The sequence below is a fragment of the Roseateles agri genome, assembly GCF_034043675.1.
Lineage (GTDB): Bacteria > Pseudomonadota > Gammaproteobacteria > Burkholderiales > Burkholderiaceae_C > KK5.
Map to the genome: position 1 here is coordinate 228,619 of NZ_JAXCLA010000006.1, position 227,268 is coordinate 455,886.

A 227,268-nucleotide genomic window follows, 5' to 3' on the forward strand; every position below is an offset into this window, starting at 1 on the left:
ACGTGTTCTGCACGGTCGAGATCGCCACCACGTTGCCGGCGAACTCCGAGGTGGAGCCGAAGCTCGTGTAGCTGCTGTCGGTGGCGCGCGTGGCTGTGGCCGAGATGAAGGCACCCGCCGCCAGCGTGGCGTTCAGCGTCTGCGAGAAGCTCGCGTTGCCCGAAGCGTCGGTCAGGACGTTGATGAAGCCCAGCAAGGTCTGGCCCTCGCCGTGGCCGCTGGGATCGTTGCTGGTGTTGGCGTAGACCTCGATGCGGATGTAGGTGTTGGCCGTGCTGTTGATGCTGCCCGTGACCGTGACGTTGCCCGCGCCGTTGGTGCGCACGTCGGTGAGCACCGGGAAGTTTTGCAGGCCATCGACGTCGCCAGGATCATTGGGCGTCACGCCCGCGCCGCCCAGGTCGATGCCCAGCCCGCTGTTCGAATAGATGGTGTTGCTGAGGATCGCGTTGCCCGCGCCCGCGGTGCTGTCGACGAAGACGCCCCGGCCGGTGTTGCCGGCGATCAGGTTGCCCGCGCCGGCTGCGGTGCCGCCGATCTGGTTGTTGGCCGCGCCTCCGGCGAGCCAGATGCCGTAGAAACCGCCGCCGCCACTGGCCACGCCCGACGCGTTCGTGCCGATGTAGTTGCCGATGATGCGGTTGCCGGTGGATGCCGCATCGTCCAGCGTGATGTTGGAGCTGCCATTGCCGCTGATCACATTGCGATCTGCCGCAACCACGCCGCCGATGGTGTTGCCTGAGCTGCGCACGATGATGCCGTAGGCGTTGGAGGCGCTGCCCGAGAGGCTGCCGTCCGTGCCCAGCTGCCCGACGTAGTTGCCGGCGATCGTGTTGTTGGCCGAAGCGATGTAGATGCCGGTGTCGAAGCCCTGGATCACCAGGCCGCGGATGGTGCTGCCGGCGCTGCCGGTATCGAGGTTCAGGCCGGTCCAGCTACCACCGCTGCCATTGCCCAGCAGCACGATGGCCGGCCGGTTGCCGTTGGCCGCGAAGCTGTCGTCGGTCGTGCCGTCGAGGATCACCGGCGCGGTGATGTGCGGCAGCTCCGCGCCCAGCGTGATCGTGTGCACGCCGGTGCCGGCGATGCCGAAGTTGATCTTCGTGGGCAGGCTGCCGACCGGCGTGTTGTTGATCGCGAGGATCGCCTCGCGCAGCGAGATGAAGCCGTCCGCGCCCTTGCTGGCCAGCAAGGTGGAGAGGCTGGTGGTGTCGCCGTCCACCGTGTCGGCGTTCGTGTCCACGATCAGCGTGTTCTGCACGGTGGAGATGGCCACCACGCTCTTGGCGAATTCCGAGGTGTCGGTGAAGCTGCTGTAGGTGTTGTCGGTGGTCTTGGTGGCCGTGGCCGAGATGAAGGCACCCGCCGCCACGGTGGCACTCAGCGTGACCGAGAAGGTGCCATTGCCGCTGGCGTTGGTGCTCACGTTGACGAAGCCCAGGTAGGTCTGGCCTTCGCCGTAGCCGCTGGCGTCGTTGCTGGTGTTGGCGAACAGCTCGATGCGGAAGAAGCTGTTGGCCGTGCTATTGATGGAGCCGCTGATCGTGATGCTGCCCGCGCCGTTGGTGCTTGCCACGGTCAGCACCGGGAAGTTCTGCAGGTTGTTGGGTCCAGGGTCGGCGTCGCCCGTGTCGTTGGGAGTGACGCCGGTCGGGGCCAGGTCGATGCCCAGGCCCGCGCTGCTGTAGATGCTGTTCTGCAGCAGCGCCACTCCGGTGGCACCGGTGTCGATCATGATGCCGCCGTTGGTCCCGCTGAAGGCAATGATGTTGCCTTGCACCATGGAGCCGGTGGACGTACCGGAGAAGTACACGCCGGCCGACGTCGTGCCCCAGTTGGCGGTGCCGGCCAGGTCGGTGCCGATGCGATTGCCCTGGATCAGCGTGCCGGTGGCCGACGTGGCGCCTGCGGCGCTCAAGGCCGTGCGCACGATCCAGTTGCCGTCGCCGGCGTTGAGGCCGCCGATCCGTGTGTTGGTGGCCCCCGAGGCGGCGACGATGCCGTCGCCCGTGCTGGACACCGAGGTCACGCCGTCGGGCAGCACGTTGACCCAGTTGCCCTGCACCACGTTGTTGGCTGCACTCGCTCCTGTGACCCGGACGGCATCGGCGCTCATGCCCACCACGATGTTGCGGTTGGCCGCCGTGGTGCCGCCGATGGTGTTGCTGGCCCCCTCGACGCGGATACCGCTGCCCACTGCGAGGGCGTTGCTCAGTCCATTGGCCCCCACGCTGCCGAAGTAGTTGCCAGCGACGGTGTTGCCGTTGGAGCCCGACAGGATGTAGACGCCGTTGCCGGTCAGGTTGGTGATCACCAGGCCGCGGACGGTGCTGCCGCCGGAACCGGCACCCAGCACCAGGCCATCGATGGCGGCGCCGTTGCCGTTGAGCACGATGGCGGGCCGGCCGCCATTGGCCGTAACACTGCCTGTGTCGGTGGTGCCGTCGATGACCACCGGCGCAGTGATGGTGGGCAGCGCCCCGGTCAGCGTAATGGTGTGCACGCTGTTGCCGGCGATGTTGAAGTTCACCAGCGTGGGCAGGCTGCCGGCCGGCGTGTTGTTGATGGCCGTGATCGCTTCGCGCAGCGAGATGAAGCCGTCCGAGCCCTTGTTGGCGAGCAGCGCGTAGATGCTGCTGGTGTCGCCGTTGACGGTGTCGGCGTTGGTATCGACGACCAGCGTGGTCTGCGTGGTGGAGATCGCCATCAGGGTGGCGGAGAACTCGGAGGTGTCGGTGAAGCTGGCGAAGCCGGCGACGCTCGCGGTGGCGGTGGCCGTGATGTAGGAGCCGGCCGCCACCGTGGCGCTCAGCGTGCTGGAGAAGGTGGCGTTGCCCGAGGCGTCGGTGGTGACGTTGATGAAGCCCAGGAAGGTCTTGCCTTCGCCGTAGCCATTGGCGGTCTTCGTCGTGTTGGCGAACACCTCGATGCGGTAGAAGCTGCTGGCCGTGCTGTTGAGGGTGCCGCTGACCGTGACGTTGCCGCTGCCGTCGGTCGTGACCTGCGTCAGCACCGGGAAGTTCTGCAGGTTGTTCGCGCCGGTGTCGCCGTCACCCGTGTCGTTGGCCGTCACGCCGGTGGTGCCCAGGTCCAGCCCCAAGCCGCTGGTGCCGGCCACGGTGCTGTAGATGCTGTTGCCCAGGATCGCGTTGCCGGTACCGCTGGACACGGCGACGCCGTCGAAGGTCGTCGCCGCCTGGTTGGCGTTGGCGATGGTGTTGCCCTGGCCCGCGCTGGTACCGCCGATCGTGTTGTTCGACCCGGCGACGACGATGCCGTTCTGCTGCATGCCCCAGTTGGCCGTGCCGGCGACGTCGGTGCCGATGCGGTTGCCGCGTACCACGTTCGAACTGCTGCTGAGGCTGATGCCGCTGCCGGTGCCGCCGCCGATCCAGTTGTCCAGGATCTGCACGCCGCCGGGCGCGCTGACGAAGATGGCCGTGGTCTGCCCGCCCAGCAAGGTGCCGGTGGCGGAGATGCCGACTCGATTGCCCTGGATCACGTTGCCGCTGCCCTGGCCGCTCAGGAACATTGCCTGGGCGGCGCCGGTGGCGACCACATTGCCCTGGCCTGCCGCGGAGCCGCCGATCGTGTTGTTGGCCGCGCCGGACTGGATCGAAATCGCATTGGCGGCCACGGTGACGCGGGTGGTGCCGGCGGCGTCGGTGCCGATGTAGTTGCCCTGGATCAGGTTACCGGTGGCGGTGGCGCCGAACAGCAGCAGGCCGTAGTTGGCGCTGCCCGGCGAGATCACGTTGCGATCCGCTGCCGTGGTACCGCCGATCACGTTGTTGGCGCTGGCCACGTAGACCACGTAGTTGCCGGCAGAAACCGAGACGATGCTGCCGTTGGAATCCAGCGCGCCGAGGTAGTTGCCGACGATGGTGTTGCCATTGGAGCCGGTGTCGAGGTAGATGGCGGCGCCGGTGGCGTTGCTGATCACCAGCCCGCGGATCGTCGAGCCGCCGCTACCGCTGCCCAGGCGCAGGCCGTCGCGGTTGGTGCCGCCGTTGACGTTGATGACGATGGCGGGTTTGTTGCCGTTGGCGGCGAAGCTGTCGTCGGTCGTGCCGTCGATGATCACCGCCTGGGTGATCGTCGGCAGCGCGGAGCCGAGGGTGATGGTGTGCACGCCGGTGCCGCTGATGCCGAAGTTGACGATCGTCGGCAGGCTGGTGGCGGGCGTGCCGTTGATGGCAAGCAGCGCTTCGCGCAGCGAGATAAAGCCGTCCGAGCCCTTGGTGGCCAGCAAGGTGGAAAGGCTGGTGGTGTCGCCGTCCACCGTGTCGGAGGCCGTGTCCACCACCAGCGTGTTCTGCACGGTAGAGATGACCACCGCGCTCTTGGCGAACTCCGAGGTATCGGTGAAGCTGCTGTAAGTGTTGTCGGTGGCCTTGGTGGCCGTGGCGGAGATGTAGGTGCCGGCCGCCACCGCGACGCTGAACGGTGTCGAGAACGAGGCGTTGCCCGAGGCGTCCGTCGCCACATTGATGAAGCCCAGGAGGGTCTTGCCTTCGCCGTAGCCGCTGACGGTGTTGCTGGTGTTGGCGAACACCTCGATGCGGAAGAAGCTGCTGGCCGTGCTGTTGAGCGTGCCGGTAACCGTGAGGGTGCCGGAACCGTTCGTGGTGACCACGGTCAGCACGGGGAAGTTCTGCAGGTTGTTGGCGCCGGTGTCGGCGTCGCCCGTGTCGTTGGGCGTCACGCCGCTGGCGCCGAGGTCGATGCCCAGCGATCCCGCGTTGGTGTTCGTGCCGTAGATGCTGTTGCCCAGGATGGCGTTGCCGGTGCCGGTGGAGACGCTGATGCCGTCGGCGGTGGTGCCCTGCTGGTTGGAGAAGGCAATGATGTTGGCCTGGCTCGCCAGGGTGCCGCCGATCAGGTTGTTGTTGCCGTCGATTCGGATGCCGCTCTGCTTGCCGCCCCAGTTGGCCGTGCCCGCCAGGTCAGTGCCGATGCGGTTGCCCTGCACGATGATGCCGTCGGTCTGCAGCGATATGCCGGCGGTCGTGGTGCTGCCGATCCAGTTGCCGATGATCTGCGCACCGGAGCCGGTGGCGTAGACGATGATGCCGGTCGGCGTGGTGGTGCTGGTAAGGCCGGTGCCGGCGGCGTTGATGCCGACACGGTTGTTCAGCACCTGCGTGCCCCCACCGCTGGTATTGACGGCGATGCCCGCGTCGCCGGCGCCGGAGACCACGTTGTTCTGGATCAGCGTGTTGGCCGGGCTGCCGTTGAGCCAGATGCCGGACTGCAGGCCCGTGAAGCTGGCCGTGCCGCTGGCGTTCAGGCCCGCGTAGTTGCCCAGGATCTGGTTGCCGTTGCCGGCGTCGAGCAGGATGGCGTAGAAGCCGTTCGCCGTGCCGTCCAGGCCGATCACGTTACGGTCCGCCGCCGTGCTGCCGCCAATGATGTTGTTGTTGCTCTGGACCCAGACGGCATCGTCGCCAGACGACACGGCCGCCTGCAGGCCGTCGGCACCGACTGCACCCAGGTAGTTGCCGGCGATGGTGTTGCCGTCGGAGCCGGCAACGATCCGGATGGCCGAGGCGCTTTGGTTCGATGCGTAGTTCAGGATCACCAGCCCGCGGATGGTGGAGCCGCCCGAGCCGGCACCCAGCCGCAAGCCATCGCCGGCGATGCCGCCCACGTTGATCACGATGGCCGGCCGGCCGCCGTTGGCCGCGACGCTGGCGGTGGCGGTGGTGCCGTCGATGATCACCGGCTTGGTGATGGTGGGCAGCAAGGTGGTCAGCGTGATGGTCTGCACCGCGGCCGGGAAGTTGAAACTGATCAGCGTGGGCGTCGAGTTCGAGTTGGCCGCGGTGATGGCGGCGCGCAGCGAGCCGGCGCCGGAATCGGCCGTGGTGGTCACGACCTGCGTGTTCATCGCGGTCGTGGTCCGGTAGGCCGAGAACTCCGAGGTCTCGAAGTAGCTGGTGGAACTGCCATTGATGCGCGTGGCCGTGGCGCTGATCAGCGCGCCCACCGCCACGGTCGAGCCCGACAGCGTGGCCGCGATCGTGGCATTGCCCGAACCGTTCGTCGTGACGATGGCGAAGCCCAGGTAGACCCGGCCTTCCTGCGAGGTGGTGCCCGACGGCGAGGCGTAGAACTCGATGCGGTAGCTGGTGTTGGCCGTGCTGTTGAGCGTGCCCTGCACTCCCACGTAGCCACTGGCACTGGTCTGCGCCGCCGTCAGGACCGGGAAGTTCTGCAGCGCGTTGGGGCCGACATCCGGATCACCGGTGTCGTTGGCGGTGCTGCCGTCGTTGCCCAGGTCGATGCCGATGGAAGTGGTCTGCGAGATGGTGTTGCCGAGGATGCTGGCCACCGTGCCGGTGGTGGTGATGACCACGCCCTTGGTGCCGCCGGCGATCACATTGCCCTGGCCCGCGCTGGCGCCGCCCACCGTGTTGGCCGTGCCGGCGGAGATGCTCACGTCGGCGGTCGTGGTGGCACCGGCGATGGCCGTGGTGCCGGCCGCGCTGGTGCCGATCAGGTTGCCCTGGATCGTGAGCGTGCCGGTGGCGCTGCTCACCACGTTGTTGGTGTTGCCCGCGATCAGGTTGCGGTCCGCCAGGGCCGAGGTGCCGATGGCGGTGGTGCCGGTGCCGGCCACCGAGACGCCGGTCGTGTTGGCGCTGACGGCCGAGCCTGCGGCATTGGTTCCGATGAAGTTGCCGGTGACCGTGAGCCCGCCCACGCTGGTCAGGATGCCGGCGCCGTTGAAACCGCCGATGGCCAGGCCACTGACCGTGCTGCCAGCGCTGCCGGCGCCGAAAGTCAGGCCATTGGCGCCGGCCCCGGCACCCGTGCCGTTGAGCGCGATGTTGATGACGGCGTTGCTGCCGGTGCTGGCCGTGTTGGCCGCGGCGCCCGGCTGCGTATAGCCGTTGATGATGACGGGATCGGTGATCGTGGGCAGCGCCGTGGTCGGGGTGATGGTCTGTACGCCGCCCCCGGCGATGTTGAAGACGATGGTGTCCAGGCCCGAACTGGCGTTGGCATCGAGGATGGCCTGGCGCAAGGTGCCGGCGCCGGTGTTGCCGGTGCTGGTCACGGTGAAGGTGGCCAGCACGTTGTTCCAGATCGCCTGCATCTGCGGGTCGATGGCAAGCTGGGCCTCGATGTGGCCGGTCTGCACCTCCAGCGTCCAGTTGCCGCCCAGGCCGCTGAAGCCGGTGAGGTCGTCGGAGGCGGCGACGTCGGCGCCGGTGAGCTGCGCCAGGCCCTGCACCAGCGCCTGGCCCGCGCTGCCCGCGCCGGTGTCGCAGCCGTAGAGCAGCAGGTCGGCATCGGCGGTCAAGGCCTGACCCCAGCCAGCGATCTCGCCGGCGCGCAGCAGCAGCGAATCCTCGTCGAGCGTGGTATCGCCGAGCTGGGTGCTGCCGGTGCTGCCGTGGGCGATCACGTGGATGGCGCTGACGTCGGTGCGACCGGCCAGCGCCTGGGTGATGGCGTCGATGCCGTCCTGGTCGGCGCCGATGCGGATCACCTCGATCGAGCGGCCGGCGGCGGCCTGGGCGGCGATGTCGGCCACCAAGGCGTCGGAATCGGGCACGCGCGAGTCGATGAAGACGATCTCGTGGCTCGTCTGCACGGCCGGCGTCTGCACCGAGGTCTGCGTGGAAGCTGCTGCCGCCTGCAGCGTGCGGACGTGGGCGCTCGCGGCGTCGGCCACCGTCGCGGCGACGAGCGCCGCCGGATGGTCCGCGGAGAAGAGGATGCGCGGTTCGAGATCCTCGAGCGTGGCGACGCTCGGGAAGGTCGAGCCCTGCGGATCCTGCGAGCGCTTGCCCATGGCTCGCGCCCTCAGCGTGCCGCCGACGCGCCTGCGGCGGGCTTGGGCTGCAGCTCGACGCTGCAGCGCAGCCCGGCGGGCAGCAGGCCGTGGGAGTTGGGCAGGCTCAGGCGCAGGCGGAAGGTGTTGCTGGCCGGATCGAGCACCTTGTCGATCTGGACGATGCGCGCCCGGCGCGGCCCGGCCCCCGGCAGTTCGGGCTGCACGATGAGTTCCTGGCCGATGTCCAGGGTGCCGAACATCGAGACGGGCGCGACCACGTCGACTCTCAGCACCGAGACGTCGGCGATGCGCAGCATCGGCTTTTCCTCGACCCGCTCGCCGGCGTTGATGTGGCGCTCGATGACGACGCCGTCCATCGGGCTGCGCACGACGCGCTGGGCCACCTGGGCCTGCGAGGCGGCGAACTCGCGCGAAGACGTGGCGAGTTGCTCCCGCGAGAACTTGACGCGCTCGGTCGCGATGTCCATCTCCGACTGGGCCTGGTCGACAGCCTCCTGCGAAACGAAGTCCTGCGCCTTCAGGTTCACGGCGCGGTCGCGCTTGATCTTGGCGAGTTCGAGGCTGGCCAGCGCGCCGCGCAGGTCCCCTTCGGAGACGGCGCGCGAACGGGCCACGTCGGTATTCGCGCGCTCCACGTCGGCACGCAGGCGGGCCACGACCTGACCCTTGCGCACGCTGTCGCCGCGCTCGACCTCGATCCATTCGACGACGCCGATCACCGGGCTGCCGACGTCGGCCACCTTGTCGGGCTGGATGAGGCAGGCGAGCGCCCGGGGGGCGGCCGAGCTGGGGGCCGCGGTTGCAAGCACAGGTGCAAGCGTCGCTGTCATGGTGGCAAGCAGCGCCACCCGATAGCTGAAGGCAAGTCCGTTCGGGGGCCACGTCATGATCTTCCTGTGCATCCTCATTCCCCTCCCCCGCTGAACGATAGTGCCCGTTCCAGTCGGCGGTCTTTGTGAAATAACGTAGCGCGGCGGCGCCGTTGGCGCGCTTCATCGAGGCGTTGCCCGGCGCCAAGCAGTATCGCCAGCAACCAGCCGGGCAGTTGCGTTTGTCCGTCGCGTGCGAATGTGCGGCACAGGCGCAACAGCAGCGCGTTCCAGGCGCCGCCCGCGCGCAGGCGCGGTGACGCGAGCGAGATCCAGGCCTCGTCGCTGCCCGGCTCGCCCTGGCGGCCGGCGCGGCCGGCGAGTTGCCGGTCATGGCGGCGCGAGAGGTTGAACTGGCAGCTCAACACATGCAGTCCGCCGGCGGCGAGCGCGCGCGGGTCGACGTGGATGTCGGTGCCCCGGCCGGCCATGTTGGTCGACACGGTGACCTGCCCCGGCACGCCAGCGGCGGCGATCACCTCGGCCTCGGCCCGGTCGGAGCTGGCGTTGAGCACCGCGTGTTCGATGCCGCCGGCCTGCAACTGGCGCGACAGATGCAGCGAGGCGTCGACCGACTCGCAGCCGATCAGCACCGGCCGACCGGCTGCGCGCAAGGTCCGCGTGCGCTCGACGACAGCGGCCCAGCGGGCCGCGTCGTCGACGAAGACGCGCGTGCCGGCACTGCGGCGCAGGCAGGGCCGGCGCGGCGGCACGGCCATCACGCGCGCACCGTAGATGCGGGCCAGCTCGCCACGCGCTTCGCTGAGCGTGCCGCTCATGCCGCCGAAGCGCACATAGCGGCGGAAGAAGCGCTGGAAGGTGATCTGCGCCAGGGTCTCGGGCTCGGCCTCGGGTTCGCAGCCCTCCTTCAGCGAGACCAGCGCATGCAGGCCGCGCGACCACTGGCGGCCCGGCGCGGTGCGGCCGGTGACGCTGTCGACGATCACGATCTTGCCGTCCTCGCTGACGACGTAGTCGCGATCGCGCAGGAAGGCGACGCGCGCGGCCAGCGCACTGCAGATCGTCTCCTCGCGGTGGCGGCGGTTCTTCCAGACCTCCGGGAGGCGGGCGGCGAGCGTCTGCACTTGTTGCCGGCCGAGCGAGGTCAGCGCGACGCGCTGTTCGCCGTGATGGTGGGTGAAGTGCACGCCCTCCTCCAGGCGCCCCGACAGCATGAAGGCCTGCCACAGGAAGGCGCGCTGCTCGGCGCCATTGCCGGTGCGCGAGAGGATCAGCGGCATCTGCGCCTCGTCGATCAGGATGCTGTCCGCCTCGTCGACGATGGCCATGCACAGGCCGCGCAGCATCGGCGCCGCGCGCCGCGAGCCGGCCAGCGAGGCGGCGCGGCGCTGCAGCACGGGGCGCGTCGCGTCGTGCATCAGGCCGTCGCGCAGGTAGTCGAACACCAGCTCCTTGGCCGTGACGTAGACCACGTCGTGCTGGTAGGCGGCTCGGCGCTCCGCCGGGATCTGGCCGACGACGACGGCATCGACATTGGCGCCCAGCAGTTCGTACAGCGGGCGGAAGCGCGCGGCGTCACGCTCGACGAGATAGTCGTTGGCTGTCAGCACGTGGACCGGAATGCCCGCTAGCGCGGCGATGCCGGCCGCCAGTGCCGCGGCGAGAGACTTCCCCTCTCCGGTAGCCATTTCAACCAGGCGGTTGTCCATCATCGCCAGCGCGGCGAACACCTGGCAATCGAAGGCCGCCATCCCGAGCGCCTGCCGCGCCGCTTCGCATACCACGAGGCAGGCCGCGTCGACGGCGCGCGGCGTCACGCCCTCGGCGGCGAACTGCTGGCGGACGGCCTCGCGCTGGGCGAGCAGCGCGGCTGCCGCGACCGGCGCGACGCGGCCATCCAGCGCCGTGCGGATGGCGGCGACGCGGGCACGCAAGCTCGCCCCGGCCAGCGCTTGCGACACCGGTGGCGGCAGCGGCAGCCAGGCAAGCGATGGTTGACGATCGCGCAGCGCCAACTCGGCATTCACGAGCTGGGGGTAGGTGCCCCAGTGAATGCCGGGGATCGGTCGACTGGCCGTGTTGATCGAGCGGTTCATGTCGGAAGCGTCGTCAGGTTCCTGGGTTGAAGTGTTGGAGCACCAGTTGCTGCAAGGCGCGCAGGGCCTGCCCGGCAAGCGGCAAGGTGCCGTGATCGAAGCGCACTTCTGCACGGCCGCCGAGGCGATCGGCGGCGGCCGCCACATTGGCCGGCGTGTCGATCGCCAGGTCCATCAGCACGACGGGCATGCGCGTCTTCAGTCCGTCCTTGTCGTCACCTTCGATGGCAATGCGTCCGCCGCTGCGGTCGCCCAGCGCGGCGGACGGCAGGCGGTTGACGGCGTTGGGCATGTCCAGCTGCAGGCGGGCCGTGCGATCGACGTGACCGTCCTCGGCCAGCCTCACCTGGATCTGCTTCAGCTGCGAGCGCACCAGCGCCGCATCCTGCTGCGGCAGCGCAACCCGCACCACCATCGGCTCGTGGGTCAGCAGGTGGCCGATCGAATCGCCCCGGGTGTGGAAACTGCCCACCAGCTCGGCCTGGTGCGGCATCACGACGATGCCATCGGCACCGGCACGGATCTGCAGGTGCGCGATCTTCTCGTCGATGCGGGCGACCTCCGCCTGAGCGACGGCGAGCTGCTCGCGCAGCGCCGGGGCCCGCAGCGGTGCGTTGGTGACGGCGTCGAACAACTGCACGTCCAGCTCGACGGCCTTGCTGGCGGCATGCGCGCGGGCGGCATCGAGCAGCTCATCGCCCATCACCACGAGCAGGTCGCCGGCCTTCACGCGCTGGCCGTCGGCCGCGGCGAAACGGGTGATGAAGCCGTCCGACTCGGCGCGGATCTGCGCGCCATCGGGCAGCCAGACGATGCCTTCGGCGCGCGTGCCGAAGGGCACGGGCACCAGCACCAGGGCAGCCACCAGCACGGCCAGCAGCGCCGCGCCGCGCAGGAAGGGATGGCCGCTGCCATCGGAGCCGGCGTCACGCAGGCTGGACCACAGCGCCCGCAGGGGATCGAGCACGACGGACGCCAGCATGACCACGCCGACCACGATGCCCAGCAAGGTCGAGATGCGCCCGACCAGCATCGCGATGCCGATCGACAGGCCCATGCGGTACAGCCAGGAAAGCGGTGCATAGGCGACCAGCCACGGCAGTTCGCCCGGTAACGGGACGAACGGGTGCTGGGGCCGCCGGCCGAGCAGCTTCGCGCTCAGCAGCAGTTGCCACCACCGGCCGCTGCGCGTGGCGAGGTTGCGCAGGTCGAAGACATCGCAGAAGAAGAAATAGCCGTCGAAGCGCAGCAAGGGGTTGCCATTCGTCAGCAAGGTGGACGCGCCGCCGATGAGCATCACGATGAAGGCCAAGTCGCGCACCAGGCCAGGCTGGACCGCGAGCCACACGCCCATGGCCAGCGCGGCGAACAGCAGCTCGGCCATGATGCCGGCGGCGCTGACGATCGCGCGTTGGTAGCGATGGCGGAAACCATCCGCGGCCGATGCGTTGACGAAGGGCACCGGCGACAGTAGGAAGAGCGTGACGCCCGCCTGCCGCACGCTGCCGCCCCAGCGCCGGATCGCCAGGCCGTGCGCGAGTTCGTGGGCGGCCTTGATGAACGGGTACATCAGCCAGGTCATGAACACATAGCGCGGCGAGCTGAGGACCTTGTTCGCATCGCTCGCCAGCTCGCCCCAATGCAAGGCGACCGCCAGCAGCGCGACGCCAACCACAATCAGCCAGACCAGCAGCGCCCCCTGGGAGAACAGCAGCGGTGTGACACGCCGGAAGCGATCGAGCAGCCAGCTCGGGTCGCCCAGCGGCAGGCGGAACGCGAGCGGGTTCACGCCCTGGCGACGCGCGCGGCCCTGGCGGGTCTTCTGCGCGTGAAAGATGGATTCGACGTCGGGCGTCACGTCGGTCTGCAGCAGGCCGCGCTCATGCAGTTGGATCAGCAGTTGCACGACCTCGTCCTGCGTCATCGAATCCTCGGGCCGCGCCGCCAGCAGTTCGGCCCAGATCTGCTGCACAGTCAGCCGCCCGTCGCAGCGGCCAACGAACTGGTAGGCCATGCCGTTGAGCCGCTGCATGCGCTCGCTACCCGGCTCGTACAGCAGGTACCAGGGCTCACCGCGCTGGATCTGGCGCTTGAATTCGACGTGGCTGCGCAGGCTCGGGCGCAGGTCCTGCACCCGATACCAGCGGTTACTGAAAAGCGGCTGTTCCATTGCCGCCCTCCTTTCTCAGCCGACCCACGCCCACGTGGACATGCGAAGCCAGTCGACGGCACGGTGCAACCAGGCCCATGCCAGCGTACGCCGCCCGACTTCGATCTTGGCAATGCCTTCGAGGCCGGGGCGGATCCGAGCGGCGTCGCCGGTGACCTCGGTCTCGACGTCGAACACATTGGCGCCATCCACGGCATGCGCGATCGGCGCAATGCGGGTGACGCGCACCGGGAGCGCGTCCCACGGCAGCGCGGACAGCGACAGCCGGCCGGGCTGGCCGACGCGCACGTCGCCGATGTCGCGCTCGTCGATCTCGATCGTCACGCGACGGCTGTCGCCCGGGGCCAGCACAATCAACACCTTGCCGCGCTGCACCGGTGCGCCCAGGCTTTGGGTGAGATCACCTTCCATCACGACGCCGTCGAAGGGCGCCGTGATCCGCGCCCGCTGCAGCTGCGCTTCGACCAGGCCCAGGTTGGCACGCGCCTCGTCGGCCTTGGCCAGCGCAATCATCATCGCGGCGCGATCGGAGCCGGCCAGCGCCGTCGCATAGGCGTTGTCCTGCTGGGCCTGCTCGCCTTGCCATTTGCGCTGCTCGAGCAGCAGGTCCTGGTCCGCGAGTTCGACCAGCAACTGGTCCTTCTTGACGCGATCACCCGGCCGAACGGAGACCGCCTTCAGAAATCCATCGGCCGGCGTGACCAAGGCACGCTGCGATTCGCCTTCTATACGCGCCTTGCCGCCGACGCGGTAGCTCACCGGCACCAGGGTCAGCAGTCCCAGCACGATCACGCCGGAGACCAGCCCGATGCGCCACTTGTTGCCGTCCGCCGAATTCAGCCGCTGCCAGCCGCGGCGCAGGCGCCGGCTGACGCGCAACGTCCACGGCGCGTCGCGCAGGTGCATGAGATGAAGCACGGGGCCGACCAGGCTGACGACATGCTCGAGTTCCTCGACCAGTTGTTCAAGCCCGGAAATCGGCGTGGCCCATTCGAGCGTGACCGCGCCGACGCCTTCGCCCAGATGAACGATGGGCACGGTGGCGATCGCGCCGTCGCCAGGGCGGGGAACACGGCTGTGGGCGAGACGGATGGCGGAAACCGGCGTCGCGCCGACCGGCAGATAGAGGCTCAGGCCTTGTTCGATGGCCTCGTCCATCGCCGCAGTCAGCGGAGCGAAGCCCTGGCCGCCCAGATCCTGGTCGCCGCCATGCGAGACCGCACGCAGACGGACATCCCGTCCATTCACGAAGCCGACGGATACACGCGAACAACCGAGCGCAGTGGCCAATTCGCTCGCAAATGCCGTCGACGCCGCGGCGCATCCCCCATGCGACAGCACCACGGCCTGCAACTCAAGTGCTAGCTTGACGTCGAGACGAAGAGTGCGTCCCACCGCCACAGGCTCCAACGATTCCTGCGCATCCTGCAACGGAGCCCCCGCCGCTTCCGCGCGGCGGGCGACAAGCGAAAGGCCCAGTGTCTGCGAGGTTGGAGTCAAGGGGTCTTTGGCACGGCAATAGTTTGAATTACTAGTACCGCTCGCCATGAATATGGGATTTTCTTTATGTGTACCACTTCGGTTAAATCGACGCTAGGTGTCGCTCGAAAACCGCAGTCGTTCGAATTGCGCACGGGTCGCCACTGGTTTTATGAAATTCCGTGGCGAACAGCAAGGCCGAAAGCCGCAGGCCAATGCGCGAGCCGCACCAGCTAGGCCGATGAGCGTTTTTCAGTACACCATGGCCCCATAGCCGTCGAGATGAAGTCAGTAAGTCAATTGTCCGATTTATGACATTGCACTCCGCCATTGCGCGCGGCAGAAGGTCGACTGTCTCAAGCCCGTGACGGGCAAACCCGATGCGTCGCGCAAAAGCCGCGATTTAGATCCCCACTCCTACCTTTCCGGTTCCACGACTGTGGGATGGCTTCCCCATTCCAAATCGTTCAACCTCCGGTCGGGTTGGCCGCACACCCCTACGTTCCCCACTCGAATGGGGGGGTAGTCATTCTTAAAAGCGATGACCTTCCGTTGTTTGATCAAAATAATCTTATTGTTCATTTTGTTCATTTACGGGACACTACTACGCACGAGAGGCAGTCGAACGCGACCTCTTGGTCAGGCATGACAGGGAGGAACCCATGCAGACAGCTTCGGTGAAACAAGACAGCCCTTCAGAGGCCTCGCCCCGCGACCCGGGGCTCGGCGATCACGCAGCAGGTTTGTCCGTCGCGGATGCAAGCCTGATCGAGCGCGCGCTGCGATGGACAGCGGGCTTTGCCGGCTGGTCAGCGGCGGGCATTGCAGAACTGGTGGCAAGCGCCAAGCTGAAACGCCACGCGCGCGGCAAGTCCTTCGTCTGCGGCGCCGATTGCAGCCCGGAATCGCTGCTGGTGGTCTCCGGCTACTTGGTGGTTTCCTGCGTCCGTGAAGGGCTCGACGGAACGGAAAGCCTTTCACCGCTGGAAATCGTCGGGCCCGGCCGCTTGATGGGCGGGATGACCCTCTTCGACTCCGGGGCCGAAGATGTCCGCTTCCACTATCGCGCCATGGAGGACGCCGTTCTTGTGCGTCTGCCAGTGCCCCAACTGGTCAGACTGCTGGACGCTCAGCCGCGCTTGTGGAAAGACATGGCACGCATGGTGTTGAAGAACCAGCGCGCTTCGCTCTCGAATCTTCTGGATCACCTGACAGGTCAGTTGCACGAGCGGCTGGCCGCCACGATCGATCAATTGGCCACGCAGCACGGCGTACCCGCAGGCGCGGGAGTGAAGTTCAGATTCAGGCTGACGCAGAGCGACCTGGCAGCCATGCTTCAGGTCACGCGGCAGACCACCAACAAGGGCCTGGCCTGGCTTCATCAATCCGGCGTCATTTCGCCGGACTACAACTCGATCACCGTGCTGAATCGCCAAGAACTCCAGCGCATCGCTGGCAAGGGGCAGCGCGCGCAGCCGCAGCTCTAGGCTTGCCGTGCGCAGGCACGGTTGCCCTCAAGTTAAAAAACTCTCGACAAAGAAAAACGGGTTACCGCATCTCTGCGGTAACCCGTTAATTTCATTCACATAAATTGGTCGGAGCGGCGGGATTCGAACTCGCGACCCTCTGCTCCCAAAGCAGATGCGCTACCAGGCTGCGCTACGCTCCGACGAAACCGAGATTCTAGCCTGAATTTCGGCGCACTCTCAGCATCAGATGTCGCATCGCGTCGATGCGACATCCATTGAACCCTGGCACACAGCCCTCATCTGCAAGCCGATGACACTTTGCCCCGCTCCTTCGTGTGCGAAGGCTTTGTGTCAGAATCATTCCGTATCCCATGCCAGCACCGTCTGGCGCTCGTCGAAGCGCATCGACATCGATCCCCCATTCGTCATAACGCTTCGCCCCGTCCAAGGACACCCCATGAGCAGCGAACTGATCAAACACACTTCCGACGCGTCTTTCGACACTGACGTGATCAATGCCGGCAAGCCGGTGCTGGTCGACTACTGGGCCGAATGGTGCGGTCCCTGCAAGATGATTGCCCCGATCCTGGACGAAGTGTCGGCCAGCTACGGTGACCGCCTGCAGGTCGCAAAGATGAACGTGGACGAGAACCGCGCCGTGCCGGCCAAGTACGGCATTCGCGGCATTCCGACGCTGATGCTGTTCAAGGACGGCCAACTGGCCGCCACGAAAGTTGGCGCTCTGTCGAAGGCCCAGTTGACGGCCTTCCTCGACCAGCACCTATAATTCCTCTCAACGCTGTCGCGGCGCCTCCCGAATCGGAGGACGCCGCGGTAGCGCCAAATGCCAACGTGCATGCACCGCCACCGCGGATCGACGTGCACGGACTCGGCCCCCAAGCCCCCGTTTTTCTGCAGTGTGCGCCGCGCGATTTTGCGGACTGGCACGAGCGCTTGCGGCCCGCCGAAGTAGCTACTGATCGCCGACCCTGGGCAGGGCCTGCGACCTTCCCACCACGGGTGTTCACCCATGCATCTTTCCGAACTCAAAGCACTCCACGTATCCGCCCTCATCAAGATGGGCGAGGAACTGGAGATCGAGAACGTCGCCCGCCTGCGCAAGCAGGAACTGATGTTCGCGATCATGAAAAAGCGGGCCAAGGCCGGCGAACAGGTCTTCGGTGACGGTGTGCTGGAGGTCCTGCCCGACGGCTTCGGCTTCCTGCGCTCGATCGAAGCCAGCTACATGGCCTCGACGGACGACATCTACCTGTCGCCCAGCCAGATTCGCCGCTTCAATCTCCATACCGGCGACATGATCGAAGGCGAAGTGCGCGTGCCCAAGGACGGCGAGCGCTACTTTGCTCTGGTGAAGGTGGACCGCGTCAACGACGCGACGCCGGAAGAGAGCAAGCACAAGATCATGTTCGAGAACCTGACGCCCTTGTTCCCCAAGGAGCAGTTCAAGCTCGAGCGCGAGGTGCGTACCGACGAGAACATCACCGGCCGCATCATCGACCTGACCGCGCCCATCGGCAAAGGTCAGCGCGCACTGATCGTCGCGCAGCCCAAGACCGGTAAGACCGAGATGATGAAGAGCATCGCGCACGCGCTGGTCGCCAATCATCCCGACTGCCACCTGATCGTGCTGCTCGTCGACGAGCGTCCTGAAGAAGTGACCGAGATGCTGCGCACCGTGCGCGGCGAGGTCATCAGCTCGACCTTCGACGAGCCCGCCGCCCGCCACGTGCAGGTCGCCGAGATGGTGATCGAGCGCGCCAAGCGCCTCGTGGAGATGAAGAAGGACGTGATCATCCTGCTGGACTCGATCACCCGCCTGGCGCGCGCCTACAACAACGTGCTGCCCAGCTCCGGAAAGGTGCTGACCGGCGGCGTGGACGCCAACGCGCTGCAGCGCCCGAAGCGCTTCTTCGGCGCCGCGCGCAACGTGGAAGAAGGCGGCTCGCTGACGATCATCGGCACGGCTCTGGTGGACACCGGCTCCAAGATGGACGAAGTGATCTACGAGGAATTCAAGGGCACCGGCAACTGCGAGATCCACCTGGACCGTCGCATGGCCGAGAAGCGCGTCTACCCGTCGATCCTGATCAACAAGTCCGGCACGCGCCGCGAAGAGCTGCTGCTGAAGCCTGAGATCCTGCAAAAGAGCTGGATCCTGCGAAAGCTGCTGTACAACATGGACGAGATCGAGGCGATGGAGTTCATCCTCGACAAGATGAAGGCGTCGAAGAACAACCTCGACTTCTTCGACATGATGCGGCGCGGCGGCTAACAGGCACGCGCTTCGTCAGGACGCCGGGCTAGCCCGGCGTTGTCGTTTGTGGCTATAATCCGCGATTCCCTAAGCAGGAAAGTGCGCGGCATCAGGTTGCAGCGTGGCTCCCGGCACTGCTGGCACCGCCAAAGAGAGAGCTCCATGAAGGAAGGCATCCACCCCAACTACCGCGAAGTTGTCTTCGTGGACCTGTCCAACGGTTTCCAGTTCGTGAGCCGTTCGACCATCCAGACCAAGGAAACCGTCGAGTTCAATGGCAAGACGATGCCCCTGGTGAAGCTGGAAACGACCAGCGAATCTCACCCGTTCTACACCGGCACGCAAAAGTCGGTCGACAACCTGGGTGGCCGCGTCGAGAAGTTCCGCAACAAGTTTGCCCAGTTCAAGAAGTAAATCCTTTCAGGATTTGCCAAAGGAAAAGCCCCGCACCGCGGGGCTTTCCTGTTTCTGGTGCGGCATGATGCCGTCCGGCCTCCAATCAATCCAAGAAGACGCGTGAATCTCCCGACCCCCGCCATCGTCGCCGAGCGTGGCGCGCAGCGTCTGCCTCGCTGGGCCCTGCTGGCCTTCTGCGCCGCCTATGTGATGCCCGGCCTGTTCGGCCGCGACCCATGGCGCAATGCCGACCTGAGCGCCTTCGGCTTCATGGCGAGCATTGCCTCGGGTCATGCATCGTGGTGGCAGCCGGCGATCGCCGGCATCCCGGCCGAGGGTGCGCCCCTGCCCTACTGGATCGGCGCGCTCGCGATCAAGGCCATGCCCTTCTTCGACGCGGCCTTCGCTGCGCGCCTGCCCTACGCGCTGGTGCTGGTGCTGGTGTTGGTGCTGACCTGGTACAGCAGCTTCCATCTGGCCCGCACCGAGGCGGCACAGCCGGTGGCCTTCGCGTTCGGTGGCGAGGCGCATTCGATCGACTACGCGCGAGCCCTCGCGGACGGCGCACTGCTGGCGCTGATCGCCTCGCTGGGCCTCTTGCGGCTTGGGCACGAGACGACGCCCGAACTGCTGCAACTGCTGTCCGTCACGCTCTACCTCTACGGGCTCGCCGCCGCACCATTCCGCGCGGCCAAGTCGCGCTGGGCGCTGATCGCCTCGCTGCCAATGCTGGCGGCCAGCGGCGCCCCGGCCGTCTCGCTGGCGCTGACCTTGTTGGGCGCCGTGCTGTGCCGCCGCTCCAGCTACGAGCAAGTGCGCAATGTTGCCTGGTGGCTGCTCGCGTCCGGCCTGCTGTCTGCCGCCAGCGCCTGGGCCTTCAAGGCCTGGGCCTGGCGCGTCAACTTCAGCGACGGCGCCGCCCTGCCGGTCGAGATGCTGAGCCTGCTGGGCTGGTTCTGCTGGCCGGCCTGGCCGCTGGCAGTCTGGACGGTATGGCGCTGGCGCCAGCACTGGCAGCGCCGCCACATCCTCGCGCCTTCGGTCATCGTGCTGGTCCCCATCGCCACCAGCCTGCTGATGAATGCGCAGGACGCCGCCCTGCTGCTGACGCTGCCGCCAATGGCCGTGCTGGCGGCGTTCGCCCTGCCCACGCTCAGGCGCGGCATCGCCGCCGCCGTCGACTGGTATTCGGTGTTCTTCTTCAGCGGCTGCGCGATCTTCGTCTGGCTCTATTACGTCTCGATGCAGCTCGGCTGGCCGGCGCAGCCGCTCGCCAATGTGCGGCGGCTCTACGTCGGCTTCGAGCCCAGCTTCAACCCCTTCGCGCTGGTGCTGGCCCTGGCGGCTACGGCGGCCTGGCTGGCGCTCGTACGCTGGCGCACCGCGCGCAACCGGCATGCATTCTGGAAGAGCCTGGCCATGGCAGCCGGCGGCGTGGCGCTGTGCTGGCTGCTGGCCATGACCTTGTGGCTGCCGATCGCGAACTACGTGCGCAGCAACGGCCCGCTCGTCGAGCACCTGCGCCCCTACCTGCCGCCGCAAGGCTCGGCGGAGTGCGTCGCTGCGCCGGGGCAGGCCCTGTCCACACTGGCGGCGCTGGAGTTCCAGGGCCATTGGCACATGCAGGCGAATGAGCCGCTGGCGCAGAGCGCATGCCGTTACGCGGTTCAGAGCGGACTGACGACCGTGCCGGAAGGCTGGGAGCAGATCGCCACCGTACGCCGGCCGTCGGATCGCGTGCAGAGCTGGGTTGTACTGCGCCGGCGCTGAGCCGCCGCCGGTCACTGCTGGATCAGTCTGCCGCGGCGGCGACGCCGACGGCGATGCTGCTCGCAGCCTCGGCGCCTATGGCGTTGTCGCTGGCCTGGCGGATGCGGGACGCCGGCAGGACCAGCTTGAACTTCGAGCCCTTGCCCGGCTCGCTTTCGACCTGCAGCTGCCCGCCGTGGCGCTGCAGCACGTGCTTGACGATGGACAGACCCAGGCCCGTGCCGCCGGTCTCGCGCGAGCGGCTGCCGTCCACGCGGTAGAAGCGCTCGGTCAGCCGCGGAATGTGCTCCCGCGCAATGCCCACGCCGGTATCGCAGACGCTCAGCTCGCCCACGCCGTCCGGCAGCTGGCGCCAAGTCACGTCGATCTCGCCGCCGGCCGGCGTGTAGCGCACGGCGTTGGTCACCAGGTTCGCCACCGCGCTGAGCAGTTCGGGCTCCGCGCCGGCCAGTTCGGCGCGCGTGCTGGCTTGCACCCTGATCGCATGCTTGCCGCCGGACAGCGCATTGGCGTCCGACGCCACGCGCTTGAGCAGCGCATCCAGCGCAACCCAGTGGTCGGCCGCCGGGCGGCGGCCGCCTTCGAGCTGTGCCAGCGTCAGCAGATCGCTGACCAGCGTCTGCATGCGTTGCGTCTGCTGGCCCATCAGCTGCAGCACACGGCGACGCTCGGCCTCGGACAGCGGCAGCGAGCTCATCGTCTCGATGAATCCGGACAGCACCGTCAGCGGCGTGCGGATCTCGTGCGAGACGTTGGCCACGAAGTCACGGCGCATCCCGTCGGCCCGCTCGCGTTCGGTGATGTCCTGCGACAGCACCAACTTCATGCCGTCGCCATAGCCTCTGACGACGACGGACAACGTGCCCGCGCCACGCACGTTTGGCAGCACCAGCGGCTCGGTGAATTGACCCGCCTGCAGATAGCCGACGAAGCCCGGTGAGCGGACCAAGTTGGTGATGCGCTGGCGCAGGTCACGCCGGGCATCCAGAGCAAAGTGCTCGGCCCCGACTTGGTTACACCAGTGAATGTGGTCCTGCTCGTCCAGCATCAGCACGCCGTTCGGCGAGGCTTCGATGGCCGAAAGAAATTGCGCGAGTTGAAGGCGCTCGCGGGTGATCGTCCGGTCGCGTTCGCGAACGGCCTTCTCGATCCGGTAACCAAGCTCGCCGAACAGGCCCGTGTCGCGCGGCGCCGCGCCGTCCTGCCCGCTGTTCAGCCACTTCAGCAACTGATGGCCACGCAGGCTGTCGACGATGGCGACAAGAGCCACGCCACTCACCGCCGTCGCCAACAGCGCAAGGTAAGGCCGGCCGAAGGCAGCCTCCACCCAAGCGCCCATAGCCACCGCCACCACCGCAGCGGCCACGGCATAGACGATACGTGGCGGGAGCCAGCTCAGCGATTCCTTCATCGGCAATGTCGAAAGAAGAAGGTGAAACGCCGCCTCAGGCCGAGATCGCGCTGAGCTGCTGCGTCAGCCGATAGCCGGCGCCGCGCACCGTCTCGATCATGCGGGCGCACTGGACCTTGTCCAGCGCTTCACGCAGGCGTTTGACGTGCACGTCGACCGTGCGCTCTTCGATGAAGACGTGGTCGCCCCAGACGCGATCCAGCAGTTGCGAGCGGGCATGCACGCGCTCCGGATGCGTCATCAAGAAATGCAGCAGGCGGAACTCGGTCGGGCCCAGCTTCAGCTCGACACCATCGCGGCTCACGCGGTGCGTCGTCGGATTCAGTGTCAGAGCACCCACCTCGACGACAGCGTCCAGCGCATCGGGCGCCTTGCGGCGCAGCACCGCACGGATGCGGGCCAGCAGCTCATTGGTCGAGAAGGGCTTGGTCAGGTAGTCGTCCGCACCGGCGTCGAGGCCCGACACCTTGTCGGTTTCCTCCGCGCGGGCCGTCAGCATGATGATCGGCAACTCCTTGGTACGCGAGGCGCTGCGCCACTGGCGCGCCAGCGCCAGGCCCGACTGGCCGGGCAGCATCCAGTCGAGCAGCACCAGGTCGGGCAGCACGCGGTCGACCTCGTCTTGCGCGGCGACGGCGGTGGCGGCCATGGCCACCTCGAAGCCAGCGTGGCGCAGGTTGATCGAGATCAGCTCCGCGATCGCGGCTTCGTCTTCGACAACGAGGATTCGGCTCATGCCCATCTCAGCGCACCATCGTTTCTGCCGCTTCCGGCGTGTTGTGGCGGACGTCCGTGCCCTTGACCACGTAGATGATCACTTCGGCCAGGTTCTTCGCGTGGTCACCGACGCGCTCGATCGCCTTGGCGACGAACACGAGGTCGATGGCCGCGGAGATCGTGCGCGGGTCTTCCATCATGTAGGTGATCAGCTTGCGCATCAGGCCGTCGAATTCCTTGTCGATCTCGTCGTCCTGCTTCAGCACTTCCAGCGCGCGGTCGACGTCCAGGCGGGCGAAGGCGTCGAGCGCCTTGCGCAGCTGAGCGGTCGCGAGCTGGGCCTCGAAGGTCAGGTCGGAGATCGGCAAGCGGCTGGAGACGCCGGCGTCGATCAGGCGCTGCACGGTGCGTGCAATGCGGGCCGCCTCGTCGCCGACGCGCTCCAGGTTGGCGATGGTCTTCGAGATGGCGATCAGCAGGCGCAGGTCGCGCGCGGTCGGCTGGCGGCGCGCGATGATGCTGTGCAGCTCGCGGTCGATCTCGACCTCCATGCCGTTGACTCTTTCCTCGGTCTTCAGCACGATGCTGGCGGCCTCGGTGCTGAAGGTCGTGAGCGCCTGCACGGCCTGGGCCACCTGGGCTTCGACCATGCCGCCCATCTCCAGCACGCGGGTGGAGATGCCGCTCAGCTCGGCATCGAATTGGGTGGAGAGATGCTTGTCGGTCATTGTTGTGCTCCCCTGCTCAGCCGAAGCGGCCGGTGATGTAGTCTTCCGTGTCCTTGCGCTTGGGCTTCATGAACAGCTCGGCCGTCGGGCCGAACTCGATCAGGTCACCCAGGTACATGTAGGCGGTGTAGTCCGAGCAGCGTGCGGCCTGCTGCATGTTGTGCGTCACGATGGCGACCGTGTAGTCGCTCTTCAGCTCGTGGATCAGTTCCTCGATCTTGCCGGTGGAGATCGGGTCCAGCGCGGAGCAGGGCTCGTCGAGCAGCAGCACCTCGGGCTTGATCGCGATGCCGCGGGCAATGCACAGACGCTGCTGCTGGCCGCCGGAGAGGCCCGAGCCGCTCTGGTTGAGCTTGTCCTTGACTTCGGTCCAGAGGGCTGCCTTCTTCAGCGCCCACTCGACGCGCTCGTCCATCTCCACCCGCGGCAGCGTCTCGAACAGGCGCACACCGAAGGCGATGTTGTCGTAGATCGACATCGGGAACGGCGTCGGCTTCTGGAACACCATGCCGACCTTGGCGCGGATCAGCGAGACGTCTTCGCGGCTGGTCAGGATGTCCGAGCCATCCAGCAGGATCTGGCCTTCCGCGCGCTGCTCGGGGTAGAGCTCGAACATGCGGTTCAGCGTGCGCAGCAGGGTCGACTTGCCGCAGCCCGAAGGACCGATGAAGGCGGTGACCTTGTTGTGCGGGATGTCGAGGTTGATGTTCTTCAGCGCGTGGAAGCTGCCGTAGTAGAAGTTCAGATTGCGCACCGACAGCTTGGCGCGCTCGGTAACAGGCATTTCGACTTTTGCGTCCATGATCGTGGCTTCAGTGTTTGTTCTTGAACAGCGAGCGGGCGACGATATTCAGCGCCAGCACACCCATCGTGATGATGAAGACGCCGGCCCAGGCGAGCTTCTGCCAGTTCTCGTACGGGCTCATGGCGAACTTGAAGATGGTCACCGGCAGGTTGGCCATCGGCTGACCCAGGTCGGCATTCCAGAACTGGTTGGACAGCGCGGTGTACAGCAGCGGTGCGGTCTCGCCGGCAATCCGGGCGATGGCCAGCAGCACGCCGGTCATCACGCCGGCGCGGGCCGACTTCAAGGTCACCGACAGGATCACGCGCCACTTCGGCGTGCCCAGCGCGTAGGCCGCTTCGCGCAGTGCGTTCGGGATCAGCGTCAGCATGTTCTCGGTCGTGCGGATCACGACCGGGATCACGATCAGCGCCAGCGACATCACGCCGGCGAAGCCCGAGTAACCCTTCATCGGCAGGACGACCAGCGCGTAGATGAACAGGCCGATGACGATGGACGGTGCCGACAGCAGGATGTCGTTGATGAAGCGCACGGTGCCGCCGAGCCAGTTCTTCTGGCCGTACTCGGCGAGATACACGCCGGCCAGCACGCCGATCGGCGTGCCGACGACGGTGGCCAGCGCCACCATCAGCGCAGAGCCGAAGATCGCGTTGGCGAGGCCACCGCTTTCCGACATCGGCGGCGGCGTCATCTCGGTGAAGATCGCCAGGCTGAGACCGCCAATGCCGAGGCGCACGGTCTCGTAGAGGATCCAGACCAGCCAGAACACGCCGAAGGCCATCGCGCCTAGCGACAGCGTCAGCGCCACGGCATTGACGCGACGGCGCTTGGCCTGCATCTTCACGCGGTTTGCAGCAGCGGCGCTCACGAGCGGCCTCCTTCGTTCTTCTTCAGGCGGTTCAGCAGCAGCTTCGAGAAGGCCAGCACCGCGAAGGTGATGACGAACAGGATCAGCGCCAGGTACAGCAGCGAGGCGCGATGCAGGCCGTCACCGGCTTCCGCGAATTCATTGGCCAGCACCGAGGTGATGCTATTGCCCGCCTCGAACAGCGACAGGGAATTCAGCTGGCTGGCGTTGCCGATGACGAAGGTCACCGCCATCGTCTCGCCCAGCGCACGGCCCAGGCCCAGCATGATGCCGCCGATGACGCCGGTCTTCGTGTATGGCAGGACGATCTTCGAAACCACTTCCCAGGTCGTCGAGCCGAGACCGTAGGCAGATTCCTTCAGCATCGGCGGCGTCACCTCGAACACGTCGCGCATCACCGAGGCGATGAAGGGGATGATCATGATCGCGAGGATGATGCCGGCCGGCAGGATGCCCAGGCCCACCGGCGGGCCGGAGAACAGGCTGCCGATCACCGGCACGCCGCCCAGCAGCGCCTGCAGCGGCTGCTGCACATAGGTGGCCAGCAGCGGGCCGAACACCATCAGGCCCCACATGCCGTAGACGATCGACGGCACCGCGGCGAGCAGCTCAACGGTGATGCCCAGCGGGCGCTTCAACCAGCCGGGCGAGAGTTCAGTCAGGAACAGCGCGATGCCGAAGCTCACCGGCACGGCGATCAGCAGCGCGATGAAGGAGCTGGCCAGCGTGCCATAGATCATCGCCAGGCCGCCGAAGTTCTCCTTGACCGGATCCCATTCGGTCGAGACCAGGAAGCCGAGCCCGAACTTCTGGATCGACGGCGCGGCGCCGATCAGCAGGGAAACGATGATGCCAGCCATCATCAGCAACGTCAGCCAGGCGGCGCCCTGCGCGAGTGCGGCGAACAGCGTATCGGCCCAGGGGGCGACCCGCTTGCGCGGCGGTGGCGGGCCGAGCGGCTGGACGCGCTCGGCGCGGTCCGGCATCTCGAGAGGATTGGCGGGGAGGATGGCAGCCAAGTTGACTCCGCGTGTTTGATTCGTGAGCAAGCCCGGCGCGCCTTGCAACGTGCCGGGCTTTGATTGTCAGCCTAGGAAAGCAGGCTGCGCTCGATTACTTGTAGGCGATCGCCTTGCCGGAACCGTCCTTCAGGTTGTCGGCCCACTGCTTGTGGATCAGGTCCTTCAGCGTGGCCGGCAGCGGCACGTAGTCCAGGTCGTCGGCCATCTTGTCGCCGGTGGCGTAGGCCCAGTCGAAGAACTTCAGCGTGCTGGCGGCAGCAGCCGGCTTTTCCTGGTTCTTGTGCATCAGGATGAAGGTGGCGCCGGTGATCGGCCAGCTGTCCTTGCCGGCTTGCTCGGTCAGCACTTGGTAGAAGCTCTTGTTCCACTGGGCACCGGCGGCGGCGGCCTTGAAGGCGTCGTCGCTCGGGGCGACGAAGTTGCCGGCTTGGTTCTTCATCAGCACGAAGGCCATCTTGTTCTGCTTGGCGTAGGCGTACTCGACGTAGCCGATCGAGTTCTTCAGGCGGCCGACGTAAGCCGACACGCCTTCGTTGCCCTTGCCGCCGACACCGGCGGGCCAGTTCACGGCCGTGCCTTCGCCGACCTTGCTCTTCCAGTCAGCGTTGGTCTTGGACAGGTAGTTCGTGAACAGGAAGCTGGTGCCCGAGCCGTCCGAGCGGTGGACGACGGTGATCATCGCGTCCGGCAGGTTCACGCCCGGGTTCAGCGCCTTGATCGCGGCGTCGTTCCAGTTGGTGATCTTGCCGATGAAGATGTCGCCCAGCACCTTGCCGTCCAGCTTGACCTGGCCAGCGCCGACGCCGGCGATGTTGACGATGGGCACGACACCGCCGATCACCGTCGGGAACTGGATCAGGCCGTCCTTGGCCAGCTCTTCATCCGTCAGCGGGGCATCGGAAGCACCGAAATCGACCGTCTTGGCCTTGATCTGCTTGATGCCAGCGCCGGAACCGACGGACTGGTAGTTGATGCGAGCGCCGGTAGCCTTCTGGAAGGCATCCGCCCACTTGGCGTACACGGGAGCCGGGAAGGAAGCGCCAGCGCCGGTCACGTCCTGGGCCTGCGCCATCGGCAGCAGGGCCAGGCTCGTGGCGATGGATGCAGCGAGGCGAAGCGTGGTGAATTTCATCGGTAGCCTGTCTTTGGGTTGGTTGATGGTCAACTGATGCCATCGTAGAAACCCAATATGACAAGACCGTGACTCACGCCACCAGGCCGTCGGGAACTGTCACAAACTTTGTGACAGCCCCGGAATGCTTAGCTTTTAACGGCTTCCGCCAGGCGCTGGGCGCACTGCTGTGCCAGCGCGGCGTCGCTCGCTTCGACCATCACGCGCAGCAGCGGCTCGGTGCCGGATGGGCGGATCAGCACCCGGCCGCGCTGGCCGAGTTCGGCCGTGACCTCGGCCTGCTCCTGCGCCAGACGGGCGTTGCTCTTCCAGTCCTGACCGGCCTGCAGGCGCACGTTGATCAAGGTCTGCGGGAACAGCGTCACGCTCGCGAGCTGGTCGGACAGGCTGCGGCCGGTACGGCTGATCGCCTGCAGGATCAGCAGCGCGCTGACGATGCCGTCCCCGGTCGTGTGCTTGTCCAACGCCAGCAGGTGGCCGGAGCCCTCGCCGCCAAGCTCCCAGCCGCGGGCGGCCAGTTCTTCCAGCACGTAGCGGTCACCGACCTTGGCACGGACGAATTCCACATCACGAGATTTCAGCGCCAGCTCGACGGCCATATTGGTCATCAGGGTGCCGACGGCCCCGGGCACGCGCTGGCCCTGGGCCAGGCGGTCGGCCACCATCACGTAGAGCAGTTCGTCGCCGTTGTAGAGGCGGCCTTGGGCGTCGACCAGTTGCAGCCGGTCGGCATCGCCGTCCAGCGCCACGCCGTAGTGGGCGCCATGCTCCTTGACGGCGGCAACCAGCGCCGCTGGCGAGGTCGCGCCGAAACCGGCGTTGATGTTGAAGCCATCCGGCTTGCAGCCGATCGAGATCACCTCGGCACCGAGTTCGTGGAAAACCTCGGGCGCGACGTTGTAGGCAGCACCGTTAGCGGCGTCGACGACGATCTTCAGGCCCTTCAAGGTCAGGTCGGAGCCGAAACTGTTCTTGCAGAACTCGATGTAGCGGCCACGCGCTTCCGGGATGCGCTTGGCACGGCCGAGGCTCGCGGAGTCGACCCAGGCCGGCGCTTCCTCGAGCGACTGCTCGACGGCCATCTCCCAGGCATCCGGCAGCTTCTCGCCCTTGGCCGAGAAGAACTTGATGCCGTTGTCCGCGAAGGGGTTGTGCGAGGCACTGATGACGACGCCCAGGTCCTGACGCAGTGCACGGGTCAGGTAGGCGACGCCCGGCGTGGGCAGCGGACCGGTCAGCAGAACATCGACACCGGCGGAGGCAAAACCGGCCTCGAGCGCCGATTCGATCATGTAGCCCGAGATCCGCGTGTCCTTGCCGATCAGGACGCTGGGCCGGCTGCCGTCGCCGGCCTGCTTGCGCAGCACGCGGCCCACCGCATGGCCCAGGCGCAGCATGAAGTCCGGCGTGATCGGTGCTTGGCCGACGGTGCCACGGATTCCGTCGGTTCCAAAATACGTACGGCTCATTGCGAGCTTCCTCCTGATTAATTGCCGCCGGTATTGTCCGTCAGTCCGACGGGCGCCCCGGCCGCCATCCAAAGCTTCAATGCGTCAACCGTCGGCGCCACATCGTGGACGCGAACGATGCGCGCGCCCTGCGCCACGGCGGCCAACGCGGCCGCCAGGCTGCCGGCCAGGCGCTGCTTCACCGGGCGACCGGTCACGTCGCCGACCATGCGTTTGCGCGAGAGTCCAATCAGCAGCGGATAGCCCAGGCCCAGCAGTTCCGACTGGCGCGACAGCAGGGCCAGGTTCTGTTCGGTCGTCTTGGCGAAACCGTAGCCCGGGTCCAGTGCGATGCGCTCGGCGGCGATGCCTGCTTCACGCAACGCGGCGGCGCGGGCAGCCAGATAGGCAGCCACGTCAGCAACGACATCGTCGTATTGCGTGAGGCTCTGCATCGTCGCCGAGTCGCCGCGCATATGCATCAGGCAGACGCCGGCGCTCGGGCTCGCCTGCAACACCTGCAGCGCGCCCTCGCGCTCCAGCGCGTGGATGTCGTTGATGATGTCCGCACCGGCATCCAGCGCGCGCCGCATCACCTCGGGCTTGAAGCTGTCGACCGACAGCGGCACGCCCAGCTTCACCGCCTCGGCCAGGACCGGCGCGATGCGATCCCATTCCTCGTCGATACCGAGCGCCGTCGCGCCGGGACGGCTCGATTCGCCGCCGATGTCGAGGATGTCGGCCCCCTCCTCGACCAGCCGGTGGCAGTGCGCTATCGCCGCCTGGGCGGTCCCATGGTGGCCGCCGTCCGAGAAGGAATCAGGCGTCACGTTGACGATGCCCATCACCAGCGGGCGGGGGCGCAGATCGAGCCGAAAACGGGAAGTCTGCCAATGCATGACCGGAGTCCGAAAGTAAAACGGGCTCGACGTTTGCGGTCGAGCCCGGTGTGAGAAGAAAGCGGGAGATCAGGCGGCGGCAGGAGCACCGTCGGGACTGACCGGCGGCGAGCCGCTCGGGCCACCGCTGCTCGGCACCGAGGTTTCACCCGGGCCGCGCGGCGGACGGCCGGCGATGATGTCGAGGATCTGATCGCGGTCGATCGTTTCCCACTTCATCAGCGCATCGGTCATCGCCTCGACCTTGTCACGGTTGGTTTCGAGGATGTTCTTCGCCACCGCGTACTGCTCGTCGAGGATGCGGCGCATTTCGCCGTCGACCTTCTGCTGCGTGGACTCACTGATGTTGGTCGTCTTGGTCATCGAGCGACCGAGGAAGACCTCACCCTCGTTCTCGGCGTAGACCATCGGGCCCAGCACCTCGCTCATGCCGTAGCGCGTGACCATGTCGCGGGCGATACGGGTAGCGCGCTCGTAGTCATTGGATGCGCCGGTCGAGATTTCGCCAACGAACACGTCCTCCGCGATACGGCCGCCAAACAGGATGCTGATCTCGTTGAGCATCTGCTTGTAGTACTTGCTGTACTGATCACGCTCCGGCAACTGCCAGGTGACGCCCAGTGCACGGCCACGCGGCATGATCGTGACCTTGTGGACCGGGTCGGTGCCCTGCAGCATCTCGGCGACGATGGCGTGGCCCGACTCGTGATAGGCCGTGGCGCGCTTGTCGTCCTCGGACATCACCATGCTCTTGCGCTCGGGGCCCATGTAGAGCTTGTCCTTGGCACGCTCGAAGTCGATCATCTCCACGACACGGCCATTGCGGCGCGCGGCGAACAGTGCCGCTTCGTTGACGAGATTGGCCAGGTCAGCACCGCTCATGCCGGGCGTGCCGCGCGCCAGCACGCTGGCATTGACGTCCTGGCCCATCGGCACCTTGCGCATGTGCACGGTCAGGATCTGCTCGCGGCCGCGGATGTCCGGCAAGGTCACATAGACCTGCCGGTCGAAACGGCCCGGGCGGAGCAGCGCGGGGTCGAGAATGTCGGGACGGTTGGTCGCGGCGACCACGATGACGCCCAGATTGGTCTCGAAACCGTCCATCTCGACGAGCATCTGATTCAGCGTCTGCTCGCGCTCGTCGTTACCGCCGCCGAGGCCTGCGCCACGATGGCGACCGACCGCATCGATTTCGTCGATGAAGATGATGCAAGGGGCGCTCTTCTTGGCCTGCTCGAACATGTCACGCACACGGGCAGCGCCGACACCAACGAACATCTCGACGAAGTCGGAACCCGAAATCGTGAAGAAGGGCACCTTGGCCTCGCCGGCGATCGACTTGGCCAGCAGCGTCTTACCGGTTCCCGGAGGGCCGACCAACAACACGCCTCGCGGAATGCGGCCACCCAGTTTCTGGAACTTCTGCGGGTCCTTCAGGAAATCGACCAGTTCCTTGACTTCCTCTTTGGCCTCGTCGCAGCCGGCGACATCGGCGAAGGTGATGTTGTTGCTGGCCTCGTCCAGCATGCGGGCCTTGCTCTTGCCGAAGCTGAACGCCCCGCCCTTGCCGCCGCCCTGCATCTGGCGCATGAAGTAGACCCAGACGCCGATCAGCAACAGCATCGGGCCCCAGGAGATCAACATCGACAGCAGGAAGGACTGCTCCTCGCGCTGCTTGACGTCGAACTTGACGTTGTTGTTGATCAGGTCGCCATACAGGCCGCGATCCCAGAACGGGGCGGTGCTGCGGACCTTGGTGTCATCGCTGCGGGTGGCAGAGATTTCCGTGCCGCCCGTGCCTTCCTGCAGGGTGACCTGCTTGATGCGCTTGCCGCGCACCTCTTCGAGGAAGTCCGAATAGCCCAGGACGTTGCCACCGGCCACACCCCGATCTCCAAATTGCTTGAAGACGGTGAACAGCACCAGCGCAATCACTACCCAGACGGCTACCTTCGAGAACCACTGATTGTTCACCGCGACTCCTTGTTCATCTCTACTGGGCCGCGTGATTCCGCGGACCCTTGCATTGCGAGGGGCAATGCACGGCATATGGGGTTGATTCTATTGCAGTCAAGAGCCCGTCCTGTTTGGACTAAGCCTTAGCGAATGCCAGAGATTACCGATCGGACAAGCCAGGCTTCAGACCCATGCCGACAAGAAATGTTTCGGACGAGCGATCCCGCGAGGCCTTGGGCTTGATCGCCTTGACCTTGCGGAACTGCCCCCTGAAGGCTTCGACCAGTTGCGAATAGCCGCTGCCGTGGAAAACCTTCGCGACCAGCGCACCATCCGGCTTCAGGTGCAGCCGGCCGAAATCGAGCGCGAGTTCCACCAGACCGGAGATGCGGGCGGCATCGACGTTCTCAATGCCGCTGAGGTTGGGCGCCATGTCCGACACCACCAGGTCCACCGGCCGACCGGCAAGCGCTGCCTCCAGCTCATGCAGGATGGCCTCTTCCTGGAAATCACCCTGGATGAACTGCACACCTTCGATCGGCTCGAGCTCCAGCAGGTCCAGCGCGATGATGGTGCCGTTCAGCTCGCCGACGCCAGCACCGGCCGGTGCAAAGCGTCGGCGCAGGTACTGGCTCCAAGCGCCCGGCGCAGCGCCGAGGTCCACGACGATCTGGCCCGGACGGATCAGCTTAAGCTCCTCGTCAATCTCCTTCAGCTTGTAGGCGGCGCGGGCTCGATAGCCCTCCTTGTGCGCCAGCTTCACATAGGGATCATTGATGTGATCGTGGAGCCAAGCCTTGTTGACTTTCTTGCTTTTGGTCTGAACTTTCATGCTGCACCGATAATAGGCCTTATGCCTGCAATTCAACTGACTCCTGCCCAGCGCAAGGACAAGCGCGCCGACGCGCATCACCTCAACCCGGTGGTGATGATCGGCGGCGACGGACTCACTCCTGCCGTGACCAAGGAGATCGACGCCGCGCTCAACGCGCACGGCCTGATCAAGGTCCGCGTGTTCTCCGACGACCGGGCCGCCCGCGAAGGCATGCTGCTCATCCTGGCCGACCAGCTCAGCGCCGCGCCGATCCAGCACATCGGCAAGCTGCTGGTGCTGTGGCGCCCGATCCCCGAGAAGGAAGCCGGCGAGCGTGACGAAGACGCGAAGCCCGGCCCGCGCGTCGTCAAGATCGTGAAATTCTCGAAGAGCGGCAACCACCGGCCGCAGGTCAAGAAGGTCAATGTGCTGGGCAACCAGCGCGTCGCCCAGGGCGGCGAGATCAAGCGCGCCAAGCGCAAGATGACCAGCGCGAAGAAGGCCGCTCAGTCGAACTGACGCGCTGCGTTACGTCAGTTACTTCGACGTACGCCAGGCCAGGGCCAGCACGAGCAGGCCCTTCAGCCCGTAAAACCCCAGCGAGATCGCATGCAGCGTCAGGAAACTGACGCTGCCCTGCCCTGCGCGCGCCGCCTCCATCGCGGGCTGCAGCGCGTAGTAGCCGGCCACCGTGCAGAACAGCGCACCGGCCGGCAACAGGAATTCCGCCGTGAAGGCCGGCCCGCTCTCGTCGCGACGCAGCCGCCGCTCCAGCATCATCAACAGCAGGGCCGCGGCCAGGCTGATGTTCGCGTCGAGCGCGAACACGCGGGCGACGAAAAGGCCGGCCTGCCCGCGCTCCAGCACCGCGAAGGCGCTGGGCGCGGCCACGAAGGCCACGCAAAGCAAGAGGCCGCCCCAAAGAGCGGCCAGCACGGCACGCGAACGCTTCAGCAGCATCGCCGTCAGATGTACTTGACCTCGACGATCTCGTAGCGCTTGACGCCGCCGGGGGCGATCACGTCGGCCACATCGCCGGCTTCCTTGCCGATCAGTGCGCGGGCAATCGGCGAGCTGATCGAGATCTTGCCCTGCTTCAGATCGGCCTCGTCGTCACCGACGATCTGGTAGGTGACTTCCGCGCCGCTGGACTCCTCTTCCAGATCGACGGTGGAGCCGAAGACGATGCGGCCGCCGGCATCGACGGCCGATGGATCGATCACCTGCGCGGCGGCGAGCTTGCCTTCCAGCTCCAGGATGCGGCCTTCGATGAAGCCCTGCTTGTCCTTGGCCGCTTCGTACTCGGCATTCTCGGAAAGATCGCCCTGGGCACGGGCTTCGGCAATGGCCTGGATCACGGCGTGTCGCTCGACCGTCTTCAGTCGATGCAGCTCTTCCTTGAGCATTTCAGCGCCGCGCTTGGTCAGTGGAATCGTGGCCATATCAGTAAAACCTTGAAAGAAAAGCAGTTCCGCCGCCGAGCCCCGGAAAACCGGGCCACGGCGGCGGAATGGGTTGGATCGAGTTTAGTTCAGTTCAGCATGCAGCTCTTGCAGGGATTGCACCAGCAATCCGTCCTGGTGCTTCATGCCCTCCACCGCCGCTTCGCAGCCGGCCATCGTCGTGTAGTACGTGACGCGATTGGCCAGTGCCGATTGGCGGATGTGACGGCTGTCGGCGATGGCCGTGCGGGTCTCGTCCACCGTCGTGAAGACCAGCTGGATCTCGCCGCCCTTGAGCATGTCGACGATGTGCGGGCGACCGTCCTTGACCTTGTTCACCGTCTTGACCGGCACGCCGGCCTCGGCGATGGCCGCGGCCGTGCCCTTGGTCGCGACGACGCCGAAGCCCAGCGCATGCAGATCCTTGGCGACGGCGACCGCGCGAACCTTGTCGCTATTCTTCACCGTGATCAGCACATTGCCCTGGCGCGGCAGGCGCGAGCCGGCGCCGAGCTGGCTCTTCAGCATCGCCTCGCCGAAGGTCTTGGCCGCGCCCATCACTTCGCCGGTCGAACGCATTTCCGGGCTGAGGATCGGATCCACGCCAGGGAACTTGTTGAACGGGAAGACCGCTTCCTTGACGCTGAAGTACGGCGGAATCACCTCGGCCGGCACGCGGCCCAGGCGGTCCTTCTGCGCGGACAGCTTCTGGCCGGCCATGCAGCGCGCAGCGATCTTGGCCAGTTGCTGGCCGGTCGCCTTGGAGACGAAGGGCACCGTGCGCGAGGCACGCGGGTTCACTTCCAGCACGTAGACGGTGGCGCCGTCGAGGCCTCCCGTCACGTCGCCCTGGATGGCGAACTGCACGTTCATCAGGCCGACGACCTTCAGCGCCTTGGCCATGGCCGCGGTCTGGCGGCGCAGTTCGTCCTGGATTTCCTTGGACAGCGTGTAGGGCGGCAGCGAGCAGGCCGAGTCGCCCGAGTGGATGCCCGCGGCTTCCACGTGTTCCATGATGCCGCCGATCATCACATCGGTGCCGTCGCTGATCGCGTCAGTGTCGACCTCGACGGCGTCCTGCAGGAAGTGATCCAGCAGCACCGGCGACTTGTCGGAGACGCGCACAGCCTCGCGCATGTAGCGCTCCAGGTCCTTGTCGCCATGAACGATTTCCATCGCCCGGCCGCCCAGCACGTAGCTCGGGCGCACGACCAGCGGATAGCCGATCTCGTTGGCCAGGGCCACGGCCTGGTCTTCGGTGCGTGCGGTGCGGTTCGGCGGCTGCTTCAGGCCCAGCTCGTGCAGCAGCTTCTGGAAGCGCTCGCGGTCCTCGGCGATGTCGATGGAATCGGGCGTCGTGCCGATGATGGGCACGCCGGCCTTCTCCAGATCGAGCGCCAGCTTCAGCGGCGTCTGGCCGCCGTACTGGACGATCACGCCGACCGGCTTTTCCTTGTCGACGATCTCCAGCACGTCTTCCAGCGTGACCGGCTCGAAGTAGAGGCGATCGCTGGTGTCGTAGTCGGTGGAGACTGTCTCGGGGTTGCAGTTGACCATGATGGTTTCATAGCCGTCCTCGCGCATGGCGAGCGCGGCATGCACACAGCAGTAGTCGAACTCGATGCCCTGGCCGATGCGGTTCGGACCGCCGCCCAACACCATGATCTTCTTGTTGTTCGTCGGATCAGCCTCGCACTCCTCGTCGTAGGTCGAGTAGAGGTAGGCCGTCTGCGTGGCGAACTCGGCCGCGCAAGTGTCCACGCGCTTGTAGACCGGACGCACATTCTTCGCCACGCGCAGCTTGCGCACCTCGAACTGGTTCGTGCCCAGCAGCTTGCCCAGGCGCTTGTCCGAGAAGCCCTTCTTCTTCAGCAGGCGCAGCTCGTCGGTCGACAGCGAGGCCAGGTCGCGGCCAGCGAGCGATTGCTCGATCTTCACGATCTGCTCGATCTGCGCGAGGAACCACGGGTCGATGGCCGTCTCTTCGAAGACCTCGTCCATGCTCATGCCGATGCGGAAGGCGTCAGCGACGAAGAGGATGCGCTCCGGACCGGGTTCGCCGATTTCCTGGACGATCTCCTCACGGTCGGTCGAGCGCTCGGACAGGCCATCGATGCCGGTCTCCAGGCCACGCAGCGCCTTCTGGAACGATTCCTGGAAGTTGCGGCCCATGGCCATCACTTCACCGACCGACTTCATCTGCGTCGTCAGGCGCGAATCGGCCATCGGGAACTTCTCGAAGGCGAAGCGCGGGATCTTGGTGACGACGTAGTCGATCGAGGGCTCGAACGAGGCCGGCGTGATGCCGCCGGTGATCTCGTTGCGCAGCTCGTCGAGCGTGTAGCCGACGGCCAGCTTGGCCGCGATCTTGGCGATCGGGAAGCCGGTGGCCTTGGAGGCCAGCGCCGACGAACGCGAAACGCGCGGATTCATCTCGATGACGACCATTCGGCCGTCCTTCGGGTTGATCGAGAACTGCACGTTCGAACCGCCGGTGTCCACGCCGATCTCGCGCAGGATCGCGATCGAGGCGTTGCGCAGCAGCTGGTATTCCTTGTCGGTCAGCGTCTGGGCCGGAGCGACGGTGATCGAGTCACCGGTGTGCACGCCCATCGGGTCCAGGTTCTCGATCGAGCAGACGATGATGCAGTTGTCGGCGCGGTCGCGCACGACTTCCATCTCGTACTCTTTCCAGCCGATCAGCGATTCTTCGATCAGCAGCTCGTTCGTCGGCGAGAGGTCGAGGCCACGCTTGCAGATCTCCTCGAACTCTTCCGGGTTGTAGGCGATGCCGCCACCGGTGCCGCCCAGGGTGAAGCTCGGGCGGATGACCATCGGGAAGCCGGTGCCGCCGATCTCGTCCTTGATCTTCTTCTGGACGGCCAGCGCCTCTTCCATCGAATGCGCAATGCCCGAGCGGGCGGAACCGAGACCGATCTTGGTCATCGCGTCCTTGAACTTCAGGCGGTCCTCGGCCTTCTCGATCGCGTGCTCGTTCGCACCGATCATCTCGACCTTGTACTTGTCCAGCACGCCGTGCTTGTGCAGGTCCAGCGCGCAGTTCAGCGCGGTCTGGCCGCCCATCGTCGGCAGCACCGCGTCAGGGCGCTCCTTGGCGATGATCTTCTCGACCACCTGCCAGGTGATCGGTTCGATGTAGGTGACGTCGGCCGTGTCCGGGTCCGTCATGATCGTGGCCGGATTGCTGTTGACGAGGATGACGCGGTAGCCCTCCTCGCGCAGCGCCTTGCAGGCCTGGGCGCCGGAGTAGTCGAACTCGCAGGCCTGGCCAATGATGATCGGGCCGGCGCCGATGATCAGGATGCTCTTGATGTCAGTACGTTTTGCCATGGCGTGAGTTCCTTATGCCTTCGCCATCAGGCCGATGAAGCGGTCGAACAGGTAGGAGATGTCGTGCGGGCCGGGGCTCGCTTCCGGGTGACCCTGGAAGCAGAAGGCGGGCTTGTCGGTGCGGGCCAGGCCTTGCAGCGTGCCGTCGAACAGGCTGACGTGCGTGGCGCGCAGATTGGCCGGCAAGGTGTCGGCATCGACCGCGAAGCCGTGGTTCTGGCTGGTGATCGAGACGCGGCCGTTGTCGAGGTCTTTCACCGGATGGTTCGCGCCATGGTGGCCGAACTTCATCTTGAAGGTCTTTGCACCCGAGGCCAGCGCCATGATCTGGTGACCCAGGCAGATGCCGAAGACCGGGATGCCCGATTCGATCAGCTGCGCCGTGGCCTTGATCGCATAGTCGCAAGGCTCCGGATCGCCGGGGCCGTTGGACAGGAAGATGCCATCCGGCTCCAGGTCGAATACCGCCGATGCGGGCGTCTGCGCCGGCACCACGGTGATGCGGCAACCGCGTTCGGCCAGCATGCGCAGGATGTTGCTCTTGACGCCGAAGTCGTAGGCGACGACGTGGAACTTGGGCGCCGTCTGCTCGCCGTAGCCGCCGACGAGCTTCCACTCGGTCTGCGTCCAGGTCACGCTCTCGGTGCGGCTGACGACCTTGGCCAGGTCCAGACCGGCCATGCTCGGCGCGGCCTTGGCCTTGGCGACGGCATCGGCGATGTGAGCTTCGGTGACGGCCTCGCCGGCCGGCAGCGCCAGGATGCAGCCGTTCTGCGCGCCGGTCGTGCGCAGCACGCGGGTCAGGCGGCGGGTGTCGATGTCGGCGATGGCGACGGTGCCCTCGTCGCGCAGGTACTGCTGCAGCGTGCGCGTCTTGCGGAAGTTGGAATCGAGGAGCGGCGCTTCCTTGATGATCAGGCCAGCGGCAAAGACCTTCGACGCCTCGACGTCCTCTTCGTTGACGCCGTAATTGCCGATGTGCGGATACGTGAGCGTCACGATCTGCCGGCAGTAGCTCGGGTCGGTGAGGATTTCTTGGTAGCCGGTCAGTGCGGTGTTGAACACCACTTCGCCGACCGTGTGACCGGCAGCGCCGATCGAGGTGCCTTGGAAGATCGTGCCGTCTGCCAGGGCAAGGATCGCTTTGGAGGTATGGAGCAGATCGGGCAGCACGGGGAGGAACTCCGGTATGTGCGCACCCAGCTCTGCTCGGGCACTCGGCGCGTCAAGGGGGACGGGGCCGAGGGCGAGCCTGAATCCGGAGGTGGAAACGGGTCGAGTTTCGCTGGGGGCGGGTGGTTGGGGGTAAACCCATCAAGTATAGCCGACCAGGGTTACTACCGACCACACGACCCCACTGAAATAGTCAGTTAGCTCAGCGCAGCGATGCCCGCCTTGGCGATCTGCACGTCTTCGCTGGACTTCACGCCGGACACGCCCACGGCGCCGACCACGTGGCCGTCGACGATCACCGGCACGCCGCCTTCCAGCAGCCCTTCCAGGCCCGGCGCGCTCAGGAAGGAGACGCGACCCTGGTTGATCATCTCTTCGTACAGCTTGGACTCGCGGCGGCCCAGGGCAGCCGTGCGCGCCTTGGCGGGCGCGATCTGCGCGGAGATCGGCGCGGCACCGTCCAGACGCTGCAGCCACAGCAGGTGGCCACCGTCGTCGACAACGGCGATGCTCACGTTCCACTTGTTCGCGATCGCTTCGGCTTCGGCGGCAGCGGCGACGCGCTTGACGTCGTTAAGACTGAGGTAAGGCTTCTGATTCATGGTATTGATATCCTTCAACGAAGCTTCACTTTAGCCGCAACAGGCGCGGCGATTGCTGGAGCCAAACGCAAAGCTGCATGATCCGGCCTGCTAGAGTGAAGGCTGTTTTCCGAGAGGAGTTTCTCCATGTACGACAAGCTGCAAAACCAATACGGCGAAGGCTATTCAGCCAGCTACGCCGTCGAGCGCAACCGCGTGCTGCGCAACACCTATTGGCTGCTCGCGCTGTCGATGATCCCGACGGTGCTGGGTGCCTGGGTGGGTGTCTCCACCGGGCTGCTCGCCGCGATGGGCGCGGGCCCGAGCATGATCCTGTTCTTCGTCGGCGCCTTCGGCCTGATGTTCGTGGTCGAGCGCACAAAGAACAGCAGCACCGGCGTCTACGCCCTGCTGGCCTTCACGTTCTTCATGGGCCTGATGCTGTCGCAGCTGCTGACCTCGGTCCTGCGCTTCGGCAACGGCGCGCAGCTGATCATGATGGCCTTCGGCGGCACGGCCGCGATCTTCTTCGCGATGGCCTCGCTGGCCACCGTGATCAAGCGCGACCTGTCCGGCATGGGCAAGTTCCTGTTCATCGGCGCAGTGATCCTGATGGTCGCCAGCATCGCCAGCTTCTTCTTCCAGTCCTCGGCGATGGTGCTGACGATTCTGGTGATGTCGATGGCGATCTTCTCGGCCTTCATGCTGTACGACCTGAAGCGCATCATCGACGGCGGCGAGACGAACTACATCAGCGCCACTTTGGCCCTGTATCTGGACCTGTACAACGTGTTCCAGAGTCTGCTGTCGCTGCTGGGCATCTTCGGTGGCGACCGCCGCTGATCGATCCGGCACCAGAAGCAAACGGGGCCCGCGGGCCCCGTTTTCATTTCATCGCTCGAAGACCGCGATCGACTCCACGTGCGAGGTGTGCGGGAACATGTTCACCGCACTCGCCTTGGTGCAGCGGTAGCCGGCCACATTGACCAGCAGGCCCGCGTCGCGCGCCAGCGTGGAGGGGTTGCAGGAAACGTAGACGATCCGCCGCGGCGGCACCCAGCCGGGCGCCAGCGAGGGATCCTGCACCGCATCGGCCACCGCCTTCGCCAGCGCAAACGCGCCGTCGCGCGGCGGGTCCACCAGCCACTTCTCCGCCGAGCCGTCGAGCGCCAGCTGAGCCGGCGTCATCTCGAACAGGTTGCGGGCCACGAAGCTGGTGTTGGCCGCCAGCCCGTTGCGCTGCGCGTTCTCGCGCGAGCGTTGCACCAGCACCTCGCTGCCTTCGATGCCCAGCACCTCGCGCGCCTTCGTCGCCAGCGGCAGCGTGAAGTTGCCAAGGCCGCAGAACCAGTCGATCACGCGCTCGTCCCGGCGCACATCCAGCAGGCGCAGCGCGCGGCCCACCAGCACGGTGTTGATGTGCGGATTGACCTGCGTGAAGTCGGTCGGCTTGAAGGGCATCACGACGCCGAACTCCGGCAGCGCATAGGCCAGCTCGGGACCACCCTCGTCGAGCAGGTGGACCGTGTCCGGCCCCTTGGGCTGCAGCCACCACTGCACACCGTGCGCGGCGCCGAAGTCGCGCAGGCGCTGCTTGTCGCCGGCCGGCAGCGGGTTGAGGTGGCGCAGCACCAGCGCGATGACCTGGTCGCCCATCGCCAGCTCGATCTGCGGCAGCCGGTCGCGCTCGGCCATGTTCATGATCAGCTCACGCAGCGGCATCAGCAGGTCGCTGACGCGCTGCGGCACGACCTTGCAGACCTCCATGTCGGCCACGTAGCGGCTCTTGCGCTCGTGGAAGCCGATCAGCACCTTGTCCTTCTTCGGCACGTAGCGCACCGAGAAGCGCGCGCGGTAGCGATAGCCCCAGGCGGGGCCTTCGATCGGGCGCAGAAGCGTCTCGGCCTTGACCTTGCCGAGATGCCAGAGGTTGTCCTCGACGACGCGCTGCTTGACGGCCACCTGCGCCCCGGGGTGCAGATGCTGCATCTTGCAGCCGCCGCAGGCACCGGCATGCAGGCCGAAATGCGGGCAGGACGGACGGCTGACGCGCTGCGAACTCTCGCGGCGGAGTGCGACGAGCTGGCCCTGCTCCCAGTTGTTCTTCTTGCGGCCGACGGTGATCTGGACCTCTTCGCCGGGCAAAGCGCCCTCGATGAACACCACCTTGCCTTCGGAATTGCGGGCGATGCCCTGGGCCTCCAGGTCGATCGCGTCGACCTTCAGCCATTCGGAAACTTGAGTCATCCCCCGATTATCGTCGGGGCTAAAAGATCGAATCCCGGTCGATGCCGTGCCGCATCATGTTGCGCTTGAGCTTGGCCAGCGCCTCGATCTGGATCTGCCGGATCCGCTCGCGCGTGAGCCCCAGGCGGATCGCCAGCACGTCCAAGGTCTCCGGCTCCCGGTCCGACAGGCCGTAGCGGCCGGCCAGCACCTCGCGCTCGCGCTCGTTGAGGCCGGCGAGGCCGTGGTCCAGCAGCGTTTCGAGTTCATGGCTGAGCCTGAGGCCCAGCGGATCGACGGCCTGCTCGTCCGCCACCAGATCCATCATCGATTCGCCGCCCTCGGTGTTGCGATCCACCGGCGAATCGAGCGAACTGGGCGTCTCGGCATAGGCCAGCAGTTCCGCCACCTCGGCCAGCGGTCGGCCCAGCGCGGCGGCGATGTCCTCCGCACGGACCTGGCCATCGCCGCCGTTGCGGCTCTGCAGCGCCTCCAGCGCGCGCCGCGCCTTCAGTACCTGGTTCAGCTCGCGCACGATGTGGACGGGCAGGCGCACGAGCCTGGCCTGGTGCATCAGCGCGCGCTCGATGCTCTGGCGGATCCACCAGCTCGCGTAGGTCGAGAAGCGGAAGCCGCGCTCGGGCTCGAACTTGCCGATCGCGTGCATCAGGCCGAGGTTGCCTTCCTCGATCAGGTCGCTCATCGGCAGGCCGCGGCCGAGGTAGTTCTTGGCGATGCTGACGACCAGGCGCAGGTTGTGCTCGATCATGGCCTGGCGCGCCTCAAAGCTGCCGGCACGGGCACGCTGCGCCGTATCGAACTCCTGCTGCGGGCTCAGCAGCGGCGTGCGGCGGATGTCGCGCAGATAGGCCTGCAGCGCGTTGCCGACCTCGATGTCTTCAACGACCGCGGCGCCGTTGCGCGCGAGCAGCGTCTCCTCGCCGTCAGCGCCCTCGGCGGACGGTGCTTCGCCGTCGGCTTCCGGCACATCGGCGAGCGGCGGCGGCATCAGCGCCGCCAGTGGCAGCGCGGGAGGGACCGTAGTTTTGGGCGCAGCGTGTTTCATGGCTTGATGAAATGGCTGGGCCCATCGCGCGTCTACCGGGCAGGCAGCAGCTTCGACGGATCGATCGGCTTGCCTTGCTTGCGCACCTCGAAGTGCAGCATCACCTGGTCTGCGTCACTGGAACCCATTTCGGCGATCTTCTGGCCCTTGCGCACGGCCTGGTCTTCCTTGACCAGCAGGGTCTGGTTGTGCGCGTAGGCCGTGAGGTAGCTGTTGTTGTGCTTGATGATGACCATGTTGCCGTAGCCGCGCAAGCCGGAACCCGCATACATCACGCGACCATCTGCGGCCGCCAGCACCGGCTCGCCGGCCTTGCCGTTGAAGTCCAGGCCCTTGTTGCGCTGCTCGTCGAAGCCGGCGCTGACCGGCGAGCCGACCGGCCAGCCCCAGGCGGGCTCGTCGTCGCTGTCACGCGCGGCGGTGGCGGCGGGTGCCGGCGTCGCGGGAGCGATGGGCGCCGATGCGCCCGCAGGTGCCGAGGCCGCACCGGCCACCGGCTTGCCGTCCAGCGGACGGGTCTCGACCTTGCCGGTCGTGACCGGGCGCGTGGCCACGGCCGTCGGATCGACGCCCGGCGGCACGACGCGCAGCACCTGACCGACCTCGATCACATTGGGCTTGTCCAGGCCATTCCACTTGACGAGGTCACGCCAGTTCTGGCCGTTGTCCAGCGCGATGCGGATCAGCGTGTCGCCGGATTTGACCGTGTAATAGCCCGGCTTGCCGGCGTTCTCGGCGCCCGGCAGTGGCTTGGCGTCGGTCGGCGCGCTGGCTGCCTGCGTCGGCGCCGAGGCACTGGGTGCCACCGGCCTGACGCCGCTGATCGGGCGATCCTCCACCGGCGCAGCGCGGCGTGGCGTGACGGAACAGGCGCTCAGGCCCGCGATCAGGGCGACCGTCAGCAAGACCTGGAGGGGGCGGAAGGATCGGGTGTTCTGTGGGTGCATGCGTCGCTGTGACTACTGTGTGTGATGGCCGTCACCGGTTGAGGCCAAGCCTCACATGACGCCCGATTTTAGAGGGACGAAAAGAACGGCCTCGTGCTCGGTCCGAACAAAGCGGCTCGCGCCGGCTTCGACCTGATGATCGACGACGACCAGCAGTTGCCCGCGGCCGCCGGGCGCCACCGTCGGCGCCACCAGCCGGCCGCCTGGTGCGAGTTGCGCCAGCCAGGCCGGGGGAATGTCTTCGCCGCCGGCGGCCGCGATGATGCTGTCGAACGGCGCGGCGGGCGGGTGGCCGAGGCGGCCATCGCCGTAGATCAAGCGAACGGATGCAGCCCGGACGGCGCCGAGGTTCAGCCGCGCCTTGTCGTGCAAGGGCTTCAGCCGCTCGATCGACACGACCTGCCGCGCAAGCAGCGCCAGCACGGCGGCCTGGTAGCCGCATCCGGTGCCGATCTCGAGCACCTTGCCGAGTTGCCCGGTCTGCCGCGCCGTGGCGCCGCCGAACAGCATCGCGATCATGCGGCCGACGACCGAGGGCTTGGAGATCGTCTGGCCATGGCCGATCGGTAGGCTGGTGTCTTCATAGGCCTGGATCGCCAGCGCGCTGTCGACGAATTCGTGCCGCGGCACCGTCGCCAGCGCCTGCAGCACGCGCTCGTCGTTCAGGCCTTCCTGCTGGAGCCGCTGCACCATGCGCCGACGCACGCTGTCGGAATCCATGCCCAGCCCGCGGGGCGATTGCTGGCGCGCCGCGTCGGCCGCGGCCTCGCGCAGATGACGCTGCGGCATCAGCACTTCGCGAACCTTCGGCGCAGCACCGGCGCCGAGCTTGTCCAGCGGCAGCGGGAACCGTCGAGACTTGGCGTTAGGGTCGCTGCTCATCCATCCAGGCCCAGGCGCGCACGCCAGGCGGGCACGCCGGCGTGATCGGTCAGGTCGACCTGCAGCGGCGTGATCGAGATCTGGCCGTTGGCGGTGGCATGGAAATCGGTACCCTCGCCGGCCTCGCGCGCATCGCCGGCCGGGCCGATCCAGTAGATCGTCTCGCCGCGCGGGCTCTTCTGGCGGATCACCGCCTCGCTGGCATGGCGGCGGCCCAGGCGCGTGATGCGGCGCGGCAGGCTCGCCGCATCCGCACGATTCGGGATGTTGACGTTCAACAGGAAGGGGTGGCCCAGGCCGCCGGCGATCACCTCTTCGACGATCTTCCGTGCCGCGGCCGCCGCGGCCTCCAGTTCGACCCAGCCCTTCTCCGCCTGCGAGAAGGCGATCGACGGGATGCCGAACAAATAACCCTCGGTCGCCGCCGCGACGGTGCCGGAGTACAGCGTGTCGTCACCCATATTGGCGCCGTTGTTGATGCCGGACAGCACCAGGTCGGGCTTGTAGTCCAGCAGGCCGGTCAGCGCCACGTGGACCGAGTCCGAGGGCGTGCCATTGACGTAGCGGAATCCGTTGGCGGCCGTGTACACCGACAGCGGCCGGCTCAAGGTCAGCGAATTCGAGGTGCCGCTGGCGTTCTGCTCCGGGGCGATCACGTCGATCTCGCCCAGACCCTCACACGCCTTGACCAGGGCATGCAGCCCCGGGGCAAGGCACCCATCGTCGTTGGCAATCAGGATTCGCATCCGGCCATTGTAGGCACCGCGTCACCCGTGCGACCCCTGACGAAATCACCCTTGCCTATGATCCCGGCGACCCATTCAAGGAGACGAAACGATGAACGCCTGGCTTTGCGAGAACCCGATCGGCGTCGAGGCGCTGCAGTGGAAGGAATTGCCGATGCCCGAGCCTGCCGCTGGCCAGGTGCGCGTCGCGATCAAGGCCGCGAGCCTGAACTTCCCCGACCTGCTGATCATCCAGAACAAGTACCAGATGAAGCCGCCGCTGCCCTTCGTGCCGGGCACGGAGTTCGCCGGCGTCGTCGATGCCGTCGGCGAGGGCGTCAAGGGCTTGAAGGTTGGCGACGCGGTGGCTGCCTTCGCCGGTACCGGCGGTTTCGGCAGCCACGCCTGCATTCCCGCCGCGCTGGCAATGCCGCTGCCGCCGGGCTTCAGCTTCGAAGATGCCTCGGCCTTCATCTGCACCTACGCCACCAGCCACCACGCGCTGCTGGACCGCGCGGCGCTGAAGGCCGGTGAGACGGTGCTGATCCTCGGCGCGGCCGGCGGCGTCGGCACCGCCGCGATCCAGATCGCCAAGGCGGCCGGCGCCCGCGTGATCGCTGCCGCGTCCTCGGACGAGAAATGCCGCCGCTGCATCGAGATCGGCGCCGATGCGTCCATCAACTACGGCCAGGGCAATTTCCGCGACGAGCTCAAGGCCCTGACCGACGGCAAGGGGCCGGACGTGATCTACGACCCGGTCGGCGGTGACCTGGCCGAAGCCGCGTTCCGCTCGATCGCCTGGCGCGGCCGCTATCTCGTGATCGGCTTCGCCCAGGGCCAGATCCCGGCGCTGCCACTGAACCTGGCGCTGCTCAAGGGCGCCTCACTGGTCGGCGTGTTCTGGGGCGAATTCGCCCGGCGAGAACCGAAAAACAACGCACAGATGCTGGGCCAGTTGGCGCAGTGGTACGGCGAAGGCAAGATCAAGCCGGTGCTCGATGTGGTGCTGCCGATGGACCAGTTGCCCCAGGCCTTCGAACGGATGGCCAGCCGGCAGGTGGTAGGCAAGGTGGTGCTTAGCAATCCCTAGCATTTTGCGGAACACGGCACGCGGCTCGGGGGGGCCAGGGGTCCGGTCGGCAGCCGCCGACCAGGCTTTGTGGGCTAGTATTGACTGACAAAGGAACGCAGATCATGGCAGTCAAAGTACTCATCATCGAAGACAACCCGGTCGCCCGCAGTTTCCTCTGCCGCGTCGTCCGCGAAAGCTTCAGCGACGCCATGGAGATCACGGAAGCCGGCGATCTGGAAACCGCCCGCCGGCACGTCGCCAAGCTCGCCGAAGAAGGACCGGACGGCATCTTCAAGCTGATGCTGGTCGACCTGGAACTGCCCGACGGCAGCGGCATGGAATTCCTCGGCGAGGTCGCCGGCACGCCGGCCACCAAGATCGTCACCACGCTCTACTCCGACGACGACCACCTCTTCCCCGCCCTGCAATGCGGCGCCGACGGCTACCTGCTGAAGGAAGACCGCTTCGAAGTGCTGGTCGAGGAACTGCAACGCATCGTCCGCGGCCAGCCGCCGCTCTCCCCCGCCATCGCACGCCGGCTGCTGACGCACTTCCGCCCCGGCTCCACGGGTGACAGCGGCCCGATGCCGCTGCAGTCCGGCTTCGGCGCGCTGCAGTCCAACGCGCAGTTCGCGCCGGGCCGCAGCGGCGTGGTGCTCGATCCGCCGCCCGAGTGGGAACGCCTGACACCGCGCGAGAACGAAGTGCTGACCTACCTCAGCAAGGGCTTCACCATCAAGGAAATCGCCAACCTGATGGGCATCAAGTGGTTCACGGTGAACGACCACATCAAGAGCATCTACAAGAAGCTCAATGTGTCGAGCCGCGCCGAAGCCGCGGTGCTGGCCAGCAAGCAGGGCCTGGTCTGACGCCAGCAGTCGGCCGAGCATGAAAAAGGGGCCTCGCGGCCCCTTCGTCTTTTGCGCAGATCGATTACTTGCCTGCCGCAGCGCGTTCCTTCTTGATCGCGGCCTCGTCGGCTTCGTCGAAGGTCTTGCGGCTGCACTCGTTCTTCCAGGCGTCGACATTGTCCAGGTGCGCCTCAGTGCGCTCGTCCATCGTCTTGTATTCGGCGTTCAGTCCGTCGACCTTGGTACCGAAGACCTCGCGGCGTGCGCCCAGGGCCTTGATCGCATCGTTGACGGTGGTGACGGTCTTGTCGAAGGCGGCGACGCGGTCCTGGTATTCCTTGTTTTTGACGTCCAGCTCTTCCTTCTTCAGCTTCGGCGCCTCGGCCTTCAGATCCTCGTAGGACTTCTCGATCGTCGCCTTCTCAGCCTTGGCTGCGGTGAGCGCGGCGGCGTTGGCCTCGTCCTGCTTCTGGATGCCGTCCTTCTCCTCCTGCAGCGCAGCGGCGTGGGTCTTGTAGTTGCTCTGCAAGACCTTGATCGCCTCGGCTTCCTTGGCGTTGGCATCGCTGCGGTCCATGCAGTCGCGCAGTTGGTCGCGGTTCAGCTGCGGCTTGGCCTTGGGCTTCTCGACGACCGGGTTGGCGACCTTGTTGTTCTTCGGGTCGACCTTGGCATTCGGGTTGGTCGTCTGGGCGACGGCCGGCAGCAGCACCGCAGCGGCGGCGAGGGAAATCAGGAGTCGTTTCATGGCGATAGCTTGCTTGGATCGCACCGCGAGGGCGGCGCCGAGGCGCGAATGATGCCACGAGCACCCGCGACAGACCCTCCTGCATACCCGGCCCGATAATTGCCCGCTTTGCCCAGCCACTCCTACGCCATGGCCCTGAACGCCACCATCCACAAAGCCCTGCTGCAGATCGCCGACATGGACCGCAACGTCTACGGAGAATACAACCTGACGATCGCCCGCCATCCGTCCGAGACCGACGAGCGGATGATGATCCGCATCCTGGCCTTCGCGCTGAACGTGCCGGCCGACGACCTCAACGGCAAGCTGGAGCTGTGCAAGGGCCTGTCGGACGTGGACGAGCCCGAGATCTGGGAGCGCGACCTGACCGGCGAGATCCTGCACTGGATCGATCTCGGCCAGCCCGACGAGCGCCGGCTGCAGAAGGCGCACGGCCGCGCCGGCCGGGTCAGCGTCTACGGCTTCGCGTCGAGCACGCCGGTCTGGTGGTCGGGCATCGAGAACAAGCTGACCCGCCAGCCGCGTCTGGCCGTGTGGCAGATTCCGGCCGCGCAGTCGCAGGCGCTGGCGGCGCTGGCCGAACGCAGCATGCAGTTGCAGATCAATGTGCAGGACGGCGGCATCTACGTCACCACGGACAAGGCCTCCGTGGAAATCCTGCCGATCGCGCTGAAGACCGCCCAGGCATGAACACGCACGCGATCCTCGCCACGCTGGCCGCCACGCTCAGCCTCCTGCTCCCTTCGTCGAAAGCCGCCTCGATGCCCGACAGCACCCCCGACCCCTATCTCTGGCTCGAAGACGTGCAGGGCGAGCGCGCGCTCGACTGGGTCCGCCAGCACAACACCACGAGCACCCGCGTGCTGCAGGGCGGCACCGACTACGCGCCGCTGCGCCAGGATCTGCTGAAGGTGCTGAACGCGCGTGACCGCATCCCCGTCGTCTCGCGCCGCGGCCCCTGGTTCTACAACCTCTGGCAGGACGAGAACCACAAGCGCGGCCTGTGGCGACGCGCGACCTTGGTCGAGTACCGCAAGCCCGAGCCCGCCTGGGAAACGGTGCTGGATCTCGACGCGCTCGGCGCCGCCGAGCAGGAGAGCTGGGTCTTCCACGGCGCGAACTGCCTGGCGCCGGACTACCGGCGCTGCCTGGTCTCGCTGTCGCGTGGCGGCGCGGATGCGCACTTCGTGCGCGAGTTCGACTCGGTGACCAAGACCTTCGTGGACGACAAGGGCGGCAAGGGCTTCGTGCTGCCCGAGGCAAAGTCCGAAGTGGAGTGGCTGGACGCCGACCATATCTACGTCGGCACCGATTTCGGCCCCGGCTCGATGACCGACTCCGGCTATCCACGCGTCATCAAGCTCTGGCAGCGCGGCACGCCGCTGAGCGAGGCGAAGACGGTGTTCGAAGGCAAAGCCGCGGACGTCTCGGTGAGCGTCCAGGTCGACCGCACACCGGGCGCCGAGCGCACGATCTTCAGCCGCGCGCTGGACTTCTACAACAGCGAGCGCTTCCTGCTCGGTGCCGACGGCACGACGCTGCAGCGCCTGGACATGCCGAGCGACATGCACGCGCAGTTCTGGGGTCAGCGCCTGCTGCTGCATCCGCGCAGCGACTGGACGATCGGCAAGAAGCGCTACCCCTCCGGCTCGCTGCTGCTGGCTGATGCTGCCGCCTACCTACGCGGCGAGCGCAAGTTCACCGTGCTGTTCACGCCGACGAAGACCCGCTCGCTGGACGACTACGCGCTGACGCGCGACCAGTTGATCCTGAACGTCAGCGAGAACGTGGCCAGCCGGCTCGAGCAGTGGAGCTTCGCCAGTGTCAAGCCCGCGCACCGCAAGATCGCCGCGCCCTTCCCCGGCAAGCTGAGCCTGGCCAGCCTCTACGACAGCGAGCTGGCGCAGGACGAACTGGCCGACCGCTACCTCGTCAACTACGCCGACTTCCTGACGCCGGACACGCTCTACCTCGCCCGCGCCGGCGCGGACGACACGCGCGAGAAGCTGAAGTCCCGCGAGCCGCAGTTCGACGCGACGGGCATGAAGGTCGAGCAGCGCTTTGCCACCTCCAAGGACGGCACCAAGGTGCCCTACTTCGTGCTCTGGCCCGCCGGCGCCAAGGCCGATGGCGCCAACCCGACCTTGCTCTACGGCTACGGCGGCTTCGAGATCTCGATGGCGCCGGCCTACTCGGGCGGACGCGGCCTGGGCTGGCTCGGCCGCGGCGGCGTGCTCGTCATCGCCAACATTCGCGGTGGGGGCGAGTTCGGCCCGGCCTGGCACCAGGCCGCCGTCAAGGCGCACAAGCAGCGCAGCTACGACGACTTCATCGCCGTCGCCCAGGACCTGATCAAGCGCAAGATCAGCTCGCCGAAGCACCTCGGCATCATGGGCGGCAGCAACGGCGGCCTGCTGGTCGGCGCCACACTCGTGCAGCGGCCGGACCTGTTCAACGCGGTCGTCTGCCAGGTGCCGCTGCTGGACATGCGCCGCTATCACAAGCTACTGGCCGGTGCCTCCTGGATGGCCGAGTACGGCGACCCGGACCAGCCCGCCGAATGGGCCTGGATCTCCAAGTACAGCCCCTACCAGAACGCCAAGGGCGGCGTGAAGTACCCGAAGGTGCTGTTCACCACCTCCACCCGTGACGACCGCGTCCACCCGGGCCATGCCCGCAAGATGGCCGCGCTGCTGGAGTCGCAGGGGCACGACCTGCTGTACTACGAGAACATCGAGGGCGGCCACGGCGGCGCGGCCGACAACGAGCAGCGCGCGACGATGCAGGCCCTCGAATACAGCTTCCTCTGGCAGCAACTCGGACGCTGAGCATGGACGACGACCTGAAGATCAGCCACGACGAGCGAGCCGGTGTGTTCACGGCCGAGATCGATGGCCACGGCCTGGACGTCGAATACCTGCGCCAGGGCGAGCGCCTGGTCTTCACCCACACCGGCACTCACCCCGCACTGCGCGGGCGCGGGCTGGCCGGCCGAATGGTCGAGCATGCGCTGCAATGGGCGGCGCCGCAGGGCCTGCAGGTCGTGCCGGCCTGCAGCTATGTGCAGGCGCACATGCAGCGGCACCGCCGCTGGCAACGGCTGCTGGAGCCCGCTGGCGTGCAGCAGGTGCTGAACTTCTGGTTCGGCGCGCTGGGCAGCGCGAACGACGGTCAGGTGCGCCGGCAGTGGTTCATCAAGGACGAGACCTTCGACGCCGAGATCCGCACCCGCTTCGGCCCGCTGATCGATGCCGCCTTGACCGACGGCCTGCCCGACTGGCTGCCGCGCCCACTGGGCGCGCTGGCCGCGATCGTCGTGCTGGACCAGTTCACCCGCAACAGCTTCCGCGGCCAGGCGCGGGCCTTCGCCGGTGACGCGCAGGCGCTGCGGATCGCACTGGCGCTGCTGGACGACGGGAGCGCTGCGAAGCTGAACCCGCTGGAGCGCTGGTTCGCCTTGATGCCGCTGGAACACGCCGAGGATCTGGCGATGCAGCAGCGCTGCGTGCGCGAGTTCGAGGCGCTGGCCGCCATCGATCCGCGCATGGCCGACCCGCTGAACTACGCGCGCCGCCACCTCGCCGTGGTCGAGCGCTTCGGCCGCTTCCCGCACCGCAACGCGGCGCTGGGCCGCGCGTCGACACCCGAGGAAGCGGCCTTCATTGCGCAGCCCGGTTCAGGCTTTTGACGTCGCCGCCTGCTGCTCTTCCTTCTCCTGCAGCAGGCGCCACATGACCTTGCCCGAGCCGGACTTGGGCAGGCTGTCGGCAAACTCGACGAGCTTGGGCACCTTGTAGGCCGCCATGTGCTCCTTGGCCCAGCCGGTGATGTCCTCGGCCGTGGTCTTGCCCTTGGCCTCGGTGCGCAGCACGACGACGGCCTTCACCGTCTCGCCGCGGTAAGCGTCCTTGGCCGAGATGATGCAAGCCTCCTGCACGGCCGGATGCTTGTACAGCAGCATCTCCACCTCCGAAGGCCAGACCTTGAAACCGCTCGCATTGATCATCCGCTTGAGCCGGTCGGTGATGAAGAAGTAGCCCTCCTCGTCCATGCGGCCGAGGTCACCGGTGCGGAAGAAGGGCTTGCCGTCCATCTCGATGAAGGCGGCCTCGGTCGCCTCCGGCTGCTGCCAGTAGCCCTTGAAGACCATCGGGCCGTGGGTGACGATCTCGCCGACCTCGCCGATCGGCATTTCCTTCAGGGTCACCGGATCGATGATGCGCGAATCGACGCCGTAGATCGGAATGCCCAGGCACTGCAGCTTGGCCCGCTCGGGCGGGTTGCCATGCGAGGGCGCGGCCGTCTCGGTGAGGCCGTAGCCTTCGGCGAAGGTCAGGCCGTACTCGGCCTTCAGCCGCTCGGCCACGGCCGCCGGCATCGCCGCGCCGCCTCCGTTCAGGTTGCGCAGCCGGCCCAGGTCGAAGCTCTTGAAGTTGGGGCTGCCGAACAGGTCGATGATCATCGTCGGGATGCAGGTCCAGTGCGTGATGCCGTAGCGCGAGATCGCGTTGCCGGCCAGTTCGCGGTCCCAGCGCGGCAGGATCACGACGGTCATGCCCAGGTACATCGAGCCCAGCACGCCGTACATCATCCCGGTGATGTGGAACATCGGCACCACCGACAAGCCCACCGACTCGGCCGATGCATAGCCCCAGGGCCCGCCGCCCACGACGTTGGACATCAGCGTCGCGTTCGTGTGGATGCAGCCCTTGGGCAAGCCGGTCGTGCCCGAGGTGTAGGGCAGCAGCGCCATGTCGTCAGGACCGGCGGTGTGCGGGCCGGGCTGCTTGCCGGCGGCCAGCGCATCGTCCCAACGGACGGCACCGGCCGGCAGCGGGGGATTGGCCGTCACCCACTGGCGCATCGGCTCTGGCAGGCCGGCCTCGGGCGACACCTCGTCCGCATAGCGCGTGACCAGCAGGGCGCCGAGGCGCTGCGCCGCCGGCAGCGCCTCGTTCGCCTGCGCGACGATGCCGGCCAGATCGGCACTGCAGATCACGACCTTGGTCGCCGGGTCGGTGATGTAGTGGCCGAACTCCTCGGCCTTGTTCATCGGGTTGACCGGCACGACGACCGCATCAGCCCGGTTCACCGCGTAGAAGGCCGCAATGAACTGCGGGCAGTTCTGCATAAAGAGCGCGACGCGATCGCCCTTGCCCACGCCCACGCTCTGCAGCCAGCCGGCCAGCGCGAGGGCCTGCGCGTGCAACTGCACGTAGGTGATCGTGCGGCCGCAGTAGATCGCCGCGGCCTTGTCGGGAAAACGCTGGGCGCTGACTTCCAAGTTGAAGAACAGCGAGGTGCGGGGCACGACGAGGTCGCGCGGCAGGCGGCGCGGCCAGTGGCTGCGCTGGGCGATCAGTTGTGGGCTCAGGGGCGAAGTCATCGTTGTCTGTCTCCGTGCTCGTTCGAATTCTGCGAACGGTCTTTTATCGTAATCCGAGGCCGTTGCAGTCCCGGCAGCGACATCGGGCCGGGATCGGTGCGAATTTGAAAGAAAATGCGGGATTCCCCGCGCTCGGCGCATCCACCGCAGAACCATCCGCCATGTCCACGATTCTTCAGCACATCCCCGCCGGCCAGAAGGTCGGCATCGCCTTCTCCGGTGGCCTCGACACCAGCGCCGCGCTGCACTGGATGCGCCAGAAGGGCGCGATTCCCTACGCCTACACGGCCAACCTCGGCCAGCCGGACGAACCGGACTACGACGCGATCCCGCGCAAGGCCATGGAATACGGCGCCGAGAAAGCCGTGCTGGTCGACTGTCGCGCGCAGCTGGCCCATGAAGGCATCGCCGCGCTGCAGGCCGGCGCCTTCCACATCAGCACCGGCGGCGTGACCTACTTCAACACCACGCCGCTGGGCCGCGCCGTGACCGGCACGATGCTGGTGGCCGCGATGAAGGCCGACGACGTCAACATCTGGGGCGACGGCTCGACCTTCAAGGGCAACGACATCGAGCGCTTCTACCGCTACGGCCTGCTGACCAACCCGGCGCTGAAGATCTACAAGCCCTGGCTGGACCAGGCCTTCATCGACGAGCTGGGTGGTCGCGCCGAGATGAGCGCCTTCCTCACCAAGGCCGGCTTCGGCTACAAGATGAGCGCCGAGAAGGCCTACTCGACCGACTCGAACATGCTGGGCGCCACGCACGAAGCGAAGGACCTGGAGTTCCTGAACAGCGGCATCAAGATCGTCAACCCGATCATGGGCGTGGCCTTCTGGCGCGAGGACGTCGCCGTGAAGGCCGAGACCGTCACCGTGCGCTTCGAGGAAGGCTTGCCCGTCGCACTGAACGGCGTCGAGTACCGCGACCCGGTGGCGCTGCTGCTGGAAGCGAACGCCATCGGCGGCCGCCACGGCCTGGGCATGAGCGACCAGATCGAGAACCGCATCATCGAGGCCAAGAGCCGCGGCATCTACGAAGCCCCGGGCATGGCACTGCTGCACATCGCCTACGAGCGCCTGGTCACCGGCATCCACAACGAGGACACGATCGAGCAGTACCGCATCAACGGCCTGAAGCTCGGCCGCCTGCTCTACCAAGGCCGCTGGTTCGACCCGCAAGCCATCATGCTGCGCGAGACGGCCCAGCGCTGGGTCGCCCGCGCGATCACCGGCGAAGTAGCCCTGGAACTGCGCCGCGGCAACGACTACTCGCTGCTCGACACGAAGAGCCCCAACCTCACCTACGCGCCGGAACGCCTGTCGATGGAAAAGGTGGAAGACGCCCCGTTCAGCCCGGCCGACCGCATCGGCCAGCTGACGATGCGCAACCTCGACATCGTCGACACCCGCGCCAAGCTGGGCATCTACACCGAGGCCGGCCTGCTGGCCGCGGGCGAGGCGAACAGCCTGCCGAAGCTCAAGAGCGAATAAGGCTCAGACGACGACCGGCTCCGGCTCCAGCCGGATGCCGAAGCGGCCGTACACGCTCTCCTGGATCGCGCGGGCCAAGGTCACCACCTCGGCGCCGCGCGCCTCGCCGCGGTTCACCAGCACCAGGGCCTGCTTCTCATAGACGGCCGCGCCGCCGACCGCCTTGCCCTTCCAACCGCAGGCGTCGATCATCCAGCCGGCGGCCAGCTTGATCGTGCCGTCTGGCATCGGGTAGTGGACGATGCCGGGGTCGCGTCCGATGATGTCGCGACACTGTTCCTCGGTCACCACGGGGTTCTTGAAGAAGCTGCCGGCGTTGCCGATGTGGGCGGGGTCGGGCAGCTTAGCGCGGCGGATCTCGCAGATCCAGTCGAAGATCTGGCGGGCACTCGGCGCTTGGTTGCCGCTTTCCGCAATCTTGCGCTCCAGTTCCAGGTAGCCGAGCACCGGTTGCCAGGGCTTGGGGCAGCGCAGCCGCACCGCGGTGATCACGCTCTTGCCGGCCAGGCCACCGAAGCCGGTTTGCTTGAACACGCTGTCGCGGTAGCCGAACTTGCAGACCGAGGCCGGCAGCAAGGCTGGACGGCCGGTGATCAGGTCGACGACCTCGACCGCTTCGACGCGGTCCTTCAGCTCGATGCCGTAGGCACCGATGTTCTGCACCGGCGCGGCGCCGACGGTGCCGGGGATCAGCGCCAGGTTTTCCAGACCCGGGTAGCCGTTCTCGATCGTCCATGCCACCAATTCGTGCCACACGACGCCGGCGCCTGCCTCCACAATCCAGGCGTCCTCGCGTTCTTCCAGCAGGCGCAGACCCGGCACCTCCACTTTCAGAACGACGGCCTCGACATCCTGCGTCAGCACGATGTTGCTGCCGCCGCCCAGCACGAACTTCGGCGCGCGGCCGAGTTTCGGATGGTCGACGACGCGGCGCACGTCGGCCGCCTCGCGAATGCGCACCAGTGTGCGGGCCACGGCAGGCAAGCCGAAGCTGTTGTAGGGCTTCAGATTGACGTCGTGTTCCAGCGTTAGGCGCGTATCCGAGGGGGTGAGAGCATGATCCTGCATGGCAAAATTTTAACGATCAGGGTGGAGTTCCCGCCCGTAACTGGTAAATAAACGAATCATGCCCAGCATCGACACGGTCCTCGAACCCAATATGGTCAAGATCAAGAATGGCGTTGAGAACAGCGTCAAGGAGATCGGCACCCGCTTCGACTTCAAGGGCACCAGCGCCAAGGTGGAGCTCAAGGAGAAGGACAAGACGATCGAGACCATCGGCGACAGCGACTTCCAGCTCGAGCAGATCGAGCAGGTGCTGTACGCGAAGCTCACCAAGCAGGATGTCGTCATCACTTTCCTCGACAAGAACGACAAGATCGAGAAGATGGGCGGCGACAAGGTCAAGCAGGTCTACAAGATCAAGGACGGCATCGAGGCCGAACTGGCCAAGAAGATCACCGCGGCCGTCAAGAACAGCAAGATCAAGGTGCAGGCCTCCTTCCAGGACGGCAAGGTGCGCCTCACCGGCAAGAGCATCGACGACATCCAGCAGACGATGGCGCTGATCCGCAAGGAGTTCCACGACGTGCCGCTGAGCTTCGACAACCAGCGCGCCTGATGTCATGAAGACCGCCCCACGCCTCGCCGCCCTGTTGCTTGCCGCGCTGTCGGCAGCCGCGGCATGGGGCCAGGTGGTCTCCTTCAACGGCAGCCTCGGCGACAAGGCGGCGCTGCTGCTGATCAACGGCGAGCCACGCACGGTCAGCGTCGGCCAGCAGGTGCGCGGCGTGACACTGGTCTCGATGAGCGCGGGGGCCGCGGTCATCGAGATCGCCGGCCATCGCCAGAGCCTGCAGTTGGGCGCCTCGCCGGGCCGCGTCGGCAACGGAGCGGCCTCCGGGTCGAGCGGACGGCAGATCGTGCTGAGCTCCGGTAGCGGCGGGCATTTCACGACCACCGGCAGCATCAACGGCCGCACGACGGAGTTCCTCGTCGACACCGGCGCGACCCTGGTCGCGCTGAGCCAGGCCGAGGCCGAGCGCCTGAACCTGCCCTACCGGGACGGTCGCCGCACCCAGACGCAAACGGCCAATGGCATCGTGCCGGCCATGATGCTGACCCTGGCCAGTGTGCGGATCGGCGACGTCGAGGTCCGCAACGTCGACGCCATCGTCGTGCCCGGCCAGATGAGCATGGTGCTGCTCGGCAACAGCTTCCTCACCCGCTTCCAGATGCGCCGCGACAACGACGTGATGACGCTGGAACTGCGGTACTGATCACGCCCGGCACCCATTTGCGGGAGCGCAAGCGCTAGGGATTGACCCGCATCTGCAAGAATCGCCGAGTCCGGCGCCTGCCGCCCAGATTCGCAGTTCCTGCCGATCATTCCGCCCATGACGAACCGATTCCCGCGCCACGCACTGCTGGCCCTGCTGCTTGCCGCATCGGCCGCCAGCTTCGCCCAGACCAACGATGCCAAGGCCGCCCGCTTCTACGAAGACGCCTTGCAGCGCTTCGACCGCAAGGACTACGCCGGCGCCATCATCCAGCTGAAGAACTCGCTGCAGGTGGACAAGAGCCAGCTCTCGGTCCATCTGCTGCTGGGCAAGGCGCTGCTGGCAGACAGCCAGGTGGTCGCGGCCGAGACCGAATTCGGCGAAGCGCTTCGCTTAGGCGTGGATCGGGCCGAGGTCGTGGTGCCGTTAGCACAGACATTGATTGCCCAGGGCAAGCATTCCCGTGTCTTCGACGACACGCGCCTGAGCCCTACCGGTCTGCCCTCGGGCATCAAGCTCAAGCTCCTGCTGGTACGCTCCTCGGCGGCCTCGGACATCGGCGACACCCGGACCGCCATGCAGTCTGTGCTCGATGCACGGGCCATCGACGCATACGATGCCGAAACCTGGCTGGCGGAGGTTCCGCTGCGCGTCCGTGCGCACCAGTTCCCTGAGGCGATGGCCGCAGCGGGTCAGGCGCTCAAGCTCGCCCCCGACTCGAGCAATGTCTATTACCAGAAGGCATCGGTTCTTCATGTGCAGGGCCGGATCAATGAGGCCTTGCCGCTGTACGAGCGCAGCATCCAGCTCAATGCCGGCAACGTCGAAGCGCGCCTGGCCCGGGCCGGCATCCTGTTCGATTTGAACCGCGACAAGGACTTGCAGGCCGAGCTCGACGAGCTTCAGAGGCAAGTTCCCAACGATCCGCGCTGCACCTACCTGCGCGCGCAACTAGCGTCGCGTAGCGGCAATGACGCGGTCACCAAAGCGGCGCTCAAGCGCGTCACTGAGCTGCTGGATCCGGTGCCGGTCGAATTCATCCGCTATCGGCTGCAGATTTTGATGCTCAACGGCTTGGCGCACTTCGACCTGCACGAATACGAGAAGGCCAAGGGCTACCTCGAGCTCGCCACGCGGCAGCAGCCGGGCAGCCCACTGACCAAGCTGCTGGCTCAGATCGCGATCAGCGAGCCCAACGTCCCACGCGCCATCGAGCTGCTGGAGGACTATCTGAAAACCAATGCCGGCGACGGCCAGGCCCTGTTGATGCTGGCCACCGCGCAGATGGCGCAAGGACGCTACGCCAAGGCCTCGCAACTGCTGCAGGACGCGCTGCAGAGCCGTGACGACTCGAAGTTCCGCACCGCGCTTGGCATCAGCTTGATGCGCAGCGGGAAGAGCGGCACCGCGCAGGCCGAGTTGGAACGCGCCTTCAAGGCCGATCCAAAGCAGACCTACGCCGGCATGGCACTGGTAGACATCTACCAGCGATCCGGCCAGTTGCCACGCGCGCTGCAGGTGGCGGACGGACTCGCCAAGGCCGACCCGAAGAATCCGATCATTCTCGTTGTCCAGGCCGGGGCGCGCCAACGCGCGGGCGATTTCGCCGGCGCACGCGCGGGCTACGACGCAGCGCTGAAGCTGGACTCGCAGAATCAGCCGGCCCTGCTCGGCTTGGCCCACGTCGACGCGCTAACGCGCAACTTCGACGCCGCCGACAAGCGCCTCCGCGCTGCGCTCAAAGGCAACGAGCGCTCCGTCGACATCCTCTTCGAGCTGGCCACACTGTATGAACTGTGGGGCCGCAGCAACGAGGCGCTGGCTTATCTGCAGAGCGCTGTCGACGCCAGCAGTCAGACGCAGACTCGCCCGAATTTCGCGCTGGTCGCCTGGCAACTGAAGCGCGGCACACCGGCCGCTGCGCTAGATGCCGCCAAGGTTCTGCTGAGCAAGTTGCCCGACGACGTTGACGCACTGCGGACCTATGCCCAGGCCCAGCTAGCCGGCGGTGATGCCGCCGGTGCCCGCTCGACGCTGAACAATGCGGCGCGCAGGGCTGCTTACGACGCCCCCCAATTGGAACGGATTGCCCGGTCCCAGCTTGACGCCCGTGACATCCCCGGTGCCGCCTACAGCCTGGACAAGGCGCTAACTGGCGATCCCAACAACCTACCGGCGATGGCGCTAATGAGCACGGTAGAACTGTTGCAGGGCGATACGGCCAAAGCGGAACGCCGCGCGCGCGAGGTGATGCAGCAGTTCCCGAAGGCCGGCGTCGGCTGGGGCCTGCTTGCAGACGTGGCCATGGCGCGCGGGCAATCTTCAGTGGCCATCGATGCACTGCGCCATGCGCACGACCTTGACCGGAGCGAGGCCTCACTGCTGCGCCTGTTCAATGCCTTGTCGCTGCAGGATGGCGGGAAGGCGGCTATCGACCTCGCCAATGGCTGGCTCAAGACGCACGCGAAGGACATCGTTGTGCAGAAAGCCTTGGGTGACGCCTATGCCCGGGCAGGCAATTTCAGCGCCGCGCGCCGTAGCTATGAAGCAGTGATCGCCGCGCGACCAAGTGACGTAGACGCGATGAACAACCTCGCCAACGTGCTGATCCAGCAGCAGGATGCGGGTGCAGTGGCGATCGCCGAAAAAGCGCTGGCGCTGGACCCACGCAATCCGGTGGTCGTAGACACCGCAGGCTGGGCTTATTTCAAGGCCGGCAACAAGGACCGGGCGCTGCAACTGCTGCGCGACGCCCGATTGCGCGCACCCGAGAACCCAGATCTGCGTTACCGTCTGGCCGTGGTGCTGGCCCAGACCGGCCGCTCCGCCGAAGCGCGGGACGAACTTCAGGCTGCGCTGAAAAATAAGAACTTCAACGGTACCCAGGACGCGCAGGCCTTGATGAGTACGCTCAAATAACTATCTAGCTCGCCGGCACCCTCAGTCGCGGGGGAGGTGGTCCCTAAATTGTCGAGCCTTCTTACAATCGGGCCAACGCACAAATCACATGCGGTACGCAAACTGTTGAATTTGGATGTTATTTTCCAATTGGCACCAAATTTGCTTATTGGAATTTGAATATAACGATTTAGGCAGCCGAGGGGCGCCCAAAAGGACACATCGATGAAATCGACTCATTCCCGCCTACTGCAGGCAATCGGTCTTGTCGCCTGCTTGGCCGCATCGGGCAGCGCATTCGCCGTCGACCCGAGTTGGACTTTCACATCCAGCACGATGACCGGCATCACCAGTTCCGGCTCCTCGACCACGGTGTCCGTCAGCGGCGTCTACGCCACTAACAACTCAAGCGGCGTGGTGACTGGAAACTGGGCCAACGGCACCGTGACCAACTACGGCAGTAACGGCGATGGCATGACCTCGGGCGCAGACAACGGTAGCTCGCCGAACCACGCGCTCGACAATTCCGGCACCACTGAAGCCATCCTGCTGAAATTCAGCTCCAGCGTCTCGCTGAGCAGCATTGGCCTCGGCTGGGCGTCCAACGGCATCTGCAAGTCGGGCAGCACCACAGTAACACCGTCGGCTGATGGCTCCTGCCCATCCGGCTCCACACTGCAATCCACCGACGTCGCCGGCGTCAATCCGCAGATTGACCTCTCGCTGTTCCGCTGGGTCGGTACCGGCGCTCCGACCGCCCTGGCGGGCCAGTCGGTCACTTCGATGTCTGGCTGGCAGTTGGTCGGCAATTACGGCGATCTGACCAAGGACACCAGCAATCCGTACAACTCTGTCAACCAGACGGGCCTGGGTTCCAGCTGGTGGCTGGTCAGCGCGTACAACTCCGGCTTTACGCAGACTGCAGTCAATGCGACCACCGGCACGGTAGACGCCGGCAACGACTTCTTCAAGCTCTATGCCGTCGCCGGCACATCCTGCACCGGCATAAGTACCCAGTGCGGCACCGCCCCGGCTACCACTGGCAAGGTGCCGGAGCCTGGATCTCTTGCCCTGGCCGGTATGGCCCTGGCCGGCTTGGCGTGGACGCGCCGCCAGCAGCGCAAGGCCTGAGCGAATCCGCTCGCCACCCCTCACGAAGCGGCCCACGGGCCGCTTTTTCGTTGTCAGGTAAAAAACTACTTTGTCCCTGCCGGGACAGGCCTGAAAAGCACGGTCGTGCTAAAACTCCGCGACTCGTAGGAGACAAAGCATGGACCTGAATTTCACGCCGGAAGAAATCGCCTTCCGCAACGAGATCCGCCAGTGGGTGGCCGAGAACCTGCCCAAGGACATCAGCCACAAGGTGCACAACGCGCTGCGCCTGAACCGCGACGATATGCAGCGCTGGGCGCGCATCCTCGGCAAGAAGGGCTGGCACGGCTGGGCCTGGCCCAAGCAGTTCGGCGGCCCGGGCTGGAACGCGGTGCAGCGCCATCTGTTCGAAGAGGAATGCGCGCTGGCCGGCGCGCCGCGGGTGGTCCCGTTCGGCCCCGTGATGGTGGCGCCGGTGATCATGGCCTTCGGCTCGCCCGAGCAGCAGCAGCGCCACCTTCCCGGCATCATGAGCGGCGAAGTCTGGTGGAGCCAGGGCTACAGCGAGCCGGGCTCGGGCTCGGACCTGGCCTCGGTCAAGACGCGTGCTGAACGCGTCGGCGACAAGTACATCGTCAACGGCCAGAAGACCTGGACCACGCTGGGCCAGTACGGCGACTGGATCTTCTGCCTCGTGCGCACCGACCCGAGCGTGAAGCCCCAGGCCGGCATCTCCTTCCTGCTGATCGACATGAAGTCACCGGGCGTCACCGTGCGGCCGATCATCATGCTCGACGGCGAGCACGAGGTGAACGAGGTGTTCTTCGACAACGTCGAAGTGCCCGCCGAGAACCTCGTCGGCGAGGAGAACAAGGGCTGGACCTACGCCAAGTACCTGCTCGCTCACGAGCGCACCAACATCGCCGACGTCAACCGCGCCAAGCGCGAACTGGAGCGGCTCAAGCGCATCGCCAAGGCCGAGGGTGTCTATGAGGACAGCCGCTTCCGCGATCAGATCGCGCTGCTGGAGGTGGACATCGTGGCGCTGGAGATGATGGTGCTGCGCGTGCTGTCCGCCGAGAAGAGCGGCAAGCAGTCGCTCGACGTCGCCGGCCTGTTGAAGATCCGCGGCAGCGAGATCCAGCAGCGCTACACCGAGCTGATGATGCTGGCCGGCGGCCCCTACAGCCTGCCCTTCATCCCGGAAGCGATGGAAGCCGGCTGGCAGGGCGACCAGGTCGGCGCCGCGTATTGCGCGCCGCTCGCGAGCCACTACTTCAATTACCGCAAGACCACCATCTACGGTGGCTCCAACGAAGTGCAGCGCAACATCGTCGCGCAAACCGTTCTGGGCTGAGGAGACATCATATGGATTTCGATTTCACCGAAGACCAGCAATCGCTGCGCGACGCCGTCCGCCGCTGGGTCGACAAGGACTACGACTTCGCCCGCCGCCACGCCATCGTCAAGGCCGGTGGTTTCTCGCAGGAGGCCTGGGACGGCCTCGTGGGCCTGGGCCTGACGGCCATGCTGGTGGCCGAGGAACACGGCGGCCTGGGCTTCGGTCCGGTCGAGGCCATGGTCGTGATGGAGGAGCTGGGCCGCGGCATCGTGATGGAGCCCTTCGCCCAGGCCGGCCTGATCGCGCCGACGGTGCTGGCGCGCGCGTCAGCCGAGGTGCAGGCCGCCTGGCTGCCGAAGATCGCCGGCGGTGAGGCCATGGTCGTGCTGGCCCACCAGGAGCGCGGCGCGCGCTACGACCTGGCCAAGTGCGCCGCCCGCTTCGCAGACGGCAAGCTCAGCGGCAAGAAGAGCCTGGTGCCGGCCGGCGACAAGGCCGATGCCTTCATCGTGCCGGCGCTCTCTGATGGCCGCATCGCGCTCTACCTCGTGGAGCGCGCCGCAGCCGGCGTCAGCACCCGCGCCTACAGCCTGCAGGACGGTTCGCGCGCCGCGGACGTGAGCTTCACCGACAGCCCCGCCACGCTGCTGGTCGGCCCCGAGCAGGGCCTCGCCGTGCTGGAGCTGGCGGTCGACGTCGGCATCGCCGCATTGTGCGCCGAGGGCGTCGGCGCGATGGACCAGTACACGGCGATCACCGCCGAGTACCTGAACACACGCAAGCAGTTCGGCGTCGCCATCGCCAGCTTCCAGGCGCTGCGCCACCGCATCGCCGACGTCAAGATGCAGCTGGAACTGGCCCGCTCGATGAGCTACTTCGCGACGCTGAAGCTCGGCGAGGCACCCGCCGCGCGCCGCTATGCGCTGGCGCAGGCCAAGCTGCAGCTGTCGAACTCGGCCCGCTTCGTCGGCCAGCAATGCACGCAGCTGCACGGCGGCATCGGCGTGACGGACGAGTACGTCGGCAGCCACTACTTCAAGCGCCTGACCACGATGGAGATGCAGTTCGGCGACGGCTTGCACCAGCTCGGCGTCGTCAGCGCGGGGATGCAGGAGACCGCCGGCGTGTTCGCCTGAGCGCAAAGCTCGCTACAGTCAAAGCCCGCCGAGCGCTGTGCCCGGCGGGCCTTGTTTTTCGGAGGCCCCATGCGTCAGCTGATTCTCATCGTTAGCCTGCTGGCCGCGGCCAGCGCCCAGGCGCAGAACATGAAGCCCGGCCTCTGGGAGGTCAGGCAGCAGCCGCAGCTCGATCCCAAGCGCCAGGCGCAGATGGAGAAGGCGCAGCAGCAGATGGCCGCAATGCCTGCCGAGCAGCGCAAGATGATGGAAGAGATGATGGCCAAGCGCGGGGTCAGCATGGACTTCGGCGGCGGCGGCGGCGTCATTACCGTGAAGATGTGCGTCAGCGAAGAGCAGGCCAAGCGCAACGAGCCGCCCGTCGCGGGCCGCGCCAACTGCACGCACGACGTGCAGCGCAGCGGCGACCAGATCCACACGAAGTTCAGTTGCACCGATCCCGTCTCCGAGGGCACCAGCGACGTCACGCTGCGGTCGGGCGGCGACGGCTTCATCGCCAAGACCCACATCAGCCACACCCGCGACGGCAAGACCGATTCGATCGACGCCACCTCCGAGGCTCGCTGGCTCGGTGCCGACTGCGGCGGACTGAAGCCGATGGGAGCCAAGTGAGCACCCTGCCCCCAGGCTCGATCTGCGACATCGCCGGCCTGAAGGTCGGCCACTTCACCGACGCCAGGCGACCGACCGGCTGCACCGTGCTGCTCTGCGAGCAAGGCGCCACCGCCGGCGTGGACGTGCGCGGCGCCGCACCCGGCACGCGCGAGACCGATCTGCTGGCGCCCGAGAACACCGTCGAGCAGGTTCACGCGATCCTGCTCACCGGCGGCAGCGCCTTCGGCCTCGCTGCCGCCGGCGGCGTGATGCGCTGGCTGGCCGAGCGCGGACACGGGCTGCCGGTGGGCGGCAAGGTACGCGTGCCGATCGTGCCGGCCGCGGTGCTGTTCGATCTCTGGCTCGGTGATCCGGCCGTCTACCCCGATGAAGCTGCGGGTTATGCCGCCTGCGAAGCAGCATCGGGCGCAGTGCCGGCCGAGGGCAGCATCGGCGCCGGTGCTGGTGCCACCGTCGGCAAGCTGTTCGGTCCGGACAAGGCGATGAAGGGTGGCATAGCCAGCGCCTCGGTCAAGGTCGGCGGGATCACGGTCGCGGCCCTCGTCGCGGTCAACGCGGTGGGCGACGTGATCGATCCGGCCAACGGCAGCGTCATCGCCGGCGCGCGTGGCGACGATGGCCAGCCGCTCAACTCGGCCCAGGCGATGCTGCGTGGCGCCCTGCCCGCCCAGCTACTGACCGGCATGTCCACGACCTTGGGCATCGTCGCCACCGATGCGCGGCTCAGCAAGGCGCAAGCAAAGAAGCTGGCGCAGATGGCGCACGACGGCCTCGCGCGCACGATCAACCCGGTCCACACCCCGTTCGACGGCGACGTGATCTTCAGCCTCGCGACCGGCGGCTCGGGCCTGCCCGGCCAGCTCACCGTGCTGGGCGCGCTGGCCGCCGAGGTCACGGCCATGGCCGTGCTGCGCGCGGTCAGAGCCGCGACGGGATAATGCGCGCGATGAAGTTGCGCCTGTCCCAAATCCTGTTCTCCCAAGGCTTCGGCACCCGCCGGCTCTGCGCGGGGCTGATCTACAACGATGAAGTGAAGGTCGGCGGCGAACTCGTCGACGATCCCGATGCCCAGTTCGAGACCGACGGCCTGGTCTTCGAGGTCAGCGGCAAGACCTGGCCCTTCTTCGACAAGGCGCTGATCCTGCTGAACAAGCCTGCCGGCTACGAGTGCTCGCAAAAGCCCAAGCACCACCCGAGCGTGCTGAGCCTGCTGCCCGGCCCGCTGCGCGAGCGCGGCGTGCAGCCCATCGGCCGGCTCGACGAAGACACTACCGGCCTGCTGCTGCTCACCGACGACGGCGCGCTGATCCACAAGCTCACCAGCCCCAAGCACCACGTGCCCAAGGTCTATGAGGCGACGTGTAAGCACCCGGTGACGCCCGAGATGGTTGAGAAGCTGAAGGCCGGCGTCGAATTGCGCGAGCCCGACGACAAGCCGGGCTACACCGAGTTCACCAAGGCGGAAGGTGCCGAAGCCTTCGGCACGCACGGCATCCGCCTGACCTTGATCGAGGGCAAGTACCACCAGGTCAAGCGCATGATCGCCGCCATCGGCAACCGCTGCGAGAGCCTGCACCGCCCGAGCTTCGGCGCGCTGCAACTGCCCGAAACGCTGAAGTCCGGTGAGTGGACCTGGGTCGCCAGTCCCGCCGAAGTCTCAGCCTGATCCGACACCCGATGCAAGTCTTCCGCGGTTTCCACCATCCCGGCATCGCCCCCGCCTGCGCGCTGACCATCGGCAACTTCGACGGCGTCCATCGCGGCCACCAGGCGATGCTGGCGCTGCTGCGCTCCGAGGCCCAGCACCGCGGCCTGCCGTCCTGCGTGATGACCTTCGAGCCGCATCCGCGCGACTTCTTCGCCGCCAAGGCCGGCAAGCCCGAGCTGGCGCCGACGCGCATCGCCTCGCTGCGCGACAAGCTGGCCGAGCTGGAGCGCTGCGGCATCGACCAGGTCGTGATCCTGCGTTTCGACGAGCACCTGGCCTCGCTGAGCGCGCAGGACTTCATCAGCCAGGTGCTCGATGAAGGCCTGGGCGCGAAGTACATCCTCGTCGGCGATGACTTCCGTTTCGGCGCCAAGCGCCAGGGCGACTACGCGACGCTCGATGCCGCCGGCCGGGCTCGCGGCTTCGACGTCGCCCGGATGATGAGCTACGAGGTGCACGGCCTGCGCGTCAGCAGCTCGGCCGTGCGCGAGGCGCTGGGCCGTGGCGACATGGAGGGCGCCGCCCGCCTGCTGGGCCGACCCTACTCGATCTCCGGCCACGTGGTGCATGGCGCCAAGCTCGGCCGCAGCTTGGGCTTTCGTACCTTGAACCTGCGCTTCGACCACGACAAGCCGGCCGCCAAGGGCATCTTCGCCGTGCGCACCCATGGCCTGGCGGACGGCCCGGTCGACGGCGTCGCCTCGCTCGGTAACCGGCCGACGGTCGAGGACGCGGGCCGCATGCTGCTCGAAGTGCATTGCCTGCAATGGCCTGCCGAACTGGGCGTCGATGGGGCCTACGGTAAACTCGTCCGGGTGGAACTGCTGCACAAACTCCGTGACGAAGCCCGATTCGACGGGCTCGATGCCCTGACGGACGCGATCCGCCAGGACGTGGAGGATGCGCGCAGCTGGCTCGCGACTCACGCGGCCATGCGCAGGCAGACCACCCGCGATCGAATTTGACGCTGGCCGGCGCGCACCGCGCCCTTCGCTCCGCCCGCTAACGGCCACGTCCCGTGGCGTCTCCCGCCTTGCCCGAACGCACCATGACCGATTCCACCAATCCCGTTGACTACCGCTCGACCCTGAATCTGCCCGACACGCCCTTCCCGATGCGCGGCGACCTGCCCAAGCGCGAGCCGGGCTGGGTCAAGGCATGGGAAGACCAGGGCATCTACAAGAAGCTGCGCGACGCGCGCTGCGGCAAGCCGAAGTTCGTGCTGCACGACGGCCCGCCCTACGCCAACGGCCAGATCCACATGGGCCACGCGGTCAACAAGATCCTGAAGGACATGATCGTCAAGGCGCGCCAACTCGAAGGCTACGACGCCGCCTACATCCCCGGCTGGGACTGCCACGGCCTGCCGATCGAGAACCAGATCGAGAAGACCTTCGGCCGTGGCCTGCCGCGCGACGAGGTGCAGGCCAAGAGCCGCGCCTACGCCACCGAGCAGATCGCCCAGCAGATGGCCGACTTCAAGCGCCTGGGCGTGCTCGGCGACTGGGACCACCCCTACCGCACGATGGACTTCGCCAACGAGGCCGGCGAGATCCGCGTGCTCAAGCGCCTGTTCGAGCGCGGCTACGTCTACCGCGGCCTGAAGCCGGTCTACTGGTGCTTCGACTGCGGCTCGTCGCTGGCCGAATTCGAGATCGAGTACGCCGACAAGCAGAGCCCGGCCGTCGACGTCGCCTTCCTGGCGGCCGAGCCCGCGAAGCTGGCCGCCGCCTTCGGCCTGCCGGCGTTGGACAAGGACGCCTTCGCCGTCATCTGGACGACCACGCCCTGGACCATCCCGGCCAACCAGGCGCTGAACCTCAACCCCGAGCTGCCCTACGCGCTGGTGGACACGCCCAAGGGCATCTTCCTGGTGGCCGAGGCGCTGGTCGAGAAGTGCCTCGTGCGCTGGGGCATGGAAGGCCAGGGCCGCGTGCTGGCGACGACGCCGGGCAAGAAACTGGAGATGCTGAAGTTCAAGCATCCGCTGGCTCATGTCGACGCCGGCTACGACCGCGAGAGCCCTGTCTACCTCGCCGACTACGCCACCGCCGAGGACGGCACCGGCCTCGTCCACTCCGCGCCGGCCTACGGCCTGGACGACTTCCAGAGCTGCGTCTCGCACGGCATGGCCTTCGACGACATCCTGAACCCCGTGCAGGGCAACGGCGTCTACGCGCCGGAGCTGCCGCTGTTCGCCGGCCAGCACATCTGGAAGGCCAACCCGGTGATCGCGCAGGCGCTGGAAGACGCCGGCCGCCTGCTCGCGCACAGCAAGATCACGCACAGCTACCCGCACTGCTGGCGCCACAAGTCGCCGGTGATCTACCGCGCCGCGGCGCAGTGGTTCGTCCGCATGGATGAGGGCGACGGCGTGTTCACCGTCGACAAGGCCCCCGGCACGCTGCGCCAGACCGCACTGGCCGCCATCGAGCAGACCAGCTTCTTCCCCGAGAACGGCCGCGTGCGCCTGCGCGACATGATCGCCGGCCGGCCCGACTGGTGCATCTCGCGCCAGCGCTCCTGGGGCGTCCCGCTGCCCGTGTTTCTGCATCGCGACACCGGCGAGGCCCACCCGAACACGCTCGAGTTCATCGAACGCGCGGCGCAACTGGTCGAGAAGAACGGCATCGAGGCCTGGGCCAAACTGGACCCGGCCGAGTGGCTGGGCGCCGAGGCGGCTCAATACACGAAGGGCCAGGACATCCTGGACGTCTGGTTCGACTCCGGCTCCACCTTCCAGCACGTGCTGAAGGGCAGCCACGCTGGCGCGGCGCACGAGACCGGCCCCGAGGCCGACCTCTACCTCGAAGGCCACGACCAGCACCGCGGCTGGTTCCACTCCTCGCTGCTGATCTCCTGCGCGCTGAACGGCCGCGCGCCCTACAAGGGCCTGCTGACCCACGGCTTCACCGTGGACAGCAAGGGCCACAAGATGAGCAAGTCCAAGGGCAACGGCGTTGACCCGCAGGACACCAGCAAGAAGCTGGGCGCCGAGATCATCCGCCTGTGGGTGGCCGCCTCCGACTACTCGGGCGACATCGCCGGCGACGACAAGATCCTCGCCCGCGTGGTCGACGGCTACCGCCGTATCCGCAACACGCTGCGCTTCCTGCTGGCCAACACCAGCGACTTCGACGCCACCACCGACGCCGTGCCGCTGGACCAGTTGCTGGAGGTGGACCGCTACGCGCTGGCCCGCGCCGCCGAGCTGCAGGCCGACATCCTGGCCCACTACGCGAAGTACGAGTTCCACCCCGTCGTGGCCAAGCTGCAGGTCTACTGCTCCGAAGACCTCGGCGCCTTTTACCTCGACGTGCTGAAGGACCGCCTCTACACGACGGCACCGAAGAGCGCGGCGCGCCGCTCGGCGCAGACGGCCCTGTGGCACATCACCCAGGCGATGCTGCGCTGGATGGCGCCCTTCCTCAGCTTCACGGCCGAGGAAGCTTGGCGCGTGATCGAGGGCGGCGAAACGATCTTCACCGAGACCTACTGGCAGTTCGCCAACCCGCAGTCCGAGCTGATCGCCAAGTGGGACCGCATCCACGCGATCCGCGACGAGTCGAACAAGCAGATCGAGATGCTGCGCAGCGAAGGCAGCGTCGGTGCCTCGCTGCAGGCCGGCGTGAAGATCATCGTCAAGGACGCTCAGGATCTGGCGCTGCTGCAGTCGCTGGGCGAGGACCTGAAGTTCGTCTTCATCACGTCGGAAGCCAGTGTCGAGCTGGATCCGAGCCTGGGCGATGCGTTCAGCGTCCTGCCCTACGCGATCGAAGCCGCGAAGTGCGAGCGCTGCTGGCACTACCGCAGCGACGTCGGCGCGAACCCGGCGCACCCGACGATCTGCGGACGCTGCGACAGCAATCTGTACGGCGCAGGCGAGGTTCGCAACATCGCCTGAGGTCAAGGAGCCTGCGCGGCTTACGGGAACGCCGGCACGTGAGGCTCGAGGCCTTCGAAATGGGCCTCGGGATGCGTGGCCTCCAACAGCGCCTCGATCTCCTCGATGCGGCTGCGCGGCGTGTCCACCATCAGCAGGTACTGGCCCTCGGCCATCGCCTGCTGGAAGCGCCGCAGACGGCGGCTCGGCGTCGAGCTGCCGATCATGCTGGACGCCCAGGTGCCCAGTACCGCCCCGAGCCCGGCCAGCGCGATGACCACGGCGGCCGGCGCGGCCGTCGAGGCCAGCTCGTAGGCCCCGGCCACGCCGCCCGCCGCGCCGACGCCCGCGCCGATCAGCAGGCCCGTCTGCGCCGACTCGACCAGGTCCGAGGTCTGCAGGATGTTGGCGGCATGCAGGCCGCTCATGTCGGCGCCGTCGGCGGCCGCGAAGTGGATGTGGCGCTCGGAAACCCGGGCCAGCAGCAGCTCGTTCATCGTCCGCTGCGCGCTGCCCAGGTCGGGCAGCAGCCAATAGATGCGCTTGCGCATATCGTTCTCCTTTCTGGGCCGCGGCACCGAACTCATTGCGGTCCGTGCAAATCGGCCGTTAGGGAAGCAGAAACAGTTCTACTCCTCCCGGAAGCACCCCGCAAGCCGCGAGCGCCCGGGCCTGCGTAGGACAAGCGCTACATTAGCGGCCACCCGTCTTTCGTTCATCCATCTCGCTGCATGGCATCGTCCAAGTCCTCGTCTTCGTCCTCGAACCGCCTGGCCCTGTGGTTCGGCATCGCGCTGCTCGTCATCGTGCTGGACCAGCTCACCAAGGTGCTGATCCTGCGCGCCTTCAATTTCGGCGACTCCGTCACCGTCACCAGCTTCTTCAACGTCGTGCGGGTGCACAACACCGGCGCGGCGTTCAGCTTCCTGGCCGGCGCCGCCGGCTGGCAGCGCTGGTTCTTCGTCGGCCTGGGCCTGATGGCGACCGGCTTCATCGGCGTGATGCTCAAGCGCCACGGCCATCAGGCCGTGTTTTCGCTGGCGCTGAGCCTGATCCTGGGCGGCGCGCTGGGCAATGTGATCGACCGCCTGATCCACGGCTACGTCGTCGATTTCATCCAGGTCCACTGGGACGCCTGGTACTTTCCGTCGTTCAATGTGGCCGACAGCGGCATCACCGTCGGCGCGATCCTGCTGATCTGGGACGAGCTGCGCCGCGTGCGCAAGTCTTGATCAGGCGCGCACTCAGGGAATCCGTCACGATTCGGCGTTAGGTCCCGATCGGCTCTGGGGTCTGCGCGGGGGAAAATCCCGCGCAGAGGGAGCCGCACGTTGGGAACCGCGGCCCGAACAACAACGATGCTCGACTTCTCCAGCCTGAGCCACTATGACTGGCTCGACGTGCCGATGTGGGTCTACGACCCGGTGCGCCGGCGCAACCTGTGGGCCAATGCCGCCGCCCTGAGCTTCTGGCGCGCCGAAACGGCCGAGGAATTCCTGTCCACCGAATTCTCGGACGCCAGCGCCGCCGTGCGCGACCGCCTGGCCGTCACCGCCGCCGACCACAGCCAGGGCAAGATCGTCCGCGAGCAGTGGACGCTCTACCCCAAGGGCCAGCCGACCACGGTGATGCTGGTCTCGCGCGGCATCCGCTCGCCGGACCGCCAGCAGATGATGCTGTTCGCCGCCGATTCGCTCGCCAGCGGCTCCGACAAGTCGATGCTGCGCGGCGTCGAGGCGCTGCAGCACACCTCGATGCGCATCGCCGTGTTCTCGCTGAAGGACGGCAGCGCGCTGATGCGCAACCCCGCCGCGGCGCTGACCTTCGGCAAGCTGGAGCCGCAGCCCGGCCAGCGCGAGTTCGAGATGCTGTTCGCCGACCCGGCCGATGCGCAGAAGGTCTTCGCCCTGGTCCAGCGCGGCGAAAGCCATCGCGCGGAGCTGGAGCTGCGCACCACCGGCGGCGCGCGCTGGCATTCGATCGACGCACGGCCGATGCGCGACCCCGTCACCGGCGACCAGGTGATGCAGCTCAATGCCCGCGACATTGCCGACCTGAAGGCCAGCCAGGCCGCGCTGGAGGCGGCGCGCGTCGCCGCCGAGGCCGCCAGCCAGGCCAAGAGCAGCTTCCTCGCCAACATGAGCCACGAGATCCGCACGCCGATGAACGGCGTGCTGGGCCTCACCGAGCTGGTGCTGCAGACCGAGCTGAACGAGCGCCAGCGCAAGTTCATCGAGCTGGCGCACAACTCGGCCAAGGGCCTGATGGTGATCATCAACGACCTGCTGGACATCGCCAAGATCGAGGCCGGCCGCGTCGTCATCGAGGAGCATCCGTTCTCGCTGCACGACACCTTGCGCGAGGCGCTGCACCCGCTGCTGCTGCAGGCGCACGAGAAGGGCATCGACCTGCATGCGCGGCTGCTGCACGGCGTGCCGCAGCGCGCGCTGGGCGACGCGCTGCGCCTGCGCCAGGTGCTGATCAACCTGGTCGGCAACGCGCTCAAGTTCACCGAGAAGGGTGAGGTGCTCGTCGAGGTCGAGGTGGTGGGTGCCGAATCGCGCGCAGCCGCATCCGCCGACGCGCTGCGCCTGCGCTTCAACGTCCAGGACACCGGCATCGGCATGACACCCGAGCAGATCGCCCAGGTCTTCGATCCCTTCACCCAGGCCGACGGCAGCATCACGCGCCGCTACGGCGGCACGGGCCTTGGCCTCACGATCGTCAAGCGCCTGGTCGCCCTGATGGGTGGCAGCATCAACGTCGAAAGCCAGCCCGGCACCGGCTCCTGCTTCAGCTTCGAGGTCGCGCTGCGCCGCGTGCCGGTGGCGGCACCCGCCGCCGCCGAAGCGACGGCCTAGACCACCAGAACGCTGGAGCCCACCGTCTTGCGCGATTCCAGTTCGCGGTGGGCCTGGGCCACGTCGGCCAGCGGATAACGCTGCTCCACGCGGATCTGCACCTGCCCGCCGAGCACGACGGCGAACAGCTCGTCCGCCATCGCCTGCGCGGCCTCGCGCGAGGCCAGGTGCGTGAACAGCGTCGGCCGGGTCAGGTAGATCGAGCCCTTGGCCGCCAGGGTGCCGATCGGCACCGGCGGCACCACGCCCGAGGCATTGCCGAACGAGGCCAGCAGGCCGAACGGCGACAGGCTGTTCAGCGAGCCCTCGAAGGTGTCGGCGCCGACCGAGTCGTAGACGACCTTCACGCCCTTGCCGCCGGTGATCTCCTTGACGCGGGCCGCGAAGTCCTTGTCGCTGCGATAGTTGATCACGTGGGCCGCGCCGGCCTCCTTGGCCAGCGCGCACTTCTCGTCCGAGCCGGCCGTGCCAATCAGTTGCAGGCCCAGCGCCTTGGCCCACTGGCAGGCGATCAGGCCGACGCCGCCTGCCGCCGCATGGAACAGCACGAAGTCGCCCGGCTGCAGCCCGCCCTGCGGCAAGGTGCGGCGCAGCAGGTATTGCGCGGTGAGGCCCTTGAGCATCATCGCGGCGCCGGTCTCGAAGGTGATCTCGTCGGGCAGGCGCACGACGGCCTTCGCCGGCATCACACGCGCGGTCGAGTAGGCGCCGGGCGGCTGGCTCGCGTAGGCCGCGCGGTCGCCCGGCTGCAGGTGCGCGACACCCTCGCCCACCGCCTCGACGACGCCCGCCGCCTCCATGCCCAGCGACAGCGGCACCTGCATCGGATAGGTGCCGTCGCGCTGGTAGACGTCGATGTAGTTCAGGCCGCAGGCGCGGTGGCGGATGCGTATCTCGCCCGGCCCGGGTTCGCCAACCTCGACGTCCATCAGCTTCATCTGCTCGGGCGCGCCCTGCGCCTCGATCCGTATGGCTTTCTCGGTGCTCATGGGAGTGTCTTCCTTGCTGTCGCGATGCCGGTATCCTGCCAGCCTTTGCCAGCTCCTGCTCACCGCTGCATGAACACGCTGACGCCCCGCCTCGCCCTGCTGCTGACCCTGCCCCCGCTGCTGTGGGCCGGCAATGCGGTGGCCGGCCGGCTGATGGTGGGCACGGTGCCGCCGCTGGCGCTGAACGCGATGCGCTGGCTGCTGGCGGGCCTGCTGCTGGCGCCATTGGCGCGCGGCCTGTTCGCCCGGCCGCAAGAGCTGCTGCGCCACTGGCGCTACCTCGCGCTGGCCGGCCTGCTGGGCGTGGGCAGCTACAACGCGCTGCAGTACCAGGCGCTGCACAGCTCCACGCCGCTGAACGTGACGCTGATCGCGGCCAGCATGCCGGTGTGGATGCTGGCCGTCGGCGCGCTGGCCTTCCGCGTGCGGCCGACGCGGCGCGAGCTGCTGGGCGCCGTGCTGTCGCTGGCAGGCGTGGCGGTGGTGATCTCGCGCGGCGATGCGGCGGCACTGGCGCGCGTGCATTTCGTGAGCGGTGACCTGCTGATGCTGGCCGCCGTGTTCTGCTGGTCGATCTACAGCTGGATGCTGGCCCGCCCGCCGGCCTCGATGAAGAAGACCGGATGGAACCGCGATGAGCTGCTGATGGCGCAGATCCTGTTCGGCGCGCCGCTGGCCACCGGCATGGCGGGGCTGGAGTTCCTGCTGGACGGCTCGCAGCCGATCGCCTGGGGGCCAGGTCTTGCGCTCGCGCTGGCTTATGTGGCGATCGGCCCCTCGCTGATCGCCTACCGCTGCTGGGGCATCGGCGTGGCCGAGGCCGGGCCGGCGCTGGCCGCCTTCTTCAGCAACCTGGCGCCGGTGTTCGCGGCACTGTTGTCGGCCGCGCTGCTGGGCGAGGGGCCGCAGCTGTACCACGGGCTGGCGTTCGCGCTGATCGTGGCGGGGATCCTGGTCCCCGCGCGCAAGACCTGAATCCGCCGTACCTCACTCAGAGCGGCATCGACAGCGTCGACTCGCGGCTGCCCCGCTTGGTGCGCTTGCGCTCGTACATGCGCGCATCGGCCTCGGCCAGCAGGTGCTCCAGCAGCCCCTCGGCATCGCCGGCCGTGCTGTGCACGACGCCGATGCTGGCCGACAGCCCGTACGGCGCCTGCGAGCCGAAGGCTTCCATCGCCCGCTGCAGACGCAGGTCCACCGCATCGTCCGCGCGGCTGTCCACGGCCAGCACGCAGAACTCGTCGCCGCCCAGGCGGGCAATGATGTCGGACTCGCGGAAGGTCCGGCGCAGCACGGTTGCGGCATCGACGATCATCGCGTCGCCGGCCTCGTGGCCCAGCTCGTCGTTGACCCGCTTCAGCCCGTCCAGGTCGACGAACAGCACGCTGCAGCCCAGGCCCAGGCGCGCAGCCTGGCGCAGCGACTGCCCGGCCAGCAGGTGGAAGCCGCGGCGGTTGTGCAGGCCGGTCAATTCGTCGGTCAGCGAGAGCTTGCGGATCTCGTCGACAGCCTGGCTCAGCGCCTGCGTGCGCTCCTCCACGCGCTGCTCCAGGCTCTCGTAGAGCCGCACGTTCTCGATCGCAACTGAGGTGCAGTCGGCCAAGGCCTGCAGCAACTGCACCTCCTCGGCGCTGGCCTGGTGCGACGAGGCCCAGTAGTTGCCGATCGCGCCGATCGGCTCGCGGGTGCGGATCGGCACCATCACCAGGCTGCGGACGAAGGTCGGGCGGTAGGCCTCGTGCGGGATGCGCGGGTCGGCATAGATGTCGGCGATCACCGCGGGCTGGCGATTCAGCATGGACCAGCCACTGATGCAGGCCTCCAGCGGGAAGCGCAGTCCCTTCCACAGCGGTGCGATGGCTTCCTCGTCGGCGTAGAAGCAGCAGCCGTCGTCGCGCAGCACGAAGGTGGCGCCGTCGCAGCCGGTCAGCCGCCGTGCGGCATGGCGGACGATGCGCTGGATCGTCGGCATGTCGCGCGCCAGCGACAGCGCCTGCACGACCTGCAGCAGATAGGGCATGCCCGAAGAAGGCTCGGGTTCGGCCAAGGCCGCCGATTCAGCGGATTCGCCGGGTCGAAGAAGGGTGCAGACTGCAGCATCCATGGTCGTGCCTTGCCTGGCCCGGACCACCTTCCCCCTCCGGGGCAGGGCCTGCCGCGGATGGCAATCGCGGCGTGCTCTACAGCCTGCGCCGCACCGGGCTTGCCGCCTCTGTGTGCCGCGATATTACCGCCGGGCCGATGCCGTCGACCTGAAAAGTTAGCGTGGCAATCGGCATTCCCGCCGATTCGCGTCAGTCCCTCTTTTCAAGGCTCCAGCATCAGCGTATGGCGCGTGTCGCCGGGCAGGAAGGGCAGCGGCTTGGCCTCCAGCCAGTACTCGTGATCGGCCTTGTAGAACGGCGACAGCGGGTGGCCGGACTGGCCGGCCGGGATGGTCAGGATGCCCTTGTCCTCGTGCCCTGGCGACACCACCATGCGCTCCGACTGGCCGTGCCCCGGCAGCGCCACGCGCGGCATGTGGCGGTCACCAAACATCGGCGTGGCCGGCATGTCCAGCAGCGCGGCAAGGCCCGGCACCGCCGCCGACAGCGGGTGGGCGAAGGCGAGCTTGTTCTGCGAGCCCCAGGTGTAGGCGGTGACGCTGCCGGCGCGCTGGATCGCCTGGTCACGGCTCTTCAGCACCGCGCGCTCGAACAGCGCATGCCAGTTGCCGCCGGACACGGCGTCCGCACGGCCCGCCTGGATCAGCATCCAGCCGGCTGTCTCGGGCACCACCTTCAGGTCGCGCATCTTCAGCTGGTGCTTTTCCATCAGCGCGGCCATCGGCGCGAACAGCTCCTCCAGCACGTCGTCGCGGAACTGGCGCACCAGCGCGTAGCCGACCGCATCGGGCCGCGCTTCATCGGCGCTCTTGTCCACCGCGTCGCGGTACTCGGCCAGGCCGTTCTTGGCGATGAAGTCGGGCGTCAGCACCTCGTCCAGCAGCAGCTTGCGCCAGCGCTGCAGGAACACGGCGCGGTAGTCCAGCTGCACGCCGTGCACGGCCGTCTCGTCGAGCTTGGGCAGCGCGCGCAGGTCGTTGCGGATCTGCTGGCCGCGGGCGCCCAGGTCGTAGCCGCCGGTGCCCAGCAGGGCCAGCGCCTCGCCGCCGACCTGGCGCGCATTGGCGCTCCAGAGGCGCCCATCGGCGGGGTCGTCGATGCGCGGCGGGTGGTCGTCGGCGCTCATGTAGCCGTTCCAGCCGTTGGCGCCGGTGCTCCAGTCCTGCGGCACGTTCATGTCCACGCCGTCCGCGTAGTGCCGCTTCGGGATCGCGCCGATGATGGTCCAGCCGATGTGGCCCTTGGCATCGCCGACGACCAGGTTCTGCGCCGGGATGCCGACGCCCACCGCCAGGGTCAGCGCCTCGTCGGCCGAGGCGGCGCGCTCCAGCGCCACCGACTTCAGGTTCAGCGCCGCCGTGTCGAACGCGACCCAGCGCAGCGCGTAGTGGTCGAAGGGCGCGGCCATCACCGGGCCCCAGATCGTCTCCTTCACCTCCATGTCGACCGCCTCGCCGCCGGCAACCTCGATGTGCTCCTTGGCCACGGTGAGCGGCTTCTCGCCTTCGGGCGTCATGTAGCGCGTGCCGGTGGCGTCGAGCTTCAGCGCGATCACGTCGGTCCAGTCGGCCGTGCTGTTGGTGAAGCCCCAGGCGATGCTGCCATTGCTGCCGGCGGTGATCGCCGGCGTGCCGGGCAGGCTCAGGCCGGTCACCTGGCGACGCTTGCCCAGTTCGTCGGTCCAGACCAGGCGGGCCTTGAACCAGATGCCCGGCAGGCGCGTGCCCAGGTGCATGTCGTCGGCCACGATGGCGCCGCCGTGCGGCGTCAGCGCGCCGGCGACGACGAAGTTGTTGCTGCCGATGTCGCGGCTGTCCTGCAAGCTGCAATCGCTGCAGGCCACCTTGGCCGCGGCTTCAGCGGGCTTCAAGGCCTCGGGCCAGGGCGTCTTGGGGATCGCCACCGGTTCGATCACGCTGCCGTCGACCGCCTGCTGCCAGTCGCCGCCCAGCTGCGTGAAGAACGCGTACCACTCGGCCGGCACGGCGTCCTTCAGCGCGCCCATGGCCAGTTCGTCGCGCCCCTGCGCGCCCTGCAGGTCCAGGTACATCGAGAGCACCGCCAGCAGCGAATCTTCCGGCCGCCAGGGCTTCGGCGCCTGGCGCAACAGGCCGTATTCGAACGGCCGCACGCTCAGCTGCGCCAGGCCTTCGTTGACGCCCTCGGCATAGGCCAGCAGCAGCTTCTGCTCCTCGGGCGAGGACGCGGCCAGCGCCAGCTCCGCGCGATGGCGGAAGCGGTTGATGCGGCGCGACTTGTCCAGCGGCAGGGCCTTGGCGCCGACCAGCGCCGACAGCTCGCCCGCCGCGTTGCGGCGCAGCAGGTCCATCTGGAAGAAGCGCTCCTGCGCGTGGGTGAAGCCCAGCGCGCGCGCCGCGTCCACCCGGTTGCCGGCGGTGATCGTCGCGTAACCGCGCTCGTCCCGCTCGACCTTGACCGGCGCGCTAACGCCTGATTTGAGCTGACCGTCGTAGGTCGGCAGGCTGCCGCGCAAGCCCAGGTAGAGCGCGATGGCGAGCAGCAGTACCAACACCAGCAGCCCGAGTAGCAATCGACGAAGCAGGATCATGGAAAGGTAGCGATGAGTAGCAGTGCGCGATTGTCGAACGCAACGGCCGGGCCGGAACTCGGCGTGTTCCCGTAGGTCCGCCGTGCTCCGAAGCGACCCGGCCGATCGTTTCACGCGATGAAACGATCGCCGCCGCCGCTTGATTGATCGTCCGTGGGCCCGCCGATACCGTGCAGCCATGAACCGAGAGAACTGGAACACCCGGGCCGAACGCCGCAGCGCGCGGCTGGCCCGCGCGGGCGAAGCGCTGCCGGGCCAGCTCGACGGCAAGCGCGTCGCCACGGCCGCCGCCGCCGCGCTGCTCAGCGCCGTGCTGGAGCCCGGCGACCGCGTCTGCCTGGAAGGCAACAACCAGAAGCAGGCCGACTTCCTCGCCCGCACGCTGATGCAGTTGGACCCGCAGCGCGTGCACGGCCTGCACATGGTGCAGTCGGTGCTGGCGCTGCCGGAGCATCTGGACCTGTTCGAGGCCGGCATCGCCAAGCGGCTGGACTTCAGCTTCTCCGGCCCGCAGGGCACGCGGCTGGCGCAGCTGGTCTCGTCCGGCCGCATCGAGATCGGCGCGATCCACACCTACCTCGAACTGTTCGCGCGCTACTTCGTCGACCTGACCCCGCAGGTGGCCCTGGTCGCCGCGCAGGCGGCCGATGCGGACGGCAACCTCTATACCGGCCCCAACACCGAGGACACGCCGGCCATCGTCGAGGCCACGGCCTTCTCCGGCGGCATCGTGATCGCACAGGTCAACGAGATGATGGAGCCCGGCACCCTGCCCCGCATCGACATCCCGGGTGGCTGGGTGGACTTCGTCGTCCTCGCGCCCAAGCCCAACGTGATCGAGCCGCTGTTCACCCGCGACCCCGCGCAGATCAGCGAGATCCAGGTGCTGATGGCCATGATGGCGATCAAGGGCATCTACGCCGAGTACGGCGTGCAGCGGCTGAACCACGGCATCGGCTTCGACACCGCGGCGATTGAGCTGCTGCTGCCCACCTACGGCGAGTCGCTGGGCCTCAAGGGCAAGATCTGCCGGCACTGGGCACTGAACCCGCACCCGGCGCTGATCCCGGCGATCGAGGCCGGCTGGGTCGAATCGATCCACTCCTTCGGCTCCGAGCTGGGCATGGAGGACTACATCCGCGCCCGGCCCGATGTCTTCTTCACCGGCCGCGACGGCAGCCTGCGCAGCAACCGCGCCTTCTGCCAGGCCGCCGGCCACTACGCCTGCGACCTGTTCATCGGCTCCACCTTGCAGATCGACCTGGACGGCAACAGTTCCACCGCCACGCAGGGCCGCATCGCCGGCTTCGGCGGCGCGCCGAACATGGGGGCCGACGCACGCGGCCGCCGCCACGCCAGCCCCGCCTGGCTGAAGGCCGGCCGCGAGGCGCGCGACGGCCGCGCTGGCGCCGCCGGCACGCCGCGCGGGCAGAAGCTGGTGGTGCAGATGGTGGAGACCTTCCGCGAGCACATGCAGCCCGCCTTCGTCGAGACGCTGGACGCCTGGACCCTGCAGAAGCAGGCCGGCATGGACCTGCCACCGATCATGATCTACGGCGAGGACGTGACCCACATCCTCACCGAGGAAGGCATCGCCAACCTGCTGCTGTGCCGCACGGACGAGGAGCGCGAACAGGCGATCCGCGGCGTGGCCGGCTACACCGCCGTGGGCCTGGCGCGCGACCGCGCGATGGTGGAGAAGCTGCGCGAGCGCGGCGTGATCCGCCGGCCGCAGGACCTCGGCATCGACCCGCGCGACGCCACCCGCAACCTGCTGGCCGCGCGCAGCATGCGCGAGCTGGTGCGCGCTTCCGGCGGGCTGTATCAACCGCCGGGGCGTTTTCGCCACTGGTAATGGAGAACACACGATGAGTCCGGGACTCGAAGCCCTCGACTACCAGTTTGCCGGCAAGTATCCAGCCGGTGACTTCAAGACCGTGCTGGTCGGCGTCGTCGGCTCTGGCAACCTGGAGGTGCTGCTGGAGCCGGCCGCCGGCAGCGATGGCTGCAGCGTCCACATCGAGACCTCGGCGCGTGGCTTCGGCGCGATCTGGAGCGCCGTCGTCGACGACTTCCAGCAGCGCCACCAACTGGCCGGCGTCCGCATCTCGATCAATGACATGGGCGCCACGCCCGCCGTCGTCAGCCTGCGGCTGGACCAGGCGGTGGCGGAGATCAAGCGATGAACATCAGCTATTCGGAATGCTCGGCGCGCGAGCGGATCGCGCGGCTGCTGGACGAAGGCAGCTTCCACGAATGGCTGCCGCCTTCCGAGCGCGTCGCCAGCCCGCACCTGGCCGAGCTGGGCGTGCCCTCGGCCTTCGACGACGGCGTGGCCGTCGGCCGCGCGACGCTGGCCGGCCGCACGATCTTCGTCGCCGCGCAAGAGGGCGAGTTCATGGGCGGCGGCGTCGGCGAGGTGCATGGCGCCAAGCTGGTCGGCCTGTTCCGGCGCGCGCTGCGCGAGCGGCCCGATGCCGTGCTGCTGCTGGCCGAATCCGGCGGCGTGCGGCTGCACGAGGCCAATGCCGGCCTGATCGCCGTCTCCGAGGTGATGCGGGCGCTGCTGGACCTGCGCGCGGCCGGCGTGCCGACGATCGTGCTGATCGGCGGCGCCAACGGCTGCTTCGGCGGCATGGGCATCGTGGCCCGCTGCGCGGACCGCATCGTGATGAGCGACATCGGCCGGCTCGCCATGTCCGGGCCCGAGGTGATCGAGGCCTCGCACGGCGTCGACGAATTCGACTCGCGCGACCGTGCGCTCGTCTGGCGCACCACCGGCGGCAAGCACCGTTGGCTGAGCGGCGACTGCGACCTACTGGTGGCCGACGAACTCGCCGCCTTCCGCGCCGCGGCCATCGCTTCGCTGAACGCCGCCGCACCGGTGACGCTCGCGAGCCTGGAAGACGAGCACCAGTTGCTCTCCGAACGCCTGCACCTGCTGGATGCGCCGGTCGAGGGCGACGAGGCGATCGCCTTGTGGACCCGGCTCGGCGTGCCGGCGCCACAGCGCGTGCCCGAGCTCGATCCCGGCGAACTGACGAGGTCCTGAACACCATGGACTGGAACACCCTCGCCACCACGCTGTTCGGCCCCGCCCACGGCATCGCGCAGGACGGCGACCTGCTGCACGGCCATGTGACGTTCGACGACGCGCCGCTGGCCGTCATCGGCACCACCAACCACGCGCCGATCGGCGTGCGCCTGGCCCTGGCCCAAGCCCGCCACGTGCTGGACACGATCGCGCATCATCCGCGCCGGCCGATCCTGCTGCTGGTCGACACCCAGGGCCAGCAACTGCGCCGCCGCGACGAGCTGCTGGGCATCAATCGCGCGATGGCTCACCTGGGCCTGAGCATCGACCTGGCGCGCCGCCGCGGCCACCGCGTGCTGGGTCTCGTCTACGACCAGGCGCTGTCGGGCGGCTTCATCACCTCGGGCCTGATCGCCGATGCCTGCGACGCACTGCCCGAGGCCGAGATCCGCGTCATGCGCATCCCGGCGATGGCCCGCGTCACCAAGCTGCCGGAGGCCCTGCTGACCGAGCTGTCGCAGTCCAACCCGGTGTTCGCGCCGGGCGTGGCCAACTACGTCGCGATGGGCGGCGTGCGCCAGCTCTGGCGCGGCGACCTGCGGCAAGCCCTGCGCGAGGCGCTGGCCGAGGCGCCGACCGGAGACCAACGAGCAATCGACGGCCGCCAACGCGGCGGGCGCACGATGGCCGCCGACGTGATCGAGCGCGTGCTCGCCGCGCCATGACGACCCGGCTGCACCGCCACCAACTGGCGCTGCTGAGCGATGCCGGCTGGCAGGCCGTGATGGCCCGCGACTGGGACGAACAGGCCCGCGCGTGCCTCACCCACTGGGCCGCGCGGCGGCTGCCGCTGGTGGTGACGCGCCAGCAGCAACAGCAATCCGATCAGGTGGCCCTGGGCCTTCCCGCGCCGCAGCGCTGGGGCCGCCGTCGTATCGCGTTGGCGGTACCGCGCACGCAGATCGCCTGGTTCGACGAGTTCCCCGAAGCCTCCGCCCTGCCCCGGCTGCGCCCGCTGCACGCCGCGCTGAAGTCACTGGGCATCACGGCCCGCATCTACGGCAGCCACGGCTGGCGCCTGCTGACCGGCCTGCCCGACCACCTGCGCGACGGCTCCGACCTGGACCTATGGCTCGCCGCCGCCGACGAGGCGCAGGCCGACGAAGCGGCAGCGCTGCTGGCCTCCGCTCCCGCGCAAGGCCCACGCCTGGACGGCGAGCTGGTGTTCCCCGACGGCCGGGCTGTGGCCTGGCGCGAATGGCTGGCCTGGCGCGCCGGCGCGGCCCGGCACCTGCTGGTCAAGACGCTGCACGGCAGCCTGCTGTGCGAGGCCTTGGAGCCCGCATGATCGGCGCTGCGTCGCTCGTCGCCCGGCGGAGGCTGAGCCCGCAGCAGATCGGCCGCGCCGCCACGCTCGCCCTGCACGACGAGCTGGCCCTGGCGCCCAAGCCCGGCCTGGTCACGCTCACGAGCCGCGGCAGCCATGAGGACATGGACGCCCACACCTTCATGCGCAGCCTGTTCTCACTGCGCAGTTACTTCGTCCGCATCGCCACGCTGGGCCGCGAGCACGCCCCCTTCGAAGCGCTGGAACGCTGCGGCATCGAGGCCGAACAGCGCATGCTGGCCGCCACCGGCGGCATCAACACGCATCGCGGCGCGATCTTCATGCTGGGCCTGCTCTGCGCCGCCATCGGCGCCAATGCTCAGGATCCGCGCGCCGCGCTGCTCGGGCTCTGGGGCGAGGCGCTGCGCGCGCGCAGCAGCGAGCGTCGCTCCACTCTGCCCGGAGGCATCGCCGCGCGCCGCTACGGCCTGCGCAGCGCCTCGGAAGAAGCCGCCCTGGGCTTCCCCGTGCTGTTCGAGACCGCGCTGCCCGCGCTGCGCGAGGGCCCCTCCCGCCTGCACGCGCTGTTCCGCATCATCGCCGTGCTCGATGACAGCAACCTCGCCCGCCGCGGCGGCCTCGAAGGCCTGCGCTTCGCCCAGGCGCAAGCGCGGCGCTTCCTTGCCGATGGCCGCATCGAGACCGCCGAGGCGATTGGCCGCGAGTTCGTGCACCGCCGACTCTCCCCCGGCGGCGCCGCCGACACGCTGGCCGCCGCCTGCCTGTTGGTTCGCCTGGGTATCGGCTGATGGGCTTGGCCGTGGTGTTCAGCGGCCAGGGCATGCAGCACCCGCAGATGCTGCCCTGGTTGGACGAACGGCGCGTCGCCGACATGCCCGGCTGGCGCAAGGCGCTCGAAGACCCGGCGTGGGCCGCACGCAATGCCAACGCGCAGCCATTGCTGACCGGGCTCGCACTGGCCGCCTGGCAAGACCTGGCTCCGCTGCTGCCACGCCCGGAGGCAGTTGCCGGCTACAGCGTCGGCGAGCTGGCAGCGTTCGCGGTGGCCGGCGTGTTCGAGCCTTCAACTGCACAGGCGCTGGCGGTACAACGCGCCGCCGCGATGGACCGCTGCCCGCCCGGCGGTCTCGTGGCCGTGACCGGACTCGCTCCCGATGCCATCGCAGCCCTCTGCACGACAACCGGCTGCCACGTCGCCATCGAAAACGGCTTCGACACCGTCGTCCTCGGCGGCCCACACGCGTCGCTGGCGGCCATGCGGGCCCAAGCCGAGGTCTCCGGCGCGCACTGCACGCCGCTGCGCGTCGAGGTGTCTTCCCACACACCCGCAATGCAGCCGGCTGCCGATGCCTTCGCCACGCTATTGGCTGACCTGACGCTGCGTGCCCCGACCCTACCGCTGTTCAGCAACGCCTGCGGCGAGCGACTCTGGAATGCGCCTCAAGCCGCCGACGCACTGGCTGCGCAGATCGCACGTACCGTGCGCTGGGCCACCTGCATGGATCAGATCCAAGCACGGCGAGCCACCTGCGTGCTGGAAATCGGACCCGGCGGGGCACTGGCGAGGTTGTGGAACCAACGCCACCCAGGCGTTCAGGCCCGCTCGGTGGATGAGTTCCGCAGCGTGGCAGCGGTCGCGGATTGGGTGGCGAGACAGATAGGCTAAGGCTGAATCCTTTCCTTCGGTCAAGTGCAGTAGCGGCAGTTTGCGGCCCCTGCTTTGGGCGTCGGCCAGCTTGAGTTGCAGAATCAGTTGCAACCCGCACCACCTGTGTCGAAATGTTTAGTACCCTTGCCGGCAGTATCCGAATGGGAGGAAAGACAAATGGATCAAGGCCCTGGAAGTGCCATGGACCGCGTTGCTGTTCGACCTGCACCGACAGTGAGGCGCGACAGCCGCGTCCGTACGACGGACGGGCTTCTTACTAACAGATCTGCCCACCGCAAATGCCGCACTATCTGAACAATTGCAAGAACCGCGATCACCGATCGCTTTTTGGGCCAGATGCCTTCTACGATCTGGACACTTCGGGGCATCAAGCAGCGAAGCAGTTCATCTTCTCAGCCGGTGATTGGTGTGTGGTTGCGACCGAGCCAACGCTAGGGTGGATTAGGTTCGCTTGGCACAAGTTCAGCAGCTCCCGACTCGCAACTGACGAAAGGGAAATGCAAGTCCGGGTCCTTTGTGGCACTTTCGTAAAGGAGGAGTCGATGCCCAAGGGCGAGGCCGCGTCTAACAAGTACTATCGCCCGTTTTTCAATAAAAACGGCGCATTCAAGCAACAGGCGATCATCTAAAGTCGCTATGCCCGTCAGAAGTTTTAACCTATTTTCGGCGATACGACTGGGAAGAATATTTAGGCTTATCGGCAGACCATGGCGAAGATATATATCTCCTACCAGCGCGATGACCAGTCATTTGCGATGGAACTTGCTCAACGACTAAAGTCGGCTGGGCATACTCTCACCTATGACGTAGAAGCACTCTCCGCCGGCACGGACTGGCGAACCACGCTTGATCAAGGCCTGCGCACCTCCGAAATTTTTGTAGTGGTAGTATCGCAGAGCACTCCGCGCTCACAGTATCTGCTTGCCGAAGTCGGTGCTGCCCGTGCATATTCGCTTGAGTCCGGGCGGATGCTCATCGTGCCAATCATCATTGACGACACGGCGATTCCGCTTTCGCTGCAGGACATTCACGGAATAATTCAACCCAACAAAGATCTCGATCAGATTGTTCCCAAGGTTGAAGCCGCCATATCTTCTTTTATCGGTAGGCGCGCTGCGCAAGAAAAGGCGGCCACCGAGGCAGCAGAAAAGATTCAGAGTAACGCGGCGGACTACATACGTGTCGCCATTGATTCTCTTGGGCGAATTGAATCAAGAGATCGTCGGCTTGGCTACGTCTGGTATGCGCTAGGCTTTCTCTCGCTTGTGGTCGGCATTGGTTTTGCACTTTGGAACTTGTCGATCGCAAGCCAGCAGACTTCAATAGCGACTGAGAGTCTAGTGCTCGTTGCTCTCAAGGCGCTCGTCGTAATCGGTCTACTCGGAGCGTGCGCGAAGTATGCTTTTTCCCTAGGAAAGTCTTACGCCAGCGAGGCACTTAAGTGCTCGGATCGAATGCACGCCATTCGATTTGGCGAATTCTATCTTCGCGCGTTCGGCGAGAAGACGAAGTGGGAAGAACTGAAAGAAGTCTTCCAGCATTGGAATATTGATCGCACTTCCACTTTTTCAACTTTAGACCCATCATCATTCGATCCAAAGCTTGCCGAGTCGTTGCTGGAGTTAGCCAAGTTTCTGCAATCGTCGAAGACGGCAAAGTGAATACCCCATTAAGGGATAAATGCATTGCCTTAAGTTCCAACCGACGCCTAGCGGTGTGTTTGCATGAAATAGCTAAGCGTCATCAGTCTCCGCAATTGGTGTCTCCCGCTATTCAAGGGATCATATATGGCCACGAAGAAGCCTGTACCTGCCACCTCTGCAATCAAATCGAAACTAGCTCCGCGCACAAAGCGCAAAGCTGCTAGCAGCGCTCCACCAAGACGCGGTGAGCGCGTAGCATTTCCGAAGCACTCACTGCCGAGAGCGCTACGCATCGCATCGGCAATCCTCGAGCAGAACGCTGGAAAGCCATGCACCCGTGACGAAGCCGCTAAGATTTTAGGCCTTCGAAGTGCAGCAGGAGCATTTGGCGTCGAAATTGCATCGGGCGTTAAGTATGGTCTACTCGAGCAACCTCAACCGAGTCAAATACAACCGAGCGCTATTGCACGCAAGATTCTAAGGCCGCAGTCATCAAGCGATCCGCTTGAAGGGTATCGCGAGGCCATATTGTTGGCGCCAGTCGTTTCAGATGTATATCAGCATTACCGCGGAGAAAACATTCCCGACGACCAGTTTTTTCAAAATGCGCTAGCAGAAAAATACAAAGTGCCTGCCGAAAGCTTCGCAGAGTTCAAGCAAGTCTTCATTGAATCACTCGAAGCCGCTCAATTGCTATCGCCGCACGGCGATAAAACAAGAGTGATCGACTTCTCGTCGACGACCCTGCCGGCCGGTGCAACGACAGAGCGAATGAAAAAGCTTGAACGGACCGTTTCGGTTAGTTCAAGTGATTCGTGTTTTGTTATGCAGCCCTTTGCTGCGCCTCTCGGCGGCTATTATGATCTCATCTACCGGCCGGCTATCGAGAAGGCGGGCCTCCGCCCGGTTCGGGCCGACGCAGACATCTTCGCCACTGGGAAAATCATGGACCAAGTCTGGAGCGGCATTAATGCTGCCCGCGTACTTGTCGCCGAACTCACGACCCGAAATCCAAATGTTTACTACGAACTCGGACTCGCACACGCGCTGAAGAAGCCTGTCGTCCTTGTTTCGGCCAAAGAAGAAGACGTCCCGTTCGATCTTCAACATATTCGTGTAATTTACTACGACACTGCGGATCCATTTTGGGGTGCGAAGCTAATCGAGAAGGTTGCCGAGAACATCCTGTCAGCCGTTAAAAACCCAGAAGAGGCAATTTTTAGAAACTCGATTGCAGCTTTGGGGTGACGCCTAAGAGGTCGCTCGATCCGATGTCTTTCGACAAACGTCCATGCGCGGATCAGCTTCAACGTCGAGCATTGGGCGAATGAATCATGTACTCGCAGCGCTAGCAGCGTTCTCGATATGCTTCAATGCTTTCGGACAGTCGGTGCTCGTCGAAGCCGTCCATTGCATCGACGGCCGCTTCGGCATGAAGCTTCCCAAAGACGCAAGAGAGATCCGAACAATGGCGCCTCTCATTCGAGAGACTGTGTCGGAGGTGGAACGATGGGAAGGCTACACAGCCACAAGAAGGATCCTGTACTTTGACGGACTGGAGCTTGGAATTGTTGATTTCTCGAACGACCCATCAAGACTGATGCTCACATACGCAGAGGTCAGCAGTCCGAGATGGAACCGTCTCCTGCCCTTCAAGATTCGTCAGCCGGTTTCCATTGCACGCCACCTTTTTGGCGACTATGCGAAGAATGACCCCAACCTGATCGAGGTGTACGCCAGTGAAAGCGACAGCGTCCAAGTTCACGCGTCTGGTGGCTCAGTTGTCAGCGTTTCGTACCGCTGCTATTCCGGCTGATATCCTTGCGATGCCCAGTCGGTTAGCTAACCGCGTTTGTCTTGCCCACGATCTCGGCGGCGCGAACGATGCGACCTTTCGGTTCTTTGCTGCTGTGGCCCTGATCCGCCACGGCACTACAAGATCGGCGTCTTTGTCGAAAACCAGTTCGCCGCAACATTTGACTTTGACGTCCGATGAGCGCTGACAACCCGGCCGAGTCACGGGAGCGCATGGTCAGCTTCCGCACGGGCGGTCACAGATTCAATCTACGCGCCGCTGCGGTGATCATCGAAGACGGGTACGCACTTCTGCACCGTTTGGAAGACGAGCCCGTCTGGGCTTTGCCCGGCGGTCGAGTCGAACTGGGCGAGTCTGCGGCGTCTGCAGTCGCACGTGAGATGCTGGAAGAAGCCAATGAGCACATCGAGGGCGGCGAGCTTCTCTTCGTGGTTGAGAACTTCTTCGAGTACGACGGCACACCGCAGCACGAAGTCGGGCTGTACTTTCGATCTGCTCTTCAGCCCGAATCACGCCTGCACGACAAGACCGTCTCGCACAAAGGCACGGAAAGCGGCAAGGCTCTTGAGTTCTGCTGGTTTCAGCTCACGGAACTCGAAGGAGTCAATCTGCATCCAGCTTTTCTGCGCGAAGCACTTGTCGCTCTACCCGACGCTGTACGTCACGTTGTCCAACGCGCGCCAATCACAACGCCATGAATTCCTCACCCGCAATCGCATCGCGTGCCAAACGTGCCATCGGCGCCATGTTCTTCACCGTCTTCGGCGGCGCATGGATCGCGCTGTGGGCGCGCTTCACTCTCGACGCTCCGCTGGCGGCATACGCGCTCGTGGCGCTACTGACCGGCGGCTTGTTGACCTACGTCTACCGCGTCTACACGTTCAATCGACCGGCTCTGCTCGCTGAGCCGGCATCCCCTGCAGATGCGAGGCGTTCCAGACTGTTCCACCTCGTCAATGCGGGTCAGTGGGTCCTCATCGTCATCGTCAGCAACGTGCTGGTCAATCTCGGGCATCCGGAATGGGCCATCCCGGCTGCGATGTTCGTGATCGGCGCCCACTTCATTCCACTGGCGCGACTCTTCAGCTACGCACCGCACTTCGTCACTGCGGCGGCGCTCACGGTCGTAGCGCTGCTGTCACCAGCGCTGCAGGCCTGGAGTGGCGCGGGGCCGATCGGCGATCTCATCGCCGGCCTCATTCTTTGGGTAAGCGCTCTTTACGCAGTTGCCTGGTCCCGCACGTGACGATTGATCCCCCGGATCAGCCCTTCTGCTCCGGCTCGCGAATGTAGATCTCCACCCGCCGGTTCTTCGCCCGCCCCGCCTCGGTCGAGTTGTCCGCAATCGGCTCGCGCTCACCACGCCCCGCGGTGTCGATACGCCCGCCGCTCACGCCGCGATCCACCAGGTAGTTCCGCACGCTCTCCGCGCGCCGCTCCGACAGCGGGTCGTTGATCGCATCGGTGCCGGTGTTGTCGGTGTGGCCGACGATGCGAACGCGGGCTGCTGCGTCGTCCTTCAGGCCGTAGGCGAAGTCGTCGAGCACGCCGCGAAGGTTGGGCTTGATGTCGGCGCGGCCGACGTCGAAGGAGATGTCGCTCGGGATGTTGAGCTTCAGCTGGTTGTCTGCCGTGCGGGTGACTTCGACGCCGGTGCCCTGGGTCTGCTGCTCCAGCGCGCGCTGGCGTTCTTCCTGCTTCTTCGACCAGATGTTGCCGCCGATGGCGCCGGCGATGCCGCCGATCACGGCGCCCTTGGTCGCACCGTTGCCGCCGCCCACCAGGGCGCCGAGCGCTGCGCCGCCCAGCGCGCCGATGCCTGCGCCCTGGGCCGTGCCCTTGTCGCGCGGCGACATGTCGGCACAGGCGGTCAGCACCAGCACGGCGCTTGCGCAGGCGATGATTCTCAGGTTCTTGCTTGTCATCATGATCGGTCCTTCCTTGGCAATGAAATACAAGCTCCAGTTTGAACGCGAACGGGTCGGTCTAGGAGGTAAGAAAGTGCTTCAAAAGGTGCCGGCGTAGGCGCCGCCGTCGAGCAGGATGTTCTGCCCGGTCAGGTAGCCGGCCTGTGCGCTGCACAGCATCGCGCAGATCTGGCCGAACTCCTCGGCAGTGCCGAAGCGCTGGGCCGGGATCGTCGCGCGGCGCTTGTCCATGATCTCATCGACGGTCTGGCCGGTGCGTGCAGCGCCGGCGGCCCAGCCCTTGCGCAGGCGCTCGGTGTCGAAGGCGCCGGGCAGCAGGTTGTTGATCGTCACGTTGCGCCCGGCCAGGCGCGGCTGGCGTGCGACGCCGGCCACGAAGCCGGTGAGGCCCGAGCGCGCGCCGTTGGACAGGCCCAGTACGTCGATCGGTGCCTTGACCGCGCCCGAGGTGATGTTGACGACGCGGCCGAAGTCGCGCGCGGCCATGTCGTCCACGGTGGCCTTGATCAGCTCGATCGGCGCCAGCATGTTGGCGTCCAGCGCGGCGATCCATTGCTCGCGGCCCCAGTCGCGGAAGTCGCCGGGCGGCGGGCCGCCGGCGTTGTTGACGAGGATGTCCACCTGCGGGCAGGCCGCGAGCGCCGCGGCGCGGCCCTCGGGCGTGGCGATGTCGCCGGCCACCGCGCGCACCTCGGCGGCGGGGTTCAGCGCCCGCAGGGCCTCGGCCGTGCGTTGCAATTCGTCCGCGCCGCGGGCGGTGATGACCACGTTCGCGCCCTCGCGCACCAAGGCCTCGGCACAGCCGCGGCCCAGGCCCTTGCTGGCGGCGCAGACCAGCGCCCAGCGTCCGTTCAATCCAAGATCCATCGTGCTTCTCTTCTTTCTATCGCCATTTGGTCAGCAGCCAGACGCCGCCCATCACCAGGACCGTTCCCGCCGCCACCCAGCCGGTGAACGGCTCGTCGAGGATGACGACGCCCATCAGGATCGTCGACATCGGGCCGATCATGCCCGTCTGCGCCGCCATCGTCGCGCCGATGCGCTCGATCGCCATCATCACCATCACGACCGGCGCGAAGGTGCACAGCACCGCGTTCAGGATCGACAACCAGATCACCGGTGCCTGCACCGTCAGCGCCGCCGAGAGCGGACGCACCAGCAGGAACTGGCCGATACAGAAGCCGCAGGCCACCGTCGTCGCCAGGCCCGTCAGCCGCGGCGCGCCCAGGCGCTTCACCTCTTCGCCGCTGTAGACGAGATAGAGCGCATAGCTGATCGCGCTGCCGAACACCAGCGCCGCGCCGAGCCAGACGTTGCTGCCCTGGAAGCGCAGCTCGTGCCCGAACACGAGCAGCACGCCCGAGTAACTGACGGCGAGCGCCACCAGCTGGCGCGCCGTCACGCGGCGACCGAACAGCAGCGCGCCGAGGAAGAGCACGATGGTCGGGTTCAGGTACAGGATCAGCCGCTCGAAGCTCGCCGACACATAGGCCAGGCCCGCGAAGTCCAGGTAACTGGCCAGGTAGTAACCGGAGAAGCCGAGGCCCGCCACCACCATCCAGTCGCGCCGCGTCAGCGGCGGCTTGCCGCGGCCGGCCCAGGCGGAGAGCGCCAGGAACAATGGCAGCGCGAACAGCATGCGGAACATGATCAAGGTCACCGCGTCGACGCCATGGCGGTAGGCGAGCTTGACGATGATGGCCTTGCCGGCGAAACAGACGGCGCCGAGCGAGGCGAGCGCCAGGCCGGGCCACAGGGGCTTCTCTTGCGGATACGACATCGCTGCCGATTCTAGGCAGCAGGGCCGGGGCCCGTGGTCAGCGCCAGAATTTGCCGTCGGCGCCGATGATGGAGATGTCGGTGAAATCGAGGCCGGCGTGATTGGACGGGCCGATGCTCAGTTCCAGACCGCCGAGGTCGACCTGGCGCAGGCTGTCCAGAGCTTTCAGCAAGCCATCGCGGCTCAGGTCCTTGCCCGCACGACGCAACCCCTCGACCAGCAGCTTCGCGGCGGCGAAGCCCTCGATCGCCGCCGGGCTCAGCTCGCCGCTGCGGCCGCGTGCGCGGGCCAGCGTCTGCGCTTCGCGCACCAGCGGCGTGGTCTGCGAGCGCTCGTAGGGGAAGAGCTGGGTGACGATGACGCCGCGCGCGTTGTCGCCAAGCGCCTTGACGAAGTCGGCCGAGGCGTTGTTCGACAAGGTCGCCACATGGGCCTTGGAGCCCGCTGCGCGCAGCGCCGTCACGCCCTCCACCACCGCATAGGCCGGCCCGATCAGCAGCACGGCTTCCATATCCGCGCGGGCGAGCTGCTGCATCAGCGGCGTCAGCTCGGGCTTGCGCGGATCGAAGCGCAGCACCGCGCTGGCCCGCATGTTCAGCGCCTCCAGCGCCTTCAGCGCGCCGGTGCCGGCATCGCTGCCGAAGTCGTCGGACGCCTGCACGATCGTGAGCCGCTTGACGCCGATGCCGGCCAGGTGGCGGATCGCCCGCTCGGCCTCGCGCTGGAAGCTGGCGCGCAGGTTGAAGACATACGGATTGAAGGGCTCGCGCAACTGGCGCGCACCGGTGCCGGGCGCCACCAGCGCGAGCTTGTGCTCGGCCAGCAGCGGCAGCATGGCCTGGGTGGGCGCCGTGCCGCGGCTCAGGAACATTGCCAGCACGCCCTGGTCGATCAGGCTGCGGGTGTTCACCACGGCGACTTGCGCGTCGTAGCGGTCATCCATCGAGATCAGCTCGATGCGCTGGCCCTTGATGCCGCCCTGCGCATTGACGGCGTCGAGATAGAGCCGCGCACCCTCGGTGCCCTCCTGCACGCTGGCCGCGGCGGGACCGGTGAACGCGGCGCTCTGGCCGATGCGGATCTGGGCCCCTGCGGGGCCGGCGGCCAAGAGCCATGCAGCCAAGGCCAACGCCACTGTTCGACGCAACATTGCTCCGACCCTCCCATCCGACGTTCTGTTTGTGAATCGGCGGCATTCTTCCGCTGCGGCGCAGCATGCCACGCCCGGACAAACCCGCACACCGCGACTGGCGGGCCGAGGCAAGACCCGGCCCCATGCACCCGCTTTATTCATGCATTAGTTGACGGAAGCCCGCTCGGACGCGTGGCGGGCACGGCACATGCCCTGGCAAGCGCTGCTGCGAGGCACTACGCTGCGTTCCTTCGCAAGCCCATGCACCGGCCGTCAAGGATGCAACGGGCAACAAGAGCCCGAGACGTCGTTGATAGGAGAGACGGAGATGAGGTACCTCGACAGCAAGGCCCGCAGCGCTGAGCACCTGCGTGCCGCCCTGCCGCTGATGACGCGCCAGAACACCGCGCTGCACCCGGTCAGCTACGCGATCTGGTACGAGTACGTCAGCGGTACCAATCCCGACCTGAACCGCCGCATGCAGGAGCTGACCCAGCACGGCGCCGCGCTGGACGACGCGCAGACCTGGGCACTCTTCCGCAAGCACGTGGCCGAGCCCGACAACGAGGCGGCGCGCCAGCTGAGCGACGGCGTCACGCAGGTGATCGAATCGATGGCGGCCTCGGCCGCCCAGGCCGGCGAGGACGCGGCGCGGATCGATGCCTCGCTGGGCGGCTGGGTCGAGCAGTTGTTGGATCAGGTGCAGCAGGAAGAACAACAGCCCGCGCCGGCGGATCTGCTGCAGGAGGTGGTCGCCAACACGCGCGAGATCCGCCAGGTGATGGACCGGCTGCAGGTGCAGCTCGACGCCAGCCAGGGCGAGATCCGCCGGCTGCGCGACGAGGTGCAGCGCGCCCGCAACGAAGCCTTCGTCGATGCGCTCACCGGCCTGGCCAACCGCCGCGCCTTCGAGCAGCAGCTGGATGCGTGCATCGCCGCCGCCCCGCAGACGCCGGCGCAACTGCCCTGGCTGATGCTGGGCGACATCGATCACTTCAAGGCGATCAACGACAGCTTCGGCCATGTGTTCGGCGACCAGGTGCTGCGCGCCGTGGCGCAGACGCTGAAGAGCGTCGCCGCACCGGAGGGCGCGCTGCCGGCGCGCATCGGTGGCGAGGAGTTCGCGCTGCTGCTGCCTTGCGCCACGCTCGCGCAGGCGCAGGCACTGGCCGACCAGATGCGGCAGAAGGTGGCCCTGGGCCGCATCCGGCGCGGCGAGCAGAACGAGTGCATCGCGCGCGTCACGATCTCCCTGGGCCTGACGCAGATGCAGCGCGGCGAAGGCGCCGGCGCCTTCTTCGAGCGCGCCGACCAGGCGCTCTACGCCTCCAAGCGCGACGGGCGCAACCGCGTCAGCGTGCTGGACAGCACCGCCCGTTCAGGCCCGCAGTCCCCACAGCTGCCAGGCGGCGAACGCGGTCAGCAGCAGCGCACTGGCACGCTGCACGCGTAGGCGCCAGCGGCGGTCGAAGCGCTCGCGCAGGCGGCTCACCATTGCGCTGAGCATCAGCCACCACAGCGCCGAGCCGACGAACACGCCGAGCACCAGCAGCCACGGCGGCGCCTCGGCCGCGCGTGCCGAGAGCGCGCCGAACACGGCCATGAAGGAAAAGATCGTCGCCGGGTTGGACAAGGTCAGCAGCATCGTGCCGCCGAAGTAGCCCCACAGGCTCTGCCCGCCCGCCGTCTCGGCCATCCACTCGCCAGGCTCGCCCGGCTCGCTGCGCCACAGCCCCCAGGCCATCCAGAGCAGGAAGGCCGCGCCCGCCAGGCTCAGCGGCACGCGGGCGCTGTTCATCGCCGCGATCACGCTGCTGACACCGTAGGCGCCCAGCGCGCCGTACAGCGCATCGGCCACCGCCGCGCCCAGGCCCGTGGCGAGGCCCGCCGCGCGCCCTCGCTCCAGGCTGCGCTGGATCGTCAGCAATCCGATCGGGCCGACCGGCGCCGCGATCGACAAGCCGATCACGACGGCCTGCGCCGACACCGCCATCCACGACACGCTGTTGTTCAAGTCCGCCATCGGGCAACTGTAGGGCCGCGGCCATGAAAAAAGCGGCCCGCAGGCCGCTTGGTTCAGCGTCAGCCGATCGGTGCGACTCAGTCGGCCGCGTAGATGTTGACGTCCTTGGTTTCCTTGACGAACAGCATGCCGACGACGAAGGTGATCGCGGCGAAGATGATCGGGTACCAGAGGCCGTTGTACATATTGCCGGTCTGCGCCACGATGGCCACCGCGGTGGCGGGCAGCAGGCCGCCGAACCAGCCGTTGCCGATGTGGTACGGCAGGCTCATCGAGGTGTAGCGGATGCGGGTCGGGAACATCTCCACCAGCATCGCGGCGATCGGGCCGTAGACCATCGTCACGTAGATGACCAGCACGACGAGGATGAGGACCATCATCGGCTTGTTCATCTTGGTCTCGTCGGCCTTGCCGGTCGGGTAGCCGTGCTCCTTCAGCGCGGCGGCCAGGTCCTTCTTGAACGCGGCTTCCTTGTCCTTGGCAGCCGGATCCTTGGCGGAGTAGGCATCGATCGTCTTGTCGCCGATCGTGATCTTGGCCGTGCTGCCCGGGGCATCCACCGTGTCATAGCTGACCGAGCCGGCGGCGAGCGCCTGCTTGGCGACGTCGCATGAGCTGGTGAACTTGGCCGTGCCGGTCGGGTTGAACTGGAAGCTGCACTCGGCCGGATCGGCGGTCACGACGACCTTGGACGTGGTCTGCGCCGCGGCCAGGTCGGGGTTGGCCGCCTTGGTCAGTGCGCCGAACAGCGGCATGTAGGTCAGCGCGGCGATCAGGCAGCCGGCCATGATGATGGGCTTGCGGCCGATCTTGTCCGACAGCGAACCGAACAGGATGAAGAAGGGCGTGCCGATGGCCAGCGCGATGGCGATCATGATGTTCGCCGTGTTGCCGTCGACCTTCAGCGGGCCGGTCAGGAAGAACAGCGCGTAGAACTGGCCCGTGTACCAGACGACCGCCTGGCCCATCGTCAGGCCGACCAGTGCCAGGATCACGATCTTCAGGTTCTTCCACTGGCCGAAGGACTCGGACAGCGGCGCCTTGGAGGTCTTGCCCTCGGCCTTCATCTTCTGGAAGGCGGGCGACTCGTTCATGCTCAGGCGGATCCACACGCTGATCGCCAGCAGCAGCACCGAGACGACGAACGGGATGCGCCAGCCCCACTTGGCGAACTCGGCCTCGCCGACCACGGTGCGCGTGCCGACGATCACCAGGATCGACAGGAACAGGCCCAGGGTCGCCGTGGTCTGAATCCACGCGGTGAAGGCGCCACGCTTGCCGTGCGGCGCGTGCTCGGCCACGTAGGTGGCCGCGCCGCCGTACTCGCCGCCGAGCGCCAGGCCCTGCAGCATGCGCAGGCCGATCAGGATGATCGGCGCGGCCCAGCCGATGGACTCGAAGGTGGGCAGCACGCCGACCAGGAAGGTCGACAGGCCCATGATCAGGATGGTCACCAGGAAGGTGTACTTGCGGCCGATCATGTCGCCGAGGCGGCCGAACACCAGCGCGCCGAAGGGGCGCACCAGGAAGCCGGCGGCGAAGGCCAGCAGCGAGAAGATGTCGCGCGAGGCCGGGTCCAGCGGCGTGAAGAACTGCTTGCCGATGATCGCGGCCAGGGTGCCGTAGAGATAGAAGTCGTACCACTCGAACACGGTGCCGAGCGAAGAGGCGAAGATGACCTTCTTCTCTTCGCTCGTCATCGGCGTGTTGGTGGAGACTGCGCTTGCAGTTGCCATGGATGTTGTCTCCGCTTTTGATTCGTGAACGGAGAGCCGCCGCCCGGCGGTTCCCGTGCCCGCACTATCCGGTCGGCCTCTGACAGCCTTCTGACGTGACGCTGAATCTAAGCTGACAAACTCGGGTCGAACCCGCAGCCCCGCTTTCGCAATGCGGGAAAACTCAGGGCATCAAGGGTTAGTCCCGGGCAGCAGCAGGCGCAGCCGCACGCCGCGGCCGGGCGCCGTGTCGAGCAGCAGTTCGCCACCCAGCGTGGCGGCGCGCTGGCGCATGCTGGCCAGGCCGTGGCCGGCCGGCGCCTCGGCGGGGTCGAAGCCGCAGCCGTCATCGGCCACGCAGACTTCGATGCGCCCGTCGTCCTCATCGAGCCGCCGGGCCGACAGGCGCAAGGTGCGCGCCCGCGCATGCTTGATCGCATTGCTCATCGCCTCCTGGATCACGCGCAGCACCTGCAGCGCCTGCGTGGGTTCCAGCCAGGGCAGCGGCGGCAGGTCGTCCATCGCCCATTCGAGCCGCAGCCCGGCACCGTCCAGGCGCCGGCCGACCCGCTGGCGCAGGGTGGCCAGCAGGGTCGCCAGGTCGTGTTCCAGCGGCTCCAGCGAATCGATGGTCAGGCGCAGGTCCTCGATCGCGCCGCGCAGCAGCTCGGCCATCGCCGGCCCGCTGGCCGATCCGCTCTCGGCCAGGCGCAGCAGCGCGATCAGGTGGGAGCCGACGCCGTCGTGCATGTCGCGCATCAGGCGCTGGCGTTCCAGCAGCAGCGCCTGTTCGCGCTCGGCAGCGCGCAGTTGCTCGTGACGCAGCGCCAGCTCGCGCTCGCGCTCGGCCAGCCGTTCGGCCAGCACATGGCTGGCCGATTCCGCCTGCGTCAGCGCGCCGGTGAAGCGGCGCAGCGCCGCGTACAGAAAGCTCGCCAGCACCAGCAGCGCGCCATAGGGCAGCAGGTAGATCGCCTCCGGCCCGATGCGGTTGGACAACAGCAGAAGGTCCTGTGCCGCGAAGGCGAGGCACAGCCACAGCGCGACGACCATCACGCGCAGCTCGCGGTTGCCATGCCAGGCCAGTTGGCTCAGCACCAAGGTCACCGCCAGCGCGACGACGAGGTTGACGATGTAGATCGCCTGCATCGGCACCTCCAGCAGCGGCAGCGGCATCCCGGCCACCGAGCCGGCAACGACCAGCACCCACAGCACCGGCTCAAGCCGCCGCTGCCAGGCCGGGCCGCTGTGCTGCGCCTCGGCGAAGCGGAAGGCGAAGCGGTAGGTCGCCAGCATCAGCCAGCCGACGGCCGCGACCGTCATCCACCAGAACCAGTCGAACAGATCGTCGTCGACGGGCAGGTTGATGAACAGGTGCGCATTGCGCAGCGGCCAGATCAGTGCGACCACCGCGAAGTCGAGCCAGCCGCGCTCGCCGCGCCGCCCCAGCCACACGAGGAAGGACAGCAGGCCCAGCAGCGCCAGCGCCAGGCTGGACGCGGCCGGCAGCGTCTGCTGCAGCATCGTGCGCAGCGCGTGTCGGTCACGCAGGGCGGCCTCGGTGCCGATCCAGACGGTGGACAGCGAGTGGTAGCGGCCCGCCCGGCTCGGCACGCGCAGCGTCACACGCACCTGCGGCTCGCGTGCCGCGCCGGGCGGCAGGGCCATCAACAGCGGCCGGTTGAACTGCTCCATGAAGCCGGTCTGGTTGTCGAACACCTCGACCCAACCCCCTTCCTGCCGCTGCCACCACAGCTCCACCGGTAGCGCCACGACGCGCGGCACGTAGACGACTAGCGGCGTGTCGGCCGGCAGGTCGGTTGGCACCGTCCAGGCGAAGCGGTACCAGGCGACCTGCCGCACCGCGTCGGCGTTCCGATCCTGCACCGGGCGGCGGAACACATCGGGCAGCGCGACCGGCTGCCAGCAGGCATCGACATCGGCCGGCAGCGAGGCGGCCTCGGGGGCGGTGACGTCCACCAGGCAGCGCTGTGCCTGCATCAGGTGCTCGGCCGGCGCCGCCCGCGCCGGGCCCAGCAGCGCCGCGGCCAGCAGCAGCGCCTCAATCGCGCAGCAGGCCCATGCGCCGCGCTTCATACACCGCTTCGGTTCGTGAATGCACCTGCAGCTTGCGGTAGATGCGCTTGACGAAGCTCGTCACCGTGTGGCGCGAGACGTTCAGCAGCGGCGCGATCTCCTCGTAGCTGTAGCCCTTGGCGCAAAGCTGCAGCACCTCGCGCTCGCGCGGCGACAGCAGGCCGGCGTCGTCCGCCGCATTGCCATCGGCGGACTCCTGGCTGCTGCGCTCGGCCTGCGCCCAGGCAGCGGAGCGGCGCAGCATCTGGCGCGCGATCACCGCATTGATCGGGCTGCCACCGGCTTTAAGCACGCGCAACTGGTCGACGATCTCGGCGGGCGTCGCGTCCTTCAGCAGGTAGCCGGTGGCGCCGGCCTCGATCGCGGCCAGCACATGGGCCTCATCGCCGAACACGGTGACGACCATGGCCTCGCAGTCGGGCAGCGCGCGCTGGGCTTCCTTGATCAGCTCGCTGCCGTCGCCATCGGGCAGGCCGAGGTCCACCAGCATCACGTCGGGCCGCGCGTTGTGCAGCAGGTGCCGACCTTCCGCCAGCGTAGCCGCCAGGCCGATCACCTGCATGTCGTCGCTCGCCTCCACGGCCGCGGCGAAGGGCTCCCGCACCGCAGGGTCGTCATCGACGATGAGCACGCGCAGCTTCATGGGCGGGCAGTGTAGGCCGGCCGCTTGCGACCCGGCCAGCGGGCGTGACGCGATCGCGGTACGCCCGCTGCGGCTAACTCTTAGCCTCGACGGACCACGCCTGGCCGCGAAGCACCGGCCTGGTCCCAGGCCTTGCCGGCGAACCAGTCGTCTCCGCGCAGCTGGCCGGCCAGCATCGGCAGCGCATCGAGGCCCCAGAACAGGCGGCCATCGAGCTCGAAGGTCGGCACGCCGAAGACGCCACGTTTGAGCACGCGCTCGGTCTCGTTGCGCAGCAGATCCTTGACCGGTTCGCCGGCCGGGTCCTGCTTGGGCGCCAGCGCGTCCTTCAAGGCCTGCAGACGCTGCGGATCGGTGGCGCTGGCGCCGCCGGCCTGCCAGGCATAACGGAACACCTGCTCGCACTGGAGCCGGTTCGGCGTGGCGCCGGGCATCTGCGGCGCGGCCCACAGCAGGCGCAGCAGCGGCAGCGGATTGAACGGGTGCTCGGCCGGCACTTGCAGCGGGATGCCGAGCTGGTCGGCCTGCCAGGCGACCTGGCGGAAGGTCCACTGGCGCTTGGTCTCGATCTCGGCCGGGCCTTTCTGGCCGATCGCGTGCAGCAGCGCGGCGAACAGGATGGGCCGGTATTCGACCTCGTAGCTGAGGCCCTGCAGCGCTTCGGGCAGGTGCTCGAAGGCGAGGTAGGCGTAGGGCGAGACCGGGTCGAAGTAGAAGGTGATGGTTTTCATCAGGGCATGTCGTGGTGTTCGGCGGCGGTGAAGACGGCGTGCTGCTCGACGAGGATCTCTCGGCGGGCCGGCAGGCTGTCAAGAATCTGCTGCTTCAGCGTGTCGGGCGCATTGCTCCAGACGACGATCTCGTCGATGGTGCGCGCGCAGCCTTCGCACCAACCGGTCTTGGCATGAATGCGGCAGACGTTGGTGCAGGGCGACGCGATCATGGCGCTGGCACTTGCATCGCATCGATCACCGGCGCGCCGGTCAGCGCAACGAGCTGATCCGGGCTCATCGGGAACACGCCGTTCGGATGGCCGGCGGCAGCCCAGATCACGTCGAAGCGGAACAGCTCGCGGTCGATGAAGACCAGCGGCCCCTGCCCTTCCGCCGGCGCGAAGCCCAGCGGCGAGACCCCGCCGATCGAGAAACCGGTGCGCGCCTTGACGTAGTCGGCATCGGCACGGCCCAGCGGCCCGGTGTGCTCCTTGAGCTTCTTCTCGTCGACGCGCAGGTCGCCCGAGGCGATCACCATCACCGCCGTGTCGTCGGCCTTGCGGCGGAACACGACCGACTTGGCGATCTGGCCGAGGCTGACGCCCAGCGCGTCGGCGGCCTCCTGCGAGGTGCGGGCGGTGGCCTCGAGCCACAGCGGCTCGCGCGGGTGCTGGCGCTCGGCCAAGGCGGCGCTGACGCGCTTGAAGCCTTCTGGACGCTCAGGGCGATCGGTGTTGCTAGTCATGGCCCGATTCTCCCGCAGCCGCAACGTAAGCCGCCACGAACTCCGGCGGCATGCGGCGCGGCCGGCCGCTGGCGATCTCGATGCAGACCAGATCCCAGCGCCCGCGCATGATCAGCGCGCCATCGCCGTCGCGCTTCAGCTCGAAGAAACGCTCCATCTGCAGCTTGCCGTCGCCGGGCGTCAGCCAGGTGGTGAGGGTCAGGTCTTCACCGAGCAGCGTGGGCAGCAGGTAGTCGTACTCGGCGCGGCGGATCGCCATCGCGCGGTCCATCCGGTGATAGTCCGCCAGGCTCAGGCCCAGCGCCTCGGAATGGGCCCAGCCGATGCGCTCGCACCAGCGCACGTAGACCGCGTTGTTCGTGTGATTGAGCCCGTCGATGTCCTCGGGCTGCGGGCGGACGGCCAGCGTGAAACGATTCATCCGGAAATCTTAAGCGCCCCTTCGAGGACTGCCCTCGCCTCACCCTGCGCGAAAAGCCGCTCGCGCAAGTAGGCGGCCAGGCCCAGGTGCTGGGCCAGCACGACGTTGAAGCGGATGTGCGGACTCGGCCGACTGCCATCGGCGCTGAAGCTGGCGCCACGGGCAAGCACGTAGCCGTGGCGCAGGGCGTCCTGCACCAGCAGGTCCGCATCAGTGGCCGAGGGCAGCCGGCCCCAGAGGAAGAGCCCGCCCTCGCCCGGCGCATCGAAGGCGATGCCGGCCTCGCCGAGCTGGCGGATGCAGACGTTGCGCGCCGTCACCAGCTTGCGCTGCAGGCGCTCGAGGTGCTTGCGCCAGCGGCCGGTGGCCAGCGCCTCGGCCATCACGTATTCGTTCAGCGCCGGCGTCGTCAGCACGGTGAGGATCTTTTCGCGCAACAGCGGCCGCAGCAGCGCATGGTCGGCCGCCACATAGCCTAGCCGCAGCGCCGGGCTCAGGGCCTTGGCGAAGGACGAGAAGTAGATCACCCGCTCGAAGCCGGCCAGCGCGGCCAGCCGCGTCGTCGCCTGGCCCGGATGGAAGTGCCCGTGCACGTCGTCCTCGGCGATCAGGAAGCCGTGCTGCTGCGCCAGGGTCAGCAGGCGGTGCAGGTTGCCGGGGCTGCTGCCCCAGCCGGTCGGGTTGTGCAGCACCGACTGCACGAACAGCAGGCGCGGCCGGTGCTCGTGGCAGGCGGCCTCCAGTTCGGCCAGGTCGATGCCGTCGACGCGCCGCGTGATCGGCACGACACGCAGGCCCTGCTGGCGCAGCCGGCCGAACATCAGGAAGTAGCCCGGGTCCTCGACCAGCACCGTGTCGCCCGGCTGCAGGAAGGCGCGACAGATCAGGTCGATCGCCTGCGTGGCGCCGTAAGTCGTGAGGATGCGGCCGGCGTCCACCGGCATGCCCTGGGCCCGCATCAGCAGCGCTATCCGCTCGCGCAGCTCCGGCAGGCCCTGCGGCGGGCAGCGCGAGGCCAAGCCCGCGGCGCTGTTGGCCAGCGCCCGCTGCACCGCGGCGGCCGGGATCGCATCCTGAAGCCAGGCCGCCGGCAAGGCGCCGCTGCTGGCCAGCAACCGGCCCGCGCGCTGGTCGTTGGCCTGCTGTGCCAGCCAGACCGGTTCCTGCTCCTCGCCGGCTTCGAGCAACTGGGCGGCGGCCTCGTCCGACGGCGCCGCCGCCGCGCGGACGAAGAAACCTGCGGTACCGCGCGAATCGATGTGGCCGCGCGCAGCCAGGCGGTCGTAGGCGGTGACGATGGTCTGCGGGCTGACGGCCAAGGTCGAAGCCAGTTGGCGGATCGACGGCAACCGCGCGCCTGCCGGCAGGCGGCCGCTGGCCATCAGCTCGCAAAGGCGCGCCTCGACTTGATCGGTCAGCGGCGTGGGTGATTGGCGGTCGAGCGGGAACATCGGCGGATCTTAGGCAAGGCCGAGGCTCGCGATCATGTCGACCTCGGTCACCGCGCCTTTGGGCAACTGCAGCACGCCGACCGAGGTGCGGCTGTGCGCGCCGCGCGGCCCGAGCACGCGGGCGATCGCGTCGGAGGCGCCGTCGGCAACCTCGCTCTGCTGGGTGAACTCCGGCGCGCTGCGGACGAACACGGTGATCCTCATGATGCCGCCGATCGCATCCAGCGAGCCGGCCCGGCGCTGCAGCAGCGCGAGACCGCGCATCGCGCAGATGGCCGCCGCCCGCCTCGCTTCATCGAGGCCTATATCGGCGCCCGCCACGCCGACGTGCAGCACGCGGTCACCCACGCGCGGGATCTGCCCGCTGACGAAGAGCTGCCGGCCGTCTTGCGCGATCGGCGCGTAGTTGCCGCCGATGCGGATCTCGCCGCTGAAGTCGCAGTCCAGTTCGCGTGCGAGGGCCAGGAATCGTTCATCGGATGTCATGGTGCAGGCACTCTAGGTCAGGCCTCGCGCAACAGCAGCACGGCCATCACGAACAGGCTGCCACCCATCATCGCGTTGAACAGGCGCCAGCGCAGCGGATTCGCCAACCAGCGGCGGATGCCCACGCCGAACAGCACCCACATCGACGAGCACGGGAAGCCGATGATCCAGCCCAGCACCGCCACCAGCGCCGCCGCCGGTAGCAAGGCCATGCCGGCGGGCATGAACACCGAGGCAAGCGTCAGCGCCTTGACCCAGCTCTTCGGATTGACCGCCTGGAACATCACGCCGTGGACGAAGGACAGCGGCTGCCCTTCACGTGCCGAGGTGACCGGCGCGGCGCCGAGCAGTTGCCAGGCCAGCACCAGCAGGTACAGCGAACCGGCGATCCGCAGCACGTGGTGCAGCCAGGGCCAGGCGACGAACACCTGCCCGAGGCCGATGCACATCAGGAAGGTCTGCAGCGCTACGCCAGCGTTGATGCCGACCAGGTGCGGCAAGGTGCTGCGGTAGCCATGGCGGGCGCCGGCGGCCGTCAACATCACGTTGTTGGGCCCCGGCGTGCTGGACATCAGGAAGCAGTAGCTCGCCAGCGGGAGGAGTTCGGTCCAGGTGTTTTCCATGCCGCCAGCGTAGGCGGCATGCGGCGCGGCGCCCAGGCACAAGAGTGCGGCGCCGCCACTGCGCTGTACCGCCGCGCGGGGCGGTACAGCGGCGGATCAATGACGGTGGTCGTCGTGATCGTGGCGGTCGCGGCGATCGGGGATGCCGTCGTTGTCGCGGTCACGGCGATGGCCGCCATCGCGGTCGCGGTAGTCGGGCACGCCGTCATGGTCGCGGTCGCGGCGCGCTTCGTGCCAGCTGTCGCGATAGTAGTGATCGCGGTAGTGCGGGGCGTAGACGTTGCGATACCAGTTGTCGCGCACGAAGTAGACCGGGCGGCCGCAGGCGTCGTAGCGGTGGCAGTAACGGCCCCAGTTGCGTTCGTAGCCGACCGGAACGCGCAGGTAGATCGGCTCCATCCGCTGCGGACCGCGCTCGACCCAGACCGGCTGGCTGTAGATCAGCTGCGGGCGCGGCGCATTGCCGAGATCGATGCGGCCGTAGAAGCCCGGTTCGCCGACCGAGATCGAGACACCGACGTCGGCGGCCTGGGCTGCCGGTACGGAGGCACCGAGGGCGGCAAGGCCGATCAGGGAGGACATCAAGAGTTTTTTCATGGCACAAGCTCCTTCTGGTCTGTTCAACGCGCTCGACCGGGGGCCGGTGCACCCGGCGAAACGATTGGATACTCTTTTGGAGTCAGCCTCCGGTCAGGCGAACGGCTCGGTCAGGCAATCGACGTGCCGTCGAGCGCGTAGTCGAATTCATAGAAATGCCGTCCGCTCTCGATGCGGATCGCCATCCGCCCGGTCAGCCCACGTAACTCGTTAGTTCCACTGTCCGGGATCACGGTCACCGACAGGCTGGGCCTGCCGCGATCCATCGTCCCGCTGTGCTGCAGCGAGAAGCTGCCCTGCCGGCCGGCCAAGGTGCCGGTGACGGTTTCGATCGCCACATAGCCGGCCGAGCCTTCGACGGCCGTGCGCACCGCCAGCATCTGGCCGACGCTCGTGGCCTCCAGCGGCCCGCGGTAGCGCTTGTCCAGCAGCATGCGGCCGGGTGCGTCCGCCCCGCCCTCCTGCGCTTGCGGGCTCATCTTGACCTCGAAGTCACCGGTGATGGTCGTCGTGCTCATGTTCGGATCGCTCCTGGTTTCGTTGCCGGCGGGATTGTGCGGGCGGTCAGGACGCGATCCTAGATCCGGCAGTTGACCGCTTGTCATGATCAGCAAGGACTTGCGAACACGACGAATACTCCGATCTACACGACTCACCTGCCACGCAACAGCGCTACGCCCCCGCTGGTCTGGCGCTACGAACCTCATGCTGCGTTGCTTCTCCTCGTGGGCAGGAGCCCACTTCGTCGTCGCGCCTTGCCTGCGCTTCGCCTCGCCAGCCCCTCGGACGCGTTCGACTGCCGGATCCAGGATAATGCCGCCCCTTTGCGGTATCCCCCTGGCTTTTCATGAACATCACGGTCCTCGAAGAACTGCGTGCCTACATCGATCCCCTGACGCCCGCCGAACATGCGGCGCTGGAGCGCAGCATCCTGGCCGAAGGCTGCCGCGACGCCCTGGTGCTGTGGGGCGACATCCTGGTGGACGGCCACAACCGCCACGGCATCTGCCAGAAGCACGGCCTGCCCTTCCAGACGGTGCAGAACACGCGCTTCCAGTCGATGGAAGACGTGCACCTGTGGATGATCGACCAGCACCTGGGTCGACGCAGCGTGTCGGACTTCCAGCGCGGCGTGCTGGCGCTGCGCAAGAAGGAGATCCTCGCCGGGCGGCAGAAGCCGATCGCGCCGGTCGACACGCCGGAGGCCGCCCTGCCCCCGCCCGAGAAGCTGAACACGCGGGAGTCCATTGCCAAGGCCGCGCGCATCAGCAGCGCCACCGTGATCGCGATCGAGAAGATCCAGAAAAGCGCCGCGCCGGAGCTGGTCGAGGCGGTCAAGCAGGGCGAGATCTCGATCAATGCCGCCGCCGTGGTGGCGACGCTGCCCGCCGAGCAGCAGGCCGCCGCAGCGGCCGGCGGCAAGAAGGAGTTGCGCGAGGCGGCGAAGCGGGTGCGCGAGGAGAAGAAGCCGTCGACGAAGAAGGAAGCCGCCGATGAGGCTCCCGCGCCTGCTATCGTTAGCGAGGTGCAAGCCTCGCCCGAATCGGAGCAGGAGGAATTGCAGCGCCTGCGCCGCACCGTGGCCGAACTGAGCGCCGAGAACGCAGCGCTGAAGCAGCAGCTGCTTGCGCTGCAGGCCTGAGCCTCAGTTCAGCGGAGTCAGCGGCGTATAGAGCGGCCGCTTGACGACGACCGGCGTCACGTCCAGCCGCAGTTTCAGCAGCGTGTAGAAGTAGTTGTCGTCGCCGCGGGCGACGACGTTGGCATAGCCGACGCTGCCCTCGCCCTTGTAGAGCCGGAACTCGAAGCCGAGGTCCGGGTTCAGGCTCGAAGCAGGGGCGCCGGCATTGAAGGCCAGGCCCAGCACCTCGACGCGCTGGCCGTAGAGCAGCCGAGCCATCGCGTTGGTGATCGTGTTGTCGCCGAGGATGTCCAGGTAGTGCGGCGTGTTGGCCAGCGCCGCGCCGTCGTCGCCGGTCGGCGGATCCATCTTGACCATGCGGTTCTTGGCCGCTGAGGGTATGGCCGTCGCGGTTCTCAGGTTGTAGCGGTCGCCGTGGTCGAGGAAGCTCAGCTGCGCGCCGCGCAGGTTGAAGGCGCCGAGTGCCGGATCGCTGGTGGCGCCGTTCAGGTCGACCAGCAGCGCGCCCTTGGCGCCGATCACTTCCATCTCCATGCCGTGCAGCACGATGGCGCTGTTCTCCTCGATGCCGACGCCCAGCTTGTAGTCCTTGGCCACCATCAGCGGCAGCATCCGACCGATGCGGCCGCGCTTGAGGAAATGCTGGTCGACGAACAGGTTCGGGCCGACAAAGCCCAGGCCCTGGTCCATCTCGCGCCCGTCGCGCAGCTGGCCCTTCAGCACCATCAGCGGATCGGGTGCATCGCGGAACATCGTCGTGCTCATCACCGCCGCACCCGCGCTGCTGCCGGCAACGACGCCGCCGCGGCGGTAGACCTCCCAGATCGCCTGCAACATCGCGCTCTGCTGGCCGCCCGGCTGCAGGGTGTCGACGATCAGTTCCTGCGCGCCGCCGGAAAAGAAGATGCCCTGCGAACTGCGCACCTTGTTGATCAGCGCCGCGTCGTTCAGGTTGCGCTGCAGGTTGGCGCCGGCAAGCCGTGGTGCGACAGGGATGAATTCCGCGTAGGCGCCCTGGGCGTTCAGCGCATTGACGATCTCCTCGGCGCTCAGCTCCGGAGTGCCCGAAGCGGTGCCGAAGACCGCGAAGCGCGCGCCCTTGCCGCCCGCCTCGTCGACGACGCGCTTCCACACCGCATGGTTGTCGAAGCGCAGCGCGCCGCCGATGACGATCGCCGTGCCCTGCCGCGCGCTCGTGTCGGGCGAGGGAGCCGCCGTCGACGGCGCCGCCACCAGGCAGGCGCCCAGGAAGGCGGCACTGGCGAGCAGGCGGCGTACCCGGGTGGAAACTGAATTCGGCAGGCAGGCGTACATCACATCACCTCGATCCATCGGCGGGCCGGCACAAGCCGGCAGTTGATACCCCGATGCTAGCGACCCGACCTGACGCCACAAACCTCCATTTGGATGAGAGGACGGGCTTTATTCACGTGAGGGCTCGTTCATCCCCAATTCGCCGGCAATTCGCTGCACCAGCGCCTTCAGCGCCTCCAGTTCGCCGTTCAGCCGCTGCTGCTCGGCGCGCAGGAAGGCGATCTCCTCGTCGCGCGGCAGCGCGGCGGCACCGGCAGCCGCCGCGGAACCCTCGGGCACCACGACCTCCCCGCACAGCAGATGCGCCCAGCGCGGCTCGCGCGCACCGGCCGCACGCGGCAGCTTGACGACAAACGGCGGGCTGCGCCCGGCCAGCTCGTCGAGAAAGCCTTCGACCGAGGACAGGTCCGCGAAACGGTGCAGCCGCTCGGTGTGCATCTTGATCTCGGCCGTGGTCAGCGGGCCGCGCAGCATCAGCAGGGTCAGGATGGCCAGGCCCGCGCCGGGCACGCCTAAGCCGCGCGCGCCGTTGTGCTCGAAGCGCACGACGCGGCTGCCGCTGACCGTGTTGACCAGGTGCATCGCCTTCAGTTCGTCCAGCGCCTCCAGCACGTCGGCCTCGCTGGCATTCATCTGCACGTCGCGCGAGGTCTTCTGGTTGCAGCCCATCGTCAGCGCATTCAGCGACAGCGGATAGCTGTCGGGCACCGTGGCCTGCTTCTCGACGAGGACCGCCAGCACGCGCGCCTCCAGCGCGCTCAGGGTACACAGGCTCATCCGCTCAGACTCCGAAGCCGTCGTCGGCCTGCAGCACCGCGCCGTTGATGAAATGGCTCTCGTTGGCGCACAGCATCATCAGCGCGGTGTCCAGGTCCTGCGGCTGGCCGACGCGCTTGCGTGGCAGCAGATCCACGAGCTTCTTGCCCTGCTCCGTGCCCCAATGGTGCTGGTTGATCTCGGTCGTGATGTAGCCGGGGCAGATCGCGTTGACATTGATGCCGAACTTGCCCCATTCGAGCGCCATCGCCCGCGTCATGTGGATCACCGCGGCCTTGCTCATCGCGTAGACGCCGATCTGGCTCAGCACGCGCAGGCCGGCCATCGATGCGATGTTGACGATGCGCCCGCCGGTGAAGGTGCCGGGCGCCGCGCCGCGGGAGCGCGCCAGCATCCGCTTGCCGACCTCCTGCGCGACGAAGAAGGCGCCGCGCACGTTCGTGTCCATCACGAAGTCGTAGTCGTCGGCGCTGACGTCGACGAGCCGCTGCGTCGTGCTGACGCCGGAGTTGTTGATCAGGATGTCCAGCGTGCCGACCTCGGTCTCCGCATGGGCGACGGCGGCCTTGATGCTGTCCAGGTCCGTCACGTCCAGCTCGACGACGTGGGCGCTGCTGCCCTGGGCCTCGATCTCGTTGCGCAAGGTCTTCAGGCGCTCGACGCGCCGGCCCGCCAGCACGACGCAGGCGCCGGCGCGGGCCAGGGTCTTGGCGAACTGCGCGCCGAGGCCGCTGGAGGCCCCGGTGACGAGGGCCACGCGGCCTTCGAGGTCAATGCTGTAGCTCATGGAATCGCTCCTCCGGAATGCCTGGGAACGATAGCATGCGGCCCTCGGCGCCCCAGTAGAATTCGCCCCGCCCCAGCGGCACTCAGGGGGAGCACTGCCCCGATGACATCGACAACAAGGATCCCCATGACCTCCGCCGAACTCCTCGCCCAATTTGGTCCCCGCGACAGCATGGACTACGACGTCGTCATCGTCGGCGCGGGCCCCGGCGGCCTGTCCGCCGCGATCCGGCTGAAGCAGCTCGCCGCGAAGGCCGGGAAGGAGATCTCGGTCGTCGTGCTGGAGAAGGGCTCGGAGCCGGGCGCGCACATCCTCTCGGGCGCGGTGATGGACCCGATCGCCATCACCGAGCTGTTCCCGAACTGGAAGGAACTCGGCGCACCGCTGAACCAGCCGGTGACGGCCGACGAGGTGCTGTTCCTCACGAAGGACGGCGCCACCGCCACGCCGCAATGGCTGATCCCCGAGTGCCTGCACAACCACGGCAACTACGTCGTCGCGCTGGGCACCGTCACCAAATGGCTGGGCGAGCAGGCCGAGGCGCTGGGCGTCGAGATCTTCCCGGGCTTCACCGCCGCCGAGGTGCTGTACGACGAGCAGGGCAATGTCCGCGGTGTGGCCACCGGCAATATGGGCCTCAACAAGGAAGGCGAGCCGACCGACGAGTTCCAGCTCGGCATGGAGCTGTGCGGCAAATACACGATCTTCGCCGAGGGTGCGCGCGGCCACCTGGGCAAGCAGCTGATCGCCCGCTTCAAGCTCGACGAAGGCAAGGATCCGCAGAGCTACGCGATCGGCGTCAAGGAGCTGTGGGAAGTGCCGGCCGACAAAGCCAAGCCCGGCCTCGTCGTGCACACCGCAGGCTGGCCGATGGACAACGACACCTACGGCGGCGGCTTCCTGTACCACCTCGAAGGCAACAAGGTGACCTTGGGCTTCGTCATCGGCCTGGACTACAAGAACCCCTGGCTGTCGCCGTTCGAGGAAATGCAGCGCTGGAAGACGCACCCCAGCATCCGCGCCCACCTCGAAGGCGGCAAGCGCATCAGCTACGGCGCCCGCGCGATCACGGCCGGCGGCCTGCTGAGCCTGCCCAAGACGGTGTTCCCCGGCGGCGCGCTGATCGGCTGCGATGCCGGGTACCTGAACGCCTCGCGCATCAAGGGCAGCCATGCCGCGATCAAGACCGGCATGCTCGCGGCCGAGGCCGCGTTCGACGCCGTTCAGGCCGGCCGCCAGCACGATGAGCTGACGAGTTATCCCGCCGCATTCGAGCAGAGCTGGCTGCGTGCCGAGCTGGACCGCTCGCGCAACTTCAAGCAGTGGTTCAAGAAGGGCAACACCGTCGGCTCGCTGATGACCGGCATCGAGCAGTGGCTGCTGCCCAAGCTGGGCATCAAGAGCCCGCCGTGGACCATCCACCGCGCCCAGGCCGATCACCTGTACCTGCGCCCCGCGGCGGAGATGCCCAAGATCGACTACCCGAAGCCGGACGGCAAGCTCACCTTCGACCGCCTCTCGTCCGTGTTCGTCTCGAACACCAACCACGCCGAGAACCAGCCCGCCCACCTGACGCTGAAGGATCCTTCGGTGCCGGTGAAGATCAACCTCGCAAAGTACGCCGGCCCCGAGAGCCGCTACTGCCCGGCCGGCGTCTACGAGTTCGTCAAGAACGAGGCCGACAACAGCGAGCGCCTGCAGATCAACGCGCAGAACTGCGTGCACTGCAAGACCTGCGACATCAAGGACCCGACGCAGAACATCGTTTGGGTCACCCCCGAGGGCGGCGGCGGACCAAATTACGCGGGGATGTAAGCGTCGTCACTCCTCGGCCGGACCGCGGTTCTTCAGCTCCGCGAACTTGGCCGCCATCGTCGGATTGCCGCGATTCAGCTTCTTGATCGTCACGTCCTGTGCCTTGTCGTTGGCCAGGCGCAGGTTGCGGTCGGTGCCGAGCAGGGCTTCCTTCGTCTTCTGCAGGTGATCGATCGACTTGTCGATCTCGTCGATCGCCGTCTGGAAGCGCCGGGAGGCCAGGTCGTAGTTCTTCGCGAATGCGGTCTTGAAGGTCTCCAGCTCCGCTTCGAAGTTGGTGATGTCGATGTTCTGCGCCTTCACCAGCGCCAGCTCCGACTTGTACTTCAGCGAGTTCATCGCCGCGTTGCGCAGCAGCGTGATGATCGGGATGAAGAACTGCGGGCGCACCACGTACATCTTCGGGTAGCGGTGGAACACGTCCACGATGCCGGTGTTGTAGAGCTCGCTGTCGGGCTCCAGCAGTGACACCAGCACCGCGTATTCGCAGCCCTTCTCGCTGCGGTCCTTGTCGAGTTCCTTCAGGAAATCCTCGTTGCGGTTCTTCGTCGCGGTGCGGTCGCTCTCGTTCTTCATCTCGAACATGATCGAGACGATCTCGGTGCCCGCCTCGTCCGAGTCGCGGAAGATGTAGTCGCCCTTGCTGCCGGTGCGCGCGTCGTTGTCCTTCTCGAAGTAGGCGCGCGGAAAGGCCGTGGCGCGGATGCGGTTGAACTCGGTCTCGCAGTGCTGCTCCAGCGTCTCGCCGACCATCTTGGTCGACAGGCGGGCCTTCATGTCGCGCAGCCGCTCGATCGCGTCGTCGCGATCCCTGATCTGCGTCTCGTACTTGTCCTTCAGCGACTTCTCGGCGAGCTGCTTCTCCAGCGCCACCCGCTCCAGGCCACCCTTCAGCTCGTCGCGCTCCTTCTCGACCGCGCTGACGGCCTCGTTGATCGCCAGCCTCTTTGCCAGCTCGGCCTGCTGGGCCGCGGCCTGCCGGTCGTTCTTCGCCTGCGCCAGCTCGCTCGCGAGCGCATCGCGCTGCTTCTCGACGGCGCTCAGCGCTTCGGTCACGGCGAGCTTGCGCGCGACCTCACCGGCATCGAGCCGGGCTTTCAGTTCCTGGATCTCGGCGTCCTTGGTGGCGGCGGCCTTTTGCAGCTCGCCGGCGAGCTTGGCCCGGGCAAGTTCGACGGCGTTGCGCTTCTCCTGCTCGGCCAGCTCGAGCCGCTCGTGCAACTGCTTGTCGAAGTCGCTGTCGCGGACCTGCTTGAGGATGTCGGCATAGCCCGCCTCGTCGATCTTGAAGGCCTTGTGGCAGTGCGGGCAGATGATCTCGTTCATGTCGGGATAGCTTTCAAATTACTCGGACAGCAGGTCCAGCAGCCCGCTGGCACGCCGTGTGCGCTGCGACAGCGCCTGCGCGAAGCGGCCCGGCGCGCCGCTGGCCAGGGTGAAGGCCAGGCGGGCGCGGGTGATGCCGGTGTAGACCAGCTCGCGGCTCAGCACGCGGCTGCCCTCGGGCGGCAGCACCAGCACCGTGTGTTCGAACTCGGAGCCCTGCGACTTGTGAACCGTCATCGCGAACGCCGTCTCGACCTGAGCGAGCCGGCTGACGCTGACGGAGCGCGGCACAGCGCCGTCGAGAAAGTAGGCGCGCAAGGGCCCGTCCGCACGCAACGGGCGCAGCACGATACCGATGTCGCCGTTGAACACGCCGACGCCGGCGTCGTTGCGCGTCACCATCACCGGCCGGCCTTCGTACCAGGCCGCATGGCCGGGGCGTTCCAGCAGGCCGGCCGCCGTCAGCGCGCGCTCGACGGCGGTGTTCAGGCCCTCGGTGCCCCACTCGCCCTCGCGCACCGCGCAGAGCAGGCGGAAGCGCTCGAAAGCCAGCAGCACGCGCACGACCCAGGCGTCGAAGGCCTCGCGGTCGGCCGTTTCGTCGCCATGGAAGGCCGGCCGTGCGGCGATCTCGCGCAGGTATGTCGCATAGCCGCCCGGCGCGCCTTCGCGGCCTTCCAGCGCCAGGCGCACGACGCGCGCCGGCGTAGCCGGCTGGGCGACGTGCAGCTCCGGCCCGTCTCCGCTGCGCAGCAGGGCGGCGGCGGGCTGGAGCCGCCCAGCATTGACGGCGAGCGCCAGTTGGCCGATCGGCCCCTTGAAGCGACGGCTCTCGCGCAGCATCACCGTCTGCTGGGCCAGGCCCGGAGCACCGCCGATGAAGTCCGCGGGGATCGCCTGGCCGGTGGCGGCCAGCGCGTAGTCGGCGGTGCGATCGTCATAACGCCCCGCCTCGGCGTCACGGCACAGGTCGCCCAGCACGGCGCCGGCCTCGACCGATGCGAGCTGGTCCTTGTCGCCCAGCAGGATCAGCCGCGCGTGGCGGGGCAGCGCCTGCAGCAGCGCGGCCATCATCTCCAGGTGCACCATCGAAGCCTCGTCGACGATCAGCACGTCGACTTCGAGCGGGTTGGCGGCATCGGCGCGGAAGGTGCGCGTATCGGGCCGCGCGCCCAGCAGCGAGTGCAAGGTCTTGGCACCGTGGATATGCGAGACCAGTTCGGCGAGGTCCAGCCGGTCGCCGATCGAGGCCTGCAACGGCAGCAGCGCGCTTTCGATCGACTGCTTCAGCCGCGCGGCGGCCTTGCCGGTCGGCGCAGCCAGCGCGACGCGCAGCTTGTCGGGCCGGCGGTCCATCGCGAACAGCAGCGCCAGCAGGCGAGCAGCCGTGTAGGTCTTGCCGGTGCCGGGGCCGCCGGTGATGATCGAGAACGAGGCGCGCAGCGCGACGGCGCAGGCGAACTTCTGCCAATCGAAATCGTCTTCACGGTCGGGCTGAGGCGGGAATAGCAGGTCCAGCCACTGGCGAGCGCGCGGTACGTCGACCGCCGTCGCGCCGCCTTCCACACGCGCCAGCACCTGGGCCGCCACCTGCTGCTCGAAGCGCCAGTAGCGGCGCAGATAGAGGCGGGTGCCGCTCAGCACCAGCGGGCTCGAATCGTCGCTGCCATCGCCCACCAGGGGGCTGACGCGCAGCGCGGCAAGCAACTCGTCCACTTCCGCGGCCACGGACAAGACCTGGCCCCGCAGTGCCTCGGCCGCGTCCGGCGCCCAACTGGTCGCGCCGGCCGGGTCGGCCACGAACTCGTCCACCAGCAGGCAGGCATGGCCCTGGCTCTCCACATGGGCCAGCATCGCGGCGGCAAGCAGCACGGCCGGCCTTGCCTCAGGGTCAAGATCGTGCAAGAAGGCCGCGAAGGCCGCGTCGAGACGGCGCAGCCAGCCGCGGTGAGCCCAGTCGGCCAGCGTGTCGAGCATCGGGGTCGTCGTCATGCCGCGGCCTCCTCGTCGACGATCATTGCGTCGAGCCGCGCCAGCAAGGCCAGCGGCGCCTCGATCGCGTAGCAGCCGCCGCTGGGGCCGGCGATGCCGCGAATGAAGAAGTACAGCGCGCCGCCGAGGTGTTCTTCCGGCATATAGCGTTCACCCAGCCGCAGGCGCAGCAGGCGGTGCAGCGCCAGCAGATAGATGGCGGCCTGCACGTCGTAGCGGTGCTCGGCCATCGCGGCTTCCAGCGCCTCGGTGTCGTAGGCGGCATCGTCGTCGCCCAGCGCGTTGGACTTGTAGTCGAGCACGTAGTAGCGGCCCTCGTGTTCGAAGACGAGGTCGGCGAAGCCCATCAGCATGCCGCGCAGTTCGCGCTCGGGCAGCTCGCGGCGCGGCCGGCCGCTGAGCAGGTGATGGCGGCACAGCGCGTCGATCGCCTCGGCCTGCAGGCCGGTGGCGGGCAGCCAGAACTCCATCTCGGCCAGCGGTGTGCCCGCCGTGTCGAGCGTGACACTCAGCGGCTGCAGCGGCGCCTGCGTGGCGGCGACGAGCCAGTCCACCACATCTTGTGCACGCTCGGCCTGGCCCTGGCGCTCGCAGCGGGCCAGCAACTGTTCCTGCAGCGCGGGCGAGCCAGCGAGGCCGAAGCCCTCGCCGGCCAGCCATTCGAACTGGTCGTGCAGGAAGTTGCCCGGCCCGGCGCCGCGCGGAAAGCGGTGCCAGGCCTGATCGGCCGGCTCGGCGGGCCGGGCCGGGCGGCGCAAGGCCGGGGCCACGGGCGCGAGCAGATCCTCGTCGTCACGCGCGGCAGCGGCGCTAACGGGGCCGTCCAGCTCGCGCACCAGCGCCGAGAAACTGTGCACCGACCAGCGCCGCTCGAACTGGCCGCGATAGGCCTGCGGCTCGCGCAGCGGCTGGGTCTCGTCCTGCGGGCGCAGTGGGGTCAGCGCCGCGCGCAGCGGCAGCAGCTCGGTGCGCATCGTCGCTGCGTTCGCGCCGACCAGGTCATGGGCATCGGCCATCAGCTGTTCGGCGCTCGTCTTCTCGGGGCCGCCCAGCACATAGCCGAGCGCGCTGCGCCAGGCGCTGCAATCCTGGCTGTCGGCGCGGGGCTTCTGCGCGGCCAGGCCGATCCAGACGGCATGGCGCGCGCGGGTCAGCGCGACGTAGAGCAGGCGCAGGTCTTCGCGCTGGCGCTCCTTGTCGGCGGCGGCGATCAGCTCTTCATTGAGCGTCAGGTGCAGGGTGCGATGGCCTGCGGCGTCGGCCGTGCTCACCAGGGTCGTGCGCGGTCCCTTGTCGATGCCGCGGAAGCTGGTGGCGAAGGGCAGGAACACCAGTGGGTATTCGAGGCCCTTGGACTTGTGGACGGTGATGACCTTGACGAGGTCCGCGTCGCTCTCCAGCCGCACGATCTGCTCGTCGCCGCCGGCGCCGGGCTGCTCGCGCTGCGTCGTCATCCAGCGGATCAGCGCCTGCTCGCCGTCCAGCCGCGTGCTGGCGTCCTGCAGCAGCTCGGCCAGGTGCAGCACGTTGGTGAGGCGCCGCTCGCCATCACCAGCCTGCGCGCTGCCCAGCCAGCGCTCGGGCAGGTCCAGCAGGTGCAGCGCGCGCCGCAGCATGCTCAGCACGCCCTGCGTCTGCCAGATCGCATGCAGGACCTTGAACTGCTCGCTGCGGCGGTCGAAGGCCTCGTCGTCCACCGCGAGCTGCTGCAGCTCGTCCAGCCGCAGCCCCAGCGTGGCGGTGGCGAGCGCGGCGCGGGCCAGGCGCACGTCCAGCGGCGAAGCGGCGGCACGAAGCAGCAGCAGCAGGTCGCGCGCCTCGGCGCTGGCGAAGACGGAGTCCTTGTCGGACAGGTAGACCGAGGTCACGCCGCGCCGGCGCAGCTCGCGGCGCACCGCGGCGGCCTCGCGGCCGGTGCGCACGAGGATCGCGATGTCGGCGGGCCGAAGCCGCTTGAATATGCCGTTAGCGTCCTTGACGAAGCCGGCGCGCTCGTCGTTCAGCAAGGTCACGATGCGCTCGGCGCTGGTCTCGGCCAGGCGGCGCAGGCTCGTGCGCGTGTCCTGCAGTTCCGGCGCCAGCGCCCACTGCAGGGCGGCCTGCGGGCCGGCCGCGGTGACCCACTGCTCGCCGCGCCCCTGCGCGGCGACCGGCTCGAAGGGCAGCGGGTTCAACTCCGCGTCGCGGAACATGAAGGCGCCCTCGCCCGCGCGCTGCTCCGGGCGGCAGAACACGGCGTTGACGGCCTCGACCAGCGCCCGCGTCGAGCGGTAGTTGGTGCCCAGCTGGTAGTGCCGGCCCTCGGTGGCCAGCCGCACCTGCAGGTAGGCATGGATGTCCGCGCCGCGGAAACCATAGATCGATTGCTTCGGGTCGCCGATCAGCAGCAGCGTGCGCTCGCGGGCGCTGCTGCTCGTGTGATCGGCAATGCGGTAGAGCCGGTCGAAGATGCGCGTCTGCAGCGGCGAGGTGTCCTGGAACTCGTCGATCAGCGCGACGGGGTACTGCGCCAGCATGCGCTCGCGCAGGCGTGCGGCTTTGTCGCCGGAACGCTCGGGATCGAGTGCGCGCTCCAGGCGTTCGAGCATGTCGGCGAAGCCGAAGGCGCCGCTCTGCGACTTGAGCAGGGACAGCCGCTCGGCGATCGCGTGGGCGGCGTGCAGGCGCAGCGGCTCGGCCAACGGAGGCAGCGCGTCGAGCCCCTCGCACAGATTGGCGAAGGCCTCGAAGTGATCGGGCAAGGAAACGTCGAAGCCGTCCTTGATGATCTCGGCCATGCCCGGGGGCAGCAGGCGCTTGCAGGCCGAGTCGCTCAGGTCCGGCCGCTCCAGCAGCGGATCGGCGGCCCAGGCGCCGAGCTTGGCCAGCCAGCCGCTGAAGTGGTTGGACTTCAGCTTGACCTTGTTGATCGGATTGGCCTTGGCGGGCAGCGCGTACAGCGGATCGAACCACTCGGCCAGTGCGCGCACGCGTGCGGTCCAGCCCTCCTTCAGCGCGGCCAGCGCGCGCTGGCGCTCGCCGCCGACACGCTCGACCAGCGCGGCGAGCGGCTCGTCATGCGGCGCATGGGTCGACAGGTGCGGCAGCAGCGCGCGCGCGTCCTGGCCGAGCTTGCCGACGTTGGCCCACACCGACAGCACGGCATCCAGCGTCGCGCCGGCCAGCGGATAGACCTGCTGGCGCCAGTAGTCGCGCGTGGCCTCGTCGAGCATGGCCTGCTCGTTGCCGATCAGCTCCTCGTCGAACAGCGAGCCGCTGTCGAACGCGTGCTCACGCAGCATGCGCTGGCACCAGGCGTCGATCGTGAACACGGCGGCATCGTCCATGCTCTCGGCCGCCATAGCCAAACGCCACGCGGCGGCGCTGCGCGCGGGGCCGGCGGCGAAACCATCGAGCAGGCCGCGCAGCAGCGCGTCATGTGGCGCCGGTTCGGCATCGCCGCGGAACACCTGCGCGGCCTCCAGCAGCCGGGCGCGGATGCGGTCCGAGAGCTCGCGCGTGGCCGCGCGGGTGAAGGTCATCACCAGGATCTCAGATGGCGCCAGCGGCCGGGTGAATCCCGCCGCCTCGCCACCGTGGCCCAGCACCAGGCGCAGGTAGAGCGCGGCGATGGTCCAGGTCTTGCCGGTGCCGGCGCTGGCCTCGATCAGCCGGCTGCCCCACAGCGGGAAGCTCAGTGCATCGAGAGATTCAGTCGTCACCAGTGGCCTCCTCGGATGCGAAGGCATGGGCAAGGACCTCGACACCGCCCTGCCCGATCCAGTCCAGTAGCGGGCCGTAGACGCGCGGCGCCAGGGTCTCGAAGCGACCATCGGCCAGCAGCGATTCGTAGTCGGGGAAACTGCGCGCCAGACAGGGCTCCTCGTTTTCGCCGCGCAGCATGCCGCCCTCGTAGGCGTCCTGCGCCTTCTTCGGATCCTGCAAATAGGCGAAGGCGGTGCGCGGGGCCAGCGGCAGCGGCGCGTCCATGCCCTCGCGCCAGCATTCGATCAGCGTGGCGAGCAACGCCTCGGCCGCGTCCTGCGGCAGCGGCTGCAGGGTCAGCATCGCGTCGCGGCCGACCAGCACGCCCTGCACCTCGATGCCACAGGCGCTGGCGGCCAGCATGCGGACCCAGCCGTCGATCAGCTTGTCGGGCCGCGGCGCGGGCTTGCGCTGCTCGCCGCAGAGCTTGCTGGCCGTAAGCTCGAACCAGGCGTGGCGGCCCATGTCGCCGGGCGCGGCGCGCACGCCGTCGAGCCAGTCGTCGAGCTGCAGGCCGGCGGCTTCGAAGCGCAGCGGCGCGCTCGGCGCCTCGTCCAGATACATGCGCTGCAGCTCGGCCCAGCGCAGCAGCATCGGGCCGGCCTCGTCCACCAGCAACTCGGCCGTGCGGCGGCCGAACTCGGCCATCGGCAACTGGCCGGTACGCCGGATGCCGGCGACCAGCGCGGGCAGGTCCGGCACGGCCTCGGTTTCCTGCAGCGCGGCGTCCAGCACCGCGCCGAGCAGGCCGTAGTGGCCCAGGCCATCGAGGCCGAAGGATTCGTCGTTGTCGTCCGGCGCCTCGCCCTCGCGGAACACCACGTCCAGGCGCTGGCGGAAGAAGGCCTTGACGGGGTTCTTCAGGAAGGCGGCCAGCACGTCGAGCTTCAGCGGCTGATCCGGGTCGGGCTCGTAGGGGCGCGGTGCGACGTCCACACGTTCGAGCGGGCTCGCGTGGGCGGCGCGCCATTCGCCGGCGTAGGTGAACAAGGCCGCTTCGCCCGCCTCGAAATAGCGGCGGCTGAAGGGCTGCAACGGATGCTCCTGCGTGCGGCGCACCACCGTCTCGGCGCCCCAGCCGGCGGCCAGGTAGTCGCGCAGCTGTGAGACCAGCACCGAGGGCGGCTGCTCCGCGTTGTCGCGCGGGCTGCGGCCGGCCCAGCTGACGTAGAGCATGCGGCGCGCGGACAGCAGCGCCTCCAGCATCAGCTGGCGGTCGTCATCGCGGCGCGAGCGGTCGCCGGGGCGGGCCACGCCGGGCAAGGTCATCAGGTCGAAATCGCTGCGCACGCCGCGGCGCGGGTAGTCGCCATCGTTCATGCCCAGCAGGCACACCAGCTCGAAGGGCACCGAGCGCATCGGCATCAGGGTGCAGAAGGTGACGCCGCCGGCGCGGAAGCGTTTGGTGAGCGCCGGCTCGTCCACATTGCCGAGCCAGGCCTCGCGGGCGACGGCCAGGTCCACCGGCTGCGCGAAGCCGGCCGTGGCGCAGGCCTGCAGCCAGGCGTTCAGGCCCGCCTCCAGCGCGGCGAGGGTCAGGCGATCACGCTCGTCGGCCAGCTCGAAGAAGTCCTGCAGCAGCGCGCGCAGCCGCTCGGCCCACTGCACCGGCGTGGCCGCCTCGGCCAGTGCCAGGCGCCAGGCCGACAGCCGCTCCAGCAGCTCCGCCAGGCTGCCGGCCAGGCCCGCGTCCAGACCGCCAACCTCGCCATAGGGCTCGATGCCCTGCAGCGCCGCGCCGCCGCCGTTGGCGTATCCCAGCAGCATCCGGCGCAGGCCCCACAGCCAGGTGTTCTGCTCGCCGCAGGCCTCCAGGCCCAGGCTCTCGCGGTGCGCGGGATCGAGCCCCCAGCGGATGCCAGCGCCGGCGATCCAGCGGCCCAGCAGCGGCAGCTCGTCCGGCGCGAGGCCGAAGCGCTGCGCCAGCGCGGGCACGTCCAGCAGGTCGCGCAGTTCACCGAAGGTGCAGCGGCGCAGCGGCAACTGCAGCAGCCACTCGACGGCGACCAACAGCGGGTTGTTGCCACGCTCGGTGCGGTCCGCGATGTCGAAGGGGATGTGGCGCGGATCGCCGCGCCCGTACTGACCGAACACGGCGGCGATGGCCGGGGCGAAGACATCGACGTCGGGCACCATCACGACGATGTCGCGCGGGTGCAGCGGCGCCTTGCCCGGTGGCGGCGGCTCGGCCAGCAGGCGCAGCAACTGGTCGTGCAGGATCTCCAGCTCGCGCTGCGGGCTGTGGCCGATGTGGAAGACGATCGAGCGGTCCTCGTCGGGCGGCGGCGTGCCCTCGTGCTCGCGCAACGGAACCAGGTCGCGGATGCGCGCCTGCACCTGCTGCAGCAAGGTCTCGCCCGGGCCGTCGTCGAACAGGTCGACCTTGTTCAGCGCGAAGTGCTGCTGCGCCTGCAGCGCATCGTCGAAGGCGTCGAGCTGGCGCACGAAGTCGCGGCCCTGGCGACCCCAGGCAGCCAGCAGCGGATGCGCGTGGGCATGCATCGCGTCCAGGCCCAGCGCGGCCAGGTCAACGCCCTGACGCAGCGGATGGCGGCGGCGCGCCAGGCGCAGCAGCTCGCGGCCATCGATGATGTCGGCCCAGTGGTAGCGGCAGGGATTCGGCACGGCGAGCAAGACCTGGCACCGCGTCGACAGGGCCGCCAGCGCCTCCAAGGTCTGCAGCGGCACGTGGGTCATGCCGAACAGCACGACGCGGCGGGCCAGCGGCGCCTTCGGCCGCTCGCCGCCGGCCAGCGCGGCGAGGAAGCGGCGGTGCAGTTCGGGGCGGGTCGGGCCGTCCTGACGGCTCAGCAGTTCACGCCACAGGGCGGACTGCCAGCGCTGGTCCGATGGCAGCTCGGTGGTCGCCGACAGATCGTCATGCCCCTCCGCCCAGCGCTGCAGCCAGTCGCCGCGATAGACCTGGTACTGGTCGTACAGGTCGGCCAGGCGTTCGGCCAGTTGCAGCCGGCGCGAAAGGTCCTCGCCGCCGTCGGCCCTCAGGAAGCCGGCCAGCGGCGCGAACACCGGCCGATCCAGCAGCTCGGGCAGCAACTGCATCAGCCGCCAGGTCAGCGGCAGCTTGTCGAAGCCGGAAGTGGCCGGCACCGCGTCGCGCCCCAGCACCTGACGATAGGCCCGCCACAGGAAGCGCGCCGGCAGCTCCACCTTGGTCGCCGCACAGACCCCGCGCCGCGCGGCGATGCTCATCTTCAGCCACTCGGCCACGCCGTTGCTCTGGACGAGGAAGACCTCCTCCTCCAGCGGCGCCAGCGGATGACTGGCCAGCCATTCGATCAGGGCCTCGCCCAGCAGTTCTGCGCGGTTGCCGTGCAGAACCAGGAGGCCGGGCGTGATCTCGTTTTTCATGAGGGCGGAAGGATAGCCTGCGCCGGACGCGATCCAGCGCGGGCCAGGCCCTCTGGCGAACGTCGATTACGGCTAGAAGCTGGTCCAGTCGCCGTCGTCGGCGGGTTTCGCCATCGCCGGCGCGGCGGCGGGTGCAGGCCGAGGCGCCTGGGGCTTGGCGCCCGAGCGGATCACCGGCTTGGCGGGGGCCTTGGCAGGTGCGCTCCGCAGGGCCGGTTTCGCCGGTGCCGGTGCGGGCCGCTTCAGCGGCGCGCTGGGCGCCGTCGGCAAGGGCCGTGTCGGGCTGCTCGCATCCAGCTTGAACCCTGCCACCGTCGTCGCGAGTTGCTGCGCCTGGTGCTTCAGGCTCTCCGCGGCCGCGGCGCTCTCCTCGACCAGCGCGGCGTTCTGCTGGGTGACCTGGTCGAGCTGGGTGACGGCGTCGCCGATCTGCGAGATGCCGCGGCTCTGCTCTTCGCTTGATGCGCTGATCTCGCCGATCAGGTCGCTGACGCGCTTCACCTGCGACACGATCTCGCCCATCGTCGTGCCGGCCTGGTCGACCAGCGAGGAGCCGGCCTCGACCTTCTCGACGCTGGCGGAAATCAGCGCCTTGATCTCCTTGGCGGCCTGCGCGCTGCGCTGCGCCAGGGCGCGCACCTCGCCGGCGACGACGGCGAAACCGCGGCCCTGCTCGCCCGCACGGGCCGCCTCGACGGCTGCGTTCAGCGCGAGGATATTGGTCTGGAAGGCGATGCCGTCGATCGTGCCGATGATGTCGGCGATCTTGCGGGAGCTGTCGTTGATCTCGCCCATCGTCGCGACCACGCGGTCCATCACCTCGCCGCCCTCGCCGGCCGCCGTGGCGGCGCCGCCGACGAGCTGCGTCGCCTGGCGTGCCGTGTCGGCGTTCTGCTTCACGGTGGCGGTGAGCTGCTCCATCGACGCCGCGGTCTGCTGCAGGTTGCTGGCCTGCTCCTCGGTGCGCTGGCTCAAGTCGGCATTGCCGGTGGCGATCTGCGTCGAGCCGGTGGCGATCGAGTCGGAGCTGTTGCGCACCTGGCTGACGATGCCGACCAGCGACTCATTCATCCTGCGCAGTGCTGCCAGCAATTGCCCGGCCTCATCGGTGGTGGTGACGACCACCACGGAGCTGAGGTCACCGGCCGCGACCGTCTCGGCCACTTCGACGGCGCGGCGGATCGGCCGCACGATGGAATTGGTCAGCACCCAGGCGAAGGCCACGGTGATCAAGACGGCCAGCACGACCAGGCCGATCACCAGGGTCAGCGTCCGGCCGTAGGTGTCCTGCGACAGCTGGTAGGCGGCGTCGGCGCCCTTGGTCTGGAAGGCCACATCGGCATCCACCGCGGCGATGGTCGCGTCGAAGGTGGTGCGGGTCTCGGCGCGGTAGATCTCCTCGGTCTTCGCGCGGTCACCCGAACGTGCGGTGGCGAGGTTCTTGTCCAGCGCCGTGTAGTAGGCGGCCTGGGCATCCTGGATGGCCTGCGCCAGCCGCTGCTCGTCGCCCGCGGTGATCGTGCCGGCATAGCGCTTCCAGGCGGCGGCCGCCTTGTCCTTGGCTCCGGCGATCCGCTGCATCTGCTGTTCGACGTCCGCCGGCGACTTGGCCATCACGATCAACGCCTCGCCGCGGCGCACGGTGGAGAGGGACGCCTCGTACTCGCCCAGCGCGCGCGTACCGAAGAGCCAGTTCGTCGACAGGTCCGAGGTCGCGGCGTTGACGACGCCGAGCCGGGAGATCGCCGTCCCGCCGACCAGGATCAGCAAGGCGAGCAAGATGAAGAAGCCCAGGGCCAGGCGCCGGCCGATCTTGAGATTGTTGAAGAAAGCCATTCCCACTCCTCTTTGCTGCAGTTGCACCAATACTAGGACGCATCCCGCGCGATCCCGGGCAGGTATCGGCAGCAGGCGCCAACATTGGCACGAACGCAACGAAACTCGCGGGCTACACTGCCGCCCCCCGTTCAGAGGCCTCGCCGCGCGCAGGGCCGGCAGCCTCATGTCCCGACATCCCCACCCTTTCCGTGCCGAATGGGCGCCAAGCATTCCGCGCGAGCTGATGGCCGGCGCGGTCGCCACCTTCGCCCTCATTCCCGAGGTCATCGCGTTCTCGTTCGTCGCGGGTGTCGACCCGGCCGTGGGCCTGTACGCCTCCTTCGCGATCAGCCTCATCATCGCCTTCGCCGGCGGGCGTCCGGCGATGGTCTCCGCGGCGGCGGGGTCGGTAGCGCTGGTGGCCGCGCCGCTGGTGCACCAGCATGGCGTCCAGTACCTGTTCGCGGCGGGCATCCTGGCCGGCGCCGTGCAGATCCTGTTCGGGTGGCTGCGCCTGGGCGTGCTGATGCGCTTCGTGTCCGGCTCGGTGCGCACCGGCTTCGTCAACGCGCTGGCCATCCTGATCTTCTCGGCCCAGATGCCGCACCTCGTCGGCGCGAACGGCGCCACCTGGGCGATGGTCGGCGCCGGCCTGGTCATCATCTACGGGCTGCCCCGGCTGACGACGCTGGTGCCCTCGCCGCTGGTCTGCATCGTGGTGCTGACGCTGGTGGCGCAGGCGCTGCACCTGCCCCTGAAGACCGTGGCGGACCTGGGCCTGCTGCCGGACGGCCTGCCCAGCTTCGGCATGCCGCAGGTGCCCATGGCGTTCGAGACCCTGAAGCTGATCGCCCTGCCGGCCGTGGCGATTGCCATGGTCGGGCTGCTTGAATCGATGATGACCGCGAGCGTCGTGGATGAACTCACCGACACGCCCAGTTCGAAGAACCGCGAGTGCGGCGGCCTGGGCCTCGCCAACATCGTGGCCAGCCTGTTCGGCGGCATCGCCGGCTGCGGCATGATCGGCCAGACGGTCAGCAATGTCCGCTACGGCGGCCGCGGCCGGCTGTCCACGCTATTCGCCGGTGCCTTCCTGCTGGTGCTGATGGTCCTGCTCAAGCCCTGGGTGTCGCAGGTGCCGGTAGCCGCGCTGGTCGCCATCATGGTGATGGTCTCGGCCTCGACCTTCGACTGGGGCTCCGCCCGCGCGCTGTTGAAGCACCCGAAGCTGTCCAGCGTCGTGATGGTGGCGACCGTGGTGGTGACCGTGCTCACCGACAACCTGGCCGCCGGCGTCTCGGCCGGCGTGCTGCTGAGCGGCGTGTTCTTCACCTTCAAGGTCTCGCGCCTCTTCTCCGTCACGAAGTCGGGCGAGGAGCTACTGACTTACCGCGTCTCCGGCCAGATCTTCTTCGCCTCGGCCGACATGCTGGTCGACGCCTTCGATGTGCGGGACATCGAGGCCAAGCCGGTCCTGATCGATCTCAGCGCCGCGCACTTCTGGGACATCACGGCCGTCAACGCGCTGGACAAGGTCTGCCAGCGGCTGCGCAAGCACGGCAGCACCGTGGACCTGGTCGGCATGAACGAGCACAGCCGCGCGCAGCTGTCGAAGCTGGACCTGGGCATCGAATAGCTCGGGGAGCGCACAGCAGAAGCGCCCTGGCCAGCGCGCGGTGCCGGATGTCCCGACAATCGCGCATTCCGGCCCCATCCCCTCGCTACTCCTCGCTGCACCACGTGAACGCTTCCGCCGCCCCGCTTCCCACCTCATCCGGCATCAGCGACGCCGCGCGCCGCTGGGTCATGTTCGCGTTGCTCGCCGGCGTGGCCATGGCCAGCCTGGACAGCGCCATCGCCAATATCGCGCTGCCGACGATCGCGCGGGAGCTGAACTCGACGGAGTCGGCCACCGTCTGGGTCGTCAACGCGTTCCAGCTCGGCACGGCGCTGTGCCTGCTGCCGGCGGCGGCGCTGGGCGAGATCCGCGGGCTGAAGCTGGTCTACGGTATCGGGCTCGTGGCCTTCGGGCTGACCTCGCTGGGCTGCGCGCTGGCGCCCACGCTGTCGTGGCTGGTGGGTTTCCGGCTGCTGCAGGGCGCGTCCGGCGCGCTGACGGCGGCGCTGGCGCCGGCCATCATCCGCAGCATCCAGCCGCCGGCGAAGATAGCCTCGGGCCTGGCCATGGTGGCGCTCACGGTGGCCTTCTGCGGCGCGGCCGGGCCCTCGGTGGCTGCGGCGATCCTGTCGGTCGCGCAGTGGCCTTGGCTGTTCCTGATCAACGTGCCGATCTGCGCGGTGGCGGCCTTCGTGCTGGTGCGGTATGCGCCGCCGAATCAGCCCCAGCCGCGCCGCTTCGACATCGGCGGCGCGCTGCTCACCGCCCTGGCGCTGGGCCTGCTGGTCGTCGGCGTGGACACGCTGGGCGTCCACGTGCAGACCGCCGTGTTCGAGATCGTCGGCGGGCTGGCGGCGCTGGGGCTGCTGATCGCGCAGCAGTCGCGGCGGACCACGCCGCTGGTGCCGCTGGACCTGATGCGCATCCCGCTGTTCTCGCTGTCGGTACTGACCTCGGTGTGCTCGTACTCGGCCCAGATCCTCGCCTACGTCTCGCTGCCCTTCCTGTTCCAGACGGTGCAGCACCGCTCGCCGGTCGAGACCGGCCTGCTGGTCACCCCGTGGCCGCTGCTCGTCGTGGTGGCCGCGCCGATCGCCGGCAAGCTCGCAGCCAAGCATCCGGCCGCGCTGCTCGGCAGCCTCGGCCTGGCCTGCCTGGCCACCGGACTGGCACTGCTCGCGGTGATGCCGGCCCAGCCCTCGTTCATCGACGTGGCCTGGCGCATGGCGCTGTGCGGCATCGGCTTCGGCTTCTTCCAGACGCCCAACAACACCACCTTGATGACGGCAGGCCCGGCCAACCGCGCCGGCGCCGCGGGCGGCATGCTGGCGCTCGCGCGCATCTCGGGCTGGTGCCTGGGCTCGGCGCTGGTCGCGGTGGTCTTCGCACTGGTGCCCGAGCAGCCGACGATCGCCTGCCTGGAACTCGCCTGCGGCTTCGCGGCATTCGGCGCGATCGTCAGCGTCTCGCGCTTCAAGGCGCGCCGCAGCGGGGCGGCTGCCTGACCGGGCTGACTGGCCTTAGCGGATCAGTTCGTCCACCGCCGCGGCGCCCAGGCCCACGGCCTCGTAGTGCCGCCGGCACATTGCAATCTTGCTGAACACGTCTTCGTAGCCGGTCTGCCGGCCGTCTTCGTCCACGTAGACCATGGCGCCGTGGATGTTGAACAGCGTGATCATTTCCTGCGCGCCGTCGGCCGCCTCGTCGACGACCAGCGTGTGGATCTCGCCGGGTGGCTCGTAGACGAAGGAGCCCTCACGCGCCACCCAGTCGTGCTCCAGGTAGCGCCAGGCGCCGCGGATCACGTAGCCGGTCACCCAGGACGGATGGATGTGCCGCGACAGCACGCCGCTGCGCCGCACGCGCAGCAGGTTGCACCAGCTGCCGGTAACGGTGTTCAGCAGCAGCGGGCGGAACCAGACGTTGGGCGCCTGCGGCACCCAGACGCGCTCGTCGTCGGGGATGGCGGGCATGGCGATCTCGCGCTGGATGCCGGGGAGCTGGACGATCATCGTGGAAACCTCATGCGATCAGGTAGCCGCCGTCCACCGGCAGCACAGCGCCGGTGACGAAGGCGGCGGCCGGGCTGGCCAGGAACAGCACCGGGCCGGCCACATCGGCCGGCGTGCCCCAGCGGCCCATCGGCGTGCGGGCCAGGATGGGGTCCGAGCGGGCGGGGTCGTCCTGCAGCGCCTGCGTCAGCGGCGTGGCGATGTAGCCCGGCGCGATGGCGTTCACGCGGATGCCGTCGGCCGCATAGGCGATCGCCAGGCTCTTGGTGAGCTGCGCGATGCCGCCCTTGCTGGCGCTGTAGCCCGGCACCAGGCCGCCGCCGAAGAAGCTCAGCATCGAGGCGGTGTTGACGATGCAGCCGTGGCGGGCCTTCAGGCCCTCGCGGGCGGCGGCGCAGGTGCGCATGCTGCCGTTGAGGTTGATATCGATGATCTCGGCGAACACGGCGGGGTCGTGCTCGGCCCCGCCGCGCCGGATCGCGCCGGCGCAGTTGACCAGCACGTCCAGCTCGCCGAGCGCGCCGATGCAGGTCTTCACGGCCGCCTCGTCGCGCACGTCCAGGCGCTGGAAGCGGACACCAGCTTCCACGTCGCGTGCAGCATCCACCTCCGCCTCGGTCGCGCCGGTGGCATGCACCTCCGCTCCGTCGGTGGCAAAGGCCTGCGCGATGGCGAGGCCGATGCCGCTGGTGCCGCCGGTGACCAGGACTCTTCGCATCGTCGAAGTCACCATCCGCTTACTTGTCGGTGTAGGGCTTGGCACCGACCTGCACCTTGTAGATGCGGAAGTTGGGCACCGCCGGATGGTCGAAGTCCATGTCGCCGTCCACCCACAGGTGCAGGTGGTTGCTGACGAAGTACAGCGAGCCCTTCGGGCCCCAGGCCAGGGTGTCGGGCCAGGAGATGTCGTCGTGGGTGACGAAGGGCTTGATCTCGCCGGTCTTCGCGTCGCGCCGGGTGATGCCATTCAAGGTCAGCGCGCTCATGTAGAGGTTGCCCTGGCGGTCGCCGGTGATGCCGTCGGTGTTGGACGGCAGGGTGGCCACCACCTGCACCGCCTTCTTGATCTCGTCCTCGCTCTTGCCGAAGTCGCGGATCAGCGCGGTGGGCAGCGACAGCAGGCGGTTGCCAGTGAGGTTGGTCCAGTACAGCGTCTTCTTGTCGCCGGACAGCGCGATGCCGTCGGCGCCGGTCTTCATCGGGTTGGGCTTGCCGTCCTTGTGCTTCAGCACGTCGCGGCCGTGGATCTGGAAGGTGTAGTTCTCGTCGTTGACCCATTCCGGCGCCGACAGCACGCGCTTGGCCTTGTTGGACTTGATGTCGTAGACGATCAGGCCGCCCTTCAGCGGGCTGCAGAAGATGCCCGAGTCGCTGATGTAGGCCACCTGTGCGTCGTTGTCGATCGTCACATCGTTCAGGAAGGAACACTTCTTGTCGGAGTCGGCGTCGCTGAACTCGTAGCGCGCCACTTCCTTGCCGGCCTTCAGGTCCCAGCCGATCAGCTTCTCGTCACCGGGGGCCGAGGGCGCGCCGGCCACGTGGCCCTGGTCGAGGATCCACATCACGTCGTTGCGGTCGATCTCGAAGCCCAGCACCGCCTTCAGGCCCTTGGGGTTCTTGACGTCGTTCAGCTCGTTGCTCGGGAAGGGCTGCAGCTTCCATTCCTTGCCCTTGCGGACCAGCTTGCTCAGCGTGGCCGGCACCTCCGGCCCGCCCCAGCGCGCGGTGGAGACGTAGATGTTGCCCTTGGAGTCGACCTTGGTGCCCTGCATCAGCACCTTCTTGTAGATCTGCTGTTCGTCGTAGGCCTTCTCGGCGGCCGGGTCGCCGAGGTCGTAGGAAATGCGGTTCCATTCGGCCACGACTTCCAGCTTGGGCGCGGCCATCGCGCTGCCGGTGGCCAGGGCCGCGGTAAGTGCCGCAGTCAGGGCCAGGGTCAGGTGTTGCTTGCTCGTCTTCTTCATCGCGTTGTCTCCTCGTTGGGGTCCTATTGAAGTAGGGCGGCGCTGACCCGCGCCGCAGTGGGAATCGGTTCGACCGCGCCGTAGCCCTCGGTCGACAGGGCCGCCGCCGCCGCGGCGTAGCGGCCGGCGGCTTCCAGCGTGTCGCCGGCCACGAGCCGCGCGACGAAGGCGCCGCCGAAGGTGTCGCCGGCGCCGGTGGCGTCGACCGGCCGGCACGGGAAGGCGGGAATGCGGTGGCGCTGCGTGGCATCGGCCACCAGCGCGCCCTGCTCGCCCAACTTCAGCGCGATGGTCTTGGCGCCCAGCGCCAGGCAGCGGTCGACCAGCGCATCGGGATCGGTGAGGCCGGTGATCGCGACGATGTCGTCGAAGCTCGGCAGGCAGATGTCGCAGCGGCGGATCACGTCGGTCATCACCGCACGGGCGCGCTCGACCGGCCAGAGCTTCAGCCGCAGATTGGTGTCGAACGAGACCTGCACGCCGGCGGCGCGGGCGATGTCGATGGCCGCATAGGCCGTGTCGCAGGCCGAGGCCGAGATCGCCAGCGTGATGCCGGACAGGTGCAGCACCTTGGCCGCCTCGATCCGCTCGCGCGGCAACAGGGCCGGCGTCATCCGGCTCGCGGCGCTGCCGCTGCGGAAGAAGCTGAACTGGTGGCCGCGCTCGTCGTGAGTGACGAAGTAGATCGCGGTGAAGGCCTGCGGGTCGCTCGCCACGCTGGCGTGGTCCACGCCCTCTCGGTCCCACAGCGCGCGCAGCATCGCGCCGTAGGGGTCGGCGCCGAGCGCGCTGACGTAGGCGACGCGCGCGCCCTGCCGGGCCGCGGCGACGGCGAAGTTGGAGGTGTCGCCGCCGAAGCCCTGCAGGTACAGGCGCCCCTGGTCGGCGCCGGTCTGGTTGAACTCCACCATCGGCTCGCCCAGCGAGACGATGTCGAAGCCTCCCGCTGCCGCCGCTTCCTCAGATGCGGCCATATTTCGCCAGGCCCTTGCGCAGCGACTTCTCGGCAATGATCAGCTTGGCCTGCTCCAGCTCGCGCTGGTCGATCTCCTGCGACATCGCGAGGATCTCGGCCGCCTTGGCGATCGGCACGACGACGACACCGTCCACGTCGCCGACGACGAGGTCGCCCGGATGCACGACCACGCCGCCCACCCGCACCGGCACCTGCGAGGCCACTGTCTTGTAGCGGCCCAGGGTCGTGCCAGGGCTGACCTCGCGGGCATAGACCGGGAAGCCGTAGTCGCGGCGGATCTCGGCCAGGTCGCGCACGCCACCGTCGAGCACCGCGCCGGCATGGCCGTTGGCCACGGCGCCGGCCGTCATCAGCCCGCCCCAGACGGCCACTTCCGACTGACCGCCCTCGATCGAGATCACGATCACGCTGCCGGCCGGAGCCTCGTCGATCAGGTCCAGCGCGTGCTGTGGCGGCAAGAACTCGTCGGTGGCGCTTTCCAACACGGTGGCGGCCGGGCCGCAGATGCGCTTGTCGTTGATGCGCGGCTTGATCGAGGAGTGCATGTAGCCCTGCTTGCCGGTCAGCTTGTCGACGGCATCGGCGATCGAGGCGATGGCCACGGCCGAGAAGCCGGCCACCAGTTGTTCAAGTTCTTCTTTCATCTTCGGTTTCCTCAGGCGTTCAGCCAGTGCTTGGGTGTTTCTCCGGCGAGCATGCGCACGACCTCCTCGGCCGCCTTGCGCTGCAGCTCGCGCATCGCCTCCTCGCTGTACCAGCCGATGTGGTCGGAGACGACCACGTTGGGCAGCGCGAAGACCGGATGCGTGTGCGCCGGCGGTTCGGGCTCGAACACGTCCAGGCCCGCGCCCAGAAGACGCTTGGCAACGAGCGCCTCGTGCAGCGCGTCCAGGTCGACGAGGCCGCCGCGGGCGGTGTTGACGAGGATGGCCGTGGGCCGCACCAGCGCCAGGCGCGGCGCGTCGATCAGGTGGCGGGTCTGCGCGGTCAACGGCGCGTGCAGCGAGATCGCGTCGCTCTGCGCGCAGATCTCCTCGACGCTGGCCGCGGTGACATCGGCCGGCAGCACGGCAAACGGGTCGTGCACCAGCACCCGCTCGAAGCCGAAGCCGGCCAGCTTCTCCTGCACCTGGCGCGCGATGCGGCCATAGCCGATCAGGCCCAGCGTGCGGCCGCGCAGCCGGTACATCGGCTGCTCGCGCGGTGCGTTCCACTGGCCGGCGCGCACATGCTGGTCGCGCTGGCGCACCTGGCGGGCCACCGCCAGCAGCAGCGCCACGGCGTGGGTGCTGACCTCCTCGATGCCGTAGTCCGGCACGTTGGCGACGCGGATCTGGCGCTCGCGGGCGGCCTGCAGATCGATGTTGTCCACGCCGATGCCGTAGCGCACGACGCCCTTGCAGCGGTCCATCGCATCGATCACCGCGCGCGAGACGGGCGATTCGCGCACCATCACGATGTCGGCGCCGCGCACCGCCTCCAGTGCCGCGGCCTCGCTGCCGGCGCAGGGCCGCAGCTCGAAGCGGGCGTGGGCAGCGCCGAACAGCGCCTCCTCCTGGTCGTAGGAGGCATAGCCGCCGTCGAGGGCGACGACCAGTCTTGCGGGAGCGTTCATCACTTGTTGACGAAGGCCGGCACGCCCTGGCTCAGGTCCACGCCGATGTCCTTGGCGAACTTGGCCGCCACCGGCTTCACGGCGGCACGGATGCGCTCGATCTCGACCGGCGCGATGTCGTTGATCTGCAGGCCCTTGGCCTTCAGGCCGGCCACCAGCTGCTTGGCCTGCTCGCGGGCCAGGCCGCGCTGGTAGCTGCAGGACTCGACACCCGCCTGCTTCACGGCCACTTGGTCGGCCGGCGCGAGCTTGTCGAACCACTTCTTGCTGCCGATCACGATGAAGGGCGAGTACACGTGGCCGGTCATCGACAGGTACTTCTGCACCTCGTAGAACTTGGAGGCGTCGATCAGGCCCAGCGGATTCTCCTGCGCGTCCACCGCGCGGGACTCCAGCGCGCCGTACAGCTCGGTGAAGGGCATCGGCAGCGGGTTCGCGCCCAGCGCCTTGAAGGTCTCGATGAACACCGGGTTCTGGATCACGCGCACCTTCAGGCCGTTCAGGTCCTCCAGCTTCGTGATCGGGTGCTTGGAGTTGGTCATGTTGCGGAAGCCGTTCTCGCAGTAGCCCAGGCCCACGAGGCCCACCGTCTCCAGCTTGGCGAACAGCGCCTGGCCCACCGGGCCGTCCAGCAGCGCATCGGCCGCCTTGTAGTCGGGCACGACATAGGGCAGGTCGAACAGCGCGAATTCCTTGATCAGGCCGACGAGGTTGGAGGTCGGGCCGGTCATGATTTCCAGCGTGCCGCCCTGCACCTGCGACTGCAGCGCCGGGTCCGAGCCCAGCTTGCCGCTGCCGAAGGTGTTGACGGTGATGCGGCCGTTGGTCTTGGCCTTCACCAGCTCGGCGAACTTCTTGGCGCCCAGGCCTTGCGGGTGGTCCTCGGCGGCGCCGTAGCCGAACTTGGCCACGCTCTGCGCGCCGGCCAGGGTGGTGAGCAACGCAACGCCCAGTGCCACGGTCAGTTTCATGAATCGCATGTCTTGTCTCCGTTCGGTTACTTGTTGTCTTAGTGAATCCAGCGCAGCGGCGCCAGCATCAGCTGCGGGAACACGCTCATCAGCAGCAGCACCACCACCTCGGCGTACAGGAAAGGCATCACGCCCTTGATGACGTCGTCCATAGGCACCTTGCCGACCGAGCAGACGACGTTCAGCACATTGCCCACCGGCGGCGTCAGCAGGCCGATCGCGTTGTTCATCACGAACAGCACGCCGAAGTACACCGGGTCGATGTGCGCCTCCTTGACCAGCGGCATCAGCACCGGGGTGAGGATCAGGATGGTCGGCGTGAAGTCCAGCGCGGTGCCGACGATCAGCACGATCAGCTGCATCAGCACCATCAGCAGCACCGGCCGGTCGATGAAGGGCTGCAGCAGCGCGATCAGCTGGTCCGGGATGTTCGCCACCGTGATCAGCCAGGCCGAGATCAGCGCGGCGGCGACGAGGAACATCACAACCGCCGAGGTCTTGGCCGCGGCCAGCATGCAGTCGTAGAGCTTCTTCGCCGTCAGCTCGCCGTAGGCAAAGCGACCGATCACCGCGGCGGCGACCACCGCCACCACGCCGGCCTCGGTCGGCGTGAACACGCCGAACTTGACGCCCACGATGATGATCAGCGGCAGCACCAGCGCCCAGCCGGCCTGGCGCAGGGCGGCCAGCGCCTCGCGCGGCGACTTGCGCGCCAGCACCGGCGGCGCGTCGCTGCGGCACAGCCACCACCAGGTGAAGATCAGCGAGGCGGCCATCGCCAGGCCCGGGATGATGCCGGCGATGAACAGCTTGCTCACCGACACGCCCGCCACCGCGCCGAACAGCACCAGGCCGATCGACGGCGGGATCACCGGCGCGATGATGCCGCCGGCCGCCAGCAGTCCGGCCGAGCGCGGCACGTTGTAGCCCGCGTTGCGCATCATCGGGATCAGCAGCGCGGCCAGCGCCGCGGTGTCGGCGATGGCGGAGCCGGACAGGCTCGCCAGCACCAGCGCCGCGATCACCGCCACGTAGCCGAGGCCGCCGCGCACATGGCCCACCACGGCCAGCAGCGCGTCGACGATGCGGCGCGACAGGCCGCCGCCGTTCATCAGCTCGCCCGCCAGCAGGAAGAAGGGCACGGCCAGCAGCGGGTAGCTGTCGGCGCCGTCCACCAGGTTCTGCGCCAGCACCTGCGCGTCGAAGATGTTGACCTGCCACATCAGCGCGACGCCGCAGACCATCAGCGCGAAGGCGATCGGCATGCCCAGCGACATGGCGCCGAGCAGGGAGAAGATGAAGACAAAGACGGTCATCGCTGCGCCCTCATTCCGTTGCCGAGCGCTGCTCGAAGGCTTCCAGCGAGGCACCGCGCAGCAGCCGCCACAGGTCGCGCAGGATCAGGAGGCCCAGGCAGATGCCGGCCACCACCGCGGCCGCGTAGATCGCGCCGCGCGGAATGCCGGAGACCGGCGCGTAGTTGTTCATGTTGATGACGGCCTGGCTCCAGCCGCCCATCACCATCAGCGCGCAGCACAGCAGCATCAGCAGCGCGGACACGATGGCCACGAGCCGCTTCACGGGCTTGGGCAGGCGGCCGGTCACCGTCTCCATCGCGATGTGCGCGCGCTGGGCGAAGGCCAGGATCGCGCCGAGGAAGGTGATCCAGACGAAGAGGAAGCGCGACACCTCTTCCGAGAAGGTGATGCCGGACGAGAAGCCGTAACGCAGGACCACGTTCCCGAACACCATCAACACCATCGCACCCAGGCCGAGCACCAGGAAGTGCTCGCTCAACCGCTGCAGAAGCCTCATGGGAAATCTGTCTCCGTTATCGTTGTGTGGCGGCATAGTATCTGAGATATCAGATACGAAACTTCGGGATATCCCGGTACACTCGCGCCGTGACCACGACCACCCCTCCCCGCTCGCTGACGCTTCAGCGCCCCCAGTTGCTGACCGACCTGGCCATCGAGCAGATCCGCTCGGCCATCATTGACGGCGAGCTGGAACTCGGCTCGCAGGTCTCGGAAGCGCAGCTCGCGCAGCAGCTCGGCGTCAGCAAGACGCCGGTGCGCGAGGCGCTGCTGCGGCTCAAAAGCGAGGGCCTGGTGGAGATCAGCCCGCAGCGCGGCACCTTCGTGTTCGAGCTGCAGCCCGAGCAGGTGTCACAGCTGTGCCGCTACCGCTCGATGATCGAGATCGCCGCGCTGCGCGAGGCCGCGACCGCCGATCCCAAGGGCCTGCTCAAGGAGATGGTGCGCTGCGTGACCGAGATGAAGGCCGCCGAGAAGGTGCGTGACCTGAAAGGCCTGGCCCGCATCGACATGGATTTCCACAGCCAGTTCCTGTCCTTCTGCCCGAACGAGTACCTGAAGGCCGGCTACGCGGTGCTGCGCTCGCAGCTGCGCGCGCTGCGCAACCGCTCGCCGATCGACAACGCGGTGAAGAGCCACCAGGTGCTGGTGGACGCCCTGGCCGGCAAGGACATCGAGGCGGCCTGCGCGCTGCTGGCCGAACACGTGGCCGACAACGAGCCGCGCTACCGCGCGGCTTGCAACGTGCACCTGCAAGCCGGCTGACCGGGCGGTCTGGGCCGGCATGCTCATGCGACGCATGAGCATCCTCGAAATCGTTCGTTGGCGGTCGGCGCGGGCCGGCGGAAGCTGCAGGGCCACGCCCATCCCAGCTTCTTCATGCCGATCCTGCAACTCACTCCCTCCGCCGCGCTGACGGAAGCGCCCGACCACGCCGACCTGCCGCTCGAACGAGTCGTCGCCGAACTGCGCGAAGCGCGCCAGTCCTGGCGCGAGCGCCACCGCCCGCACGAGGCTCGCGGCCGCGAGCTGCCCTCGGCGGACCTGCTGCGCGACGTGATCGACGGCCTGCGCGGCGCGCTGTTCCCGCTGCGCCTGGGCCCGCCCGACCTGCGGCCCGGCGCCGAGGACTATTACGTCGGCTACACGCTGGACACGGCTCTGCAGTGCCTGCAGGGCCAGGTGCTGCTGGAGCTGCGCCTGGCCGCGCGCGAGGCCGGCGCGGCGCGCGACGAGGTGCTGCTGGCGACGCGCACCAACGCCGTCATCCGCGAGTTCTCCCGCGCGCTGCCGCAGGTGCGCCGCCTGCTGGACGAAGACGTGCTCGCCGCCTACGAGGGCGACCCCGCCGCGCGCAGCGTGGACGAGGTGCTGCTGTGCTACCCCGGCATCGAGGCCATGATCCACCACCGCCTGGCCCATGCGCTGCACGGCCTGGGCGTGCCGCTGCTGGCGCGGATCATCGCGGAGCAGGCCCACGCGCGCACCGGCATCGACATCCACCCCGGCGCCCGCATCGGGCCGGGCCTGTTCATCGACCACGGCACCGGCGTCGTCATCGGCGAGACCGCCGTGATCGGCCGCCGCGTGCGCATCTACCAGGCCGTCACCCTGGGCGCACGCAGCTTCCCCACCGACGAGGCGGGGCAGTTGCGCAAGGGCCAGCCGCGGCACCCGATCGTCGAGGACGAGGTCGTCATCTACGCCGGCGCCACCATCCTCGGCCGCATCACCTTGGGCCGCGGCGCAACGATCGGCGGCAACGTCTGGGTCACCCAGGACGTGCCGCCGGGCGGCCAGGTGACCCAGGCCAGCATCCGCACCGCCAACCACTCAGGGAACCCGCAATGACCACGAGCACCGCACGTGCCACCGAGCACGACATCCACCCGCAATTCCCGGCCCGCTGGAGCCGCCGCGCCTTCACCGGCGAGACGATCGACGAGGCCACGCTGCTGAGCTTCATCGAGGCGGCGCGCTGGGCGCCCTCCTCGTTCAATGCCCAGCCCTGGCGCTTCGTCTACGGCCTGCCGGGCACGCGCGGCTACGAGCTGATCTTCAATGCGCTCAACGAGTTCAACCGCGGCTGGGCACACCGCGCCTCGGCGCTGATCGCCGTGCTGTCGGCCACGCGCTGGCAGCCGCCGGGCAGCGATGCCCTGGCCGACATTCCCACGCACAGCCTGGACACCGGTGCCGCCTTGGGGGTACCTGGCATTGCAAGCGCAGGCCGCGGGCTGGAACGCGCACGGCATCGGCGGCTTCGACCGGCTCGCCTTGCGCCAGGCGCTGGACATCCCGACAGACGTTCACGTGGAGGCCGTCATCGCGATCGGCCGCCCCGGCGACGCGGCCGGGCTGCCGCCCGCGCTGCAGGCCCGCGAGCAGCCCAGCACCCGCCGCCCGCTGGCCGAGATCGCCGCGGCCGGCCGCTACGCCTTCGAACGTGCCTGATGAAAGGGAACACACCATGAGCCAGCAAGACCGCCAGAAGCACTGGCGCTTCGAGACCCTGTCCGTGCACGGCGGCTACTCGCCCGACCCGGTCACCCGCTCGGCCGCCGTGCCGCTGTACCAGACCGTGGCCTACGCCTTCGACAGCGCGCAGCACGGCGCCGACCTGTTCGACCTGAAGGTGCCCGGCAACATCTACACGCGGATCATGAATCCGACGCAGGACGTGCTGGAGCAGCGTGTCGCGGCGCTGGAGGGAGGCATCGCCGCGCTGGCGCTGGCCTCGGGCCAGGCGGCCGTCACCTACTCGATCCTGACGATCGCCGAAGCCGGCGACAACATCGTCTCGTCCACCGCGCTGTACGGCGGCACCTACAACCTGTTCGCCCACACGCTGCCGCAGTACGGCATCGCGACCCGCTTCGCCGACCACCGCGACCCGGCCTCGTTCGAGCCGCTGATCGACGCGCGCACCAAGGCCATCTTCGTCGAGTCGCTCGGCAACCCTGCCGGCAACGTGACCGACATCGCGGCCATCGCCGCCATCGCGCACCGCAACGGCATCCCGCTGATCGTCGACAACACGGTGCCCACGCCCTACCTGTCGCGCCCGATCGAGCACGGCGCCGACATCGTCGTGCACTCGCTCACCAAGTACCTCGGCGGCCACGGCACCAGCGTCGGCGGCGCCATCGTCGACTCCGGCCAGTTCCCCTGGGCGCAGCACAAGGAACGCTTCAAGCGCCTGAACGAGCCGGACGTCAGCTACCACGGTGTCGTCTACACCGAGGCGCTGGGCCCGGCTGCCTACATCGGCCGTGCGCGCGTGGTGCCGCTGCGCAATATCGGCGCGGCGATCTCGCCGTTCAACGCCTGGCAGATCCTGCAGGGCATCGAGACCCTGGCGCTGCGCCTGGACCGCATCAACGCCAACGCACAGGCGATCGCCGAACACCTGAGCCGGCACGCCAAGGTGGCCTGGGTCAACTACGCGGGCCTGGAGAGCCACCCGGACCACGCGCTGGCCCGCAAGTACCTGTCCGGCAAGGCCTCGGGCATCCTGACCTTCGGGCTGAAGACATCGCAGGGCAGCGGCCGCGAGGCCGGCGCGCGCTTCCTCGATGCGCTGCAGCTGTTCACCCGCCTCGTCAACATCGGCGACGCGAAATCGCTGGCCACGCATCCGGCCTCGACCACGCACCGGCAACTCTCGCCCGCCGAGCTGGACAAGGCTGGTGTCGGCGAGGACACGGTGCGGCTCTCGGTCGGCATCGAGCACATCGACGACCTGCTGGCCGACCTGGATCAGGCGCTGGGCAAGGCCTGACCCCTTCAGCGGCTCGCCTCAGCCGAGGCGGGCCGGCTTCCACACCGGCGAGTCGGCCACCACCACCTTGCGCGGCAGGACCTGCGCCTGCGTAAACGCGTCGGCGATGCGCTGCTGCTCGGCCAGCGCCTCGGCGTCGACCGGCTGCACGCGGTAGCTGCGGCGCTGGTTGGCGGCCTCCACCGTGGCGGCGTCCAGCCCGATCAGCGGCGCATGCCACTGCGCGGCCGGGCCGGGGTTCTTGCGCACCCATTCGCCGGCGCGCTGCAGCTCGCCGTAGACGGCGGTCAGCACATCCGGGCGGCGTGCCGCGTAGGGCGAGCCGGCGAGGTAGAAGCGCCGGTAAGCCGAGAGGCCTGCGCCATCGGTCAGGATGCGCGCGCCGGCCTGGCGCTGCACCGCGGCGAGGAAGGGATCCCAGACCACCCAGGCGGCGACGCTGCCGTTCTCGAACGCGGCGCGGCCATCGGCCGGGCTCAGGTAGGCCGGCTCGACGTCGCGGATCGACAGGCCCTCGCGCGCCAGCGCCTCCAGCAGCAGGAAGTGCGCGCCGGCGCCCTTGGCGAAAGCCACGCGCTTGCCCTTCAACTGCGCCACCGAGGTGATCGGTGAATCCTTGCGCACGACGATGGCCTGCGCGGTCGGCGACGGCGCCTCCAGCGCGTAGTAGGTGAGGCTGGCGCCGGCGGCCAGCGCGAACGGCGGCACGGCGTCGGCCACGTCGGCGCTGAGGTCGATCGCGCCGACGTTCAGCGCCTCCAGCAGCGGCAGGCCCGAGGTGAACTCGTGCCAGGACACGGCCACGCCCAGCGGCGCCAGCGTGCGCTCCAGCTCGCCACGCGACTTCAAGAGGATCGTCAGCGTGGACGACTTCTGGTAGCCGATGCGCAGCTTCTCGGGATCGGCGGCGCGGGCCAAGCCCGTGGTGGTGGCAGCAGCAAAGGTGGCGCCGGCCAGCAGCAGGCGGCGGCGGAACGGATTCGTCATCGGGGGCTTTCGATCAGGGTTGCAAGACGTGGAAGCGGTGCGTGCCGTCGCGGGCCAGTTGCGCGACCAGGCCGTACTCCCAGTCGAGATAGGCCTGCATGGTCTCGGCGCTGGCGGCGGTGCCTTCGTAGGGACGCTGGTAGCGGCGCGTGGCGCGGCGGCGCTGGGCCGGCGCCCAGGCGCCGGTCTCGCTGAAATCGGCGGACTCAGCCTCGGCCAGCCAGCCGACCTCCCAGCCCATCTGCGCCAGCCAGTGCGCGGTGATCGGCGCGCGCACGCCGTCGTGGCGCGGGCCGCCGTCGACCAGCGCAATGCGGGCGCCGCGCACGGCGGCGAAGGCGTCGGTCTCCTGCACCAGCTGCCCGCCCGGCGCATGGCCGAAGCCCGGCAGATGGCCAGCCGCGTATTCGGCGGCATCGCGCACGTCCCAGCGGTACAGCGTCCGAGTACCGTCGGCCTGCCAGCGGGCCAGCTCGGCGGCCGTCAGCTCGACGGCACCGGCGCGGCGCGCCAGCGTGCGGGCCGCCTGCTGCGCCTGCGCGAGGCCTTCGCGCTGTTCGGCATCGAAGCGCTGCTCCAGCCCGCGCGCCAGCGGCAGGCCGGCCAGGGTCCAGCCGATCGTGCCGTTGCGCAGCGCGGCCACCGGGTTGGGCAGACCGCCGTTGATCAAGGTCTGCGCGCCGATCAGGCTGCGCGTGCGGCCGGCGCAGTTGACGACGATGCGGGTTCGCGGGTCCGGTGCCAGCGCGCGGGCGCGCAGCAGCAGCTCGCCACCGGGCACGCTGATGCCGCCGGGGATCGCCATCGTGCGGTATTCGTCGAAGCGGCGTGCATCGAGTACCACCAGGTCGGCGCCGGCGGACTGCAGCGCCCAGAGTGATTCGGCCGGCAGCGAGGGCGTGCCGCGCTCGTGCTCGACCAGCTCGCCGAAGGCCTTGCTGGGCGAGTTCACATCGGCGAACAGTTCGCCGCCGCCGGCCGTCCAGCCGGCGATGCCGCCGTCCAGCAGGGCCAGCTCCACGTGGCCCAGTGCACGCAGCGGGCCGAGCATCGCGGCGGCCGGGCCGTCGTCGCGGCCATCGTCGTCCAGCAGCACGATGGGCACTCCACGGCGCGGCAGCCGCCAGGGTGCTTCGTCGGCCAGGTCGGCCAGCTCCAGCTGCGCGGCGAACAGCGGGTGGCCCTGGGCATGGGCGTGCTCGTCGCGGACGTCGAGCAGCGCGATCTCGCGGCCATCGCGCCAAAGCTGGCGCACGGCGGCGCCGTCGATGCGGGGCAGGCCCGCCACAAGGGATGCGGTCATCCCGCCATGCTGGCAGCGGCGGCGCCGCGCGGGAACGAAGCAGAGCGAATAAGGAGCTGCGGATGTCTTCTTTAGACCCGGCCTCAGGCCGCCCGCGCCGCGCTCGGCGCGTGGCCGATGATCCGCTTGAACGCGCGGCTGAACGAGGCTTCGGATTCGTAGCCGAGCCGGTCCGCGGCCACGGCGATGCGCATGCCGTCCTGCGCGATCCAGCGGCGCGCCTGGAACATCTTGACCTTGGCCACGTAGCGCGCCGGGCTCTCGCCCATCGTGCGGGTGAAGGCATCGGCGAAGGTCGAGCGGGACACGCCCATCACGTCCGCCAGCTCCGGCACGGTCCAGTCGCGCTCGGGGTCCGCATGGACGGCGGCCACCACCTTGCCGATCTTCGGGCAGCGCACCGCGGCGACCCAGCCCGCCGTGCTGCCGCAGCTGCCCTCCACCCAGGCGCGGATGATGCTCGCCGCCAGCGCGTCGGCCAGCCGCGCGAGGATGCCGCAGGCGCCGACCCGGTCGAGCGCCACCTCGCGCTCCATCGCGTCGAGCAGGGTCGGCACCGTGGCATCCTTGGCCGCCAGCTCGCGGGCCAGCATCAGCTCCGGCATCATCGAGATCAGCGGATGCAGCGGGTCGAGGTTGAAGCGCAGCGCGCCGCAGAACATCACGTCCGCCGGCACGCCCGAGGGCTCGGCCGACGGACCGCCGACGAGGTAGATGTTGTCGGCCACGGCGACTCTCGACAGCGAGTCGATCTCGACCGGCGGCACGTCCGGCGCGCTGGCCAGCACGTGCAGGCTGCCGCGCGGCAGCAGCACCGCATCGCCGGCGTGCAACTGCAGCCAGTCGGTCGTCGGCGAGCGCAGCCAGGCGCCACCGCTGCCGACGAAATGGAAGCGCGCCGAGCGCTGCGCCGGAAAGGCCACCGCCCACGGCGCCTGCATCACGCAGCGGCCGTACTCGACGCCGTCGAGCCGCAGGTCCAAGAGGATCCGCGTCAGCAGATCGGGCCCCTCACCGCTGCGCAAACGTTCGGACGAAAAGTCAAGCATCTCAGCTTCTCCGGCATTCAAACGCCGAGATCCTAGCCCTAGCATCCCGGCTCCTGTCATCGAAGGGATATGCCCGTGCTGTCTTCAAGCTCCTGCGCCGACTGCCCCGCCGGCATCGCAATCACGGCCTCGGCCGCCATGCCGACCCGTTGGCCCGCCGTCGCCTCGCTGACGCTGGGCGTGTTCGGCCTCGTGATGGCCGAATTCCTGCCGGCCAGTCTGCTGACGGCGATGTCCACCGATCTCGGCGTCAGCGACGGCGCGGCCGGCCAGGCCGTCACGGCGACGGCCCTGGTGGGCGCGATTGCCGCGCCCTCGCTGCCGCTACTGACGCGCCGGCTCGACCGGCGCCTGGTGATGCTGGCGCTGAGCCTGCTGCTGGTGCTGTCCAACGTGATGGCCGCCACCGCGGCAAGCCTGCCGGCGCTGCTGACGGCGCGCGTGCTGCTGGGCATCGCGCTGGGCGGCTTCTGGTCGATGTCGGCGGCGCTGGCGATGCGGCTGGTGCCGGAGGCGCTGTTCGCGCGGGCGATGTCGCTGATCCTCTCGGGCGTGTCGGTCGCCACCGTGTGCGCCGCGCCGCTGGGCGCCTGGATGGGCGAGGTATGGGGCTGGCGCAGCGCCTTCATCGCGGCCGGTGCGGTGAGCATCGTCGGCTGCCTGGTGCAGTTCGCCACCCTGCCGGCCCTGCCGCCGCAGGGCGAGCCGAACCTGCGCGTGCTGGGCGAACTGCTGCGCCGGCCGCCGGTGCGCGTCGCGCTGCTGGCCGTGCTGCTGCTGATCTCGGGGCATTTCGCCGGCTTCACATACATCCGCCCGCTGATGGAGCACGTGGCGCACCTGTCGCCGGGCGCCGTGTCGGGCGTGCTGCTGGGCTACGGCATCGGCGGCTTCTTCGGCAACTTCATCGCCGGCTGGCTCGCCGGTCGCAGCGAGCGCCTCGCGATCGCCTCCGGCGGCGCACTGATCGCTGCGCTGGCGGCCTGCCTGCTGGCGGCCGGCCAGTGGCCCGTGGTCACGATGGTGGCCGTGCCGCTGTGGGGCATGGCCTTCGGCGCCTTCCCGGTCGGTTTCCAGACCTGGATCGTGCGCGCCGCGCCCGACCAGGCCGAAGGCGCCGGCGGCCTCCTCGTCGCCGGCTTCCAGATCGCCATCGCCAGCGGCGCCGTCGGCGGCGGGCTGATGGTGGACCGCATCGGCGCACTGGGCGGCCCGGCGTTTGCGCTGGTGGCGATGACGCTGGGGACGCTGCTGACCTTGCGGCATGGGCCGCGGCCGCTGCCGGCGAAGGCCGAAGCATGACTGTCGCTCAGTTGGGATGCCTCACAGACGCATGCCAAACCAGATGACGGTCTCCGTTGATGCAGCAACGACGGGTGTAAGCACGCGGGCCCAGATGCAGCTTGCTTGCGCGTGGACGATCGCGCGGTCATGGTGCTGCTGCTCTTCGATCACGATGGACCTGATGGCATCGACCGCGGCCTCGTCAACGCCACGAAGCTCGTGAAGCTGACGCTCCAGATGGCGAAGCACGACCCGCTCGACTGCGACAGTTGTCGCGGCGATTGCACCGCGCCCGAAGAGCGCAGTGAGAACCCCGAGCACGAAGCCGCCGACGCCGCACAGGTGGTAGCTACGGCAGCGCCGAACACCGCGCCGCTGAAGCTCCGCCTGAAAGATGGAACGGTGCCTGCGTTCGTGCGATTGGAACTCTGCAAGCTCTTCCAAAAGGCCAGGGGCAGTCAGCCGGGCGACCAGAAGCTGGCCGGCATAGATATTCACCGCGCCGTGCTCGCCCGCATGGTTGACCTTGAGGACCCGCTCGGCGAGGCCTTTTGCGGTACGGAGTGGCTCGTTGACCAGCATGACTCAACTCTGAGCTAAACCGCTCGCCGGTAATGCATAGCGACCGCGCCGCAGCGCAACGGCTTCGCCGAGAGCAACTCAAGTCGCCGCGTGCCGGGCAGCCCAATCGCGTACAGGGTCGGGCCGTGACCCGCGATCCTGGGGTGGACGAGCAGCTGGTATTCGTCGATCAGATCCAGCCGGTCCAGTTCGGCCGCGAGCTTGCCGCTACCGAGGAGCACGCCGGCCGGAGTCTCGTCCTTGAGCTTCTGCACACCCGAGCGCAGGTCTCCAGCGATGTGGTGACTGTTGGTCCACGGGAAGTCCTTCCGCGTCAAAGACACCACGTACTTCGGCTTGGCCTCCAGCTTGATCGCCCAGTCGTGCATGGCCGGCGCGGCCTCCACGTCGCCGCGTGCGACCGCCGGCCAGTAGCTCTCCATCATCTCGTAGGTGACGCGTCCCCACAGCATCGCGCCATGCTCATCCATCAGGCGAGTGAAGAAGGCATGCGTCTCGTCGTCGGCGATCCCCTCCTGGTGGTCAATGCAGCCATCAAGAGTGAGATTGATGCTGAAGGTCAGCAGTCCCATGGTGGTTGTGCTCCGTTCAAGATATGCGGCGAGCCGCTTGTCGACTGGTTCGAAGAGTACAAACCTAGTTCGCGACCTGCTCACCCGGTGCCGCACAACGTTCGATATATGAGCGGCGACTAGAAGCGCGCGAAGCACGCCAGAAGCCGTCTTCTCGATAGCAGGGTTAGCCAGCGGGTTACGCTTGTGCAAGCTCTGCGAGTAGCTTTGTCTGCTCTCCGCGAACTTCAGTGAGGTTGTGTTCCATCGCAGAGACGCAGTCCATGTACTCTTTGAAAGCGCCAGTGCCATGATCCAGCGCCGCGTTGGCATTCCACGCTGCTGTCTTGAATCGATCACGCATCGTGATCAGAGCCTTCACCGCCGTCGGTGATGGCATGTCGAGTGGAGAAATTTGAAGAAACGCTTGGTAGAACTCTTCCATGAGCTCCTTCGTGCTGTTCTCGTCAAACCACTTCTGCGGCTCTGACCCGCGTAGCGCCCTTAGCGTGTCGTCGAAATCCTCAAGCGCCGCGGCGATCAATGCAGTCAATGTTTCGTAGCGACGCCTCCGCTCGGCGCGAGTATTACCCTCTTGGAGCGTTGTCGCGTCTCGAAATTGCCTGGATGAGATCAAGAATGCAGCTATGACCGCAGCGATGCTGCCTATGGCCTGCACCCATGCAGCTACGTCTGTCGATGTCATTCTGCCTCCTTACAGTTTCCCGCGAAGCGGGGCGGTGCGTTTGTAATGCCCAACGACTACGTTTAATCGCCCAACTCGGCGTCGCTGTAACGAGGGGTTGGGCATCTGGTGGCGTACCACTTTGCGCATTCAGGTCTGTACAAGAATTCTTTGACCACATGTTAGGTGCCTGCTTCTACCCCAGCGATTTGAATCCGCCAGTGAGAAGCGGACGTGGCACAGCGGGCACTTAACCCAGCCTGGAATGTATTGCTCAGCTGAACGGAGATCGAGATCTTTGGCTGGCCAATCAATTTCTCGCTTCAGCCAAGCGATGCGACTCTTTGCTTCCTGCATTGCGGTTGCACCGGAGCCGAACCTTGAGTGTCTACTACCGGCTTCCTTCCACGGGGGAGTATCTAGGCTGCCGGCGTTCTTGAACCCTGCATACCCGTAGGTTCCATCTTCTCCGCGAAAAACCAGCACCCGATGGAGACCATCAACGCTGGCTATTTTGTGACCAACATTCATTCGAGATACCTAACGATTGCATTCAGCCGCGCCGTTAGGCGTCGGCTGCAACTGCGGGTTAGCTCTCTTTCGACTTGTTGACACGTTCAATTGCCTCATCAACTATTGGCGGCAACTTCTTATCTAACGCCTGACTGACAGCTCTTTCTTGAGCGATGAAAAGCTTCGGCGCGAGATACCCAGCCAAAACAGACAATGCCAATACTTTGGCCGAATTTGCCGCACCAGGATTTATCGCCCCAACAAAATAGAGTGCAACGAGCATCCCGACCGCCACACCCACCGTGACTCGCCCCCAGATCCAATACCACCGCTTTTGATTAAAGACTGAAAACCACGATGCCAAAGAAAACACGGATTTTTCGATCCGATTAACGACACCTCGTTCTTCGTTTAGCTTTGGCATCTGCGAGAAATCGTTTTCAACCATAAACATGTGAACAAACGATCCCAGTACGGCAGCGGCTGGGCACAGCATAAGCATCGCGATGTCCAATTTTGAGAACCCGAGCGTAATAAGCGCTTCGCCAATTTCTAACAAGTCGATCTAAGAGGTTGTACTTGAGAGGGCGAACGTACTATGACGAGACAGCCCCGTCCGTGTATGGAGGCGCGACGTCCGCTTATCAAGGCAGGACTCCCTCGGCCGAGGGCCGCGCCGGTCTTGGATTTTCGCTATGTCACGTGTCTCTACATGGCGATATCAAGGCCGCCAAAAGCGGCGCCGTCAGTTTGACAGCCTGACCGGCTTTCCGGCCTCGTGGTTGACCCGGTGGACAACCATGGTCCAGAGACATACCGATACCGGCACCATCTATCGTCATCTACCGAGATGGCAGATGCGAACGTCGAGGCGCATCTCCACCGGCTCCTGAATGCGTGTGGCGCAACGCCCACGGCCCGCATCCACGCGCGCCATTCACGCCCCTGACGTCGGCCGCCCCGCCATCCCCCAAGTAAGCACCCCACCCCTCCCCAACCGCCAACTCCATCACACAACCCCCGCAAACCCCGTCGCGTGTAGGCAATCCACCGCCATCACCTAGCCGACATTGCTGCACCGCTATCGATCGATATTTGCCGGTGCCGGGCGGAAGCCCGAATTCCTATTCTTCCCATCGTCGCCCGTCGTCTGACGACAGGCATCGATCAACCAGGGGGAATAGCGAATGAACAAGCTCTCGATCACGGTCGCCGTCGGCTGGATGCTGGCCTTGATGTTCGGCATCACCGGCGCGTTTGCCGCCACCAGCGCGCAGCCCGAAGTGCGGTTGCAGGCCTGGCAGGTTCGCAGCGTGACCGAAGGCGGCGCCACCCGCGAGACGCTGCAGCCGCTGCAGCAGCAGATCCGCCCGGGTGACGTCATCGAGTACGAGGCCCGCTACGTCAACGGTACGGCCAAGGCGCTGACCAAGGTGCAGCTGACCCTGCCGGTGCCCGAGGGTGGCGTGAGCTACCTGCCCGGCGCGCTGAGCACCACGCCGGTGGACAGCGCCAGCCTCGACGGCAAGCACTTCGAGCCGCTGCCGCTGCGTCGCGAGGTGCGTCTGCCGGACGGCCGCCGCGAGATGCAGGAGGTGCCCGCCTCCGAGTACCGCTTCCTGCGCTGGAACCTCGGCACCCTGCCCGCCGGCAGCGAACGCGCCGTGCGCGCCCGCATGCAGCTGGCGCCGGTCGCCGGCCGCTCCTGATTCCCCGCCCCGCCCGCCCCGCCTCCGTGGAACGCATCACCATGAACGCCCTGCTCCAACGTCTCGACTCCGGCTGGTCCACCTTCCTGGTCCCCGTGCTGGTCGGCTTCGTCGTCGCGATGACCGCGATGTCCGTGAACGCCGCGGCGCCCGCCGGCACCGTCATCGGCAACCAGGCCGCCGCCACCTACTCCGACGGCTCGTCCGTCGTGCGCACCGTCACTTCCAACACCGTCGTCACGACGGTCCAGCAGGTCGCGAGCCTCAGCGTCGCGGCCAACGGCGCCAAGACGATCTCGATCGGCGGCCAGGTCTACTACCCGCACACCTTGGTCAACACCGGCAACGGCACCGACAGCTTCGCGCTGACGAGCAGCAACACCGGCGGCTTCAGCTTCGCCGCCGCGGTGTTCTACGCCGACGCGAACGGTGACGGCGTGCCCGACAACGCGGTGCCCATCACCACGACCGGCCAGCTCGCCGCCGGCCAGAGCTTCCGCTTCGTCGTCGCCGGCATCGTGCCCGCCACCGCCGTCGCCGGTGCCAGCAACACGCTGACGGCCACCGCCACCAGCGGCTTCGCGCCGGCCACCACCGGCAGCGTCACCGACACGACGACGATCACCTCGCAGGCCGTCCTCAACGTCACGCAGGTGCTGGACGTGGCCGCCGGCCCCTCGCCGTCCACCGCCAACCGCACGATCACGATCACCTACACGAACACCGGCAACACCACGGCCACCAACCTGACCCTCACCGAGCTGGTGCCGGCCGGCATGACGTACATCGCCAACAGCGCGCGCTGGAGCGGTTCGGGCGCCACCGTGCTGAGCGATGCCGATGCCACCGACAACCAGGGCGGCATCGTCTTTGATGAGAACGTCAGCGCGGCCAACCGCGTCACCGCGGTGATCGCCTCGATCCCGCCAGGCGGCAGCGGCACACTGAGCTACAAGGTCTCGGTCAACAGCGGCCTGCCCGCCGGCGCCAACGCCGCCACGGCCGCCACCGCCAGCTTCAGCTACAACGACGGCGCCGCCGCCGTGCCCGCCAGCAACACGAACACCGTGCAGTACACGGTGCTGGCCGGCGCGCAGGTCGGCATGACCGGCGCGACGGTCACCACCGTGCCGCAGGGCGGCGTGGTGAACTTCACCAACACCGTCACCAACGCCGGCAACGCCACCGACAGCTTCGACCTCAGCACGCTCGGCTCGACCTTCCCGGCCGGCACGACCTTCCAGTTCTTCCAGGCCGACGGCGTGACCCCGATCGTCGACCGCAACGGCAACGGCGTGCCCGACACCGGCCCCATCGCCGCCGGCGCCTCGCTGAACATCGTCGTGCGCGCCATCCTGCCTCCGGGCGCCACCGGCGGCCCCTACACGGTGACGGCCAAGGCCACCTCCAGCACCGACGCGACGAAGTCGGCCAGCGCCCTCAACACGCTGGGCACGATCTCCGCCAACACGGTCGACCTGACCAACAACGGCGCCGGCGCCGCCGCCCCGGGCTACGGCCCGGGCCCGGAAGCCCTGCCGGTGACGACGACGCCGGTGGCCGCCGGCGGCACGACGCGCATCACCCTGGTCCTCGCCAACGGCAGCGGCGTGGCCGACACCTTCGCGCTGCGCGCCAGCACCGATTCGAGCTTCGCGACCACCACTCTGCCCGCCGGCTGGAGCGTCGTCTTCCACGATGCCAACGGCGCCGTGCTGGACAACAGCGGCCTCATCAACAGCGGCGCCAACAAGACGGTGTATGCCGACGTGACCGTGCCGGCCAACGTCAGCGCCGGCACCACGCAGCTGTACTTCCGCGCGCAGTCGGCCACCACCAACGCCAGCGACACGCTGCACAACGCCGTCATCATCGGCACCGTGCGCAGCCTGACGATCTCGCCGAACCACACGGCGCAGCTGACGCCCGGCGGCACCACCGTCTACGTTCACACGCTGTACAACGCCGGCAACGTGACCGAGGCGGACGGCGCGATCGGCACCGCCACCGCGGCCACCGTCGATTCCTCCAGCGGCTTCACCTCGGTCGTCTACTGGGACAAGAACAATGACGGCGTGCTCGACGCCAGCGACCCGGTCGTCACCGACCTGTCGCAGCTCACCGGCGGCACCAACGGCGCCAACACCACCGCCGGCCTGGCCCCGGGCAAGAGCGCGCGGCTGTTCGTCAAGGTGACGGCCCCGGCCGCGGCCACCAGCGGCACGACCAACATCACCACGCTGAGCATCGCCACCGGCGGCATCGTCGGCGCGATGGCCGCGCCGGGCGCGGTGTCCGTCACCGACACCAGCACGGTCGTGGTCTCGCAGGTCACGCTGGTGAAGACGCAGGCGCTGGACGCCGGCTGCGACGGCACCGCCGACACGGCCTTCTCGCCGGTCGCGATCTCCAGCGGCGCAGCCCCCGGCGGCTGCCTGCGCTACGAGATCACGGCGACGAACGTCGGCCCGGTGGCGGTGACGAACCTGGTCGTCAGCGACTCGACGCCGGCCTACACGACCTACAGCGCCACGGTGCCGGCCTCGGCCACCGCCGGCACGGTCACCGCCCCGGCGCCGGGTGCGCGGGGCACGGTGCAGACGACCGTGACGACCCTGGCCCCGGGTGCCACCGTGGTGCTGCGCTTCGGCGTCCGCATCGATCCCTGAACCAGCGCCTCCCTCCGCCTCCACAGTCCTTCCCCCTGACGCGCGGCCCGCGGGCCGCGGCGGGCGGAGCCTTGCCCAAGAACAGCGACTCGACATCCCATCATGTCCATCCGCCCGCTTCGCCCGCTGCTGAGCCTCGCCGCCGCCCTCGCGCTGGCGACGGCGGCCGTGCCGGCCGCGGCGGACGATGCGAGCCTGCTGACGATCGACTCGCAAGCGTCGATGGTCTACCTCAGCAGCATGGACGGCCGGCAGCACGAGAGCGGCTCGAACCTCGTGCAGGCGATGGCACCGGCGGCCTTTCCTTCGCTGAGCTTCTACGGCAACACCGACTACCGCCAGAAGACCCTGACGACGCGCGCCGGCAACCGCCTGCTGCCGCAAGTGGCCGCCAGCGCCTGCAACAAGGATCCGCTGAAGCTGGACACGCTGACGGTGCACCTCAGCGCCGCCAAGTCCGGCTACGCGGCCGACTACACGGCCATCGAGACCGGCCCGAACACCGGCATCTTCGCCCTGCAGTTGCCGCTCTCCAGCCGCTACTGGAGCGCCACCGTGCGCTCGACCAGCGACTGGTTCGACGTGATGGCCGGCGACGTCATCACCGCCACCGCCCCGGCCTGCAACGGCAAGACGCTCACCGCGACCCTGCGGATGGACGTACGCGCCTTCGTCTTCGATGCCGTCACCGGCAAGCCGATCGCCGGCGTCACCGTGCAGCTGATCGACGTCAGCGGCGAAGGCAATGGCGGCAACGCCGGCGGCGCGGCCGACGTGTTCGACGCCGACGGCACGACCCCGATGCCCAGCACCGTCGTCACCGATGCCGACGGCGGCTACAGCTTCCCGGTGCTGCGCTCGAGCCTGTACCGCCTGCTGGTCAAGACGCCGGCCACGCACACCTACCCGTCCGGCGACACGGCCGATGGCAAGGACGGCTGGGACTCCGGCTACGCCATCGACCCGACCGCGTCCTACGGCGGCACCTTCCGCGTCACCGCGGAATCGGGCAGCGCCGTCATCAACGTGCCGGTCGACCCGCTGCCGCGCGGCCTGCTGGTGCAGAGCAGCGTCTCGCGCACGACGGCCGAGATCGCCGAGACGGTCGAGTACGCCGTGTCGGTCAAGAACGTCGGCCAGGCCGACTTGGCCAACGCCCGCCTGCAGGAGCGCCTGCCGCGCGGCTTCCGCTACGTGCCCGGCAGCGCCAGGCTGGACGGCAAGGCAACACTTGACCCCGTCGGCGGCGTGGGCCCGACGCTGGTGTGGCCGATCGCCGCCGCGCTGCCGGTGGCCGCCGAGCACACGCTGCGCTACCGCGCCCGCATCGGCACCGCTGCGCTGCAGGGCGACGGCGTCGAGCGCAGCCAGGCCTCGGCCGAGGCGCCGGACGCCGTGCTGAGCAATGTGGCGCGCACCAAGGTCAAGGTCGAGGCCGGCGTGTTCTCCGACCGCGCGATCGTGCTGGGCACCGTCTACGCCGACTGCAATGCCAACGGCCTGCAGGACGAGAGCGAGGCCGGCATCCCCGGCGTGCGCCTGTGGATGGAAGACGGCACCTCGGTGACGACCGACGGCGCCGGCCGCTTCAGCCTCTACGGCCTCACGCCGCGCACCCATGTGCTGAAGCTGGACCCGATCACCCTGCCGGCCGGCACCACGCCGCTGGCCACCACGCAGCGCCACGCCGGCGACGGCGCCAGCCGCTTCGTCGACCCGCGCGCCGGCGAACTGCAGCGCGCCGACTTCGCGCTGGCCGGCTGCGGCGCGGCGCTGGACGCCCAGATCGCCGCCCGCCGCCAGGCCGCCCGCGGCGCCGATGCCGAGATGGCCGCCTCGCTGCGCACCGCGCTCACCGCCACGCCCACCGCCGCGCCGCAAGACCTGCGCGCGCTGCCGGCCAGCGGCACGATCGGCGCCGCCGTCAAGGCTGCCGCACCGCAGGCCGCGGCGTCCGCCCCGGTCGCTGCCGCTGAAGCCCCCGCGGCCGCCGAAGACGCCACCCTGCCCCGCTTCATCGGCGCCACCGAAGGCCAGCTCGTCACCGCCGCCACCTCGTCGCTGACCGTCGCGGGCCACCTCGGCGCCGTGCTGACGCTGAAGCTCAACGGCGAGTCGGTCGGCGACGACCGCATCGGCGAGCGCACGCAGTCGCCCGACGAGCAGATCGAGACCCGCCGCTACATCGGCCTGCCGCTGCGCGCCGGCGAAAACCGCCTGCTGCTGCAGGAGCACGACGCCTTCGGCACCCTGCGCGCCACCCGCGAGCTGACCCTGCGCCTGGCCGGCGCACTGGCCCGCATCGTCATCGAGACGCCCGCCAAGGCCGATGCCGGCAGCACGGTGCCCGTGCGCCTGCGCCTGCTGGACACGCAGGGCCTGCCGGTCGATGCGCGCCTGCCGGTCACGCTGAACCTGGGCCCGGGCCGCTGGTCCGCCGAAGACTTGGACCCGAAGACGCCCGAGCTGCAGACCTTCGTCGACGGCGGCGAGGCGCTGCTGCAGTGGCAGGCGCCCGACGTGCCCGGCGAAGCCCGCCTGCGCGCCGGCAGCGACGGCGTCACGGCCGAGGCCCGCCTGCCGGTGGTCGCCGCGCTGCGCCCGCTGATGGCCGTGGGCATCGTCGACGCCGCCTTCGACCTGCGCCGCCTGAAGGCCGGCCAGGTGCAGTCGGCCGACAGCAGCGACGGCTTCGAGCAGCAACTCAACAATGTCGCCAGCGATTCCAAGACTGACGTCCGCGGTGCCGTGTTCCTGAAGGGCAAGGTCCGCGGCGACGCGCTGCTGACCGTGGCCTACGACTCCGACAAGAGCCGCGACACGAGCCTGTTCCGCGACATCCAGCCCGATGCCTTCTACCCGGTCTACGGCGACGCCTCCGAGAAGGGCTTCGACGCACAGTCCACCGGCCGGCTCTATGTGCGCGTGGACCGCGGCCAGTCCTCGCTGCTGTACGGCGACTTCACGACCCAGTCCGACGACCCGGCCCGCCAGCTCGGCAGCTACCAGCGCAGCCTCAACGGCCTGAAGGAACACCTGCAGGTGGACGGCCTGACGGCCAACGCCTGGGCCTCGCACGACAGCACGCGGCAGATGCTGGTCGAGCTGCCGGCCAACGGCACCTCGGGCCCCTTCGCGCTGGCCGGCAACATGGCCACCAACAGCGAGACGGTCGAGATCCTCGTGCGCGACCGCAACCAGCCCTCGCTGGTGCTGGGCACGACGACGCTGACCCGCTTCGCCGACTACGACATCGAGCCGCAGAGCGGCCGCCTGCTGTTGCGCGCGCCGGTGGCGAGCCTGGACGCGAACATGAACCCGCTGTCGATCCGCGTCACCTACGAGGTCGAGCAGGGCGGCCCGGCCTTCTGGGTGGCAGGCGCCGATGCGCAGTGGCAGGCCACCGAGGCGCTGCAACTGGGCGGCGCCTACGTGCGCGACTGGAACCCGCTGGCAACGATGCAGATGGGCAGCGCCAACGTGCGCTACCAGGTGGCCGAGCACACCACCGTCAGCGCCGAGGTGGCCCGCATCGAGCGCGGCGAGCAGGCGGACGGCACCGCCGCGCACGAAGGCAATGCGCAGCGCGTCGAGTTCAAGCACGACGGCCAGGCGCTGAAGGTCAACGCCCACGCAGTGCGCAGCGACGTCGGCTTCGACAACCGCTCGGCCACCATCAACAGCGGCCGCAGCGAAGCCGGCGCGCAGGCCACCTACATGGTCGACGAGCGCACCCGCGTCAGCGGCGAGGCCCTGCTGTCCGGCGACGTCAGCACCGGCGCCAAGCGCGCGGGCGTGCTGGTGGGCGTGGAGCGCAGCCTGGAGAACGGCGTCAAGGTCGAGCTGGGCGCGCGCTACGTGCAGCAGCTCGGCGAGAACGCAGGCGCGCAGGCAGATGCGGCGGCCGACGGCAGCACCGCCACCGTGCGCGCCAAGGTCAGCGCCGTCGTGCCGGGCCTGCCGATGGCCACCGCCTTCGTCGAGGCCGAGCAGGACGTGCGCGATGCCGACAAGCACCTGCTGGCCGTCGGCGGCGACTACCAGCTCGCCGGCCGCGGCCGCCTCTACATGCGCCACGAGCTGGTCTCCTCTCTGACCGGCCCCTACGCACTGGACGCCACGCAGCGCCGCAACGCCACGCTGGTGGGCATGGACATGGGCACGACGGCGCTGGGCGGTGGCGAAGGCCGGGTGTTCAGCGAGTACCGCGGCCGCGAGGCCTTCGACGGCCGCGAGACCGAGGCCGCGATCGGCCTGCGCAACCAATGGCAGCCCACCGAAGGTCTGCGCTTCAACGCCAGCCTGGAGCGCGTGAAGACGCTGCAGAGCGCGGAGAACGACAACAGCAGCGCCGCCGTCACCGGCGCCGTCGAGTACACCGCCGACCCGCTGTGGAAGGGCACGGCTCGCCTGGAGCTGCGCGAAGGCGCCGGCAGCACCGGCCTGCTGTCCACCTTGGGCCTGGCCGTGAAGCTGGGCGAGCGCTGGACCATGCTGGCCAAGAACGTGCTGGCCGCCACCTTGCAGCACGGCGCAGGCACGGACCGCTGGCAGGAGCGCCTGCAACTCGGCGCCGCCTACCGCACGAACGACATGAACGCGCTGGGCCGCTACGAGTACAAGGACGAGCGCGGCACCCTGGGCGATGCCGATGCGCGCCAGGCCCACATCGTCAGCGTGCACGCCGAGCGCCAGCTCGATCGCGCCACCGAGCTGAGCGGCCGCTACGCCGTCAAGCACCTGACCGAGACCGTCGCCGGCGTGGCCACGCGCACGGTGGCGCAGCTGATGTCCGGCCGCATCACGCGCGACATCGGCGAGCGCTTCGACGTCGGCATGAACCTCGGCCTGATGGGCGACCTGCGCCTGCGCAGCCGCCAGCTGCTGATCGGCGCCGAAGCGGGCTACCGCGTCAAGGACAACATGTGGGTGTCGCTCGGTTACAACCTCAGCGGCGTCCGCGACCGCGATCTCTCGGCCGACAACAGCACGCAGCGTGGCGTTTACCTGCGGATGCGATTCAAATTCGACGAGAACCTGTTCTCGCGCCTCAGCTCATGAACCTACGCCCTGCGATCCGGTTGTTGGCAAGCGCCCTGCTGTTCGCGCTCCTGCTTTGCGCACTGCCCGCCCGCGCGGCCTGCAGCGGCCAGGGCTGCGTCTCGGCCGGGCCGCGGCTGCTCAGCGTGGACTCGACCCGCGGCGCGCTCTTGAACGCACTGCTGGGCAGCCTGACGAACTCCACGCTGACCCTGGGCGTGGCCGACTGGAACTCGCTGGCCACCGGTGACCTGAGCCTGCTGCGTACCGTCAGCGCGCTGCAGGGGCAGCTCAACGCCTCCACGCCGGCCGCCACGCTGACCAGCAACGTCACCGTGCTGGACATCCTCACCGCCGCCACCACGGGCGCCACCGCCGAGGGCAAGACGCAGCTCGCCGCCACGCTGAACTCGCTGAAGCTGCCGCTGTCGGGCCTCAGCACGCCGATCCAGCTCGGCCAGCTGCTGCAGAGCAACGGCATCCTGGGCACGACGCGGGTCAACGCGCTGGAGCTGGTCACCGGCGTGATCCAGCTCTACAACAGCCGCAACGTGCTGAGCACGCCCAACGCGATCACCTTGTCGGGCAGCAGCATCGGCCTGGGCTCGCTGCTGGGCAGCGTCACCCTGCAGGCGCAGGTGATCGAGCCGCCGGTGATCGTCTGCGGCGGTGTCGGCAGCACTTTCCATTCGGCCGCGCTGCGGGTGAAGCTCGGCGTAGACCTGATCTCGCTGAACCTCGACGTCTCGGTGCTCACGGCGCTGCTGGGCGGCGGCATCTCGGCCAACGTGGGGCACCTGGACGTCTACGTGGAGGTGGCCCGCACCGACGGCGTCATCAGCGCGCTGAACGCCGTCAGCGGCGCGGTCACGGTGCAGGCCACGCCCGGCGTGGCGGCCCTGTACCTGGGCAGCATTGCCGACTCGCTCTACTGGAACCGCAGCCGTGCGATCAACCCGGCCAGCGACCTCGGCTTCGGCACCATCGGCGCGCTGAAGGTCGGCGCGCTGAACGTGGACCTGCTGGCCCGCGCCTCGGCCGTCGGCAGCGCACTGGGCAGCAGCACCTTGACGCTGATGCCGGCCAGCCCCACGGGCACCGTCTACGCCAATGCGGGCTTCGTCACGACCCTGCTGTCATCGCTGATCGCCAACCTGGAGCTGAGCCTCGGCCCCGGCCTGCTGACCAGCGTGGCCAATTCGGTGATCGGCCTGCTGAAGCCGGTGCTGCAGCTGGCGCTGACCGGGCCGGTCGGCAACCTCGTCACCGGCCTCGTCAACCCGCTGCTGAACCTGCTGGGCATCCGCCTCGGCGAGACCGACATCTCCGCCCAGGGCGCGGTGTGGAGCTGCGCCGTCTCGGGCACGGTCTACGAGGACGCCAACCACAACGCCGCCCTGGACGGCGGCGAGAGCGGCACCGGCCTCACGCTGTACGCCAAGCTCGTGCCGGCCACGCAGCCGGCCGGGCCCGCGCTGGCCGTGGTGGCGATCACGCCGTCCAGCGGCGCCTTCTCCTTCGCCAGCGTGGCGGCGGCGGCCTATACGGTCGTCGTCAACGGCAATGCCTCGGCCACGGACCTGACGCCGGCCATGCCCGCCGGCTGGCTCGGCACCGAACAGTCGAGCCTCACTCGCAGCTTCACGCTGTCCGCAGCGGACGTGCCCGGCCAGCGCTTCGGCCTGTTCCACGGCAGCCGCGTGGCCGGCCTCGTGTTCAAGGACAGCGGCGCCGGCGGCGGCACGCCCAACAACGGCCTGCGCGACGGCGCCGAGGCGACGCTGCCCGGCGTGGCCCTGCAGATCGCCGATGCCGGCGGCACCGTGCTGGACCGCGCGACCACCGGCGATGCCGGCGCCTACCTGCTGTGGATTCCGTCCACCGCCAGCGGCGTGCTGAAGATCGGCATGGCCGCGGCCGATGCGGGCTGGGTCGTCGTCTCCGGCGCGCCGGGCACGACCGGCGGCAGCTTCACCGCGGCCGACGGCACCCTGGCCTTCACGCCCGCCTCAGGTAGCAGCTACACCGGCGCCAACCTCGGCCAGGTGCCGGCCAATGTGCTGCAGCCGGACGGCCAGCAGACCATCCTGGCCGGCAGCTTCGCGTTGTACCCGCACACCTTCACCGCCGGCAGCGGCGGCAGCGTCAGCCTCGCCGCCGCCGCGGCGTTGCCGGCCGGCTGGAGCTACACGGTCCACCGCGATCTGGACTGCAACGGCCGCATCGATCCCACCGACGACGTGCTGCCGGCATCGATCCCGATGACGGCCGACCAGAAGCTGTGCGTGATCGTCCGCATCAACGCGCCCGCCGGCGCACCCGACGGCAGCAAGCAGCCCTTCGCGCTCACGGCCAGCTTCGCCTACGCCAACACCGCGCTCACGCGCGATCAGCAGCGCACGGACGTGACGACCATCGGCCCGCCGACGGCCGCCGGCCTGCAGCTCGTGAAGACGGTGGACCGCGCGGCCGCGCGCAGCGGCGACGTGATCACCTACACGATCGCCTTCGCCAACCTCAGCAGCGATGCGCTGAGCGGCATCAAGATCACCGACGCGACGCCGGCCTACACGGTGTTCCAGTCTGCCAGCTGCGGCGCGATGCCGAGCGCCCAGCTGGTCTGCACGGTCAGCGTGCAGCCGGCGGCCGGCGGCACCGGGCGTGTGGAATGGAGCCTCGCCGGGCCGCTGGGCAGCGGCCTCGGCGGGCAGGTGGTGCTGGTCGTCAAGCTGCAGTGATCAAGCTGCAGCGAGCGTGGCGGCGAGATCCTCGAACAGCGTCTCGACGCCGAAGGCCTTGTCGTAGAAGGCATCGGCCCCCAGCTTGAGGCAGGGCGCGCGGTAGATCGCGGCGTCCTGGCCGCTCAGCACGGCGATGAAGCCGGTGTAGCCGCTGGCGCGCAGCGCGGTGATCAGGCGGCTGCCCGAGCCTTCCACGGCCAGCGACAGGTCGGTGATCACCACATCCGGCCGGGTCGCCATGATCATCGCGTAGGCCCGCTCCTCGGTATCAGCCTCGCCCGCCAGGTTCAGGCCCGGCTGGTGACGAACTCGGGCCGCCAGCAGAAGGCGGATGGCTTCGGAATCCTCAACAAGAAAGACGTTCATCGGCTGGGTCTCCTGCTTGTGTCATTTGCATGATCTCGCCGAGCGGAGACGCCGGACAGCAGCGGATGCCGGCAGTGAAAGTACGCGAAGGCCGCGACCGTCGGCAGGCAATGTGCCTACACGGCTGCACGGCCCGTCTTTCGGATTTGTTGAACGATCTATTCAGCAATACCTAGTATTTACCCTAGTCCTTCAGTCCTACAGTTCATCCCATGGACGAAGCGAGTGCGGAGTCCGAAGCAACACCCGAAAGGACCTGATCATGAAGACCGTTTTCACCATCGCCGCTGCCCTGATCTCCACCGCCACCCTGCTGGGTGCCTCGTCGGCGAATGCATCGGGCTACGACCAATACCGCCGCACCGTGCTGGGCGACACGACCGTCGCCGCACCGGCCACCCCGACGCGCACCGTGCTCGTCGCCGGCTCCTACGCCCAATACCTGATCAACAACGGCGCGACGAAGCAAGACGCGCTGGCAGCCGCCGCTCAAGTCGGTGAGCAACAACGCTACGACAGCGTCGCCATCGAAGCCCCGAAGGCCAAGCTGACCCCGCTGCAAGCCTATGCGAAGTCCATCGGCAACGACGTGCCCGCCGGCCGCAACGCCGAAGTGGTCATGAACGCCGAATGAAGGCCGAATGAAACTTGCATAAACATCGACGGAACGCTTCGTTGCCGCGGCAGGGCCCGGCAGATATCGTTCAGGTCATGGGCTCCGGCAACGGAGCAGGAAGTTTGTCTCCTCACCTTCACGGGTGATTTGAGCCCCCTCCGAGATGTCTCCGAGGGGGCTCCTTTTTTACCGCGTGCTCAGCGCCGGTGAGCCAGGCGCTTCACCACGGCCGCGAGGTGGTCGATCTCGTCGCAGGTGTTGTAGAAGGCCAGCGACGGCCGCACCGTGGCCTCCAGGCCGAAGCGCCGCAGGATCGGCTGCGCGCAGTGGTGGCCGGAGCGCACCGCGATGCCTTCGTCGTTCAGCGCCTTGCCGATCTGCTCGGTCTGGTAGCCCTGCAGCACGAAGGACAGCACGCTGGTCTTCTGCAAGGCGGTGCCGATCAGGCGCAGGCCCGGGATCGGGGCGAGCTGGTGCGTCGCGTACTCCAGCAGGTCGTGCTCGTACTTCGCCACGTTTTCCAGGCCCAGCTTCTGCAGGTAGTCCAGCGCCGCGCCGAGGCCCACCGCGTCGGCGATATTGCCGGTGCCGGCCTCGAAGCGCGCGGGCGGCGGCTGGTAGACCGTGCGCTCGAAGGTGACGTCGGCAATCATGTTGCCGCCGCCCTGCCAGGGCGGCGTCTCCTCCAGCACATCGCGGCGGCCGTAGACGACGCCGATGCCGGTCGGCGCGAACACCTTGTGGCCGGAGAACACGAAGAAGTCCGCGCCCAGCGCCTGCACGTTGACCCGCAGGTGCGAGACGGACTGCGCGCCGTCCACCAAGGTGCGCGCGCCCACGGCCTTGGCCAGCGCCACGATCTCGTGCACCGGCACGATGGTGCCGAGCGCATTGGAGACCTGCGTCACCGCCACCAGCTTCGTTCGCGGGTTCAGCAGCTTGCGGTACTCGTCGAGCAGGACCTGGCCCGTGTCGTCCACCGGAATCACGCGCAGCCGGGCGCCCTTCTCGGCCGCCAGTTGCTGCCAGGGCACGATGTTGGCGTGATGCTCCAGGTGGGACACGATGATCTCGTCCCCCGCGCCGATGTGCTTCGCGCCCCAGCTCTTGGCCACCAGGTTGATGCCCTCGGTCGCGCCGCGCACGAAGATGATCTCCTCGCTGCTGGCCGCGCCCAGGAAGCGCGCGACGGTATCGCGCGCACCCTCGTAGGCATCTGTGGCCCGCGCCGCCAGCTCGTGCGCGGCGCGATGGATGTTGGAGTTCTCGTGCTGGTAGAAGTGGGCCAGCCGGTCGATCACCTGCTGCGGCTTCTGCGTGGTGGCCGCGTTGTCCAGCCACACGAGCTGCCGGCCGTTCACCCGCTCCTGCAGGATCGGGAAATCGCGCCGCACCGCGTCGACGTCGAAGCCGCCCGGCACCGAGCGCGGCTTCGTCTGCGGCTCGCCGGCGCGGGCCTCGTAGGCCCGCTGCTGCTCGGGCTGCACGAAGTAGTAGCCGCCGCTGGCATCGCGCGCCCCGTTCAGTTCGCGGAAGTCGGTCAGCAGCGCCTTCAAGCTGTCCTGCCCCGGCAGGCCGAAGGCCTGCGGCGTCACGCGGTCCTCGATCACCGGATCCGGCGCAGCCGTGGCCTGCTGCGGCGCCTTCGCCTCGTCGATGAAGTAGTAGCCGCCCGGCGCAGGCCGGGTGGGCGCCGAGGCGCTGGGCAACGGCAGCGCCGCCGCATAGGCCTGCGGCACGCCCTGGGCCGCGCCGCCCTGGCGTGGCGCCTGCGCGGCATGGCCCTGCCCCGCCGGTGCGGCTTCGATCGCCGGTGCCAGCGCCGGATTGCTCCCACCGCCGGGCAGCTCAGCGAAGAACTCACCGGCCAGGCGGCTCAGCGTGGCGATGTCCAGCAGGCCCTGCGCCTCACTTGTAACTGTCTGGATACTCATGGTACTTGCCGATCTCCACGTCATCCAACAGCGCCAGCGCGTCCTCGCTCTGCACGGCCAGCGAGCAGTACAGCGAGATCAGGTAGCTGGCGATCGCGTTGCGGCTGATGCCCATGAAGCGCACCGACAGGCCCGGGCTCTGCTCGCCCGCCAGGCCCGGCTGGAACAGGCCCACCACGCCCTGGCGCTTCTCGCCGACGCGGATCAGCAGGATCTTGCTCTTGCCGTCGGCCACCGGCACCTTGTCCGAGGGAATCAGCGGCACGCCGCGCCAGGTGAGGAACTGCGAGCCGAACAGGCTCACCGTCGGCGGCGGCACGCCACGGCGGGTGCACTCGCGGCCGAAGGCGGCGATCACCAGCGGGTGCGTGAGGAAGAAGGCCGGCTCCTTCCAGACCTTGGTCAGCAGCTCGTCCAGGTCGTCCGGCGTCGGCGCGCCGGTCAGCGGGTAGACGATCTGGTCGGGCGCGACATTGGCGAGCAGGCCGTAGTCGGGGTTGTTGATCAGCTCGCTTTCCTGGCGCTCCTTGATGATCTCGATGGTCAGGCGCAGTTGCTCCTTGATCTGGTCGTGCGGGCTGCTGTAGAGGTCGGACACGCGGGTGTGCACGTCCAGCACGGTGGACACCGCGTTGAGGAAATACTCGCGCGGCTTCTCGTCGTAGTCGACGAAGGTCTGCGGCAGCTCGCTCTCGTCGCGTGCCGCGCAGGACACGCGGATGTCCTTGGCGTTCTTGACTTGGTTGAGACGGTAGATGCCGGCTTCGACCGGCAGCCATTGCAGCAGGTGCACGAGCCAGCGCGGGCTGATGGCGGAAAGCTGGGGGACGGTCTTGGTGGCATTGGCAAGCTGACGGGCAGCGTTGTCGCTCAATGCCTGCTGGGGTTCAAGGCTTTCGGCCATGGAGACTCCTGGGTTGAAGAGAAAACGGAGAAAGGGAAAAGGTCAGTCCTGCTGCCACGGCAGGCCATGGAAGCGCCAGCCGTCGCCGTGGCCGCGCTGGCCGTAGGCGTCGATCTCGCCCTCGAAGCCTTCCAGCACGTTGAACACCTGCGGCAGGCCCGCACGGGTCGCGGCCTCGGCCGCCAGCGCCGAGCGTTTGCCGCTGCGGCACAGCAGCAGCACCGGCAGTTCCTTGTCGGCCAGCTTGGCTTCCAGCTCGCGCGTGAAGCGCGGGTTGCGCGTGAGGCTGGTGCCGGTGGCCCAGGGCACGTTCAAGGTGCCGGGCACGTGGCCGACGAAGCGGTACTCCTCGACGGAGCGCACATCGACCAGCCGGGCTGCGCCGGCCTGCACCAGCGCCCACGCCGTCTTGGGCGGCAGGCTGCCCGCGAAGGGCACGCCGTCCAGACGCGCGGCGCGGCGCGCTTCGTCGAGCGCCTGTTGAAGTTCGGGGGAAAGGACTGCGGCTGAATTGGGGGCGAGAACGGCGAACATGACGGGGTCTCCTGGACAAGAAGACTCCAGCTTATGAACCGCGTCCGCGCGCGTGAACGTCTCGTTCGGAGCTTGCTTATGCAGGAAACGAGGAACAGCTAAGGCTCAATGAACCTTGGGGAATCCATGCCGCTCGGCAAGCAAGGCCAGGATGCGCTTCGGGTCGTTGACGTAGCGCCGCTCGCCGAGCGCCGACGCATCGTCGGGCGCGGGATGCTCGTCGCCGAGGATCAGCACCGGCAGGCCCTGGTGGTCTTCATCCAGCGCCTCGATCACGACCGGGCGCGGCCGCTGGAAGGCGAGCCGCTGCACATCGAGCCGGTCCGCTAGCTCGGGCGCGGCGGCAAGCAGGCCTTCGATCGCCAGCCCATGCGGGCAGACGAACTTCTCTCCAGGGTGCTTGGCATCGGCAAAGCCCGGCTGCAGCAAGAGCAATCGATCACGACTCACGAATACACCTTCCAGTTACTTGTTGAAAACGTGATCAAGGCTAGTTGAAATTCCCGCCCGGTTCGAGCGCGAAATCCGCCTATCGATATGCGTCGCACGCCCCCAATGCGGGGCGCATAAGCAGATGAGAAGAACGAGCTTCACACCGGGGTTCGTGCTCAACAGAATGGCCCGCAACTTCACTGCTCCAGGGCCTCCATGCAAGTCAACGTTTCGATCGCGCACCGGGCTGCGACCCGGCTGCCATGAGCTACAAGCTCTCCCTGCTCGAGAAGAGCCTGATCCCCGCCGGCTCCACCGCCGCCGAGGCCCTGCACCGCACGACGCAGCTGGCACAGCGCGCCGAGGCGCTGGGCTACCACCGCTTCTGGCTCAACGAGCACCACGGCAATGACCAGCTCGCCGGCGTCGCGCCGGAGATCCTGATCGCCCACCTGTTGGCCCGCACCAGCAGCATCCGCGTCGGCTCCGGCGGCGTGATGCTGCAGCACTACAGCCCCTTCAAGGTGGCTGAGACCTTCAAGGTGCTGGCCTCGCTGGCGCCGGGCCGCGTGGACCTGGGCGTGGGCAAGGCGCCGGGCGGCCTGCCGGCCACGACCCGCGCGCTGCAGTCGCGCCACGACAAGACCAAGCCCGCCGCCTTCGACGAGCAACTGGACGAGCTGGGCCACTTCCTCGACGACACGCTGCCGCACGACCACCCGCTGCACGGCGCGCTGGCGCGACCCGTGCCGCCGGTGCCGCCCGCGCGCATCCTGCTCGGCGGCAGCCCCGGCAGTGCGCTCACCGCGGCCCGCCTGGGCTGGGACTTCTGCTACGCCGGCCACTTCAACGGCGATCCCGCCAACGTCACGCGTTCGCTGCAGGCCTATCGCGAGGCGACCGGCCGCTCGCCGCTGCTGGCCCTGTTCGCCTTCGTGGCCGACACGCAGGAAGAGGCCCGGCGCCTGGCCGGCCCCAAGCAGATGATCAAGCTGCACCTGTCCACCGGCCAGAGCGTCAACCTGCCGACGCAGGAAGCCGCCGCCGAGTTCGCCCGCGCTGCCGGCGTGGCGGACTACCGCACCGAGGTGCTGACGCCACACGTCATCGCCGGCACCGCCGAGCAGGTCCGCGCCGAGCTCGACGAACTGCACCAGCGCCACGGCGTGGACGAATTCCTCGTCGAGATGCCGGTGGCCGACTACGCCGCTCGCCTCGCATCGATCGAACTGCTGGCCGGAGCGCTCGTTCCCGCCACCGTGAACTGAACCCACCCAAGGAAGAAGCAAGCCATGACCACAAAGCACATCCCCTTCGGCATCATGCTGCACGGCGCCGGCGGCCACATGAACTCCTGGCGCCATCCGTCCGGCCCGGCCGACGCGAGCGTCAACCTCGGCTTCATCGTCGAGACCACGAGGAAGGCCGAGGCCGCCGGCATCGCCTTCGCCTTCGTGGCCGACGGCCTCTACATCAACGAGAAATCGATCCCGCATTTCCTCAACCGCTTCGAGCCGCTGACCATCCTGTCGGCGCTGGCGACCAGCACGACCAAGATCGGCCTGGCCGGCACCGTCAGCACCAGCTACAGCGACCCCTTCACCGTGGCCCGGCAGTTCGCCTCGCTGGACCTGATCAGCGGCGGGCGCGCCGGCTGGAACGTCGTCACCACGCCGCTGGAAGGCTCGGCCAAGAACTACAACCGCGAGCATCCGAACCACGCGCTGCGCTACGAGATCGCCGACGAGTACCTGCAGGTCACCCAGGGCCTGTGGGACAGCTGGGACGAAGACGCGATCGTCCGCAACCGCGAGACCGGCCAGTTCTTCGACGCCAACAAGCTGCACACGCTGGACCACGTCGGCCGCTTCTTCAAGGTGGCCGGCCCGCTGAACATCGGCCGCTCGCCGCAGGGCCAGCCGGTGATCTTCCAGGCCGGCTCGTCCGACGCCGGCATCTCGCTGGCCGGCAAGTACGCGGACGCTGTCTTCACCCACTCGCCCAACCTGGACGACACGCGCCAGTTCCGCACCCAGGTGCGCAACAGCGCGGTGGCGCACGGCCGCGCGGCCGACGAAGTGAAGATCTTCCCCGGCATCGGCCCGGTCGTCGCCGCCACCGATGAAGAGGCGCAGGCCAAGCACCAGCAGATCCGTGAGCTGCTGAGCATCGAGGATGCCCTCGCCTACCTGGGCCGCTTCTTCGATCACCACGACTTCAGCCAGTACCCGCTGGACGGGCCCTTCCCCGAGCTGGGCGATCTTGGCAAGAACAGCTTCCAGTCCACTACCGACCGCATCAAGGCCACGGCGAAGGAGAAGGGCCTGACCCTGCGCCAGGTCGCGCTGGAATCGGCAACGCCGGCCTCGCAGTTCGTCGGCAGCGGCGAGCGCATCGCCGACGAGATCATCCGCTGGGTGGACGAAGGCGCGGTGGACGGCTTCATCCTCGGCTTCGCGGTGCAGGCGCAGGGCCTGCAGGACTTCATCGACTTCGTGATCCCGGTGCTAGAGGCCCGCGGCCGCTACAGCCGCGAGCTGCCCGGCGCCACCCTGCGCGACCACCTGGGCCTGCCGCGCAAGGAAAGCCGCTACGCGAACGCCGGCGACAAGCCCGCCGTCGCCAAGGCTGCTTAAATGGGTAGCGACGACACCCGCGCGCTGAACCAGGCCCCCAGCCTGGCGCAGACCCTGGCCCGCGAGGCCAGCGAGCGCATCGGCGCCGTGATCACGGCCGGCATCGACGAGTTCATCGCGATCCGGCAGGACATCCATCGCCACCCCGAGCTGGCCTTCAAGGAACATCGCACCGCCGCCCTGGTGGCCGAGCGCCTGACCGCCTGGGGCTACGAGGTGACGACCGGCGTTGCCCAGACCGGCGTTGTGGGCACGCTGCGCCGGGGCAACGGAACGAAGCGCCTGGGCCTGCGCGCCGACATGGACGCGCTGCCGATCGCCGAGGCCACCGGCCTGCCCTACGCCAGCGTGAACGAGGGCGTGATGCATGCCTGCGGCCACGACGGCCACACGGCCGCGCTGCTGGCCGCCGCGCACTACCTGGCCAAGCACGGCGAGTTCGACGGCACCTTGCAGCTGATCTTCCAGCCGGCCGAGGAGATGGGCGGCGGCGCCAAGAAGATGATCGCCGACGGGCTGTTCGAACGGTTTCCGGTGGACGCCGTGTTCGGCCTGCACAACTGGCCCTGCGTGGACGCGGGGCACCTCGGCTGCGTCAACGGCCCGGCCATGGCCTCGGTGGACCAGGCCACCATCACCGTGCGCGGCAAGGGCGGCCACGGCGCGCAGCCGCAGGAGACGGTGGACCCGATCGTCGTCAGCGCGCACCTGATCACGGCGCTGCAGAGCATCGTGTCGCGCAACGTCAATCCGCTGGACATGGGCGTGGTCACCATCGGCGCGATCCACGGCGGCTTCGCGGCCAACGTGATCCCGGACAGCGTGGAGCTGAAACTCACCGCCCGCTCCTTCAAACCCGAAGTGCGCGAACTGCTGCGCCAGCGCGTGCCGGCACTGGCCAAGGCGCAGGCGGAGAGCTTCGGCGCCACGGCCGAGGTGGTCTACCAATGGGGCTACCCCGCCGTCATCAACCACGACGAGGAGACCGACTTCGCCCGTACGGTGGCGCAGGAAACGCTGGGCTCGGGCAAGGTGGACGCCAACTTCCGCCCGCGCACCGCCAGCGAAGACTTCGCCTACATGCTGCAGGAGAAACCGGGCAGTTACTTGTTCATCGGCAACGGCGAGAGCGCCTCGCTGCACAGCCCCAAGTACGACTTCAACGACGCGATCCTGGCCCCCGCCGCGACCTACTGGGCACGGCTGGCCGAACGCTATCTCGCTTAAGCGCTTGAGCACAACGGAGGGAGGAGGACACCCATGGCCATCATCGGCAATGAAGAATTCGTCTACACGGTTCCCGGCGATCCGCGCGCCCGGCCGCTGGTCGACGAGCTGAGTTTCGAATACGAGAGCCGCTACGGCGAGCTGTTCCGGCAAATCGGCGAATCGGCCGAGCGCGAGATGGCGCGCTACCCGGACGAGCTGTTCACCCCCGCCCGCGGTGGTAGCTTCGTGCTGCTGCTGCGCGACGGCGTGGCCGTCGCCGGCGGCGCCTTCAAGCATCACCCCGATCCGCACACCGCCGAGGTCAAGCGCGTGTGGGCCGACAAGCGCCTGCGCCGCCAGGGCCTGGCGACCCGCATCCTGGCCGAGCTGGAAGCGCAGGCGCTGCGCCAGGGCTACCGGCGCTTCTACCTGACCACGGGCTTCCGCCAGCCCGAGGCCGAGGCGCTGTACCTGCGCGAGGGCTACACGGCGCTGTTCTCTCCCGACGCCAACCGCGAGGCGCTGCGCGCCCTGCCCTTCGAGAAGCATCTGGCTTCCGCGGCCCCTGTCGCTCGGATCGCCGCATCCCAACCCGCTGAATTGAGCCTGCGATGAACACCTCCGTTGCCACGCTGCCCATCGAGCGCAGCACCGCGGCCGCGCCGCAGAGTCCGCCCCAAAGTTCGCAGCCAACGGACTACTCGCGGCTGAGAGTCGTGCCCGCGCGCTACCCCTGGCGCACGGCCGGCACCGTCTTCGCGCTGCTGGTGATCGCGCTGGTGGCCGAATCGGTGTTCACCAACGAGCGCTGGGGCTGGGGCGTCTTCGCGCAGTGGTTCTTCGACGAGGCCGTGCTGGTCGGCCTGGGCCGCACCTTGCTGCTGACCGTGCTGGCCGGCGTGCTGGGCTTCTCGATCGGCACCCTGCTGGCGCTAGCGCGGGTGTCGCGCTCGCCGCTGCTGTCGGGCCTGTCGTTCAGCTATGTGTGGCTGTTCCGCTCGATCCCGCCGATCGTGCTGCTGCTGCTGATCAACAACCTGGGCTATCTGTACGAGACGATCACCGTCGGCGTACCGCTCACCGGCTGGACCTGGTTCTCCTACCCGACCACGCAGCTGCTGGGCCCCTTCGCGGCGGCCGTGATCGGCCTGACCCTGAACCAGTCCGCCTATGCGGCGGAGATCATCCGCGGCGGCATCCTGTCGGTCGACCAGGGGCAGCTCGAAGCGGCGGCGGCGCTGGGTCTCTCGCGCAGCCGCCAGGCCTTCCGCATCGTGCTGCCGCAGGCAATGCGCTCGATCCTGCCCAACGGTTTCAACGCGATCATCGGCTTGGCCAAGGGCACCTCGGTCGTCTACATCCTGGCCCTGCCCGAGCTTTTCTACACGATCCAGATCATCTACCGGCGCAACCTGGAGGTGATCCCGCTGCTGATGGTCGCCACCGTCTGGTACCTGGTGATCCTGACGGTGCTGACCCTGGTGCAGCAGCGCATCGAGCGGCACTACTCGCGCGGTGCGCTGCGCAACGTGCCGGGCTCCTTCTTCAAGCGGCTGAAGCGCGAGCAGGTGCAGAGCGCGGCCCCGGTCGTGCCGATCGCCTCCGGCGCGCCGAGCTGGGCCGCGCACCGCGTGAGCCGCGGCGAGGTTTCGGTGCACGGCGTGACCAAGCACTACGGCCTGCTGCGCGTGCTGGACGATGTGTCGCTCACCGTGCCGGCCGGCGCGGTGACGGTGATCCTCGGCCCCTCGGGCTCCGGCAAGTCGACGCTGCTGCGCAGCATCAACCACCTGGAACGGGTGGACCGCGGCTTCATCGCCGTCGACGGCGAATTGATCGGCTACCGCCAGCAGGGCGACACGCTCTACGAGCTGGCCGAGACCGAGGTGCTGCATCGCCGCGTCGACGTGGGCATGGTGTTCCAGAACTTCAACCTGTTCCCGCACCTGACCGTGCTGGAGAACCTGGTCGAAGCGCCGATCGCCGTGCGCGGCCTCAAGCGTGAGGAGGCCGAGGCGCAGGCCCGCGAGCTGCTGGCCCGCGTGGGCCTGGCCGACAAGGCCGCGTCCTATCCGCGCCAGCTCTCCGGTGGCCAGCAGCAGCGCGTGGCGATCGCCCGCGCGCTGGCGCTGAAGCCCAAGGTGCTGCTGTTCGACGAGCCGACCTCGGCCCTGGACCCCGAGCTGGTCGGCGAGGTGCTGGACGTGATCAAGGAACTGGCCCGCTCCGGCACGACCCTGGTGATCGTCACCCACGAGATCGGCTTCGCCCGCGAGGTGGCCGACACGGTCGTCTTCATGGAGAGCGGCCGGATCCTGGAGTCCGGCTCGCCGGAGCAGGTCTTCTCCGCGCCGCGCCATCCGCGCACGGCCGCCTTCCTGGACAAGGTGCTCTGAGCCTTCCTTCATCCTTCATCGACATCCACATGACTCTTCGCAAACTCCTGCTGCTGTGCCTGGCCGTTCCGTTGGCCGCTGCCGCAGCGGCCCCACCGCCGGTGGACCTGAGCCCCGCCCAGGCCGACCGCCCCCGCGCGCAGCCGGTGCCCGAGGCGCTGAAGCTGCTGACGCCCAAGGCCAGGTTCGCCAAGGACGGCGTGCTGCTGGTTGCCACCACCGTGGGCGTGCTGCCCTTCGGCGACTACGCCACCGACAACCGCACGCCGGTCGGCAGCTCTCCGGACATCGCCCAGCTGATCGCCGACAGCCTGGGCCGCAAGCTGGAACTGGTGTCGGTGGCCTGGGCGGACTGGCCGCTGGGCCTGGCCTCGGGCAAGTACGACCTGGTCGTCTCGAACGTGACCGTGACCGAGGAGCGCAAGGAGAAGTTCGACTTCTCCACCTACCGCAACGACCAGCTGGGCGTCTACGTCCGGGCCGACAGCCCGATCAAGGCCATCAAGGCGCCCAAGGACCTGGCCGGCCTGCGCGTGATCGTCGGCTCGGCCACGAACCAGGAGCAGATCCTGCTGCGCTGGAATCAGCAGAACGTGGCGGCCGGCCTGAAGCCGCTGGAGATCCTGTACTTCGACGATCCGGTCGTGCTGCGCCTGGCGCTGCTGTCCGGCCGGGCGGACGCGCATTTCGCGCCGAACGGCTGGGCCGCCTTCGAGGCCCGCGACGGCAAGACGCGGCTGGTCGGCACCTTCTCCGGCGGCTGGCCGCTGACGGCCGAGATCGCCGCCGCGGCGCGCAAGGGGTCAGGTCTTGCTGAAGCCGTCACCGCCGCCCTCAACGCACAGATCCACAACGGCAACTACACGAAGGCGCTGACGCGCTGGAACCTGGAGTCCGAGGCGATCGCCCTGTCCCGCACCAATCCCCCTGGACTGCCCAAGCAATGAGAACCCCCGCCATGAAACTGATTGCCATCGCCGCGCTGGCCCTGCTGGCCAATGCCACGCAAGCCCAGATCGGCCAGATCGACCTGAGCCCCGCCCAGGCCGGCCGCATCCATGCCGAGCGCGACCCGGCCGCCATCCGCGCCCTGCCCAAGGACCTGAAGCTGGTGAAGCCCGGCACCTTGACCGTGGCCATCACCGCCGCCGTGCCGCCGGCCTCGACCTACGCGACGGACGCAAAGACCATCGTCGGCTCCGATGCCGACCAGGCGCATCAATTGGCCGAGGCGCTGGGGCTGCAGCTCGATCTCGTCTCGGTAGCCTGGCCGGACTGGCCGCTGGGCCTGGCCTCGGGCAAGTACGACGCGGTGATCTCCAACGTCGGCGTCACCGAGGAGCGCAAGCTGAAGTTCGACTTCTCCACCTACCGCCTGGGCCTGCACGGCTTCTTCGTGCGCAAGGACAGCCCGATCCAGTCGATCAAGGAGCCCAAGGATATCGCCGGCCTGCGGATCATCACCAGCTCCGGCACGATCCAGGAACGCATCCTGCTCGAATGGAACAAGCTCAATGTGGCCGCAGGCCGCAAGCCCGCCGAGCTGCTGTACTTCGACGACATCGTGGCCGCGAAGCTGGCGCTCGAATCGGGCCGCGCCGATGCGCACTTCAACCCCTACGGACCGCTGGCCTACCTGGCCGCCAAGGAAGGCAAGACGCGGGCGGTGGGCACCGTCAACGCCGGCTGGCCGCTGAAGGCCGACGTGGCCGTGGCCACACGCAAGGGCAGCGGCCTGGCCGCGGCGCTGACCGTGGCCACCAACACGCTGATCCACAACGGCAAGTACGCGCAGACGCTGGCGCGCTGGGGCATCAGCGAGGAAGCGGTGAGCCAGGCCGAGACCAATCCCCCGGGCCTGCCGAAGTTCTGATCATGAGCATTCAACACCTCGCCTTGCTGATCCCCGGTAACTACGTGGACAGCGATCCGGCCACCGGCCTGGAAGCCACGCTGAAGCTCTTCACCCGCGCCGAGACGCTGGGCTTCGACAGCGCCTGGGTGCGCCAGCGGCACCTGGAGCGCGGCGTCTCGTCCGCCTCCACCTTCCTTGCCGCCGCCACGCAGCGCACGCGCCACATCGGCCTCGGCGCCGCGGTGATCCAGATGGGTTACGAGAACCCGTTCCGGCTGGCCGAGGACCTGGCCACCGTGGACGTGCTCTCCGGCGGGCGCCTCCAGGTGGGCGTCAGCACCGGGCCACCGCCGCACGGCGCGCTGCTGGGCGACCGGCTGCTCGATGCCCACCCGAGCACGATCGATTTCTCGCACCGGCGCGTCTCACGCCTGCGCGACAGCCTGCGCGGCGACTTCCTCGGCGACGACGCCTGGATCGAATCGCCCGCCGGCCGCCAGCGCGCGCGCCTGCATCCGGCAGCACCGGGTCTGACCGACCGGCTCTGGTACGGCGGCGGCTCGCTCTACTCGGCCGAGTGGGCCGGCCGCAACGGCTTCAACCTCTTGATCGGCAACATCTGCCGCGCCGAGCAGAGCGACGACTTCTTCACCGCGCAGACGCAGCAGCTCGACCTGTTCCGCAGCAGCTGGCAGGCCGAGCGCGCGCCGCGCATCGCGCTGGGCCGCGTCATCCTGCCGACCGACGGCGCCGATGCCGCCACGCGCAAGCGCTACCGCGAGTTCGCGGCCGGCCGGCATGCGCGCACCCTGGCCCCGCAGGGCGAGCGCCGCACCTTGTTCGCGCCGGACCTGGTGGGCAGCGCCGACGAGATCCTCGACACGCTCTCGCGCGACCCGGTGCTGCCCCAGGTCAGCGAGCTGCGCCTGGAGCTGCCCTACGACTTCCGCTCGGAGGAGTACGCGCAGATCATCGAGGACGCCGCGCGGCTGATCGCCCCGGCGCTGGGCAGGCCGGTGCTGAAGGCCGCCTGAGTCCAGAGCGTCTCGCGCCAGAATGCGGGGATGACTCTCGACTGGAATGCCTTCACCCCCTGGGCCGCCCTCGCTGGCGGCGCGCTGATCGGTCTCGCGGCGGCGCTGCTGGTGCTGCTCGACGGACGCATCGCCGGCATCAGCGGCGTGCTGGGCGGGCTGCTGCGCCCCATCAAGGGCGACACCGCGTGGCGCGCGGCCTTCCTGCTGGGGCTGCTCGCGGCGCCTGGCGCGTACCTGCTCGTGGCCGCAATGCCGCGGCCGCAAATCGATGCCGGCTGGGGCGCGCTGGTGCTGGCCGGGCTGCTCGTCGGCGTGGGCACGCGCTACGGCTCGGGCTGCACCAGCGGGCACGGCGTCTGCGGCCTGTCGCGCCTGTCGCCGCGCTCGCTGGCCGCCACGCTCGCCTTCATGGCGGCGGGCTTCGTGACGGTGTTCGTGCTCCGCCACCTGCTGCAGGCCTGAACCCATGCAAGCCCTCGCCGCTCTTCTCTCCGGCCTGGTCTTCGGACTCGGCCTCATCGTCTCCGGCATGTTCAACCCGGCCAAGGTGCTGGGCTTCCTGGACCTGGCCGGCCACTGGGATCCCTCGCTCGCCTTCGTGATGGCCGGCGCCATCGCCGTGGGCCTGCCCGCCTTCGCCTGGGCACGTCGCCGCAAGCAATCGCTGCTCGGCGCGGAGATGCAGCTGCCGACGGAGCGCCGCATCGATCGCCGCCTGCTCGCGGGCAGCCTGCTGTTCGGCATCGGCTGGGGCGTGGCGGGCTTCTGCCCGGGGCCAGGTCTTGTCGCCCTGGGTGCGGGCGAGCTGAAGGCGCTGGTCTTCGTCGCGGCGATGCTGGCTGGCATGGGGCTGTTCGAGATCATCGAGCAGCGTCGAGTCAAGCGCTGATGCTGGCCTACGTCTTCGTCTGGGCCGTCGGGCTCGTCGCCGGCTGCGTCAGCGGCATCATCGGCACCGGCTCGTCGCTGATGCTGCTGCCCGTGCTGGTCTACTGCTACGGCCCCAAGCAGGCCGTGCCCATCATGGCGGTCGCGGCCATCCTGGCCAACCTCGCACGGGTCGCGGCCTGGTGGCGGCAGGTGGACTGGAAGGCCGTCGCGGCCTATGCGATCCCCGGCGCCCCGGCCGCCGCGCTCGGCGCGCGCACCTTGCTGTCGCTGCCGGCGGGTGTCATCGATTCGATGCTGGGCCTGTTCTTCCTGGCCATGCTGGCGCTGCGGCGCTGGCGCGGCGGCGTCGGGCGCCGCCTGCGGCTGGGTGAGCTCGCCGTGGCTGGTGCGCTCATCGGCTTCCTCACCGGCCTCGTGCTGTCCACCGGCCCGCTCAGCGTGCCGGTGTTCAGCGCCTACGGTCTCTCGGGCGGCGCCTTCCTCGCCACCGAAGCGGCCAGTGCGCTGGCGCTGTACCTCAGCAAGGTCACCGCCTTCCGCCAGCTCGGCGCCCTGCCCGCTTCCACCTTGCTGCAGGGCCTGCTGGTCGGCTCCTCGCTGATGGCCGGCACCTTCGCCGGCAAGTCGCTGGTGGTACGCATGAGCCCGGCGGTGTTCTCGGTCCTGATCGACGGGCTGATGCTGTGTTCGGGGCTGTCGCTGTTGTGGGCGGCGTGGCGTTGATCGACCAAGCTCGTGCCCCCGTAGGTTGGAGTGAGCATCGCGAACTCCAACATTCCGGCGTTGGAGTTCGCTGCGCTCACTCCAACCTACACAAGCCACCCGGGCATCGCCATCAGAACTGCAAGCTCAACCGGGTGTAATAGAACGCCCCATACAAGCCGAACGGCGAGATGCTCGAGTACGGCGGGAAGCCGTTGGTGTCGGCCACCGTGTTGCGGCTGGGGTAGGTGTTGAACAGGTTGTTCGCACCGACCGACAGCGTGGCCGCGCGGCTCAGGTGGTAGCCCACTTCCAGGTCGGTCAGCCAGCGGGCGGCATAGGACTGGTCGTAGATCGGGTTGACGTTGAGCAGCTGGTTGCCGCCATAACGCGTTTCCCGGACTGACACGTCCCAGTCCGACAGACGCCAGTTCGCGCCGAGGATCAGCTTGGAGCGTGGCGTCGAGTTCGTGATCGCGCCCTGCGCCGCGCGGTCGAACAGCGTGAGGCCCAGGCCGGCGAGCTGCGAGGGGTTGTCGTGGATGTGGGTGATGACGGTCTTGTTGTAGTTGTAGCCCAGGGTCCAGCGCAGCGTGCCGGCGCTCTTCAGGTCCTGCGTGTAGTCGCCGACGATGTCGATGCCGGTCGTGCGCGTGTCGATCGCGTTGGCGAAGTACTTGATCGACTGGCCCGACTGGAAGCCGTTCTTCACCAGCAGCGCGTTGACGGCCGCGCCGGACAGGAAGCCCGTCTGCGCGATGCGGTCGTTCAGCTCGATGCGGTAGGCGTCCACGGTCACGTTCGCCTGCTTGCTGGGCGAGAAGCTCAGGCCCAGGCTCAGGTTGTTGGACTTCTCCGGCTTCAGCGTCGTGGCGCCCAGCGCCTGGCCGATCGCAGAGCTGACCTGCACCGACTTCGACTGCACGAACTGGCTGACGCCGTTGACGATGTTGTACTGGTTGGAGGTCTGCGCGAAGCCGGACTGCGTCAGCGCCGGCGCGCGGAAGCCGTTGCTGAGCGTGGCGCGCAGCGACAGCGCCGGCGTCACTTCGTAGCGCGTGGTGAGCTTGCCACTGGTGGTGTTGCCCGAGCCGTCGTCGTAGTGCTCGGCGCGCAGGGCCAGGCCGACGAACCAGTTGGCCGCCGGGTTCAGGCCCAGGTCTGCATAGGCGGCGTAGCTGTTGCGCTTCAGATGGGCCTCGTCGCTGGGCGTGACCGTGATCGCGCCCTGCGCGCCGGTGGTGGCGAGCTGGCCGGCCAGCGGGCCGTCGGGGAAGGTGTAGCCGCCGAACTCGTAGGAGCGCGGATCGCCGGAGAAGGTGTCGTACTTCTCCTGGCGGTGCTCCAGGCCCCAGGAGGCCTGCAGCGGCTTCTTCAGGCCGACGTCGATGCTGCGCGTGGCGTCGAGGTTGTTGGTCCACTGCGTGAAGCGGCCGAGGAAGGTGTCGAAGCTGGTCGGGCTGCTGGGGCCCAGCGAGGCGTTCAAGGTGTGGTCGGAGCCGTTCTGCACGCGGTCTTCCCCGTACGTCGTGCTGAGATCCCAGGACCAGCCGGCCGCCTCCACGCGTGCGCCGCCGGCGAGCTGGAAATCGCGCTCGTCGAGCGTGTAGACCGGCGCCGTGCCGTCGGGGTAGATCGAGGGAATGATGTTCAGCGAATTGGGCCGGCGGAAGTTCTGGCCGACCCGGCCGTCTCGCGCACTGAAGGTGCCGAAGCTATAGAAGCTGAGCGTGTCGTCGTGCGGCAGCTCGGCGTTGTACGACAGGTTCAGCGCCTTGATCTCCGGCAGGCCACCGGCGTAGACGTTCTTGTTGACCGTGGCCTCGCGCGGGTCGGGCTGGCCGTTGACGGGGTAGTAGAAGGCGCCGGTGGCCGCGGCGTTGCGCACCGTGGCCTGCTGGTACTTGGCATCGAGCGCCAGGTTCAGGAAGCCCTGGCCTGGCAGCTCCAGGCCCCAGTCCAGGGTCTGCTGGACGGAGTTGCCGTTGTCCTGGCCGCCGTTGTCGTAGTGGTGGTGCGTGCCCAGCGTGGTGTCGCTGCTGCCGCCGTGGCTGTTGCTCTTCAGGATGATGTTGATCACGCCGGCGATCGCGTCGGAGCCGTACTGCGCGGCGGCGCCGTCGCGCAGCACCTCGATATGGTCGATGGCGCTGATCGGGATCAGATCGATGTCGACCGGGTTGGAGCCGTTGCTCTGGTTGTTCGGCGCGAGGCTCACGATGGCGCTGTTGTGGCGCCGCTTGCCGTTGACCAGCACCAGCACGTGGGCGCCGCTCAGGCCGCGCAGGCCGGCGGGCCGCGCAATGCTGTCGGCCGAGAGGCTGGACTGCGTGGTGGTCACGAACGAGGGCAGCAGGGTCGACAGCGCATCGCGCAGCGTCGTGTTGCCGCCGAGCTTCTGGATCTGCTCGCCGCCGATGACGTCGATCGGCGAGGGGCTGTCGGCGATCGTGCGCGGCTGGCCGCGCGTGCCGGTGGTGACGACGACGTCGAGCTGCGTCACGCCTTCGGTGTCCGGCACGGCCGTGGCCGCGTGTGCGGAGATTGCGGAAGCGCCGCCGAGCAGGCCGATCACGGCCAGGGCGATGGATTTTCTTGTGGGGTTCATGTGGGAGGGAGGTGTCGAGTTTTCATTCAGGGAGAACTCGGCGCGCTGGCGGCGCCGACAGGCCGGGCCTGGAGGCCCTGCGCATAGGTTTCAGCCGCGCGCAGCACGCGCAGCAGGTTGCCGCTCCAGACCTGCTGGATCTCGGCCGGGCCGAAGCCCTCGGCCAGCAGGCGGGCGGTGATCTTGGGGTAGTCGCGGGCGTCCTCGAAGCCGGTCACGCCGCCGCCGCCATCGAAGTCGGCGCCGATGCCGACGTGCTCGATACCAGCCACGCGGATCGCGTGCAGCAGGTGGGCGAACGCGTCCTCGAAGCTGGCGCGGGGCACCGGCCAGCGGCGCTCGATTTCGGCCTTGCGGGCGATCAGTGCCTGGCGCGCGGCCAGCGTGGGCGGCCCCGTGCGCGCATCGGCCCACAGGGCTTGCAGGGCCTGGTCGCGAGCCGGATCGTGCGGCGTCGCGATCAGGTAGTCGGACAGGAAATTGATCTGGATCACGCCGCCGCTAGCCGCCAGGCGGCGCAGGCGCGCGTCGTCGATGTTGCGCGGGTGATCGAACACCGCCTTCAGGCCAGAGTGCGAGAGCAGCACCGGTGTCCTCGACAGTTCGATCAACTGGTCCAACACCTCGTCGGACGCATGGGAGGCATCCAGCACGATGCCCAGGCGATTCGCCTCGGCCACGAAGCGGCGGCCCTGCTCGCTGAGGCCGTGCCACTCGGGGCCCTGGGGATCGGTGGACGAATCGGCCAGGCCGTTGTTGCAGAGGTGCACCGGGCCGGCGAGGCGCACGCCCAGGCGCTGGAAGGTCTGCAGCAGGCCCGGGTCACCCTCGACCGGAAAGCCGTTCTCGATGCTGAGGAAGACGACGCGCTTGCCGCCGGCGGCGATGCGGGCCGCGTCGTCGGCCTTCAGCGCCAGCTCGAACTGGCGCGGGTGCGCCGCCACCAGTTCACGGATGGCCACGAGCGGAGCGAATGCCGCATCGCGCGCCGCCTGCACGCCGGCCGCCGTGCGCGGGCCCTGCGGCGTGTAGATGGCCCAGAAGCCGCCGTCCAGCCCACCTTCGATCAGGCGCGGCAGGTCGACCTGGCTGCCGTCCTGCAAGGCGTCGTGCCGCTGCAGGATGTCCCAGCCCTGCAGCTCGAAGTTCATCGGCGTGTCGAGATGGCTGTCCAGCGTCAGCAACTGCTCATGCAACGCGCGGGCGGTCTTGGACACGACCGGCCCGGCCGGGTCCACAGCCATGGCGACCGCCGCCAGCAGCAGCCCCGCGACCAGTGCGATCGAGTTGCGGATGCGCGCCATGGCCTCAGAAGCGCCAGCTGGCGTTGGCGTAGTAGAAGGCGCCGTTGATGCCGTAGGGCGAGAAGGCGGGGTAGAGCTGCCCGCCGGTCGGCAGCGCGGTGGCCAGCGGCACCTGCTCGGGCCGCTTGTTGGCGATGTTGTTGGCGCCGACCGCCAGGCGCAGGCCGTCGCTGAATTCGTAGCCCACTTCCAGGTCGACGATGAAGGCCGGCTTGACGACTTCCTCGTGCCACGGCGCGCCACCGGTCAGGCCGTCCTGCGTCCATTGCGAGGTGCGGCCGTAGTGAGTGACGCGTAGCGTCCCGGTGAAGTCCCGCAGCGTGTAGTCGGCCGTCGCGACCAGCTTGTGCTTCGGAGTCGAGTCGGTCAGCGGGCTCAGCACACCGAGGCTGAAGCTCGGGTCGGCCTTGTCGATCTTCAGGTGCTGGAAGTTGCCGGCCAGCGACCATTTGACGAAGCCGGCGGCGCCGAAGTCGCTGCGCGTCTGCGCGGACAGGTCCAGACCGCGGCTGGTGGTGTCGATGCCGTTGGCGAAGTAGTTCGCATAGAAGGCCGATGTGCCCGGCTGGGCCACGATGCCCGCTGCCGCGATCGCCGCGGCGGCCGGCGCGCCGCTGATGCCGGTCTTCAGCACGATGCGGTCCTTGATGCGGATCTGGTAGGCGTCGGCCGTCAGCTCCACGTCCTTGGCCGGGTGCGCGACCAGGCCCAGGCTGATGTTGTCGGACTTCTCCGGCTTCAGGTTCTGCGCGCCGGCGAGCTTGGCGGCCGCCGAGTTGGCCGGCAGCTGCACATAGGTGAAGACCGGCGTGACCAGGGTGGACGAGAAGTACTGCTCGGCCAGGTTCGGCGCGCGGTAGCCGGTGCTGACCGTGCCGCGCAACGCGAAGGCCGGGCTGGCATCCCAGCGCGCGCTGAGCTTGCCGGTGGTGGTGTCGCCGAAGTCGTTGTAGTGCTCGGTGCGCAGCGCGGCGCCGAGTTGCAGGCCTTGCGCCGGCCGCAGTTCGGCGTCGAAGTAGGCGCCGAAGACGTTGCGGTCGTGCGTGCCGGCGTCGTGCTCGGTCAGGCCGACGAAGGCCTGAGTACCGCCCTCGTAGTGCGAGGCGAAATCGCCGGCCCCGATGCCGTACTGCTCCTGCCGGGCCTCCAGTCCGCCGGCCAGTTGCAGCGGCCGCGCGAGGCCCACGTCGAAGGGCTTGCTGAAGTCGAGGTTGGCCGTGGTCTGGCGGTTCGAGAAGCGGCCGATGCTGGCGCGGGTCGGGCTGCTGCCGGTGTCGTTGAACAGATCGACGTTGATGGTGTTGTCGACGCCGAGATCGATCCGGTCGCCGCCGGTGGTGAGGCTCGCGTCCCAGCGCCCATCGCCGGCGAAGCGGCCTCGCACGCCCGCGGTGATCGAGCGGTCCTGCTCCGACGTGGTCTCGCGCGGCTCGAAGCCCTGCGTGTAGATGCCGGCGGCGACCAGGGTCGCGAACGCCGGGTTGTTCGGCAGGCGCTGGTTCTGGTACGAGTCCGCGCGGCGGGTGGCGAAGGTGCCGAAGGCGTAGGCCTCGATGCCGTTGGCCAGGGTCTTGCCGGCATTGAAGCCCAGCGCGCCGAGGTCGTAGGCCGCGTCGCCGATGATGCGGCTCGCGTACTTGTCGATCGTCGTCGTGCGCAGCTCGGGGCCGGTCTGGTTGGTGTGCAGCTTGTCGCGCCATTCGGCGCTGATGTCGAGGAAGCCGTCGCCATCGAGACGGAAGCCCTTCGACGCCGACACGCTGCGCGTGCGGCCGTTGCCCAGGCCGTTCGGGTTGATGTCGCTCTTGTGGAACTGGCCGTAGGAGACGTCCAGCGTGCCCTCGGTCTGCGAGTTCTTCAGGATGATGTTGATGACGCCGGCGATGGCGTCCGAGCCGTACTGCGCGGCGGCGCCATCGCGCAGCACCTCGATGCGTTCGATGGCAGAGACGGGGATCTGGTCCAGGTCCACCGCGGCGGCGCCGGAGGTCAGGCCGCCGCTGGTGGAGATGAAGGCCGTCGTGTGGCGGCGCTTGCCGTTGACCAGCACCAGCGTCTGGTTCGGGCCCTGCCCGCGCAAGGTGGCGGAGCGGACGATGTTGGCGTAGTCGCCGCCCAGCGCGCGGGCCACGAAGCTCGGCTCCAGGCGCGCCAGCGCGTCGATCACGTTGCGCTGGCCGGTCTGCATCAGGTCGTCGGCGCTGACGATGGAGATCGGCGACACGCTCTCGCTGACCTTGGTGCCGGTCGTTCGCGTGCCGGTCACGATGACGCTGTCCAGCGCCGCGGTGGCCGTCGTTGTCGATGACGAGGCCGGCTCGGCCTGGGCGGTTGCGGCCAGCAAGGCAGCCAGGAAGACGGTCGGAGCGTTCTTCGAAGTCATGTAGCGCGGTCCCTCTTGGTGGTCTTGGATGAACAGGTCCGGGACCTTATCGAGCGGCTTTACGAAACCCAAAGAAGCAAACTGATGTTGCTTAAACCGCCATCCCGAATAAGGGTGTGAGGAATGCTTCGTAGCTGCGGGTGGCGCCGGTCCTTAGATTGGCGCGCGCGACGGCCCCTGCACGCTCATAGACTCAGGGGCTGACAACGGAAGGAATCGAACGGATGCCTGAAACCATCGTGGCGCTGCCGAACGCGGAATGGCCTTACCTGCAGATCCTCGTGCGCCTGGCCCTGAGCCTCGCGCTCGGATTGCTGATCGGCATGGAGCGCGAGCGGCGCGGCAAGGAAGCGGGCCTGCGCACCTTCGGCTTCATCTGCCTGCTGGGCGCAATGGGCGGCTCGCTCGGCACGGCCTACTCGCTGGTCATCCTCTGCCTGGTCGGCGTGCTGGCCGTGCTGCTGAACCTGCAGACCTTGCGCGCCGGCCATGGCACGGAGCTGACCACCTCGGCCGCCATGCTGGTGACCTGCATGGCCGGCGTGCTGTGCGGCCAGGGCCACACGATCTCTCCGGCCGCGGTGATGGTGATCGCCACCGCGCTGCTGGCCTGGAAGGAGCGGCTGGCCGGCTTCTCGATGGGGCTCACCGAAGGCGAGATCCGCTCGGCGCTGCTGCTGGCGATCCTCGCCATCGTGATCTATCCGGCGCTGCCCATCGGCGCCGTCGGCCCCTGGGGCCTGATCGAGCCGCGCGCCGCCTGGATCACGGTGATCCTGATCGCCGGCATCGGCTTCGTGAACTACACGCTGTGGAAGCTCTACGGCACGCGCGGTACCGAGCTGTCGGGCTTCCTGGGTGGCCTGGTGAACAGCAACTTCACGGTGATCGAGTTGTCCTCGCGGGTGCAGAAGGCCGGCGCGGCCTTCATCGAGACCGCCTTCCGCGGCATCCTGCTGGCGACGACCGCGATGCTGGTCCGCAACGCAGGGCTGCTGATGATCCTCGCGCCACTGGCCCTGGTCGGCTCGCTGATGGCCTTCGGCCTGATGCTGCTGACGAGTTCGGTCTTCGTGCTGCTGAGCTACCGCCGGCTGCGCCCGCCCAGCGATGAGGAGAGCGCCGTGAAGCTGGAGCTGGACCTGCCCTTCTCGCTGCCCCAGGCGCTGAAGTACGGCGTGGTGTTCCTGCTGCTGCACGTGCTGGGCGGCGTGACGCAGCGCGAGTTCGGTGACGTGGGCTTCTACTTCGTCAGCGTGGTCGGCGGCCTGATGTCCAGCGCCAGCGCGGTGGCCGCTGCAGCGACGCTGGCTTCGCAGGGCAGCCTGTCGCCCACGGCGGCCGGCACCGGCGCCGTGCTGGCCTCGTTCACCAGCATCGTGTTCAGCCTCTCCTTCGTGCTGAAGACGCGCAACCGGCAGCTGATCTCGCGCCTGGCCACGGCCATGGTCTGCGTGACGATCGCCGGGCTGATCGGCGTCGCGGCCTGGGGCGCCGTGCGGCCTTGGGTGTCGGGCTGGTTGCCGCAGGTGGAGCACCTGGGCCGGTAGCTCGCTCCCGCGCTCGATGCAGCGCCCGAATTTGCAAACTTGATTTCGTTCGTTCGCCGCCGGGGGCCGGCGCCCTATCGTCTCGTCCAGCCTGAGAGGAAAGGGCCACGAGATCCATGGGCAGCATCACAAGACCAACATCTACCTTGTCGGACGCATGCGATGTGCTGGTGATCGGCGCGGGTTGTGCCGGCATCCAGGCGGCCTGCGCCGCGGCCTCCGAGAGCGCCCATGTATTGGTGCTCGACGGCCTGGAACTCGACGGGCTGCAGGCGCCGATGCAGGACGCCGCCGCCTGGAACCCCTGGCTCTCGGATGCGCAGAGCCCCGGCTGCCGGCTCATCGGCTGGCGCCCCGGGCACACCGCGCTGGAGCTGCTGCTGGATGCATCGGGTGCGGTGCGCGGCGCGGCCGGCGTGGCGGGCGAGGACGAGACACCCTGGCGGATCGCGGCCAGCACCGTGGTGATCGCCAGCGCCCAGACCTTGCTGATGGCGGCCGAAGCCGGCGCGGATCTCTGCGGCATGGAGGCGGGCCACGGCGGCCTGCGCATCTGCGGCTATGCCAATGGCGGCGCCAGCAGCGTGGAGGGCCTCTACGCCGCCAGCCCGGCCGCATGGAGCGTGCTGGCGTCCGGCGCGGGCTTGCCGCGGGGCACGCAGGCGCATGCGCTGCTGTCCGGTCAGCAAGCCGGCGCCGCGGCGGCCCATGAATCAGCGATGCGGCAGCGGCCTTTTGCTGCCGCATTGGAGCCCGCCGGCTGCGCGGGCCTGCGCGGCAGCGGGCACCGGCCCGCCAATCCCATGGCCACCTTGGCCGCCGTGCAGGCGGTGCGGCGCAGCCTGGGCACGGCCAGCCCCGACGATGCACGGGCGAGCGAGGCGCTGGAGCGGCTGGACGCACTCTGGCTGTTCATCTGCAATGCGGCGCCCGCAGCACGCGGCGCCCTGTGCGCGACACGCGCCGCCGCCTGCCAGGTGGCACTGGCCCGTTGGCAGCTGCGCAGCCTGCTCGCACGCCGGGCCAGCGAGGCCGAACACCTCGCCCGCGAATGCGTGGTGGCGCGCGGCGTCGACCAGGTCTGCACGAGCACCGAGCTGAGGGAGTCCCTCGCGGTCGCATCCCGGCGCAGCAGCACCCCGCTGCCGCTGTTCGCGAGCTGAGCCCGCCTGCCATGTGCCAACTCTTCGCCCTGAACAGCAACGCCCCGAGCGCGGTGACCTTCTCGTTCACCGGCTTCTCCTCGCGCGGCGGCAACACCGGCGACCACGCCGACGGCTGGGGCATTGCCTTCCACGGCGAAAGCGGCTGCCGCGTCTTCATCGACGATGCGCCGGCCAGCCGCTCGCCGCTGGCCGCCTTCCTGCGCGAACATCCGATCCGCGCCACCTCGGTGCTCGCCCACATCCGCAAGGCCACGCAGGGGCCGGTCCAGCTGTCCAACTGCCATCCGTTCCAGCGCCAGTGGCGCGGGGTGCAATGGGCCTTCTGCCACAACGGCGACCTGAAGTCCTTCGCACCGGCGCTCGATGCGCGGCACCAGCCGGTCGGCAGCACCGACAGCGAAGCGGCCTTCTGCTGGCTGATGCAGCAGCTCGACAGCTGCTTCCCCGGGCCGTCACGGCCTCGCTGGCAAGACCTGGCCCCGGTGCTGAGCGAGCTGGCCGCGCAGCTGAGCGCGCATGGCACGTTCAACTTCCTGCTGACCGACGGCCACGCGATCTACGCCCACTGCAGCACGCGGCTGCACTGGCTGACGCGCCGCCATCCCTTCACCCGCGTGCGCCTGGTCGACACGGACCTGAGCCTGGACCTCAGCGATGCCAACGGCCCAGGCGACCGCATGGCCCTGCTGGCGACCGAGCCGCTGACCCACGACGAACCGTGGATCGCGATGGAGCCCGGGGAACTGTTCGTGTTCGTCGATGGGGTCAGGGTGTGGAAGCGGCGCCATGCCGTTGCGAGCGCGCCTAGCGAACCGGCAGCCCTTCGGCCTTCCGCGATGCCCGCACGCTGGGACGTTGCGCCATGCGGGCCATGAAGGCCTGGATGGCGTCGTACTTCGACAGGTCGATGCCCACGCGCACCGGCCAGCACAGCACGTTGTACAGATACGCGTCGGCCACCGAGAACTGCTCGCCCAGCAGGAACGGGCGCTCGGCCAGATGCGCGTTGATGTACGCGAAGCGTTCGGACAGGTTGCCCTCCGCGAAGCGGGACTTCGACGCTTCGTCCACGTAGGGCGAGAACATCACCGCCATGCCCTTGTGCAGATCGGTCGCGATGTAGTTCAACCATTGCATGGCCTCGTAGCGGGCCATCGTTCCGTGCGCAGGGATGAGATGGCTCGCGGGGTGGTGGTCGGCAATCCACTGCAGGATGACGGCACCTTCGGTCAGCACTTCACCGCTGTCGAGCTTCAGCGCCGGGACCATGCCCTTCGGCGTGACCTCGAAATAGTTGCCTTCAGCGGTGAGCTTAGTCTTGAAGTCGACCTTGATCAGGTCGAATTCCTGCGCCGCCTCGCGCAGGGCGATTTGCGAGGCCAGTCCACAGGAGCCAGGGGAGAAATACAGCTTCATAAGAGTCACAAGGTTCGATGAGGAAGTAGAGAGAGGGCATCAGGTCAGCGAATCGAAGTCCGCCGCCGAATGGCGTTCACGCAGGCACTCGCCGGGCTTGCCATTGATCCGGTTGACGACCCGCCCGCGCGCGACGGCGGGCCGCGCGGCGATCGACTTCTGCCAACGCATCAGATGCCGGTAGTCCTCGACCGCGAGGAATTCATGGGTGCCGTACACGGTGAACAGGCTGGTGGGATACCAGGGCCACACAGCCATGTCGGCGATCGTGTACTCGTCGCCGGCCAGGTACTCGTGAGAGGCCAGATGGGTGTCCAGCACATGCAGCTGGCGCTTGGTCTCCATCGCATAGCGGTCGATCGCGTACTCGATCTTGAACGGCGCGTAGGCGAAGAAGTGCCCGAGCCCGCCGCCGACGAAGGGTGCCGCGCCCATCTGCCACATCAGCCAGTTGAAGGTCTTCGTGCGGGCTCGCAGATCGGTCGGCAGGAATGCGCCAAACTTCTCCGCCAGGTAGACGAGGATCGAACCGCTTTCGAAGATGCTGATGGCCGGATCCATCGATCGGTCGACCAACGCGGGAATCTTGGAATTCGGATTGATGCCGACGAAGCCGCTGCCGAACTGGTCGCCCTCGAAGACGTTGATCAGCCAGGCGTCGTACTCGGCGCCAGCGTGGCCGGCCACGAGCAACTCCTCCAGCAGGATGGTGATCTTCTGTCCGTTGGGTGTGCCCTGCGAATAAAGCTGCAGCGGGTGCTTGCCGACCGGCAGCTCCTTCTCGAACCGGGCGCCGGAGACGGCGCTGTTGATGCTGGCGAACGCGTGGCCGTGGGCCGGCTTCGGCGTCCAGACCTTGGGTGGCACGTAGCCGGCGGGCTGGTTTTCAAAAGGGGTATCGCTCATGGCTTGCTCCTGGAAAGAAATGACATTCAAAGGCTGTGGGGCTGTACGAACTGCGGCCAGCCGCGCATGTGGTCGATGAAGCGTTCGCTCAGTCCGCCCGCGCGCAGGAACTGCGCGGTCACCGGCAGTTGCGGGCTGTCGTAGCGCGGGTCGGCTCGCACCCGATGCGGGAAGTCCCGCTGCAGGATGGCGGCGCGGCCGATCAGGACGAAGTCGCAGCCCTCTTCCAGCAGTTGCGCGGCACGCTCGGCGCTCATCACCCGGCCAGCCGCGCCGATGCGCACGCCCTTGCGCGGGATGCTGGTGAAGACGCTCAGCATGGTCCGGCCCTGGAGGGCGCCCTCGCGCACGATCTGCGCAGAATCCCAGAGCGCCAGATCGAGGTAGTCGATCAGCTCGCGGTCGAGGATGTGGGCGGCGATGTCGCGCAGCTCCTCCAGGCGCAGCCCGTAGCGCTCCACCGACAGGCGCCATCCGATCTGGAAGTCGGGGCCGCAGGCGCGGCGGATGCCCTCCATCACCTCCAGCGTCAGGCGGGCGCGGTTCTCCACGCTGCCGCCATACCGGTCCGTCCGGTCGTTCAGGGCCGGCGACATGAACTCCGACAGGATCCAGCCGAAGGCGCCATGCAGTGCCACGCCGTCGAAGCCCGCCCGCCCTGCCCGCTTCGCGGCGGCGATGAAGCTGTCGCGGATCCGCTCGACCTCTTCGGTCCTCAGCGCGCGGACACCGGGCAAGGTGGCACCGGACGCCGGCGAGGGGATACCGCCCAACAGACGATTCGCGCGATGCCCGGCATGGTGCAGTTGCACCGAAGACAGGCCACCGCCCTCGCGGATCGTGCTGGCGATGCGGGCCAGCCCGGCCAGGTGGGAGTCGCTGTGAATGCCCAGTTGGCGGGCGAAGGCGATGCCACCGGCCTCGACGGTCGTCGCGCAGGTATGGATCAGCGCGTAACCGCCTTGCGCCAGCTGCTCGATCCAGTCGTGATCGAACTCGGAGGCGGAGCCGTCCGTGTCGCTCTGCTGGTTGGTGAGCGGCGCGAGCATGAGCCGGTTCCGCATGGCCGGGCCGTGCAGCAAGGGCAAGGGTTTGAACAGGTCCGAGATGGACATCAAAGAACTCTCCAGGTGAGATGAACATCGGGCGGGCGCCCGGATCAGTCGCGGGTGCCGACCCTCTCGGCGGGCGGAACGGCCCAGCCGCCGCCAAGCGCGCGTACCAGGTCGACGGTGGACCGCGCGCGTTCGCCTTCCGACTGGATCAGCGACAGACGGCTGCGCTGCAAAGTGCGCTCCGCGTCGACGACCACGAGGTAGTCGACATCGCCTTCGTCGAACCGCGACCTGGCGGATCGGGCGACGCTGGAGGAGGCCTGCTCCGCGCCGCGCTGATGGACGAGGCGCTCATCCACGGTCCTCAAGGAGACGAGCGAGTCCTCGACCTCGCGGAAGGCCTGCAGCACCGTCTTCCGATAGGCGCCCACACGTTCCTCGTAGAGGCCGCGAGCGCGGTCCAGCTCGGCCTGGCGGCGCCCGCCATCGAACAGCGGCAGGCTCAGGGCCGTGCCCACCAGCGGCCCCAGCAGGAATGTGCGCTGCGACCAGTTCGTCAGGTGACCCAGCTCGGTCGACTCGTAGCCGAAAGCGCCGGTCAGCGACAGCGACGGGAAGAAGGCTGCCTTCGCCGCGCCGATGCGCGCGTTCTCGGCGGCCATGGCCCGCTCCGCGGCCGCGATGTCGGGGCGTCGTTCCAGCAGGGCCGAAGGCAGGCCTGGCGGCAGTTGCACCGTCACCGGTGTGAGCGGTGCGACCTGCAGTGCAAGCGCCGCCGGCGACTTGCCCAGCAGCGTGGCCAACGCATGTGCGGCCAGGGCCTGTTGCTGCTCGACCGCCACTTGCTCCGCGCGGGCAGAGAACAGCTCCGTCCTGGCCTGGTCGAGCACGTAGCTGGCGACCGCGCCCAGGCCCAGCTTGCGCTCCAGCAGCCCGGCGGCCTCTTCCCGCAGCGCCACCGTCTCGCGCAGCAGGCGGCGCTCGCCTTCCAGTTGTCGCAGGCTGAAATAGGTGCGCGCCACGTCGACCTGCACGAGCAGCAGCATCTGGTGCGCCAGCGCCTGCTGCTGGGCCGCGTCGGCCTGCGCGGCGGCGACGCTGGCGGAGACCCGGCCGAAGAGGTCGGCCTCGTAGGCGACCGAGGCTTGCGCGCGCCACAGCGTCTGTGCGGTTCCCGGCGCACCATCGCCGGAACTGCGTTGGCGGGTGGGACCGAAGCCGGCATCGATCGCCGGCATCCGCGCCGACTCGCTGCGGGCCGTCAGCGCACGCGCCTGCTGCAGCCGCGCCATCGCGATGGCGACGTCGGGGTTGGCCTGCAACGCCTCTTCTTCGAGACCCACCAGCACCGGGTCGCCGAACACCGTCCACCAGGGAGACGGCGCCTGCCGGTCGGCGGGTTCCGCGGGTTGCCACCGGCCGGGTTCCTCGGTGGGCATCAGCTGCCCGGCTTCGGCGAAACGGGCGGGCAGCTCGAACGCGGGCCTTTGTTCGACCGGCACGACGGAGCATGCAGAAAGGATCATGACGCCCACCGCAAGAGCGACGGCGCGCAGGGACAGATGGCGGTTCATGCGCGGGCCTCCGGCTGATTCAGTTCAAGGTGGTGGGGAACGATCGCCGGTGCGTCATGCAGTGCGGCGGAGCGCAGCGGCTTGCCGCCGCCGAGCGCGCGGACGACCACGTAGAACAGCGGCGTCAGGAACAGCCCGAACAAGGTCACGCCCAGCATCCCGAAGAACACGGAGATGCCCATGGCCTGGCGCATCTCCGCGCCCGCGCCGGCCGAGAAGACCAGCGGGATGACGCCCATCACGAAGGCCAGAGAGGTCATCAGGATCGGGCGCAGGCGCAGACGGCAGGCTTCGATCACCGCCTTCAGCGTGGACATGCCGGCCATCTCCAGCTCGCGTGCGAATTCGACGATCAGGATCGCGTTCTTAGACGCCAGGCCCACCAGCACGATCAGGCCGATCTGCGTGAAGATGTTGTTGTCGCCCTTCGTCAGCCACACGCCCAGCAGCGCCGAGAACGCGCTCATCGGGATGATCAGGATGATGGCCAGCGGCAGGGTCAGGCTCTCGTACTGCGCGGCCAGCACGAAGAACACCAGCAGCACGCACAGCGGCAGAATCCAGACGGCGCTATTGCCCGCGATGATCTGCTGGTAGGTCAGGTCGGTCCACTCGTAGCTCATGCCCGGCGGCAAGGTCTCGGCCGCGATGCGCTGGATCGCTGTCATCGCCTGGTCCGACGAGTAACCGGGCGCAGGACCGCCGTTCACGTCGGCCGCGGTGAAGCCGTTGTAGCGCTGGACCTGGTCCGGGCCGTAGGCCTGGCTCACGGTCGCCAGCGAGGCGATCGGAATCATCTGCCCGGACTCACTGCGCACGTGCAGCTGGCCGATGTCATCGGGCTTGGCGCGGAAGCGGCTGTCGGCCTGCATCCGCACCTGGTAGACGCGACCGAGGAAGTTGAAGTCGTTGACGTAGTAGGAGCCGAGGAAGGCCTGCAAGGTGCCGAACACCGCCGGCGTATCCACGCCGAGCTGCTGCGCCTTGGCACGGTCGATGTCCAGCTTCAGCTGAGGCACGTTGACCGTGTAGGTCGAGTACAGCGGGCTCAGCTCCGGCGCCTCGGACGCCTTCTTGATGAAGGCCTGCGTCGCCTGGTAGAGCGCCTCGTAGCCGAGGTCGGCGCGGTCCTCGATCTGCAGCTTGAAGCCACCCGTCGTGCCCAGGCCGTACACCGGCGGCGGGGGGAACACGCCGGTGAAGGCGTGGCCGATATTGCCGTACTCGCGGCGCAGGTCGGCCGCCACCTGGTCGGCGCTGATGCCCGGCCGGTCCTTGAAGGGCTTGAGCAGGACGAAGGTCAGCGCGGTGCTGGAGCTCTTGGTCACGCCGTTGATCGAGAGGCCGCTGTAGCTCGAAGTGCCCATCACGGCGGGATGCTTGAGCGCGATCTCGTTCATGCGGGTCATCGTGGCCTCGGTGCGATCCAGCGTGGAGCCTTCGGGCAGCTGGGCCAGGCTCACGAGGTACTCCTTGTCCTGCGCGGGCACGAAGCCGCCCGGCACGTGGCCGGTGAGCCACGCGGTGGCCGCCAGCAGGCCGGCGTAGACGAGCAGCAAGGCGCCCTTGTGTTTGAGCAGTCGGCCGATGCTGCCGCCGTAGCCCTCCGAGGCGCGATCGAAGCTGCGGTTGAAGCGCGCGAAGCCGCGGCCGAACAGCTTCTGCGTGAGGCGCGTGACCGCGTCGGGCTTGTCGCCGTGAGCCTTCAGCAGCAGCGCCGAAAGAGCCGGCGACAGCGTCAGCGAATTCACCGCCGAGATCAGCGTGGAGATGGCGATCGTGACCGCGAACTGCTTGTAGAACTCGCCGGTCAGGCCGCTGAGGAAGGCCAGCGGCAGGAAGACCGCGGACAGCGTCAGCGCGATGGCGACGATGGGGCCGCTGACCTCGCGCATCGCCTGGTAGGTGGCCTCGCGAGGGCTCAGGCCACGGGCGATGTTGCGCTCGACGTTCTCGACCACCACGATGGCATCGTCCACCACGATGCCGATGGCGACCACCAGGCCGAACAGCGACAAGGTGTTGATCGAGTAGCCCGCCAGCAGCAGGAAGCTGAAGGTGCCGACGATCGAGATGGGCACCGCCAGCAGCGGGATCAGCGAGGCACGCCAGGTCTGCAGGAAGACGAACACGACCAGCACCACGAGGGCCACGGATTCCAGCAGGGTCTCGAAGACCGCGTCGATGCCGGTCTGGATCGCGCGGCTGGGCTCGTAGACGACGCGATAGACCACGTCCTCGGGGAAGTCCTTGGCCAGTTCCTCCATCGTGCGGTGCACCTCGCGGGAGATCTGCAGCGAGTTCGCACCGGGCGCCTCCTGCACGGCCACCGCAACGGCGGGCGCGTTGTCCAAGGTCGCGCGGATGCCGTAGTCCTCCGCGCCGAGTTCCACGCGCGCCACGTCACCCAGCCGCGTGATCGCGCCGCGAGCGTCGGACTTGATGACGATGTTCTTGAAATCCTCGGGCGACTTGAGCCGGCCGTCGGCGTTGACGTTGAGCTGGAAGGCGGTGTCGGGCGTCGTCGGCGAGCTGCCGATGGACCCGACCGCGGCCTGCATGTTCTGGCGCCGGATGGCGTCGGCGACATCGTTGGCACTCAGGCCCCGCTCGGCCAGTGCGGCGGGGTCGAGCCACACGCGCATCGCATAGCCGCCCGGCCCCCAGATCACCACATCGCCCACCCCGGCGATGCGGGCCAGTCGGTCCTTCACATGCAGGATCGCGTAGTTGCTGATGTAGTTGTTGTCGTAGGTGCCCTTGGGCGACACCATGTGAACCGCGATGGTGATCACCGGCGAGTTCTTGACGGCCGTGACGCCCAGGCGCTGCACGTCCTCCGGCAGCCGGGCCTGCGCCTGGGACACCCGCGTCTGCACGAACTGCTGCGCCTTGTCGGGATCGGTGCCGAGCTTGAAGGTCACCGTCAGGTACAGGTGGCCGTCGCCGCTGGCCTTGGAGTCCATGTAGAGCATGTTCTCCACGCCGTTGATGGACTGCTCCAGCGGTGCCGCCACGGTCTCCGCGATGGTCTTGGCGTTCGCGCCGGGGTATTGCGCATGGACGACGACCGAGGGCGGAATCACCTGCGGGTACTCGGACACCGGCATGTGCAGCGCCGCGACGATGCCCGCCAGCAGGATCAGCGCGGACAGCACGCAGGCGAAGATGGGCCGGTCGATGAAGAACTTGGAAAGGTTCATGACCGGTCTCCTGCGGCGGCCTTGACGGCGGCCTTTGTCGACTCCTTGGGTGTGTCAGCGGCAATCGCGGTCACGGCGGTACCCGGCGGTGCGAGGAAGGCGCCATCCACGATGACCCGGGCGCCCGGCGTCACGCCGCTGCGCAGCACGCGCTGCCCGCCCTGCAGTGCGCCGAGCTCGACCAGATGCCGCTCGACCTTGTTCTCCGCGTTGACGACCAGCACGTACTTGCGGTCCTGGTCCGTACCGACGACGGCGTCGTCGACCATCACGGCCTCGTACGAGGTGCCGCCCTGCAGGCGGATGCGCGCCTGAAGGCCCGGCAGCATCTCGGGGCTCACCTGGTCGATGCGGGCGCGCACGCGCACGGTGCCCGAGCGGGTGTCCATCTGGTTGTCGAGCGCCTCGATGGTGGCCGCGTAGGGATAGCCGTCATCGCTCGCCAGGCCGACCTTCACCAGCGGCCGCGCGCCGGCGCGCAGTGAGGGGGCGATCAAGCGCAGGTAGCTCTGCTCGTCCACGTTGAAGGACGCGTAGAGCTTGCCGTCGGACACGATGCGGGTCAGCGGCGCGGCGTCGCCGCCGGCACCGACCACATTGCCGGCGGTGATCTCGGCACGCGAGAGCCGGCCGGCGATCGGCGCGCGGACCTGCGTGTAGCCGAGCTGCAGTTGCGCGCGGGCCAGCGCCGCCTGGGCGCCTCGGAGCGCAGCGGCAGACTGGCGCGCGGCGTTGTCCAGGGTATCGAACTCCCGGCGCGCGATGGAGTTCGCCTCCAGCAGCCGCCGGCCCCGCGCCAGTTCGAGGTCCGCCAGCCGCTGCCGTTCCTCGACGCCGGCCAGGTCGGCCTGCGCCTGGCGCACCTGGGTCTCGAACGGCGCCGGGTCGATGGTGAACAGCAGGTCGCCCTGGCGGACGTGCTGCCCGTCCTTGAAGTGCACTGCGAGCAAGGTGCCCGGAACCCGGGGCCGGACATCGACGACATCCACCGCCTCCAGGCGCCCGGTGTAGTCCTGCGAGTCGGACACCGCGCGCAGCGCGGCCGGCCGGACCTTGACGGTGGGCGAAGGGGCGGCCGCTTCGGCGTGGGCCTCGGGGCCCTGTGGCCAGAGGAGGCTGCCGGCGGTGACAAGGGCGACGGTGGCCGTGGCGATCGCCAGGGGATGCTTCTTGAGGGGGTTCATGCGACGTACTCGACGTGGAAGACGGGTCGCAGTCTGAGCTTCGTGCGCAAGCCGATCCAGTCCTGAATCTGGCGAAATTTCTTGCCTGATTTAGAAGAATTCAGCGAGAAAATGGCCTATCACCTGATGAATAGCTGGCGTCTTGTTGCCGCCTTCGAAAAAATCAATCAAGCAGAGGCCTACCGTTGGACCGCCTGAAGTCGATGCAGATCTTTGCCCGCGTCGTCGAGATGCACAGCTTCGGCCGCGCCGCCGAGAGCCTCTCGCTGCCGCCGTCGCGGGTCACCCGCGCGGTGAAGGAACTGGAGGCTTTCCTGGGCGTGCGCCTCCTGCAGCGGACCACGCGCCACATCAGCCTGACCCCGGACGGCACGCTCTACTACGACCACTGCCGGCGCCTGCTGGCGGAGATCGAGGCCGTCGAGTCCGGCTTCCCCGGGAGCGCCGGCCGGCCGCGCGGGCGGCTGCGCGTGGACATGACCCTGTCGCTTGCCCGGCTCGTGGTTCTGCCGGCGATCCACCAGTTCCAGTCGCGGTTTCCCGACGTCGAACTGACGCTGACGGTGGCGGACCGGACGGTTGAGCTGGTGCAGGAGGGCATCGACTGCGTCATTCGAGCGGGTACGCCCGAGGACTCGCCAACACTGGTGGCCCGGCGGATCGGCGCCTTCGACTGGGTGACCTGTGCATCGCCGCAGTACCTCGCGGAGCACGGCACGCCGACCTCGCTGGAAGACCTGGCAAACCATCACGCCGTCGGCTACCTGTCCAGCCGGACCGCGCGAACGCTGGACTGGCACTTCGTCGTCGATGGCGAGGACCGCTTCGTCCGCGTGGCCGAGCGCCTCGTCATCAACGACACCGATGCCTATGTCGCCTGCGCCCTCGAAGGCCTGGGCCTGATCCGGGCCGGCAGCTACATGGTGCTGCCGCACCTGATCAGCGGGCGCCTGCGCCGCGTGCTGACCGATGTGCCCTCGCCCGCCGTACCGCTGTCGGTTCTCTATCCCAAGAACCGCCACCTGTCGCCCACCGTGCGGGCCTTCGTGGACTGGGTCGGCGCGGTCGTGCGGGAAGCCGAAGCCGGCTGGCGGGTGGACGCGCTGCCAGCGCCCGACCCTCGCCCGGCGAAACGATGAGTTTCGGAGCGGCTGGTATTCGAAAGAGGTCGTTATTCCTAGAATTTGAATCGTCAGTCGAAATTGAATCGATTGTCGAAATATCTCAAATTCAAAAGGAATTAAAAATGAAGGTCGCTATTTTCATTCTCTCGGATGCCAACGCCGGTGAAGAAGCTCTGGGCCGCCTGTTCAACGGCCTGGCAACCGCTTACGACTTCAAGCAGCGCAATACCGAAGTGGCGGTTTATTTCCAAGGCACCGGCACCCGCTGGGCTGGCGTCGTGAAGAATCCCGACCATCCGGTGAACGCGCTCTTCAAGGCCGTCGAAGACAAGGTCAAAGGGGTTTCGAGTGGTTGTGCCGATGTTTTCGGCGCGCGCGAGGCCGCGATCAAGAATGGATTCGACCTGGTTTCCGGCAATAGCGTGCCGGGGACGTCGGGCCTGCCGAGCATCGGCGAACTGATCGCGGACGGCTTCACAGTCCTGACCTTCTGAACCCTGGGGCCGACCTTTCAATGCAAGGACGGTTCTGCCCGCAGCCGGTCCGCGATCAGATCGATGAAATTGCGGACTTTCGACGAGCCGAACCGGCTTTCGCGATGGAGCAGGTGTATCGGCAAGGACTCCCCGGAATACTCCCGGAGTATCGGAACGAGCGCACCGTTGGCCACTTGATCCTTCACCTGATAAACCGGTAGATGGATGATTCCCACGCCCTGCAATGCCGCCGCGATCGCGGCATCGCTGCCGGTCACGCCGAATACCGATTTCAGTTTGACGGAAATCGGAGATTCACGCGATCCGAATCTCAGTATCGACTGCGATGAGGAAACATCCGTCGCGATGATTCGGTGCTGGTGAAGGTCCAGCGGGTGTTGGGGGATTCCGTATTTCTCAAGATATTCAGGTGACGCGAATGCCCATCGGCCGACCTGCCCGACCTTGAGTGCCTTCATGCCGGAATCCGGAAGTTGCCCGATCCGCACGGCGATGTCGAAACCCTCGTCGATCAGGTTGACGTTCCGGTCGACGAAGGTCGCGGAGACCGCCATCTCCGGGTAGCGCTGCAGGTAGTCCGCGATGCCGGGAACGATGAACAGGCGCCCGAACATCACGGGCGCCGTCACGCGCAGAAGGCCCTGCGGCGCCGCGTTGACGCCGACCGCTCGGGCCTCGGCATCCGCCAAGAGGCGAAGGATGGTGCGGGCGTCCTCGAGGTAGCGCCCGCCCGCCTCGCTGAGGGTGACGCGACGGGAACTGCGGACGAGCAGCGGCGTGCCACGTCGTTGCTCCAGCGTCTGGATCGCCCGCGTCACGGCCGCCGCCGAGAGGTCGAGCTGCCGGGCCGCGCCCGCAAAGCTCAGACGGTCGCCGACGGCCACGAACACCGTCATCAGAGAGATGTCATCCATTGAAGAACTTCTGGATCAGAGATGAGAACAGCGAAATTTCATGAAGGCGAACTGATCGCGCAACGCAATGCGCAGGAAGCCGATATCGCGGCCAGGAATGGCGCGAATGTCGACCAGCGAATCGTGCGCGGCGCATTGCCCTTCGTGCGCCAGCAGAAGATGCTTTACGCCGCCAGCGTGGATGCCGAGGGCCAGGTCTGGGCCTCGGTCCTGATCGGCGAGGCGGGATTCCTGAACCCAAGCGACGACGCGGCGAGCCTGAGCGTCGATCTCTCCAAGGTCGCGAAACAGCCGCACGACCCGCTCTGGGACAACCTCCGGCGCGACGATCGCATTGGATTGCTGCTGCTGGACCTGCAGACGCGCAAGCGCCTGAAGGTCAATGGCGACGCTCACCTGCAAGGCGAGGAACTGATCGTCCAGGTCACCGAGTCCGTGCCGATCTGCCCGCGGTACATCCAGCGTCGAACCCTGAGCCTGGAGGCGCCCGGACAGCAGCCGCCGCTGCCAACGGCGCAGCGTGGCACGGCACTGGCGCCGGCGCAGATCGAATTGATCACGCACGCGGACACCTTCTTCCTCGCCTCCGCGCACGACGTCCACGGCGCCGATTGTTCGCACCGTGGCGGCCCGATCGGGTTCGTCAAGATCCAGCCGAACGGCGTGCTGCGAATCCCCGACTACAACGGGAACAGCATGTTCAACAGCTTCGGCAACTTCTTGCTGAATCCCCGAGCCGGGCTGACGTTCCCGGACTATGCGCGGCGCCGGATGCTGCAGCTGACCGGCACCGTCGAGATGTTCTGGGACCAGCCCGATCCCGACGATGTCACCGGCGGCACCGGTCGCTTCTGGGAATTCACGGTCGACCGATGGATCGACAGCCCGCTTCCCGACCAGCTCCAGAGCGAGTTCGTCGACGCCTCCCCATTCCTTCCCGCAGGACACTGACCGATGCTGCTGCGCGTAACCCATGTCGAGATGCTCACGCCGAACATCCGGCTGATCCGGCTGCAAAACCCCGATGGCAGTCCGTTGCCGAGCTTCAAACCCGGCGCCCACATCGAAGTCGGCCTGCCGCTGGGCGAAGCCGCCGCCTTCAGGAAGTACTCGCTGGTTTCCGATGGCGGCGACGGTACCTGCTACGAAATCGCGGTCAAGCGCAACGCATTCGGGCGCGGCGGCTCCGTCTTCCTGAACGACGCGCTGTCGATCGGCGACGAACTGGAGGTGTCTGCACCGATCAACGAATTCGGCATCGCCTCCGCGGGCCTGCACCATGTGCTGATCGCCGGTGGCATCGGCATCACGCCGATGCTTGGCATCGCCTCGCGGCTGAAGCAGGCCGGCATGTCCTATGAGCTGCACTACGCCGCCATGAGTCGTGGCGACATGGCCTTCCATGACGCGCTGCTGCGCGATCACGCGGGCCGATGCACGCTGTACTTCACGCGCGAGGAGCCTGCGCAGCGGCTGGACGTTCAAGCCCTCGTGGCGCACCACCGGGACCACGTCGGCACGCATCTGTACGTCTGCGGCCCGGGATCGCTGATCGACGAGGTCCGCCTGTCCGCCGAAGGCAGCGGCTTGGCGAGACCGCGCGTCCACTTCGAGAGCTTCGGCCCGGCCTGGTCCGCAAGCGACGGGACGGTTCGGGTCACGATGACGGAGTCGGCGCTGGATCTCGAGGTCGAGCCGGGCACCACGCTGCTGGAAGCGATGGAAGCCGCTGGCGCATGGATACCTTCGGACTGCAAGCGGGGTGAATGCGGTGCCTGCATCGCGAGCTACACGGGCGGCCGGCCGCTGCACCGGGACAACTGCCTCACCGAAGCCCAGCGCGCGCACTCCTTCTGCCCCTGCGTCTCGTGGGCCTCGTCCGACGCGGTTCTGCTCGTGCAGATGTAGCGCGGTCACGCGTCGGCACCCGGGTGCGACAGGTGCGCGACCAGCAGTTCGACAAAAGCGCGGACCTTGGCGGACGCGCCGTCGACGTCGTAGACCACGTGGATGGGCCATGCCGCGCCTTCGTGCTCGGGCAGCACGATCTGCAATCGGCGCTCGGCGACGAGAGCGGCAATCTGGTAATGGAACAGCCGCGTGATGCCCAGGCCCAGCGTCGCGGCCGTCAGCGCTGCGTCATTGCTGGAGACGGTCAGCTTCGGCGCGACCCGGACCGTCAGGTCCATCGACTCCGAGCGGAAGCTCCAGTCGTCCACGGGCGAGATGCCCTGGGCGGCAATGATGTCGTGGTGTTCGAGCTCCGCGGGGTGCTGCGGCGTTCCACGCGCCGCCAGATAGGCGGGCGAGGCGCAGAGCACCCGGCGCGTGCCACCCACTGCGATGCCCTGCATGGCCAGGCCCGGCCTGCCGCCGATACGCACGGCGACATCGATGCCTTCCTCGACCAGATCCACGACGCGATCGAGAAAGTAGCCGGACACCGTCATCTCCGGGAACTGATCGAGGTAGCGGGCAACGCACGGAACCACATGCAGAGCGCCGAACAGCACCGGCGCCGTGACATTCAAGTGCCCGCGCATCACCTGCTGCGCGCTGGCGGCCGACTCGTTCGCCTCGTTGATCTTGGCGAGGATCACGCGCACGTCGTCGAGGTAGCGGTCCCCGGCCTCGGTCAGGCGGACGCTGCGCGTGGTCCGGAAGACCAGCTTCAATCCCAGGTGCTCCTCCAGGCCTGCGATTGCGCGCGTGACGCTGGCCGGTGACATGCCCATTCGCCTGGCAGCGGCGGCGAAATTCCTCTCCTCGGCGACGGCCACGAAGGCCGTCATCCCCTGCATGCGGTCCATGGAGATCTACCTTCGACGAGACCGCGCCGACCCGGCGGGGTCATAGAGACGAGGCATCGTCAGTTCGACGTCGCGAAGGTCGTCCAGGATGCGGCGGTACTCTTCGGCGAATCGCAAGCCGACGTCGGTCACCCGTTCGGCACCGGGCGTGCGATCCAGCAGGCTCACCCCTAGGCGCGCTTCAAGCTCGTCGAGGGCTCGCATCGCTGCGGAAGGCCTCATGTCGAGCGACCGAGCCGCTGCAGCAAGCCCGCGCTCTTCAACGACGGCAACGAGCACGCGCATCGACACCAGTTTTGACATAGGCGGCATGTTGACGCGGGCCTCTGCCGAACGGAATCCGCTGATCACGAAAGACTCCGTTTCCGATCCCGAAACGGTTGTGCTGCGGGCAAGAAAAAACCCCGTAAATCAGAGATTTACGGGGTTTCTTGAACTTGGAGGAGTCGGAGGGATTCGAACCCTCGATTCGCTTTTTAGGCAAATACTCCCTTAGCAGGGGAGCACCTTCGGCCACTCGGTCACGACTCCAGCAGAGCCACGCATTCTATATCAAGAATTTGCGACCTCTACGAAAAAAGCGCTCAGGCGGGTGCCTGGTCTAGATCGAAAGCCTTGTGCAGCGCGCGCACGGCGAGCTCCATGTACTTCTCGTCGATGACGACGCTGGTCTTGATCTCGCTGGTGGAGATCATCTGGATGTTGATGCCTTCCTCGCTCAGCGCGCGGAACATCTTCGAGGCCACGCCCACGTGCGACTTCATGCCGATGCCGACGATGGACACCTTGCAGATCTTCGGGTCGCCGACGACCTTGGCCGCGTTCGTGGCCGGGCCGACGCTCTTCTCCAGCAGTTCCATCGTGCGCGCGTAGTCGTTGCGGTGCACGGTGAACGAGAAGTCCGTCTTGCCGTCCTGCGAGACGTTCTGGATGATGACGTCGATGTCGATGTTGGCCTCGGCCACCGGGCCCAGGATCTGGAAGGCGATGCCGGGCTTGTCGGGCACGCCCAGCAGCGTCACCTTGGCTTCGTCGCGGTTGAAGGCAATGCCGGATACGACGGCTTGTTCCATTTTCTCGTCCTCTTCAAAACTGATCAGGGTGCCGGACTTGGCCTCCTCGTCGATGTCGATGTCCCAGGCGGTGAAGCTGGACAGCACGCGCAGCGGCACGCGGTACTTGCCGGCGAACTCGACCGAGCGGATCTGCAGGATCTTGGAGCCGAGCGACGCCATCTCCAGCATTTCCTCGAAGCTGATCGTGTGCAGGCGGCGTGCCTCGGGGACGATGCGCGGATCGGTCGTGTAGACGCCGTCCACGTCGGTGTAGATCAGGCACTCGTCGGCCTTCATCGCCGCGGCGATGGCCACGGCCGAGGTGTCGGAGCCGCCGCGGCCCAAGGTGGTGATGTTCTGGTCTTCGTCGATGCCCTGGAAGCCGGCGATGACGACGACCTTGCCGGCAGCCAGGTCGGCGCGCACGCGGGCGTCGTCGATGCTCTCGATGCGGGCCTTGGTGTACGAGGAGTCGGTCTGCACGGGCACCTGCCAGCCGGTGTAGCTGACGGCTTCCATGCCCTCGGCTTGCAGGGCCAGGGCCAGCAGGCCGACCGAGACCTGCTCGCCGGTGGCGGCAATCATGTCCAGTTCACGCATCGCCTCTGCGGTGATCGAGCTCGGCTGCAGTTCCTTGGCCAGGCCCAGCAGGCGGTTCGTCTCGCCGCTCATGGCCGAGGGCACGACGACCATCTGGTGGCCGGCACGCGCCCATTTCGCCACGCGCTTGGCGACGTTGCGGATGCGGTCGGTGGAGCCCATCGACGTGCCGCCGTATTTGTGAACGATCAAGGCCATAGGGGATGAATCAGGGATCGGTGAACGGAACTCGGGATTCTACGGGGAGCCAGCGCAGGCTCAGCTGCGGCTCGCCCGGCGCGGCGAGCATGCGCGCGTCGATGCCGAGGCCCGCGACGAACACCAGCTCGGCGCCGGAAAACAGCAAAGGACCGCTGCGCGCCCAGCCTGGAACGCCGGCTTCCTGATACGCCTTCTTGAGGCTTCGCAGCGCGCTTCCCCGGGCACGCTGGAACTGTTCACCCCCTTGGCGTGCTCGCAGGGTCAGGTCTTGCAGGTGGATTGGTGACACGCCGCCGGAGGGCACGGCGGCGACCTCCCAAGTCCCTGCCCAGCCCGGCTGCACATAGCTTCCGGGCAAGCCGAGATTCACCATTTGCGAAGGGCCGGGAGCCGGGCTTTCGGCCGCCGGCTGCCAACTGAGCCTGCCGCGGTACAGGCGCAGCAGGCCGCCGGCACAGGGCCAGGCGGAGCCGCTGCCGCCCTCCCCGGCCTGGATGCGTTGAACGAGGCTGGCCGGCGCGACTTGACCGGTCGCCTGGTGGAGCCAAGCGCGCAGCGCGTTGGCGGCGCGGGCGGGTGAGAGCAATTGCAGTTCGTGCAGCGCGAGGCCGCGCTCATCGACGCGGCCGGCCAGATCGACGGCGGCCATCTCCTGCTGCAGGGCCAGCGCCTGCTGCGCCCAGTTCGCACTCTGCGCCAGGGCGGCCTCTGCCTGCGGGAACGCTTCGCCCAGCGACGGCCATACGGCCAGCCGCAGGCGATTGCGGGCGAAGCGTGGATCAGCGTTGCTGTCGTCCTCGATGTACTCCAGGCCGTGCGCGGCAACGTAGGCCTCGATCGACTCGCGCGGCCGGTCCAGCCAGGGCCGGGCCCAGCAGATGCCGTCGCGCCATTGCATCTTCGGCATCGCGGCCAAGCCGGCCGCACCGGCGCCGCGCAGGGCCTGCAGCAGCAGCGTCTCGGCTTGGTCGCGACGGTGATGGGCCAGAAGCAATAGATCGACGCCGTGCTCGGCGCACAGTTCGGCCAGCGCGGCATGGCGCGCCTCGCGCGCCCAGGCTTCGATGCTTTCGCCCACGGCCGGCCCGCCGCTCAGGCGATGCGTGCGCAGGGTGACACCCCAGGCAGCACACTGGCGCTCCGAATGGGCCGCCCAGGCGTCCGCATGCGTGCTTAGGCCGTGATGAATGTGAAAAGCCAGCACCTCGATGCTGGCTTCTTTCGCTTGCCCGGCCACCGCATGCAGCAGCGCCGTGGAATCGCGCCCGCCGCTGTAGGCGACGGCAAGGCGGGGTCGGTCAGCGGTTCTTGGTGTCGCCGAATCGGCCATAGGCCTGGATGCGGGAGTAACGGCGATCGACCAGTTCCTGCGGCTTCAGGTCGCTGACCTGGCGCAGCGCGTCGCTGAGCGCGCGCTTCAGGTTCGAGGCCATCTGCTTCTGGTCGCGGTGGGCGCCGCCGACCGGCTCATTGACGATCTTGTCGATCAGGCCCAGCGCCTTCAGGCGGTGGGCAGTGATGCCCAGCGCATCGGCGGCGTCGGCCGCGCGCTCGCTGCTCTTCCAGAGGATGGATGCGCAGCCTTCCGGCGAGATCACCGAGTAGGCAGCGAATTGCAGCATCAGCACCTGGTCGGCCACGCCGATGGCCAGCGCACCGCCGGAGCCGCCTTCGCCGATAACGGTGGCGATGATGGGCACTTCGAGCTGCGCCATCTCGAGGATGTTGCGGCCGATGGCTTCCGACTGACCGCGCTCCTCGGCGCCGATGCCGGGATAGGCACCCATGGTGTCGATGAAGGTGAAGACGGGCAGGCCAAACTTCTCGGCCAGCTTCATCAGGCGCAGCGCCTTGCGGTAGCCCTCGGGGCGGGGCATGCCGAAGTTGCGCTTGGTGCGCTCCTTGGAATCGCCGCCACGCTGGTGGCCGACGACCATGCAGGCCTGGCCGTTGAAGCGGGCGAGGCCGCCGACGATGGCTGCGTCGTCCGCGAAATGGCGGTCGCCGTGCAGTTCCTGGAATTCGGTGAAGACCTCGCTGCAGTAGTCGAGGGTCTGCGGGCGCTGCGGGTGGCGGGCGATCTGGTAGACCTGCCAGGGCGCGACGTTGGCGTAGACGTCCTTCGTGAGCTGCAGGCTCTTCTTGCTGAGGCGGTCGATCTCTTCGGAGATGTCGACGGCTGATTCGCTCTGCACGTAGCGCAGTTCTTCGATCTTGGTTTCGAGCTCGGCGATCGGCTGCTCGAATTCGAGGAAGTGTTTCTTGCTCATCCTGCTTTTGCGTTCGTTGCGGAAGTTCCTGGGGCCGGTCTCATGGAGCGGCGGCAGGGGCTCACTTCTCGGCGGGGAGCGGTTGGACTGGATCCAGACTCCGCCAAATGTACCATGTGGCCACTGACCGATAGGGGGCCCAGGCCTCGCCCAGCTCGCGCGCCTCGGCGCGGGACACGGGCTCGCCCGAGAAGTAATTTTCGCTGATGCCCTGGATCAGATTGGGGTCTTCCAGCGGCAGCACATTGGGCCGCATCAGGTGGAAGATCAGGAACATGTCGGCCGTCCAGCGGCCGATGCCGCGGATCGCAACCAGTTCCTCGACGATGGCCTCGTCCTCCATCTGCGCCCATTGCTTGACGTGGACGTTGCCCTCTTCGAAGTGCCGAGCCAGGTCGCGCACGTACTCGGTCTTGCGCGCGGCCAGGCCGATCGCGCGCAGCGCCTCGACCGGTTGCGCCAGCACGGCAGCGGGCAGGATGCGCGAGCCGGGTGTGGTGGTCAGCGCCAGGAAGCGCTCCCACATCGCCTGCGCGGACTTGACCGAGATCTGCTGGCCGATCACCGAACGGGCCAGGGTGGTGAACGGATCGCTGCGCAGCTTCAGCCGCGCCTCGCCGAACTGCGGGATGAGCTTCTTCATCACGCGGTCCCGCTTCACCAGATGGCGGCAGGCCTCGTCCCAATACTCGGGCGTGACGTCCGGGGCGGCCCCGGGCACCTTCGCGCGCGCCACGCTCAGGCCTTCACCCAGGTGGTACCTGCGGCCGTGTCCTTCAGGACGATGCCGGCAGCCAGCAACTCGGCGCGGATGCGGTCGGCACCGGCGAAGTCACGGGCGGCCTTGGCGGCGGCGCGGGCGGCGATCTGTGCCTCGATGGCAACTTCGTCCAGGCCGGAGCCGGCCTGCAGGTACTGGCGCGGGGCCTGCTGCAGGATGCCCAGCACGCCGCCGAGCTGCTTCAGCAGCGCGGCGTCCTGCGGGTCGCGGCTCTTGTTGACCTGGTTGGCCAGCTCGAACAGCACGGCAACGGCGCCAGGGGTGTTGAAGTCCTCATCCATCGCGGCCTTGAAGGCAGCGGGCTGGGGCTGGTTCCAATCGATCGCGGCGGCGGCCGGCGCAGCCTCGACGGCATCCAGCGCCGTGTACAGCCGGCGCAGCGAGTTGCGTGCGTCGTCGAGGTTGGCGTCGCTGAAGTTGAACGGGCTGCGGTAGTGCGTGCGCAGCATGAAGTAGCGCAGCGTCTCGCCGTCGTAGCTCTTCAGCACGTCGCGGATGGTGAAGAAGTTGCCCAGGCTCTTGGACATCTTCTCGCCGTCGACGTTCAGGAAGCCGTTGTGCAGCCAATAGGTGGCAAACGGATAGCCGGCGCCCTGGCTCTGCGCGATCTCGTTCTCGTGGTGCGGGAACTGCAGGTCGGCGCCACCACCGTGGATATCGAAGCTCTCGCCCAGCAGCGCGCAGCTCATCGCCGAGCACTCGATGTGCCAGCCGGGCCGGCCAGGGCCGTAGTCGCTGGCGTATTTGGCGTCGGCGGGCTCCTCGGGCTTGGCGGCCTTCCAGAGCACGAAGTCCAGCGGATCCTGCTTGCCGTCCTCGTTCACCGCCACGCGCTCGCCGGCACGCAGATCGTCCAGGCTCTTGCCGCTCAGCTTGCCGTAGCCGTCGAACTTGCGCACGGCGTAGTTGACGTCACCGTCGGTCGCGCGATAAGCCAAGCCGCGCTGCTCCAGGCGATCGATCAGCGAGAGCATCTGCGGCACGTATTCGGTTGCGCGCGGCTCGTGGTCCGGCAGCATCAGGCCGACGGCAGCGAAGTCCTCGTGCATCGCGGTCGCCATCTCGTCGGTCAGTTGGCGGATCGTGATGCCGCGCTCGACGGCCCGCCGGATGATCTTGTCGTCGATGTCGGTGATGTTGCGGACGTAGGTGACCTTGTAGCCGCTGGCACGCAGCCAGCGGTTGATCACGTCGAAGGCCATGTTCATCCGCAGGTGACCCATGTGGCACAGGTCGTAGACCGTGATGCCGCAGACGTACATGCGCACGTTGCCAGGGTCGATCGGAGTGAAAGGCTGGACCGCGCGGGCCAGCGTGTTGTAGAGGCGAAGAGACATGGAATTGGGCCGGCCCGTGACCGGCATCAGCTGCGCCCGGCATCAGGCAGCGCGGCGTGCAGGGGCACCGTAGAATGGCCCGCAGTATACCGGCAGGGTCCCGCGGCGATGCCCGCCTGATCCCAGGAAAAGCCCGCCCCATCGGGCCCCGCCGCGCACCCAAGACCCCACTCAAACCGATGCAAACCCGCAAGTTTCTCAAGCTGGCGATCCTGGCACTGCTGCTGGGCGCAGGCCTGGCGGCCCGCGCCGCCAACGAACTCGACACCGCCCAGAAGCTGTGGCTGGCCGGCCAGCGCCCGCAGGCGATCGCCACCATCGAGCAGGCACTCAAGGCCACACCCGACGAGCTGAAGCTGCGCTTCGCCCTCGGCGTGATGAAGATGGAAACCGGCGAACGCGAGGATGCGGCGCGCATCTTCACCGCGCTGACGCAGGATTTCCCGGACCTGTCCGATCCGTTCAACAACCTGGCCGTCATTCACGCCGGCACGGGCGATCTGGACCAGGCCCAGGCCGACCTCGAACAGGCGCTGCGCCTGCAGCCCGACAACGCGCAGGCCCAGGAAAACATGGGCGACCTGATGCTGCGCCTCGCACAGCGCGCCTACCAGCGCGCGCAGGGCGCGCAGATTGCCCCGAGCGACGCACTGGCGCTGAAGCTCAAGCGCACGCAGGATCTGATCAAGGCCAGCACGAGCGGCCGCTGAGGGACAATCCGTCCCGCATCCAGGACCCGACACCCCATGCCATCCATGCACAAAGCGATGATTAACGTGACGATCAAGCGCACCCTCGGCGGCCTCGCCGCCCTTCTGCTGGCCTTTGCCGCCCAGGCCCAGACCGTCAAGCTGACGACCTCGATGGGCGATATCCGCATCCAGCTCGACGCCGAAAAGGCGCCGAAGTCGGTGGCCAACTTCCTCCAGTACGTGAAGTCCGGCCAGTACAACGGCACGGTGTTCCACCGCGTGATCGCCAACTTCATGATCCAGGGCGGCGGCTTCACCACCAAGATGGAGCAGAAGCCCACCAAGGCGCCGATCCCGCTGGAGTCGCGCAACGGCCTGCACAACGTGCGCGGCAGCGTCGCGATGGCGCGTACCGGCGATCCGAACTCCGCCACCGCGCAGTTCTTCATCAACACGGTCGACAACGCATTCCTCGACGCCGACAACGCGCGCGACGGCAACGGCTATGCGGTGTTCGGCCAAGTCATCGAGGGCATGGAGGTGGTCGACAAGATCCGCGCCGTGCCCGTGACGGACACGGGCATGTTCCAGAACGTGCCGCAGACGCCCGTCATCATCACCAAGGCCATTGTGGAGTCCAAGAAATGAGCAAGAAAGTCGAACTGCAAACGAACCATGGCCGCATCGTCATCGAGCTTGACGACGCGAAAGCCCCGGCCACGACCGAGAACTTCCTGAGCTACGTGAAGAAGGGCCACTACGACGGCACGATCTTCCACCGCGTGATCAAGGGCTTCATGATCCAGGGCGGCGGCATGGAATCCGGCATGAAGCAGAAGGCCACCGACGCGCCGATCCAGAACGAATCGGCCAACGGCCTGACCAACGACAAGTACACCCTGGCGATGGCCCGCACCAGCGCCCCCCACTCGGCCTCCAGCCAGTTCTTCATCAACACGAAGAACAACGGCTTCCTCAACAAGGCCGAGAGCTCGGACGGCTGGGGCTACGCCGTGTTCGGCAAGGTCGTCGAAGGCCAGGACATCGTCGACTCGATCGAGAAGGTCGCGACCGGCCGCCAGATGGGCCACAGCGACGTGCCGAACGAGGACGTCGTCATCGAACGCGCCACCGAGCTCGCCGCCTGAACTTGCAAGTTGAGATTGCCGAGCTGACACTGCCGGCCGACTGGCGCCGGATCGACTTCCTGTCGGACCTGCACCTGTCGGCGGACACGCCAGCCACCTTCGCCGCACTGGCGAGCCACCTTGAAGAAACCGCCGCCGAGGCGGTTTTTTTGCTGGGCGACATCTTCGAGGTCTGGGTCGGCGACGACGGACGCTTCGACCCGTTCGAGGCCCGTTGCGTCACGCTACTGCGCGCCGCTTCCGAGCGCTGCAAGCTCTTCTTCATGCCCGGCAACCGGGACTTCCTCGTCGGCGACGCGATGCTGGCCGACTGTGGCATGGCGCGCCTGAACGATCCGACGGTGCTGAACGCCTGCGGCCAGCGCGTGCTGCTGACGCATGGCGACGCGCTGTGCCTGGAGGACAAGCCCTACCAGGCCTTCCGCGCCCAAGTGCGCGACCCCGCCTGGCAGGCCGCGCTGCTGGCGAAGCCGCTGGCGGAACGCCGTGAGATCGGCCGGCAGATGCGCGCCGCCAGCATGGCGAACCAGGCCAAGCAGGAACTCTGGGCCGACCTGGATGCCGAGGCCTGCCGGCAGTGGCTCACCGCGACCGGATGCAAGACGATGATCCATGGCCATACACACCGGCCGGCGGTCCACGATCTTGGCGATGGATTTCGGCGTTATGTCCTGTCCGACTGGGACTTCGAGGCCACGCCACCGCGCGGCGACGTCTTGCGCCTGCGCCACGCCGGCCTGCGCCGGATCGACCTCGCATGATCGGCGGGCTCTGGAAGCGCTGGCGTGAAGCCAAGGCGTTGGAGCGCCATGCGATCCCCGATGCACTGTGGGAACTGACGCTGCTGCGCTACCCGTTCCTTGCGCGGCGCAGCGCGGAGGACCTCACCGAGTTGCGCCGGCTCTGCTCGCTGTTCCTGGCGAGCAAGGAATTCCATGGCGTCGGCGGCTTCGAGGTCACGGACGAGATCGCGCTGGCCGTCGCCGCGCAGGCCTGCCTGCCCGTCTTGAAGCTGGGCCTCGCGTGGTACGACGGCTTCGTCGGCATCGTGATGCACGAGGACGAGGTGTTGGCGCCGCGCGAGGTGATGGACGAGGACGGCATCGTCCACCAGTACGAGGAGGCGCTGGTCGGCGAGGCCATGGAGGGCGGGCCGCTGATGCTGACCTGGGCCGCCGCGGCGCCGGACGAATTCGCCGACGAGTCCGCCGTGTTCAACGTCGTCATCCACGAGTTCGCGCACGTGATCGACATGCGCGATGGCTGGGCCGACGGCGTGCCCCCGCTGCCGAGCGCCGAAGCCCGCGAGCAGTGGCTCGACGTGCTCGAAGCGGAGTGGAACGAGTTCTGCGACCGGGTCGACGCCGGCGAGGACACGCTGATCGATCCCTACGGCGTCGAGGCGCCAGAAGAGTTCTTCGCCGTCGCGGTCGAAGCCTTCTTCGTCGCGCCGGCCGAGATGAAAAAAGAGCAGCCGGCTCTGTACCGGCTGCTCTCGGACTTCTTTCAGCAGGGCTGATCAGCCCATCAATCAACTCGCCAATCAACTCGCAGTAGCGGGCTCCGCCTTCGGCTTGTTGTTGGCCTTGTTCGGCTGGATGTCCAGCACGACCTCGCCCTTGTCGTCCACGTCGACGCTCAGGCGGCCACCGTCGACCAGGCGGCCGAACAGCAGTTCGTCGGCCAGCGCGCGGCGGATCGTGTCCTGGATCAGCCGCTGCATCGGGCGGGCGCCCATCAGCGGATCGAATCCCTTCTTCGCCAGGTGCTTGCGCAGCGCATCGCTGAACGTGACCTCGACCTTCTTTTCCTGCAGTTGGCTTTCCAGTTGCAGCAGGAACTTGTCGACCACGCGCATGATGATTTCCTCGTCCAGCGCGCGGAAGGACACGATCGCGTCCAGGCGGTTGCGGAACTCGGGCGTGAACAGGCGCTTGATGTCGGCCATCTCGTCACCCTGCTGGCGCTGGGTGGTGAAGCCGATGGTGGACTTGTTCATCGTCTCGGCGCCCGCATTGGTCGTCATGATGATGATGATGTTGCGGAAGTCCGACTTGCGGCCGTTGTTGTCCGTCAGCGCGCCGTGGTCCATCACCTGCAGCAGCACGTTGAAGACGTCCGGGTGCGCCTTCTCGATCTCGTCGAGCAGCAGCACCGCGTGCGGCTTCTTCGTCACCGCCTCGGTCAACAGGCCGCCCTGGTCGAAACCGACGTAGCCCGGAGGCGCGCCGATCAGGCGGCTCACGGCGTGGCGCTCCATGTACTCGGACATATCGAAGCGGATCAGCTCGATGCCCAGGATGTAGGCGAGCTGCTTCGCGACTTCGGTCTTGCCGACGCCGGTCGGGCCGCTGAACAGGAAGGAGCCGATCGGCTTGTCCGGCTTGCCCAGGCCCGAGCGCGCCATCTTGATGGCGGCGGCCAGCGCATCGATGGCAGGCTCCTGGCCGAACACCACGCTCTTCAGGTCGCGGTCCAGGCTCTTCAGCTTGCCGCGGTCATCGGTCGACACGGACGCGGGCGGGATGCGCGCGATCTTGGCGACGATGTCCTCGACCTCGGCGCGCGTGATGGTCTTCTTCTGCTTGTTCTTCGGCAGGATGCGCTGGGCAGCGCCGGCCTCGTCGATGACGTCGATCGCCTTGTCCGGCAGATGGCGGTCATTGATGTACTTGGCCGACAGCTCGGCCGCAGCCTGCAGAGCGCCCAGCGCGTACTTGACGCTGTGGTGCTCCTCGAAGCGCGACTTGAGGCCCTTCAGGATCTCGATCGTCTGCTCGACCGAAGGCTCGGCCACGTCCACCTTCTGGAACCGGCGTGACAGCGCTGCATCCTTCTCGAAGATGCCGCGGTACTCGGTGAAGGTGGTGGCGCCGATGCACTTCATCGCACCGGAACTCAGTGCCGGCTTCAGCAGGTTGCTGGCGTCCAGCGTACCGCCCGAGGCAGCGCCGGCACCGATCAGCGTGTGGATCTCGTCGATGAAGAGGATGGCGTTGGGCTGGTCCTTCAGCTGCTTGAGCACCGCCTTCAGGCGCTGCTCGAAGTCACCGCGATACTTGGTGCCCGCCAGCAGCGCGCCCATGTCCAGCGAATAGACCACGGCCTCGGCCAGCACCTCGGGCACGTCGCCCTCGGTGATGCGCCAGGCCAGGCCTTCGGCGATCGCCGTCTTGCCTACGCCGGCCTCGCCGACCAGCAGCGGATTGTTCTTGCGGCGGCGGCACAGCACCTGCACGACCCGCTCGACTTCCAACTCGCGGCCGATCAGCGGATCGATCTTGCCGTCCTTGGCCATCTGGTTGAGGTTCTGCGTGAACTGCTCCAGCGGCGAACCCTTGCCGCCCTGGCCTTCCGCTTCCTCGCGCTCGGCCTCGTTGCCAGCGCCGCCCTCGGCACCACCCTTCGGCGGTTCCGGCGGTTCGCTCTTCTTGATGCCGTGCGCGATGAAATTGACCACGTCCAGCCGCGTCACGCCCTGCTGGTGCAGGTAGTAGACGGCGTGGGAGTCCTTCTCGCCGAAGATCGCGACCAGCACGTTGGCGCCGGTCACTTCCTTCTTGCCGCTGCCGGTGGACTGCACGTGCATGATGGCGCGCTGGATCACGCGCTGGAAGCCCAGCGTCGGCTGGGTATCCACCTCATCGGTGCCGCCCACGGTGGGCGTGTTTTCCTTGATGAACTGGGCGAGCGACTTGCGCAGGTCGTCCAGGTTCGCCGAGCAGGCGCGCAGGACTTCTGCAGCGGACGGGTTGTCCAGCAGGGCCATCAGCAAGTGCTCGACGGTGATGAATTCGTGTCGCTGCTGGCGCGCTTCAACGAACGCCATGTGCAGGCTGACTTCAAGCTCTTGCGCAATCATGCGGCCTCCATAATGCACTGCAAAGGATGGCCGGCTCGCCGAGCGGCGGCCAGCACCAATTCGACCTTCGTCGCCGCAACGTCCTTCGTGAAGACGCCGCAGACCCCACGCCCTTCGTGGTGGATTTTGAGCATGATCTGGGTCGCCGTATCCAGGTCATGGCGAAAATATTCTTGCAACACCATAACGACGAATTCCATCGGCGTGAAATCGTCATTCAACAGCAGCACCTGGTAAAGGCGCGGGGGTTCGGTTTTCTGCGGAACGCGCTCGACGGTGGTGACCCCGTCGCCGTCTTCCCCACCCGGCTTCTGGTCGGGCGGCAGTGGAGGTTGAGAGGGGATATCTGGCATGGACCGATTCTATAGAGAGCGCATCAAACCCGCTGACGGCCGGGGGTTCCGGCTCCGTGACGGGCGGCACGCCACGACCTGATTCCATCTTGCGCCGCTGTGTCGAATTGCAAGCACCGCCCGCGTTGCCGATTTCAATTTTTTTGTGGGATCGGTCGACACTCCGGGTCTGCCCCAACCGGGCAGCTACCGAATTGACACGGGATTGACAAAATTCACAAAATGCCGCTGGTGCATAAAGACACCGGGACGGAGGCGTTATGGCTTTAGGGACAGTGAAGTGGTTCAACGATGCCAAGGGTTTTGGCTTCATTGAACCGGAGGCAGGGGGAGAAGATGTATTTGCGCATTTCTCGGCGATCCAGATGGAAGGGTTCCGGACCCTTCGCCAAGGCAGCCAGGTGAGTTTCGAACTGGTGCAAGGCCCCAAGGGCCAGTTGGCGCAGAACATCACGCCGATGGAAGTCAGCACCCCGGCCAGCCGAGCCGCCGCTCCGCTAGGTGCGGAAGTCGCTCACTGAACGACGCGAAGCCCGCCAACCGCGGGCTTCTTTACTCGGGTCCGCCCTTCCCTTCATCAGCGCCGGCTGCAGCAATAGGCTTCGGTCCGGTAGGGAAACGCGACCGTCTCGTGCCCGCTTAGCGCCGGATGCTCGGCCACCAGCCGACGCAGGCGGCGCGCCACCTTGGCCTTCTCTTCAGGCTCCAGGGTGGCGATGAAGCTGACCGACAGAATCCGGTCCACGATCACCTCTTCCGGCGTGCCGACATGGGCGTTCACGAAACTGCTCGGCGCCGGCAGATCGAAATACGGGCTCGCGTCGAACGGCCGGCGCCAGTCGCCTTTGTAGAAACGCGGCGCGTCGCCCTCGTAGGGCGTGATGATCCGGGTCAGTTCCGCCACCCAGTCGACCGACTCGTCCCGCACGTTCCAGACCAGGCCCAGGCGGCCGCCCGGCCTCAGCACCCGGTGGATCTCCTTCAGCTCCACCTCGCCGGCGAACCAGTGGAACGCCTGCGCGCAGACGACCACGTCGGCAATGGCGGTCTGCAGCGGCATCGAGGCCGCCGCGCCGACCAGTGCCGCGACACCGGGCAGCCCGGCTGCCAGTTCGGCGCGCATCGCATCCACGGGCTCGACAGCCGTCACCGTCGCGCCGTTGGCCAGCAAGCGCTTGGTGAACTTGCCGGTGCCCGCGCCGAGATCGACGACATGGCTGCCCGGCAGCACGCCGAGTTCATCCGCCAGCCATCCGGCGAGTTCTGCCGGGTATTCCGGCCGGCCACGCGCATAACTCTTAGCGTCGACGGCATAGCCCTCACGAGCCGCCTGGTGGATCTCGTTGCCCATCGTCACGCGCTCCTCGACCTGCCGGGCCTTACATGTTGTCGATCATGACCTGGCCGAAGCCGCTGCACGACACCTGCGTCGCACCGTCCATCAGCCGGGCGAAGTCGTAGGTGACCTTCTTGCTGGCGATGGCCGCCTCCAGCGAGGAAATGATCAGCGCGGCCGCCTCGGTCCAGCCCAGGTGACGCAGCATCATCTCGGCACTCAGGATCGAGGAGCCCGGGTTGACGTAGTCCTTGCCGGCGTAGCGCGGTGCCGTCCCGTGCGTGGCCTCGAAGCAGGCGACCGACTCCGACATATTGGCGCCTGGCGCGATGCCCATGCCGCCGACCTGCGCGGCCAGCGCGTCGGAGATGTAGTCGCCATTCAGGTTCAGCGTGGCGACGACGGAGTACTCGGCCGGGCGCATCAGGATCTGCTGCAGGAAGGCGTCGGCGATCGAGTCCTTGATCGTGATCGTGCGGCCGGTCTTCGGGTTCGTCAGCCGGCACCAGGGGCCGCCGTCGATCAGCTCGGCGCCGAATTCCTTCTGCGCCAGCGCATAGCCCCAGTCGCGGAACGCACCCTCGGTGAACTTCATGATGTTGCCCTTGTGCACCAGGGTCACGCTGGGCTTGTCATGGTCGATCGCGTACTGGATGGCCTTGCGCACCAGGCGCTCCGTGCCCTCGCGCGAAACCGGCTTGACGCCGATCGCCGAGGTTTCGGGGAAGCGGATCTTGCGCGCGCCCATCTCGTCCTGCAGGAACTTGATCAGCTTCTTCGCCTGCTCGCTCTCGGCCGCGAACTCGATGCCGGCGTAGATGTCCTCCGAGTTCTCGCGGAAGACGACCATGCTCGTCTTCTGGGGCTCCTTCAGCGGCGAGGGCACGCCCTTGAAGTACTGCACCGGGCGCAGGCAGACGTAGAGATCCAGGCTCTGACGCAGGGTCACGTTCAGCGAACGGATGCCGCCGCCCACCGGCGTGGTCAGCGGGCCCTTGATCGAGACGACGAACTCCTTCAGCGCGGCGACCGTCTCGTCCGGCAGCGAGACATCGGGGCCGTACAGGCCGGTCGCCTTCTCGCCGGCATAGACCTCCATCCAGTGGATCCTGCGCTTGCCGCCATAGGCCTTGGCCACCGCCGCATCGACCACCTTCAGCATCACCGGCGTGACATCCGCACCAACGCCGTCGCCTTCGATGAACGGGACGATCGGCTCGTCCGGCACGTTCAGCGAGTTGTCGGCGTTGACCGTGATCCTGGCCCCCTGCTCGGGAACCGCGATGTGCTGGTACATGGGAAATCGTCTCCGGAATGAATTTCGAAAATTCTGGAAAAAAGCCGGCGCATCAGCGCCGGCTTTGAGCTCAAGCGGATCAGCGCTCGATGATCAGGCAGCCACCGTGGCCAAGGCCGCGTTGAAGGTCGCGCTCGGGCGCATCACGCGCTCCAGCTTCTCCATGTCAGGCTTGTAGTAACCGCCGATGTCGGCCGGCTGGCCCTGCACCGCCGCCAGCTCGGCGACGATCTTGGACTCGTTGTCAGCCAGGGCCTTGGCCAGCGGCGCGAACTTGGCCGCCAGCTCGGCGTCCTCGGTCTGCGCGGCCAGCGCCTGGGCCCAGTACAGCGACAGGTAGAACTGGCTGCCGCGGTTGTCGAGCTGGCCGGTCTTGGGGCTCGGGTTGCGGTTGTTGTCCAGCAGCTTGCCCGTGGCCGCGTCCAGCGTGGTCGCCAGGAGCGCCGCGCGGGCGTTCTTGTTCTTGCGGCCCAGGTCTTCCAGGCTCACCGCAAGTGCCAGGAATTCGCCCAGCGAATCCCAGCGCAGGTGGTTTTCCTCGACCAACTGCTGCACGTGCTTGGGAGCTGAACCGCCGGCGCCGGTTTCGTACATGCCGCCGCCGGCCATCAGCGGAACGATGGACAGCATCTTGGCCGAGGTGCCCAGTTCCATGATCGGGAACAGGTCGGTCAGGTAGTCGCGCAGGATGTTGCCGGTGGCGCTGATCGTGTCCAGGCCACGGATCACGCGCTCCAGCGTGTAACGCATCGCGCGCACCTGGCTCATGATCTGGATGTCCAGGCCGGTCGTGTCATGCTCGTGCAGGTACATGCGGACCTTGGTGATCAGCTGCGCCTCGTGCGGGCGGTAGGCGTCGAGCCAGAAGACCACCGGCATGCCGGAGTTGCGGGCACGCGTGACGGCCAGCTTGACCCAGTCGCGGATCGCGGCGTCCTTGACCTGGCACATGCGCCAGATGTCGCCCTGCTCCACTTCCTGGCTCATCAGCACTTCGCCGGTGTCCAGGTCGGTGATGTTGGCCGTGCCGTCTTCGGAGATCTCGAAGGTCTTGTCGTGCGAGCCGTATTCCTCGGCTTGCTGGGCCATCAGGCCGACGTTGGGCACCGTGCCCATGGTCTTCGGATCGAAGGCGCCGTGCCACTTGCAGAAGTTGATGATCTCCTGATAGATGCGGGCGAAGGTCGACTCCGGCATCACGGCCTTCACTTCCTTCAGGCGACCGTCGGCACCGTACATCTTGCCGCCGGCGCGGATCATCGCGGGCATCGAGGCGTCGACGATGACGTCGTTGGGCGAGTGGAAGTTGGTGATGCCCTTGGCCGAGTCGACCATGGCCAGCTCGGGGCGATGCTCCTGGCAGGCGTGCAGGTCGCGCTTGATCTCGTCCTGCTTGCTCTGCGGCAGCGTGGCGATCTTGTTGTAGAGATCGACCATGCCGTTGTTGACGTTGATGCCCAGCTCGTCGAACAGCTTGCCGTGCTTCTCGAAGGCATCGCGGTAGAAGATCTTGACGCAGTGGCCGAAGACGATCGGGTGCGAGACCTTCATCATCGTCGCCTTGACGTGCAGCGAGAACATCACGCCGGTCTTGTGCGCGTCTTCGATTTCCTTCTCGTAGAAGTCGAGCAGCGCCTTCTTGCTCATGAACATCGAGTCGACGACCTCGCGGTCCTGAAGCGCCACCTTGGCCTTCAGCACGATGGTCTTGCCGCTCTTGGTCAGCAGTTCCATCTTGACGTTGCGGGGGCGGTCCATCGTCATCGACTTTTCGCCGTGATAGAAGTCGCCGGCGTGCATGTGCGAGACGTGCGAGCGCGAAGCCTGGCTCCACTCGGCCATGCTGTGCGGGTTCTTGCGGGCGTATTCCTTGACGGCCTTGGGCGCGCGGCGATCCGAGTTGCCTTCGCGCAGCACCGGGTTCACGGCGGAACCGATGCACTTGTTGTAGCGAGCGCGGACATCCTTGTCCTCGTCCGTCTCGGGCTTCTCCGGGTAAGCGGGGATCTTGTAGCCCTTGTCCTGCAATTCCTTGATCGCTGCCTTCAGCTGCGCGACGGACGCGCTGATGTTGGGCAGCTTGATGATGTTCGCCTCGGCCTTCAGCGTGAGCTTGCCGAGTTCGGCCAGACGGTCCGGAACGCGCTGCTCTTCGGTCAGGCATTCCGGGAACTGGCCCAGGATGCGACCAGCGACGGAGATGTCGCTGGTCTCGACATGAACGCCAGCGGGCGCCGCGAAGGCGCGGATGATGGGCAGGAAAGAGGCGGTCGCCAGAAGCGGTGCCTCGTCCGTCAGGGTGTAGATGATGGTCGGTTGCTGAGCGCTCATGCTTGTATCCAGATCAGTCTTATCAGGCGAAGTTTGCCTGTGCGAAGTCCCAGTTCACCAGGTGGGTCAGGAAGGCCTCGAGGAACTTCGGACGCAGGTTGCGGTAGTCGATGTAGTAGGCGTGTTCCCAGACGTCGACCGTCAGCAGCGCCTTGTCGGCGGTGGTCAGCGGTGTGCCAGCGGCGCCGGTGTTGACAATGTCGACGCTGCCGTCGGCCTTTTTCACCAGCCAGGTCCAGCCGGAACCGAAGTTGCCGACGGCGCTCTTGGTGAAGGCTTCCTTGAAGGCGTCGAAGCTGCCCCACTTGGCATTGATCGCGTCAGCCAGCGCGCCGGTGGGAGCGCCGCCGCCTTGCGGCTTCATGCAGTTCCAGAAGAAGGTGTGGTTCCAGATCTGGGCAGCGTTGTTGTAGATGCCGCCGCTGGACTTCTTGACGATCTCCTCCAGCGTCATCGACTCGAATTCGGTGCCCTTCTGAAGGTTGTTCAGGTTCACCACGTAGGCGTTGTGGTGCTTGCCGTGGTGGTACTCCAGCGTTTCCTGGCTGTAGTGCGGAGCCAGGGCGTCCTTCGGGTAGGGCAGTGCGGGAAGGGTGTGTTCCATGTCATTTCCTCTGAGGGGGGGTGGAATTCGTGCCGCCGACGATTGTAGGCAGCTTGCTCAGCACCTGCATGCGAGCCTGGCCATCAGCCAGCACGGCGGTGACCTCGGCATGGGTCTGGAGCTGGTCGATCGAGCTGAGCGCGCGGCCGCGCCCGTCGTCGAGCCAGGCGTAACCGCGAGACAGGACGGAGCGTGGATCGAGCGCCGCGAGGCGTGCGGCCAGCGCATCGAGCCGGTGCTGCTGCGTCCGCAAGGCCGCAGGCACCGCCCGCGCGCCGCGCTGCGCCAGGTTGCCCAGGCGCTGCTGCTGCAACAGCTGCCGCCTGGGCAAGACCTGACCCAGCGACTGCCCCAGCAAGGCCAACCGGCGCCGTTCCCGCGCCAAGGTCTCGCTCGGGCGGGCAAGGCGCATGCCGGCGCGATCGAGGCGCTGGGCCATCGTGTCGAGCACGCCGTAGACGCGGCGCTGCAGGCCTCGCTCGAGCACGTCTAGCAGTTCGAGCTGCGAGGCGCGCGAAGGCGCGGCCAGTTCAGCGGCGGCCGTGGGTGTCGGGGCGCGCAGGTCCGCGGCCAGGTCGCTGAGCGTCACGTCGGTCTCGTGGCCGACACCGCAGATCACCGGCAGTGCCGAGCCGGCCACGGCGCGCACGACGCGCTCGTCGTTGAAGGCCCAGAGGTCTTCCAGCGAACCGCCGCCGCGCACCAGCAGCAGCGCATCGACCTCGGCCCGCGCATTGGCTGTCTGCAGCGCCTGCACAAGCGCGGCGGGCGCCTGCTCGCCCTGCACGAGGCTCGGGTACACGAACACCTCGACATGCGGCGCACGGCGTGCCAGGGCGGTCAGCACGTCGTGCAGCGCAGCGCCGGCCGTGGAAGTGATGACGCCAAGCCGGCGCGGAAACGCGGGCAAGGGCCGCTTGCGCTGCGCGTCGAACAGGCCCTCGCCTTCCAGCTTCGCCTTCAGGCGCAAGAACTGTTCGTACAGCGCACCGGCGCCAGCGCGGCGCATCGCCTCGACGATGAACTGCAGTTCGCCCCGCGGCTCGTACAGTGCCAGCTTGCCGCGCAACTCGACCAGCGCGCCGTCGCCCGGGCTGAAGTCGAGCATGCTCGCCGCACGGCGGAACATTGCGCAGCGCAGCGTGGCCTGCTGGCCGTCGGCGTCCTTCAGGCTGAAGTAGCAGTGACCGCTGCCAGCACGCGTGAAGCCGGAGATCTCGCCGCTGACAGTGACCGACGCGAAGCGCGCGGCGAGGCTGTCGGACACCGCCGTCAGCAGGCCCGAAACGCTCCAGACCACACGCTGCAGACCCTGCTGCGATGGGCGTTGCCAGGGCTCAACCATGCGCAAACCCAATGCCCATGCGGGCCGAGAACTCCACAGCCGCGCCAATACTGGGCTGGCGGCCGGTCTTGCCTGTCACGGTGCCGTCACACGCATACAAGCGCTTGTTTTTCAAGTCGTTTTGTCCTGCTCAAGAAAGAGGCAAAGTGTTCAAGCCGCTGATTTTTCGGGCTCCGCGCTCGCGCAGACCCCGCTTGCCCACAAAGTTATCCACAGCGGAAGTGGATTGTTTCCCGGGCGCAAAGCCCGCGCTGGTGCCCGGGCAAGCCTTGGCTTTTGAGGCCCCGGCTTCGGGCCATAATCGCGCGCAAATCCCGGGTGCCGGAGGCGCGCCCGGCGCCGCGATTCCACCAACACGACGAGGGGAGCCATCCTTGCTTTCGATCATACAAGCCGCCGGCTGGCCGATCTGGCCCTTGCTCCTCTGTTCGGTCGTTGCCCTTGCCTTGGTGATCGAGCGCTTCTCCAGCCTGCGCGCCAGCCGCATCGCGCCGGTCAGGCTGCTCGACGAAGTGCTGGGCGTGACCACCCAACAGATGCCGACGCCCGACATGGTCAACCGCCTGGCCGAGAACTCGCTGCTGGGCCAGGTGCTGGCAGCGGGCCTGCGCGCCGTGACGGCCGAGCCGAACATGAATGAAGAGAAGCTGCGCCAGGTCTTCGAGCTGGCCGGCCGCCGCGCCATCCACCAGCTGGAGCGCTACCTGAACACGCTGGGCACGATCGCCACCGCCGCGCCGCTGCTGGGCCTGCTGGGCACCGTGGTCGGCATGATCGAGATCTTCGGCAGCCAGGCCCCGGGCGGCAGCAACCCGACGCTGCTTGCGCACGGCATCTCGATCGCGCTGTACAACACCGCCTTCGGCCTGATGATCGCGATCCCCACGCTGATGTTCTATCGCTACTTCCGCGGCAAGGTAGAGGAGTACGTGCTGGAGCTCGAACAGTCCAGCGACCGCCTGCTGAGCCAGCTGGTTCGTTACCTCGCCACATGAAGTTCCGCCACCGCCGCAGCGAGGAGCCGGAGATCAACCTGATCCCGTTCATCGACGTCCTGTTGGTGATCCTGATCTTCCTGATGCTCTCCACCACCTATTCGAAGTTCACCGAGCTGCAGGTGTCGCTGCCGGTGGCCGACGCGGACCAGTTGAAGGAACGCCCGGCGGAGATCGTCGTGGCCGTGTCGGCGGACGGGCGCTACGTCGTCAATGGCAACGCAGTGGAAGGCCGCTCGGTCGAACTGCTCAGCGCCGCGTTGACCCAGGCCGCGAACGGCCGGCCGGAGACGATGATCGTCGTTTCCGCCGACGCCGCGAGCGCGCATCAATCGGTCGTCAACGTGATGGACGCGGCGCGCCGCGCCGGCCTGTCGCACCTGACCTTCGCCGCGCAGACCAGCACGGGACGCTGATGACACTGGCAGATCGCCTGCAGCGCGAGTGGATCGCGGGCGGGCCGCTGTCGCAATTGCTGCGGCCACTGTCGGCGCTGTACGGCGGCTTGCTGGCGCTACGCCGGCTCTTCTACCGGTGGGGCTGGCTGAAGACCGAGCGTCTGCCGGTGCCGGTAATCGTGGTGGGCAACTGGATCGTCGGCGGTGCCGGCAAGACGCCGACGACCTTGAGTCTGCTAACGATGCTGAAGGCGCGCGGCATCCGGGCCGGGGTGATCTCGCGCGGCTACGGGCGCGAGGGTGACGAGGTGCGGCTGGTATCACGCGCCTCCAGCGCACGTGAGGCGGGCGACGAGCCGCTGCTGATCCATCTGCGCAGCGGCGTGCCAGTGGCGGTGGGCCGCGATCGGGTAGCCGCCGCCCGGGCTTTGCTGGCGGCAAGCCCCGACACGCAAGTGCTGGTCAGCGACGACGGCCTGCAGCACTGGCGATTGCCTCGCTCGCTGGCCGTTCTGGTGTTCGACGAGCGCGGTATCGGCAACGGCCGCCTGCTGCCGGCCGGCCCGCTGCGGCAGTCGCCGCGGGATGAACTGCTCGCCGATGAGATCGTGCTCTATAACGCGGCCCGACCCAGCACGGCCCTGCCCGGCGCGCTGGCACGACGCAGGCTCAGTGGTGCAGTGCGCCTGGACCACTGGTGGACCGGCGAGCCGGCAACGCTCGACGCGCTCCATGCACTGCGTGGGCGGCCGGTGCTGGCCCTCGCCGGCATGGCCCAGCCGCAGCGCTTCTTCGCCATGCTGCGCGAGCAAGGGCTCGCCATCGAAACGCTGGCACTGCCCGATCACCACGACTTCGCCGACCTGCCCTGGCCGGCCAGCATGCCCGACGTCGTGCTGACCGAGAAGGACGCGGTCAAGATCGATCCAGCGCGTTGCGGCACGAACCGCGTCTGGGTCGTCACGCTAGACTTCCAGCCCGAACATGCTTTCGAGCAGCAACTGGCCGAACACCTCGCCCGGCTGCTGCCGACCTAGACCGAAGAATCATGGACACCCGACTGCTGGAAATGCTGGTCTGCCCCTTGTGCAAGGGCCCGCTGGAACACGTGCGCACCGAAACCAGCCGCGAGCTGATCTGCCATGCCGACCGGCTCGCCTTCCCGGTACGTGACGGCATTCCGGTGATGCTGGCCAACGAGGCGCGGACGATCGATCCAGAGACCGAAGGCCGATGAGCTTCACCGTCATCATCCCGGCGCGTTTGGCGTCCACGCGGCTGCCCGACAAGCCACTGGCCGACATCGGCGGCCTGCCGATGATCGTGCGCGTCGCGCAGCGCGCGGCGCTGTCGCAGGCGGCTCGAATCGTCGTCGCCACCGATTCGCACGAGGTGCGGCAGGCCTGCGAGATGCATCAGGTCGAGGCGGTGATGACCCGGGCCGACCATGCCTCGGGCAGCGACCGTCTGGCCGAAGCCTGCGAACTGCTGGGGCTGGACGGCACCGATCTCGTCGTCAACGTGCAGGGCGACGAGCCGTTGATCGCGCCCTCGATGATCGATGCCTGCGTGCGCCTGCTGCGCGAGCGGCCCCAGTGCGTGATGAGCACCGTGGCCCATGCGCTGGACGATGCGGCCGAGTTCGCGAACCCGAACGTCGTCAAGCTCGTCACCGATGCGCAAGGCCTGGCCCTCTACTTCTCGCGCGCGCCGCTGCCCTGGTGGCGCGATGGCAGCAGCCCGGCGGCACCGACACCCAAGCCCGGCAGCGCGCTGCGGCATGTGGGCCTCTATGCCTATCACGCCGGTTTCCTGCGCCGCTTCCCGACGCTGGCGGCCAGCCCGCTGGAGCAGATCGAATCGCTGGAGCAACTGCGCGTGCTGTGGCACGGCGAGCGGATCGCCGTTCATGTCAGCGACGAGAAGCCGGGCCCGGGCGTTGACACGCCGGAAGACCTGGCGCGCGTGCGCCGCTTGATCGAAGCACAAGGCGACTGATCGACGCCGGCGGCGTAAGTTTCGTGATTGAGTGCGCGTGCTATCCTCGCCCGCAGTTCACAAAGGGCGCATCTAGCCCTTTTTTAAATTGAGGAGACACATTCCGTGCGACTGATTCTTCTGGGCGCTCCCGGCGCCGGTAAGGGCACTCAGGCTGCCTTCATCTGCCAAAAGTTCGGCATTCCGCAGATCTCGACAGGTGACATGCTGCGCGCCGCAATCAAGGCCGGTACCGAAATGGGCCTGGCGGCGAAGAAGGTCATGGACTCGGGTGCTCTCGTCAGCGATGACATCATCATCGGCCTCGTCAAGGAACGCATCGCCCAGCCCGATTGCGCCAAGGGTTTCCTGTTCGACGGCTTCCCGCGCACGATCCCGCAGGCCGATGCGATGAAGTCCGCCGGCGTGAATCTGGACTTCGTGCTGGAGATCGACGTGCCCAGCAGCGCGATCATCGAGCGCATGAGCGGCCGCCGCGTCCATGTCGCCTCCGGCCGTACGTACCACACGAAGTTCAATCCGCCCAAGGTCGAAGGCAAGGACGACGTCACCGGCGAGGAACTGATCCAGCGCGCGGATGACAAGGAAGAGACCGTCAAGACACGCCTCGACGTCTACCAGGCGCAGACGCGTCCTCTGGTCGACTACTACTCGCAGTGGGCCGCCAGCGGCGACACGCACGCGCCGAAGTACCGCCGCATCGAAGGCCTCGGCACGGTCGAAGACATCACGCAGCGCGCGCTGGCCGCGCTGGCCTGAGGCGGCGCAGCAAACTCATTCTTCGAGCCGCGTTCACGCGGCTTTTCATTGCCCGACAATTGACGTTTACGTCAACGTAACTCGTGAACCAAGGAGACTGAAGCATGGACATCGCAGGCAAGGTATTCATCGTCACCGGCGGCGCTTCGGGGCTGGGTGAAGGCACGGCGCGGATGCTGGCCACCAACGGCGCCACCGTCGTCATCGCCGATCTGGCGGAAGAGCGCGGTGCTGCGATCGCGCAGGAGATCGGCGGCGCCTTCGTCAAGGCGGACGTCAGCCAGGAGGCCGACGGTCAGGCCGTCGTCGCCAAGGCCGTGTCGCTGGGCAAGCTGATGGGCCTGGTCAACTGCGCCGGCATCGCACCGGCCGTGAAGACGGTGGGCAAGGATGGCGCGCACCCGCTGGCGACCTTCAGCAAGGTCATCAACGTCAACCTGATCGGCAGCTTCAACATGATTCGCCTCGCGGCCGAGGCGATGGCGAAGAACGAACCCGAGAGCACCGGCGAACGCGGCGTGCTGATCTCGACCGCTTCGGTGGCGGCCTACGACGGCCAGATCGGCCAGGCGGCCTATGCGGCGTCCAAGGGTGGCGTCGTCGGCATGACGCTGCCGATCGCTCGCGACCTGGCCCGCAACGGCATCCGCAACATGACGATCGCTCCCGGCATCTTCGGCACGCCGATGCTGTTCGGCATGCCCAAGGAGGTGCAGGACGCACTGGCTGCGAACGTGCCCTTCCCTTCGCGCCTGGGCACGCCGGCGGACTACGCAAAGCTGGTCCAGGCCATCGTCACGAACGAGATGCTGAATGGCGAAGTCATCCGCCTCGACGGCGCGATCCGCCTGGCACCGAAATAAGCGCGGCAGCTCCAGAAAGCAGAAAGGGCCCCTCGCGGGGCCCTTCGCACTTTCAGCGCGAGAAGTTCACTTCTTGCTGCGCGACTGGACGATCCAGATGCGGGCGATGTCGGCTGCACCATCGCTGCCCTTGACGCCACGCCAGGCGGCCTGCGCCTTGGCGGTATCGCCGGCCATGTTGAGCGCCAGGCCCAGGTACAGCTTGGCGTCATCCGGACGCTTCAGCTGATCCTTGTCGATGCCGGCCTGGATCATCTTGGCGCCCTTGGCGGCGTCGCCGCGGAAGGCGGCGGCCAGACCCAATTGCACCAGTGCATCGCCGCTGCGGGCGTCATTGGCGGCCTTCTCGGCCTCAGGCTGAGCAGCCTTGGCTTCGGCAATCTTCTTCGTCATCAGGTCGGCCAGACGCTTGTGGCGTGCGCCCTCAGCGCCCTGACCCAGCACGCCAGCGGCGATGCCCTTGTCGACAACCAGCTTGCCTTCGTCGGGATAGCCGGCCTGGGCGGCGAGCTGCGCCATCTCCATGTAGTCGTTGGCGTCCTTCATGTTGCCGGTGGCCAGCTTCAGGCGGTACAGGTCCAGCGTGAAGCGGTCGGAGAAGCTCTTCTTCTGCGGCAGCGTGCCGAGCACCTGCGCCCACAGTTCCTTGCTCGGGTAGTAGTTGAGCAGCTTCTCCATCGCCACGCCTTCGGCGGCAGAGTCGCCCTTCTTCTGGGCGGCGCCGAGCAGCAGGTTCAGCTTGTCCTTGGACGGTGCACGGCCGGCCTTCTCGTCGGCGGCGATCTCGTCCTGCGTGTCGCGGATGACAGCGGTCATGTCGCCCGACAGGTATTGCGCGCTGGTGAGCACCTGCTTCATCGAGGCGCTGGTGCCGCCTTCCTTGAAGTAGCGCTGCGCCCAGACCAGGGCCTTGGCGTTGTCCTTGTTGCGCAGGTAGGTGCCGGCGATCGACTCCTCCATGCGCAGCTTGTCGGCGGCGTTGAGCTTGCCCGAGGCGCTCAGTGCTTCGAAGCCCTTGACCATCTGGTCGGCATCACCTGCGCCGGAGGCAGCGGCCACGCGCATGCCTTCGATCGCGTTGTTCTCGGCGGCGGTACGGCCGGAGACGCCTTCGGCGTCGCGCACCTTGGCCAGCGCTTCCTTGTACTTGCCGGCCTTGAACAGCGTCTGCGCATCCTTCAGGTGCTTGCCGACTTCCGGGCGCACCGTGTCTGCCTGAGCCTGCGCCTGCGTGAAGCCGACTTCACCGTTCGGTGCGACGCCGAGCACGAATGCTGCAGCACCGATTGCCGCACCAGCCAGTGTCTTCTTCAGTTTCATCTCTTAATCTCCTGCAAGGTAAAGAAAGACGCGCCGCCCTTGCGGGAGGCGCGTCTTCTTGTCTTCAATCGCCAAAAGCAACCACTTGGGCGGTCACTTCAACGCTTACTTGACGAACTGCTCGTTGCCGACCATGCCCATCTTCTTGACGCCCAGGCGCTGAGCCGCAGCCATCACCGCGGCGACCGAGCCATAGTCCACCAGCTTGTTCGGCTTGATGTGGACTTCGGACTGGTCCGGCTCGTTGGCAACTTCCTGCAGCTTCGCCTCGATGTCCGGCAGGCCGGCCAGAGCGACGCCATCCCAGGACAACGTGCCGTCGAAGTCGATGAAGACTTCGTGGACGACAGGGTCGACCAGCGGCTTGTTGTTGCTCGGCGGCGGCATGTCCAAGTTCACCGAGTGCAACTGGATCGGGATCGTGATGATCAGCATCACCAGCAGCACCAACATCACGTCGATCAGCGGCGTGGTGTTGACATCGAGCATCACCTCCGGCTCATCGCCACCGGACGAGCTACCTACATTCATTCCCATGCTTGGCTCTCCTCGCCTTGTTACTCACCGCGCGCCGGCGGCTCGGTGACAAAGCTGACCTTCATGATGCCAGCACGCTGACAAGCAAACACGACCTTGCCGACCGACTCGTAGCGCGCAGCCTTGTCGCCGCGGATGTGCACTTCGGGTTGCGGGTTCAGCACGGCAACCTTGCCCAGCCGCTTGACCAGCGCTTCGACGTCGGGCACCAGTGCGGTGTTCCAGTAGATGTCGCCATCCTTGGTCACCGCCAGCTCGACGTTCTCCGGTTTGGTGACTCGGGGGACGTTGGTCTCCTTCGGGAGATTCAGCGCCACCGATTGCGTCACCACAGGGATGGTGATGAGGAAGATGATCAGCAGGACCAACATCACGTCCACGAGGGGCGTGGTGTTGATCGTCGAAACAACTTCATCATCGCCGGAAGAAGATCCGACGTTCATTGCCATGGTGGTTCTCCGTTACCGAGCGCGATTAGCGCTTGGCGACGTTACGGTTGCCCATCAGCACGCCGTGCAGGTCGGCGGCGAAGGCGCGGACTTCGCCCATCACGCCCTTGTTGCGGTTGACCAGCCAGTTGTAGCCCAGCACGGCCGGAACGGCGACGCCCAGACCGATGGCGGTCATGATCAGCGCTTCACCGACGGGGCCGGCGACCTTGTCGATCGATGCCTGGCCGGCAACGCCAATGGCGGTCAGCGCTTGCAGAATGCCCCACACCGTGCCGAACAGGCCGATGAACGGCGAGGTCGAACCGACGGTTGCCAGGAAGCTCAGGCCCGATTGCACCTTCGTGTTGACTTCGCCGACGGCGCGGTCGACGTTCATCGACACCCAGCTGGCGTGGTCGATGTTCTCGGTCAGGGCGCCTTCATGGTGCTCCGAAGCCTCGATGCCCGACTGGGCGATGAAGCGGAAGGCGCTGCCTTCCTTCAGGCCCTTGATGCCTTCGGCCAGCGATGCCTTCTTGAAGAAGGAAACGCGGACGTCCTTGGCTTCCGACGACAGCTTCTGCGTGTCGTAGAGCTTGGTGATCAGGATGTACCAGCTGCCCATGGACATGATGGCCAGCAGCGCCAGAACGGTCTTCGAGACCATGTCGCCGTGGTTGATCATGGCCATCAGGCCGTACGGGTTGTCTTCCTTGTGAGCGGCCGGGGCGGCAGCAGCGGCCGGGGCAGCAGCGTCAGAGGCAGGAGCTTCAACGGCAGCAGGAGCGGACGCGGCGGAATCTTGAGCCTGGGCCAGGGGCGAAGCACCCAGGGTCACGGCGAATGCGAGGGCAGCCAGGAGGCTGGAGAGGCGAGAAATCATGGAGTCAACTCCTGCGAAAGAATCGGTGTTGGGTTCAGGGAAGCGGGGCCTGGCGAAGGCTCTGGCCCGGTGCACGGAAAAAACTAATTAGACAGCGGACGAGGACCCAGCCTCTGTCAATCGCCGATCTTGAACACGAATTCCTGTTCGATCTCGTGATCACCAGGGCATTCGTAGGTATCGGTCATTGCTGACGTGATGGCAGCCGCCATGGCCCGCTGAGCCTTGCGATCGACACCCGAACGGGTCGCAGCGATCTTGATCGAATCAGGCACCACGCGACCGGCCTTCACCGTAGCGGTGACCTTATACGAGGCTTCGCCAGACCAGCTCATCGAAGGGACGTCCGGCTTGCCCATCTTCGTGCAAGCCGCAGTAGCCTTCTGCGGTCCAGCCGGAGCGGGAGCCGCGGCCGGAGGCGCAGGTGCAGCCGGCGGGGGCGTCGCGCGAATCGGCGCGGCCGGCGGCGGGGTGGACGTCGTGGCCGCGACAGGTGTCGGCGGCGGCGGTGCCGTGACCACGAACTCGGGCGGCGGCACAAACGGGGGCGGCGGGGCCTTCAGGTCCGGCGGCGGCGGCACAACCTTCTCGGGCGGCGGCGGCGGCTTGACCTGTTCTTCGATCACCTTGGTTTCGATCGGTCCAGCGACCTTCTCGAACGCCTTGCGGGCCAGACCGCTCGCCAGACCCCAGATGATGATGACGTGGATGAGTACCACGACACCAAAACCTGTGGCTCGCGACGAGCCGTTCTTCTCCTGCGCAAAATTCATGCGCGCTCCTTCATAAGACTGCCAATCTCTTCATCAAGATATGCGGGGGAGGCGACCCACACAGCAAATGCACTGGGTCCGCCGAGAACCTGAGTCAAGGAGCTGCTGCTTGCCAGCAAATGCACGCCGGAGCTGCTCCAAGTGTCGGCCTTGTAGGCTACGCAAGAAACAGGCCTGCGGCTGCAGGAGAACAAGAACTCGAAAACTCAGGGCACGTTGAGTACCCAATTCAACAAAAATGCCCGCTGGCTTTTGGCCACGGGCTTGACGCCAGATCCGGTCAATGTCGCTGTCAAAAAGTACATTGACTTTCACTCAGACGCGGGCCGAATTTTACATGAAAGGACGGCCCGCACTGCTATGGGGCTAACCCGGGCTATCGGGTCATAACCTCCTGTCAAATGCAAAAACGCGGTGGCAGCTTATCCAGCCACCACCGCATCAGCGGCCTAGTTCAGCCCACGCTTAGAAATCGACCGTCACCTTCGCGTAGAACGCGCGGCCCGTCGGGTCGGCGAACACCGGGTTGTAGCCCTCTTGCCAGTTGTCGGTCTGGTTCGAGAACGGCGGATCGGTGTCGAACAGGTTGCGAACACCAGCCAGCAGCGTGACGTTCTTGGTGGCCTTCCAGGAGCCGTAAGCGTTCCAGATCGAATAGCTGCCCACGCGTCCACCGTTCTGGTCCTTGTAGCCGCCTTGATAGTGGTTCGAGATGCCGGCCGTCCAGTCACCCTTGCTCCAGTCCAGCGTCAGCAGATCCTGCCAACCCAGCACCGGCAGGTAGCCCGCGCTGTAGTCGTTGCGGATGCTCTGCCATGCCGCGCCTTCGTAGGCCTGGAGCTTGTACTGCGTCGTCCAGGTACCCTCCAGGCCCGTACGGAAGCGGCCGTAGGACGTGTTGAGCGTGTAGTTCACGCTGATGTCCACACCGCTCGTCTTCACGCCGCCCGAGTTCTGGATCGTACGGAGGATGTAGCCGCAGGTCGGCGCCGAAATGCCGGCATCGCAGCTGTGGTCACCGGCGATCGACAGCGATCCGCTGGCATTCGGGTGATACAGGTTGCTGAAGGTGTTGTAGTTCTTGTAAATCGTCGAGGTCGTCAGCGTCGTGATCTGGTCGCTGATCGTCACGTGGTAGTAGTCCAGCGTGATGCCCAGGTTGGGCAGCGGCGCCAGAACGATACCGAGATCGTAGTTCTTCGACTTCTCAGGCTTCAGATTCGGATTGCCCCCCGTCACCTGCATGCCCTGGGCATTGCAGATACCCGCAAACTGGTCGCAGACCGAGCCGGCGAAGTTGGTGGAAGCGCCGAGAACCTGCGGCGAATACAAGTTGACGAGCGTTGGCGCACGGAAACCCGTGGAGGCGGTGCCGCGGAACGTCACCATCTTGGACGGCTGGAAGCGGAATGCCGCCTTGGCGTTGTTCGTGCTGCCGAAGTCGCTGTAGTGGTCTTCACGATCCGACAGCGTGAATTCCAGCTGCTTCGTCACCGGCACGTTCAGTTCGCCATACAGCGCCTGCGAGGTGCGCTGGCCCGTGACGCTCGCCGGGTAGTAGCCCGTTTCCGGCGACAGTTCCGCGGCCAGATCGGTCGTGGCGCTGCGGATCCGCTCGCCGCGGAAGCCGACACCCACAGCCAGCGTCGCCGCACCGGCGTTGAACCAGTCGCCCACCGGACGGCTGGCCGACGCGTTCACGTCCCACATCCGCAGTCGCGCCGTGGCGAGGTTGCCACTCTTGTAGGCGTTGTCGATGACGGCCTGGCCTGCGGCGGTCTGCGGGCCGAACGGGTTGATCAGACGGTTCAGGTACTGGTTGCCGCTCGCCGGATCCGTCTCCATCAGCAGGTCCGTGTCCGGGTAGCCGCCAGCCAGGAACACGGTGCTGACGTTCTGGCTGTAGTTGAGGTTGGCCTGGTAATCCCAGTCACCATGCGAGCCGGTCAGGTTCGCCAGGAAGCGCTGCTCGGTCGCGCGGTCGCCCTGGTAGCGGTTGTTATCCGGATCGGTCCAGAGGACATCGATGTCGCTGTTCAGGTTCGGCGTCGCCGTGGCCGGCGTGCTGAAGAACGCGGTGTTGGGCGTGGAACGAGCTGCCGTCGGGAAATAAGCCGAATTGAAGGTCGGGCTCATGTTCACGTCGTACGAGTACGCGCCACCCCAGGTCTGGACCTTCGACCGGGTCGCGAAGTACTGCAGCTTCAACGTGTTGTCAGCGTCAAGCGCCTTCGTCAGCTGGAGCATGCCGGACGTAACGCTCGACGTCGGGAGCAGGTCCGTCGCATTGGTGTACTGGTAGCCGCAGTAGCCGTTGGCGGTATTCAGGTACGACGTATTGACGCCGCTGCTCTTGCCGCAGTCCGGATAGTCGACGGAGAAGAGATTGCCGGTGCTATCTCGGTAGCTGGCCGGCGCCGTGTAGTAAGCATTGTCGCCACCGCCTCGCTGCGCAAAGCCTCGTTGCAGCGCGCGCAGTTCCTTCTGCTTCGTGTAGCTCAGCGTACCCATCAGGTTGTAGCCATCGGAAGCCAGGTCGCCGATGCCGTAGGCAATGTCGCCACTGTAGTCGCCGCCGCCGGAATGCTGCGGGCTGGAGCCGGTCAGGTTCATCTGACCGCCCTTGAAGTCCTTCTTCGTGATGAAGTTGATCACGCCGGCGACCGCGTCGGCGCCGTACACCGACGATGCGCCTTCGCGCAGCACTTCGATGCGATCGACGGCCGCAAAGGGGATGCTGTTCAGGTCGACTCCACCGCCCGTCTGGGCGTTGGCCACGAGGCGCTGACCATCCAGGAGCACCAGCGTCCGGGAGGCACCCAGGCCGCGCAGACTGGCGAAGGAACCGCCGCCGGTGCCCCAAGTGGACACGGTGCTTGCAGTCAGCACGGTCGATTGATTGGAAGCGATCTGCTGGAGCGCCTGCTCAACCGTCGTGATGCCCATGTCCTTCAGGCTCTTCGCCGAAAGGACGGTGATGGCTTCGGTGGTCTCGGCGGATGTGCGGGGGATCATGCTGCCGGTGACGACAACTTTCTCCAGCTGCTGGCTGTCTTCCTGCGCGAAGGCAGACGAAGCCCCTAAAACAATCAGCGCCGCGGCGCTGATCTTGGTCATCTTGAACATCAAATTTCTCCAGAGAAGAGATGAACTGTTGGTTTCACCACGCTCCGCAGCCCCAAGAACAGATGACGTTCAGCCACCTGCAGTACTGCGGAGTCGGGCGCGAAGTTTCAGTTCGAGACACTCTTTCACCCGATAGGGAATCACCCAGCAATCTCTTGTTATAGGAGAAAAAATTCAGCAATGTTCTATGCTATCTAATTGTTTTTAATGGATTTTTATACTTAACAAACAGACACATGACATCATTATGTGAAAGATAAAGTTTTGTACAGCTTTCACAATCGTTGCTCAATGGCAACTGGTATTTCACCCTAGGCTGACACCCTCGTCAGGTAGAAGTCATATCAGTGCGACCACCGTACGCGCGGTGTCGCGGAAAGCAGTTCGCGCGTGTAGTCCTCGCCTGGCGTAGAGAGCAAAGTGCCCGTGTCGCCTGTCTCGACAATCCGCCCTGCCTGCATCACCGCCACCTCGTCCGCGATGTACTCGACGACACCAATGTTGTGCGTGATGAACAGGTAGGACAGCCCGTGCTCGCGCTGCAGTTCCCGCAGCAGGTTCAGGATCTGCGCCTGCACGGAAACATCGAGCGCCGAGGTCGGCTCGTCGCAGACGATCAGACGAGGCTCGACGGCCAGCGCGCGGGCGATGGCGATCCGTTGGCGCTGGCCGCCGGAGAACTCGTGCGGCCAGCGGTCGAGCGCGTCACGGCGCAGGCCGACTTGGTCGACCAGCATCGCCAGCGTCCGCTGGCGCGCCCCGGCATCCAGGTCCGGGCGAAGCGCCAGCAGGCCTTCCTCCAGCACGTCGCCGACGCGCATCCGCGGGTTCAGTGAGGCGAACGGATCCTGGAAGATGATCTGGACGCTGCGGCGCGCGGCCTGCAGTTCCGCGCCACGCGCCAGAAAGAGATCCTGGCTTCCGTCCAGCAAGGCCTGAC

The 227,268-nt window shown here is 67.6% G+C and carries 197 protein-coding genes, 2 tRNA genes and 1 pseudogene (2 of these 200 cut by a window edge); 87 read left to right on the forward strand and 113 right to left on the reverse strand.

Going from position 1 to position 227,268, the window contains the following annotated elements:
- The 5 genes from SNE35_RS18985 to SNE35_RS19005 form a co-directional block, all read right to left on the reverse strand.
- Window positions 1–7,804 carry the 5' end (the start) of a cadherin-like domain-containing protein gene (locus SNE35_RS18985; protein WP_320424551.1) on the reverse strand. 10,406 nt of this gene lie to the left of the window's left edge, so only the first 7,804 of its 18,210 coding nucleotides appear in the window; it begins with the start codon at window positions 7,802–7,804; its stop codon lies beyond the left edge, outside the window.
- An 11-nt stretch (window positions 7,805–7,815) separates the two neighbouring features.
- A complete protein-coding gene (locus SNE35_RS18990; protein ID WP_320424552.1) occupies window positions 7,816–8,616 on the reverse strand; it encodes an efflux RND transporter periplasmic adaptor subunit in 801 nt (266 codons plus the stop codon).
- A gap of 95 nt (window positions 8,617–8,711) precedes the next feature.
- Window positions 8,712–10,733 (reverse strand): preprotein translocase subunit SecA, encoded by a 2,022-nt coding sequence (locus SNE35_RS18995; RefSeq protein ID WP_320424553.1) that lies wholly within the window; start codon window positions 10,731–10,733, stop codon window positions 8,712–8,714.
- Between the two features lie 13 nt (window positions 10,734–10,746).
- Window positions 10,747–12,903 (reverse strand): PqqD family peptide modification chaperone, encoded by a 2,157-nt coding sequence (locus tag SNE35_RS19000; RefSeq protein WP_320424554.1) that lies wholly within the window; start codon window positions 12,901–12,903, stop codon window positions 10,747–10,749.
- A 15-nt stretch (window positions 12,904–12,918) separates the two neighbouring features.
- A complete protein-coding gene (locus SNE35_RS19005) occupies window positions 12,919–14,403 on the reverse strand; it encodes an HlyD family efflux transporter periplasmic adaptor subunit (protein WP_320424555.1) in 1,485 nt (494 codons plus the stop codon).
- A gap of 641 nt (window positions 14,404–15,044) precedes the next feature.
- Between SNE35_RS19005 and SNE35_RS19010 the strand changes: the two genes are divergently transcribed.
- Window positions 15,045–15,869 (forward strand): Crp/Fnr family transcriptional regulator, encoded by an 825-nt coding sequence (locus tag SNE35_RS19010; protein WP_320424556.1) that lies wholly within the window; start codon window positions 15,045–15,047, stop codon window positions 15,867–15,869.
- A 105-nt stretch (window positions 15,870–15,974) separates the two neighbouring features.
- On the opposite strand, the gene SNE35_RS19015 is transcribed toward SNE35_RS19010, so the two are convergent.
- Window positions 15,975–16,051: transfer RNA gene (locus SNE35_RS19015), tRNA-Pro, on the reverse strand.
- A gap of 257 nt (window positions 16,052–16,308) precedes the next feature.
- Between SNE35_RS19015 and trxA the strand changes: the two genes are divergently transcribed.
- The 4 genes from trxA (at window position 16,309) to SNE35_RS19035 (ending at window position 20,292) form a co-directional block, all read left to right on the forward strand.
- A complete protein-coding gene (gene trxA / locus SNE35_RS19020; RefSeq protein WP_320424557.1) occupies window positions 16,309–16,638 on the forward strand; it encodes a thioredoxin TrxA in 330 nt (109 codons plus the stop codon).
- 243 nt (window positions 16,639–16,881) lie between these two features.
- Complete coding sequence (gene rho, locus SNE35_RS19025) at window positions 16,882–18,144, forward strand: transcription termination factor Rho (protein ID WP_320424558.1); 1,263 nt, start codon at window positions 16,882–16,884, stop codon at window positions 18,142–18,144.
- A gap of 144 nt (window positions 18,145–18,288) precedes the next feature.
- Complete coding sequence (locus SNE35_RS19030) at window positions 18,289–18,540, forward strand: type B 50S ribosomal protein L31 (protein WP_320424559.1); 252 nt, start codon at window positions 18,289–18,291, stop codon at window positions 18,538–18,540.
- A gap of 102 nt (window positions 18,541–18,642) precedes the next feature.
- Complete coding sequence (locus tag SNE35_RS19035; RefSeq protein ID WP_320424560.1) at window positions 18,643–20,292, forward strand: hypothetical protein; 1,650 nt, start codon at window positions 18,643–18,645, stop codon at window positions 20,290–20,292.
- 22 nt (window positions 20,293–20,314) lie between these two features.
- Here the strand turns inward: SNE35_RS19035 and phoR are convergent, their stop codons facing one another.
- The 11 genes from phoR to SNE35_RS19090 form a co-directional block, all read right to left on the reverse strand.
- Window positions 20,315–21,703, reverse strand: a complete 1,389-nt coding sequence (phoR, locus tag SNE35_RS19040; protein WP_320424561.1) for a phosphate regulon sensor histidine kinase PhoR — start codon at window positions 21,701–21,703, stop codon at window positions 20,315–20,317.
- A 34-nt stretch (window positions 21,704–21,737) separates the two neighbouring features.
- Entirely contained in the window at window positions 21,738–22,439 is a 702-nt protein-coding gene (gene phoB / locus SNE35_RS19045; protein ID WP_320424562.1) for a phosphate regulon transcriptional regulator PhoB, read from the reverse strand.
- 7 nt (window positions 22,440–22,446) lie between these two features.
- Complete coding sequence (gene phoU, locus SNE35_RS19050; protein ID WP_320424563.1) at window positions 22,447–23,148, reverse strand: phosphate signaling complex protein PhoU; 702 nt, start codon at window positions 23,146–23,148, stop codon at window positions 22,447–22,449.
- A gap of 16 nt (window positions 23,149–23,164) precedes the next feature.
- Entirely contained in the window at window positions 23,165–23,950 is a 786-nt protein-coding gene (gene pstB / locus SNE35_RS19055; protein WP_320424564.1) for a phosphate ABC transporter ATP-binding protein PstB, read from the reverse strand.
- Between the two features lie 10 nt (window positions 23,951–23,960).
- Window positions 23,961–24,791, reverse strand: coding sequence for a phosphate ABC transporter permease PstA (gene pstA / locus SNE35_RS19060; RefSeq protein WP_431312770.1), 831 nt, complete (start codon window positions 24,789–24,791; stop codon window positions 23,961–23,963).
- 26 nt (window positions 24,792–24,817) lie between these two features.
- Window positions 24,818–25,807, reverse strand: a complete 990-nt coding sequence (gene pstC / locus SNE35_RS19065; RefSeq protein WP_320424858.1) for a phosphate ABC transporter permease PstC — start codon at window positions 25,805–25,807, stop codon at window positions 24,818–24,820.
- Between the two features lie 127 nt (window positions 25,808–25,934).
- Window positions 25,935–26,975, reverse strand: a complete 1,041-nt coding sequence (pstS, locus tag SNE35_RS19070) for a phosphate ABC transporter substrate-binding protein PstS (RefSeq protein ID WP_320424566.1) — start codon at window positions 26,973–26,975, stop codon at window positions 25,935–25,937.
- A gap of 128 nt (window positions 26,976–27,103) precedes the next feature.
- Window positions 27,104–28,444: a phosphoglucosamine mutase gene (gene glmM / locus SNE35_RS19075; protein WP_320424567.1), complete on the reverse strand. Its 1,341-nt coding sequence runs from the start codon at window positions 28,442–28,444 to the stop codon at window positions 27,104–27,106.
- 17 nt (window positions 28,445–28,461) lie between these two features.
- On the reverse strand, window positions 28,462–29,322 hold the full coding sequence (gene folP / locus SNE35_RS19080) for a dihydropteroate synthase (protein ID WP_320424568.1): 861 nt from the start codon (window positions 29,320–29,322) through the stop codon (window positions 28,462–28,464).
- Between the two features lie 69 nt (window positions 29,323–29,391).
- Complete coding sequence (gene ftsH / locus SNE35_RS19085; protein ID WP_320424569.1) at window positions 29,392–31,296, reverse strand: ATP-dependent zinc metalloprotease FtsH; 1,905 nt, start codon at window positions 31,294–31,296, stop codon at window positions 29,392–29,394.
- 142 nt (window positions 31,297–31,438) lie between these two features.
- Window positions 31,439–32,110, reverse strand: coding sequence for an RlmE family RNA methyltransferase (locus tag SNE35_RS19090; protein WP_320424859.1), 672 nt, complete (start codon window positions 32,108–32,110; stop codon window positions 31,439–31,441).
- A gap of 21 nt (window positions 32,111–32,131) precedes the next feature.
- Here SNE35_RS19090 and SNE35_RS19095 point away from each other — a divergent pair, with 21 nt between their 5' ends.
- Entirely contained in the window at window positions 32,132–32,611 is a 480-nt protein-coding gene (locus SNE35_RS19095) for a YhbY family RNA-binding protein (RefSeq protein WP_320424570.1), read from the forward strand.
- A gap of 18 nt (window positions 32,612–32,629) precedes the next feature.
- Here SNE35_RS19095 and SNE35_RS19100 read toward each other — a convergent pair whose 3' ends face one another.
- The 5 genes from SNE35_RS19100 to SNE35_RS19120 form a co-directional block, all read right to left on the reverse strand.
- Window positions 32,630–33,052 (reverse strand): DUF4149 domain-containing protein, encoded by a 423-nt coding sequence (locus SNE35_RS19100; RefSeq protein ID WP_320424571.1) that lies wholly within the window; start codon window positions 33,050–33,052, stop codon window positions 32,630–32,632.
- A 5-nt stretch (window positions 33,053–33,057) separates the two neighbouring features.
- The gene (gene greA / locus SNE35_RS19105) at window positions 33,058–33,534 is read right to left on the reverse strand and encodes a transcription elongation factor GreA (protein WP_320424572.1); all 477 of its coding nucleotides are present in this window, start codon (window positions 33,532–33,534) and stop codon (window positions 33,058–33,060) included.
- An 84-nt stretch (window positions 33,535–33,618) separates the two neighbouring features.
- The gene (carB, locus tag SNE35_RS19110) at window positions 33,619–36,885 is read right to left on the reverse strand and encodes a carbamoyl-phosphate synthase large subunit (RefSeq protein WP_320424574.1); all 3,267 of its coding nucleotides are present in this window, start codon (window positions 36,883–36,885) and stop codon (window positions 33,619–33,621) included.
- 12 nt (window positions 36,886–36,897) lie between these two features.
- Window positions 36,898–38,058 carry a glutamine-hydrolyzing carbamoyl-phosphate synthase small subunit gene (gene carA, locus SNE35_RS19115; protein WP_320424575.1) on the reverse strand — a complete coding sequence of 387 codons (1,161 nt, stop codon included), beginning with the start codon at window positions 38,056–38,058 and terminating at the stop codon, window positions 36,898–36,900.
- A 197-nt stretch (window positions 38,059–38,255) separates the two neighbouring features.
- The gene (locus SNE35_RS19120; RefSeq protein WP_320424577.1) at window positions 38,256–38,660 is read right to left on the reverse strand and encodes a heme-binding protein; all 405 of its coding nucleotides are present in this window, start codon (window positions 38,658–38,660) and stop codon (window positions 38,256–38,258) included.
- A gap of 126 nt (window positions 38,661–38,786) precedes the next feature.
- On the opposite strand from SNE35_RS19120, the gene SNE35_RS19125 reads away from it, so the two are divergent.
- Window positions 38,787–39,482, forward strand: a complete 696-nt coding sequence (locus tag SNE35_RS19125) for a Bax inhibitor-1/YccA family protein (protein WP_320424578.1) — start codon at window positions 38,787–38,789, stop codon at window positions 39,480–39,482.
- A gap of 48 nt (window positions 39,483–39,530) precedes the next feature.
- On the opposite strand, the gene rlmD is transcribed toward SNE35_RS19125, so the two are convergent.
- From rlmD to surE, 5 genes are read right to left on the reverse strand one after another with little or no spacing between them, the layout of a single operon-like run.
- Complete coding sequence (gene rlmD, locus SNE35_RS19130) at window positions 39,531–40,886, reverse strand: 23S rRNA (uracil(1939)-C(5))-methyltransferase RlmD (protein WP_320424579.1); 1,356 nt, start codon at window positions 40,884–40,886, stop codon at window positions 39,531–39,533.
- A 19-nt stretch (window positions 40,887–40,905) separates the two neighbouring features.
- Complete coding sequence (rpoS, locus tag SNE35_RS19135; RefSeq protein WP_320424580.1) at window positions 40,906–41,931, reverse strand: RNA polymerase sigma factor RpoS; 1,026 nt, start codon at window positions 41,929–41,931, stop codon at window positions 40,906–40,908.
- 32 nt (window positions 41,932–41,963) lie between these two features.
- Window positions 41,964–42,878 (reverse strand): peptidoglycan DD-metalloendopeptidase family protein, encoded by a 915-nt coding sequence (locus SNE35_RS19140; protein WP_431312767.1) that lies wholly within the window; start codon window positions 42,876–42,878, stop codon window positions 41,964–41,966.
- 51 nt (window positions 42,879–42,929) lie between these two features.
- Window positions 42,930–43,760, reverse strand: coding sequence for a protein-L-isoaspartate(D-aspartate) O-methyltransferase (locus SNE35_RS19145; RefSeq protein ID WP_320424582.1), 831 nt, complete (start codon window positions 43,758–43,760; stop codon window positions 42,930–42,932).
- The gene (gene surE, locus SNE35_RS19150; RefSeq protein WP_320424584.1) at window positions 43,757–44,506 is read right to left on the reverse strand and encodes a 5'/3'-nucleotidase SurE; all 750 of its coding nucleotides are present in this window, start codon (window positions 44,504–44,506) and stop codon (window positions 43,757–43,759) included. The genes SNE35_RS19145 and surE overlap by 4 nt, the downstream gene beginning before the upstream one ends.
- A 91-nt stretch (window positions 44,507–44,597) precedes the next feature.
- Between surE and SNE35_RS19155 the strand changes: the two genes are divergently transcribed.
- Window positions 44,598–45,575, forward strand: coding sequence for an NADPH:quinone oxidoreductase family protein (locus SNE35_RS19155; protein WP_320424585.1), 978 nt, complete (start codon window positions 44,598–44,600; stop codon window positions 45,573–45,575).
- A gap of 104 nt (window positions 45,576–45,679) precedes the next feature.
- Window positions 45,680–46,426: a response regulator transcription factor gene (locus SNE35_RS19160; protein ID WP_320424587.1), complete on the forward strand. Its 747-nt coding sequence runs from the start codon at window positions 45,680–45,682 to the stop codon at window positions 46,424–46,426.
- A 64-nt stretch (window positions 46,427–46,490) separates the two neighbouring features.
- Here SNE35_RS19160 and SNE35_RS19165 read toward each other — a convergent pair whose 3' ends face one another.
- Entirely contained in the window at window positions 46,491–47,156 is a 666-nt protein-coding gene (locus tag SNE35_RS19165) for a hypothetical protein (RefSeq protein WP_320424588.1), read from the reverse strand.
- A 129-nt stretch (window positions 47,157–47,285) separates the two neighbouring features.
- Between SNE35_RS19165 and SNE35_RS19170 the strand changes: the two genes are divergently transcribed.
- Genes SNE35_RS19170 through SNE35_RS19180 form a run of 3 tightly spaced genes read left to right on the forward strand, consistent with a single transcriptional unit; the run spans window position 47,286 to window position 50,844 of the window.
- Window positions 47,286–47,846 carry a YaeQ family protein gene (locus SNE35_RS19170; RefSeq protein ID WP_320424589.1) on the forward strand — a complete coding sequence of 187 codons (561 nt, stop codon included), beginning with the start codon at window positions 47,286–47,288 and terminating at the stop codon, window positions 47,844–47,846.
- Window positions 47,843–49,984 carry a prolyl oligopeptidase family serine peptidase gene (locus SNE35_RS19175; RefSeq protein WP_320424590.1) on the forward strand — a complete coding sequence of 714 codons (2,142 nt, stop codon included), beginning with the start codon at window positions 47,843–47,845 and terminating at the stop codon, window positions 49,982–49,984. Before SNE35_RS19170 ends, SNE35_RS19175 begins: the two co-directional genes overlap by 4 nt.
- Before the next feature lie 2 nt (window positions 49,985–49,986).
- Window positions 49,987–50,844 carry a DUF924 family protein gene (locus SNE35_RS19180; protein ID WP_320424591.1) on the forward strand — a complete coding sequence of 286 codons (858 nt, stop codon included), beginning with the start codon at window positions 49,987–49,989 and terminating at the stop codon, window positions 50,842–50,844.
- On the opposite strand, the gene SNE35_RS19185 is transcribed toward SNE35_RS19180, so the two are convergent.
- The gene (locus SNE35_RS19185) at window positions 50,833–52,542 is read right to left on the reverse strand and encodes a long-chain fatty acid--CoA ligase (protein WP_320424592.1); all 1,710 of its coding nucleotides are present in this window, start codon (window positions 52,540–52,542) and stop codon (window positions 50,833–50,835) included. The two genes, SNE35_RS19180 and SNE35_RS19185, sit on opposite strands and share 12 nt — an antisense overlap.
- A gap of 161 nt (window positions 52,543–52,703) precedes the next feature.
- Here SNE35_RS19185 and argG point away from each other — a divergent pair, with 161 nt between their 5' ends.
- Window positions 52,704–54,035, forward strand: coding sequence for an argininosuccinate synthase (gene argG, locus SNE35_RS19190; RefSeq protein ID WP_320424593.1), 1,332 nt, complete (start codon window positions 52,704–52,706; stop codon window positions 54,033–54,035).
- Window positions 54,036–54,038: 3 nt separating this feature from the next.
- Here the strand turns inward: argG and murB are convergent, their stop codons facing one another.
- Entirely contained in the window at window positions 54,039–55,103 is a 1,065-nt protein-coding gene (gene murB, locus SNE35_RS19195) for a UDP-N-acetylmuramate dehydrogenase (RefSeq protein ID WP_320424594.1), read from the reverse strand.
- A gap of 58 nt (window positions 55,104–55,161) precedes the next feature.
- Here murB and SNE35_RS19200 point away from each other — a divergent pair, with 58 nt between their 5' ends.
- The 11 genes from SNE35_RS19200 (at window position 55,162) to ileS (ending at window position 69,009) form a co-directional block, all read left to right on the forward strand.
- Window positions 55,162–55,656: a YajQ family cyclic di-GMP-binding protein gene (locus tag SNE35_RS19200; RefSeq protein WP_320424595.1), complete on the forward strand. Its 495-nt coding sequence runs from the start codon at window positions 55,162–55,164 to the stop codon at window positions 55,654–55,656.
- A 4-nt stretch (window positions 55,657–55,660) separates the two neighbouring features.
- The gene (locus SNE35_RS19205; RefSeq protein ID WP_320424596.1) at window positions 55,661–56,314 is read left to right on the forward strand and encodes a retropepsin-like aspartic protease family protein; all 654 of its coding nucleotides are present in this window, start codon (window positions 55,661–55,663) and stop codon (window positions 56,312–56,314) included.
- A 117-nt stretch (window positions 56,315–56,431) separates the two neighbouring features.
- Window positions 56,432–59,233, forward strand: a complete 2,802-nt coding sequence (gene prsT / locus SNE35_RS19210) for an XrtA/PEP-CTERM system TPR-repeat protein PrsT (RefSeq protein WP_320424597.1) — start codon at window positions 56,432–56,434, stop codon at window positions 59,231–59,233.
- A gap of 315 nt (window positions 59,234–59,548) precedes the next feature.
- Entirely contained in the window at window positions 59,549–60,343 is a 795-nt protein-coding gene (locus SNE35_RS19215; RefSeq protein ID WP_320424598.1) for a PEP-CTERM sorting domain-containing protein, read from the forward strand.
- A 139-nt stretch (window positions 60,344–60,482) separates the two neighbouring features.
- Entirely contained in the window at window positions 60,483–61,661 is a 1,179-nt protein-coding gene (locus tag SNE35_RS19220) for an acyl-CoA dehydrogenase family protein (RefSeq protein ID WP_320424599.1), read from the forward strand.
- Between the two features lie 11 nt (window positions 61,662–61,672).
- Window positions 61,673–62,782, forward strand: a complete 1,110-nt coding sequence (locus SNE35_RS19225; protein WP_320424600.1) for an acyl-CoA dehydrogenase family protein — start codon at window positions 61,673–61,675, stop codon at window positions 62,780–62,782.
- Window positions 62,783–62,851: 69 nt separating this feature from the next.
- On the forward strand, window positions 62,852–63,394 hold the full coding sequence (locus tag SNE35_RS19230) for a DUF3617 domain-containing protein (RefSeq protein WP_320424601.1): 543 nt from the start codon (window positions 62,852–62,854) through the stop codon (window positions 63,392–63,394).
- On the forward strand, window positions 63,391–64,335 hold the full coding sequence (locus SNE35_RS19235) for a P1 family peptidase (protein WP_320424602.1): 945 nt from the start codon (window positions 63,391–63,393) through the stop codon (window positions 64,333–64,335). The genes SNE35_RS19230 and SNE35_RS19235 overlap by 4 nt, the downstream gene beginning before the upstream one ends.
- 14 nt (window positions 64,336–64,349) lie before the next feature.
- Entirely contained in the window at window positions 64,350–65,063 is a 714-nt protein-coding gene (locus SNE35_RS19240) for a pseudouridine synthase (protein WP_320424860.1), read from the forward strand.
- 11 nt (window positions 65,064–65,074) lie between these two features.
- Window positions 65,075–66,070, forward strand: a complete 996-nt coding sequence (locus SNE35_RS19245; protein WP_320424603.1) for a bifunctional riboflavin kinase/FAD synthetase — start codon at window positions 65,075–65,077, stop codon at window positions 66,068–66,070.
- 83 nt (window positions 66,071–66,153) lie between these two features.
- On the forward strand, window positions 66,154–69,009 hold the full coding sequence (gene ileS / locus SNE35_RS19250) for an isoleucine--tRNA ligase (RefSeq protein WP_320424604.1): 2,856 nt from the start codon (window positions 66,154–66,156) through the stop codon (window positions 69,007–69,009).
- A 20-nt stretch (window positions 69,010–69,029) separates the two neighbouring features.
- On the opposite strand, the gene SNE35_RS19255 is transcribed toward ileS, so the two are convergent.
- Window positions 69,030–69,539, reverse strand: coding sequence for a DUF1269 domain-containing protein (locus SNE35_RS19255; protein WP_320424605.1), 510 nt, complete (start codon window positions 69,537–69,539; stop codon window positions 69,030–69,032).
- A 180-nt stretch (window positions 69,540–69,719) separates the two neighbouring features.
- On the opposite strand from SNE35_RS19255, the gene lspA reads away from it, so the two are divergent.
- Together lspA and SNE35_RS19265 are read left to right on the forward strand one after the other, a co-directional pair.
- A complete protein-coding gene (gene lspA, locus SNE35_RS19260; protein ID WP_320424606.1) occupies window positions 69,720–70,220 on the forward strand; it encodes a signal peptidase II in 501 nt (166 codons plus the stop codon).
- A 126-nt stretch (window positions 70,221–70,346) separates the two neighbouring features.
- A complete protein-coding gene (locus tag SNE35_RS19265) occupies window positions 70,347–71,849 on the forward strand; it encodes a hybrid sensor histidine kinase/response regulator (RefSeq protein ID WP_320424607.1) in 1,503 nt (500 codons plus the stop codon).
- Here SNE35_RS19265 and SNE35_RS19270 read toward each other — a convergent pair.
- Window positions 71,846–72,838, reverse strand: coding sequence for a quinone oxidoreductase family protein (locus SNE35_RS19270; protein ID WP_320424608.1), 993 nt, complete (start codon window positions 72,836–72,838; stop codon window positions 71,846–71,848). The genes SNE35_RS19265 and SNE35_RS19270 overlap by 4 nt on opposite strands.
- Before the next feature lie 69 nt (window positions 72,839–72,907).
- On the opposite strand from SNE35_RS19270, the gene SNE35_RS19275 reads away from it, so the two are divergent.
- Window positions 72,908–73,813 (forward strand): DMT family transporter, encoded by a 906-nt coding sequence (locus SNE35_RS19275; protein ID WP_320424609.1) that lies wholly within the window; start codon window positions 72,908–72,910, stop codon window positions 73,811–73,813.
- Window positions 73,814–73,829: 16 nt separating this feature from the next.
- On the opposite strand, the gene SNE35_RS19280 is transcribed toward SNE35_RS19275, so the two are convergent.
- Window positions 73,830–74,942 (reverse strand): GGDEF domain-containing protein, encoded by a 1,113-nt coding sequence (locus tag SNE35_RS19280; protein ID WP_320424610.1) that lies wholly within the window; start codon window positions 74,940–74,942, stop codon window positions 73,830–73,832.
- Window positions 74,943–75,145: 203 nt separating this feature from the next.
- Window positions 75,146–77,512 carry a penicillin acylase family protein gene (locus SNE35_RS19285; protein WP_320424611.1) on the reverse strand — a complete coding sequence of 789 codons (2,367 nt, stop codon included), beginning with the start codon at window positions 77,510–77,512 and terminating at the stop codon, window positions 75,146–75,148.
- Window positions 77,513–77,690: 178 nt separating this feature from the next.
- On the opposite strand from SNE35_RS19285, the gene mdcA reads away from it, so the two are divergent.
- The 13 genes from mdcA (at window position 77,691) to SNE35_RS19350 (ending at window position 88,268) form a co-directional block, all read left to right on the forward strand.
- Window positions 77,691–79,367, forward strand: coding sequence for a malonate decarboxylase subunit alpha (gene mdcA, locus SNE35_RS19290; RefSeq protein ID WP_320424612.1), 1,677 nt, complete (start codon window positions 77,691–77,693; stop codon window positions 79,365–79,367).
- A 13-nt stretch (window positions 79,368–79,380) separates the two neighbouring features.
- Window positions 79,381–79,698, forward strand: coding sequence for a malonate decarboxylase acyl carrier protein (gene mdcC, locus SNE35_RS19295; protein WP_320424613.1), 318 nt, complete (start codon window positions 79,381–79,383; stop codon window positions 79,696–79,698).
- On the forward strand, window positions 79,695–80,564 hold the full coding sequence (locus SNE35_RS19300) for a biotin-independent malonate decarboxylase subunit beta (RefSeq protein ID WP_320424614.1): 870 nt from the start codon (window positions 79,695–79,697) through the stop codon (window positions 80,562–80,564). The genes mdcC and SNE35_RS19300 overlap by 4 nt, the downstream gene beginning before the upstream one ends.
- A gap of 5 nt (window positions 80,565–80,569) precedes the next feature.
- Complete coding sequence (locus tag SNE35_RS19305) at window positions 80,570–81,271, forward strand: biotin-independent malonate decarboxylase subunit gamma (RefSeq protein WP_320424615.1); 702 nt, start codon at window positions 80,570–80,572, stop codon at window positions 81,269–81,271.
- On the forward strand, window positions 81,268–81,894 hold the full coding sequence (mdcG, locus tag SNE35_RS19310) for a malonate decarboxylase holo-[acyl-carrier-protein] synthase (protein WP_320424616.1): 627 nt from the start codon (window positions 81,268–81,270) through the stop codon (window positions 81,892–81,894). Before SNE35_RS19305 ends, mdcG begins: the two co-directional genes overlap by 4 nt.
- On the forward strand, window positions 81,891–82,682 hold the full coding sequence (locus SNE35_RS19315) for a triphosphoribosyl-dephospho-CoA synthase (RefSeq protein ID WP_320424617.1): 792 nt from the start codon (window positions 81,891–81,893) through the stop codon (window positions 82,680–82,682). Before mdcG ends, SNE35_RS19315 begins: the two co-directional genes overlap by 4 nt.
- Window positions 82,682–83,560: an acyltransferase domain-containing protein gene (locus SNE35_RS19320; protein WP_320424618.1), complete on the forward strand. Its 879-nt coding sequence runs from the start codon at window positions 82,682–82,684 to the stop codon at window positions 83,558–83,560. Before SNE35_RS19315 ends, SNE35_RS19320 begins: the two co-directional genes overlap by 1 nt.
- Window positions 83,561–83,841: 281 nt before the next feature.
- Window positions 83,842–84,192, forward strand: a complete 351-nt coding sequence (locus tag SNE35_RS19325) for a hypothetical protein (RefSeq protein WP_320424619.1) — start codon at window positions 83,842–83,844, stop codon at window positions 84,190–84,192.
- A 78-nt stretch (window positions 84,193–84,270) separates the two neighbouring features.
- Window positions 84,271–85,224, forward strand: a complete 954-nt coding sequence (locus SNE35_RS19330; protein ID WP_320424620.1) for a toll/interleukin-1 receptor domain-containing protein — start codon at window positions 84,271–84,273, stop codon at window positions 85,222–85,224.
- Window positions 85,225–85,350: 126 nt separating this feature from the next.
- On the forward strand, window positions 85,351–86,454 hold the full coding sequence (locus SNE35_RS19335) for a hypothetical protein (protein WP_320424621.1): 1,104 nt from the start codon (window positions 85,351–85,353) through the stop codon (window positions 86,452–86,454).
- Between the two features lie 79 nt (window positions 86,455–86,533).
- Entirely contained in the window at window positions 86,534–87,022 is a 489-nt protein-coding gene (locus tag SNE35_RS19340) for a hypothetical protein (RefSeq protein ID WP_320424622.1), read from the forward strand.
- Between the two features lie 176 nt (window positions 87,023–87,198).
- Window positions 87,199–87,720, forward strand: a complete 522-nt coding sequence (locus tag SNE35_RS19345; protein ID WP_320424623.1) for an NUDIX hydrolase — start codon at window positions 87,199–87,201, stop codon at window positions 87,718–87,720.
- Entirely contained in the window at window positions 87,717–88,268 is a 552-nt protein-coding gene (locus SNE35_RS19350; RefSeq protein WP_320424624.1) for a hypothetical protein, read from the forward strand. Before SNE35_RS19345 ends, SNE35_RS19350 begins: the two co-directional genes overlap by 4 nt.
- A gap of 16 nt (window positions 88,269–88,284) precedes the next feature.
- Here the strand turns inward: SNE35_RS19350 and SNE35_RS19355 are convergent, their stop codons facing one another.
- The 4 genes from SNE35_RS19355 to SNE35_RS19370 all read right to left on the reverse strand — a co-directional run bounded on the left by SNE35_RS19355 (window position 88,285) and on the right by SNE35_RS19370 (window position 91,853).
- Window positions 88,285–88,950 (reverse strand): YiaD family glycine zipper/OmpA-like lipoprotein, encoded by a 666-nt coding sequence (locus tag SNE35_RS19355; RefSeq protein ID WP_320424625.1) that lies wholly within the window; start codon window positions 88,948–88,950, stop codon window positions 88,285–88,287.
- A gap of 78 nt (window positions 88,951–89,028) precedes the next feature.
- Window positions 89,029–89,817 (reverse strand): SDR family oxidoreductase, encoded by a 789-nt coding sequence (locus tag SNE35_RS19360; RefSeq protein ID WP_320424626.1) that lies wholly within the window; start codon window positions 89,815–89,817, stop codon window positions 89,029–89,031.
- Window positions 89,818–89,833: 16 nt separating this feature from the next.
- Window positions 89,834–90,730, reverse strand: coding sequence for a DMT family transporter (locus SNE35_RS19365; protein WP_320424627.1), 897 nt, complete (start codon window positions 90,728–90,730; stop codon window positions 89,834–89,836).
- A gap of 37 nt (window positions 90,731–90,767) precedes the next feature.
- On the reverse strand, window positions 90,768–91,853 hold the full coding sequence (locus SNE35_RS19370) for an ABC transporter substrate-binding protein (RefSeq protein ID WP_320424628.1): 1,086 nt from the start codon (window positions 91,851–91,853) through the stop codon (window positions 90,768–90,770).
- Between the two features lie 337 nt (window positions 91,854–92,190).
- Between SNE35_RS19370 and SNE35_RS19375 the strand changes: the two genes are divergently transcribed.
- Window positions 92,191–93,315 carry a GGDEF domain-containing protein gene (locus tag SNE35_RS19375; RefSeq protein WP_320424630.1) on the forward strand — a complete coding sequence of 375 codons (1,125 nt, stop codon included), beginning with the start codon at window positions 92,191–92,193 and terminating at the stop codon, window positions 93,313–93,315.
- Here SNE35_RS19375 and SNE35_RS19380 read toward each other — a convergent pair.
- The 13 genes from SNE35_RS19380 to SNE35_RS19440 all read right to left on the reverse strand — a co-directional run bounded on the left by SNE35_RS19380 (window position 93,241) and on the right by SNE35_RS19440 (window position 103,894).
- A complete protein-coding gene (locus SNE35_RS19380) occupies window positions 93,241–93,885 on the reverse strand; it encodes a LysE/ArgO family amino acid transporter (protein ID WP_320424631.1) in 645 nt (214 codons plus the stop codon). The two genes, SNE35_RS19375 and SNE35_RS19380, sit on opposite strands and share 75 nt — an antisense overlap.
- 77 nt (window positions 93,886–93,962) lie before the next feature.
- Complete coding sequence (locus SNE35_RS19385; RefSeq protein ID WP_320424632.1) at window positions 93,963–95,621, reverse strand: MFS transporter; 1,659 nt, start codon at window positions 95,619–95,621, stop codon at window positions 93,963–93,965.
- A gap of 171 nt (window positions 95,622–95,792) precedes the next feature.
- Window positions 95,793–97,697, reverse strand: coding sequence for a sensor histidine kinase (locus SNE35_RS19390; RefSeq protein ID WP_320424633.1), 1,905 nt, complete (start codon window positions 97,695–97,697; stop codon window positions 95,793–95,795).
- Window positions 97,663–98,340: a response regulator transcription factor gene (locus SNE35_RS19395; RefSeq protein ID WP_320424634.1), complete on the reverse strand. Its 678-nt coding sequence runs from the start codon at window positions 98,338–98,340 to the stop codon at window positions 97,663–97,665. Before SNE35_RS19395 ends, SNE35_RS19390 begins: the two co-directional genes overlap by 35 nt.
- A gap of 80 nt (window positions 98,341–98,420) precedes the next feature.
- On the reverse strand, window positions 98,421–99,071 hold the full coding sequence (locus SNE35_RS19400; protein ID WP_320424635.1) for a 2-hydroxychromene-2-carboxylate isomerase: 651 nt from the start codon (window positions 99,069–99,071) through the stop codon (window positions 98,421–98,423).
- Complete coding sequence (locus tag SNE35_RS19405) at window positions 99,071–99,388, reverse strand: DUF1289 domain-containing protein (RefSeq protein WP_431312771.1); 318 nt, start codon at window positions 99,386–99,388, stop codon at window positions 99,071–99,073. Before SNE35_RS19405 ends, SNE35_RS19400 begins: the two co-directional genes overlap by 1 nt.
- Window positions 99,280–99,798 carry a YbaK/EbsC family protein gene (locus SNE35_RS19410; protein ID WP_320424636.1) on the reverse strand — a complete coding sequence of 173 codons (519 nt, stop codon included), beginning with the start codon at window positions 99,796–99,798 and terminating at the stop codon, window positions 99,280–99,282. The genes SNE35_RS19405 and SNE35_RS19410 overlap by 109 nt, the downstream gene beginning before the upstream one ends.
- Window positions 99,791–100,219: an acyl-CoA thioesterase gene (locus tag SNE35_RS19415; RefSeq protein ID WP_320424637.1), complete on the reverse strand. Its 429-nt coding sequence runs from the start codon at window positions 100,217–100,219 to the stop codon at window positions 99,791–99,793. Before SNE35_RS19415 ends, SNE35_RS19410 begins: the two co-directional genes overlap by 8 nt.
- Window positions 100,216–101,670, reverse strand: a complete 1,455-nt coding sequence (locus SNE35_RS19420) for an aminotransferase-like domain-containing protein (RefSeq protein ID WP_320424638.1) — start codon at window positions 101,668–101,670, stop codon at window positions 100,216–100,218. Before SNE35_RS19420 ends, SNE35_RS19415 begins: the two co-directional genes overlap by 4 nt.
- A 9-nt stretch (window positions 101,671–101,679) precedes the next feature.
- Window positions 101,680–102,156 carry a RidA family protein gene (locus SNE35_RS19425; protein ID WP_320424639.1) on the reverse strand — a complete coding sequence of 159 codons (477 nt, stop codon included), beginning with the start codon at window positions 102,154–102,156 and terminating at the stop codon, window positions 101,680–101,682.
- Window positions 102,157–102,173: 17 nt separating this feature from the next.
- Window positions 102,174–102,779 (reverse strand): LysE family translocator, encoded by a 606-nt coding sequence (locus tag SNE35_RS19430; RefSeq protein WP_320424640.1) that lies wholly within the window; start codon window positions 102,777–102,779, stop codon window positions 102,174–102,176.
- A gap of 96 nt (window positions 102,780–102,875) precedes the next feature.
- A complete protein-coding gene (locus SNE35_RS19435; RefSeq protein WP_320424641.1) occupies window positions 102,876–103,376 on the reverse strand; it encodes a hypothetical protein in 501 nt (166 codons plus the stop codon).
- A 110-nt stretch (window positions 103,377–103,486) separates the two neighbouring features.
- The gene (locus SNE35_RS19440; protein ID WP_320424642.1) at window positions 103,487–103,894 is read right to left on the reverse strand and encodes a DUF3224 domain-containing protein; all 408 of its coding nucleotides are present in this window, start codon (window positions 103,892–103,894) and stop codon (window positions 103,487–103,489) included.
- Between the two features lie 329 nt (window positions 103,895–104,223).
- Here SNE35_RS19440 and SNE35_RS19445 point away from each other — a divergent pair, with 329 nt between their 5' ends.
- The gene (locus tag SNE35_RS19445; protein WP_320424644.1) at window positions 104,224–105,018 is read left to right on the forward strand and encodes a plasmid replication/partition related protein; all 795 of its coding nucleotides are present in this window, start codon (window positions 104,224–104,226) and stop codon (window positions 105,016–105,018) included.
- Between the two features lie 3 nt (window positions 105,019–105,021).
- Here the strand turns inward: SNE35_RS19445 and SNE35_RS19450 are convergent, their stop codons facing one another.
- From SNE35_RS19450 to SNE35_RS19460, 3 genes are all read right to left on the reverse strand, one after another.
- Window positions 105,022–106,332, reverse strand: a complete 1,311-nt coding sequence (locus SNE35_RS19450; protein WP_320424645.1) for a cyanophycinase — start codon at window positions 106,330–106,332, stop codon at window positions 105,022–105,024.
- A 108-nt stretch (window positions 106,333–106,440) separates the two neighbouring features.
- Window positions 106,441–107,109 (reverse strand): YceH family protein, encoded by a 669-nt coding sequence (locus SNE35_RS19455; RefSeq protein WP_320424646.1) that lies wholly within the window; start codon window positions 107,107–107,109, stop codon window positions 106,441–106,443.
- 4 nt (window positions 107,110–107,113) lie between these two features.
- Window positions 107,114–107,896, reverse strand: a complete 783-nt coding sequence (locus SNE35_RS19460; protein ID WP_320424647.1) for an SDR family oxidoreductase — start codon at window positions 107,894–107,896, stop codon at window positions 107,114–107,116.
- 126 nt (window positions 107,897–108,022) lie between these two features.
- Here SNE35_RS19460 and SNE35_RS19465 point away from each other — a divergent pair, with 126 nt between their 5' ends.
- The gene (locus tag SNE35_RS19465) at window positions 108,023–109,711 is read left to right on the forward strand and encodes an electron transfer flavoprotein-ubiquinone oxidoreductase (protein ID WP_320424648.1); all 1,689 of its coding nucleotides are present in this window, start codon (window positions 108,023–108,025) and stop codon (window positions 109,709–109,711) included.
- Window positions 109,712–109,717: 6 nt separating this feature from the next.
- Here SNE35_RS19465 and SNE35_RS19470 read toward each other — a convergent pair whose 3' ends face one another.
- The 5 genes from SNE35_RS19470 to SNE35_RS19490 all read right to left on the reverse strand — a co-directional run bounded on the left by SNE35_RS19470 (window position 109,718) and on the right by SNE35_RS19490 (window position 121,978).
- Window positions 109,718–111,037: a DUF2130 domain-containing protein gene (locus tag SNE35_RS19470; protein ID WP_320424649.1), complete on the reverse strand. Its 1,320-nt coding sequence runs from the start codon at window positions 111,035–111,037 to the stop codon at window positions 109,718–109,720.
- An 18-nt stretch (window positions 111,038–111,055) separates the two neighbouring features.
- Window positions 111,056–113,029: an exodeoxyribonuclease V subunit alpha gene (recD, locus tag SNE35_RS19475; RefSeq protein ID WP_320424650.1), complete on the reverse strand. Its 1,974-nt coding sequence runs from the start codon at window positions 113,027–113,029 to the stop codon at window positions 111,056–111,058.
- Complete coding sequence (recB, locus tag SNE35_RS19480) at window positions 113,026–116,730, reverse strand: exodeoxyribonuclease V subunit beta (protein ID WP_320424651.1); 3,705 nt, start codon at window positions 116,728–116,730, stop codon at window positions 113,026–113,028. Before recB ends, recD begins: the two co-directional genes overlap by 4 nt.
- Complete coding sequence (recC, locus tag SNE35_RS19485; RefSeq protein ID WP_320424652.1) at window positions 116,720–120,142, reverse strand: exodeoxyribonuclease V subunit gamma; 3,423 nt, start codon at window positions 120,140–120,142, stop codon at window positions 116,720–116,722. The genes recB and recC overlap by 11 nt, the downstream gene beginning before the upstream one ends.
- A 72-nt stretch (window positions 120,143–120,214) precedes the next feature.
- A complete protein-coding gene (locus SNE35_RS19490; RefSeq protein ID WP_320424653.1) occupies window positions 120,215–121,978 on the reverse strand; it encodes a methyl-accepting chemotaxis protein in 1,764 nt (587 codons plus the stop codon).
- A gap of 166 nt (window positions 121,979–122,144) precedes the next feature.
- On the opposite strand from SNE35_RS19490, the gene SNE35_RS19495 reads away from it, so the two are divergent.
- Window positions 122,145–123,596, forward strand: coding sequence for a SulP family inorganic anion transporter (locus SNE35_RS19495; protein WP_320424654.1), 1,452 nt, complete (start codon window positions 122,145–122,147; stop codon window positions 123,594–123,596).
- A gap of 104 nt (window positions 123,597–123,700) precedes the next feature.
- A complete protein-coding gene (locus SNE35_RS19500) occupies window positions 123,701–125,083 on the forward strand; it encodes an MFS transporter (protein ID WP_320424655.1) in 1,383 nt (460 codons plus the stop codon).
- A gap of 15 nt (window positions 125,084–125,098) precedes the next feature.
- Here the strand turns inward: SNE35_RS19500 and SNE35_RS19505 are convergent, their stop codons facing one another.
- Genes SNE35_RS19505 through SNE35_RS19545 form a run of 9 tightly spaced genes read right to left on the reverse strand, consistent with a single transcriptional unit; the run spans window position 125,099 to window position 132,931 of the window.
- Window positions 125,099–125,590, reverse strand: coding sequence for a 2,4'-dihydroxyacetophenone dioxygenase family protein (locus tag SNE35_RS19505; protein WP_320424656.1), 492 nt, complete (start codon window positions 125,588–125,590; stop codon window positions 125,099–125,101).
- Between the two features lie 10 nt (window positions 125,591–125,600).
- Window positions 125,601–126,308 carry an SDR family NAD(P)-dependent oxidoreductase gene (locus SNE35_RS19510; RefSeq protein ID WP_320424657.1) on the reverse strand — a complete coding sequence of 236 codons (708 nt, stop codon included), beginning with the start codon at window positions 126,306–126,308 and terminating at the stop codon, window positions 125,601–125,603.
- Between the two features lie 19 nt (window positions 126,309–126,327).
- Window positions 126,328–127,554: an L-dopachrome tautomerase-related protein gene (locus SNE35_RS19515; protein WP_320424658.1), complete on the reverse strand. Its 1,227-nt coding sequence runs from the start codon at window positions 127,552–127,554 to the stop codon at window positions 126,328–126,330.
- Window positions 127,555–127,577: 23 nt separating this feature from the next.
- On the reverse strand, window positions 127,578–128,528 hold the full coding sequence (locus tag SNE35_RS19520) for a sugar kinase (RefSeq protein ID WP_320424659.1): 951 nt from the start codon (window positions 128,526–128,528) through the stop codon (window positions 127,578–127,580).
- Entirely contained in the window at window positions 128,515–129,174 is a 660-nt protein-coding gene (locus tag SNE35_RS19525) for an RraA family protein (protein WP_320424660.1), read from the reverse strand. The genes SNE35_RS19520 and SNE35_RS19525 overlap by 14 nt, the downstream gene beginning before the upstream one ends.
- Before the next feature lie 11 nt (window positions 129,175–129,185).
- Window positions 129,186–130,145, reverse strand: a complete 960-nt coding sequence (locus SNE35_RS19530) for a C-terminal binding protein (RefSeq protein ID WP_320424661.1) — start codon at window positions 130,143–130,145, stop codon at window positions 129,186–129,188.
- The gene (locus SNE35_RS19535) at window positions 130,145–131,125 is read right to left on the reverse strand and encodes a TRAP transporter substrate-binding protein (RefSeq protein ID WP_320424662.1); all 981 of its coding nucleotides are present in this window, start codon (window positions 131,123–131,125) and stop codon (window positions 130,145–130,147) included. The genes SNE35_RS19530 and SNE35_RS19535 overlap by 1 nt, the downstream gene beginning before the upstream one ends.
- 29 nt (window positions 131,126–131,154) lie before the next feature.
- On the reverse strand, window positions 131,155–132,432 hold the full coding sequence (locus tag SNE35_RS19540) for a TRAP transporter large permease subunit (RefSeq protein ID WP_320424663.1): 1,278 nt from the start codon (window positions 132,430–132,432) through the stop codon (window positions 131,155–131,157).
- Between the two features lie 10 nt (window positions 132,433–132,442).
- Complete coding sequence (locus SNE35_RS19545; RefSeq protein ID WP_320424664.1) at window positions 132,443–132,931, reverse strand: TRAP transporter small permease; 489 nt, start codon at window positions 132,929–132,931, stop codon at window positions 132,443–132,445.
- Window positions 132,932–133,020: 89 nt separating this feature from the next.
- Between SNE35_RS19545 and SNE35_RS19550 the strand changes: the two genes are divergently transcribed.
- The 5 genes and pseudogenes from SNE35_RS19550 to SNE35_RS19570 all read left to right on the forward strand — a co-directional run bounded on the left by SNE35_RS19550 (window position 133,021) and on the right by SNE35_RS19570 (window position 136,714).
- Window positions 133,021–133,698 carry a GntR family transcriptional regulator gene (locus tag SNE35_RS19550; RefSeq protein WP_320424665.1) on the forward strand — a complete coding sequence of 226 codons (678 nt, stop codon included), beginning with the start codon at window positions 133,021–133,023 and terminating at the stop codon, window positions 133,696–133,698.
- A gap of 114 nt (window positions 133,699–133,812) precedes the next feature.
- Window positions 133,813–134,784 carry a serine O-acetyltransferase EpsC gene (gene epsC / locus SNE35_RS19555; protein ID WP_320424666.1) on the forward strand — a complete coding sequence of 324 codons (972 nt, stop codon included), beginning with the start codon at window positions 133,813–133,815 and terminating at the stop codon, window positions 134,782–134,784.
- Window positions 134,781–134,897: pseudogene (locus SNE35_RS19560) on the forward strand (nitroreductase family protein); the annotation flags it as partial. The gene epsC and the pseudogene SNE35_RS19560, both read left to right, overlap by 4 nt.
- Before the next feature lie 229 nt (window positions 134,898–135,126).
- Window positions 135,127–135,387, forward strand: coding sequence for a nitroreductase family protein (locus SNE35_RS19565; protein ID WP_320424867.1), 261 nt, complete (start codon window positions 135,127–135,129; stop codon window positions 135,385–135,387).
- 16 nt (window positions 135,388–135,403) lie between these two features.
- Window positions 135,404–136,714: an O-acetylhomoserine aminocarboxypropyltransferase/cysteine synthase family protein gene (locus SNE35_RS19570; protein WP_320424667.1), complete on the forward strand. Its 1,311-nt coding sequence runs from the start codon at window positions 135,404–135,406 to the stop codon at window positions 136,712–136,714.
- A gap of 18 nt (window positions 136,715–136,732) precedes the next feature.
- Here SNE35_RS19570 and SNE35_RS19575 read toward each other — a convergent pair whose 3' ends face one another.
- From SNE35_RS19575 to SNE35_RS19585, 3 genes are all read right to left on the reverse strand, one after another.
- The gene (locus tag SNE35_RS19575; protein ID WP_320424668.1) at window positions 136,733–137,701 is read right to left on the reverse strand and encodes an aliphatic sulfonate ABC transporter substrate-binding protein; all 969 of its coding nucleotides are present in this window, start codon (window positions 137,699–137,701) and stop codon (window positions 136,733–136,735) included.
- Window positions 137,702–137,714: 13 nt separating this feature from the next.
- Window positions 137,715–139,004, reverse strand: a complete 1,290-nt coding sequence (locus SNE35_RS19580) for a rhodanese-like domain-containing protein (protein WP_320424669.1) — start codon at window positions 139,002–139,004, stop codon at window positions 137,715–137,717.
- An 83-nt stretch (window positions 139,005–139,087) separates the two neighbouring features.
- Entirely contained in the window at window positions 139,088–140,053 is a 966-nt protein-coding gene (locus tag SNE35_RS19585; RefSeq protein ID WP_320424670.1) for an AraC family transcriptional regulator, read from the reverse strand.
- A 138-nt stretch (window positions 140,054–140,191) separates the two neighbouring features.
- Between SNE35_RS19585 and SNE35_RS19590 the strand changes: the two genes are divergently transcribed.
- Complete coding sequence (locus tag SNE35_RS19590) at window positions 140,192–141,355, forward strand: MFS transporter (RefSeq protein ID WP_320424861.1); 1,164 nt, start codon at window positions 140,192–140,194, stop codon at window positions 141,353–141,355.
- A 21-nt stretch (window positions 141,356–141,376) separates the two neighbouring features.
- Here the strand turns inward: SNE35_RS19590 and SNE35_RS19595 are convergent, their stop codons facing one another.
- From SNE35_RS19595 to SNE35_RS19610, 4 genes are all read right to left on the reverse strand, one after another.
- Complete coding sequence (locus SNE35_RS19595; protein WP_320424671.1) at window positions 141,377–141,919, reverse strand: demethoxyubiquinone hydroxylase family protein; 543 nt, start codon at window positions 141,917–141,919, stop codon at window positions 141,377–141,379.
- A gap of 14 nt (window positions 141,920–141,933) precedes the next feature.
- Complete coding sequence (locus SNE35_RS19600) at window positions 141,934–142,491, reverse strand: dihydrofolate reductase family protein (RefSeq protein ID WP_320424672.1); 558 nt, start codon at window positions 142,489–142,491, stop codon at window positions 141,934–141,936.
- 178 nt (window positions 142,492–142,669) lie between these two features.
- Window positions 142,670–143,176, reverse strand: a complete 507-nt coding sequence (locus SNE35_RS19605) for a hypothetical protein (protein WP_320424673.1) — start codon at window positions 143,174–143,176, stop codon at window positions 142,670–142,672.
- A 568-nt stretch (window positions 143,177–143,744) separates the two neighbouring features.
- Window positions 143,745–144,170 carry a hypothetical protein gene (locus SNE35_RS19610; RefSeq protein WP_320424675.1) on the reverse strand — a complete coding sequence of 142 codons (426 nt, stop codon included), beginning with the start codon at window positions 144,168–144,170 and terminating at the stop codon, window positions 143,745–143,747.
- Window positions 144,171–144,855: 685 nt separating this feature from the next.
- On the opposite strand from SNE35_RS19610, the gene SNE35_RS19615 reads away from it, so the two are divergent.
- The 4 genes from SNE35_RS19615 (at window position 144,856) to SNE35_RS19630 (ending at window position 155,824) form a co-directional block, all read left to right on the forward strand.
- The gene (locus SNE35_RS19615) at window positions 144,856–145,377 is read left to right on the forward strand and encodes a hypothetical protein (protein ID WP_320424676.1); all 522 of its coding nucleotides are present in this window, start codon (window positions 144,856–144,858) and stop codon (window positions 145,375–145,377) included.
- Window positions 145,378–145,418: 41 nt separating this feature from the next.
- A complete protein-coding gene (locus SNE35_RS19620) occupies window positions 145,419–148,046 on the forward strand; it encodes a beta strand repeat-containing protein (RefSeq protein ID WP_320424677.1) in 2,628 nt (875 codons plus the stop codon).
- Between the two features lie 102 nt (window positions 148,047–148,148).
- On the forward strand, window positions 148,149–153,107 hold the full coding sequence (locus SNE35_RS19625; RefSeq protein ID WP_320424678.1) for a hypothetical protein: 4,959 nt from the start codon (window positions 148,149–148,151) through the stop codon (window positions 153,105–153,107).
- Between the two features lie 20 nt (window positions 153,108–153,127).
- A complete protein-coding gene (locus SNE35_RS19630; protein ID WP_320424679.1) occupies window positions 153,128–155,824 on the forward strand; it encodes a hypothetical protein in 2,697 nt (898 codons plus the stop codon).
- Here SNE35_RS19630 and SNE35_RS19635 read toward each other — a convergent pair whose 3' ends face one another.
- Window positions 155,825–156,193, reverse strand: a complete 369-nt coding sequence (locus SNE35_RS19635) for a response regulator (protein ID WP_320424681.1) — start codon at window positions 156,191–156,193, stop codon at window positions 155,825–155,827.
- A 262-nt stretch (window positions 156,194–156,455) separates the two neighbouring features.
- On the opposite strand from SNE35_RS19635, the gene SNE35_RS19640 reads away from it, so the two are divergent.
- On the forward strand, window positions 156,456–156,827 hold the full coding sequence (locus SNE35_RS19640) for a hypothetical protein (RefSeq protein ID WP_320424683.1): 372 nt from the start codon (window positions 156,456–156,458) through the stop codon (window positions 156,825–156,827).
- 179 nt (window positions 156,828–157,006) lie between these two features.
- Here SNE35_RS19640 and SNE35_RS19645 read toward each other — a convergent pair whose 3' ends face one another.
- From SNE35_RS19645 to SNE35_RS19660, 4 genes are all read right to left on the reverse strand, one after another.
- Window positions 157,007–158,743 (reverse strand): family 2A encapsulin nanocompartment cargo protein cysteine desulfurase, encoded by a 1,737-nt coding sequence (locus SNE35_RS19645; RefSeq protein ID WP_320424685.1) that lies wholly within the window; start codon window positions 158,741–158,743, stop codon window positions 157,007–157,009.
- Window positions 158,718–159,647 carry a family 2A encapsulin nanocompartment shell protein gene (locus SNE35_RS19650; protein ID WP_320424686.1) on the reverse strand — a complete coding sequence of 310 codons (930 nt, stop codon included), beginning with the start codon at window positions 159,645–159,647 and terminating at the stop codon, window positions 158,718–158,720. Before SNE35_RS19650 ends, SNE35_RS19645 begins: the two co-directional genes overlap by 26 nt.
- A gap of 42 nt (window positions 159,648–159,689) precedes the next feature.
- Window positions 159,690–160,181 (reverse strand): rhodanese-like domain-containing protein, encoded by a 492-nt coding sequence (locus SNE35_RS19655; protein WP_320424687.1) that lies wholly within the window; start codon window positions 160,179–160,181, stop codon window positions 159,690–159,692.
- Window positions 160,182–160,286: 105 nt separating this feature from the next.
- Window positions 160,287–160,631, reverse strand: a complete 345-nt coding sequence (locus tag SNE35_RS19660; RefSeq protein ID WP_320424688.1) for a DUF3088 domain-containing protein — start codon at window positions 160,629–160,631, stop codon at window positions 160,287–160,289.
- Window positions 160,632–160,876: 245 nt separating this feature from the next.
- On the opposite strand from SNE35_RS19660, the gene SNE35_RS19665 reads away from it, so the two are divergent.
- From SNE35_RS19665 to SNE35_RS19715, 11 genes are read left to right on the forward strand one after another with little or no spacing between them, the layout of a single operon-like run.
- The gene (locus tag SNE35_RS19665; RefSeq protein ID WP_320424689.1) at window positions 160,877–161,881 is read left to right on the forward strand and encodes an LLM class flavin-dependent oxidoreductase; all 1,005 of its coding nucleotides are present in this window, start codon (window positions 160,877–160,879) and stop codon (window positions 161,879–161,881) included.
- Window positions 161,882–161,905: 24 nt separating this feature from the next.
- Window positions 161,906–163,249, forward strand: a complete 1,344-nt coding sequence (locus SNE35_RS19670) for an LLM class flavin-dependent oxidoreductase (protein ID WP_320424690.1) — start codon at window positions 161,906–161,908, stop codon at window positions 163,247–163,249.
- Window positions 163,250–164,476, forward strand: coding sequence for a M20 aminoacylase family protein (locus SNE35_RS19675; protein WP_320424692.1), 1,227 nt, complete (start codon window positions 163,250–163,252; stop codon window positions 164,474–164,476).
- A 33-nt stretch (window positions 164,477–164,509) separates the two neighbouring features.
- Window positions 164,510–165,073 carry a GNAT family N-acetyltransferase gene (locus SNE35_RS19680; protein ID WP_320424694.1) on the forward strand — a complete coding sequence of 188 codons (564 nt, stop codon included), beginning with the start codon at window positions 164,510–164,512 and terminating at the stop codon, window positions 165,071–165,073.
- Window positions 165,070–166,854, forward strand: a complete 1,785-nt coding sequence (locus SNE35_RS19685; RefSeq protein WP_320424695.1) for an amino acid ABC transporter permease/ATP-binding protein — start codon at window positions 165,070–165,072, stop codon at window positions 166,852–166,854. Before SNE35_RS19680 ends, SNE35_RS19685 begins: the two co-directional genes overlap by 4 nt.
- Window positions 166,855–166,883: 29 nt before the next feature.
- Complete coding sequence (locus SNE35_RS19690) at window positions 166,884–167,801, forward strand: ABC transporter substrate-binding protein (protein ID WP_320424696.1); 918 nt, start codon at window positions 166,884–166,886, stop codon at window positions 167,799–167,801.
- A gap of 11 nt (window positions 167,802–167,812) precedes the next feature.
- A complete protein-coding gene (locus SNE35_RS19695) occupies window positions 167,813–168,727 on the forward strand; it encodes an ABC transporter substrate-binding protein (protein ID WP_320424698.1) in 915 nt (304 codons plus the stop codon).
- A 2-nt stretch (window positions 168,728–168,729) separates the two neighbouring features.
- Complete coding sequence (locus SNE35_RS19700) at window positions 168,730–169,743, forward strand: LLM class flavin-dependent oxidoreductase (protein WP_320424699.1); 1,014 nt, start codon at window positions 168,730–168,732, stop codon at window positions 169,741–169,743.
- 30 nt (window positions 169,744–169,773) lie between these two features.
- Window positions 169,774–170,208, forward strand: a complete 435-nt coding sequence (locus SNE35_RS19705; protein ID WP_320424700.1) for a YeeE/YedE family protein — start codon at window positions 169,774–169,776, stop codon at window positions 170,206–170,208.
- Window positions 170,209–170,212: 4 nt separating this feature from the next.
- Window positions 170,213–170,635 (forward strand): YeeE/YedE family protein, encoded by a 423-nt coding sequence (locus SNE35_RS19710; protein WP_320424701.1) that lies wholly within the window; start codon window positions 170,213–170,215, stop codon window positions 170,633–170,635.
- Complete coding sequence (locus SNE35_RS19715) at window positions 170,635–171,360, forward strand: sulfite exporter TauE/SafE family protein (protein ID WP_320424702.1); 726 nt, start codon at window positions 170,635–170,637, stop codon at window positions 171,358–171,360. The genes SNE35_RS19710 and SNE35_RS19715 overlap by 1 nt, the downstream gene beginning before the upstream one ends.
- A 112-nt stretch (window positions 171,361–171,472) precedes the next feature.
- On the opposite strand, the gene SNE35_RS19720 is transcribed toward SNE35_RS19715, so the two are convergent.
- From SNE35_RS19720 to SNE35_RS19730, 3 genes are read right to left on the reverse strand one after another with little or no spacing between them, the layout of a single operon-like run.
- Window positions 171,473–173,947 carry a TonB-dependent receptor plug domain-containing protein gene (locus SNE35_RS19720; protein WP_320424703.1) on the reverse strand — a complete coding sequence of 825 codons (2,475 nt, stop codon included), beginning with the start codon at window positions 173,945–173,947 and terminating at the stop codon, window positions 171,473–171,475.
- A gap of 26 nt (window positions 173,948–173,973) precedes the next feature.
- A complete protein-coding gene (locus SNE35_RS19725) occupies window positions 173,974–175,251 on the reverse strand; it encodes a dipeptidase (protein WP_320424704.1) in 1,278 nt (425 codons plus the stop codon).
- Between the two features lie 4 nt (window positions 175,252–175,255).
- Complete coding sequence (locus tag SNE35_RS19730; protein ID WP_320424705.1) at window positions 175,256–177,634, reverse strand: TonB-dependent receptor plug domain-containing protein; 2,379 nt, start codon at window positions 177,632–177,634, stop codon at window positions 175,256–175,258.
- Between the two features lie 224 nt (window positions 177,635–177,858).
- On the opposite strand from SNE35_RS19730, the gene SNE35_RS19735 reads away from it, so the two are divergent.
- From SNE35_RS19735 to SNE35_RS19745, 3 genes are all read left to right on the forward strand, one after another.
- Complete coding sequence (locus SNE35_RS19735) at window positions 177,859–179,184, forward strand: MgtC/SapB family protein (protein WP_320424706.1); 1,326 nt, start codon at window positions 177,859–177,861, stop codon at window positions 179,182–179,184.
- 146 nt (window positions 179,185–179,330) lie between these two features.
- Window positions 179,331–180,347, forward strand: coding sequence for a hypothetical protein (locus tag SNE35_RS19740; RefSeq protein WP_320424707.1), 1,017 nt, complete (start codon window positions 179,331–179,333; stop codon window positions 180,345–180,347).
- Window positions 180,348–180,358: 11 nt separating this feature from the next.
- Window positions 180,359–181,225, forward strand: a complete 867-nt coding sequence (locus SNE35_RS19745; protein ID WP_320424708.1) for a class II glutamine amidotransferase — start codon at window positions 180,359–180,361, stop codon at window positions 181,223–181,225.
- Here SNE35_RS19745 and gstA read toward each other — a convergent pair.
- The 6 genes from gstA to SNE35_RS19775 are packed head-to-tail and all read right to left on the reverse strand — an operon-like array spanning window position 181,155 to window position 189,688.
- Window positions 181,155–181,766 carry a glutathione transferase GstA gene (gstA, locus tag SNE35_RS19750; RefSeq protein ID WP_320424709.1) on the reverse strand — a complete coding sequence of 204 codons (612 nt, stop codon included), beginning with the start codon at window positions 181,764–181,766 and terminating at the stop codon, window positions 181,155–181,157. The two genes, SNE35_RS19745 and gstA, sit on opposite strands and share 71 nt — an antisense overlap.
- A 39-nt stretch (window positions 181,767–181,805) precedes the next feature.
- On the reverse strand, window positions 181,806–182,672 hold the full coding sequence (gene yghU, locus SNE35_RS19755; protein WP_320424710.1) for a glutathione-dependent disulfide-bond oxidoreductase: 867 nt from the start codon (window positions 182,670–182,672) through the stop codon (window positions 181,806–181,808).
- A gap of 26 nt (window positions 182,673–182,698) precedes the next feature.
- A complete protein-coding gene (locus tag SNE35_RS19760) occupies window positions 182,699–183,787 on the reverse strand; it encodes an NADH:flavin oxidoreductase (RefSeq protein ID WP_320424711.1) in 1,089 nt (362 codons plus the stop codon).
- Window positions 183,788–183,831: 44 nt separating this feature from the next.
- Window positions 183,832–185,301, reverse strand: a complete 1,470-nt coding sequence (locus tag SNE35_RS19765) for an efflux transporter outer membrane subunit (RefSeq protein WP_320424712.1) — start codon at window positions 185,299–185,301, stop codon at window positions 183,832–183,834.
- Entirely contained in the window at window positions 185,298–188,504 is a 3,207-nt protein-coding gene (locus SNE35_RS19770; RefSeq protein WP_320424713.1) for an efflux RND transporter permease subunit, read from the reverse strand. Before SNE35_RS19770 ends, SNE35_RS19765 begins: the two co-directional genes overlap by 4 nt.
- On the reverse strand, window positions 188,501–189,688 hold the full coding sequence (locus SNE35_RS19775) for an efflux RND transporter periplasmic adaptor subunit (RefSeq protein ID WP_320424715.1): 1,188 nt from the start codon (window positions 189,686–189,688) through the stop codon (window positions 188,501–188,503). The genes SNE35_RS19770 and SNE35_RS19775 overlap by 4 nt, the downstream gene beginning before the upstream one ends.
- A gap of 185 nt (window positions 189,689–189,873) precedes the next feature.
- On the opposite strand from SNE35_RS19775, the gene SNE35_RS19780 reads away from it, so the two are divergent.
- Both SNE35_RS19780 and SNE35_RS19785 read left to right on the forward strand, forming a co-directional pair.
- A complete protein-coding gene (locus SNE35_RS19780) occupies window positions 189,874–190,827 on the forward strand; it encodes a LysR family transcriptional regulator (RefSeq protein ID WP_320424716.1) in 954 nt (317 codons plus the stop codon).
- A gap of 107 nt (window positions 190,828–190,934) precedes the next feature.
- Window positions 190,935–191,306, forward strand: coding sequence for a DsrE family protein (locus SNE35_RS19785; protein WP_320424717.1), 372 nt, complete (start codon window positions 190,935–190,937; stop codon window positions 191,304–191,306).
- A gap of 17 nt (window positions 191,307–191,323) precedes the next feature.
- Here SNE35_RS19785 and SNE35_RS19790 read toward each other — a convergent pair whose 3' ends face one another.
- The gene (locus SNE35_RS19790) at window positions 191,324–192,223 is read right to left on the reverse strand and encodes a LysR family transcriptional regulator (RefSeq protein ID WP_320424718.1); all 900 of its coding nucleotides are present in this window, start codon (window positions 192,221–192,223) and stop codon (window positions 191,324–191,326) included.
- 123 nt (window positions 192,224–192,346) lie between these two features.
- Between SNE35_RS19790 and SNE35_RS19795 the strand changes: the two genes are divergently transcribed.
- Both SNE35_RS19795 and SNE35_RS19800 read left to right on the forward strand, forming a co-directional pair.
- Window positions 192,347–193,174, forward strand: coding sequence for a pyridoxamine 5'-phosphate oxidase family protein (locus SNE35_RS19795; protein ID WP_320424719.1), 828 nt, complete (start codon window positions 192,347–192,349; stop codon window positions 193,172–193,174).
- A gap of 3 nt (window positions 193,175–193,177) precedes the next feature.
- Window positions 193,178–194,131, forward strand: coding sequence for a PDR/VanB family oxidoreductase (locus SNE35_RS19800; RefSeq protein ID WP_320424720.1), 954 nt, complete (start codon window positions 193,178–193,180; stop codon window positions 194,129–194,131).
- 5 nt (window positions 194,132–194,136) lie between these two features.
- On the opposite strand, the gene SNE35_RS19805 is transcribed toward SNE35_RS19800, so the two are convergent.
- The 8 genes from SNE35_RS19805 to cysS form a co-directional block, all read right to left on the reverse strand.
- Entirely contained in the window at window positions 194,137–195,033 is an 897-nt protein-coding gene (locus SNE35_RS19805; RefSeq protein ID WP_320424721.1) for a LysR family transcriptional regulator, read from the reverse strand.
- 6 nt (window positions 195,034–195,039) lie between these two features.
- Entirely contained in the window at window positions 195,040–195,384 is a 345-nt protein-coding gene (locus SNE35_RS19810; protein ID WP_320424722.1) for a LysR family transcriptional regulator, read from the reverse strand.
- A gap of 87 nt (window positions 195,385–195,471) precedes the next feature.
- Window positions 195,472–195,564, reverse strand: a tRNA-Ser gene (locus tag SNE35_RS19815).
- Window positions 195,565–195,617: 53 nt separating this feature from the next.
- Window positions 195,618–196,886, reverse strand: a complete 1,269-nt coding sequence (locus SNE35_RS19820; RefSeq protein ID WP_320424723.1) for an aspartate kinase — start codon at window positions 196,884–196,886, stop codon at window positions 195,618–195,620.
- A gap of 10 nt (window positions 196,887–196,896) precedes the next feature.
- A complete protein-coding gene (gene tilS / locus SNE35_RS19825; protein ID WP_320424724.1) occupies window positions 196,897–198,219 on the reverse strand; it encodes a tRNA lysidine(34) synthetase TilS in 1,323 nt (440 codons plus the stop codon).
- Window positions 198,188–199,159, reverse strand: coding sequence for an acetyl-CoA carboxylase carboxyltransferase subunit alpha (locus SNE35_RS19830; RefSeq protein WP_320424725.1), 972 nt, complete (start codon window positions 199,157–199,159; stop codon window positions 198,188–198,190). The genes tilS and SNE35_RS19830 overlap by 32 nt, the downstream gene beginning before the upstream one ends.
- A 61-nt stretch (window positions 199,160–199,220) precedes the next feature.
- Window positions 199,221–199,895 carry a DNA-3-methyladenine glycosylase family protein gene (locus tag SNE35_RS19835; RefSeq protein ID WP_320424726.1) on the reverse strand — a complete coding sequence of 225 codons (675 nt, stop codon included), beginning with the start codon at window positions 199,893–199,895 and terminating at the stop codon, window positions 199,221–199,223.
- Window positions 199,896–199,897: 2 nt separating this feature from the next.
- The gene (gene cysS / locus SNE35_RS19840) at window positions 199,898–201,277 is read right to left on the reverse strand and encodes a cysteine--tRNA ligase (protein ID WP_320424728.1); all 1,380 of its coding nucleotides are present in this window, start codon (window positions 201,275–201,277) and stop codon (window positions 199,898–199,900) included.
- A gap of 179 nt (window positions 201,278–201,456) precedes the next feature.
- Between cysS and SNE35_RS19845 the strand changes: the two genes are divergently transcribed.
- The 5 genes from SNE35_RS19845 to SNE35_RS19865 are packed head-to-tail and all read left to right on the forward strand — an operon-like array spanning window position 201,457 to window position 204,636.
- Complete coding sequence (locus SNE35_RS19845; RefSeq protein WP_320424729.1) at window positions 201,457–201,987, forward strand: tetratricopeptide repeat protein; 531 nt, start codon at window positions 201,457–201,459, stop codon at window positions 201,985–201,987.
- Window positions 201,988–202,032: 45 nt separating this feature from the next.
- Window positions 202,033–202,617, forward strand: coding sequence for a peptidylprolyl isomerase (locus SNE35_RS19850; RefSeq protein WP_320424862.1), 585 nt, complete (start codon window positions 202,033–202,035; stop codon window positions 202,615–202,617).
- Window positions 202,614–203,117: a peptidylprolyl isomerase gene (locus SNE35_RS19855; RefSeq protein WP_320424730.1), complete on the forward strand. Its 504-nt coding sequence runs from the start codon at window positions 202,614–202,616 to the stop codon at window positions 203,115–203,117. The genes SNE35_RS19850 and SNE35_RS19855 overlap by 4 nt, the downstream gene beginning before the upstream one ends.
- Window positions 203,114–203,878, forward strand: coding sequence for a UDP-2,3-diacylglucosamine diphosphatase (locus SNE35_RS19860; protein ID WP_431312772.1), 765 nt, complete (start codon window positions 203,114–203,116; stop codon window positions 203,876–203,878). Before SNE35_RS19855 ends, SNE35_RS19860 begins: the two co-directional genes overlap by 4 nt.
- The gene (locus tag SNE35_RS19865; protein WP_320424732.1) at window positions 203,875–204,636 is read left to right on the forward strand and encodes a M90 family metallopeptidase; all 762 of its coding nucleotides are present in this window, start codon (window positions 203,875–203,877) and stop codon (window positions 204,634–204,636) included. Before SNE35_RS19860 ends, SNE35_RS19865 begins: the two co-directional genes overlap by 4 nt.
- 24 nt (window positions 204,637–204,660) lie before the next feature.
- On the opposite strand, the gene clpA is transcribed toward SNE35_RS19865, so the two are convergent.
- Window positions 204,661–206,979 carry an ATP-dependent Clp protease ATP-binding subunit ClpA gene (gene clpA / locus SNE35_RS19870; RefSeq protein WP_320424733.1) on the reverse strand — a complete coding sequence of 773 codons (2,319 nt, stop codon included), beginning with the start codon at window positions 206,977–206,979 and terminating at the stop codon, window positions 204,661–204,663.
- Window positions 206,976–207,332 (reverse strand): ATP-dependent Clp protease adapter ClpS, encoded by a 357-nt coding sequence (gene clpS / locus SNE35_RS19875; protein ID WP_320424735.1) that lies wholly within the window; start codon window positions 207,330–207,332, stop codon window positions 206,976–206,978. Before clpS ends, clpA begins: the two co-directional genes overlap by 4 nt.
- Window positions 207,333–207,592: 260 nt before the next feature.
- Here clpS and SNE35_RS19880 point away from each other — a divergent pair, with 260 nt between their 5' ends.
- Window positions 207,593–207,853 (forward strand): cold-shock protein, encoded by a 261-nt coding sequence (locus tag SNE35_RS19880; protein WP_320424736.1) that lies wholly within the window; start codon window positions 207,593–207,595, stop codon window positions 207,851–207,853.
- A 56-nt stretch (window positions 207,854–207,909) separates the two neighbouring features.
- On the opposite strand, the gene SNE35_RS19885 is transcribed toward SNE35_RS19880, so the two are convergent.
- The 6 genes from SNE35_RS19885 to SNE35_RS19910 all read right to left on the reverse strand — a co-directional run bounded on the left by SNE35_RS19885 (window position 207,910) and on the right by SNE35_RS19910 (window position 214,360).
- Window positions 207,910–208,683 (reverse strand): class I SAM-dependent methyltransferase, encoded by a 774-nt coding sequence (locus tag SNE35_RS19885; RefSeq protein ID WP_320424737.1) that lies wholly within the window; start codon window positions 208,681–208,683, stop codon window positions 207,910–207,912.
- A gap of 28 nt (window positions 208,684–208,711) precedes the next feature.
- Window positions 208,712–209,965, reverse strand: a complete 1,254-nt coding sequence (gene icd / locus SNE35_RS19890; RefSeq protein ID WP_320424738.1) for an NADP-dependent isocitrate dehydrogenase — start codon at window positions 209,963–209,965, stop codon at window positions 208,712–208,714.
- Between the two features lie 93 nt (window positions 209,966–210,058).
- Entirely contained in the window at window positions 210,059–212,296 is a 2,238-nt protein-coding gene (locus SNE35_RS19895; RefSeq protein WP_320424739.1) for an NADP-dependent isocitrate dehydrogenase, read from the reverse strand.
- Between the two features lie 22 nt (window positions 212,297–212,318).
- Window positions 212,319–212,900 (reverse strand): superoxide dismutase, encoded by a 582-nt coding sequence (locus SNE35_RS19900; protein ID WP_320424740.1) that lies wholly within the window; start codon window positions 212,898–212,900, stop codon window positions 212,319–212,321.
- A gap of 1 nt (window position 212,901) precedes the next feature.
- Window positions 212,902–214,245, reverse strand: coding sequence for an exodeoxyribonuclease VII large subunit (gene xseA / locus SNE35_RS19905; protein WP_320424742.1), 1,344 nt, complete (start codon window positions 214,243–214,245; stop codon window positions 212,902–212,904).
- Window positions 214,238–214,360 (reverse strand): hypothetical protein, encoded by a 123-nt coding sequence (locus SNE35_RS19910; protein ID WP_320424743.1) that lies wholly within the window; start codon window positions 214,358–214,360, stop codon window positions 214,238–214,240. Before SNE35_RS19910 ends, xseA begins: the two co-directional genes overlap by 8 nt.
- Window positions 214,361–214,619: 259 nt before the next feature.
- On the opposite strand from SNE35_RS19910, the gene SNE35_RS19915 reads away from it, so the two are divergent.
- The 7 genes from SNE35_RS19915 (at window position 214,620) to SNE35_RS19945 (ending at window position 219,258) form a co-directional block, all read left to right on the forward strand.
- Window positions 214,620–215,240: a MotA/TolQ/ExbB proton channel family protein gene (locus SNE35_RS19915; RefSeq protein ID WP_320424744.1), complete on the forward strand. Its 621-nt coding sequence runs from the start codon at window positions 214,620–214,622 to the stop codon at window positions 215,238–215,240.
- The gene (locus SNE35_RS19920; protein ID WP_320424746.1) at window positions 215,237–215,656 is read left to right on the forward strand and encodes an ExbD/TolR family protein; all 420 of its coding nucleotides are present in this window, start codon (window positions 215,237–215,239) and stop codon (window positions 215,654–215,656) included. The genes SNE35_RS19915 and SNE35_RS19920 overlap by 4 nt, the downstream gene beginning before the upstream one ends.
- Window positions 215,656–216,675 (forward strand): tetraacyldisaccharide 4'-kinase, encoded by a 1,020-nt coding sequence (lpxK, locus tag SNE35_RS19925; protein WP_320424747.1) that lies wholly within the window; start codon window positions 215,656–215,658, stop codon window positions 216,673–216,675. Before SNE35_RS19920 ends, lpxK begins: the two co-directional genes overlap by 1 nt.
- An 11-nt stretch (window positions 216,676–216,686) precedes the next feature.
- On the forward strand, window positions 216,687–216,875 hold the full coding sequence (locus SNE35_RS19930) for a Trm112 family protein (RefSeq protein WP_320424748.1): 189 nt from the start codon (window positions 216,687–216,689) through the stop codon (window positions 216,873–216,875).
- On the forward strand, window positions 216,872–217,636 hold the full coding sequence (kdsB, locus tag SNE35_RS19935; protein ID WP_320424749.1) for a 3-deoxy-manno-octulosonate cytidylyltransferase: 765 nt from the start codon (window positions 216,872–216,874) through the stop codon (window positions 217,634–217,636). The genes SNE35_RS19930 and kdsB overlap by 4 nt, the downstream gene beginning before the upstream one ends.
- A 105-nt stretch (window positions 217,637–217,741) precedes the next feature.
- Window positions 217,742–218,395 (forward strand): adenylate kinase, encoded by a 654-nt coding sequence (gene adk, locus SNE35_RS19940; protein ID WP_320424750.1) that lies wholly within the window; start codon window positions 217,742–217,744, stop codon window positions 218,393–218,395.
- A gap of 104 nt (window positions 218,396–218,499) precedes the next feature.
- Complete coding sequence (locus SNE35_RS19945) at window positions 218,500–219,258, forward strand: 3-hydroxyacyl-CoA dehydrogenase (RefSeq protein ID WP_320424751.1); 759 nt, start codon at window positions 218,500–218,502, stop codon at window positions 219,256–219,258.
- Between the two features lie 66 nt (window positions 219,259–219,324).
- On the opposite strand, the gene SNE35_RS19950 is transcribed toward SNE35_RS19945, so the two are convergent.
- The 7 genes from SNE35_RS19950 to SNE35_RS19980 all read right to left on the reverse strand — a co-directional run.
- Window positions 219,325–220,578, reverse strand: coding sequence for a hypothetical protein (locus SNE35_RS19950; RefSeq protein WP_320424753.1), 1,254 nt, complete (start codon window positions 220,576–220,578; stop codon window positions 219,325–219,327).
- A gap of 105 nt (window positions 220,579–220,683) precedes the next feature.
- Window positions 220,684–221,115, reverse strand: coding sequence for an ExbD/TolR family protein (locus SNE35_RS19955; RefSeq protein WP_320424754.1), 432 nt, complete (start codon window positions 221,113–221,115; stop codon window positions 220,684–220,686).
- Between the two features lie 20 nt (window positions 221,116–221,135).
- Window positions 221,136–221,564 carry an ExbD/TolR family protein gene (locus SNE35_RS19960; protein ID WP_320424755.1) on the reverse strand — a complete coding sequence of 143 codons (429 nt, stop codon included), beginning with the start codon at window positions 221,562–221,564 and terminating at the stop codon, window positions 221,136–221,138.
- Between the two features lie 25 nt (window positions 221,565–221,589).
- Complete coding sequence (locus SNE35_RS19965; protein WP_320424756.1) at window positions 221,590–222,429, reverse strand: MotA/TolQ/ExbB proton channel family protein; 840 nt, start codon at window positions 222,427–222,429, stop codon at window positions 221,590–221,592.
- 116 nt (window positions 222,430–222,545) lie between these two features.
- Window positions 222,546–223,202 (reverse strand): ABC transporter substrate-binding protein, encoded by a 657-nt coding sequence (locus SNE35_RS19970; RefSeq protein WP_320424757.1) that lies wholly within the window; start codon window positions 223,200–223,202, stop codon window positions 222,546–222,548.
- 465 nt (window positions 223,203–223,667) lie between these two features.
- Entirely contained in the window at window positions 223,668–226,328 is a 2,661-nt protein-coding gene (locus SNE35_RS19975) for a TonB-dependent receptor (RefSeq protein WP_320424758.1), read from the reverse strand.
- Between the two features lie 344 nt (window positions 226,329–226,672).
- Window positions 226,673–227,268, reverse strand: partial view of an ABC transporter ATP-binding protein gene (locus SNE35_RS19980; protein WP_320424759.1) — the final stretch only. The gene runs 1,237 nt beyond the window's last position; only the last 596 of its 1,833 coding nucleotides appear in the window; the start codon falls outside the window, past its right edge — the gene reads right to left on this strand; it ends in the stop codon at window positions 226,673–226,675.

What these genes read in the sequence shown, in the direction of transcription:
- SNE35_RS19845 (WP_320424729.1), top strand. Translation starts at nt 201,457, where the DNA reads ATGCAAACCCGCAAGTTTCTCAAGCTGGCGATCCTGGCACTGCTGCTG.
- SNE35_RS19180 (WP_320424591.1), top strand. Translation starts at nt 49,987, where the DNA reads ATGGACGACGACCTGAAGATCAGCCACGACGAGCGAGCCGGTGTGTTC.
- recC (WP_320424652.1), bottom strand. Translation starts at nt 120,142, where the DNA reads ATGAAAAACGAGATCACGCCCGGCCTCCTGGTTCTGCACGGCAACCGC.
- SNE35_RS19960 (WP_320424755.1), bottom strand. Translation starts at nt 221,564, where the DNA reads ATGGCAATGAACGTCGGATCTTCTTCCGGCGATGATGAAGTTGTTTCG.
- SNE35_RS19830 (WP_320424725.1), bottom strand. Translation starts at nt 199,159, where the DNA reads ATGAGCAAGAAACACTTCCTCGAATTCGAGCAGCCGATCGCCGAGCTC.
- SNE35_RS19380 (WP_320424631.1), bottom strand. Translation starts at nt 93,885, where the DNA reads ATGGCGGACTTGAACAACAGCGTGTCGTGGATGGCGGTGTCGGCGCAG.
- SNE35_RS19165 (WP_320424588.1), bottom strand. Translation starts at nt 47,156, where the DNA reads ATGAAACGACTCCTGATTTCCCTCGCCGCCGCTGCGGTGCTGCTGCCG.
- SNE35_RS19705 (WP_320424700.1), top strand. Translation starts at nt 169,774, where the DNA reads ATGACTCTCGACTGGAATGCCTTCACCCCCTGGGCCGCCCTCGCTGGC.
- SNE35_RS19855 (WP_320424730.1), top strand. Translation starts at nt 202,614, where the DNA reads ATGAGCAAGAAAGTCGAACTGCAAACGAACCATGGCCGCATCGTCATC.
- SNE35_RS19690 (WP_320424696.1), top strand. Translation starts at nt 166,884, where the DNA reads ATGACTCTTCGCAAACTCCTGCTGCTGTGCCTGGCCGTTCCGTTGGCC.
- SNE35_RS19100 (WP_320424571.1), bottom strand. Translation starts at nt 33,052, where the DNA reads ATGCTGCTGAAGCGTTCGCGTGCCGTGCTGGCCGCTCTTTGGGGCGGC.
- SNE35_RS19930 (WP_320424748.1), top strand. Translation starts at nt 216,687, where the DNA reads ATGGACACCCGACTGCTGGAAATGCTGGTCTGCCCCTTGTGCAAGGGC.
- SNE35_RS19390 (WP_320424633.1), bottom strand. Translation starts at nt 97,697, where the DNA reads ATGAAGCGCGGCGCATGGGCCTGCTGCGCGATTGAGGCGCTGCTGCTG.
- SNE35_RS19490 (WP_320424653.1), bottom strand. Translation starts at nt 121,978, where the DNA reads ATGGCTTTCTTCAACAATCTCAAGATCGGCCGGCGCCTGGCCCTGGGC.
- SNE35_RS19515 (WP_320424658.1), bottom strand. Translation starts at nt 127,554, where the DNA reads ATGAAGAAGACGAGCAAGCAACACCTGACCCTGGCCCTGACTGCGGCA.
- SNE35_RS19360 (WP_320424626.1), bottom strand. Translation starts at nt 89,817, where the DNA reads ATGGATCTTGGATTGAACGGACGCTGGGCGCTGGTCTGCGCCGCCAGC.
- SNE35_RS19395 (WP_320424634.1), bottom strand. Translation starts at nt 98,340, where the DNA reads ATGAAGCTGCGCGTGCTCATCGTCGATGACGACCCTGCGGTGCGGGAG.
- SNE35_RS19155 (WP_320424585.1), top strand. Translation starts at nt 44,598, where the DNA reads ATGAACGCCTGGCTTTGCGAGAACCCGATCGGCGTCGAGGCGCTGCAG.
- SNE35_RS19455 (WP_320424646.1), bottom strand. Translation starts at nt 107,109, where the DNA reads ATGAGCCTGTGTACCCTGAGCGCGCTGGAGGCGCGCGTGCTGGCGGTC.
- mdcG (WP_320424616.1), top strand. Translation starts at nt 81,268, where the DNA reads ATGACGACCCGGCTGCACCGCCACCAACTGGCGCTGCTGAGCGATGCC.
- SNE35_RS19965 (WP_320424756.1), bottom strand. Translation starts at nt 222,429, where the DNA reads ATGATTTCTCGCCTCTCCAGCCTCCTGGCTGCCCTCGCATTCGCCGTG.
- SNE35_RS19600 (WP_320424672.1), bottom strand. Translation starts at nt 142,491, where the DNA reads ATGGGACTGCTGACCTTCAGCATCAATCTCACTCTTGATGGCTGCATT.
- SNE35_RS19285 (WP_320424611.1), bottom strand. Translation starts at nt 77,512, where the DNA reads ATGATCCTGCTTCGTCGATTGCTACTCGGGCTGCTGGTGTTGGTACTG.
- SNE35_RS19090 (WP_320424859.1), bottom strand. Translation starts at nt 32,110, where the DNA reads ATGAAAGTTCAGACCAAAAGCAAGAAAGTCAACAAGGCTTGGCTCCAC.
- SNE35_RS19170 (WP_320424589.1), top strand. Translation starts at nt 47,286, where the DNA reads ATGGCCCTGAACGCCACCATCCACAAAGCCCTGCTGCAGATCGCCGAC.
- SNE35_RS19975 (WP_320424758.1), bottom strand. Translation starts at nt 226,328, where the DNA reads ATGTTCAAGATGACCAAGATCAGCGCCGCGGCGCTGATTGTTTTAGGG.
- phoB (WP_320424562.1), bottom strand. Translation starts at nt 22,439, where the DNA reads ATGAGCCGAATCCTCGTTGTCGAAGACGAAGCCGCGATCGCGGAGCTG.
- SNE35_RS19445 (WP_320424644.1), top strand. Translation starts at nt 104,224, where the DNA reads ATGAACATCACGGTCCTCGAAGAACTGCGTGCCTACATCGATCCCCTG.
- SNE35_RS19640 (WP_320424683.1), top strand. Translation starts at nt 156,456, where the DNA reads ATGAAGACCGTTTTCACCATCGCCGCTGCCCTGATCTCCACCGCCACC.
- SNE35_RS19760 (WP_320424711.1), bottom strand. Translation starts at nt 183,787, where the DNA reads ATGTCCATCTCGGACCTGTTCAAACCCTTGCCCTTGCTGCACGGCCCG.
- SNE35_RS19850 (WP_320424862.1), top strand. Translation starts at nt 202,033, where the DNA reads ATGCACAAAGCGATGATTAACGTGACGATCAAGCGCACCCTCGGCGGC.
- SNE35_RS19275 (WP_320424609.1), top strand. Translation starts at nt 72,908, where the DNA reads ATGAACACGCTGACGCCCCGCCTCGCCCTGCTGCTGACCCTGCCCCCG.
- carB (WP_320424574.1), bottom strand. Translation starts at nt 36,885, where the DNA reads ATGGCAAAACGTACTGACATCAAGAGCATCCTGATCATCGGCGCCGGC.
- SNE35_RS19495 (WP_320424654.1), top strand. Translation starts at nt 122,145, where the DNA reads ATGTCCCGACATCCCCACCCTTTCCGTGCCGAATGGGCGCCAAGCATT.
- SNE35_RS19315 (WP_320424617.1), top strand. Translation starts at nt 81,891, where the DNA reads ATGATCGGCGCTGCGTCGCTCGTCGCCCGGCGGAGGCTGAGCCCGCAG.
- SNE35_RS19460 (WP_320424647.1), bottom strand. Translation starts at nt 107,896, where the DNA reads ATGAGCTACAGCATTGACCTCGAAGGCCGCGTGGCCCTCGTCACCGGG.
- SNE35_RS19420 (WP_320424638.1), bottom strand. Translation starts at nt 101,670, where the DNA reads ATGTTCCCGCTCGACCGCCAATCACCCACGCCGCTGACCGATCAAGTC.
- SNE35_RS19425 (WP_320424639.1), bottom strand. Translation starts at nt 102,156, where the DNA reads ATGACATCCGATGAACGATTCCTGGCCCTCGCACGCGAACTGGACTGC.
- SNE35_RS19730 (WP_320424705.1), bottom strand. Translation starts at nt 177,634, where the DNA reads ATGACTTCGAAGAACGCTCCGACCGTCTTCCTGGCTGCCTTGCTGGCC.
- xseA (WP_320424742.1), bottom strand. Translation starts at nt 214,245, where the DNA reads ATGGTTGAGCCCTGGCAACGCCCATCGCAGCAGGGTCTGCAGCGTGTG.
- tilS (WP_320424724.1), bottom strand. Translation starts at nt 198,219, where the DNA reads ATGGCCGATTCGGCGACACCAAGAACCGCTGACCGACCCCGCCTTGCC.
- SNE35_RS19655 (WP_320424687.1), bottom strand. Translation starts at nt 160,181, where the DNA reads ATGTTCGCCGTTCTCGCCCCCAATTCAGCCGCAGTCCTTTCCCCCGAA.
- rlmD (WP_320424579.1), bottom strand. Translation starts at nt 40,886, where the DNA reads ATGACTCAAGTTTCCGAATGGCTGAAGGTCGACGCGATCGACCTGGAG.
- SNE35_RS19525 (WP_320424660.1), bottom strand. Translation starts at nt 129,174, where the DNA reads ATGAAAGAAGAACTTGAACAACTGGTGGCCGGCTTCTCGGCCGTGGCC.
- gstA (WP_320424709.1), bottom strand. Translation starts at nt 181,766, where the DNA reads ATGAAGCTGTATTTCTCCCCTGGCTCCTGTGGACTGGCCTCGCAAATC.
- SNE35_RS19635 (WP_320424681.1), bottom strand. Translation starts at nt 156,193, where the DNA reads ATGAACGTCTTTCTTGTTGAGGATTCCGAAGCCATCCGCCTTCTGCTG.
- SNE35_RS18995 (WP_320424553.1), bottom strand. Translation starts at nt 10,733, where the DNA reads ATGAACCGCTCGATCAACACGGCCAGTCGACCGATCCCCGGCATTCAC.
- SNE35_RS19400 (WP_320424635.1), bottom strand. Translation starts at nt 99,071, where the DNA reads ATGAAAACCATCACCTTCTACTTCGACCCGGTCTCGCCCTACGCCTAC.
- ileS (WP_320424604.1), top strand. Translation starts at nt 66,154, where the DNA reads ATGACCGATTCCACCAATCCCGTTGACTACCGCTCGACCCTGAATCTG.
- SNE35_RS19230 (WP_320424601.1), top strand. Translation starts at nt 62,852, where the DNA reads ATGCGTCAGCTGATTCTCATCGTTAGCCTGCTGGCCGCGGCCAGCGCC.
- SNE35_RS19140 (WP_431312767.1), bottom strand. Translation starts at nt 42,878, where the DNA reads ATGCACCCACAGAACACCCGATCCTTCCGCCCCCTCCAGGTCTTGCTG.
- SNE35_RS19790 (WP_320424718.1), bottom strand. Translation starts at nt 192,223, where the DNA reads ATGGATGACATCTCTCTGATGACGGTGTTCGTGGCCGTCGGCGACCGT.
- SNE35_RS19575 (WP_320424668.1), bottom strand. Translation starts at nt 137,701, where the DNA reads ATGACGAATCCGTTCCGCCGCCGCCTGCTGCTGGCCGGCGCCACCTTT.
- SNE35_RS19770 (WP_320424713.1), bottom strand. Translation starts at nt 188,504, where the DNA reads ATGAACCTTTCCAAGTTCTTCATCGACCGGCCCATCTTCGCCTGCGTG.
- pstS (WP_320424566.1), bottom strand. Translation starts at nt 26,975, where the DNA reads ATGAAATTCACCACGCTTCGCCTCGCTGCATCCATCGCCACGAGCCTG.
- SNE35_RS19470 (WP_320424649.1), bottom strand. Translation starts at nt 111,037, where the DNA reads ATGAACGAGATCATCTGCCCGCACTGCCACAAGGCCTTCAAGATCGAC.
- rho (WP_320424558.1), top strand. Translation starts at nt 16,882, where the DNA reads ATGCATCTTTCCGAACTCAAAGCACTCCACGTATCCGCCCTCATCAAG.
- pstA (WP_431312770.1), bottom strand. Translation starts at nt 24,791, where the DNA reads ATGCAGGCCAAGCGCCGTCGCGTCAATGCCGTGGCGCTGACGCTGTCG.
- SNE35_RS19720 (WP_320424703.1), bottom strand. Translation starts at nt 173,947, where the DNA reads ATGAACCCCACAAGAAAATCCATCGCCCTGGCCGTGATCGGCCTGCTC.
- clpA (WP_320424733.1), bottom strand. Translation starts at nt 206,979, where the DNA reads ATGATTGCGCAAGAGCTTGAAGTCAGCCTGCACATGGCGTTCGTTGAA.
- SNE35_RS19160 (WP_320424587.1), top strand. Translation starts at nt 45,680, where the DNA reads ATGGCAGTCAAAGTACTCATCATCGAAGACAACCCGGTCGCCCGCAGT.
- SNE35_RS19280 (WP_320424610.1), bottom strand. Translation starts at nt 74,942, where the DNA reads ATGGATGCTGCAGTCTGCACCCTTCTTCGACCCGGCGAATCCGCTGAA.
- SNE35_RS19725 (WP_320424704.1), bottom strand. Translation starts at nt 175,251, where the DNA reads ATGGCGCGCATCCGCAACTCGATCGCACTGGTCGCGGGGCTGCTGCTG.
- SNE35_RS19335 (WP_320424621.1), top strand. Translation starts at nt 85,351, where the DNA reads ATGGCCACGAAGAAGCCTGTACCTGCCACCTCTGCAATCAAATCGAAA.
- yghU (WP_320424710.1), bottom strand. Translation starts at nt 182,672, where the DNA reads ATGAGCGATACCCCTTTTGAAAACCAGCCCGCCGGCTACGTGCCACCC.
- SNE35_RS19215 (WP_320424598.1), top strand. Translation starts at nt 59,549, where the DNA reads ATGACCGGCATCACCAGTTCCGGCTCCTCGACCACGGTGTCCGTCAGC.
- SNE35_RS19700 (WP_320424699.1), top strand. Translation starts at nt 168,730, where the DNA reads ATGAGCATTCAACACCTCGCCTTGCTGATCCCCGGTAACTACGTGGAC.
- SNE35_RS19920 (WP_320424746.1), top strand. Translation starts at nt 215,237, where the DNA reads ATGAAGTTCCGCCACCGCCGCAGCGAGGAGCCGGAGATCAACCTGATC.
- SNE35_RS19120 (WP_320424577.1), bottom strand. Translation starts at nt 38,660, where the DNA reads ATGAATCAGAAGCCTTACCTCAGTCTTAACGACGTCAAGCGCGTCGCC.
- SNE35_RS19695 (WP_320424698.1), top strand. Translation starts at nt 167,813, where the DNA reads ATGAAACTGATTGCCATCGCCGCGCTGGCCCTGCTGGCCAATGCCACG.
- SNE35_RS19605 (WP_320424673.1), bottom strand. Translation starts at nt 143,176, where the DNA reads ATGACATCGACAGACGTAGCTGCATGGGTGCAGGCCATAGGCAGCATC.
- SNE35_RS19365 (WP_320424627.1), bottom strand. Translation starts at nt 90,730, where the DNA reads ATGTCGTATCCGCAAGAGAAGCCCCTGTGGCCCGGCCTGGCGCTCGCC.
- SNE35_RS19415 (WP_320424637.1), bottom strand. Translation starts at nt 100,219, where the DNA reads ATGAATCGTTTCACGCTGGCCGTCCGCCCGCAGCCCGAGGACATCGAC.
- SNE35_RS19710 (WP_320424701.1), top strand. Translation starts at nt 170,213, where the DNA reads ATGCAAGCCCTCGCCGCTCTTCTCTCCGGCCTGGTCTTCGGACTCGGC.
- SNE35_RS19820 (WP_320424723.1), bottom strand. Translation starts at nt 196,886, where the DNA reads ATGGCCTTGATCGTTCACAAATACGGCGGCACGTCGATGGGCTCCACC.
- SNE35_RS19340 (WP_320424622.1), top strand. Translation starts at nt 86,534, where the DNA reads ATGAATCATGTACTCGCAGCGCTAGCAGCGTTCTCGATATGCTTCAAT.
- SNE35_RS19650 (WP_320424686.1), bottom strand. Translation starts at nt 159,647, where the DNA reads ATGGCCGAAAGCCTTGAACCCCAGCAGGCATTGAGCGACAACGCTGCC.
- SNE35_RS19375 (WP_320424630.1), top strand. Translation starts at nt 92,191, where the DNA reads ATGAGGTACCTCGACAGCAAGGCCCGCAGCGCTGAGCACCTGCGTGCC.
- SNE35_RS19595 (WP_320424671.1), bottom strand. Translation starts at nt 141,919, where the DNA reads ATGCTGGTCAACGAGCCACTCCGTACCGCAAAAGGCCTCGCCGAGCGG.
- SNE35_RS19450 (WP_320424645.1), bottom strand. Translation starts at nt 106,332, where the DNA reads ATGTACGCCTGCCTGCCGAATTCAGTTTCCACCCGGGTACGCCGCCTG.
- prsT (WP_320424597.1), top strand. Translation starts at nt 56,432, where the DNA reads ATGACGAACCGATTCCCGCGCCACGCACTGCTGGCCCTGCTGCTTGCC.
- SNE35_RS19785 (WP_320424717.1), top strand. Translation starts at nt 190,935, where the DNA reads ATGAAGGTCGCTATTTTCATTCTCTCGGATGCCAACGCCGGTGAAGAA.
- SNE35_RS19325 (WP_320424619.1), top strand. Translation starts at nt 83,842, where the DNA reads ATGCCGCACTATCTGAACAATTGCAAGAACCGCGATCACCGATCGCTT.
- SNE35_RS19765 (WP_320424712.1), bottom strand. Translation starts at nt 185,301, where the DNA reads ATGAACCGCCATCTGTCCCTGCGCGCCGTCGCTCTTGCGGTGGGCGTC.
- SNE35_RS19970 (WP_320424757.1), bottom strand. Translation starts at nt 223,202, where the DNA reads ATGAATTTTGCGCAGGAGAAGAACGGCTCGTCGCGAGCCACAGGTTTT.
- SNE35_RS19000 (WP_320424554.1), bottom strand. Translation starts at nt 12,903, where the DNA reads ATGGAACAGCCGCTTTTCAGTAACCGCTGGTATCGGGTGCAGGACCTG.
- SNE35_RS19620 (WP_320424677.1), top strand. Translation starts at nt 145,419, where the DNA reads ATGAACGCCCTGCTCCAACGTCTCGACTCCGGCTGGTCCACCTTCCTG.
- SNE35_RS19255 (WP_320424605.1), bottom strand. Translation starts at nt 69,539, where the DNA reads ATGCGCAAGCGCATCTATTGGCTGCTGCCCGACCTGGGCAGCGCGCAG.
- SNE35_RS19355 (WP_320424625.1), bottom strand. Translation starts at nt 88,950, where the DNA reads ATGATGACAAGCAAGAACCTGAGAATCATCGCCTGCGCAAGCGCCGTG.
- SNE35_RS19030 (WP_320424559.1), top strand. Translation starts at nt 18,289, where the DNA reads ATGAAGGAAGGCATCCACCCCAACTACCGCGAAGTTGTCTTCGTGGAC.
- icd (WP_320424738.1), bottom strand. Translation starts at nt 209,965, where the DNA reads ATGTACCAGCACATCGCGGTTCCCGAGCAGGGGGCCAGGATCACGGTC.
- SNE35_RS19510 (WP_320424657.1), bottom strand. Translation starts at nt 126,308, where the DNA reads ATGCGAAGAGTCCTGGTCACCGGCGGCACCAGCGGCATCGGCCTCGCC.
- SNE35_RS19590 (WP_320424861.1), top strand. Translation starts at nt 140,192, where the DNA reads ATGCCGACCCGTTGGCCCGCCGTCGCCTCGCTGACGCTGGGCGTGTTC.
- SNE35_RS19715 (WP_320424702.1), top strand. Translation starts at nt 170,635, where the DNA reads ATGCTGGCCTACGTCTTCGTCTGGGCCGTCGGGCTCGTCGCCGGCTGC.
- SNE35_RS19145 (WP_320424582.1), bottom strand. Translation starts at nt 43,760, where the DNA reads ATGAGCAGCGACCCTAACGCCAAGTCTCGACGGTTCCCGCTGCCGCTG.
- lspA (WP_320424606.1), top strand. Translation starts at nt 69,720, where the DNA reads ATGGCATCGTCCAAGTCCTCGTCTTCGTCCTCGAACCGCCTGGCCCTG.
- SNE35_RS19505 (WP_320424656.1), bottom strand. Translation starts at nt 125,590, where the DNA reads ATGATCGTCCAGCTCCCCGGCATCCAGCGCGAGATCGCCATGCCCGCC.
- phoR (WP_320424561.1), bottom strand. Translation starts at nt 21,703, where the DNA reads ATGAAGGAATCGCTGAGCTGGCTCCCGCCACGTATCGTCTATGCCGTG.
- SNE35_RS19430 (WP_320424640.1), bottom strand. Translation starts at nt 102,779, where the DNA reads ATGGAAAACACCTGGACCGAACTCCTCCCGCTGGCGAGCTACTGCTTC.
- rpoS (WP_320424580.1), bottom strand. Translation starts at nt 41,931, where the DNA reads ATGAAACACGCTGCGCCCAAAACTACGGTCCCTCCCGCGCTGCCACTG.
- greA (WP_320424572.1), bottom strand. Translation starts at nt 33,534, where the DNA reads ATGGCCACGATTCCACTGACCAAGCGCGGCGCTGAAATGCTCAAGGAA.
- SNE35_RS19330 (WP_320424620.1), top strand. Translation starts at nt 84,271, where the DNA reads ATGGCGAAGATATATATCTCCTACCAGCGCGATGACCAGTCATTTGCG.
- SNE35_RS19900 (WP_320424740.1), bottom strand. Translation starts at nt 212,900, where the DNA reads ATGGAACACACCCTTCCCGCACTGCCCTACCCGAAGGACGCCCTGGCT.
- SNE35_RS19265 (WP_320424607.1), top strand. Translation starts at nt 70,347, where the DNA reads ATGCTCGACTTCTCCAGCCTGAGCCACTATGACTGGCTCGACGTGCCG.
- SNE35_RS19625 (WP_320424678.1), top strand. Translation starts at nt 148,149, where the DNA reads ATGTCCATCCGCCCGCTTCGCCCGCTGCTGAGCCTCGCCGCCGCCCTC.
- SNE35_RS19200 (WP_320424595.1), top strand. Translation starts at nt 55,162, where the DNA reads ATGCCCAGCATCGACACGGTCCTCGAACCCAATATGGTCAAGATCAAG.
- SNE35_RS19225 (WP_320424600.1), top strand. Translation starts at nt 61,673, where the DNA reads ATGGATTTCGATTTCACCGAAGACCAGCAATCGCTGCGCGACGCCGTC.
- SNE35_RS19535 (WP_320424662.1), bottom strand. Translation starts at nt 131,125, where the DNA reads ATGCGATTCATGAAACTGACCGTGGCACTGGGCGTTGCGTTGCTCACC.
- SNE35_RS19745 (WP_320424708.1), top strand. Translation starts at nt 180,359, where the DNA reads ATGTGCCAACTCTTCGCCCTGAACAGCAACGCCCCGAGCGCGGTGACC.
- SNE35_RS19775 (WP_320424715.1), bottom strand. Translation starts at nt 189,688, where the DNA reads ATGAACCCCCTCAAGAAGCATCCCCTGGCGATCGCCACGGCCACCGTC.
- SNE35_RS19585 (WP_320424670.1), bottom strand. Translation starts at nt 140,053, where the DNA reads ATGCTTGACTTTTCGTCCGAACGTTTGCGCAGCGGTGAGGGGCCCGAT.
- SNE35_RS19385 (WP_320424632.1), bottom strand. Translation starts at nt 95,621, where the DNA reads ATGGCAACTGCAAGCGCAGTCTCCACCAACACGCCGATGACGAGCGAA.
- recD (WP_320424650.1), bottom strand. Translation starts at nt 113,029, where the DNA reads ATGACGACGACCCCGATGCTCGACACGCTGGCCGACTGGGCTCACCGC.
- SNE35_RS19205 (WP_320424596.1), top strand. Translation starts at nt 55,661, where the DNA reads ATGAAGACCGCCCCACGCCTCGCCGCCCTGTTGCTTGCCGCGCTGTCG.
- SNE35_RS19665 (WP_320424689.1), top strand. Translation starts at nt 160,877, where the DNA reads ATGAGCTACAAGCTCTCCCTGCTCGAGAAGAGCCTGATCCCCGCCGGC.
- SNE35_RS19245 (WP_320424603.1), top strand. Translation starts at nt 65,075, where the DNA reads ATGCAAGTCTTCCGCGGTTTCCACCATCCCGGCATCGCCCCCGCCTGC.
- SNE35_RS19440 (WP_320424642.1), bottom strand. Translation starts at nt 103,894, where the DNA reads ATGAGCACGACGACCATCACCGGTGACTTCGAGGTCAAGATGAGCCCG.
- kdsB (WP_320424749.1), top strand. Translation starts at nt 216,872, where the DNA reads ATGAGCTTCACCGTCATCATCCCGGCGCGTTTGGCGTCCACGCGGCTG.
- SNE35_RS19945 (WP_320424751.1), top strand. Translation starts at nt 218,500, where the DNA reads ATGGACATCGCAGGCAAGGTATTCATCGTCACCGGCGGCGCTTCGGGG.
- SNE35_RS19185 (WP_320424592.1), bottom strand. Translation starts at nt 52,542, where the DNA reads ATGACTTCGCCCCTGAGCCCACAACTGATCGCCCAGCGCAGCCACTGG.
- trxA (WP_320424557.1), top strand. Translation starts at nt 16,309, where the DNA reads ATGAGCAGCGAACTGATCAAACACACTTCCGACGCGTCTTTCGACACT.
- SNE35_RS19580 (WP_320424669.1), bottom strand. Translation starts at nt 139,004, where the DNA reads ATGACCGCATCCCTTGTGGCGGGCCTGCCCCGCATCGACGGCGCCGCC.
- SNE35_RS19520 (WP_320424659.1), bottom strand. Translation starts at nt 128,528, where the DNA reads ATGGCCGCATCTGAGGAAGCGGCGGCAGCGGGAGGCTTCGACATCGTC.
- SNE35_RS19270 (WP_320424608.1), bottom strand. Translation starts at nt 72,838, where the DNA reads ATGAGCACCGAGAAAGCCATACGGATCGAGGCGCAGGGCGCGCCCGAG.
- glmM (WP_320424567.1), bottom strand. Translation starts at nt 28,444, where the DNA reads ATGAGCCGTACGTATTTTGGAACCGACGGAATCCGTGGCACCGTCGGC.
- SNE35_RS19300 (WP_320424614.1), top strand. Translation starts at nt 79,695, where the DNA reads ATGAACATCAGCTATTCGGAATGCTCGGCGCGCGAGCGGATCGCGCGG.
- argG (WP_320424593.1), top strand. Translation starts at nt 52,704, where the DNA reads ATGTCCACGATTCTTCAGCACATCCCCGCCGGCCAGAAGGTCGGCATC.
- surE (WP_320424584.1), bottom strand. Translation starts at nt 44,506, where the DNA reads ATGCGAATCCTGATTGCCAACGACGATGGGTGCCTTGCCCCGGGGCTG.
- SNE35_RS19955 (WP_320424754.1), bottom strand. Translation starts at nt 221,115, where the DNA reads ATGGGAATGAATGTAGGTAGCTCGTCCGGTGGCGATGAGCCGGAGGTG.
- SNE35_RS19540 (WP_320424663.1), bottom strand. Translation starts at nt 132,432, where the DNA reads ATGACCGTCTTTGTCTTCATCTTCTCCCTGCTCGGCGCCATGTCGCTG.
- SNE35_RS19895 (WP_320424739.1), bottom strand. Translation starts at nt 212,296, where the DNA reads ATGAGCGCTCAGCAACCGACCATCATCTACACCCTGACGGACGAGGCA.
- SNE35_RS19950 (WP_320424753.1), bottom strand. Translation starts at nt 220,578, where the DNA reads ATGAAACTGAAGAAGACACTGGCTGGTGCGGCAATCGGTGCTGCAGCA.
- SNE35_RS19670 (WP_320424690.1), top strand. Translation starts at nt 161,906, where the DNA reads ATGACCACAAAGCACATCCCCTTCGGCATCATGCTGCACGGCGCCGGC.
- SNE35_RS19175 (WP_320424590.1), top strand. Translation starts at nt 47,843, where the DNA reads ATGAACACGCACGCGATCCTCGCCACGCTGGCCGCCACGCTCAGCCTC.
- SNE35_RS19800 (WP_320424720.1), top strand. Translation starts at nt 193,178, where the DNA reads ATGCTGCTGCGCGTAACCCATGTCGAGATGCTCACGCCGAACATCCGG.
- SNE35_RS19685 (WP_320424695.1), top strand. Translation starts at nt 165,070, where the DNA reads ATGAACACCTCCGTTGCCACGCTGCCCATCGAGCGCAGCACCGCGGCC.
- SNE35_RS19125 (WP_320424578.1), top strand. Translation starts at nt 38,787, where the DNA reads ATGTACGACAAGCTGCAAAACCAATACGGCGAAGGCTATTCAGCCAGC.
- cysS (WP_320424728.1), bottom strand. Translation starts at nt 201,277, where the DNA reads ATGTCTCTTCGCCTCTACAACACGCTGGCCCGCGCGGTCCAGCCTTTC.
- SNE35_RS19305 (WP_320424615.1), top strand. Translation starts at nt 80,570, where the DNA reads ATGGACTGGAACACCCTCGCCACCACGCTGTTCGGCCCCGCCCACGGC.
- SNE35_RS19680 (WP_320424694.1), top strand. Translation starts at nt 164,510, where the DNA reads ATGGCCATCATCGGCAATGAAGAATTCGTCTACACGGTTCCCGGCGAT.
- epsC (WP_320424666.1), top strand. Translation starts at nt 133,813, where the DNA reads ATGCCGATCCTGCAACTCACTCCCTCCGCCGCGCTGACGGAAGCGCCC.
- SNE35_RS19350 (WP_320424624.1), top strand. Translation starts at nt 87,717, where the DNA reads ATGAATTCCTCACCCGCAATCGCATCGCGTGCCAAACGTGCCATCGGC.
- SNE35_RS19675 (WP_320424692.1), top strand. Translation starts at nt 163,250, where the DNA reads ATGGGTAGCGACGACACCCGCGCGCTGAACCAGGCCCCCAGCCTGGCG.
- SNE35_RS19345 (WP_320424623.1), top strand. Translation starts at nt 87,199, where the DNA reads ATGAGCGCTGACAACCCGGCCGAGTCACGGGAGCGCATGGTCAGCTTC.
- SNE35_RS19615 (WP_320424676.1), top strand. Translation starts at nt 144,856, where the DNA reads ATGAACAAGCTCTCGATCACGGTCGCCGTCGGCTGGATGCTGGCCTTG.
- SNE35_RS19320 (WP_320424618.1), top strand. Translation starts at nt 82,682, where the DNA reads ATGGGCTTGGCCGTGGTGTTCAGCGGCCAGGGCATGCAGCACCCGCAG.
- SNE35_RS19530 (WP_320424661.1), bottom strand. Translation starts at nt 130,145, where the DNA reads ATGAACGCTCCCGCAAGACTGGTCGTCGCCCTCGACGGCGGCTATGCC.
- SNE35_RS19880 (WP_320424736.1), top strand. Translation starts at nt 207,593, where the DNA reads ATGGCTTTAGGGACAGTGAAGTGGTTCAACGATGCCAAGGGTTTTGGC.
- folP (WP_320424568.1), bottom strand. Translation starts at nt 29,322, where the DNA reads ATGCATTGGCAGACTTCCCGTTTTCGGCTCGATCTGCGCCCCCGCCCG.
- mdcC (WP_320424613.1), top strand. Translation starts at nt 79,381, where the DNA reads ATGAGTCCGGGACTCGAAGCCCTCGACTACCAGTTTGCCGGCAAGTAT.
- phoU (WP_320424563.1), bottom strand. Translation starts at nt 23,148, where the DNA reads ATGACCGACAAGCATCTCTCCACCCAATTCGATGCCGAGCTGAGCGGC.
- SNE35_RS19465 (WP_320424648.1), top strand. Translation starts at nt 108,023, where the DNA reads ATGACCTCCGCCGAACTCCTCGCCCAATTTGGTCCCCGCGACAGCATG.
- SNE35_RS19645 (WP_320424685.1), bottom strand. Translation starts at nt 158,743, where the DNA reads ATGAGTATCCAGACAGTTACAAGTGAGGCGCAGGGCCTGCTGGACATC.
- pstB (WP_320424564.1), bottom strand. Translation starts at nt 23,950, where the DNA reads ATGGACGCAAAAGTCGAAATGCCTGTTACCGAGCGCGCCAAGCTGTCG.
- SNE35_RS19610 (WP_320424675.1), bottom strand. Translation starts at nt 144,170, where the DNA reads ATGCTTATGCTGTGCCCAGCCGCTGCCGTACTGGGATCGTTTGTTCAC.
- SNE35_RS19010 (WP_320424556.1), top strand. Translation starts at nt 15,045, where the DNA reads ATGCAGACAGCTTCGGTGAAACAAGACAGCCCTTCAGAGGCCTCGCCC.
- murB (WP_320424594.1), bottom strand. Translation starts at nt 55,103, where the DNA reads ATGCAGGATCATGCTCTCACCCCCTCGGATACGCGCCTAACGCTGGAA.
- SNE35_RS19735 (WP_320424706.1), top strand. Translation starts at nt 177,859, where the DNA reads ATGCCTGAAACCATCGTGGCGCTGCCGAACGCGGAATGGCCTTACCTG.
- SNE35_RS19545 (WP_320424664.1), bottom strand. Translation starts at nt 132,931, where the DNA reads ATGAGGCTTCTGCAGCGGTTGAGCGAGCACTTCCTGGTGCTCGGCCTG.
- SNE35_RS19805 (WP_320424721.1), bottom strand. Translation starts at nt 195,033, where the DNA reads ATGGACCGCATGCAGGGGATGACGGCCTTCGTGGCCGTCGCCGAGGAG.
- SNE35_RS19885 (WP_320424737.1), bottom strand. Translation starts at nt 208,683, where the DNA reads ATGGGCAACGAGATCCACCAGGCGGCTCGTGAGGGCTATGCCGTCGAC.
- pstC (WP_320424858.1), bottom strand. Translation starts at nt 25,807, where the DNA reads ATGCCGGACCGCGCCGAGCGCGTCCAGCCGCTCGGCCCGCCACCGCCG.
- SNE35_RS19865 (WP_320424732.1), top strand. Translation starts at nt 203,875, where the DNA reads ATGATCGGCGGGCTCTGGAAGCGCTGGCGTGAAGCCAAGGCGTTGGAG.
- SNE35_RS19570 (WP_320424667.1), top strand. Translation starts at nt 135,404, where the DNA reads ATGAGCCAGCAAGACCGCCAGAAGCACTGGCGCTTCGAGACCCTGTCC.
- lpxK (WP_320424747.1), top strand. Translation starts at nt 215,656, where the DNA reads ATGACACTGGCAGATCGCCTGCAGCGCGAGTGGATCGCGGGCGGGCCG.
- mdcA (WP_320424612.1), top strand. Translation starts at nt 77,691, where the DNA reads ATGAACCGAGAGAACTGGAACACCCGGGCCGAACGCCGCAGCGCGCGG.
- SNE35_RS19095 (WP_320424570.1), top strand. Translation starts at nt 32,132, where the DNA reads ATGCCTGCAATTCAACTGACTCCTGCCCAGCGCAAGGACAAGCGCGCC.
- SNE35_RS19220 (WP_320424599.1), top strand. Translation starts at nt 60,483, where the DNA reads ATGGACCTGAATTTCACGCCGGAAGAAATCGCCTTCCGCAACGAGATC.
- SNE35_RS19410 (WP_320424636.1), bottom strand. Translation starts at nt 99,798, where the DNA reads ATGACTAGCAACACCGATCGCCCTGAGCGTCCAGAAGGCTTCAAGCGC.
- clpS (WP_320424735.1), bottom strand. Translation starts at nt 207,332, where the DNA reads ATGCCAGATATCCCCTCTCAACCTCCACTGCCGCCCGACCAGAAGCCG.
- SNE35_RS19435 (WP_320424641.1), bottom strand. Translation starts at nt 103,376, where the DNA reads ATGAAAAAACTCTTGATGTCCTCCCTGATCGGCCTTGCCGCCCTCGGT.